This window comes from Exiguobacterium sp. s125 (genome assembly GCF_018618605.1).
GTDB classification, from domain to species: Bacteria; Bacillota; Bacilli; order Exiguobacteriales; family Exiguobacteriaceae; genus Exiguobacterium_A; species Exiguobacterium_A oxidotolerans.
In genome coordinates, this window is sequence record NZ_JACSMI010000002.1 from 1 (window position 1) to 230,686 (window position 230,686).

Annotated in this window: 217 protein-coding genes, 17 tRNA genes and 2 rRNA genes (1 of these 236 cut by a window edge); 183 read left to right on the forward strand and 53 right to left on the reverse strand. The window is 45.3% G+C overall.

The features are described from left to right. The 21 genes from KNQ05_RS07640 to KNQ05_RS07740 all read left to right on the forward strand — a co-directional run. Nucleotides 1–135 (forward strand): 23S ribosomal RNA (locus tag KNQ05_RS07640); the annotation flags it as partial. A 93-nt stretch (nt 136–228) separates the two neighbouring features. After that, a 5S ribosomal RNA gene (gene rrf / locus KNQ05_RS07645) occupies nt 229–344 on the forward strand. Between the two features lie 6 nt (nt 345–350). Beyond that, nucleotides 351–425 (forward strand) — tRNA-Asn (locus KNQ05_RS07650). Between the two features lie 26 nt (nt 426–451). Further along, a tRNA-Ser gene (locus KNQ05_RS07655) sits at nt 452–542 on the forward strand. A 33-nt stretch (nt 543–575) separates the two neighbouring features. After that, nucleotides 576–650 (forward strand) — tRNA-Glu (locus KNQ05_RS07660). A gap of 10 nt (nt 651–660) precedes the next feature. Continuing rightward, nucleotides 661–734, forward strand: a tRNA-Met gene (locus KNQ05_RS07665). A 7-nt stretch (nt 735–741) separates the two neighbouring features. Beyond that, nucleotides 742–817, forward strand: a tRNA-Asp gene (locus KNQ05_RS07670). A 7-nt stretch (nt 818–824) separates the two neighbouring features. Then, nucleotides 825–897: transfer RNA gene (locus KNQ05_RS07675), tRNA-Phe, on the forward strand. A gap of 36 nt (nt 898–933) precedes the next feature. After that, nucleotides 934–1,017: transfer RNA gene (locus KNQ05_RS07680), tRNA-Tyr, on the forward strand. A gap of 4 nt (nt 1,018–1,021) precedes the next feature. After that, nucleotides 1,022–1,092 (forward strand) — tRNA-Trp (locus tag KNQ05_RS07685). Between the two features lie 9 nt (nt 1,093–1,101). Continuing rightward, nucleotides 1,102–1,174, forward strand: a tRNA-His gene (locus tag KNQ05_RS07690). A gap of 10 nt (nt 1,175–1,184) precedes the next feature. Continuing rightward, nucleotides 1,185–1,256 (forward strand) — tRNA-Gln (locus tag KNQ05_RS07695). Nucleotides 1,257–1,264: 8 nt separating this feature from the next. After that, nucleotides 1,265–1,339: transfer RNA gene (locus KNQ05_RS07700), tRNA-Gly, on the forward strand. Nucleotides 1,340–1,345: 6 nt separating this feature from the next. Continuing rightward, nucleotides 1,346–1,419, forward strand: a tRNA-Cys gene (locus KNQ05_RS07705). Between the two features lie 35 nt (nt 1,420–1,454). After that, nucleotides 1,455–1,535 (forward strand) — tRNA-Leu (locus KNQ05_RS07710). Nucleotides 1,536–1,539: 4 nt separating this feature from the next. Continuing rightward, nucleotides 1,540–1,610 (forward strand) — tRNA-Gly (locus KNQ05_RS07715). 31 nt (nt 1,611–1,641) lie between these two features. Then, nucleotides 1,642–1,712, forward strand: a tRNA-Gly gene (locus tag KNQ05_RS07720). Nucleotides 1,713–1,794: 82 nt separating this feature from the next. Next, complete coding sequence (gene queG, locus KNQ05_RS07725; protein WP_214767949.1) at nt 1,795–2,940, forward strand: tRNA epoxyqueuosine(34) reductase QueG; 1,146 nt, start codon at nt 1,795–1,797, stop codon at nt 2,938–2,940. Beyond that, nucleotides 2,930–3,415: a methylated-DNA--[protein]-cysteine S-methyltransferase gene (locus tag KNQ05_RS15780; RefSeq protein WP_088836437.1), complete on the forward strand. Its 486-nt coding sequence runs from the start codon at nt 2,930–2,932 to the stop codon at nt 3,413–3,415. Before queG ends, KNQ05_RS15780 begins: the two co-directional genes overlap by 11 nt. Beyond that, the gene (trmL, locus tag KNQ05_RS07735) at nt 3,415–3,888 is read left to right on the forward strand and encodes a tRNA (uridine(34)/cytosine(34)/5-carboxymethylaminomethyluridine(34)-2'-O)-methyltransferase TrmL (protein WP_029332789.1); all 474 of its coding nucleotides are present in this window, start codon (nt 3,415–3,417) and stop codon (nt 3,886–3,888) included. Before KNQ05_RS15780 ends, trmL begins: the two co-directional genes overlap by 1 nt. A gap of 246 nt (nt 3,889–4,134) precedes the next feature. Further along, entirely contained in the window at nt 4,135–4,701 is a 567-nt protein-coding gene (locus KNQ05_RS07740; protein WP_029332790.1) for a DUF5366 family protein, read from the forward strand. 3 nt (nt 4,702–4,704) lie between these two features. Here KNQ05_RS07740 and KNQ05_RS07745 read toward each other — a convergent pair whose 3' ends face one another. Further along, the gene (locus tag KNQ05_RS07745) at nt 4,705–6,486 is read right to left on the reverse strand and encodes a transglycosylase domain-containing protein (protein ID WP_088836439.1); all 1,782 of its coding nucleotides are present in this window, start codon (nt 6,484–6,486) and stop codon (nt 4,705–4,707) included. Nucleotides 6,487–6,693: 207 nt separating this feature from the next. Here KNQ05_RS07745 and KNQ05_RS07750 point away from each other — a divergent pair, with 207 nt between their 5' ends. From KNQ05_RS07750 to KNQ05_RS07765, 4 genes are read left to right on the forward strand one after another with little or no spacing between them, the layout of a single operon-like run. Further along, nucleotides 6,694–7,854, forward strand: a complete 1,161-nt coding sequence (locus KNQ05_RS07750) for a glucose-1-phosphate adenylyltransferase (protein WP_088836440.1) — start codon at nt 6,694–6,696, stop codon at nt 7,852–7,854. 13 nt (nt 7,855–7,867) lie between these two features. After that, the gene (gene glgD / locus KNQ05_RS07755) at nt 7,868–8,968 is read left to right on the forward strand and encodes a glucose-1-phosphate adenylyltransferase subunit GlgD (RefSeq protein ID WP_029332793.1); all 1,101 of its coding nucleotides are present in this window, start codon (nt 7,868–7,870) and stop codon (nt 8,966–8,968) included. A gap of 13 nt (nt 8,969–8,981) precedes the next feature. After that, a complete protein-coding gene (gene glgA, locus KNQ05_RS07760; RefSeq protein ID WP_214767946.1) occupies nt 8,982–10,433 on the forward strand; it encodes a glycogen synthase GlgA in 1,452 nt (483 codons plus the stop codon). A 28-nt stretch (nt 10,434–10,461) separates the two neighbouring features. Next, nucleotides 10,462–12,885 (forward strand): glycogen/starch/alpha-glucan phosphorylase, encoded by a 2,424-nt coding sequence (locus tag KNQ05_RS07765; protein WP_214767943.1) that lies wholly within the window; start codon nt 10,462–10,464, stop codon nt 12,883–12,885. Nucleotides 12,886–12,923: 38 nt separating this feature from the next. Here the strand turns inward: KNQ05_RS07765 and KNQ05_RS07770 are convergent, their stop codons facing one another. Next, nucleotides 12,924–13,736: a sulfurtransferase gene (locus KNQ05_RS07770; protein ID WP_239456828.1), complete on the reverse strand. Its 813-nt coding sequence runs from the start codon at nt 13,734–13,736 to the stop codon at nt 12,924–12,926. A gap of 91 nt (nt 13,737–13,827) precedes the next feature. On the opposite strand from KNQ05_RS07770, the gene KNQ05_RS07775 reads away from it, so the two are divergent. Both KNQ05_RS07775 and KNQ05_RS07780 read left to right on the forward strand, forming a co-directional pair. Further along, nucleotides 13,828–15,564, forward strand: coding sequence for a phospho-sugar mutase (locus KNQ05_RS07775; RefSeq protein ID WP_214767940.1), 1,737 nt, complete (start codon nt 13,828–13,830; stop codon nt 15,562–15,564). A gap of 147 nt (nt 15,565–15,711) precedes the next feature. Beyond that, nucleotides 15,712–16,608, forward strand: coding sequence for an aldo/keto reductase (locus KNQ05_RS07780; RefSeq protein ID WP_088836444.1), 897 nt, complete (start codon nt 15,712–15,714; stop codon nt 16,606–16,608). A gap of 75 nt (nt 16,609–16,683) precedes the next feature. Here KNQ05_RS07780 and KNQ05_RS07785 read toward each other — a convergent pair whose 3' ends face one another. The 5 genes from KNQ05_RS07785 to KNQ05_RS07805 form a co-directional block, all read right to left on the reverse strand. Continuing rightward, on the reverse strand, nt 16,684–16,872 hold the full coding sequence (locus KNQ05_RS07785; RefSeq protein ID WP_014969669.1) for a hypothetical protein: 189 nt from the start codon (nt 16,870–16,872) through the stop codon (nt 16,684–16,686). 142 nt (nt 16,873–17,014) lie between these two features. Continuing rightward, nucleotides 17,015–17,665 carry an amino acid ABC transporter permease gene (locus KNQ05_RS07790; protein ID WP_088836445.1) on the reverse strand — a complete coding sequence of 217 codons (651 nt, stop codon included), beginning with the start codon at nt 17,663–17,665 and terminating at the stop codon, nt 17,015–17,017. Continuing rightward, the gene (locus KNQ05_RS07795; RefSeq protein ID WP_088836446.1) at nt 17,662–18,423 is read right to left on the reverse strand and encodes a transporter substrate-binding domain-containing protein; all 762 of its coding nucleotides are present in this window, start codon (nt 18,421–18,423) and stop codon (nt 17,662–17,664) included. Before KNQ05_RS07795 ends, KNQ05_RS07790 begins: the two co-directional genes overlap by 4 nt. A gap of 160 nt (nt 18,424–18,583) precedes the next feature. Beyond that, nucleotides 18,584–19,690 (reverse strand): ABC transporter ATP-binding protein, encoded by a 1,107-nt coding sequence (locus KNQ05_RS07800; protein WP_029332801.1) that lies wholly within the window; start codon nt 19,688–19,690, stop codon nt 18,584–18,586. Between the two features lie 119 nt (nt 19,691–19,809). Then, a complete protein-coding gene (locus KNQ05_RS07805; RefSeq protein ID WP_214805093.1) occupies nt 19,810–20,640 on the reverse strand; it encodes a PucR family transcriptional regulator in 831 nt (276 codons plus the stop codon). Nucleotides 20,641–20,713: 73 nt separating this feature from the next. Here KNQ05_RS07805 and KNQ05_RS07810 point away from each other — a divergent pair, with 73 nt between their 5' ends. Continuing rightward, a complete protein-coding gene (locus KNQ05_RS07810) occupies nt 20,714–21,850 on the forward strand; it encodes a DUF445 domain-containing protein (RefSeq protein ID WP_088836448.1) in 1,137 nt (378 codons plus the stop codon). 20 nt (nt 21,851–21,870) lie between these two features. After that, nucleotides 21,871–22,248 carry a YlbF/YmcA family competence regulator gene (locus KNQ05_RS07815; RefSeq protein ID WP_029332804.1) on the forward strand — a complete coding sequence of 126 codons (378 nt, stop codon included), beginning with the start codon at nt 21,871–21,873 and terminating at the stop codon, nt 22,246–22,248. A 135-nt stretch (nt 22,249–22,383) separates the two neighbouring features. Here the strand turns inward: KNQ05_RS07815 and KNQ05_RS07820 are convergent, their stop codons facing one another. From KNQ05_RS07820 to KNQ05_RS07830, 3 genes are all read right to left on the reverse strand, one after another. Next, complete coding sequence (locus KNQ05_RS07820) at nt 22,384–22,605, reverse strand: YhzD family protein (RefSeq protein WP_214805095.1); 222 nt, start codon at nt 22,603–22,605, stop codon at nt 22,384–22,386. Between the two features lie 56 nt (nt 22,606–22,661). Continuing rightward, entirely contained in the window at nt 22,662–23,741 is a 1,080-nt protein-coding gene (gene dinB / locus KNQ05_RS07825) for a DNA polymerase IV (protein ID WP_239456830.1), read from the reverse strand. A gap of 62 nt (nt 23,742–23,803) precedes the next feature. After that, nucleotides 23,804–24,709 carry a magnesium transporter CorA family protein gene (locus KNQ05_RS07830; RefSeq protein ID WP_214802656.1) on the reverse strand — a complete coding sequence of 302 codons (906 nt, stop codon included), beginning with the start codon at nt 24,707–24,709 and terminating at the stop codon, nt 23,804–23,806. 103 nt (nt 24,710–24,812) lie between these two features. Here KNQ05_RS07830 and KNQ05_RS07835 point away from each other — a divergent pair, with 103 nt between their 5' ends. Beyond that, the gene (locus tag KNQ05_RS07835) at nt 24,813–25,733 is read left to right on the forward strand and encodes an HD domain-containing protein (protein ID WP_029332810.1); all 921 of its coding nucleotides are present in this window, start codon (nt 24,813–24,815) and stop codon (nt 25,731–25,733) included. Nucleotides 25,734–25,755: 22 nt separating this feature from the next. Continuing rightward, nucleotides 25,756–26,778: an NADPH dehydrogenase NamA gene (gene namA, locus KNQ05_RS07840; protein WP_214802659.1), complete on the forward strand. Its 1,023-nt coding sequence runs from the start codon at nt 25,756–25,758 to the stop codon at nt 26,776–26,778. Between the two features lie 161 nt (nt 26,779–26,939). Here the strand turns inward: namA and KNQ05_RS07845 are convergent, their stop codons facing one another. From KNQ05_RS07845 to KNQ05_RS07860, 4 genes are all read right to left on the reverse strand, one after another. Further along, nucleotides 26,940–27,854 (reverse strand): peptidylprolyl isomerase, encoded by a 915-nt coding sequence (locus KNQ05_RS07845; RefSeq protein WP_214805097.1) that lies wholly within the window; start codon nt 27,852–27,854, stop codon nt 26,940–26,942. A 263-nt stretch (nt 27,855–28,117) separates the two neighbouring features. Continuing rightward, nucleotides 28,118–28,687: an HTH-type transcriptional regulator Hpr gene (locus KNQ05_RS07850; protein ID WP_029332813.1), complete on the reverse strand. Its 570-nt coding sequence runs from the start codon at nt 28,685–28,687 to the stop codon at nt 28,118–28,120. 84 nt (nt 28,688–28,771) lie between these two features. Continuing rightward, a complete protein-coding gene (locus tag KNQ05_RS07855) occupies nt 28,772–29,113 on the reverse strand; it encodes a hypothetical protein (protein WP_029332814.1) in 342 nt (113 codons plus the stop codon). Nucleotides 29,114–29,240: 127 nt separating this feature from the next. Further along, nucleotides 29,241–29,666 carry an HIT family protein gene (locus KNQ05_RS07860; RefSeq protein ID WP_088836454.1) on the reverse strand — a complete coding sequence of 142 codons (426 nt, stop codon included), beginning with the start codon at nt 29,664–29,666 and terminating at the stop codon, nt 29,241–29,243. Between the two features lie 114 nt (nt 29,667–29,780). Here KNQ05_RS07860 and KNQ05_RS07865 point away from each other — a divergent pair, with 114 nt between their 5' ends. Next, nucleotides 29,781–30,845 (forward strand): TcaA second domain-containing protein, encoded by a 1,065-nt coding sequence (locus tag KNQ05_RS07865; protein ID WP_214805099.1) that lies wholly within the window; start codon nt 29,781–29,783, stop codon nt 30,843–30,845. Between the two features lie 65 nt (nt 30,846–30,910). Here KNQ05_RS07865 and KNQ05_RS07870 read toward each other — a convergent pair whose 3' ends face one another. From KNQ05_RS07870 to KNQ05_RS07890, 5 genes are read right to left on the reverse strand one after another with little or no spacing between them, the layout of a single operon-like run. Further along, nucleotides 30,911–31,162, reverse strand: a complete 252-nt coding sequence (locus KNQ05_RS07870; RefSeq protein ID WP_088836456.1) for a GlsB/YeaQ/YmgE family stress response membrane protein — start codon at nt 31,160–31,162, stop codon at nt 30,911–30,913. A gap of 51 nt (nt 31,163–31,213) precedes the next feature. Then, nucleotides 31,214–31,465: a GlsB/YeaQ/YmgE family stress response membrane protein gene (locus KNQ05_RS07875; RefSeq protein WP_088836457.1), complete on the reverse strand. Its 252-nt coding sequence runs from the start codon at nt 31,463–31,465 to the stop codon at nt 31,214–31,216. Between the two features lie 42 nt (nt 31,466–31,507). Next, nucleotides 31,508–31,759, reverse strand: coding sequence for a GlsB/YeaQ/YmgE family stress response membrane protein (locus tag KNQ05_RS07880; protein WP_214769857.1), 252 nt, complete (start codon nt 31,757–31,759; stop codon nt 31,508–31,510). Nucleotides 31,760–31,804: 45 nt separating this feature from the next. Beyond that, entirely contained in the window at nt 31,805–32,056 is a 252-nt protein-coding gene (locus KNQ05_RS07885) for a GlsB/YeaQ/YmgE family stress response membrane protein (protein ID WP_088836459.1), read from the reverse strand. 44 nt (nt 32,057–32,100) lie between these two features. Further along, on the reverse strand, nt 32,101–32,349 hold the full coding sequence (locus KNQ05_RS07890; protein ID WP_088836460.1) for a GlsB/YeaQ/YmgE family stress response membrane protein: 249 nt from the start codon (nt 32,347–32,349) through the stop codon (nt 32,101–32,103). Between the two features lie 338 nt (nt 32,350–32,687). Here KNQ05_RS07890 and KNQ05_RS07895 point away from each other — a divergent pair, with 338 nt between their 5' ends. Then, the gene (locus tag KNQ05_RS07895; RefSeq protein ID WP_088836461.1) at nt 32,688–33,422 is read left to right on the forward strand and encodes an ABC transporter ATP-binding protein; all 735 of its coding nucleotides are present in this window, start codon (nt 32,688–32,690) and stop codon (nt 33,420–33,422) included. Then, nucleotides 33,419–34,555, forward strand: coding sequence for an ABC transporter permease (locus tag KNQ05_RS07900; RefSeq protein WP_088836462.1), 1,137 nt, complete (start codon nt 33,419–33,421; stop codon nt 34,553–34,555). Before KNQ05_RS07895 ends, KNQ05_RS07900 begins: the two co-directional genes overlap by 4 nt. Nucleotides 34,556–34,647: 92 nt before the next feature. Here KNQ05_RS07900 and KNQ05_RS07905 read toward each other — a convergent pair whose 3' ends face one another. Then, the gene (locus tag KNQ05_RS07905) at nt 34,648–35,943 is read right to left on the reverse strand and encodes an ammonium transporter (protein WP_029332822.1); all 1,296 of its coding nucleotides are present in this window, start codon (nt 35,941–35,943) and stop codon (nt 34,648–34,650) included. 117 nt (nt 35,944–36,060) lie between these two features. Between KNQ05_RS07905 and KNQ05_RS07910 the strand changes: the two genes are divergently transcribed. The 7 genes from KNQ05_RS07910 to mscL all read left to right on the forward strand — a co-directional run bounded on the left by KNQ05_RS07910 (nt 36,061) and on the right by mscL (nt 42,853). Further along, nucleotides 36,061–36,363 carry a MerR family transcriptional regulator gene (locus tag KNQ05_RS07910; RefSeq protein WP_088836463.1) on the forward strand — a complete coding sequence of 101 codons (303 nt, stop codon included), beginning with the start codon at nt 36,061–36,063 and terminating at the stop codon, nt 36,361–36,363. A 143-nt stretch (nt 36,364–36,506) separates the two neighbouring features. Next, nucleotides 36,507–37,553, forward strand: coding sequence for a uroporphyrinogen decarboxylase (gene hemE, locus KNQ05_RS07915; protein WP_088836464.1), 1,047 nt, complete (start codon nt 36,507–36,509; stop codon nt 37,551–37,553). Then, nucleotides 37,550–38,482: a ferrochelatase gene (gene hemH / locus KNQ05_RS07920; RefSeq protein ID WP_214769860.1), complete on the forward strand. Its 933-nt coding sequence runs from the start codon at nt 37,550–37,552 to the stop codon at nt 38,480–38,482. Before hemE ends, hemH begins: the two co-directional genes overlap by 4 nt. Then, nucleotides 38,472–39,878: a protoporphyrinogen oxidase gene (gene hemG / locus KNQ05_RS07925; RefSeq protein WP_214765529.1), complete on the forward strand. Its 1,407-nt coding sequence runs from the start codon at nt 38,472–38,474 to the stop codon at nt 39,876–39,878. Before hemH ends, hemG begins: the two co-directional genes overlap by 11 nt. 111 nt (nt 39,879–39,989) lie before the next feature. Next, nucleotides 39,990–41,453, forward strand: a complete 1,464-nt coding sequence (gene cls / locus KNQ05_RS07930; RefSeq protein WP_214765526.1) for a cardiolipin synthase — start codon at nt 39,990–39,992, stop codon at nt 41,451–41,453. Between the two features lie 116 nt (nt 41,454–41,569). Next, nucleotides 41,570–42,454, forward strand: a complete 885-nt coding sequence (locus KNQ05_RS07935; protein ID WP_214765523.1) for a Cof-type HAD-IIB family hydrolase — start codon at nt 41,570–41,572, stop codon at nt 42,452–42,454. Nucleotides 42,455–42,466: 12 nt separating this feature from the next. After that, nucleotides 42,467–42,853, forward strand: coding sequence for a large-conductance mechanosensitive channel protein MscL (gene mscL, locus KNQ05_RS07940; RefSeq protein ID WP_029332829.1), 387 nt, complete (start codon nt 42,467–42,469; stop codon nt 42,851–42,853). A gap of 75 nt (nt 42,854–42,928) precedes the next feature. Here the strand turns inward: mscL and KNQ05_RS07945 are convergent, their stop codons facing one another. Then, the gene (locus tag KNQ05_RS07945) at nt 42,929–45,091 is read right to left on the reverse strand and encodes an ATP-dependent helicase (RefSeq protein WP_214805101.1); all 2,163 of its coding nucleotides are present in this window, start codon (nt 45,089–45,091) and stop codon (nt 42,929–42,931) included. Between the two features lie 267 nt (nt 45,092–45,358). Between KNQ05_RS07945 and KNQ05_RS07950 the strand changes: the two genes are divergently transcribed. Continuing rightward, a complete protein-coding gene (locus KNQ05_RS07950) occupies nt 45,359–45,856 on the forward strand; it encodes a GNAT family N-acetyltransferase (RefSeq protein ID WP_088836469.1) in 498 nt (165 codons plus the stop codon). Nucleotides 45,857–46,018: 162 nt separating this feature from the next. Here the strand turns inward: KNQ05_RS07950 and KNQ05_RS07955 are convergent, their stop codons facing one another. The 3 genes from KNQ05_RS07955 to KNQ05_RS07965 all read right to left on the reverse strand — a co-directional run bounded on the left by KNQ05_RS07955 (nt 46,019) and on the right by KNQ05_RS07965 (nt 49,701). After that, nucleotides 46,019–47,482: a glycoside hydrolase family 32 protein gene (locus tag KNQ05_RS07955; RefSeq protein ID WP_088836470.1), complete on the reverse strand. Its 1,464-nt coding sequence runs from the start codon at nt 47,480–47,482 to the stop codon at nt 46,019–46,021. An 86-nt stretch (nt 47,483–47,568) separates the two neighbouring features. Then, nucleotides 47,569–49,167 (reverse strand): sensor domain-containing diguanylate cyclase, encoded by a 1,599-nt coding sequence (locus KNQ05_RS07960; RefSeq protein ID WP_088836471.1) that lies wholly within the window; start codon nt 49,165–49,167, stop codon nt 47,569–47,571. Nucleotides 49,168–49,209: 42 nt separating this feature from the next. After that, nucleotides 49,210–49,701, reverse strand: coding sequence for a GNAT family N-acetyltransferase (locus KNQ05_RS07965; RefSeq protein WP_088836472.1), 492 nt, complete (start codon nt 49,699–49,701; stop codon nt 49,210–49,212). Between the two features lie 154 nt (nt 49,702–49,855). On the opposite strand from KNQ05_RS07965, the gene KNQ05_RS07970 reads away from it, so the two are divergent. Together KNQ05_RS07970 and KNQ05_RS07975 are read left to right on the forward strand one after the other, a co-directional pair. Further along, nucleotides 49,856–50,773 carry an ABC transporter ATP-binding protein gene (locus KNQ05_RS07970; RefSeq protein WP_214765516.1) on the forward strand — a complete coding sequence of 306 codons (918 nt, stop codon included), beginning with the start codon at nt 49,856–49,858 and terminating at the stop codon, nt 50,771–50,773. Then, entirely contained in the window at nt 50,751–51,494 is a 744-nt protein-coding gene (locus KNQ05_RS07975) for an ABC transporter permease (protein WP_088836474.1), read from the forward strand. The genes KNQ05_RS07970 and KNQ05_RS07975 overlap by 23 nt, the downstream gene beginning before the upstream one ends. Before the next feature lie 45 nt (nt 51,495–51,539). On the opposite strand, the gene KNQ05_RS07980 is transcribed toward KNQ05_RS07975, so the two are convergent. Further along, nucleotides 51,540–52,181, reverse strand: coding sequence for a YczE/YyaS/YitT family protein (locus KNQ05_RS07980; protein ID WP_239456834.1), 642 nt, complete (start codon nt 52,179–52,181; stop codon nt 51,540–51,542). Between the two features lie 155 nt (nt 52,182–52,336). Here KNQ05_RS07980 and KNQ05_RS07985 point away from each other — a divergent pair, with 155 nt between their 5' ends. The 14 genes from KNQ05_RS07985 to KNQ05_RS08050 all read left to right on the forward strand — a co-directional run bounded on the left by KNQ05_RS07985 (nt 52,337) and on the right by KNQ05_RS08050 (nt 66,224). Beyond that, nucleotides 52,337–52,900 (forward strand): glycerol-3-phosphate responsive antiterminator, encoded by a 564-nt coding sequence (locus tag KNQ05_RS07985; protein WP_088836476.1) that lies wholly within the window; start codon nt 52,337–52,339, stop codon nt 52,898–52,900. A 190-nt stretch (nt 52,901–53,090) separates the two neighbouring features. Next, nucleotides 53,091–53,915: an MIP/aquaporin family protein gene (locus tag KNQ05_RS07990; RefSeq protein WP_214802676.1), complete on the forward strand. Its 825-nt coding sequence runs from the start codon at nt 53,091–53,093 to the stop codon at nt 53,913–53,915. Nucleotides 53,916–53,943: 28 nt separating this feature from the next. Continuing rightward, on the forward strand, nt 53,944–55,434 hold the full coding sequence (gene glpK / locus KNQ05_RS07995; RefSeq protein ID WP_214805103.1) for a glycerol kinase GlpK: 1,491 nt from the start codon (nt 53,944–53,946) through the stop codon (nt 55,432–55,434). A gap of 138 nt (nt 55,435–55,572) precedes the next feature. After that, on the forward strand, nt 55,573–57,246 hold the full coding sequence (locus tag KNQ05_RS08000) for a glycerol-3-phosphate dehydrogenase/oxidase (protein WP_088836478.1): 1,674 nt from the start codon (nt 55,573–55,575) through the stop codon (nt 57,244–57,246). Nucleotides 57,247–57,807: 561 nt separating this feature from the next. Next, nucleotides 57,808–58,491: a DsbA family oxidoreductase gene (locus KNQ05_RS08005; protein ID WP_088836479.1), complete on the forward strand. Its 684-nt coding sequence runs from the start codon at nt 57,808–57,810 to the stop codon at nt 58,489–58,491. Between the two features lie 33 nt (nt 58,492–58,524). Beyond that, nucleotides 58,525–59,514: a lipoate--protein ligase gene (gene lplA / locus KNQ05_RS08010; RefSeq protein WP_029332843.1), complete on the forward strand. Its 990-nt coding sequence runs from the start codon at nt 58,525–58,527 to the stop codon at nt 59,512–59,514. Between the two features lie 51 nt (nt 59,515–59,565). Then, nucleotides 59,566–60,453, forward strand: coding sequence for an SDR family oxidoreductase (locus KNQ05_RS08015; protein ID WP_159172707.1), 888 nt, complete (start codon nt 59,566–59,568; stop codon nt 60,451–60,453). Nucleotides 60,454–60,578: 125 nt separating this feature from the next. Beyond that, on the forward strand, nt 60,579–62,123 hold the full coding sequence (locus KNQ05_RS08020) for a fatty acid--CoA ligase family protein (protein ID WP_214805238.1): 1,545 nt from the start codon (nt 60,579–60,581) through the stop codon (nt 62,121–62,123). Between the two features lie 121 nt (nt 62,124–62,244). Next, entirely contained in the window at nt 62,245–62,676 is a 432-nt protein-coding gene (locus KNQ05_RS08025) for a methylglyoxal synthase (RefSeq protein ID WP_088836481.1), read from the forward strand. Between the two features lie 101 nt (nt 62,677–62,777). Further along, the gene (locus KNQ05_RS08030) at nt 62,778–62,933 is read left to right on the forward strand and encodes a hypothetical protein (protein ID WP_167331094.1); all 156 of its coding nucleotides are present in this window, start codon (nt 62,778–62,780) and stop codon (nt 62,931–62,933) included. Between the two features lie 131 nt (nt 62,934–63,064). Continuing rightward, a complete protein-coding gene (locus tag KNQ05_RS08035) occupies nt 63,065–63,730 on the forward strand; it encodes a response regulator transcription factor (protein WP_088836482.1) in 666 nt (221 codons plus the stop codon). An 11-nt stretch (nt 63,731–63,741) separates the two neighbouring features. After that, nucleotides 63,742–65,109 carry a HAMP domain-containing sensor histidine kinase gene (locus KNQ05_RS08040; protein ID WP_239456836.1) on the forward strand — a complete coding sequence of 456 codons (1,368 nt, stop codon included), beginning with the start codon at nt 63,742–63,744 and terminating at the stop codon, nt 65,107–65,109. Between the two features lie 110 nt (nt 65,110–65,219). Continuing rightward, on the forward strand, nt 65,220–65,693 hold the full coding sequence (locus KNQ05_RS08045) for a competence protein ComK (RefSeq protein WP_034801199.1): 474 nt from the start codon (nt 65,220–65,222) through the stop codon (nt 65,691–65,693). A gap of 120 nt (nt 65,694–65,813) precedes the next feature. Beyond that, entirely contained in the window at nt 65,814–66,224 is a 411-nt protein-coding gene (locus KNQ05_RS08050) for a hypothetical protein (RefSeq protein ID WP_029332849.1), read from the forward strand. A 72-nt stretch (nt 66,225–66,296) separates the two neighbouring features. Here KNQ05_RS08050 and KNQ05_RS08055 read toward each other — a convergent pair whose 3' ends face one another. Further along, a complete protein-coding gene (locus KNQ05_RS08055) occupies nt 66,297–66,635 on the reverse strand; it encodes a hypothetical protein (protein ID WP_029332850.1) in 339 nt (112 codons plus the stop codon). A gap of 59 nt (nt 66,636–66,694) precedes the next feature. Then, entirely contained in the window at nt 66,695–67,075 is a 381-nt protein-coding gene (locus KNQ05_RS08060) for a truncated hemoglobin (protein WP_214765503.1), read from the reverse strand. Between the two features lie 138 nt (nt 67,076–67,213). On the opposite strand from KNQ05_RS08060, the gene addB reads away from it, so the two are divergent. The 9 genes from addB (at nt 67,214) to KNQ05_RS08105 (ending at nt 83,110) form a co-directional block, all read left to right on the forward strand. Next, nucleotides 67,214–70,651 (forward strand): helicase-exonuclease AddAB subunit AddB, encoded by a 3,438-nt coding sequence (gene addB, locus KNQ05_RS08065; RefSeq protein ID WP_251132491.1) that lies wholly within the window; start codon nt 67,214–67,216, stop codon nt 70,649–70,651. Beyond that, nucleotides 70,648–74,199, forward strand: coding sequence for a helicase-exonuclease AddAB subunit AddA (gene addA, locus KNQ05_RS08070; RefSeq protein ID WP_214805105.1), 3,552 nt, complete (start codon nt 70,648–70,650; stop codon nt 74,197–74,199). The genes addB and addA overlap by 4 nt, the downstream gene beginning before the upstream one ends. Before the next feature lie 454 nt (nt 74,200–74,653). Continuing rightward, nucleotides 74,654–75,031, forward strand: coding sequence for a response regulator (locus KNQ05_RS08075; RefSeq protein WP_029332854.1), 378 nt, complete (start codon nt 74,654–74,656; stop codon nt 75,029–75,031). After that, nucleotides 75,012–77,552 carry a HAMP domain-containing sensor histidine kinase gene (locus KNQ05_RS08080; protein ID WP_214805107.1) on the forward strand — a complete coding sequence of 847 codons (2,541 nt, stop codon included), beginning with the start codon at nt 75,012–75,014 and terminating at the stop codon, nt 77,550–77,552. Before KNQ05_RS08075 ends, KNQ05_RS08080 begins: the two co-directional genes overlap by 20 nt. Nucleotides 77,553–77,640: 88 nt before the next feature. Then, entirely contained in the window at nt 77,641–78,021 is a 381-nt protein-coding gene (locus KNQ05_RS08085) for a DUF1516 family protein (protein ID WP_088836487.1), read from the forward strand. A gap of 231 nt (nt 78,022–78,252) precedes the next feature. After that, nucleotides 78,253–79,251: a class I SAM-dependent methyltransferase gene (locus tag KNQ05_RS08090; RefSeq protein WP_214805109.1), complete on the forward strand. Its 999-nt coding sequence runs from the start codon at nt 78,253–78,255 to the stop codon at nt 79,249–79,251. 106 nt (nt 79,252–79,357) lie between these two features. Further along, the gene (locus tag KNQ05_RS08095) at nt 79,358–80,848 is read left to right on the forward strand and encodes a phytoene desaturase family protein (RefSeq protein ID WP_214805118.1); all 1,491 of its coding nucleotides are present in this window, start codon (nt 79,358–79,360) and stop codon (nt 80,846–80,848) included. Next, a complete protein-coding gene (locus KNQ05_RS08100) occupies nt 80,845–82,317 on the forward strand; it encodes a phytoene desaturase family protein (protein WP_088836491.1) in 1,473 nt (490 codons plus the stop codon). Before KNQ05_RS08095 ends, KNQ05_RS08100 begins: the two co-directional genes overlap by 4 nt. Next, a complete protein-coding gene (locus KNQ05_RS08105; RefSeq protein WP_088836492.1) occupies nt 82,283–83,110 on the forward strand; it encodes a phytoene/squalene synthase family protein in 828 nt (275 codons plus the stop codon). The genes KNQ05_RS08100 and KNQ05_RS08105 overlap by 35 nt, the downstream gene beginning before the upstream one ends. A gap of 434 nt (nt 83,111–83,544) precedes the next feature. Here KNQ05_RS08105 and KNQ05_RS08110 read toward each other — a convergent pair whose 3' ends face one another. From KNQ05_RS08110 to KNQ05_RS08140, 7 genes are all read right to left on the reverse strand, one after another. Next, nucleotides 83,545–85,017, reverse strand: a complete 1,473-nt coding sequence (locus KNQ05_RS08110) for a phytoene desaturase family protein (RefSeq protein ID WP_088836493.1) — start codon at nt 85,015–85,017, stop codon at nt 83,545–83,547. Between the two features lie 16 nt (nt 85,018–85,033). Then, a complete protein-coding gene (locus tag KNQ05_RS08115; protein WP_088836494.1) occupies nt 85,034–86,110 on the reverse strand; it encodes a glycosyltransferase family 2 protein in 1,077 nt (358 codons plus the stop codon). Then, complete coding sequence (locus KNQ05_RS08120) at nt 86,107–86,805, reverse strand: lysophospholipid acyltransferase family protein (protein ID WP_088836495.1); 699 nt, start codon at nt 86,803–86,805, stop codon at nt 86,107–86,109. The genes KNQ05_RS08115 and KNQ05_RS08120 overlap by 4 nt, the downstream gene beginning before the upstream one ends. Further along, a complete protein-coding gene (locus KNQ05_RS08125; protein ID WP_029332864.1) occupies nt 86,774–87,529 on the reverse strand; it encodes a carotenoid biosynthesis protein in 756 nt (251 codons plus the stop codon). Before KNQ05_RS08125 ends, KNQ05_RS08120 begins: the two co-directional genes overlap by 32 nt. A gap of 130 nt (nt 87,530–87,659) precedes the next feature. Continuing rightward, complete coding sequence (pssA, locus tag KNQ05_RS08130; protein WP_200872399.1) at nt 87,660–88,397, reverse strand: CDP-diacylglycerol--serine O-phosphatidyltransferase; 738 nt, start codon at nt 88,395–88,397, stop codon at nt 87,660–87,662. A gap of 20 nt (nt 88,398–88,417) precedes the next feature. Beyond that, nucleotides 88,418–88,885 (reverse strand): Cys-tRNA(Pro) deacylase, encoded by a 468-nt coding sequence (ybaK, locus tag KNQ05_RS08135; protein ID WP_088836497.1) that lies wholly within the window; start codon nt 88,883–88,885, stop codon nt 88,418–88,420. Beyond that, entirely contained in the window at nt 88,845–90,227 is a 1,383-nt protein-coding gene (locus KNQ05_RS08140; RefSeq protein ID WP_214805120.1) for an MATE family efflux transporter, read from the reverse strand. Before KNQ05_RS08140 ends, ybaK begins: the two co-directional genes overlap by 41 nt. A 198-nt stretch (nt 90,228–90,425) precedes the next feature. Here KNQ05_RS08140 and KNQ05_RS08145 point away from each other — a divergent pair, with 198 nt between their 5' ends. Then, the gene (locus KNQ05_RS08145) at nt 90,426–91,199 is read left to right on the forward strand and encodes an enoyl-CoA hydratase/isomerase family protein (protein WP_088836499.1); all 774 of its coding nucleotides are present in this window, start codon (nt 90,426–90,428) and stop codon (nt 91,197–91,199) included. A gap of 71 nt (nt 91,200–91,270) precedes the next feature. On the opposite strand, the gene KNQ05_RS08150 is transcribed toward KNQ05_RS08145, so the two are convergent. Together KNQ05_RS08150 and KNQ05_RS08155 are read right to left on the reverse strand one after the other, a co-directional pair. Beyond that, on the reverse strand, nt 91,271–92,422 hold the full coding sequence (locus tag KNQ05_RS08150) for a cation:proton antiporter (RefSeq protein ID WP_088836500.1): 1,152 nt from the start codon (nt 92,420–92,422) through the stop codon (nt 91,271–91,273). A gap of 303 nt (nt 92,423–92,725) precedes the next feature. Continuing rightward, a complete protein-coding gene (locus KNQ05_RS08155) occupies nt 92,726–94,513 on the reverse strand; it encodes a glycoside hydrolase family 13 protein (RefSeq protein ID WP_214805122.1) in 1,788 nt (595 codons plus the stop codon). A 455-nt stretch (nt 94,514–94,968) separates the two neighbouring features. Between KNQ05_RS08155 and KNQ05_RS08160 the strand changes: the two genes are divergently transcribed. The 7 genes from KNQ05_RS08160 (at nt 94,969) to KNQ05_RS08190 (ending at nt 104,802) form a co-directional block, all read left to right on the forward strand. After that, nucleotides 94,969–96,228, forward strand: coding sequence for an extracellular solute-binding protein (locus KNQ05_RS08160; RefSeq protein ID WP_204251432.1), 1,260 nt, complete (start codon nt 94,969–94,971; stop codon nt 96,226–96,228). Between the two features lie 126 nt (nt 96,229–96,354). Then, entirely contained in the window at nt 96,355–97,710 is a 1,356-nt protein-coding gene (locus tag KNQ05_RS08165; protein ID WP_088836503.1) for a carbohydrate ABC transporter permease, read from the forward strand. Beyond that, complete coding sequence (locus KNQ05_RS08170; RefSeq protein WP_029332873.1) at nt 97,710–98,543, forward strand: sugar ABC transporter permease; 834 nt, start codon at nt 97,710–97,712, stop codon at nt 98,541–98,543. The genes KNQ05_RS08165 and KNQ05_RS08170 overlap by 1 nt, the downstream gene beginning before the upstream one ends. Nucleotides 98,544–98,562: 19 nt before the next feature. Further along, nucleotides 98,563–100,092 (forward strand): alpha-amylase family glycosyl hydrolase, encoded by a 1,530-nt coding sequence (locus tag KNQ05_RS08175; RefSeq protein WP_088836504.1) that lies wholly within the window; start codon nt 98,563–98,565, stop codon nt 100,090–100,092. Between the two features lie 34 nt (nt 100,093–100,126). Then, a complete protein-coding gene (locus KNQ05_RS08180; protein ID WP_088836505.1) occupies nt 100,127–101,158 on the forward strand; it encodes a LacI family DNA-binding transcriptional regulator in 1,032 nt (343 codons plus the stop codon). 255 nt (nt 101,159–101,413) lie between these two features. Next, nucleotides 101,414–103,714, forward strand: a complete 2,301-nt coding sequence (locus KNQ05_RS08185) for a glycoside hydrolase family 65 protein (RefSeq protein WP_088836506.1) — start codon at nt 101,414–101,416, stop codon at nt 103,712–103,714. Between the two features lie 236 nt (nt 103,715–103,950). Further along, nucleotides 103,951–104,802, forward strand: a complete 852-nt coding sequence (locus tag KNQ05_RS08190) for a YitT family protein (protein WP_029332877.1) — start codon at nt 103,951–103,953, stop codon at nt 104,800–104,802. Between the two features lie 63 nt (nt 104,803–104,865). On the opposite strand, the gene KNQ05_RS08195 is transcribed toward KNQ05_RS08190, so the two are convergent. Next, nucleotides 104,866–105,675 (reverse strand): Cof-type HAD-IIB family hydrolase, encoded by an 810-nt coding sequence (locus tag KNQ05_RS08195; protein ID WP_088836507.1) that lies wholly within the window; start codon nt 105,673–105,675, stop codon nt 104,866–104,868. A gap of 196 nt (nt 105,676–105,871) precedes the next feature. Here KNQ05_RS08195 and KNQ05_RS08200 point away from each other — a divergent pair, with 196 nt between their 5' ends. The 14 genes from KNQ05_RS08200 (at nt 105,872) to KNQ05_RS08265 (ending at nt 116,776) form a co-directional block, all read left to right on the forward strand. Next, the gene (locus KNQ05_RS08200; protein WP_012369663.1) at nt 105,872–106,066 is read left to right on the forward strand and encodes a YjzD family protein; all 195 of its coding nucleotides are present in this window, start codon (nt 105,872–105,874) and stop codon (nt 106,064–106,066) included. A 69-nt stretch (nt 106,067–106,135) separates the two neighbouring features. Continuing rightward, nucleotides 106,136–107,269 carry a beta-aspartyl-peptidase gene (gene iadA / locus KNQ05_RS08205; protein WP_088836509.1) on the forward strand — a complete coding sequence of 378 codons (1,134 nt, stop codon included), beginning with the start codon at nt 106,136–106,138 and terminating at the stop codon, nt 107,267–107,269. Between the two features lie 13 nt (nt 107,270–107,282). Beyond that, entirely contained in the window at nt 107,283–107,774 is a 492-nt protein-coding gene (locus KNQ05_RS08210; protein WP_029332880.1) for a thioredoxin family protein, read from the forward strand. Next, a complete protein-coding gene (locus KNQ05_RS08215) occupies nt 107,767–108,546 on the forward strand; it encodes a phosphatidylserine decarboxylase (protein ID WP_214805124.1) in 780 nt (259 codons plus the stop codon). The genes KNQ05_RS08210 and KNQ05_RS08215 overlap by 8 nt, the downstream gene beginning before the upstream one ends. A gap of 143 nt (nt 108,547–108,689) precedes the next feature. After that, nucleotides 108,690–109,274, forward strand: a complete 585-nt coding sequence (locus KNQ05_RS08220) for a YqeG family HAD IIIA-type phosphatase (protein ID WP_088836511.1) — start codon at nt 108,690–108,692, stop codon at nt 109,272–109,274. A 141-nt stretch (nt 109,275–109,415) separates the two neighbouring features. Then, on the forward strand, nt 109,416–110,525 hold the full coding sequence (yqeH, locus tag KNQ05_RS08225) for a ribosome biogenesis GTPase YqeH (RefSeq protein WP_029332883.1): 1,110 nt from the start codon (nt 109,416–109,418) through the stop codon (nt 110,523–110,525). After that, a complete protein-coding gene (gene aroE / locus KNQ05_RS08230; RefSeq protein WP_214805126.1) occupies nt 110,525–111,310 on the forward strand; it encodes a shikimate dehydrogenase in 786 nt (261 codons plus the stop codon). The genes yqeH and aroE overlap by 1 nt, the downstream gene beginning before the upstream one ends. Nucleotide 111,311: 1 nt before the next feature. Next, on the forward strand, nt 111,312–111,605 hold the full coding sequence (gene yhbY, locus KNQ05_RS08235; protein ID WP_088836513.1) for a ribosome assembly RNA-binding protein YhbY: 294 nt from the start codon (nt 111,312–111,314) through the stop codon (nt 111,603–111,605). Further along, a complete protein-coding gene (locus KNQ05_RS08240) occupies nt 111,602–112,171 on the forward strand; it encodes a nicotinate-nucleotide adenylyltransferase (protein ID WP_088836514.1) in 570 nt (189 codons plus the stop codon). The genes yhbY and KNQ05_RS08240 overlap by 4 nt, the downstream gene beginning before the upstream one ends. Beyond that, the gene (gene yqeK / locus KNQ05_RS08245; protein WP_088836515.1) at nt 112,161–112,736 is read left to right on the forward strand and encodes a bis(5'-nucleosyl)-tetraphosphatase (symmetrical) YqeK; all 576 of its coding nucleotides are present in this window, start codon (nt 112,161–112,163) and stop codon (nt 112,734–112,736) included. The genes KNQ05_RS08240 and yqeK overlap by 11 nt, the downstream gene beginning before the upstream one ends. Further along, nucleotides 112,733–113,080, forward strand: a complete 348-nt coding sequence (rsfS, locus tag KNQ05_RS08250; protein ID WP_029332888.1) for a ribosome silencing factor — start codon at nt 112,733–112,735, stop codon at nt 113,078–113,080. Before yqeK ends, rsfS begins: the two co-directional genes overlap by 4 nt. Beyond that, nucleotides 113,080–113,808: a class I SAM-dependent DNA methyltransferase gene (locus KNQ05_RS08255; RefSeq protein WP_088836516.1), complete on the forward strand. Its 729-nt coding sequence runs from the start codon at nt 113,080–113,082 to the stop codon at nt 113,806–113,808. Before rsfS ends, KNQ05_RS08255 begins: the two co-directional genes overlap by 1 nt. Before the next feature lie 191 nt (nt 113,809–113,999). Next, nucleotides 114,000–114,614, forward strand: coding sequence for a helix-hairpin-helix domain-containing protein (locus KNQ05_RS08260; protein WP_214765462.1), 615 nt, complete (start codon nt 114,000–114,002; stop codon nt 114,612–114,614). Continuing rightward, the gene (locus KNQ05_RS08265; RefSeq protein ID WP_214769877.1) at nt 114,614–116,776 is read left to right on the forward strand and encodes a DNA internalization-related competence protein ComEC/Rec2; all 2,163 of its coding nucleotides are present in this window, start codon (nt 114,614–114,616) and stop codon (nt 116,774–116,776) included. Before KNQ05_RS08260 ends, KNQ05_RS08265 begins: the two co-directional genes overlap by 1 nt. A 35-nt stretch (nt 116,777–116,811) precedes the next feature. Here the strand turns inward: KNQ05_RS08265 and KNQ05_RS08270 are convergent, their stop codons facing one another. Further along, nucleotides 116,812–116,973 carry a YqzM family protein gene (locus KNQ05_RS08270; protein ID WP_029332892.1) on the reverse strand — a complete coding sequence of 54 codons (162 nt, stop codon included), beginning with the start codon at nt 116,971–116,973 and terminating at the stop codon, nt 116,812–116,814. A 100-nt stretch (nt 116,974–117,073) separates the two neighbouring features. Here KNQ05_RS08270 and holA point away from each other — a divergent pair, with 100 nt between their 5' ends. Together holA and KNQ05_RS08280 are read left to right on the forward strand one after the other, a co-directional pair. Further along, entirely contained in the window at nt 117,074–118,075 is a 1,002-nt protein-coding gene (gene holA / locus KNQ05_RS08275) for a DNA polymerase III subunit delta (RefSeq protein WP_214765458.1), read from the forward strand. A gap of 15 nt (nt 118,076–118,090) precedes the next feature. Further along, nucleotides 118,091–118,528, forward strand: a complete 438-nt coding sequence (locus KNQ05_RS08280) for a GNAT family N-acetyltransferase (RefSeq protein ID WP_214769880.1) — start codon at nt 118,091–118,093, stop codon at nt 118,526–118,528. Between the two features lie 135 nt (nt 118,529–118,663). On the opposite strand, the gene rpsT is transcribed toward KNQ05_RS08280, so the two are convergent. Beyond that, nucleotides 118,664–118,924 (reverse strand): 30S ribosomal protein S20, encoded by a 261-nt coding sequence (gene rpsT / locus KNQ05_RS08285; protein ID WP_014969761.1) that lies wholly within the window; start codon nt 118,922–118,924, stop codon nt 118,664–118,666. A 233-nt stretch (nt 118,925–119,157) separates the two neighbouring features. Here rpsT and lepA point away from each other — a divergent pair, with 233 nt between their 5' ends. Both lepA and hemW read left to right on the forward strand, forming a co-directional pair. Beyond that, nucleotides 119,158–120,981, forward strand: a complete 1,824-nt coding sequence (gene lepA, locus KNQ05_RS08290; RefSeq protein WP_029332895.1) for a translation elongation factor 4 — start codon at nt 119,158–119,160, stop codon at nt 120,979–120,981. Between the two features lie 60 nt (nt 120,982–121,041). Next, complete coding sequence (hemW, locus tag KNQ05_RS08295; RefSeq protein WP_214805128.1) at nt 121,042–122,187, forward strand: radical SAM family heme chaperone HemW; 1,146 nt, start codon at nt 121,042–121,044, stop codon at nt 122,185–122,187. 112 nt (nt 122,188–122,299) lie between these two features. On the opposite strand, the gene KNQ05_RS08300 is transcribed toward hemW, so the two are convergent. Further along, nucleotides 122,300–122,479, reverse strand: coding sequence for a hypothetical protein (locus KNQ05_RS08300; protein ID WP_088836524.1), 180 nt, complete (start codon nt 122,477–122,479; stop codon nt 122,300–122,302). A gap of 77 nt (nt 122,480–122,556) precedes the next feature. Between KNQ05_RS08300 and hrcA the strand changes: the two genes are divergently transcribed. The 13 genes from hrcA (at nt 122,557) to KNQ05_RS08365 (ending at nt 136,897) form a co-directional block, all read left to right on the forward strand. Beyond that, entirely contained in the window at nt 122,557–123,594 is a 1,038-nt protein-coding gene (hrcA, locus tag KNQ05_RS08305) for a heat-inducible transcriptional repressor HrcA (RefSeq protein ID WP_214805130.1), read from the forward strand. Between the two features lie 24 nt (nt 123,595–123,618). Next, nucleotides 123,619–124,179 (forward strand): nucleotide exchange factor GrpE, encoded by a 561-nt coding sequence (gene grpE, locus KNQ05_RS08310; protein ID WP_029332899.1) that lies wholly within the window; start codon nt 123,619–123,621, stop codon nt 124,177–124,179. A 53-nt stretch (nt 124,180–124,232) separates the two neighbouring features. After that, nucleotides 124,233–126,059: a molecular chaperone DnaK gene (dnaK, locus tag KNQ05_RS08315; RefSeq protein ID WP_088836525.1), complete on the forward strand. Its 1,827-nt coding sequence runs from the start codon at nt 124,233–124,235 to the stop codon at nt 126,057–126,059. A 135-nt stretch (nt 126,060–126,194) separates the two neighbouring features. Next, the gene (dnaJ, locus tag KNQ05_RS08320; protein ID WP_088836526.1) at nt 126,195–127,304 is read left to right on the forward strand and encodes a molecular chaperone DnaJ; all 1,110 of its coding nucleotides are present in this window, start codon (nt 126,195–126,197) and stop codon (nt 127,302–127,304) included. A 24-nt stretch (nt 127,305–127,328) separates the two neighbouring features. Then, nucleotides 127,329–128,276, forward strand: coding sequence for a 50S ribosomal protein L11 methyltransferase (gene prmA, locus KNQ05_RS08325; protein ID WP_029332902.1), 948 nt, complete (start codon nt 127,329–127,331; stop codon nt 128,274–128,276). Nucleotides 128,277–128,280: 4 nt separating this feature from the next. After that, nucleotides 128,281–129,027 (forward strand): 16S rRNA (uracil(1498)-N(3))-methyltransferase, encoded by a 747-nt coding sequence (locus KNQ05_RS08330; protein ID WP_214805132.1) that lies wholly within the window; start codon nt 128,281–128,283, stop codon nt 129,025–129,027. Between the two features lie 5 nt (nt 129,028–129,032). After that, entirely contained in the window at nt 129,033–130,367 is a 1,335-nt protein-coding gene (gene mtaB, locus KNQ05_RS08335; protein ID WP_214802707.1) for a tRNA (N(6)-L-threonylcarbamoyladenosine(37)-C(2))-methylthiotransferase MtaB, read from the forward strand. Nucleotides 130,368–130,844: 477 nt separating this feature from the next. Beyond that, on the forward strand, nt 130,845–131,540 hold the full coding sequence (gene rluF, locus KNQ05_RS08340) for a 23S rRNA pseudouridine(2604) synthase RluF (RefSeq protein ID WP_214805134.1): 696 nt from the start codon (nt 130,845–130,847) through the stop codon (nt 131,538–131,540). A 55-nt stretch (nt 131,541–131,595) separates the two neighbouring features. Then, the gene (gene rarD / locus KNQ05_RS08345) at nt 131,596–132,471 is read left to right on the forward strand and encodes an EamA family transporter RarD (RefSeq protein WP_029332906.1); all 876 of its coding nucleotides are present in this window, start codon (nt 131,596–131,598) and stop codon (nt 132,469–132,471) included. Nucleotides 132,472–132,493: 22 nt separating this feature from the next. Next, complete coding sequence (gene rarD, locus KNQ05_RS08350; RefSeq protein ID WP_088836531.1) at nt 132,494–133,378, forward strand: EamA family transporter RarD; 885 nt, start codon at nt 132,494–132,496, stop codon at nt 133,376–133,378. Between the two features lie 77 nt (nt 133,379–133,455). Continuing rightward, nucleotides 133,456–134,121, forward strand: coding sequence for a deoxyribose-phosphate aldolase (deoC, locus tag KNQ05_RS08355; protein ID WP_029332908.1), 666 nt, complete (start codon nt 133,456–133,458; stop codon nt 134,119–134,121). Between the two features lie 152 nt (nt 134,122–134,273). After that, the gene (locus tag KNQ05_RS08360; protein WP_088836533.1) at nt 134,274–135,251 is read left to right on the forward strand and encodes a BMP family lipoprotein; all 978 of its coding nucleotides are present in this window, start codon (nt 134,274–134,276) and stop codon (nt 135,249–135,251) included. Next, on the forward strand, nt 135,248–136,897 hold the full coding sequence (locus KNQ05_RS08365) for a methyl-accepting chemotaxis protein (RefSeq protein ID WP_214805136.1): 1,650 nt from the start codon (nt 135,248–135,250) through the stop codon (nt 136,895–136,897). Before KNQ05_RS08360 ends, KNQ05_RS08365 begins: the two co-directional genes overlap by 4 nt. 70 nt (nt 136,898–136,967) lie before the next feature. Here KNQ05_RS08365 and KNQ05_RS08370 read toward each other — a convergent pair whose 3' ends face one another. Together KNQ05_RS08370 and KNQ05_RS08375 are read right to left on the reverse strand one after the other, a co-directional pair. After that, nucleotides 136,968–138,161: a murein hydrolase activator EnvC family protein gene (locus KNQ05_RS08370; protein ID WP_239456840.1), complete on the reverse strand. Its 1,194-nt coding sequence runs from the start codon at nt 138,159–138,161 to the stop codon at nt 136,968–136,970. Between the two features lie 525 nt (nt 138,162–138,686). Further along, on the reverse strand, nt 138,687–139,427 hold the full coding sequence (locus tag KNQ05_RS08375) for an SDR family NAD(P)-dependent oxidoreductase (RefSeq protein WP_088836536.1): 741 nt from the start codon (nt 139,425–139,427) through the stop codon (nt 138,687–138,689). A 162-nt stretch (nt 139,428–139,589) separates the two neighbouring features. Here KNQ05_RS08375 and KNQ05_RS08380 point away from each other — a divergent pair, with 162 nt between their 5' ends. The 3 genes from KNQ05_RS08380 to KNQ05_RS08390 all read left to right on the forward strand — a co-directional run bounded on the left by KNQ05_RS08380 (nt 139,590) and on the right by KNQ05_RS08390 (nt 141,369). Then, nucleotides 139,590–140,024, forward strand: coding sequence for a YkvA family protein (locus KNQ05_RS08380; RefSeq protein WP_088836537.1), 435 nt, complete (start codon nt 139,590–139,592; stop codon nt 140,022–140,024). 139 nt (nt 140,025–140,163) lie between these two features. Further along, nucleotides 140,164–140,730: a DedA family protein gene (locus tag KNQ05_RS08385; RefSeq protein WP_088836538.1), complete on the forward strand. Its 567-nt coding sequence runs from the start codon at nt 140,164–140,166 to the stop codon at nt 140,728–140,730. Nucleotides 140,731–140,742: 12 nt separating this feature from the next. Next, nucleotides 140,743–141,369 (forward strand): HAD family hydrolase, encoded by a 627-nt coding sequence (locus tag KNQ05_RS08390; RefSeq protein ID WP_088836539.1) that lies wholly within the window; start codon nt 140,743–140,745, stop codon nt 141,367–141,369. A 54-nt stretch (nt 141,370–141,423) separates the two neighbouring features. On the opposite strand, the gene KNQ05_RS08395 is transcribed toward KNQ05_RS08390, so the two are convergent. Next, a complete protein-coding gene (locus KNQ05_RS08395; RefSeq protein WP_251131923.1) occupies nt 141,424–142,527 on the reverse strand; it encodes a PTS sugar transporter subunit IIC in 1,104 nt (367 codons plus the stop codon). A gap of 155 nt (nt 142,528–142,682) precedes the next feature. Between KNQ05_RS08395 and KNQ05_RS08400 the strand changes: the two genes are divergently transcribed. After that, nucleotides 142,683–143,675: an NADP-dependent oxidoreductase gene (locus tag KNQ05_RS08400; RefSeq protein WP_214765442.1), complete on the forward strand. Its 993-nt coding sequence runs from the start codon at nt 142,683–142,685 to the stop codon at nt 143,673–143,675. 105 nt (nt 143,676–143,780) lie between these two features. Here KNQ05_RS08400 and KNQ05_RS08405 read toward each other — a convergent pair whose 3' ends face one another. Beyond that, nucleotides 143,781–143,942 (reverse strand): hypothetical protein, encoded by a 162-nt coding sequence (locus KNQ05_RS08405; RefSeq protein ID WP_167331095.1) that lies wholly within the window; start codon nt 143,940–143,942, stop codon nt 143,781–143,783. Nucleotides 143,943–144,225: 283 nt separating this feature from the next. On the opposite strand from KNQ05_RS08405, the gene KNQ05_RS15825 reads away from it, so the two are divergent. From KNQ05_RS15825 to pulA, 13 genes are all read left to right on the forward strand, one after another. After that, nucleotides 144,226–146,871 (forward strand): glycosyltransferase, encoded by a 2,646-nt coding sequence (locus KNQ05_RS15825; protein WP_214765440.1) that lies wholly within the window; start codon nt 144,226–144,228, stop codon nt 146,869–146,871. Then, nucleotides 146,868–147,875, forward strand: a complete 1,008-nt coding sequence (locus KNQ05_RS08415) for a class I SAM-dependent methyltransferase (protein ID WP_214765438.1) — start codon at nt 146,868–146,870, stop codon at nt 147,873–147,875. The genes KNQ05_RS15825 and KNQ05_RS08415 overlap by 4 nt, the downstream gene beginning before the upstream one ends. Continuing rightward, a complete protein-coding gene (locus KNQ05_RS08420) occupies nt 147,767–149,089 on the forward strand; it encodes a glycosyltransferase family 4 protein (RefSeq protein ID WP_239456843.1) in 1,323 nt (440 codons plus the stop codon). The genes KNQ05_RS08415 and KNQ05_RS08420 overlap by 109 nt, the downstream gene beginning before the upstream one ends. Further along, nucleotides 149,086–150,345 (forward strand): glycosyltransferase, encoded by a 1,260-nt coding sequence (locus KNQ05_RS08425; RefSeq protein ID WP_088836543.1) that lies wholly within the window; start codon nt 149,086–149,088, stop codon nt 150,343–150,345. The genes KNQ05_RS08420 and KNQ05_RS08425 overlap by 4 nt, the downstream gene beginning before the upstream one ends. 276 nt (nt 150,346–150,621) lie before the next feature. Continuing rightward, a complete protein-coding gene (locus KNQ05_RS08430; protein WP_088836544.1) occupies nt 150,622–151,914 on the forward strand; it encodes a nucleotide sugar dehydrogenase in 1,293 nt (430 codons plus the stop codon). Next, the gene (locus KNQ05_RS08435; protein ID WP_214805138.1) at nt 151,911–152,711 is read left to right on the forward strand and encodes an ABC transporter permease; all 801 of its coding nucleotides are present in this window, start codon (nt 151,911–151,913) and stop codon (nt 152,709–152,711) included. The genes KNQ05_RS08430 and KNQ05_RS08435 overlap by 4 nt, the downstream gene beginning before the upstream one ends. An 11-nt stretch (nt 152,712–152,722) precedes the next feature. Beyond that, the gene (locus KNQ05_RS08440; RefSeq protein ID WP_088836546.1) at nt 152,723–153,553 is read left to right on the forward strand and encodes an ABC transporter ATP-binding protein; all 831 of its coding nucleotides are present in this window, start codon (nt 152,723–152,725) and stop codon (nt 153,551–153,553) included. 23 nt (nt 153,554–153,576) lie between these two features. Continuing rightward, nucleotides 153,577–154,677 carry a non-hydrolyzing UDP-N-acetylglucosamine 2-epimerase gene (gene wecB, locus KNQ05_RS08445; RefSeq protein ID WP_088836547.1) on the forward strand — a complete coding sequence of 367 codons (1,101 nt, stop codon included), beginning with the start codon at nt 153,577–153,579 and terminating at the stop codon, nt 154,675–154,677. After that, on the forward strand, nt 154,674–155,171 hold the full coding sequence (locus KNQ05_RS08450; RefSeq protein ID WP_088836548.1) for a hypothetical protein: 498 nt from the start codon (nt 154,674–154,676) through the stop codon (nt 155,169–155,171). Before wecB ends, KNQ05_RS08450 begins: the two co-directional genes overlap by 4 nt. Beyond that, on the forward strand, nt 155,161–156,549 hold the full coding sequence (locus KNQ05_RS08455) for an MBOAT family O-acyltransferase (protein WP_214805140.1): 1,389 nt from the start codon (nt 155,161–155,163) through the stop codon (nt 156,547–156,549). The genes KNQ05_RS08450 and KNQ05_RS08455 overlap by 11 nt, the downstream gene beginning before the upstream one ends. Nucleotides 156,550–156,565: 16 nt before the next feature. Then, complete coding sequence (locus KNQ05_RS08460; RefSeq protein ID WP_214805142.1) at nt 156,566–157,753, forward strand: DHHW family protein; 1,188 nt, start codon at nt 156,566–156,568, stop codon at nt 157,751–157,753. An 11-nt stretch (nt 157,754–157,764) separates the two neighbouring features. Beyond that, nucleotides 157,765–158,688: an LCP family protein gene (locus tag KNQ05_RS08465; protein ID WP_088836551.1), complete on the forward strand. Its 924-nt coding sequence runs from the start codon at nt 157,765–157,767 to the stop codon at nt 158,686–158,688. Nucleotides 158,689–159,072: 384 nt separating this feature from the next. Further along, the gene (gene pulA, locus KNQ05_RS08470; RefSeq protein WP_214805151.1) at nt 159,073–161,985 is read left to right on the forward strand and encodes a type I pullulanase; all 2,913 of its coding nucleotides are present in this window, start codon (nt 159,073–159,075) and stop codon (nt 161,983–161,985) included. A gap of 73 nt (nt 161,986–162,058) precedes the next feature. Here pulA and KNQ05_RS08475 read toward each other — a convergent pair whose 3' ends face one another. Continuing rightward, a complete protein-coding gene (locus KNQ05_RS08475; RefSeq protein ID WP_214805153.1) occupies nt 162,059–163,312 on the reverse strand; it encodes a dicarboxylate/amino acid:cation symporter in 1,254 nt (417 codons plus the stop codon). Nucleotides 163,313–163,623: 311 nt separating this feature from the next. Between KNQ05_RS08475 and rpsU the strand changes: the two genes are divergently transcribed. The 21 genes from rpsU (at nt 163,624) to KNQ05_RS08580 (ending at nt 182,761) form a co-directional block, all read left to right on the forward strand. Beyond that, nucleotides 163,624–163,797 carry a 30S ribosomal protein S21 gene (gene rpsU / locus KNQ05_RS08480; protein WP_012369719.1) on the forward strand — a complete coding sequence of 58 codons (174 nt, stop codon included), beginning with the start codon at nt 163,624–163,626 and terminating at the stop codon, nt 163,795–163,797. 21 nt (nt 163,798–163,818) lie between these two features. After that, nucleotides 163,819–164,265, forward strand: coding sequence for a GatB/YqeY domain-containing protein (locus KNQ05_RS08485; RefSeq protein ID WP_029332932.1), 447 nt, complete (start codon nt 163,819–163,821; stop codon nt 164,263–164,265). Between the two features lie 190 nt (nt 164,266–164,455). Beyond that, nucleotides 164,456–164,965, forward strand: coding sequence for an NfeD family protein (locus KNQ05_RS08490; protein WP_034801219.1), 510 nt, complete (start codon nt 164,456–164,458; stop codon nt 164,963–164,965). Further along, entirely contained in the window at nt 164,962–165,945 is a 984-nt protein-coding gene (gene floA / locus KNQ05_RS08495; RefSeq protein WP_029332934.1) for a flotillin-like protein FloA, read from the forward strand. Before KNQ05_RS08490 ends, floA begins: the two co-directional genes overlap by 4 nt. 13 nt (nt 165,946–165,958) lie before the next feature. Continuing rightward, nucleotides 165,959–166,402 (forward strand): hypothetical protein, encoded by a 444-nt coding sequence (locus tag KNQ05_RS08500; protein WP_214765428.1) that lies wholly within the window; start codon nt 165,959–165,961, stop codon nt 166,400–166,402. Nucleotides 166,403–166,562: 160 nt separating this feature from the next. Then, on the forward strand, nt 166,563–167,525 hold the full coding sequence (locus tag KNQ05_RS08505) for a PhoH family protein (RefSeq protein WP_088836555.1): 963 nt from the start codon (nt 166,563–166,565) through the stop codon (nt 167,523–167,525). A gap of 37 nt (nt 167,526–167,562) precedes the next feature. Continuing rightward, on the forward strand, nt 167,563–169,620 hold the full coding sequence (locus KNQ05_RS08510) for an HD family phosphohydrolase (RefSeq protein ID WP_214765424.1): 2,058 nt from the start codon (nt 167,563–167,565) through the stop codon (nt 169,618–169,620). Continuing rightward, nucleotides 169,617–170,093: an rRNA maturation RNase YbeY gene (ybeY, locus tag KNQ05_RS08515; RefSeq protein WP_029332938.1), complete on the forward strand. Its 477-nt coding sequence runs from the start codon at nt 169,617–169,619 to the stop codon at nt 170,091–170,093. The genes KNQ05_RS08510 and ybeY overlap by 4 nt, the downstream gene beginning before the upstream one ends. Further along, complete coding sequence (locus tag KNQ05_RS08520) at nt 170,090–170,440, forward strand: diacylglycerol kinase family protein (RefSeq protein WP_088836557.1); 351 nt, start codon at nt 170,090–170,092, stop codon at nt 170,438–170,440. Before ybeY ends, KNQ05_RS08520 begins: the two co-directional genes overlap by 4 nt. A gap of 49 nt (nt 170,441–170,489) precedes the next feature. Beyond that, entirely contained in the window at nt 170,490–170,888 is a 399-nt protein-coding gene (locus tag KNQ05_RS08525) for a cytidine deaminase (RefSeq protein WP_214769902.1), read from the forward strand. Beyond that, on the forward strand, nt 170,881–171,789 hold the full coding sequence (gene era / locus KNQ05_RS08530; RefSeq protein ID WP_214805155.1) for a GTPase Era: 909 nt from the start codon (nt 170,881–170,883) through the stop codon (nt 171,787–171,789). Before KNQ05_RS08525 ends, era begins: the two co-directional genes overlap by 8 nt. Nucleotides 171,790–171,792: 3 nt before the next feature. Further along, nucleotides 171,793–172,542: a DNA repair protein RecO gene (recO, locus tag KNQ05_RS08535; RefSeq protein WP_214805157.1), complete on the forward strand. Its 750-nt coding sequence runs from the start codon at nt 171,793–171,795 to the stop codon at nt 172,540–172,542. Between the two features lie 285 nt (nt 172,543–172,827). Next, a complete protein-coding gene (gene glyQ, locus KNQ05_RS08540; protein ID WP_029332943.1) occupies nt 172,828–173,718 on the forward strand; it encodes a glycine--tRNA ligase subunit alpha in 891 nt (296 codons plus the stop codon). After that, nucleotides 173,711–175,771, forward strand: coding sequence for a glycine--tRNA ligase subunit beta (gene glyS, locus KNQ05_RS08545; RefSeq protein WP_214800967.1), 2,061 nt, complete (start codon nt 173,711–173,713; stop codon nt 175,769–175,771). Before glyQ ends, glyS begins: the two co-directional genes overlap by 8 nt. Nucleotides 175,772–175,790: 19 nt before the next feature. Beyond that, complete coding sequence (gene ccpN / locus KNQ05_RS08550; RefSeq protein WP_029332945.1) at nt 175,791–176,420, forward strand: transcriptional regulator CcpN; 630 nt, start codon at nt 175,791–175,793, stop codon at nt 176,418–176,420. Nucleotides 176,421–176,434: 14 nt separating this feature from the next. Beyond that, nucleotides 176,435–177,244, forward strand: a complete 810-nt coding sequence (locus tag KNQ05_RS08555; protein WP_029332946.1) for a pyruvate, water dikinase regulatory protein — start codon at nt 176,435–176,437, stop codon at nt 177,242–177,244. A gap of 127 nt (nt 177,245–177,371) precedes the next feature. Then, a complete protein-coding gene (dnaG, locus tag KNQ05_RS08560) occupies nt 177,372–179,168 on the forward strand; it encodes a DNA primase (RefSeq protein ID WP_353048324.1) in 1,797 nt (598 codons plus the stop codon). A gap of 34 nt (nt 179,169–179,202) precedes the next feature. Further along, nucleotides 179,203–180,288, forward strand: coding sequence for an RNA polymerase sigma factor RpoD (gene rpoD, locus KNQ05_RS08565; protein WP_012369736.1), 1,086 nt, complete (start codon nt 179,203–179,205; stop codon nt 180,286–180,288). 155 nt (nt 180,289–180,443) lie between these two features. Continuing rightward, nucleotides 180,444–180,785, forward strand: coding sequence for a cytochrome c550 (gene cccA / locus KNQ05_RS08570; RefSeq protein ID WP_029332948.1), 342 nt, complete (start codon nt 180,444–180,446; stop codon nt 180,783–180,785). Between the two features lie 144 nt (nt 180,786–180,929). Continuing rightward, nucleotides 180,930–181,646 carry a tRNA (adenine(22)-N(1))-methyltransferase gene (locus tag KNQ05_RS08575; RefSeq protein ID WP_088836560.1) on the forward strand — a complete coding sequence of 239 codons (717 nt, stop codon included), beginning with the start codon at nt 180,930–180,932 and terminating at the stop codon, nt 181,644–181,646. Further along, the gene (locus KNQ05_RS08580; RefSeq protein WP_214805164.1) at nt 181,646–182,761 is read left to right on the forward strand and encodes a Nif3-like dinuclear metal center hexameric protein; all 1,116 of its coding nucleotides are present in this window, start codon (nt 181,646–181,648) and stop codon (nt 182,759–182,761) included. The genes KNQ05_RS08575 and KNQ05_RS08580 overlap by 1 nt, the downstream gene beginning before the upstream one ends. Nucleotides 182,762–183,156: 395 nt before the next feature. On the opposite strand, the gene KNQ05_RS08585 is transcribed toward KNQ05_RS08580, so the two are convergent. Beyond that, entirely contained in the window at nt 183,157–184,104 is a 948-nt protein-coding gene (locus KNQ05_RS08585; protein ID WP_029332951.1) for a 4-hydroxy-3-methylbut-2-enyl diphosphate reductase, read from the reverse strand. Between the two features lie 147 nt (nt 184,105–184,251). Here KNQ05_RS08585 and KNQ05_RS08590 point away from each other — a divergent pair, with 147 nt between their 5' ends. The 8 genes from KNQ05_RS08590 to KNQ05_RS08625 all read left to right on the forward strand — a co-directional run bounded on the left by KNQ05_RS08590 (nt 184,252) and on the right by KNQ05_RS08625 (nt 192,578). Next, entirely contained in the window at nt 184,252–186,039 is a 1,788-nt protein-coding gene (locus KNQ05_RS08590; RefSeq protein ID WP_088836563.1) for a two-component system sensor histidine kinase NtrB, read from the forward strand. Continuing rightward, nucleotides 186,029–186,982 (forward strand): sugar ABC transporter substrate-binding protein, encoded by a 954-nt coding sequence (locus KNQ05_RS08595; protein WP_088836564.1) that lies wholly within the window; start codon nt 186,029–186,031, stop codon nt 186,980–186,982. Before KNQ05_RS08590 ends, KNQ05_RS08595 begins: the two co-directional genes overlap by 11 nt. A gap of 68 nt (nt 186,983–187,050) precedes the next feature. Then, nucleotides 187,051–188,403 carry a DEAD/DEAH box helicase gene (locus tag KNQ05_RS08600; RefSeq protein WP_034801484.1) on the forward strand — a complete coding sequence of 451 codons (1,353 nt, stop codon included), beginning with the start codon at nt 187,051–187,053 and terminating at the stop codon, nt 188,401–188,403. Between the two features lie 104 nt (nt 188,404–188,507). After that, nucleotides 188,508–189,407 carry a deoxyribonuclease IV gene (locus tag KNQ05_RS08605; protein WP_214805171.1) on the forward strand — a complete coding sequence of 300 codons (900 nt, stop codon included), beginning with the start codon at nt 188,508–188,510 and terminating at the stop codon, nt 189,405–189,407. 19 nt (nt 189,408–189,426) lie between these two features. Next, a complete protein-coding gene (locus KNQ05_RS08610; protein WP_214765416.1) occupies nt 189,427–190,041 on the forward strand; it encodes a hypothetical protein in 615 nt (204 codons plus the stop codon). A gap of 128 nt (nt 190,042–190,169) precedes the next feature. Beyond that, nucleotides 190,170–190,406 (forward strand): FeoA family protein, encoded by a 237-nt coding sequence (locus KNQ05_RS08615; RefSeq protein ID WP_029332956.1) that lies wholly within the window; start codon nt 190,170–190,172, stop codon nt 190,404–190,406. Then, the gene (gene feoB, locus KNQ05_RS08620; protein WP_088836567.1) at nt 190,403–192,379 is read left to right on the forward strand and encodes a ferrous iron transport protein B; all 1,977 of its coding nucleotides are present in this window, start codon (nt 190,403–190,405) and stop codon (nt 192,377–192,379) included. The genes KNQ05_RS08615 and feoB overlap by 4 nt, the downstream gene beginning before the upstream one ends. Before the next feature lie 16 nt (nt 192,380–192,395). Continuing rightward, the gene (locus KNQ05_RS08625) at nt 192,396–192,578 is read left to right on the forward strand and encodes a FeoB-associated Cys-rich membrane protein (RefSeq protein WP_088836568.1); all 183 of its coding nucleotides are present in this window, start codon (nt 192,396–192,398) and stop codon (nt 192,576–192,578) included. Nucleotides 192,579–192,632: 54 nt separating this feature from the next. Here the strand turns inward: KNQ05_RS08625 and KNQ05_RS08630 are convergent, their stop codons facing one another. From KNQ05_RS08630 to KNQ05_RS08640, 3 genes are all read right to left on the reverse strand, one after another. After that, nucleotides 192,633–192,806, reverse strand: a complete 174-nt coding sequence (locus tag KNQ05_RS08630) for a XapX domain-containing protein (RefSeq protein WP_014969827.1) — start codon at nt 192,804–192,806, stop codon at nt 192,633–192,635. Between the two features lie 75 nt (nt 192,807–192,881). Next, nucleotides 192,882–195,041, reverse strand: a complete 2,160-nt coding sequence (locus KNQ05_RS08635; RefSeq protein ID WP_088836569.1) for an RNA degradosome polyphosphate kinase — start codon at nt 195,039–195,041, stop codon at nt 192,882–192,884. Further along, a complete protein-coding gene (locus KNQ05_RS08640) occupies nt 195,038–196,576 on the reverse strand; it encodes a Ppx/GppA phosphatase family protein (protein ID WP_214765414.1) in 1,539 nt (512 codons plus the stop codon). The genes KNQ05_RS08635 and KNQ05_RS08640 overlap by 4 nt, the downstream gene beginning before the upstream one ends. Nucleotides 196,577–196,793: 217 nt before the next feature. Between KNQ05_RS08640 and KNQ05_RS08645 the strand changes: the two genes are divergently transcribed. From KNQ05_RS08645 to KNQ05_RS08685, 9 genes are all read left to right on the forward strand, one after another. Continuing rightward, nucleotides 196,794–197,561, forward strand: coding sequence for a metal ABC transporter ATP-binding protein (locus tag KNQ05_RS08645; protein WP_088836571.1), 768 nt, complete (start codon nt 196,794–196,796; stop codon nt 197,559–197,561). Then, complete coding sequence (locus KNQ05_RS08650) at nt 197,558–198,427, forward strand: metal ABC transporter permease (RefSeq protein WP_029332962.1); 870 nt, start codon at nt 197,558–197,560, stop codon at nt 198,425–198,427. The genes KNQ05_RS08645 and KNQ05_RS08650 overlap by 4 nt, the downstream gene beginning before the upstream one ends. Beyond that, nucleotides 198,399–198,824 (forward strand): Fur family transcriptional regulator, encoded by a 426-nt coding sequence (locus KNQ05_RS08655; RefSeq protein ID WP_029332963.1) that lies wholly within the window; start codon nt 198,399–198,401, stop codon nt 198,822–198,824. The genes KNQ05_RS08650 and KNQ05_RS08655 overlap by 29 nt, the downstream gene beginning before the upstream one ends. A gap of 185 nt (nt 198,825–199,009) precedes the next feature. Beyond that, nucleotides 199,010–200,446, forward strand: coding sequence for an NAD(P)H-hydrate dehydratase (locus KNQ05_RS08660; RefSeq protein WP_214765562.1), 1,437 nt, complete (start codon nt 199,010–199,012; stop codon nt 200,444–200,446). 400 nt (nt 200,447–200,846) lie between these two features. Further along, nucleotides 200,847–201,233: a GntR family transcriptional regulator gene (locus KNQ05_RS08665; RefSeq protein ID WP_088836572.1), complete on the forward strand. Its 387-nt coding sequence runs from the start codon at nt 200,847–200,849 to the stop codon at nt 201,231–201,233. Further along, nucleotides 201,226–201,906, forward strand: a complete 681-nt coding sequence (locus KNQ05_RS08670) for an ATP-binding cassette domain-containing protein (protein WP_214805173.1) — start codon at nt 201,226–201,228, stop codon at nt 201,904–201,906. Before KNQ05_RS08665 ends, KNQ05_RS08670 begins: the two co-directional genes overlap by 8 nt. Continuing rightward, nucleotides 201,903–202,724: an ABC transporter permease gene (locus KNQ05_RS08675; RefSeq protein WP_214805175.1), complete on the forward strand. Its 822-nt coding sequence runs from the start codon at nt 201,903–201,905 to the stop codon at nt 202,722–202,724. The genes KNQ05_RS08670 and KNQ05_RS08675 overlap by 4 nt, the downstream gene beginning before the upstream one ends. Before the next feature lie 12 nt (nt 202,725–202,736). Beyond that, the gene (locus KNQ05_RS08680; protein WP_214765409.1) at nt 202,737–203,834 is read left to right on the forward strand and encodes a hypothetical protein; all 1,098 of its coding nucleotides are present in this window, start codon (nt 202,737–202,739) and stop codon (nt 203,832–203,834) included. 153 nt (nt 203,835–203,987) lie between these two features. Next, on the forward strand, nt 203,988–205,832 hold the full coding sequence (locus tag KNQ05_RS08685) for an EAL domain-containing protein (RefSeq protein ID WP_214765407.1): 1,845 nt from the start codon (nt 203,988–203,990) through the stop codon (nt 205,830–205,832). A 12-nt stretch (nt 205,833–205,844) separates the two neighbouring features. On the opposite strand, the gene KNQ05_RS08690 is transcribed toward KNQ05_RS08685, so the two are convergent. The 4 genes from KNQ05_RS08690 to KNQ05_RS08705 form a co-directional block, all read right to left on the reverse strand. Beyond that, complete coding sequence (locus tag KNQ05_RS08690) at nt 205,845–206,921, reverse strand: GGDEF domain-containing protein (RefSeq protein ID WP_353048581.1); 1,077 nt, start codon at nt 206,919–206,921, stop codon at nt 205,845–205,847. Nucleotides 206,922–207,048: 127 nt separating this feature from the next. Next, nucleotides 207,049–207,627, reverse strand: coding sequence for a 5' nucleotidase, NT5C type (locus KNQ05_RS08695; RefSeq protein ID WP_235195212.1), 579 nt, complete (start codon nt 207,625–207,627; stop codon nt 207,049–207,051). Nucleotides 207,628–207,720: 93 nt separating this feature from the next. Next, nucleotides 207,721–208,830 (reverse strand): flavodoxin-dependent (E)-4-hydroxy-3-methylbut-2-enyl-diphosphate synthase, encoded by a 1,110-nt coding sequence (gene ispG, locus KNQ05_RS08700; RefSeq protein ID WP_029332972.1) that lies wholly within the window; start codon nt 208,828–208,830, stop codon nt 207,721–207,723. A gap of 182 nt (nt 208,831–209,012) precedes the next feature. Continuing rightward, nucleotides 209,013–209,486, reverse strand: coding sequence for a hypothetical protein (locus KNQ05_RS08705; RefSeq protein ID WP_214765403.1), 474 nt, complete (start codon nt 209,484–209,486; stop codon nt 209,013–209,015). Between the two features lie 224 nt (nt 209,487–209,710). Between KNQ05_RS08705 and KNQ05_RS08710 the strand changes: the two genes are divergently transcribed. The 22 genes from KNQ05_RS08710 to KNQ05_RS08815 form a co-directional block, all read left to right on the forward strand. Next, on the forward strand, nt 209,711–211,351 hold the full coding sequence (locus KNQ05_RS08710) for a Na/Pi cotransporter family protein (protein WP_088836579.1): 1,641 nt from the start codon (nt 209,711–209,713) through the stop codon (nt 211,349–211,351). Between the two features lie 121 nt (nt 211,352–211,472). After that, nucleotides 211,473–211,546: transfer RNA gene (locus KNQ05_RS08715), tRNA-Met, on the forward strand. 12 nt (nt 211,547–211,558) lie between these two features. Beyond that, nucleotides 211,559–211,632 (forward strand) — tRNA-Ile (locus KNQ05_RS08720). 115 nt (nt 211,633–211,747) lie between these two features. Continuing rightward, nucleotides 211,748–213,208, forward strand: a complete 1,461-nt coding sequence (locus tag KNQ05_RS08725) for an alpha-amylase (RefSeq protein WP_088836580.1) — start codon at nt 211,748–211,750, stop codon at nt 213,206–213,208. 93 nt (nt 213,209–213,301) lie between these two features. Continuing rightward, nucleotides 213,302–213,910, forward strand: coding sequence for a superoxide dismutase (locus KNQ05_RS08730; RefSeq protein ID WP_088836581.1), 609 nt, complete (start codon nt 213,302–213,304; stop codon nt 213,908–213,910). Nucleotides 213,911–214,054: 144 nt separating this feature from the next. Next, on the forward strand, nt 214,055–216,127 hold the full coding sequence (locus tag KNQ05_RS08735; RefSeq protein WP_214765401.1) for a peptidoglycan D,D-transpeptidase FtsI family protein: 2,073 nt from the start codon (nt 214,055–214,057) through the stop codon (nt 216,125–216,127). 224 nt (nt 216,128–216,351) lie between these two features. Continuing rightward, nucleotides 216,352–217,296, forward strand: coding sequence for a PstS family phosphate ABC transporter substrate-binding protein (locus KNQ05_RS08740; protein WP_088836583.1), 945 nt, complete (start codon nt 216,352–216,354; stop codon nt 217,294–217,296). A 95-nt stretch (nt 217,297–217,391) separates the two neighbouring features. Beyond that, complete coding sequence (gene pstC, locus KNQ05_RS08745; RefSeq protein ID WP_088836584.1) at nt 217,392–218,333, forward strand: phosphate ABC transporter permease subunit PstC; 942 nt, start codon at nt 217,392–217,394, stop codon at nt 218,331–218,333. A 1-nt stretch (nt 218,334) separates the two neighbouring features. Continuing rightward, nucleotides 218,335–219,243: a phosphate ABC transporter permease PstA gene (gene pstA / locus KNQ05_RS08750; RefSeq protein WP_088836585.1), complete on the forward strand. Its 909-nt coding sequence runs from the start codon at nt 218,335–218,337 to the stop codon at nt 219,241–219,243. 94 nt (nt 219,244–219,337) lie between these two features. Then, nucleotides 219,338–220,114 (forward strand): phosphate ABC transporter ATP-binding protein PstB, encoded by a 777-nt coding sequence (pstB, locus tag KNQ05_RS08755; RefSeq protein WP_239456901.1) that lies wholly within the window; start codon nt 219,338–219,340, stop codon nt 220,112–220,114. Between the two features lie 16 nt (nt 220,115–220,130). Beyond that, nucleotides 220,131–220,793, forward strand: coding sequence for a phosphate signaling complex protein PhoU (gene phoU, locus KNQ05_RS08760; protein WP_214805177.1), 663 nt, complete (start codon nt 220,131–220,133; stop codon nt 220,791–220,793). Between the two features lie 108 nt (nt 220,794–220,901). Beyond that, on the forward strand, nt 220,902–221,624 hold the full coding sequence (locus tag KNQ05_RS08765) for a DUF4912 domain-containing protein (RefSeq protein WP_088836588.1): 723 nt from the start codon (nt 220,902–220,904) through the stop codon (nt 221,622–221,624). A 35-nt stretch (nt 221,625–221,659) separates the two neighbouring features. Further along, nucleotides 221,660–223,843, forward strand: coding sequence for a glycoside hydrolase family 57 protein (locus KNQ05_RS08770; RefSeq protein ID WP_214765399.1), 2,184 nt, complete (start codon nt 221,660–221,662; stop codon nt 223,841–223,843). A gap of 104 nt (nt 223,844–223,947) precedes the next feature. Then, nucleotides 223,948–224,097: a 50S ribosomal protein L33 gene (rpmG, locus tag KNQ05_RS08775; RefSeq protein WP_012369771.1), complete on the forward strand. Its 150-nt coding sequence runs from the start codon at nt 223,948–223,950 to the stop codon at nt 224,095–224,097. 58 nt (nt 224,098–224,155) lie between these two features. Further along, nucleotides 224,156–224,704 (forward strand): 5-formyltetrahydrofolate cyclo-ligase, encoded by a 549-nt coding sequence (locus tag KNQ05_RS08780; protein WP_214805179.1) that lies wholly within the window; start codon nt 224,156–224,158, stop codon nt 224,702–224,704. Continuing rightward, nucleotides 224,695–225,477, forward strand: coding sequence for a DUF92 domain-containing protein (locus KNQ05_RS08785; RefSeq protein ID WP_214765397.1), 783 nt, complete (start codon nt 224,695–224,697; stop codon nt 225,475–225,477). The genes KNQ05_RS08780 and KNQ05_RS08785 overlap by 10 nt, the downstream gene beginning before the upstream one ends. 163 nt (nt 225,478–225,640) lie before the next feature. Then, nucleotides 225,641–226,594 (forward strand): L-lactate dehydrogenase, encoded by a 954-nt coding sequence (locus KNQ05_RS08790; protein WP_088836592.1) that lies wholly within the window; start codon nt 225,641–225,643, stop codon nt 226,592–226,594. A 199-nt stretch (nt 226,595–226,793) separates the two neighbouring features. Next, entirely contained in the window at nt 226,794–227,303 is a 510-nt protein-coding gene (locus tag KNQ05_RS08795) for a GNAT family N-acetyltransferase (RefSeq protein ID WP_088836593.1), read from the forward strand. A 203-nt stretch (nt 227,304–227,506) separates the two neighbouring features. Further along, complete coding sequence (locus KNQ05_RS08800) at nt 227,507–228,544, forward strand: M42 family metallopeptidase (protein WP_214769933.1); 1,038 nt, start codon at nt 227,507–227,509, stop codon at nt 228,542–228,544. Then, entirely contained in the window at nt 228,528–228,725 is a 198-nt protein-coding gene (locus KNQ05_RS08805; RefSeq protein ID WP_214765394.1) for a YqgQ family protein, read from the forward strand. Before KNQ05_RS08800 ends, KNQ05_RS08805 begins: the two co-directional genes overlap by 17 nt. 84 nt (nt 228,726–228,809) lie before the next feature. Beyond that, complete coding sequence (locus KNQ05_RS08810; protein WP_157898463.1) at nt 228,810–229,766, forward strand: ROK family glucokinase; 957 nt, start codon at nt 228,810–228,812, stop codon at nt 229,764–229,766. Between the two features lie 216 nt (nt 229,767–229,982). Beyond that, nucleotides 229,983–230,686 carry the 5' end (the start) of an LTA synthase family protein gene (locus KNQ05_RS08815; RefSeq protein WP_034801229.1) on the forward strand. 1,222 nt of this gene lie beyond the right edge of the window, so only the first 704 of its 1,926 coding nucleotides appear in the window; the start codon lies at nt 229,983–229,985; its stop codon lies off the right edge, out of view.

Sequence of the window (230,686 nt, forward strand, 5' to 3'; positions counted from 1 at the left end):
AGCCCCCTCCAAGATGAGATTTCCCTTTGAGTAATCAAGAAAGACCCCTCAGAGACGATGAGGTAGATAGGTCACGGGTGGAAGCATGGCGACATGCGGAGCTGAGTGATACTAATCGGTCGAGGCCTTGTTCTAGCAGATGATTGTTGATGACTTCAGTTTTGAGGGCGCGAGCCTTTCAAAAAAAGTGCTTGACGTTATGGAAACATAATGTTAAGATAATAGATGTCTGGTGGCGATAGCCAAGTGGTCACACCCGTTCCCATGCCGAACACGGAAGTTAAGCACTTGAACGCCGAAAGTAGTTGGGGGCTTCCCCCTGTGAGGATAGGACGCTGCCAGGCGATCGTTCCGCAATAGCTCAGTGGTAGAGCAACCGGCTGTTAACCGGTAGGTCGTAGGTTCAAATCCTACTTGCGGAGCCATTAATAACTTCTTCACCACGTTCACTGGAGAGCTGTCCGAGTGGCCGAAGGAGCACGATTGGAAATCGTGTAGGCGTCATAAGCGTCTCAAGGGTTCGAATCCCTTGCTCTCCGCCATAATTATATGTAACGTTTCAATTTTACTACGATGGCCCGTTGGTCAAGCGGTTAAGACACCGCCCTTTCACGGCGGTAACACGGGTTCGATTCCCGTACGGGTCACCATTTTTATCATCGCGGGGTGGAGCAGTCTGGTAGCTCGTTGGGCTCATAACCCAAAGGTCGTCGGTTCAAATCCGGCCCCCGCAATACATACGGTCCTGTGGTGTAGCGGTTAACATGCCTGCCTGTCACGCAGGAGATCGCGGGTTCGAATCCCGTCAGGACCGCCATTGTTAAGGCTTTGTAGCTCAGTCGGTAGAGCAGAGGACTGAAAATCCTCGTGTCGGCGGTTCGATTCCGTCCAAAGCCACCTTTTATAGAAGAATGAAGTTGATTTCCCATTTGTGGGGGGGTAGCGAAGTGGCTAAACGCGGCGGACTGTAAATCCGCTCCCTCGGGTTCGGCGGTTCGAATCCGCCCCCCCCCACCACCATAGGGGCATAGTTTAGCGGTAGAACTACGGTCTCCAAAACCGTCAGCGCGGGTTCGATTCCTGCTGCCCCTGTTTATTATGGCGATTGTGGCGAAGTGGTTAACGCACCGGATTGTGATTCCGGCATTCGTGGGTTCAATTCCCATCAGTCGCCCTCTTATTATTGGGCTGTAGCCAAGTGGTAAGGCACTGGATTTTGATTCCAGCACGCGAAGGTTCGATCCCTTCCAGCCCAGCTTTTTAAGCGGAAGTAGTTCAGTGGTAGAATACGACCTTGCCAAGGTCGGGGTCGCGGGTTCGAATCCCGTCTTCCGCTCCAACGAGTGGCGCCATAGCCAAGTGGTAAGGCAGAGGACTGCAACTCCTCTATCGTCAGTTCGATTCTGACTGGCGCCTCCAATTCTTTTCAATTCAATAGTTTTGCAAGAGATTGTGCCGGTGTGGCGGAACTGGTAGACGCGCACGACTCAAAATCGTGTTCCTTTGGAGTGTCGGTTCGATTCCGACCACCGGTATCTTGCGGGTGTAGTTTAGTGGTAAAACCTCAGCCTTCCAAGCTGATGATGAGGGTTCGATTCCCTTCACCCGCTTTACCTTTTCACAATCTTAGTTTTAACCCATGCGGGTGTAGTTTAGTGGTAAAACCTCAGCCTTCCAAGCTGATGATGAGGGTTCGATTCCCTTCACCCGCTTATTTAAAAGAGCAACGTGTCGTTTTCATCTGACACATTGCTCTTTTTGTTTAGGATAGAACGATGAAAGGAGGGATCTGTCATGCGCGGAGAACAACTTAAAGAAACACTTCAAGCATATGCTTTAGAGATTGGGATCGATGTGTTTCGGGTGACGACGGCCGATCCATTTTTAACGATGAAACAACGATTGATTGATCAGCAGGATAAAAATTATGCATCTGGTTTTGAAGAACCTGATCTCGAAAAACGGACAACTCCGAAACTGTTGCTAGATGACGCGGTATCAATCATCGCGATTGCAGTTGCTTACCCGAGTAAGTTAACGGATGCACCACGTGGGAAAGCCGGGGAACGGCGTGGGATTTTTGGTCGCTCTTCTTGGGGGCTTGATTATCATCAGGCGCTGAATCAACGACTCCAGCTACTAGAGAAAAAAATCGAAGAGTTATCGCCTGGAGCAAAGACACGTTCGATGGTGGATACTGGTGAACTCGTCGATCGCGCCGTCGCAGAACGGGCAGGAATTGGTTTTAGCGGAAAGAATTGTTCGATCATTAGCGAAGAACATGGATCTTATCTTTATCTCGGTGAATTGATTACAGATCTTTACTTACCTCCTGATCAAGCGGTTGAAGAACTCTGCGGAACGTGTAATAAGTGCATCGATGCCTGTCCGACGGATGCATTAGTCGAGCCGGGGGTAATTGATGCGAAACGTTGTATCTCCTTTATTACCCAAACGAAGACGCTGATTCCGGAAGATTTCCGTTACGCATTAGGTAATCGCTTATACGGCTGTGATACATGTCAGCAAGTTTGTCCTTACAATCGAAAAAAACATGCGACGCAACATGCTGAATTGCAGCCGGACCCGGAACAAGTCAAACCACTCTTAATTCCAATCTTGTCGCTCAGCAATCGTGAATTCAAAGCGAAATTCGGTTCGCTTTCAGGAGCATGGCGTGGAAAGAAGCCGATTCAACGAAATGCGATTTGTGCACTCGTCCATTATCAAGACAAGACAGCGCTTGATGCTCTGCGCTTGATGGCAGAAACAGATCCACGTGATGATATGCGGGCTCTCGCGCTCTGGGCGATTGGCCGTATTGCGGGGGGCGATGAAAAAAGTTACGTAGAAGAACGACTAATGAATGATTCCGCACAGGATGTCCAAACGGAAGGTGAGCGTCTTTTGTCGGAGTGGAGGGAACCCGATGCCGTATAAACAAGTGAAGTTCACGTTCGGAGAGTTACTGATTGCCTGGGAGGACGACGTCGTTGTTTATTTAGATTTTGGTCTTGATACTGAGCGCGCTAAACGATATGTTCGAGAAGGACAGCGGTACGAAGCGCCACTTCCACTGCATCTAAAACAAGCTCTCGATGATTATGAAAATCGTCTACCAAATGCGCTAGAACGCATTAGTTGCCGCCTCGACGTGACGGATTTTCAGCGGCGTGTTCTTACGAATCTTCGAAGGATTCCATTCGGAGAAACAGCGAGTTATGGAACATTAGCTAAAATGATGGGTTCCGAAAAAGCAGCGCGAGCCGTCGGTGGGGCATTAAATCGAAACCCGATCGCGCTGATTTATCCTTGTCATCGAATCATCGGGGCATCCGGAAAGTTGACGGGGTTTGCGAGTGGAATCGATCATAAACAAGCGCTACTTGCGCATGAGATAGGAGAGAGAAGATAATGGCAATTCATGTTGTAATGTATCAACCAGAGATTCCTCAAAATACAGGAAATATCTCAAGAACGTGTGCTGCGACACATTCCGTTCTTCATTTAATCCGTCCATTAGGTTTTTCAACGGATGATAAGCAGTTGAAACGAGCCGGACTCGATTATTGGGAGTTTGTTGATGTAAGATATCATGATTCACTCGAAGAATTATGGGAGAAGCACCCGGAAGGGAAGTTTTATTACATCACGAAGTATGGGGAACAGTATCCAAGTCAAATTGATTTGTCAAATGTCGAGGAAGACTACTTCTTTGTATTCGGTCGAGAAACAAAAGGCTTACCGCTTGAAGTGATCGACCAAAATGCAGATCGTTGTATTCGATTACCGCAGTCAAATTTAGTTCGTTCGCTAAATGTCTCAAATACGGCTGCAATTATCGTGTATGAAGCATTACGGCAGCAAGGGTACGCTGGACTACTTTAAACACAAAAAAGCGCTGACGCATCCTATTCGATGCATCAGCGCCTTTTTATTATTCGTTACCTTCAGGTTTTTTGTTGTAGCCTGCAGTGAAAATCGCTGTCAAGAAAGCGAGACTTACACCAATCATTAAAATAAATGCCATTTTTGCTTCCCCCTTCAGTCTCAATAACCGATATAATCTATTATAGTATACCTGTAAGAGAAATTGTGTGCTACATATGAATTTTCTATGAATGGAGATTGGAAATGCGGACGAATGTCTATCTGTTAAGTTATGCGCCGTTGATTAGCATCCTGTTGTTCAGTACGTCGCTTGCGATTGCGACATCGGAGTTAGCACTCTCATGGCTAAAGGATGTCGGTGTATACAATGAATTGTTACAAATTTTGAGCGCACGTGACACTAAATTATTAGTTTGGCTTGGTTTTTTGATTGTCTATTTTATGATTTTTAGTACGCTCAAACTGATTTCAGACACAATCAATCAGTTAGGGTTTGCCTTCTTCATCAAGGAACAGATTGGGACGACACTCAGTATGCTTCGACCTGGTAGCATTTTATTGCTCGTAGGTGGATGCATCAGCTTTGCTTTCATGACATCGTTCCCACTCGTCTGCCTCGTATTAGCAAGTTCATTCCTAATTTATTTTTTCTTTTATACCTTTCAAATCAGCAAGATGACGACTGCGGCCGGAGCGATTGGCTTGATTGTCTTTTTGTTTCTTGCATGGGGCATCTTACTGGCTGGCTTAGCCTGGGTCGGATTGACTTTGTTCAATTCGTTAGGCGAAGCGATTTTATTCCCGAAATGATCGTCAGCGTAGAATGTTAGCCCACGTCCTTACTTGAAGCGTTGAGTTGGCCTCGGCAGGGAAAGGTCGTGGGATGTCTGCGCCTAACCAAATCCCTCCTATGTGTTGATCTTTGATTCCGACGAACCACATATCTTTATTATCATTCGTCGTCCCTGTTTTTCCACCGATATAAGTGGGGCGTGCATCATAACCAAGACGCCCTGTTCCGTATGTCATGACATTCGTCAATCCTTTACGTAACACCTGGTTTGTCCGACTCGACCAAATGCGATTATTTTGAACAGTATGCCGATACAGCGTCCCTTCGCCTTTCGATAAGGTGATGGTTCGAACCATGGATGCTGGACTATACAAGCCGTCATTAACAAACGTTGTATAGGCATTCGTTAACTCGTAAGGACTAACACCATATTTTAATCCACCTAACGCACTCGTGTAGGCATTGTCTTGCTTCGACCATTGGCTGAATTTAAACGGACGAATCGCTTTTAATCCTTCAGCGAAGGAGACAGAAAACGCACGAAGGGCTGGCGTGTTATAGGAATAGGCAATGGCATCGGCAAGTGTGACTTCACCAAGAATCCGGTTCCCGCTATTTTCAGGACAATAGCCGTCAAAGCAAACAGGACGACCGTCAAGAGGACTACTTAACGTAGCTTTTGTTTTCTCGAGGTATGGTCCATAGACGAGTAAGGGCTTTAATGTGGATCCCGGTTGACGAAAGGATTGTGTTGCCCGATTGAATTGACCAGGTAAGTCAGTTTTATGGCCGACAAGTGCTGTCACACCATGCGTTCGTCCATCAATTCCAACATAAGCACCTTCGATTTCCTTAGGTAGTGCCACGATGGATTGTTTGGCCCGTGTTTGCTCCGTTGAATCCAAATAAGTCGCAATCGTCGCGCCATGTTGATGCAGATATTGTTGTGCGGCCTCATAATCTAATTTTTTGATGGCGGCCGTTTGACGGATTGCTTCCTTGACACTTGCATCAATATAGTCAGGGAATGGGATGACCGGCTTATTGAAGGACAATGCAATTTCTTTTGTTTTAATCGATTTTGGTATCGTGTCTGTATTTGCTAAAATTTTTAAAATCCGCTGTTGACGTTTTTCTGTATTTTGAGGTGAACGTAACGGATCGTATAGTGTGGGGTTGTTTGGAATCGCCGCTAGATAACTCACTTCTGCCCACGTCAAATCGTTCGCCTTTTTTCCGAGGTACGCCGATGATGCCAGTTCGATTCCATAAATATTATTTGCGAAATAGGCTTGATTGACATATGCCGTTAAGAGTTCTTTTTTGGAGTATTTTTGCTCCAATGAAATGGCGATTAAAAGTTCTTTTATTTTTCTAGTATATGTTTTTTCATTTGAAAGATACGTCATTCGAGCCAATTGTTGTGTAATCGTACTGCCACCTTGCCCTTTTTGGTCAGTCGATTGATTTTCAGTGAATGCGCGAAGAATTCCTGTAATATCATAACCACCATGCTGATAGAAACGTTGATCTTCGATAGCGATGAAGGTTTGTTCGACCTTTTTAGGTAACGCATTTGCTGTTAAATCATCACGGCGAAGTCCATCGTACAACTTTACCTTCTCTTTGCCGTATGTGACAGTGATCGGTTTGTACGACGTCAATGGTTGACGGGTCGTCTGTACATCTGCCCAATGGAAAAGTTTGCGGGACGTCTCGAGTTGGTCGCGAACGGAAAACAACGTCAAAAGTAAACCGATAGTAAGTCCAATTAATAAAAGGTAGCCAGTCGTAATTCTCATGAAAACTCCTCTCAAAAGACATTTCCTTCTTATTATCGGTCTCTTTTAAGCAAAGGAATAGATTTTTTTCTGAATTTCGTATTTTAATAAACCTATTTTGCAGGAATGTTATATTAAAAAGAGAAAAGGTGGGTATATAAGAGTATCTGTATAAAAACTACATCATGGTCTGACTGTAAAGAAAGAGCATAAACTGGAGGGGACGAAATGGCTAAAAAGAATGTTGTGGCAATGCTACTTGCTGGTGGAGAAGGAAAACGTCTAGGAGCACTTACGAAACACACTGCAAAACCAGCAGTTGCGTTCGGAGGGAAATATCGAATCATTGATTTCCCATTATCGAACTGTACGAACTCGGGAATCGATACAGTCGGTGTCTTAACGCAATATGAACCACTAGAATTGAACCGTTATCTCGGAATCGGGAGTGCCTGGGACTTAGACCGTCGAAACGGGGGATTAACGATCTTGCCTCCATATCAAGCCCAAAACGGAAAGAACTGGTATGAAGGAACGGCCAACGCGATTTATCGGAACATGAGTTACATCAATCAATACGATCCAAACTATGTCCTTGTCCTATCTGGAGACCATATCTATAAGATGGATTATGAGAAGATGATTGAAGAGCATCGTCAAGGTGGGGCAGATGTAACGATTTCAGTCCGTGAAGTGCCGTGGGAAGAAGCACCACGTTTTGGAATCTTAAACACAGATGATGATTTACGGATCAATGAGTTTGAAGAAAAACCTGAAAATCCAAAATCGAACTTAGCCTCAATGGGCATATACGTCTTCAACTGGGATATTTTAAAACGTCACCTCATTCAAGACGCCGGGGATGCCGAGTCAAGCTTTGACTTCGGGAAAAACATTATTCCGAATATGTTGTTTGAAAACTTAAATATTCGCGCGTACAAATTTAAAGGATATTGGAAAGATGTTGGGACAATCCAGTCGTTATGGGAAGCGAATATGGATTTACTTGAAGCGGAACCAGAGTTCGACTTGTATGAACCATCGTGGAAAGTACATTCCGTTAACCCGAATCAACAACCACAGTACATCGGAAACAATGCGACGATTGAAACGTCAATCATCAATGAAGGCTGTCACATTGAAGGTGAAATCAACCATTCCGTTCTCTTCTACGGCGTTGATGTCGCGGAAGGTGCACTCGTGAAAGATTCGGTCATTTTCCCGAATGTCAAAATCGGAAAAGATGTCACGATTCATCGTGCGATTTTAGCGGACGGCGTCGTCGTCGAAGACGGCGCAACAATCGGTACACCGGGCGGCGAAGTGTTCGTCATCGAGGCAAATAGTGTCATCAAGAAAAATGAAGTCGTAAAAGAAGCGATTCAATAAGGGGGAACTACCGATGAAAGCAGATCTATTGGGTGTCATTAATTTAAGTGGAGAAGAAGGATTCTTTAAAGAACTGACGGAGCATCGAAATTTAGCCGCGGTTCCGTTCGCCGGACGGTATCGGTTGATTGATTTCACGTTGACGAACATGGTACAAAATGAAATCGCCAACATTGGTGTCTTTACGCTTGAAAAGTACCGAGCGATGATGGACCACCTTGGGTCGGGAAAAGAGTGGGATCTTGATCGTTCGAACGGGGGACTCTATATCTTCCCACCCGCATTATCACAAGATGCCCATGAATTCCGGGGCGATTTATCAAACTTCCATTTACACCGCGACTTCTTCTTGCGTAGTAAAGAAAACTACCTCGTGATTTCGGGTTCGAATGTGTTATCGGCAGTAGATTATCGCGATGTCTTGCGTGAACATAAAGAATCGAATGCTGACATCACAGTCGTCTATACGAAGCGTGACTTGCCATGTAAATATTGCCGTCCGATTCGTTTTGGTGATCAAAATCGAGTGACAGCGATTGGTTCGCGCGGTTTTGAACCGTCTGACGAAACATTCTATATGGAAACAGTCGTCCTATCGAAAAACCTGTTCGTCCGTCTCGTTGACGAAGCAGTCGGTCGTGGCGAATATGATTTGCTTCAAAGCATCATTCGCTCGCAGTTGAACCGTCTGCATGTTCATGGGTACGAGTATCAGGGCACATCACAAGTCATCCACTCACTACGCTCGTATTACCGTGAGAGCATGCTATTGCTCGAGCAGTGGGGAGCAATCAATGATTTCCAACATGTCTACACGAAGATTAAGCATGAACCACCGACACGTTATCTCCCAGGCTCGACGATCAAGAACTCGCTCGTCGCGAATGGATGTAAATTAGAAGGAACAGCGAAAGACAGCATCTTATTCCGGGGTGTGAAAGTCGGGAAACATGCTCGTGTTAAAAATTCAATCATCATGCAAAAATCGGTCATCGAAGAAGGTGCAGTCGTCGAATACGCGATTCTCGATAAAGAAGTCACTGTCAAACGTGGACAAGTGATTCGTGGAACGGCGGAAGAACCGATCGTCATCAAAAAACAAACAATCGTTTAAAGGGGATGTCATCATGAAGGTATGGTTTGCTGCCACAGAAGCGACACCCTTCATCAAGACGGGGGGGCTAGCTGACGTCGTCGGCTCGCTCCCTTTAGCGCTTGCTGAAGAGGGTGCGGAAGTATCCGTTGTCTTACCGAACTATGGTCAAATTAAAGAACAGTTCAAGTCGGAAATGGAATTTTTATTCGATTTCATCGTACCCGTCGGCTGGCGGCAACAGTTTGGTGCCGTCCTACGTCTGAAACAGGATGGTGTCACATTTTATTTCATCGATAATGAATATTACTTTAATCGAGATGGGATTATTTATGGTCATTACGACGATGCGGAGCGTTTCGCATACTTTTCCCGGGCGGTGCTCGAGATGATTCAACACCTTGATCGTGCGGAAGTACCAGATGTCATTCATTGTCATGATTGGCAGACCGGTGTCATTCCAGCTTTCTTACGAATTCATTACCAACACCTTGAGCGTTATCAAGACATCAAAACGGTCTTTACGATTCATAATTTGCAGTACCAAGGTATTTTCCCGGAAGAAGTTCTTGGCGATTTACTTGGCCTCAGTCATGAACACTTTACGATGGATGGACTTGCGCATAACGGTCTCGTCAACTATATGAAAGCGGGACTTGTTCACGCCAATCAAATTACGACGGTCAGCCCATCGTATCGGGATGAAATCATGGACCCGTACTATGGTGAGAGTCTAGAATCCATCTTGCAACACCGGGCAGTCGATGTTCGTGGGATTTTAAACGGAATTGACTACCGTCAATTCAATCCGGAAACAGACGAGCATCTTGTCGAGAATTATGATGTTGAGACGGCTGAAGAAGGAAAAGCAGTAAATAAAGAAGCATTGCAAAAAGAATTGGGTTTACCGGTCAATCCGGATGTTCCACTTTTCGGATTCGTGTCGCGTCTTGTCGACCAAAAAGGAATTGATTTACTTGCGCACATTTTACCTGATTTATTCGAACTCGACGCGCAGTTTATCATTCTCGGGTCAGGTGAGGCGGAATACGAGGGCTTGTTCCACCATGCGACAACAATTCGTCCGGATAAAGTGGCTTCATACATCGGCTTTGACGTCGGACTCGCTCAACGTATTTATGCAGGGAGCGACGCGTTCTTGATGCCGTCACGCTTTGAACCGTGTGGACTCAGTCAATTGATTTCGATGAAGTATGGTTCTTTACCTGTCGTCCGTGAAACAGGTGGTTTGCGAGACACGGTGACACCATTCAATCAATTTACATTAGAGGGAAATGGCTTCTCGTTCTCGAATTATAATGCACATGACTTCCTTGACGCGATCAAGCGAACGATTGATGTCTATCAAGATAAACCAGTCTTTAAGCATCTGATTGAGACAGCAATGGAAGAAGATTTTAGCTGGATTCGCTCAGCCGATGAATATTTAGCACTCTATCATCTCATCGCACCATCTGTTGACTGATTGGGATTAAGAGAAATGAGGTTTTGGCATGTTTAAAGATAAAGAGAAGTTCAAGAAGAGGTTTAATGAGCGGTTTGTGTCGATGCACGGAAAAGCACTGAGTGAAGCAACAGAGAATGATGTGTATCAAACACTCGCCTACATGGTCCGGGAATATGTCACATCAGATTGGATGCACACGAAGGAAACCTATATCCATAAAAAGAGTAAGCAAGTCTACTATTTCTCGCTCGAATTTTTGCTCGGACGTTTTCTGTACAACAACTTGCTGAGCTTAGACGTACTCGAGGAAGTTCGCGAGGGATTAGAGGAACTTGGCTACGACCTAGCAGACTTGACGGAAGAAGAGCCGGAACCAGGACTTGGTAACGGAGGGCTCGGACGATTAGCAGCATGTTTCTTAGACTCGTTGGCAGCTCTCGGTCTACCTGGACACGGGAACGGAATTCGATACCAGTATGGTTTATTTAAACAAAAAATCATCGACGGCTATCAAGTCGAACTCCCGGATAACTGGCTCAAAAACGGAAACATGTGGGAGATACGTCGTCCCGATAAGGCAGTCGATATTCCGTTCGGTGGACACGTCTGGCTCGAGGAAGTAGACGGCGGGTACCGTGTCCATCATGAACCAGCTGAAATTGTCCGGGCCGTCCCGTATGATATGCCAATCGTCGGCTATCAAAATGGTGTCGTCAATAACTTGCGTCTTTGGAGCGCAGAATCTCCATATGATGATGATGAACTGTTGCACCAGCACAGCGGGAACTATAAAGATTTACTTGCACATAAACAATCGATTCAAACGATTTCAGAGTTTCTTTATCCGGACGATACGACGTACGAAGGGAAAGTCCTACGTTTGAAGCAACAATATTTCTTTGTTGCCGCCGGCTTACGGAGTATTCTCTTGTCTCACAAAAAACGAAATGCATCGTTTAAACAGCTCGGAAATCAAATCGCGATTCATATCAACGACACACACCCAGTCGTCGCGATTCCAGAACTGATGCGGATTCTAATTGATGAGGAAGGCTATGAGTGGGAAGAAGCGTGGCGCATCACGAAGAGTGTCATGTCGTTTACGAACCATACATTGCTCGCCGAAGCGCTCGAGCGCTGGCCGGTCGACTTATTTAGAAATTTATTACCGCGGATTTATCAAATCATCGAGGAAATTAATCGTCGCTTCTGTCAGGACGTTCTTGATAACTATCCACACCTTGCTTCACACATGCAAGAAATCGCCATCATCGCCGATGGACGGATCAACATGGCGAACTTAGCAGTTGTCGGGACACATTCGACGAACGGCGTCGCACAGATTCATACTGAAATCCTGAAACAACGGGAGATGCGTCTGTTTTACGAGATGTTCCCACTTCGTTTCAACAATAAAACGAACGGGATTACGCATCGTCGCTGGTTCTTGTTATCGAACCCGCAACTCGCGAACCGTGTGACGGAAGCGATTGGAGATAGCTGGATCAATCATCCGTCAGACTTGCAAAAGTTGACGAAATGGTCGGAAGATCGTCAACTCCAACAGGATATCAAACAAATTAAGCTTGAAAATAAACAGGAACTTGCTCGATTGATTGAAGCGGAGACAGGCATTACTGTCGATCCATATTCGATTTTTGATGTGCAAGTCAAGCGTCTCCATGCCTATAAACGCCAGTTACTTAATGCTTTGCATATCCATTCGTTGTATTACCGTCTAAAAGAAGATAAATCCTTCAAGATGACACCACGGACCTTTATTTTCGGAGCAAAAGCAGCTCCGGGGTATCATTATGCGAAAGAAGTCATTCGTTACATCAATGCACTCGCAAAATTGATTAATTCTGATGCGGAAGTCAGCCCTTACATGAAAGTCGTGTTCTTAGAAAACTATCGTGTTTCGCTTGCTGAAAAAATCTTCCCGGCGAGTGATGTCAGTGAGCAGATCTCGACGGCGAGTTATGAAGCGTCTGGTACAGGAAACATGAAGTTCATGATGAACGGGGCCTTGACAATCGGGACACTTGACGGAGCGAACATTGAGATTCGGGACGAGGTCGAGGATGCAAATATCTTTATTTTCGGACTTACACCGCAAGAGGTCATGAACTATAAAAAGTACGGTGGCTATAATGCATACGACCAATACAGTTCACAACCGGAGTTACGGAGAATCGTCGATAGCTTAGTTGATGGTTCATTATTCCCGGTTGGGGAGTTTCAAGCGATTTATGACTCGCTCATCACGTATAACGATGAGTACTTGATTTTAAAAGACTTCCAGTCGTATCAGCAGGCACAAGAACGAATCGACCGGACGTATCAAAACCCTGAGAAGTGGTACCAGATGGTTATTATGAACATTGGAAAATCAGGTGTCTTCTCGAGTGACCGGACGATTAAAGAATATGCGAACGCGATTTGGAACATCAAGCCGGTTCAAGTTTGATCATAAGAAAAAGCCTGATCTAATCAGGCTTTTAAAAATTATGAAATATCGTTCGTTTGACTAATCCAGTCGCTATAAGAACCAGCGTATAGCCGAACATCATTTTTACCGAGCGAGTGTAATGCGAGTATGTTGACGCAAGCTGTCACACCGCTACCACAATAGAGGATCGGAGATGCTTCTTCAAGTAACGGAGCATAAAGCTCCTTTAAATCTTCTGCATCTTTCAGTCTTCCGTCGGGTGAAATCGCTTCTTCGAAGAAACAATTGACAGCACCGGGAATGTGACCAGCTACAGCATCAATCGTTTCGTTCTGACCCTTGAATCTGTCAGGGGAACGAGAGTCGACGAGTAGCGTATCCGTCGAACGTCCTTTGACTGTCTCAAAATCGACGAGCATGTCATCTTGGAACTCAGCGTCGTATGTAGAAGGCGCGAAGGATTCCAAATCTTGTGTCATCGGATAGTCAAACGCAAGGTAAGAGGAGAGGCCGCCTTCGAGTACGACGACGCGTTCATGACCGGCCCATTTGAAAAGCCACCATGCGCGTGCTGCATAAGGAAAACCATCATCATATAAGACGACGAAGTCATCATTTTTAATGCCGTGCGCTTCTAGCGTTTGAATCCATTTTTCTTTCGACGGTAAAGGATGACGCCCGCCCGTAGAGGATACGGGTCCTGATAAATCATTTGCTAAATCTAGATACAGTGCACCAGGCACATGTTGGTCCTCAAAAGCTAGACGACCATAATTCGGATCACGTAAATCGTAGCGGCAATCGAACCAACGGATTTGATCCGAGTGGACGAGTTGTTGTAAGTCCGCCATTTGAATGGTTGGAAACATTTGAATCACCTCGACCTTTCTAGATTAATCATATGAAAGGTGACGCTTCATCGCAAGTGTGACTTCGATAAATTAAAGGAGTGGAATGAATATGTCATGGAAAGAGACCTATCAAAAGTGGAATCAGTTTGAAAAATTAGAGCCTGAATTGAAAGAAGAGCTCGTCGCGTTATCAGCAGATGATAAAGCGGCAGAGGACGCTTTTTATAAAGAACTTGAGTTTGGTACTGGCGGTATGCGTGGAGAAATCGGTGTCGGTACGAACCGGATGAACGTTTACACAGTCCGTAAAGCATCTCAAGGGTTTGCAGACTTTATTAAAGCGGCAGGGGAAGAAGCTGTCACGCAAGGAATCGTCATTGCACATGACTCGCGTCACTTTTCGCCTGAGTTTGCTTTAGAAGCAGCAAAAACGCTTGCAAGCAATGGCATTAAAGCATATTTATTCGATGGACTACGTCCGACACCAGAATTATCGTTTGCTGTACGTGAGCTTCGCGCTGCAGGGGGGATCGTCATTACGGCAAGCCACAACCCGCCTGAGTACAATGGTTACAAAGTATACGGTAATGACGGTGGACAATTGCCGCCAAAAGAAGCGGATGAACTCGTATCGTATGTCGATCAAGTTGAAGATGAACTATCGATCGTGTTAGAAGCAGAAGAAGTCCTTCGGGCAAATGGACTTATCGTTCGTGTCGGAGAACAAATCGATGATGCGTATCAAGAAAAATTAAAAACGATTCGTGTTTTACCGGCGATTCAAGACGAGTTGCAAGATTCATTAAAAATTGTGTTCACGCCACTTCACGGAACAGGTCTTGTTCCTGTTACTGTCGGACTAAAGAACTACGGTTTTGAAAACGTGACGGTCGTTGAAGAACAAGCAAAACCGGACGGGGCGTTCCCAACGGTTTCGTCACCGAACCCGGAAGAACACGCTGCGTTTGAACTTGCCATCGAATACGGGAATCGGGTCGACGCGGATGTACTGCTCGCGACAGATCCTGATGCAGACCGCGTCGGTGTAGCGACGCGCGATGCAAGTGGGGAATGGACGGTACTGACAGGAAACCAAACGGGTGCATTGTTACTCGACTACATCCTGTCGCAAAAATCAGCCCAAGGTACATTACCGGCGAACGGCTTTGTCGCGAAAACAATCGTAACATCAGAACTCGGTGCGTTAATTGCCCGTCATTACAATCTGCATGTCGAAAACACATTAACGGGCTTTAAATTCATCGGTGAAAAAATTAAACAATATAATGCGTCAGGTGAATATGAATACCTGTTCGGTTATGAAGAAAGTTACGGTTATTTGATCGGCGATTTTTGTCGCGACAAGGATGCTGTCCAGGCGTGCTTACTCGCAGCAGAGATGGCAGCGTACCATAAGAAAGAAGGACGGACGTTGTATGAGGCATTACAAGCCATTTACGAACAGTTCGGTTACTTCGAAGAGTCGTTACGTTCACTGACGTTAAAAGGAAAGGACGGAGTGGAACAAATTGGACGAATCATGAACACGTTCCGTGAAAACCCACCCAAACAAGTGGCGGGAGAGAAAGTGGTCTTGTTCGAAGATTACGATGCGAGCATGGCGCACGACTTGATTCAACACAAACCATCGCCAATCAATCTTCCGAAATCGAACGTGCTGAAGTTCACGCTTGAGGATGGTTCATGGTTCTGCCTCCGCCCATCAGGAACGGAACCGAAAATCAAGTTTTACTTCAGTGTAACTTCACCGGATGCGGCGGATACGACACGTAAACGTCAACTGATTGAAGATGAAGTGATGCAAGAAGTGGAACAAATTCAGTAAGACCGTTGACTAAATGATTATCAAGGCACGAGTACCGGACAGGTATCTCGTGCCTTTTTGTGAAAAGCGAAATCCGTGCAACCGTTACCAACTTCCTGTAGAGTTAAATGGGACAGAAAAAGTACGAGATCGAAAGGATGAATTGGAATGGAACGAATTCAACTAACAGAAGAATTGTCATTTTCGCGTGTGATTCATGGATTATGGCGATTAAATGAGTGGAACATGACGGCAGAAGAACGTCTTGCTTTGATTGAGCAATGTTTAGCGCTCGGGATCACGACGTTTGATCATGCGGACATTTACGGGGATTATACGAATGAAGGTTTGTTCGGAGAAGCGTTGGCCTTAAAACCAGAATTACGTGAACGAATGGAGATTGTGACGAAAACGGGGATCAAGATGAAAGGGAACTACTATTCCGATCAAAACCTTTCATTTTACGATACAACAAAAGAACATATCATTGAAAATGCGACACGTTCATTAAAGGAACTTGGTGTCGAATACATTGATACGTTATTGATTCACCGACCGGATCCATTGATGGACCCGAACGAAATTGCCGAAGCGTTTGTTGAATTAAAAGAGTCCGGTAAAGTTCGGACGTTCGGTTTATCGAATCATACGCCAGCTCAACAAAGTTTAATTCAATCACGTCTACCGTTCATGCTCGTGACGAATCAATTGGAACTCTCAGTTGCTGAACTGAAACATTTCGAAGATGGATCGGTGGATCTTTGCCATGAAAACGAGATGCCGGTCATGGCATGGAGTCCGCTCGCCGGTGGACGGTTATTCAAAGAAGAAGAATATCGCGTCTTACGAGATAAGCTTGAAGAAATCGGACAACAAATCGGAGCGACAGATATTGATGAAGTCGCCTATGCGTGGCTCTTGAAACATCCGGCACGCATCATGCCGATTGTCGGTTCAGGGAAAATCAAACGGATTGAATCCGCGGTCAATGCGACGCGTTTGACATTGTCACGTGAACAGTGGTTCGAAATTTTGAAAGCGTCTCGCGGACGTGACGTCGATTAAAAAAATAGCCTTCGGGCTATTTTTTTTGCACAAAAAGCCCATCTCAAGGGGGATTTGAGATGGGTATCTATAGGGTCACGCTTCTAGGCGAAGCATCTCCTGGCGGTATTTATCTAGACGTTCTTTACTGGCAACTACGGCAGCTTGGTCACTGACTTGGATAGCATCAAAGAGTGTGCTGAGCTCATAATCAATCTCGAGGCGTAGCACTGGAATCCGCTGTTCTGCATCTTGTCTACGGAAAGCTTCAATTACTTGTTTCATCTTGGCCACGCTCCTTTTAAAGTTATCAGATAATTCTGATTTTTTATTAGTATACTTGATTATTCCCGTGTTGCCTAGTGTTAAACCTTAAAAAGAACAAAAAAATACTTGGAATGTGCTGACCATTCCAAGTTGGTTTCATTTAATTCGGGATGCTAAAGCGAACTTCTAAGCGGTGTTGAACCATCTGTACGAGCGTCGACATGATCCAGTAAATCGCTGCTGAGAACAGCAGAAGTGGCATGACGAGATAGGTCGTAGCAGAAATTTGATCCGAGACATACGTTAACTCTTCGACAGCGACAAGCGTACCGAGTGACGTCGATTTAATGATATCGATGACAGAATTCGACAGTGGCGGAATGGCGCGTGATAATGCTTGAGGAAGGATGACGTCCTTGAACGTTTTCCGACGCGGGATTCCGAGCGAATCAGCTGCTTCCCATTGCCCGCGATCGACAGAAGCGATGGCGGCACGGAACGATTCCGAAATATAAGCGGAAAAGTGCAGTGATAATCCAAAAGCGAGTGCCTGAAAGCCCGTCAGTTGTAATGCGACAAGACCATTATATAAAATCAAAATCTGTAACAGTAAAGGTGTTCCGCGGAAGAACGAGACATACAATCGAGCGAAACCGCTAAAGACGGTGAAGCGGCTGTCACGCATGACGGCAAGAATCAACCCGAGGAAAAGCGCAAAGACGATGGCAAGTCCACTTGCAAGAAGTGTAATGCCAATCGCCTCTCCGTAGACGTTCGCATTATCGCGAACGATCGTGAACAATTCCGTCACTGACTGATATCCTCGTCAAAGTATTTCTTACCGATGTCTGCAAGTGTACCGTCTTTTTTCATTTCTGCAAGTGCTTCATTGAAGTCCTCTGCATACTTGCTATCTTTTGCCATCATGAAACCAGACTCATTTTTATCAAATGTTTCTCCGACTGCTTTCACTTTATAACCGGCTTTTTTGAGTTCAGTCAAAACGAACAAGCGATCGTTCATCGCAGCATCAACACGTCCTGCTTCAAGATCTTTTAAAACTTGGTTTGCACCTTTATAATACTTCACTTTTGCGCCAGCATCTTCTGCTGTCTTTGCATAAAGCGAACCTTGTGTCGAACCAACGACTTTACCTTTTAAATCATCAAGTGTTTTGATGTCGTCCGTTTTTTCATTGACGATGATTGTTGATCCGGATACCGTATATGCATCAGAAAATGCATACTTTTCTTTCCGCTCATCCGTGATACCCATTTGGTTCGCGATGACATCGATACGTTCTGAATCAAGTGCTGGAATCAATCCTTTAAAGTCCATTGCTTTATAGTCGACTTTATAGCCGGCGCGTTTAGCGACTTCATTCATGACATCGATGTCATAACCAGTCAGTTCGCCTTTTTCTTTATACGTAAATGGTGGGTATGTCGCTTCAGTACCAACCGTAATCATCTTACTGTCTTTGCTTGCTTCTTCATTAGAAGCGCCGCACGCTGCTAACACCCCCGCCGTTGATAGTGCTGCTACTGCTAGCTTTAGTCCGTGTTTCATAGCGCTCTCTCCTTTAAAAATAAATGATTTCAATTCCTAGTTTTCGAATAGGATTAATTTAAGACTACAAGCAGTATCATACAAAGTTACAAGAACGTCTGTCAATAAAAAAGACTGCCCACGAATGGACAGTCTTAGAAAAGTAAACATTCAGTTGAAATTAACGAATTGTCGCTTCAGTTGCAGCGTCGAAGAAATGCGCTTTTGTCATGTCGAAGAAGAGGTCGAGATCTGATCCCATCTCGACGTGTGAGCGTGAGTCGACACGAGCTGTGAAGGCTTGATTACCTACCTTGGAATAGAGATACGATTCTGCACCCATCAATTCGGAAACTTCGATATGTGCCGGGAAACGGTGTGCTGTTTTTGTGTCTTGATAAATCAATTCAGCATGAATGTCTTCCGGACGGATTCCGAGGACGAGGTCTTTGCTCGTATAGCCGCGTTCACGGAGAACTTTCATTTTGCCTTCAGGGACTTCGAATTTCTCTTCTGTCCCTGTGACGTGGAAAAGTCCATCGTCAGCCAGTTTGCCTGTTAGGAAGTTCATCGAAGGCGATCCGATGAATCCGGCGACGAACATGTTGTCCGGGTGATCGTATACTTCTTTAGGAGAACCGACCTGCTGAATGAGACCTGCTTTCATGATGACGATACGCGTCGCAAGCGTCATCGCTTCTGTTTGGTCATGGGTAACATAAATCGTCGTCGTTTCGAGACGTTTATGAAGTTGGATGATTTCTTTACGCATCTGAACACGGAGTTTTGCGTCCAAGTTCGAGAGGGGTTCATCCATCAAGAAGACTTTTGCATCACGAACGATGGCACGGCCGATTGCAACACGTTGACGCTGTCCACCTGATAATGCTTTTGGTTTCCGTTCGAGGTACTCTTCAAGTCCAAGGATACGTGCCGCATTGTCGACGCGCTGTTTGATTTCGTCTTTCGGGAACTTACGTAGCTTGAGTCCGAATGCCATGTTATCAAACACGTTCATATGTGGATACAGCGCATAGTTTTGGAAAACCATTGCGATATCACGGTCTTTCGGTGCGACGTCATTCATCCGTTTACCATCGATGATGAAATCTCCACCCGAGATTTCTTCGAGTCCAGCGATCATCCGAAGTGTCGTTGATTTACCACAACCTGATGGTCCGACGAAAACGATGAATTCTTTGTCTTGGATGTGAAGGTTAAAGTCGTCAACGGCCTTTGCTGAGCCGGAATAAATTTTATCAATATGTTCAAGACGAATATCTGCCATGTGTATATCCTCCTAGTAGTGTGATCGGGTAATGTAACGCTTACAATCCTTAGTATAGAAGAAAAGGAATCAACTGAACATGGACAACATGACGAAATGCAACCGTTTTCATTTGGGCACTATGCTAGAAGTAACAAGGTATATAAAAAGGCGGCACCTTCAAACGATCGAATATCGATTTCTGTCTGTTCTGTCAACCGGTCAAGTCGGTACTGAAGGCTGTTACGATGAAGAAATAAGTGTTTTGCTGTCAACGATACATTCAGATTGGCACGACAGAAAGCATCAATCGTCTCACGCGATTCAGGTTCGAGTGGTGCAATGAAGCGATCTGTCAGCTCGTCACGGACCGTTTCCGATAAAAGAGCGAGTCGTGTGAGGGCAGGTAAGAAACGTTCGACACGGAACGAAAGCAGGTTAAGGGCTGCTTGTTCTAGACGGAACTGGACTGCGATATCTCCATTTATTCGGCGTTGACCGATTAATACTTTTCCATCTGTTAGAAAATCAGATTGTAAAGCTGTGAATAAGTCATTTAAATCATGTTCGCTCACTAACTCATCTCGTTCAATGACAAGCAGTCGAGTCGTCGTCAAGGGGACAAAGATGCTCGAGGAGTCGAAAAAAGAAGTCAATAGCTGTTCGAGATCTTCAGTCGTCCGATCATCGAGTTGATTGAATAAGAAATGGGTCATCCGGAAGGGTTCGTGCTCGACGGCGCTCGATAATTCCAGACGCTGATGCCAGTAAGTTGTATCGGTTGATGCTGAAACGACGACGCGTTCTGCGATTAAATTCAATAAGTCGATTTCACGCCCGGACAACGCGGAACTTTCGATTCCGAAACGAAGCCCATCCGCTAACTGATATACGCTATAATTATCCATGCAATATACCGTGGGGTCTGTCGATAACTGATCTTTGAATAAGGAAATCAATTGCTGTAGCACGTTACATCTCTCCTACATAAAAAGTGATACTCAGACTTTACCACAATACTAAATTCGGAAGGAACGATGAGCTATGCAAATCGAATTCATGACCATCTTAAAAATCATCGGAATGATTGTATTAGGTGCAACAATCGGTGCAGTCACGAACCATCTTGCGATTCGTATGTTATTTCGACCGCTAGAAGCAAAATATATCGGAAAGTACCGGATTCCTTTTACACCAGGTCTAATTCCGAAACGGCGCGATGAACTAGCAGCCAATCTCGGACGGACCGTTGTCAAGCATTTAGTGACCCCTGAAGGAATCGGGAAACGCCTTCGACAACCTGCGATGCACGAGGCCGTTACAAATCTTGTCACGACCGAACTCATGAAATGGGTACACTCAACCGTCACGATTCGAGAAGTGATCGGCCGCTTCGTCAATCAACCGGAAGAACAATTGCGAAAAAAAATCGAACAGACGCTTGAACATGAATTGATGGACGGCGTGATTCATCTGAAAAACTCAACGATTCAAGAAGTCATCGGCGAAGGCGGAGTCTTAAAAGTCAAGGAAGCAATCCCTGACGTCGTAGATGCATTGTTAAAACAAACGGATGTTTATTTTGATAGTCCAGAAGGGAAGATGAAATTAGAGGAGACGGCCGCCGGATTCATCCAAGGAAAACTTGGAGGCGGAATGTTCGGGATGTTACTTGCGAATATCAATTTGGTGGAGATGATTCAACCTGAAATCAAACGGGTATTACAAGGAGAGTCGACGCGTCAGTTCATTACTGAAATGGTCGAGAAAGAAATCGAACAAGTGATGGAACGTCCGATTCATACACTCCTTGATGAAGAGTTAGAGAAACAAGTCATCGAACGCGTCAAATCGGAAATCATCAACCGGATTCCACTAACAGAAACGTTGGATAAGCCATTACACCATTATCTCGGCCGGTTTGATGAGAAAGTGCGGACCGAGTTCGTTCCGGTGATTGTCGACCGGTTGATTGACCAAGCGGTGAAACACGCAGAACGAATCATGACGACACTCGACGTCGAATCGATTGTGCGTGATGAGGTCGACCTACTCGATACACAGTATCTCGAAGAAATCGTCTTATCGATTTCTCGGAAGGAATTCCGGGCTATCACTTGGCTTGGAGGACTGTTAGGTGGTTTAATTGGGATGATACAAGCAATCATCGTGATTGCTTAACTAAATTGGAGGGTTTTAATATGTCTGAAACAAATTTGTATGACCACGCCTATACGCTCGAACGTGCACTGCGAGAAACTCCGGAGTACACAACATTACAAGATTTATACACACAAGTGAACGCTGATCCAGCATCGAATGAACTGTTTGCTTCATTCCGTAACGTTCAACTTGAGCTTCAACAAAAGCAAATGGAAGGTGAAGAAATCACACCTGACGATATGGCTTCAGCTCAAGCAAAAATGTTGGAAGTTCAAAACAATCCACTCATCAGTCAATTGATGCAAGAAGAACAACGGATGCATACGATGTTGACGGAAGTTACTCAAATCATCATGAAGCCGCTCGAAGAACTTTATGCGCCAATGATGGAGCAAAATCAAGACGACGTGCAATAAGATGTAAACAGAGCCTCGGACAATGTCCGGGGCTCTCGGTGTGTAGACAAAGTGGCATTAGACAATAGAAGATTCTTTCTTTTTCGTCGCGTTCCTCTTAATTTGTACATAGATGACTCTGATTTCAATAAGAACTTATGTTGAACTGCCTGCAACAGGCATAATTTTAGGTAAATAAGCACGCTCGAAATGAATTAATTTACCGGCACGCGTGACGCGGGCGCCTTTATGTTCGAACTTTCCTTCTTTGAGACGACGGATCCCTTCCTCCCTTGCATCTGAATCGTTAGGTGATTCAAACGTATCATCGAGTAAAGTTTCTCCACGGTCCGCGAATACAGTAAGTGTATAGAGCATGTCTCTTCCTCCTTTAGTAAAATAACTAATTCAAGTGTACTGAATAGTCATTCATTTTACAAGTAGGAGTCAATATCTTGCCACGTTAATTGTCTCGACTTTGGTGGTACTTCAAGATGACTGACACTCATTCCGATTAAACGAATCGGACCCGTGAATTCGATTTCATTAAATAATTTTGTCGTTACCGTGAGTAACCGATCTTCGTCGTTCGTCTCTTCGAGAAAAGTGAAACGTTTTGAACGTGATTGGAATGTCTCTGTTTTCCACTTAACGGTGACTGTCCGACAAACGAGTTCTTTTTGTTGCAGACTACGGACGACAGATTGGGCCTCTCGCTTTAAGGTTTCGAAAATCGTATCAATATCTTCCGTATCTTCTTCGAAGGTCGTTTCAGATCCAATCGATTTGCGCTCACGGTGGGGACGGACTAACCGTTCGTCTTCACCGTGGGCCATCGTATACAATTCTGTTCCACGGTCCCGACCGAGTAACCCGCGGAGTTCTTCGACCGGTGACTGTTGGATATCAGCGACGGTCTCAAATCCATGTTTTCGAAGCGTCTGCTCTGTGACTTTCCCAACACCATGCAAGTCACCGATTTGTAAAGAAGACAAAAAGGGAAGTACCTCCTCAGGCGGAAGAACGGTTAAGCCGTTCGGTTTTTGATAACCGGAAGCAATTTTTGCGACGAGCTTCGAATTAGAGACACCAGCGGATGCCGTCAAGTCCGTCCGGCGTTTGATTTCAGCAAGGATATACTCTGCGATGTGGGTCGCACTCGGCATATTTAAATTATTCTCCGTCACATCGAGGTACGCTTCATCGAGTGATAATGGTTCGACAAGCGGTGTGACTTCAAGAAACAGTTCCATGATTTGCGCACTAACTGCACGATAGACGTCGAATCGGGGACGGATGAAGACGGCACGCGGACAGAGCTGAAAGGCACGACGAGATGGCATCGCGCTGTGGACACCGTACTTCCGTGCTTCATAGGAACAAGTCGCGACGACTCCACGTGCATGAGGAGGGCCACCGACGATGACAGGAACACCCTTTAAGTGAGGGCGATCGCGTTGTTCGACAGAAGCGTAAAAAGCGTCCATATCGATATGAATGATTTTTCGTCCCATCAAAAGTCACCTCCTCCAACTAAATATGATAAACTAAGTATAACGAACTTATGTTCTTATATCTATTTTTTTGTCCGTTTTTTAGGCATGCGAACGAGTGCTCCGAGCCATCCACGCCATTTCATCCAATAAAAGATTCCACCGGTCGTAATCACGATCAGGGTAAGTGCACCTGCGTAACCGTATTTCCAGTCGAGTTCGGGCATGTTCTTGAAGTTCATCCCCCAAATCGCGCCGAGGGCCATCATCGGGGTCGCAACAGCCGTGAAGATCGTCAAGGCCTTCATGATTTCATTTCCTCTAAAGTTCGAGACGGTCGTCGATAAATCGAGCAGAACCTCAATATCTTTTTGATAGTGTTCAATCAACATCAATAAACGCTCGACACGTCGTTTGGCAAGGCGAAACGGAAGATGTTGTTCAAAATCAGTGACTGCGACGAAGGCTTCTTGACCTGCGAGAATCAATTCTTGAAAAGGGACGATTAAGTCAGACCAGTTCTCAATTGTATCGCGTAAGGCAAAGATGCTATCGAGTGAATTCTCATTGATGTTGCCCCTGAGTTCATCTTGTCGAGAAAAGAGTTCCTTTTCAAAGTCATCGATGCCTGAAAAGTACGTATTCATTTGTAACGAAAGAATCACATAAAAGGCATCAAAAGCTGTTTTTGAGTCAAACGGTGCAGCCAGTGACATAATATGTTCAGAGAGTCCGATCGTGATGAGTTCAGTTGGCGTGATGTAATAGCAGATGAAGCGACGGTCGCTTTTGTCGTCAGGATTTTGCCAAGTCACGATTGAACCGTATAAGACACCGAGTTCTGCTCGGGTAAAGTTGACATCTTTTGTACGAAGCTGACGAACCCACTCAATTTTTGAGGGACTGACGGTCTCTTCGTTATTTAGTTGTTGGTCGTAGTCTGATACAGTCATGTAGCGGTACCAGTTAAAGTGCGAATCGAATTTCATGTTTAAGGCTCCCATATAGTAGAATAAATAAGTGAATTGCAGTAAGCATAATGAAAAATATTAAAGATACGATTAACTTCTAAAATAAAGGACGTGTTGTGAAATGAAAGGTATTGGACAACTGGCAGTTGGAGAAATGCTTGATCAACGTGTGATGATTAAGCAGTCGATGAAAGGCATCGCGGCGAACGGAAAACCATATCTCACATTGATTTTAGCAGATAAGACAGGTGAAATTGAGACGAAGATGTGGGATACGAGTGATGTCGAAAAGTATGCACCTAAGTTCATCGTCCATGCGGCAGGTGAAGTGATGGATTATCGCGGCCGGACACAGTTGAAACTAAAACAAATTACGGTACTCGATGAGACCAATGTTGAAGAGTACATTCAGGCAGCACCGCTCCCGCGGGAACAAATCGAAACAGAAGTACTCCAGTACATCGAGTCGATTCAACAAGCGGATATGAAAAAAATCGTCAAACACCTTGTCACTAAAAACTTTAATGCCTACTTTACGCATCCGGCGGCTGTTAAGAACCACCATGCGTTCTATTCAGGGTTATCGTACCACGTACTGTCGATGCTGAAGCTTGCCGATCAAATCGCGAAGCTCTATCCGACATTGAATCGCGATCTACTCGTAGCGGGTGTCGTGTTACATGATTATGCAAAAATAAAAGAGTTATCAGATCCTGTCACGCCAGAGTATACGCTTCCTGGAAAACTTGTCGGTCATATTTCATTAATGGTCGCAGAACTTGAAAAAGTCGGAGCAGAACTCGAGATTGATGCTGAAGTGTTGACGGTCTTACAACATCTAGTGCTCAGTCATCACGGTCGTCCTGAGTGGGGATCGGCAGTAGCACCTCAAATGCGCGAAGCAGAAGTGTTATTTTTAATTGATAATTTGGATGCACGAATGACGATGATGGATCGTCTTCTTGAATACGTGGAACCAGGACAATTCTCTGAACGTTCGTTTGCACTCGACAACCGTTCGTTTTATCGACCAAAATTATAATCAGCGGTAGGGGGAGAATAAAATGAAGGCAAAGTTATTCGAAGCAATCGAAATTGGGAATGTGACGTTTCGTAATCGTGTCATCATGGCACCGATGTGTATGTATAGCGCGAAAGAAGACGGTAAGGTGACGGATTGGCACGTGACACATTACGCGTCCCGCGCAGTAGGGGGTGTAGGAGGTGTCATGTTAGAAGCGACAGCTGTGACACCTGACGGACGGATTTCAGCAGGCGATTTAGGAATTTGGTCAGATTCGCAAATTGAAGGCTTACGACGGATTGCGGAGCAAGTACAAGCAGCGGGGGCGAAAGTTGGCGTACAACTAGCACATGCGGGACGGAAAAGCACGACAGCACGTCCGCCTGTCGCACCGAGTCCGATTGCCTTTGATGATTCATATGGAAGTCCAGCCGAGTTATCTATAGAAGACATAAAAAAAATTCAGCAACAATTTATCGATGCAGCATTACGCGTTGAACAAGCAGGGTACGATTTCATTGAATTACATGGGGCACATGGCTATCTAATCAATACATTTTTATCACCGTTATCAAATGAGCGAAACGATCAGTATGGCGGATCGCTTGAAAACCGGATGCGTTTCTTACTTGAAATCACCGAAGGTATTCAAGCAAAATCGGATATCTCACTCTGGGTCCGGATTTCAGCAGCTGATCACGCACCGGGTGGGATGACAGCGACGGACTATATTCCACTCGCACAAGCATTAGTAGAACGAGGTATCGATTTACTCGATTGTAGCTCCGGTGCCGTCGTCGCTAATGCAGTTCCAGACGTATACCCTGGTTATCAAGTTCCCTATGCTGCAGAGCTCAAGCAAGCGACAGGAATCAAGACAGGGGCAGTTGGATTAATTACGACAGCAACGATGGCAGAAGAGATTTTACGGAGTCAACGTGCTGATGTCGTATTACTCGCACGTGAACTCTTACGGCAACCGTACTGGGTTCATCATGCAGCGGCAGAACTCCATGATGAGGTCATCCTTCCGAAGCAATACGAACGTGCGCCCATTCGTTGATCAAAAAAGAGCGGACTTAAAAAGGAATCACGCTTTCGCACATGTGCTTTCTTCAGGCGGGGGAGTTGCTTCATCTACGCACTTGGTCGCCATGCTCAGAAAATATGTATAGAAAACGCCGATGACTCCGTATAGAAAACGGAATCATCGGCGTTTTTTGATTACTGCTGTTGTTGCATCATTTGTTGCTGCATTTGTTCTTGTTCTTGTTTATCGAGATCAAATGCGTCTTTAAAGTCTTTATTTTCGATTTTGACATCGTATTCTTTCATCAATGCACGGTAGATATCGTTCGGATTGACTTGAGCTGCTTTTTCTTCAGCAAGTTCTTTTTTGATCCGGTCTTCTTCTTTTTCAAGTGTAAAGTCCTTTTGTTCTTTACGATCCGTTACCTTGATGATGTGGTAACCGAATTGTGTTTTGATTGGATCAGAGATTTTACCTTCAACGCCATCTTTGAAGGCATACGTTTCGAATTCCTCGACCATTTTACCTTTTGTGAAGTAACCGAGGTCTCCACCTTTCGTAGCGCTACCTGTATCTGTCGATTTCTCTTTCGCGATTTTTGCGAAGTCTCCACCGTCATCTAACTCTTTTTTGATTGCTTTTGCTTCTGATTCTTTTTCGACAAGAATATGGCTTGCTTTTACTTCAACTTTTTCTTGATCGAAACGTTCTTCAATTTCTTTATCTGTTACTTTAGATTTTGCAGATTTTGCTTCTGTTAAGAGCATTTGTGTGCGAAGAACTTTTTCGAATTCTTTTTCACTTTTAATACCGGCTGTTTCCAATGTAGAGTTGAATTGCTCTTCATCCGGGAATTGGTCTTTTGTTTTTTTGACTTCTGCCTCTACTTCTTTATCCGTTACTTTCTTGCCATATTCTTTTTCAAGAAGCTCGTTCATTGTTTGTTGGAAAGCGATTTGTGCACCCGCTTTTTCATAGGCCTCTTCTTGGACATCAGCCTTGTTCACTTCGCCACCTTTATAGTTGATGACGGCTTCATCATTTGACCCACACGCTGCTAGTGTGAAAACACTTGCGACTGCTGCTGCACTTAAAAATTTCTTCTTCATACATACACCCCTAATTTACCATTTATTTCAACCGTTCTATCATATCATATCCTGGCTAGGTTGACAGCTGCACACCTTTTCAAAAGATGTTTGCTCTTTTCTATGCTATCACATTCATCATCAACAGCGTCGACTATTTTTATGGGAAATTGTGATGGGAATTCTGTCTTTGACACAGACTAGTAATGTGACCGTCACTCCACAAAACAGACAAAAAGCGTTCTAGGAAGAGGCTAGAACGCCTGATTTTTAAAAGCATCGAGTTATGCCTTTTTGATTGAATCGATGACAGGGTCTTGCGGGCGACGATCAGCTTCTTCTGTAATCATTTTCGACGTTTCAGCGAAGATATCCATGAAGCTGTCCCCGTATAAACGACGAACGATTGCAGAGATGTCCGTCAGCTCAGGAAACTTCCCGTATAATTCTTGAAGCGGGAGTGAGGCACGGAAGACACCGTTCTCTTCCGGACGGAACGCTTGGATGGTCTCAAGTAAAAGCGTTTCGCCAGCCGGTGTGAGTTGAACGTAGGTATTTCGTTTATCCGTCTCTTTCTTAGAGAATGTCAACAGACCACGGTCTTCTAATTTTTTAGAGAAGTTAAACGCCGTTGAAACGTGCATGACACCGTACTTCGCGATCTCAGAAATCGAAGCACCACCTAAAGCATGTGAAATCCAGAGGATATGATGCTCATTGATGTTTAAATCAAAGGGCTTAATCCAATTTTGCCAATCTTTTTCTACCGTTTTCCATAGTGCTTTGCTCAGCTGGACAATTTTATGACTGTATAACAGTGCTTCTTGTCCAGGATATAATTTTTCATGTTCCATATCTGACTCATCCTTTCGAAAGGTGACGATGGCTAAAAAACGCAAAATGCAAACTATACAAAAAACAAATCGAAGCAATGGACCTTACTTTTGAGGAGAGAGGTGATCCGCATCTTGTTTCGCCTCATCAGCTAATTCTTGAATACGCGAAATGGATTCTTGAATCTCGGCTTGATACACAGAGACATCTTTCGTAACTTCATCTTTGAAGGTTGTACCGGAAATTTTAGCTGTCTCTATTAAGTTCTTGCCCTCCTGTGTTAAATCCTGCACGTTCGTTACGATTGTAGAATAAGAATTTCGACGTTGTTTACCATTCGAAGAGTCACTTTTAGTACCTTGGCGAAGCGCCTTCAAACCGTAAAAAGTCACAAGCGACAGCGTAGCACCAAAAGCGACCCAGTTACGTTGGGGACGCTTCGACATAGTTTACCTCCTTCTTTAATATTAAAATATTTGTTTCATATTATTTTACCGAAAATCCGATATTGGAAACCTATTTTGACAATATTTCTAAAAAAGGGTGTATGGAATAATGCATTCGAAGGTCTTTTTACAGGTGAGTCGAGATTGAATTTGCTAAAATGGCAAGCTCTTCAGCCGTGTAGTCTTCATTATGAACTTCCCATTTTGCGCCAAAACCATCATGTTTATCATGCCGTGGGATTAAATGAATATGAAAGTGTGATACGGACTGTCCAGCGACCTTGCCCGTGTTCGATAGAATGTTGATGCCAGCAGCTTGTGTTTCCTTTTGTAAGGCACGACTAATTTCCGGAACTACGGCAAAGACTGATTGAGCATCTTCGACCGATAAATCGTATACGTAATCTGCATGTTGTTTTGGAATGATTAATGTATGACCTTTTGTAACTTGAGAAAGATCGAGGAATGCAAGAACCTCATCATTTTCAAACACTTTATGGCTAGGTACTTCGTGCTTAGCAATTTTGCAGAAAATACAGTTATCTTTTTGCATAGGGATTACTCCTTTTATAAAAATAGAATTATCTCCATCTTAAGTGTGATTGACAACGTAATCAAACGTTTTTACACTTAGATACACAAGATTAAAGAAAGTAGGGAACTCACGATGCCGTCTCGTATGACGTTACATGAACGAAGGAAAAAACGAAATCAGCGTTTGCTCATCATCGGAATCGTTCTCCTCTTAGTTGCAGGGGGAGTCTGGGGGTACGTAAGCCAAATCAAGCCGGCTGCTGAGCGAGAGCGTACAGAAGCTGTTTTTGTGAAAGCCGTGAACGATCAGGATCGGGCTGCGTTCCAAAAACTCGTCTATGAAGATGATCAGGTCGTATCGATTGCGGAAGCAACTCGTTTGATGAAATGGTTTCAGGCAGAGGATGGACGTCTCAGCCGAGCAGCGGCGGAGATTAGAGCCGATCAGCGAAACTACCCTGAACCTACAGCAGAGAAAAATGAACAGGATTTGTTCGAGCTAAAAAAAACAGCAGGGCGCTTTTGGTATGACGAATATGTGCTTCATCTAAATAAACAGCTACTTCAAGTAACGAGTGATGTACCAGAGACGACCGTCTTCATAGATGATGAAGAAGTAGGCGTTCAGGAGGATGAGCCGTTGAAAATCAAACGTTTTCCGGGTGAGTACGATGTACTTGCAAGTGTCGAAGCCAATGGTAAGACGGGACGAGACCGTCAAACCGTTCAACTGGGAGACGAAAAAACAACGGAAGTAACGTTTAAGTTGGCGAAGCAAATCAAACCAGACGTCACGGAGCAGTATGGATTAGACATCGAAAAATTGTTAGAAACTGAAGTCGAGGCAAGAACAGGCAAGTCGATCGACGCGATGACAGCTTATTTGGATGAGAACCATTCTTCTGTTGAAAAAGAATTTGGTCCTCCCGCATCAAATGTAGAAAATCGTGCAGTGTACGACGGTTTTGAAGTGACGTATGCAAACAATGATGTAAAAAGCATCATGATTGATTTAAATAAGACGCCGTCTGAGCTTGAAGCAGTCGCCGGTAAACCGGAATCGAAAAGTAATGAATCGATCGGGACCGTCTGGGAGTACCCGACGAGCTTCTTTGAAGATATACTAGGGTGGCTTAACTTACGGTCAGAAAAAAGAGTAATCGAGCGTTCGGATAAAATGTGGTTAGAATTGCGCTGATGGTACAAAAAAAGCACTGGTAACGACTTTGAGAACTTCGAGTCTGTTACCGGTGCTTTCATTTATTATTTTTTGTTCACTGCACGAAGAATGAACGAAACGATTAGAATCAAGATGATTGCTCCGAGTAATGCTGGAATGACGGCGAATCCTCCAAGATCAGGTCCCCAACTACCGAAGAGAGCTTGACCGATCATGGCCCCGACGAAACCTGCGATGATGTTACCGATGATACCACCGGGAACGTCTTTACCAAGAATAAGACTTGCCAACCAACCAATGATACCACCAACGATTAAAGCCCATAAGAATCCCATTTAAAACACTCCTTTTTTAGTTTGAATAAGGTCTCAAGTAATTAGTTTTTATTACCGTTTACGAACTGAACGAAGAACGAGTGATACGATGAAGATTAAGATGATTGCACCGATGATGGCAGGAATGACTGCAAAACCGCCGATAGAAGGTCCCATGTCTCCGAAGATGGCTTGTCCGATCATTGAACCGATGAAACCAGCGACGATGTTACCGATGATGCCGCCAGGAACGTCTTTCCCGATAATTAAACTCGCTACCCAACCAATTAAACCGCCGACGATTAAAGCCCATAAGAATCCCATTAAAATACACTCCTCTGAATTAGTAGTTGTAGTTACTGTTACTTATTTTTTGTTTACTGAACGAAGAATCAACGATACGATGAAGATTAAGATGATTGCACCGATGATTGCAGGAATGATCGCGAATCCACCAAGGTCAGGTCCCATGTCCCCGAAGATGGCTTGTCCGATCATTGAACCGATGAAACCTGCGACGATGTTACCGATGATGCCGCCCGGTACGTCTTTCCCGATGATTAAGCTCGCTACCCAACCAATCAAACCGCCAACGATTAAAGCCCATAAAAATCCCATTTAAAAACACTCCTTTGAATTACTAGTTTTAGTGGTTACTGCTACTTACTTTTTATTTACTGAACGAAGAACGAGTGACACGATGAAGATTAAGATAATTGCACCAATGATTGCAGGAATTACCGCGAAACCGCCGATAGAAGGTCCCATGTCCCCGAAGATGGCTTGTCCGATCATTGAACCGATGAAACCTGCGATGATGTTACCGATGATGCCGCCCGGTACGTCTTTCCCGATGATTAAGCTCGCTACCCAACCAATTAAACCGCCGACGATTAAAGCCCATAAAAATCCCATTTAAAAACACTCCTCTAATTTAAATTGTTATTCGATGATAATGATTACTTGCGAATGGCACGAAGAATCAATGACACGATGAAGATTAAGATGATTGCACCTAAGATTGCAGGAATGATTGCGAACCCGGCAAGATCAGGTCCCATTGAACCGAAGATTGACTGTCCGATGATTGCGCCGATGAAACCAGCGATGATGTTACCGATGATGCCACCAGGAACGTCTTTCCCGATGATTAAACTTGCTACCCAACCGATTAGTCCACCAACGATTAAAGCCCATAAGAATCCCATTTGAAGCACTCCTTTTCATACTTAGATTTACCTGTTTTCAGGTTGTTATAAACACTTTGAAAATGAATGACTCATAAACGTAATTTTTGATGAGAAGTAAAACAATACAAGTAGATAAGATAGCTAGACGATTAGACCAGTTACTTCTCTATAAAACGTTTGATGTGACATACACTTTCAATTTTTGTAAATCGTTTTTCATATATTGATGTAACGATTACACTTAGAGTAATTGCCGTAATAAGATGTATTGAAACCTTTTCTTTTAAAAAAAATCATCAACAGTAGAAAAACAAGGATGAATTGTCTAGGATAGTTAATGAGAGGAGTGGCTAGATTTGTTATTAGAAATTAAAGATCTTTCAGGTGGATATGGATCGAAAACAGTGTTGCATCATATTGATATAGCAGTAAAGCAAGGGGAGTTAGTTGGACTGATTGGATTAAATGGTGCCGGGAAATCGACGACGATTAAGCACATATTAGGATTGTTACCCATTAAGTCAGGTGAAATCTTGATTAACGGTGTCAGTCTGTCAGCTGATGAACAAACGTACCGGAAACAAGTGGCATACATCCCGGAACAGCCGATGTTATACGAACAGTTGACTCTTCGAGAGCACCTTCGCTTAATGGCGCAAGGGTATGATGTCGATGAGAAAACAGCACAAGAACGAATCGAACATTACACAGAGCGATTGCGGATGACGAAACAGCTGGAATGGTTTCCAAGTGTATTTTCTAAAGGAATGAAACAAAAGGCGATGATTCTCTGTGCTTTAATCACAGGCAGTGAGTTATTGATTGTTGACGAACCGTTTGTTGGTCTCGATCCACTAGCGATCCGGGAATTGTTGAATATTTTTAGTGAATTAAAAACCGATGGAAAAGGTATTTTAATGTCCACACATATTTTAGAGACTGCGGAGCGGCATTGTAATCGATTTATTCTCCTTCACGATGGACATATCGCAGCAGAGGGGACGACCGAGGAATTGCGGAAACGTTTTGATTTAACGGATAGTTCGCTTGATGACATTTATGTAGCTGCCATTGAGGAGGCAGAAGGATGACGAGTGCTACCTTATGGCGAGAACGCTATCAAGCTGCGATGTCGGAAATGACCAAGTACACGAAGTACATGGCGAACGGTGGGTTGTTATTTACGGTCTACTTCGTCGTATTATATGCTCTCGTCGTCTATGGGCGGTTTCTGAATCAAATCAATGGCGACTTTCCTGGAAATCTGCTGATGGGCGGTTTATTCATTATCATCGCCTTTTATCGGACGGCACGAACGTTCTTAGTCGAAGCTGACCAAGTATTTTTATTGCCGAACTTGCCGCAACTTAGTTCTTATATGAAGCGGGTCCGACTGTACAATGCTTTTTTAGGAATGGTTCGAGTTGTCATTCCGTTTTTAGCAATCGCTGTCCTTTATGTAAGAACGGAATCAACGAGTCCGCTTGAGATGATCGTATTATTTTTCGCTCTCGCGATGATTGGTGCGAGCGCGAACCTATCGAAACTAGAAGCGATTCCGCACCGACTTGTCGTTCTGCATGCAGTGGGTGCAGGGGTTTTAGTGATGATTGACATGCCGATTTTCAGTATAGTGATTACGAGCTTACTGCTCGTCACGCTGCACCTAAAAAAATATCAGCAGTTACCACTGATGGAATGGATTGCAATCGAGCAAGAGTCGCGTGATCGTTTCTATCGGATTGCGAACTGGTTCGTCGATGTTCCACGCTTATCGAAGACGTATAAACAACGCCGTATCTTAAGTCAACTCGTCGAAAAAATTCAATTTGATAAAAAACAAACGTTCGACTACCTTTACATGAAGCAACTCATTCGTAGCACAGACGGAATTGGATTGATTGTTCGGCTTACATTGATTGGAGCAGTCTTCATCTGGCTCGGAAAAGATAATCCATGGCTTGTCACGTTTGCAATTCCTGCCTTCAGTGGTTTGACAAGTTTCCAATTGGCACCGTTCACACGAGCGATTGACTCACACCTCTTAACGCGCTTGTTGCCTTTTGGAGATGCGAATAGCTCTCGTAAAAAAGTCATTCGGGTCGCGTCAATCCTTCAGATTATCGCATTAGCATTAATCGCTATGTTAATGAACGGACAACCTATCGTCTTGATTGGGGCAATCATCGCCATTGCCGTTAGTGAAATGTATCTCAGAAAATGAAATGTAATGTATGACAGACTAACCCCCGATTTCTCGTTCCTAAGTAGGCACGAGAAATCGGGGGTTAGTTTCTTGTTTAAGAAAGCGAGAGCTTAATTCACTTTTTCAGAAGTTTCAGCATCGTACGTTGCTTTTAGTTCTTTACTGATTGGAGCGGGGAGGTCATAGGAAGCTTGTCCGTGTTCAGCGACATCAAGTCCGCGGAGTTCATCTTCTCGCGTGATCCGAAGACCGATCGTTACATCGAGGAGTTTGAGGAAAGCATAACTTAAGACACTGACGACGACGACGGCGAAGACAACACCGAGTGCTTGGACACCGAGTTGACCAAATCCACCCCCGTAGAATAATCCAGCTTGTCCAATCCCTGTGATTTCAACGAGGCGTGGTGAGGCGAAGAACCCGGTAGCAAGTGTGCCCCAAATCCCGGCGACACCGTGAACAGAGAAGGCACATAATGGATCATCGACACGGCGCGCGAGTAAAATGCTTGTTCCGTACGTGATGATACCTGCGAGGAAACCGATGACGACGGCACCCCACGGCTCAACAAATGCACAGGCTGCAGTGATCGCGACGAGTGCTGCAAGTACGCCGTTGATAATCGAAGGAATGTCTGCCACACGACGATGCCAGAAAGAAATAGCGAGTGCGCCGAGTGCGCCGGCAGCTGTCGCAAGTAACGTCGTCAAGGCGACATAACTGAAGAACCCGTCGGCAATCGTCAATGTCGATCCAGCGTTGAAGCCGAACCAGCATAACCAAAGAATGAAGGCGCCGACGACAGAATAGATGACGTTGTGACCAAGGAGCGGCGTTTTTTCAGCGCCAATCCGCTTTTTCAAAATTAACGCGGCGACGAGAGCGGCGATTCCACCTTGTAAGTGGACGACGGTCGAACCGGCGAAGTCTTGCATACCGAGTGAACCGAGGAAACCACCTGCCCAAACGGAGCGAGCGATGATTGGATAAATGATGGCGACAAAGAATGTTCCGAACAGCAGATAAACAGATAGTTTAGCTCGTTCAGCAAACCCGCCCCAGGCAATCGCTAAGGAAACAGCGACGAATGAGAGTTGGAAGAGGAACTTAACATCGATTGTAACATTTGACCAGTCGAGACTTGAGAACCCTCCTTGTAAGAAGAATCCTTCCGTTCCGATTAGACCAGGTCCGTCTCCGAACGTCAGTCCAAACCCAATCGCCCAAAAAGCTAACGCGGCGACGGAAAAACTAATGAGCTGTTTGACGGCGACGTGCCCTGCATTTTTGGCGCGTAACATTCCCGTTTCAAGTAATAGGAAACCGATTTGCATCGTAAAGACGAGTAGCGTAGCGAATAAGACATAAAACGTATCAACTGAAATGATCATTTCTTCAAGATTCATCGTCGTTCCTCCTTTATCAATTTAAAGTATGTGTTTACTTTAAACGGAAATTGTTTTTAAGGAACGACTTGTGTCAGAAAATCTGACATGGTATTTTTATCAAAAGGAGTGACGAAGATGAGTTACCGTGAAAAGAAAGTGATGTCGATCGGGATTGTCTGTGAATTGACAGGGTTATCGGAACGTCAGATTCGTTACTATGAGGAGCGGAAACTTATTTTCCCGGAGCGTACGAACGGGAAAACACGAAAATATTCATTTACAGATATTGAACGACTAGTTGAAGTTGCAGAAAAAATCGAAGATGGTTGGCGGACGCATGAAATCCGTGAAAAAGAGCGGAAAGTAACGGAGCAGCAACGAACTGATTTAATTCGGGGACAATTGAATGCTGCGTTTGGTCTTTACAAGAAACGGTGAACATTTAATGAACTGGATAAGGAACTGTAATTTTGTAACCGATTTATTGGCACAGACTTCTTCATTTCAGATATAATGTTTCTGTGTTCACAAACTTATCGTACGTTATTTTGGGGCGTTAGTAAGAGTATAAAGGGGTAGTTATGATGAAAAACTTCAATGATACGTTTTTACGGGCGGTCCGTGGCGAACAAGTGGGCCACGTACCTGTCTGGTACATGCGACAAGCAGGTCGTTATCAAGCGGAATATCGTGAAATTAAAAAGACGCGTACGCTGTTCGAGATCACACATGATCCAGAACTATGTGCATACGTCACTGAATTGCCGGTTAAACAACTTGGTGTTGACGCAGCGATTCTGTACAAAGACATCATGACGCCATTACCATCTATGGGTGTTGATGTTGAAATTAAAAGTGGCATCGGTCCGGTCATCGCGAATCCGATTCAAACGATGGAAGATGTACAGGCGCTACAACCGTTTAAAAAAGAAGATATTCCATATATCTTCGAGACCATCAAGTTATTACGGGAACGATTAGAAGTACCATTGATTGGGTTTTCAGGCGCACCGTTTACACTTGCCAGCTATATGATTGAAGGTGGACCTTCAAAAGGCTACCATAAAACGAAAGCATTGATGTATGGACATCCGGATGTATGGCATGCATTAATGGAGAAACTCGGAGACATGGTGATTGACTACATTAAAGCTCAAGTTGATGCTGGGATTCAAGCGTTTCAGATTTTTGATTCATGGGTCGGAACGACAAGTCAGAAAGATTATGTTCTCTACATCAAACCGACAATGGAGCGGATTTTCACGGAATTAAAAGAAACGGGCGTTCCGATGATTATGTTTGGTGTCGGTGCAAGTCACTTAGCAGAAGAGTGGCATGATTTACCGCTCGACGTCGTTGGACTTGATTGGCGTCTGTCGATCGACGAAGCACGCGAACGCGGGTTGACAAAAACGTTGCAAGGAAACCTTGATCCCTCTTATTTACTTGCACCATGGGAAATCTTAGAAGCGAAAGCAACAGAGATTCTTGACATGGGAATGAAACGTCCTGGATTCATCTTTAATTTAGGACATGGAATCTTCCCGGAAGTCGACCCAGAAGTCTTAAAACGCTTGACTGCATTTATCCATGATTATTCGAAAGAAAAAATGGAGGTAGCAAAATGAAAACACTTGGATTACTCGTAATGGCATACGGAACACCGTATAAACCGGAAGATATCGAACGATATTACACGCACATCCGTCGTGGGCGTAAACCGTCACCTGAAGCACTCGCTGAACTGACGGAGCGTTATGAAGCAATCGGCGGTGTCTCGCCACTTGCACAAGTCACGATTGACCAGGCGGAAGAATTACATCGTCAGTTGTCTGCAAAATATGCGGGCGAAATTGAGTTCAAACTCTATCTAGGTCTCAAGCACATCGAACCGTTCGTCGAAGATGCGGTCGAGCAAATGGCAAAAGACGGCATCACGGAAGCAGTGACGGTTGTTTTAGCACCACACTATTCGACATTCAGCATTCGTTCATACAATGGACGAGCAAAAGAAGTCGCGGACAAACACGGAATTCAGCTTGCTTCTGTCGAATCATGGTACCAAGAAGAAGCATTCATCAACTGGTGGGGACAAGCGATTCGTCAAACATTCGATGCACTGCCTGTAACAGAAGAAAAAGCGGTCCTCGTCGTGTCAGCGCATAGTCTTCCTGAGAAAATCATTGCAAACGGTGACCCGTATCCGGATCAATTGAAAGAAACGGCAGAGTTGATTGCAAAACGTGCTGGTGTCAAACATATGATTACAGGATGGCAATCGGCAGGACAAACACCTGAACCTTGGCTCGGGCCAGACGTTCAAGATTTAACGCGTGATGTTTATGAAGCAGAAGGGTATGAAGCATTCGTATACGTACCAGTCGGATTCGTCGCTGACCATTTAGAAGTTTTGTTTGATAATGATTACGAGTGTAAAGTCGTATGTGACGAACTCGGTATCCACTATGCTCGACCAGGTATGCCAAATGCGGAGCCGGCTTTCATGGAGGCAGTCACGGAAGCCGTCGCAAAACAAGTTGGTAGCTATGTCAAGTAAACGTCTCGTTATCGTCGGCGGGGGTATTACTGGTCTTGCCGCTGCCTATTTCGCAGAACGTTTATTTCCTGATTTAAATATCACCGTCCTAGAAGCAGGTGAGCGACTTGGTGGTAAAGTCGCGACCTATCGAGAAGACGGCTTCATGATTGAGCGTGGTCCGGATTCTTACGTCGCACGAAAACACATCTTGACCGATTTAATTGAAGCGGTTGGATTAGGCGATAAGTTGGTTCGAAACAACACGTCGCAAGCATTCATTTTAGATCCAGGTGGTCTCCATCCGATTCCGAAAGGGTCTGTGATGGGGATCCCGACCGATTTAAACTTATTTTCAGAGACGACGTTGCTGACAGATTCGGAAAAAGCGGAGGTTGCACGATTGTTGCTTCATCCTTCTGATCAATTGACGATTCCTGAAGAAGATATTCCGCTCGGTAGTTACTTGCGTCCTCGCCTCGGGGATGCGCTGGTCGAGAAGTTGATCGAACCGTTATTGTCGGGAATTTATGCCGGGAACATTGATCAAATGAGTACGTTCGCGACATATCCGCAGTTCGTTGCGAATGAACAAAAAGCGGGATCGTTATTCGAAGGGATGCGTTTGATGCGTCCGACTGCTCAAGTTCAAGGACAAACGAAACCAGCGACAGGACAGTTCCTGTCACTTTCAACGGGACTTGAATCGCTAGTCGAACGTTTAGAAGAAGTGCTTGAACGGACTGAAATTCGTCTAGAAACGCCTTTACTCGAAGTTGCGCGTGAAAATGAACGGTATCGCTTAAAAACAGATCATGGTCCTGAGTATGCCGATTATGTACTCTTGACGATTCCTCATCCTCAAGTCGTCAGTTTACTTCCGGATGCCGATTTACGGGAACTTGAGCAGTTGAAGACCCATTCAACGGCGACGGTTACGCTGATTTTCGATGAGCAAGCGACATTACCCATTGAAGGTACAGGTTTTGTCGTCAATCGACGTGCCCCGTATTCGATTACGGCATGTACGGCGATCGATCAAAAGTGGAGTCATTCTGCACCGAATCATACGGTTTTACGCGCTTTTGTCGGTCGGCCAGGTAATGATGCGCTCGTTCACGAGACGGATGATGTCATCAAGGAAACAGTATTAAAAGATTTGGAACAAATTTGTGGTCAAACGCTTGCACCGAGACAAGTCATCATCAGCCGGTTAGTTGATGGTTTACCAGCTTATACGGTTGGTCATGCAGGACGGATTCAAATTGTCCGTGACGAAGTCATGAGTAAGTATCCTGGTGTGTATTTAGCGGGATTGGCTTATGATGGCGTCGGTTTACCGGATTGTGTTGCCAGTGCGAAAACGATGGTTGAAGAAATCGCTATACAGCACGGACACGAACAGTCGAACGCTTAAACTAACATGCCTGAAATTCAGTTACTACTGAATTTCAGGCATGTTTTTTAATGAACGGCAAAGGGACTAAAGAATGGATGCTGGGGAATAGAAGGGAGAGGAGGGATGGATATGATGGATGTACTTAGCACGTTTACAGTTGTCTTACTGTTTGGACTGGGAATCATGAATTTACTTGCAGTGTTGACGGTCATCTTCTTGGAACGGCGTGATATTGGTGCGACATGGGCCTGGATGCTCGTCCTCTATTTCATTCCGATCGTTGGATTTTTAATTTATTTATTTTTTGGACGCCTACTCAAGAAAAAGGATTTTTATCATGTTAAAGAAGAGGAGCGGTTGGAACAGTCACGACGTGTCGAGCTACAGATTGCAGAATTGAACCATTTGGGTGACCTTCGACGGACATATCCGTTGATCGAACGATACAATCAATTGATTCAAATGAATCTGAAATCAAACGGGTCATTACTCAGCCTGAAAAATGAAGTGACGATTCTATCAGATGGTGAACAAAAATTTAATCGAATGATGACAGACATCATGAATGCCAAACATGAAATCAATATCCAGTATTACATCATCCAAAAAGATTCCCTTGGCTTAGCATTGATTGACGCATTGACGAAGATGGCGCGTCAAGGAATCAAAGTCCGTTTATTGTATGATGCAGTAGGCTCTCGTGATTTGAAACGACAAGATTTTAAAGACTTACTTCATCATGGTGGAGAAGTGTTTGCGTTTTTTCCACCGACGTTTGGAGTCATTAATTTTCGAATGAACAACCGGAATCATCGTAAGTCTTGTATCGTCGATGGGCAGATTGGTTACATCGGAGGCTTTAATGTCGGAACGGAGTATTTTGGAATTGATGAGAAATTCGGCTATTGGCGTGATACACATTTTCGGCTAGAAGGTGAGGTCGTTCACGATCAATTGGATCGATTTATTTTGGATTGGAATCAAGCGAATGACATCTACACGGATAAAACGCTCTTTTATTATGGATCTCACGAAATCAATCAGCCGTTACCCATGCAAATTGTCACATCCGGACCAAATTCTGAGACAGAACATTTAAAAAATGTATTGATTAAAATGATTTCACTTGCTAAGAAATCAGTAATGATTCAGTCGCCTTATTTCATACCAGATGCCAGTTACATGGATGCGTGTAAGATGGCGCTATTGTCTGGTGTCGATGTTCGAATCATGATTCCGAATAAACCGGATCACCCATTCGTTTACTGGGCGACGACAGCCGCAGCGGGAGAACTGATTGCCTATGGAGCGAAAATCTATACGTACGAACCAGGGTTTCTTCATGCAAAGACAATTGTCGTCGATGGAGAGATTGCTTCAGTCGGAACGACGAACATTGATGCCCGGAGTTTTCGATTGAACTTTGAAATGAACTCGATTGTATATGACCGAGCGACTGCGCTCGAGTTAGAACAATTATTTCTCGCTGATTGTGATGTATCAAAGTTGTTAACTGCTGAAATATATGCAGAACGGTCGAGGCTGATTAAATTTAAAGAGAGCATTTCTAGATTGTTGTCTCCGATTTTGTAAGGAAGAAAAAGTAAAGGTATGACTTTGATCACGATTCGTTCGAAACAGGTTTGAGAAGGCAAAGAAAAAGAGAAATGGTATAGTGGGATTGAAAAAGATAAAGGAGAGTGGAAGAAGTGGCAAAAGCAATCAAGTTATTGATTTCCGACATGGATGGTACGGTTTTATCGAGTAATCAAAAAATCGAACAGGAAACGATTGATGCGATTAAGGCGGCAAAGGAACAAGGCGTCGATTTTGCGATTGCAACAGGGCGGAACTACTTAAATGCGAAGGAATTAACGGATCAAGCAGGAATCGTTTGTCCAATCATTGCATCGAACGGTGCACGTGTCATGACGCGCGATGGTGAACAACTGAGCGCAACGACGTTGACGGCTGAACAAGCGCAACAAATTTATAGTATCATCAGCCAATATGAAGTGTTTTTCGAGATGTTCTGTGATCAAGGTCTCGTAACAGCGCAAGGCGCAACAATCGATGCAGCGTATGACTCATTAAAAGATATGAGTCGTGAAAGTGACCGTGCGAAAGAAGTTCTCGACTTTTTCTATAAACGCTATTACGTCAATGAAGATGTAAAAATGATTGATGGGTTCCGTTCCTTCATCCGGAATCAGGCGGGACAAGTCTTTAAATTCATCTCATTCTCGTTCGATCAAGACTTAATGAATAAGATTTGGAAAGAAGTCGAAGAAAAAGTTGACGGCATTTATGTGACGTCGTCTGGTCACGATAACATCGAAGTCATGGCAGTCGGTGCCGATAAAGGAACAGCTGTCAAAACGTTAGCGAAGCACTTAGGTGTATCAATCGATGAGGTCGCAGTCATCGGTGACAACTTAAACGACGTTCCAATGTTCAAAGTCGCAGGTGTTGCGATTGCGATGGGAAATGGACATGAAGATGCAAAAGCGATTGCCTCTCACGTCACAAAAACAAACGATGAACATGGTGTCGGTCATGCAATCAGTCAACTTGCAGCCGGAACATGGTCTTAACGGGAGGGTAATATGTTTAAAGCGTTTAAAGAGTTTGCCTTTCGCGGAAATGTCGTTGATTTAGCGATTGGTGTCATCTTAGGGGCAGCATTTAGTAGTATCATCAAGGCACTCGTCAACAGTATCTTCATGCCGTTGATTGGCATCGTAGTTGGTGGAGTAAATGTAAAAGGATTATCAGTGTCCGTCGGGAGTGCAGAATTATTGTATGGACAGTTTCTTCAAGCAACGATTGAATTCATTTTAATTGCCTTTGCGTTGTTTTTATTCGTCAAAGCTATCAATCGTTTTCGGAGTAAAGAAGAAGTTACGGAAGAAGTCCCGGAACCGACGACGGAAGAAAGACTGCTTACAGAAATTCGAGATGCACTCGTCAGTCGAAACGATGATCGTATTTAAGTAGAAAATTAAATCAAGAAAAAACCCGTCAGCTTTTCTACTCGTCGTAGCAGTAGAAAATGCAGCGGGTTTTTCTTATAAAATGGAAATGAGTTGATTCTCTGAACAAACTTGAAGGGAAAATTGTTTTTCGACACCTTGATCAAATTGAACATCGAGAACGTCTCCTGTTAAATGAAGAACAGTCCCTTCGCCAAATGATTTATGGGCAATCCGCATCTTTTCCTCGATTGGTAATAGTTCTACGGGAGGACGCATACTCGGTCGAACTTGTGCTTGCTGTTTTTGTCGTTTAGAGGCATCTGGATTCAGGATTTGTCGCACGTTGCCAACAAAAATCGATTCTTCGACGACTTTTGATTTGTAGCGATACGAAATCAAATGGAGTTCATGACGTGCTCGTGTCATGCCGACATAGAACAACCGAGCAGCCTCTTCCATTTCTTCGAGCTGACCATCTTTATAGGATTTGATATTATCTGATGATGGTAAAACGCCATTGATTAAATCAATCATGAAGACACGATTAAATTCGAGTCCTTTTGCACTATGGAACGTGGAAAGCGTGACTGCGTTTTGATGTTTATTGGACTTGGCATCACGCATCAGTTGCTCTAAGTGAACAATACGCTCCTTGAATGCGAGAGCGGTCGGTAAGTCACTGGCGACATTTTCAATCGTGTTCAACATCTCAAGTAAATAATCGATACTGAATCCAAGACTGTCACTCATCTTACGTAAGTTTTTTTCGTATCCGAGTTCATTACGAATCAAAGCAAGAGCAGCAGCCGGACGGGCAGTTTGAATCGAAGCGAAAACAGTTTTCATCGTTTTTAATTGTTTCTTTTGGTAAAACTTCATCTCGACATGTTGAAGTAACAAGTCAAACGCATGTTCACCATTACGTAATTCATAGAGGCGTTGCAACTGGACTTTAGAAATATAGCCGGCAAACTTCGTATGAATTTGTGCCAATACATCGATGTCGGAAGGATCCTGGGCGAATTCGATAAAATGTAAAATATCTTTTAGGACCCAGTGACTGAAGAATTTATGATCGACATCTTTAATGTAAAATGGAACATTTGCTAAATCGAGTGCATTCATGACATTGATTGACGATGCATTGTTCCGGTAAAGAATCGCGACTTCCTCAAAGTTCGTTTCCTGCCGCAACTGATTGATGACATATCGCGTTTGATCTTCATAAGAAGCAAGCTGTTCAATCGTAATCGGACGGACGGATGGATTTTCTGTGAACATTTTTTTCGGATGTCGTACTTTATTCCGTTGAATGAATTGATTCGCCGTTTCGACGATTTCTTTTGACGAACGATAATTTTGTTCCATATACAAAACCGTTGCATCCGGGTACGTGTCCTTGAAGTGGATAATCTTCGAAACATCGGCACCACGCCAGCTATATAAAGTTTGGTCATCATCAGCGACAACACAGAGATTGTTATGCGGAAGAGCCAATTTTTCAACGAGTTGATGCTGGACGAGAGAGGTATCCTGACTTTCATCCGTCAATATATATTCGAAACGTCGTTGATAGTTAGCTAACAAAGAAGCATCGTCAGCAAGAATCGTATTGGCATACGTCAACATGTCATCAAAATCCATCAAAGGATGTGAGGGATCGCGCAGTTTAAATTGTTCATATGCAAGATAGATTTCTGTGAAGTTTTTAATCGTTGTTTTTAATGTACGAATATCTTTTTCGACGAGGAGGCGGTTTTTGACAAAAGAAATCATCCGTAACAACTCGTCCATTTGATCTTCTGTGATGACGCTACGGTTTATTTCCTGGAAAATACGACGTAATACCATTCGTTTATGCATCGGCTGATTCGCTGTCTTTTCCAAAGCACCTTCGATGATCGTATATTGTAACTGATTCAATGACGCATAATCTCGCACGACCTGAAAAGCGAAACTATGGATGGTGGAAAAGGACGCAGTCGTCCCAATAAGATGATGAAACCAACCGTGAAACCGTTCCGCCATTTCATGGGCTGCTGCTTTACTAAACGTCAAACCTAGAATCGCTCGTGGATTTACTTTCTTTTCTAAGATTAAATAAGCAATTTTAAAGTTTAAGGTAGTTGTCTTACCAGACCCGGGGGAAGCAAGTAACAGAAGCGGACCTTCATCATGCTCAATCGCAGCACGTTGGACGGGGTTCAACTTCGTACCAGTTTCAAGCTCCATTTTTTTAAAGAAATCATCGGACATGTCAATCTTCACCTCTAACATCTGTAAACTCGATTTTCTTTCCCTAGTTTAGCATTTCCGACATCATAATTGATTAAGGAAGTAAAAGAAGTGGAATAATATTAGAACGAAACAGAAAGTATGATATGAGAAAAAATGAGAAGTGACTTCGTTTTTCGGTGAGTTATGTATAGGATAAAACTTAAAATCAGTGTAAAATGGGAATTGATGTAAGTCTAGTGAGCTAAAGTAGCTCTTTTTGAAATAGACGGAAGGATGAAAAAAACCATGTCTCAAATCAGATTATTTATGTATACGGATGAACACTATGAGCAATGCGATGCCTTTATACTTCCGGAAGAACAAGTTCAATTTACGACTTTCCCGACTCGTGTCGTAACGGAAGCGTTAGAAAATCCAGATAAGTTTCCTGTCGTCATCAAAAAAGACTTGGAAGTCGTCGGCTTTTTCATCTTGCACTTAAACCCCCCGAAAACGCATCGGACAGAAGAACAAAGTGTTCTCTTACGTGCATTTTCGATTGATGCTAAACATCAAAAACAAGGGTATGCCAAAGAAGCGATGTTGCAGCTACCAAAATTCGTTCAGCAACACTTTCCACAAGTAACTGCCATTACATTAGCTGTCAATAAAAAAAATATCGCGGCTAAATCGTTATATTTTAAAACCGGTTATGTAGATACGCTCCAATCAGTCATGGGACCAATCGGCGAACAACACATACTCGCTTTTAGCTTGCAAAAAGAAACGCAATTAGAGCGTTGAGTACCATCGAAAAGGCTTGAGATACAATCGGATGATTTTGAACAGGACGAAATTAAAGAAGGGATTGCGCATCGATTTTAGATGGCAATCCCTTCTTTAATTTTTTTTAGAGCAAATCACGTGTTTCGAAATCTCGGTCTAAAAGTGCTGTGCTTTTTATATTTACAATTCGTAGATCGCAATATCCGCTGTCAAATCACCGATTAACGTAATATCCTGACTCGTTGATTTCGGGAAAATGCGAGTGGAAGCGACAGCTTCACCGTCATTCAAAAAGATTTCGATTGATGAGCGATCAACGAATAGCCGTAGTTGATGTAACGGTTGTTCTAATTGAACAGTACGTGTCGTACCGTAATCGACAGCAGGAACTTCAGCGCCAGAACGACTACGATCAAGCGTAAAGCGTTGTGTCATCGCATCATAAGTTAGGACGGTTGCTTCCTGGTCAGCGGCTCGAACATGTATCTCGAACTGCGTTGTTTGAAGTGCTAAGTTTGATAGATCGAGTTCAAATGTCTCTGCTTGGGCCATCACCATCGCATGATTAATTTCAGTAGATTGCGCGTAAATTGTACGTTTTCTAAGAAGATCGAGTTCACGGACAGGCAATTGTTTCAAACGTCCTTCCTGCAACGTCAGTTCACGTGGAAGTGTTAATGCATGAGCCCAGTTATACATGTCGCTCGGGTATGAAATGTCTGGTAAGCCCATCCATCCGACTAAAATCCGGCGTCCATCTGCTGCTTGCGTCGTTTGGGGGGCATAAAAATCAAACCCGAAATCGAGTTCTGAGAAGGCATGGTGTTGATACGTTAACTCAGGCAAAGCTAGTTTTTCCCCAATCATGTATCCGGATTGGAAAATGTTTTGATAAGCGTCCCCGTCCGGCTCAATGCCTTGTGGGCTGAATAATAAAATACCTTTATCGTCGAGCTCGAAGTAATCAGGACATTCCCACATGTAGCCAAAGTCAGGGTATTGTGTCTTCAACTCTCCGAGGAACGTCCATGTTTCAGTATCTTCCGACTGATAGAGGACGGTGCATCCCGTTAAATCGTCGCGCTGAGCTCCGATGATGCAATACCATGTACCAGACGCTTCCTGGAAGACTTTCGGGTCGCGAAAATGTTCTGTATAACCTGCAGGAACGTTCGGAATCGCAGGAGGTAAGTGTTTGTCGATGCGACCATCCGAACGCAAATGACCAACGATTTGACTTGGATGCCGTACCCAATCTGCATCGCGTTTGTTTCCTGTATACATAATATGGACAGCATCATCCTTAATGAAGCCGCTACCTGAGTATGCACCATGGGAATCTGCATCATCGTTCGGAATAAGTGCCGCGCCTTCGTCAAACCAATGGACTAAATCTTTTGATGTCATGTGGTACCAATACTTTAGACCATGAACAGGTCCAAGTGGGAACCACTGATAAAATAAATGATACGTTCCGTCGTGATATACAAAACCGTTCGGATCGTTTAGGAGACCGGTTGGAGGTTGGATATGGTAAGAAAACCGCCAAGGAGAATTTCTTACTTCTTCCTTCATTGTTTGATAAACTTCCGGTGCGATATCTGAGAGGGGGCGATAGCGTGCCTCGCGTGTCCACTGATTCATGCTGACAGCTCCTTATGCATTTATTTATATTTTTTCTTCTATTTGCTTACATTACGGAGAGCGTTCCCTCTTGTCAATGTCTAATGTTAGCGATGGAACGTCAATCGACCTTTACCAAGTTTTTTAGAATCATATAGTGCAATATCAGCACGGTGGATGACTTGTTCAACCGATTCGTTTAATCGTCGCGTCGCAATTCCGATACTTACCCCAATCTGAAGTGTGGATTGATTGATGACATAGGAATCTGAAAGATACGCTATGATTTCTGTTCCGTACTGATCGAGTAAATCAAAGGATACGACATCGTTCAAAACGATTAAAAATTCATCTCCGCCAAGTCGTGCGATCATACTGTTAGGGCGTCTCATCTGGCTTAAACGTTCAGCTACTTCTTTTAATAATACGTCACCTGTCTGATGTCCAAATCGATCATTGATTGCTTTGAAGCCATCTAAATCAATATAAAGATAGATTTCGGGCGTTTCATTTAAAGAAATCTCATGTAAGTAGTTCGACAGTCCGTTTCGGTTCGGTAAACCGGTCAGCGGATCGATGAGCGCTAACGTCTCATACGTCGTTCGTTGCTGTTCTGTATCAGACAGCTGAGCAATCAGTTGACGTAAGGCAACCGATAGAACGGTGATTTCTCGAATTCCTTTATGGGACGGGATTGAGATTGAATGATCGTGTTGCATCTGCTCAGCAGCCAATGTAATTTTCTTGAGTGGTTTCGTAATGAGTTGCGCGATGAACCAACCGATGACGGCAGTAACGATGGAAGCAATCAGTCCAGCGAAAAAAATAAATTTCTTCAATAGGATGGCGTCGTTAAAAGCGATTTCACTTGGTTGACGGACAAGAATCGTCCAGCCGAGACCATCGTAGTTTTTGTAGCCTTGGCTTTTAGTCGAGCCGGTCAAATAGACATTTCCATCAGACCATTCCGATACATGATAACCGGACTCGACGGGTTCGACGAGATTCTGTGGGAGCGCTTTACCGCGCCACTCATTCGGTCCGAGTAAAACAGTCCGTTGATTTTCGCTGACGATGAAAAATTCTAAACCCTCGATTTGTTTGGTTGAACTCTTAAAGCTTTGTTCGATTTCTTTTGCCCAGGCGAAGCTCAGGTGCGCTGCAAGGACGCCAGTCAATCGACCATCAGTGAATAAAGGGGTGCTGATATCAACGAACTGTAAAGGTTCATTACTCGGATTGGGAAGCAGTTTTGCAAGCAAGACGGCATCATGGACATCACCAATGAATGGGCGTTCTGTCGCTTCTTGGAAGACGGGGCGTGATTGAATCGATTGCCCTTCTAAGATTTGATCCGTCGAAGCACGCACTGTACCGTTCGCATCGAGTAGACCAATCCAAGAGAAATCAGGAATTTGTTGCTGAAGTTGTTCTAACGTCGTTCGCGTGACAGGGAGGTCTGCTGAATTTTTAAGCGTCGGAAGCGTAGCAAGTAGATTAACTTCTGCTGCCCGTGACCACATGTAATGGTCGAGTTTATCAGACAACTGGTAGGCAGTCGCAGACAACGTCATTCCGACTTCTTCTTTTAGGCGATCTGTTGCACGGTCACTAATAAAAAAGGTTAAACATAAGGTCATTGTAAAAAAGAGTAGGGCAATTAGCATTGCAAGTAACACATCAAAACGAATTGATAACTTTTGCATCTAGTGAGCTCCATTTCACCTGTAAATATACGATGACGTATTCTACTTTATTTTATCATAGTTCCTCGACAGGTCTTGAAATTTGACGAAAACTTCGACCTCCTGGTTCGTATTAGAAATACTTTTCTGTTCGAAAATATAACTTAGTTTCCGCCAAAAAGATTGTCCGATTTGATTTTTTGGAAGAACAGCTAAACGAATGACGTCTTTGTTCTTTAAATAGCGTTCATGAAAAGTATGATAAAGGATTGTACCGACTCCCTGGTGATGATAGCGGCCATCAATCAAAAAGAGACCAATCCAAGTTGATCCGTCCCTTGGATGTTCAGGCAAATAGTCGATAATTGCAAAAAATCCCGCATCACTTCGACATAGAAGACTGACGGTTTCGGGGTTAAGGAACTCTTCTGTGAATGCTTGACGAGTTAAAGGAAGTTGACGATTTTCTAGCTGAGCATATGCCAGGTTGTGATTAAAAATGGTTTGAACATCTTTAAAGTGGTCCGGGGTGATTTCAATAAACGTAACGTCCATGTCGAACCTCTCTTTCATCAATTTCGTAACATTCAATGCTTTTATTATACAAAGAGCAAGTGGGTTTTGATTACATAATTGTAAGAAAAGGAACTTTTTCTTTTATTTCCCGTACAATGTAAAGGTAGAGTAAAAAAATGAGGAGGCGAAAAAAATGTTAAAGATTGAACATATCTCGAAGCGGCTGGGAAAAGAGCAAATCTTAAAAGATGTCAGCTTTGAAGTTGCACCCGGAGAAGTCTTTGGATTTTTAGGTCCGAACGGTGCAGGGAAAACGACGACAATTCGAATCATTACAGGGTTGTTAGAGCAGGACGAAGGTAAAGTGACCGTGAATGGACATGATGTCGTCGAGGAGCGTTCGAAAGCATTGACGCAAATTGGAGCGATTGTCGAAAATCCGGCATTTTATCCGTATATGACAGGGAAGCAAAACCTCGTTCATGCGAAAAACTTAATTCCAGGTTTAGGTGAAGTCGACTACGAGGCACTTTCCCGTCTCGTTGGGCTGGAAGGGAAGCTGTCGAAAAAAGTCGGCGAGTATTCTCTTGGGATGAAACAACGTTTAGGAATTGCCCGCGCTTTATTACATAATCCGCGTGTTCTCATTCTCGATGAACCGACGAACGGGCTTGACCCAGCCGGAATCGCAGAACTGCGTGAGTATTTACGGGCGATGGCTCGGGATCAACAGATTGCGATTTTAATATCGAGTCATATGTTGGGTGAAATGGAGCAGATTAGCGACCGGTATGCCATCATCGATCAAGGTGTCATCAAATCTGTCGAATCCGTCCGCAATGAGACGGGATCGAAAATTTTATTACGTGTTGCGACGGAAGAAACGGAAGACGTACTTGAAGCACTTAAAGCAGCAAACTATCAAGCGGATCTGTGGAATGATCGAATCGTCGTTACGGCTCCTGAAACGTCATGCCCGGCGATTGCTCGCCTAGTCGTTCCGATTGCTGATTTACACGAGTTAACCATTAAACGGATGACGTTAGAAGAACAATTCTTGCAAGTCACGAAAAAAGAGGGGGATTCACATGCTTTCACTCATACAAAATGAATGGATGAAATGGTGGACGATGAAAAAATCGAAAATCGTATTGGCCTTGTATGTACTCGTTACGATTGGAATCATCATAATCGCAAAGACAAATGATATCGATTTTACGCGAAGTGAATTTTATTCAATCACGTCGATGGTTTTAATTGCACTGCTTGGTATCATCACAATCGTCTTCACAGCTGAAGCGATCGGTAATGAAGTCCGGTATGATACGATGAAACATTTATTGATGAGTCCATATTCCCGGATGACGATTTATTTCTCGAAATTAGCGTTTTCCGTTCTCATCATGCTCGGTCAGTTCCTGTTTATCGTCCTGCTTTCATACGCATTGTCATTTACGTTCTCTGAAGCTGGAGACCCACTCGTCATGCGGGATACCTGGTTACAACTGGTAGGTCCAATCTTTACGATTTTCATGACGTTATTCTTTTCGCTCGTTTTCCGCTCCGTCGGAATGATCATCGGTTTTACTGTACTTGCTCAGTTCTTTACTTCGATTGCCGGGAACGTCTTGCTTGCCTTTAAACCAGAAATCGCGAAATGGATCGTCTTCATGCACCTCGATTGGTCGATGTACTTCGATGGTTCACTAATGGCAGAGATGGCTAATCAAATGGATACGACATTGACATTCTCCGTGCTCTTTGTACTTGCGCATATCTTAGTATTGCTCGGTGGATCAATTTTAATCTTCCAAAAGAAATCATATACGTAAAAAAAATCCCGTCCTCAAATGATTCGTGAGGGCGGGATTTTTTAATTACTTCACTCGATTGGAAATCGGGAAAATCCGCTGGAAAAATTCAATTAACGGACCATTCAATAACAAGAATACAAAGGTTCCGACGCCAATCCCAATCAATTCGTGTTCGACGATGGAAAGAACACTTGCGATGAGGAAAGGGATTGCTAAGCTGATCGTCGCACCGATTGTCGTACTGTTAAAACGACTGATTAACGATTTCATCAAGTAATCAGGCGGCATTAAGACGAAACCGATTTGTAGATAAAGGGCGAGACCTAATGAAATCATCGGCATCCCGATTATCATATAAACCGAACGGGTTACAAGGTTCGATGGCACATAGAGTAGCTGATGAATAGCTAAGAAAAAGTCAATCGCAACACCAAATAAAACGACGAGCGAAAAACTTAAAATAATTGTCCACCAACTAAAACGACTTCCTAAAGCGAGAGCGCTGGCGAGCGCGAAGATATGCAGACAAACGATTGCTAACCCGACCGTTAAAGGTGAAATTCTCGCTAAAGCTTCGCTGGCGGAAGTCCAAGGAGCACTCCCGATTGCGGCGGTGACCATAAAGCTGTTCCCTAAGGCGTTGATGATGATGGAAAATAAGTAAATCGTAATTCGTTTTTGTTGACTCATGGTGGAACGTAGCAAGTGATGCTACGCTTCTCACCTCCTTTTCAGACAGTTTTACGTTAAGGTATACCCTAAAAGTGTTGACTCTTTTCATGGAAATTCAGGAAATCCCATTGCGAAACCCTTACTGGACACGACATACTGAAAACAATTCAAAGAAATGGGGAGAGACGATGACTTATTTTGGTCAGAAAATTTTACCGTCCGTCAGGAAACTTGAGGACTTTGAAAAAATGCTGAAAAGTCCGTATGAATACGGGGTGTTACTCGAGATGCACGTCTCGCGTTTAAAGTCGGTTTATGAATTAGCCAATCGATATGATAAAAAAATGTTTTTGCATATGGATTTAGTTCAAGGACTAAAAAATGATGAATACGCGACGGAGTACGTCTGTCAGGAATTAAAGCCATATGGTGTCATTTCGACGAAAGCGAGCGTCATCTTAAAGGCGCGTCAAAAGAAAGTTAAAACGATGCAACGGATGTTTCTGCTCGATTCCAGTTCACTCGAAAAAAGTTATCAATTGATGGAGCGGACTCAGCCTGATTATATCGAAGTGTTACCCGGATTGATGCCAAAATACATTGAAGAAGTTAAACGAAAAACGGGACGACTCGTTTTTGCGGGTGGATTGATTGATACGGTCGAGGAAGTAGAACAAGCGATTGCAGCGGGTGCGTCGAGTATTACGACGTCCAATAAAGAGTTGTGGCGACATTTTGAACCTGAACGATGAAAGCGCTATGATAAAACGCACAAAAAGTGTTTGACAGCGTTTTCATCGATTGTTATAGTGACATTAAGTTAATACACAGTGACGGAGAAATCGGAGATTCACGCTTTTATTCCCTTTGAGTAATTCTCAAGAGGGAGGAAGTGTGAATCTCTTTTTTTTGTTGCTATTTTGATAAAAGGGGGAATAGAACATGTCAGCAGTACTAGCAGAATTTTTAGGGACAGCCTTACTTGTTGCGTTAGGTAACGGAGTCGGGGCAGGGGTTTCGCTATCAAAGTCGTATGCTAAAGACGCTGGATGGATTGTCATTACGTTTGCTTGGGGATTTGCGGTAGCGTTGTCCGTCTATGCCGTCGGTCAGTTCAGTGGAGCCCACTTGAACCCTGCCGTCACACTCGGATTAGCCTTTGACGGTTCATTTGCTTGGGCAGATGTACCAGGATACATGATCGCGCAGGTCTTAGGTGGAATCGTCGGTGCCAGTATCGTTTATCTTCATTACTTACCGCACTGGGCAGAAACAAAAGACCCGGCAACAAAATTGGGTGTTTTCGCAACGTCACCCGCTATTCCACATACATTCGCAAACGTAGTCAGTGAATTGATTGCTACGTTCCTGCTCGTCGTCGGAATCTTATCGATTGGTGCTAATACGTTCTCAGATGGTTTGAATCCACTCATCGTCGGCTTTTTGATTGTTAGTCTCGGTATGTCATTCGGGGGAACGACAGGCTATGCAATGAATCCGGCACGTGATTTAGGACCGCGGATCGCACACTTCATTTTACCGATTGCAGGAAAAGGATCATCGAATTGGGGTTACGCTTGGATTCCAGTACTCGGTCCCGTATTAGGCGGAAGCTTAGGTGGATTATTTTATCGGTCTGTTTTCTCAGGCAAGGATACACCGGCCTTCATTATCGTCGGACTTGTGACAATTGTCATTTTAGGTTTATGCTATAAATTCGGTATTCGTCCGAATAAAGAAACGTCAGTAGCGTCAAAGTCAGCTTAACTTACTAGATACAAAGGATGGGGAAGAGATGGAGAACTACATTTTATCATTAGACCAAGGAACAACGAGTACACGAGCGATTCTGTTTAACCAAGCAGGGGAAATCGTTCATTCCGCCCAACGTGAATTCACGCAGTATTTTCCAAAACCGGGTTGGGTCGAGCATAATGCGAATGAAATCTGGGGTACAGTCCTTGCAGTTGTCGCAACATGTTTAACAGAAGCGAACGTAAAAGCGAATCAAATCGCTGGAATCGGGATTACGAACCAACGTGAAACAGCAGTCGTTTGGGAAAAAGAAACGGGTAAGCCAATTCACAACGCAGTTGTTTGGCAATCCAGACAGACAGCTGAAATCTGTGAAGAGTTACGTGAAGCGGGTCATGGTGAATTGTTCCGTTCAAAAACTGGTCTTTTAATTGACGCTTACTTCTCAGGTACAAAAGTCAAGTGGATCCTCGATCACGTCGAGGGGTCACGAGAACGTGCAGAACGAGGAGAACTCTTATTCGGAACGATTGATACGTGGTTGATTTGGAAGTTGTCAGGTGGAAAAGCGCACGTGACAGACTATTCAAATGCCAGTCGGACATTGATGTACAACATTCATGAACTGAAGTGGGATAACGAATTACTTGAGATTCTTGATGTGCCTAAAGCCATGCTTCCTGAAGTCCGTCCGTCGTCTGAAATTTATGCGAATACAGCAGGTTATCATTTCTTCGGTGAGTCGGTTCCGATCGCTGGAGCAGCAGGCGATCAGCAAGCGGCATTATTTGGTCAAGCTTGTTTTGAAAAAGGAATGGCGAAAAACACATATGGTACAGGATGCTTCATGTTGTTGAACACAGGAGAAAAACCAGTCGTTTCGGATCACGGCTTATTGACGACGATCGCTTGGGGTGTCGACGGAAAAGTCGAATATGCACTCGAAGGAAGCATCTTCGTTGCCGGATCAGCAATTCAATGGTTGCGCGACGGCTTACGTCTCATTAATGATGCGAAGGAAACGGAAGCTTACGCAAAACGTGTCACTTCTTCAGACGGCGTCTATGTCGTTCCGGCATTCGTCGGACTCGGGACACCTTACTGGGATAGCGACGTCCGTGGAGCAGTCTTCGGCCTGACGCGTGGAACAGAAAAGGAACACTTCATTCGTGCGACACTCGAGTCGCTTGCGTATCAGACACGCGACGTCTTGACGGCGATGGAGCAAGATTCAGGAATTGAAATGTCAGCACTTCGTGTTGATGGTGGTGCTGTTAAAAATGATTTCTTAATGCAGTTCCAAGGCGATATCATCAATGCACCAGTTGAACGTCCGGAAATCAATGAGACGACGGCACTTGGTGCTGCATATCTTGCAGGACTCGCAGTCGGATTCTTTAAGGACAAAGAGCAAATCGCGGCACATTGGAAAATGGATCGTCGTTTCGAACCAGAGATGGATGAAACAGAAAGCGATGCATTATATGACGGATGGAAAAAAGCTGTCCAAGCTACGATGTTGTTCAAATGATGTGACATATGTTATATTGGGTATAAGTTAATAAAACCGGTCGGAGAATATGGAGAGACCACAACAGCAGTTGGCATAGTCAGCTTGTTCGTTGTGGTCTCTTTTTTTCTTTTTCGAACCTAACAGGAGGAACTATTCATGGCTAACCAATCTTTTTCAAGCAAAAACCGTACAGACGTCTACAATCGATTGACACGTGAAGAACTTGACATACTCGTCGTCGGTGGCGGAATTACAGGCGCAGGAATCGCACTCGATGCTGCGTCACGCGGCATGAAAATCGGTCTCGTTGAAATGCAAGACTTTGCAGCCGGGACGTCAAGTCGTTCAACGAAACTCGTCCATGGTGGTTTACGTTACCTGAAACAATTTGAAATTCAAATGGTCGCTGAAGTCGGGAAAGAACGAGCAATCGTCTATGAGAACGGACCACATGTTACGACACCGGAGTGGATGTTACTACCGATGCATAAAGGTGGTACATTCGGACCGTTCAGTACGTCAATCGGACTCCGTGTCTACGATTTCCTAGCGGGTGTCAAACGTTCAGAATGGCGTTCGATGTTATCTGCAAAAGAAACACTCGCAAAAGAACCGTTAGTCAAACAAGACGGATTAAAAGGTGGCGGCTATTACGTCGAGTACCGGACAGATGATGCACGATTGACGATTGAAGTCATGAAAGAAGCCGTCAGTCACGGAGCACGTGTCGTCAACTATACGAAAGCTGAAGAAATCATCTACGAAGCAGGTAAAGTCGTCGGTATGCGTGTGACAGATCTCTTAACAGGAGATGTTCATGAAATCCGTGCTAAAAAAGTTGTGAATGCGACAGGACCATGGGTCGATGAGTTACGTGAGAAAGATGGTTCAAAAGTCGGGAAACAACTTCGTTTGACAAAAGGGGTTCACGTTGTCATCGACCAATCTAAATTCCCACTCAAACAAGCAGTCTATTTTGATACACCAGACGGTCGGATGATTTTCGCGATTCCACGTGACGGTAAAGCATATGTCGGAACAACCGATACGTTCTTCGATAAAGATACAGCGCATCCGAAATTCACTGTCGAAGATCAAGATTATGTCTTAGACGCGATTCGCTACATGTTCCCAGAAGTCAAAGTCACGGCGGAAGACGTCGAGTCAAGCTGGGCTGGTGTTCGTCCATTGATTTATGAAGAAGGGAAAGATCCTTCTGAAATTTCACGGAAAGATGAAGTATGGCAGTCAGAGTCAGGACTCATCACAATCGCAGGTGGTAAATTGACAGGATACCGCAAAATGGCAGAGCATGTTGTCAACCTGGTCGCGAAACTATTAAAAGAAGAAACGAACCGTGCCTATGCGCGTTGTTCAACAAAAAATATGCCAATCTCAGGTGGACATGTCGACGGAGCAAAAGGTTTCGAACGGTTCTTGAAATCGCAAGCACCAGCAAACGGACTCACTTCAGAAGAAGTCTTGTTCCTTGCGCAACGTTACGGATCAAACATCTCTGAAGTATTGACGTATGCTGCAGCTTACGATCAAGCAGAAACAAAACTTCCGCGTGATGTCTATGCACAGCTCCATTATGGAATTGAGCAAGAAATGGTCGCACGTCCAATCGATTTCTTTATTCGTCGGACTGGCGCTGTCTTCTTCAATATCGCTTGGGCACGTCAGTATAAAGACGCAGTCATCGAAGAGATGAAACAACACTTGAACTGGACGGAAGAACAAACGAAACAGTATACAGAAGAATTAGAAATTGAAATTAACGATGCGTCACACGCACTCGTTACTGAAACAGCTTCTGCCGCTAACTGAATGAAATAAGTGTGTAATGCCCCCGACGACACGTCGGGGGCATTTGAGGTTGTAGACAAATGCTTATGAAGCGTGAACATGCGATATCGAGATGCTATCAACTCGCGATTCCCTGTCCCGCCTCGTTTTCCAAGTGGCAATCGATCGCGCCGCTACAGCAAAGTTGCAGGAGCGCGACCGATTGCTTTTCGCGGTCTAAAGCGATTCAAGACGGATTGTGCTCTAAACCGTATGCATGCCTTTCCCTCACGGTATCACCTAAAAAGCGTCACGTGTCGTTGACTCCTACGGGTGAAAGTGCGTGTTTAACGCACTTTCAGAGGCAGGCAAGACCCTGCTCGTTGTCCATTAAGATCAAGGCGCAATGGCTTGCGCCTCACCCGAGGAAAGCAACGAAAAAAACCGCTTTTATTTCTCGAGATTACTTTATCTACACGTTGTAATGCTCCCTACAATACGTCGGGGGCATTTTTCCATGACTTGAAATCAGATTAATTGCAAGAGGTGTCGCTGAGGATTATGCTTAGTCCATACTGAAAAATCAAAGGGAGTTGGAATGAAATGAAAGTAGAAGTATGGTCAGATTACGCGTGTCCGTTTTGTTATATCGGGAAAAAACGTCTAGAAAAAGCAATTGAAGCGAATGGAATGAAAAATGTAGAGGTCGAATTTAAAAGTTTTGAACTCGATCCGAATGCACCGGCTGAACCGACGAAAGGATTATATGAAATTCTTGCTTCGAAATACGGTACGACAGTCGAGGAAGCACGTAATATGTCACAAGGCATCGTTGAGTCAGCGAAAGCTGACGGATTAATGTACGAAATGGATCGTGTCGTTCCTGCCAATACATTTGAAGCTCATCGCTTGACTCAACTCGCGAAAAAACATGGTAAAATGGATGAGATATCGGAAGCACTCTTTCAGTCTTACTTCATGAAAGGGGAGAACTTGAACGATCCGTCAATCTTGACGCGCGTTGCGCAGGAAGTCGGACTCGACTCAGAAGAGGTTGAGGCATTCCTTGCATCAGATACTTCAACAACTGAAGTCCGGGAAGAAGAAGATATGGCACGCGAACTTGGTGTGACAGGAGTTCCCTTCTTCGTATTTGATCGTAAATATGCGATTTCAGGGGCGCAACCCGTTGAAGCGTTTAGCCAAGTGATGGACCGGATTCAAGCGGAACAAAAGATTGAAGTCGTAGCAGATGGTGATGCTTGCGGAGTCGATGGTTGTAACTAAAATCCAGGCTAACAAAAGGAGAACGTACCCTACATGAAACTTATCTTTCACCCTGAAATTCGAGATGCGCGGATTAACCTTGCTGTCGAAGAATTCATCTTGAATAACTTGAACGTCAATGAAGAAGACTATTTTTTATTTTATATCAATGGTCCTTCCATCATCGTCGGAAAAAATCAAAACACGAATGAAGAAGTCAACTTGAAGTACGTCGAGGATCATGGCATTCACGTCGTGCGTCGTCTATCTGGTGGTGGAGCGGTTTATCACGATGAGGGAAACTTGAACTTCAGTTTCTTGACGAAAGATGACGGTGATTCGTTTAATAACTACAAAAAGTTCACGGAGCCTGTCGTGCAAGCCCTTCACAAACTGGGCGTGGAAGCTGAGCTATCTGGGCGAAACGATATTCATGTCGGAACGCGTAAGATTAGTGGGAATGCTCAGTTTACGACCCGTGGACGGATGTTTAGCCACGGGACATTGATGCTTGATTCGAATATTGAAGAAGTCGTCAATGCGTTAGTCGTCAGCGAAGAAAAAATGCGATCAAAAGGAATCAAATCAGTTCGTAGTCGTGTCGCCAATATTTCTGAATTCTTAACTGAACCGTTGACGATGGATCAATTCGTTGATCATCTGCTCGCTTCGATTTATGAAGGAAAAGAAATCGAGCGTTATACGTTGACGGAAGCAGATTGGGAAAAGGTTAATGCGATTTCAGCAGAACGGTATGGCAACTGGGACTGGAACTTCGGCAAGTCTCCGAAGTTTGATGTCATCCATAAAAAACGTTTCCCGATCGGAACGATTGATTTCCGGCTTAATGTTACGAAGGGCATCATTCAAGAAGCGAAAATCTATGGAGATTTCTTTGGTGTCGCGGATGCCTCGGAAATTGCTCAAGCATTAGAAGGAAAACGATACGACCGTGCGTCATTGCGGGAAGTATTAAGTCAGTATGAATTAAAAAAATATTTTGGTGCTGTCGAACTAGACGAAGTACTCGACGTTTTAGCATAAGCTTTTTTGGGAAAACTCTCTCTATCAACTTGCATAGGGGGAGCTTTTTTTATGGGCTACAATAAAGATAACTTTTTAGAAGGTACGTTAGAGGATTTCATCAATTTTGAACAGGTCTCAGAAGGGTTACCAAAAACAGAGGATAATCAACCGCTCCCTTACTATGAACGTGACGATTATCGTGCGGCCGGGAAATTAAAAGGCAAGGTCGCAATCATCACTGGTGGTAATTCCGGAATCGGACGTGCCGTATCGCTTGCCTATACGCTTGAAGGTGCGAAAATCGTCATCGCCTTCTATGGCGACCAAGAGGGCGCGGAAGAAACGAAAGCGCGTGTCGAAGAGCTTGGTGGGGAAGTGCTCCTGTCTAAAGGAGACATTGGAGACGCAGCTTATTGTGAAGAACTCGTTCAAAAAACAATCGACAAATTTGGCCGCCTCGATATTGTCGTCAATAATGCGAGTATGCAAAAACCAGAAGACTCGCTTCTCGATATTGAAGACAAGTCGCTGGAGAAGACATTCAAAACAAATATTTTTGGAATGATGCGTCTTGCACGTGCTGCTTTACCACACCTCAAGCAAGGGTCTGCCATCATCAATACAACATCATCAACAGCATATGAAGGCAATGCCCTTCTGATTGATTATTCTTCAACAAAAGGGGCAATCGTCAGCTTCACGCGAAGTTTATCCATGAATCTCGCAAAACAAGGGGTTCGTGTCAATGCTGTCGCACCAGGTCCGATTTGGACACCGTTGATCACAGAGACGTTCCCCGATGAATCGGTAAAAACGTTTGGTAAAAATACACCGATGGATCGACCGGGCCAACCGGCAGAAATGGCATCCGCGTATGTGTTCTTAGCATGTAACGATTCGAGCTATATGACAGGACAAGTGCTTCATCTCAATGGTGGCGTCATCGTCAACGGATAATGATAAAGAACGTGAAAACGTTTCCATAAAATGATATACTATCCATACTAACGCAAGCGTTATGTATGGATTTTTTTTGCGTAAAAAATGAATGGTTGTTCATTTGAAGGGGGAAGTTAATGATGATGGGATTGATTCATTCTGTAGAGGAGACCGCCCGGAGAAGTCCGGATGCAGTCGCCTACGTCTTCGAAGACACGAAAGTCAGTTATCATGAGTTTGTCGAGAAGTTCCACCGGGCAGCAGGGGCATTAGAAGCGAACGGGATTCGCAAAGGAGATCATGTTGCATTGATACTTGGGAACAGTCCAGCGTTTTTAGTTGGGTATTATGCCATCATGAAGCAAGGGGCGATTGCGATTCCAATCAACCCAACATATACACCGGATGAAATCGGGTACATTTTGATGAATGGGGACGTTAAAGGAATTCTTGGGGTCGCTCCGCTCGTCGAAGCAGCAAAAGCACGGTTAGTTCATTTACCGAACTTATCCGTTGTCGTATCGGTGCCGTTTAACGGGGTAATTGGCCCAAGCGAAAAAATCGGGAATGTTGAATTTACGACGTTAGAAGACTGGCTTTCCATCGAACATCCGGTCAAAGACGTGATGAATGAACTCGATGATACGGCAGTCATTTTGTATACGAGCGGAACAACAGGGAAACCGAAAGGCGCCATGCTCTCACACCGTAACTTAACATCAAATGCACAATCGATTGGTGAATACTTAAATGTGTCAGAGCGCGACCGGACGCTCGCTGTGTTACCGATGTTCCATGTCTTTTGCTTGACGGTCGTCGTTAACGCTTCACTTGCACACGGAGCATCAATCATCATTGCACCACGTTTTTCACCGCAAGAAACGTTTGAACTGGCGAAAAAAGAGCAAGTTACGATTTTTGCCGGCGTACCGACAATGTATAATTTCCTTCTTCAGACGGTTCAAGCCCACCCGCATTTTGCAGATTACTTTGCGTCGAGCCGATTATTCGTTTCCGGTGGAGCGAGCTTACCGGTTCCTTTACTTGAATCATTTGAAAAGACGTTCAACTGTCACATACTAGAAGGATACGGCCTATCAGAAGCCTCACCCGTCACGTGCTTCAATCCGTTAAATGGAATCCAAAAGCCGGGGTCGATCGGTCCGTCCATCATCGATGTCGAAAATAAAATTGTGGACGAACTCGGACAAGAATTACCGGATGGTCAAGTCGGAGAGTTAATTGTCCGTGGACCGAATGTCATGACGGGCTATTATAAGATGCCGGAAGAGACACAAGCGACGCTACGCGACGGTTGGTTATATACGGGAGATCTCGCGAGAAGAGACGAGGACGGTTATTTTTATATCGTCGATCGGAAAAAAGATATGATTATCGTTGGTGGTTACAATGTCTATCCACGTGAAGTCGAAGAAGTGCTCTATAAACATCCAGGGGTCGTCGAAGCTGCCGTAATCGGTGTACCAGATGAAGAGATGGGAGAAGCCGTCAAGGCATTTATCGTGTTAAAAGATAGCGTCACAGAAGCAGACCTTCTCGATTTTTGTGCGATTTCACTCGCGAAATACAAGTGTCCGACACGTCTCGAATTCATTGATCAATTGCCACGCAATACGACCGGAAAAATTTTACGGACCGTGTTGAAAAAACAACCATCCAATTCATGACATCCTTCTTAACCGACGACGTTCAAGCGTGAACATCGTCGGTTTTTTAGTCTATTCATGAAAATGAGAGGTTTTTGAAGGCGCGTTTGAGTGCATATACTCTAGAGAGGAGGACGATAAAATGAACATTGCATTGATTGCACATGACGAGAAAAAAGATGAGATGATCATGTTTGCCCGGGCCTACCAGGACTATTTAGCAAAGAATCAATTGTACGCCACGGGGACGACAGGGAAGCGGATCGTCGAAGCGACGGCGCTCGACGTACACCGCTGTAAATCTGGACCACTTGGTGGCGATCAAGAAATTGGCGCGATGGTTGCTCGAGGGGAAATTGACATCGTGATCTTTTTACGTGATCCGTTGACGGCACAGCCTCATGAACCGGATGTATCGGCCTTGATTCGCTTATGTGATGTCTATGACTTGCCGTTAGCGACAAATGTCGGGACGGCTGAGATTTTAATTAATGGGCTTGAACAAGGTGATTTTAAATGGCGTGAAATTATTCAAAAGCGACGGGAAGAGGAACAAGATAAATTTTCTTCGTAACAAACTGCTTGAGAACGCTTCTCATTTTCGTTTCATCGTGTTATAGTCGTATTGAAGATGATACTGATTATCAATTGCGATAGAAAAGGGCGGCGAAAACAATGGAAATCATTTTAATGACAGGTGTCACGGTCTTACTCGGTGGAGGAGCAACCTTCTTAGCACATATTGTAAAGACGGAACGTCGTCATATTGCGACAGATGTTAAAACGAACGTAGAACGTGCAACCTATCCATCGTTGCGCCTCGTAAAATAAATAGTGTTACTGACTAAACGCGCCTCTTTTTGGATAAAAGAGGGCGTTTTTTTCACATTTGGAGTGTTCTCACATAATTGTGCGGAATTCCTTTGATACACTACAAAAAAAGGACTTAGTCAGGAGTGACAGTGATGCATACGATTTATTTAGTGGATGATGAAGTGAATCTGAACCGCGTGCTCGTAAAATATTTAGAACAAGAAGGATGGCAAGTGAAATCGTTCACCTCTGGGGAAGCGGCAGCTTCAGCGATTATTGAAAAGCCTGATTTATGGGTGCTCGATATTATGTTACCGGATATGGACGGATTTCAGTTGATTAAACGAATCAAGGCACATGATGAGACGACACCTGTTATTTTCATCTCTGCCCGAGACGAAGATATCGACAAAATCATCGGCTTAGAAATGGGCTCGGATGATTACATCGCGAAACCGTTTTTGCCAAGAGAACTTGTCATTCGTGTCAAAAAAATCTTAGCGCGCGCCTATGCGACACCAAAAACAGGAGTGATTCAGTATGGCGATTATACAATCTATCCTGAAAAACGAGTCATCGAAGAAAATGGTCAAGAAATTGATTTGACCTCAAAAGAGTATGATTTGTTGATTTTATTTGCGACACAAATCGGGACGCCAATGTCCCGTGAACAGATTCTTGTCAGTGTCTGGGGTGATGATTACTTTGGTTCCGATCGTGTCGTCGATGATTTAGTTCGACGAGTCCGGAAAAAATTATCCAAACTTGAACTAGAGACGATTTATGGGATTGGCTACCGGTTGGTGTCTGCATGAAGAATCGGAGTTTGGGATTTCAGATTTGGGCGATGTTTCTACTCGTCATCGCAACGCTCTCGATCGTTATCCTTGTCGTCATGCGGTCATCGATTGGAAACTTTATTGATGAACAGGTCTATTCGACGTTAGAAAACAGTGAAGTCTTCTTTTCAAAAGATGCTTCTGTCATCGACATGTTGCAGGACAATCCAATTGAATTTGATCGTCGAAAACAGGAGTCGCGTTCCGTTAATATTTTGTTGCTTTCGAAAAATGGGAAACTCTATTATGGGGGAGCCCCGCAACAATTGATTGATCAGATGTATCGTGATGCGATCAATCAAAAAGCAGAAACGGAAAAATATACGACGCAACTTGATAAAGAAGACGTCTATTACAGCATTCTCAAGATAGAATCGGAAGGGGAGACGTATTATCGTGTCTCTTATGTCTGGGATGCCTATCGTCAAGAACTGATTACGCAATTGTTTTCAAAAATTGGCTGGGTCGTCGTAATTGTGAGTATCTTGACATTGTTCATCGCTTTTTGGTTAGCACGTCGCTTGACGCAACCATTGATTGAAATTGAAGGTGCAGTCGGAAAGATTGCAGCGCAACAGTGGAATACGCCACTTCCTCTTGATCGCGGAGATGAAATTGGTCGTTTGGCACGATCGGTCAATGCCATGCGCGTCGATTTAGAAAAGCAGGATAAAGCACAAAAAGCGTTGTTACAAAATATTTCACATGACCTGAAGACACCAATCATGGTCATTCGCAGTTATGCACAGTCCATTTCTGACGGGATTTATCCGGATGGTGATTTGACAGGTTCGGTCTCAGTGATTGAGGAAGAGGCCGAACGGTTAGAAAAGAAAGTCGCTGCCTTGCTTTATGTGACGAAATTGGATTACTTTGAATTAGATCGTTCTACATGGGATACGATTGATTTAGACCGAATGGTTCATTTACTACAAAGTCGTTTTTCAAGTACAAAGCCGCTTTCGTGGACGATTACAGGGGAAGCCGGTCTTGTACTTGGCGAAGGAGAACAATTACGGGTTGCACTTGAAAATGTAATTGATAATGCGATGCGATATGCTGAGACATCGATTGATATTCGTTTATCCGGGACCGAAGAGATAGCTCAAATCGAGATTGAAAACGACGGTCCACCACTCGATTCATCATCACCACTTTTTCATCAATTTTCACGTGGTAAAGAAGGTAAATTTGGTCTAGGTCTTTATATCGTAAAACGTATCGTTGAGCGTCATGACGGGGAAGTTTCAATCGAGAACCAAGCAGTGGGAAATGGAAAAGATAAAGTTTGTGTGATTTTCAAATTCCCACGTCATTTTAAGCCAGAGATGGACCAATCAACGAAAGAACTTTAAAAACGAGATAGCGATATCTCGTTTTTTATATTGGGAAATATCGAACAGTCGAGGGCGTACAGGTGGGTTCTTTGATATAAACAAAGTAATAGAAGAAGGGAGATAGTAGGATGCCACATAACATCACGGAAGAAACGTTAGCTCTTATTCCTCAGTACGGTCAATACGGGGAACCGCAAACACTACTTATTAAAGAACGGTCGGAACTTGTGCTCGAAGGACATCCGATCAAACTGATTGAAGAATCATGTTTGTATTTTGGTTCTTCGATGCGAGGAAGAATTGAAGCAGCACGACATATCTTAGGACCAAACCGAAAAACGCCGGTTTTAATTGATTGGCAAGCACAAACCATCTTCTTTCCGACGACAGCTAAAGAAAAGGCGGAGTGCATCTGGATTAACTTTAAACAAATGAAGACCGTTAAGAAGAGTGGCGGAAAGGTGCAAGTCGAGTTTCAAACAGGACAGCGGATTGATACGGCCGCATCTGCCTATAGTATTGAACGACAGCGGATTAAAACCCTAGAATTAGCTTACGAAATGCAACGACGCTTCCAGGGAACGGGACATGAACACGTTTAACAAGTGCAGAAAAGTGGAACACTCTAACAGGAAACGTTACCAATGAGAGCGAAATGAACTTGAGTAGAAACTGAATGCGCATTGAAGGGGAGGTGAAGCGACCGATCTGGTCGCTACACGATGAATGAATCATATGAATGGTTAAACCGTAGAAAATTACAGCCGGGCTTCGGTGTTAATGGAGGACGCCGTTTTATTAGTTCACGGATCGTCCGTCCAGAAAACACGCCCGGCAAACGAATTAAAGATATTAAGCGAACACGCCAACTCATCGTCGACGAGGCAGGAAATCGACGTTGGGTGACAAAGCGAGTAGTCGTCACAGATGCATCAAAACATATGACGATTAACCGCCGCACATCGATTGCGCAAAAAGAAGTAACAGAATCTCGCTTAGAGCAAGTGAAGCAAAAATTATCTTCGAAGAAAGTATTGATTCCCGTTTTAGCGGCGACAGGGCTTGCCGTTGCCGGAGGGGTACTCGCATATGTACTTCGTCGCAAAAAAAGAAACACTCCCGAGAGTGAATAAACAAGCGTATAAGAAAAAAGCCGCGTCCCTCATTTAATCCAGGGACGCGGCTTTCTCTATACATAACCTATCTTAAAGGAAACGTTTTCGAATCGAAGTTGAGAGTGCTTTCTCTGCAATTTCTTCGAGCTGTTTCAAATTCGTCGCGTCAAAACTATCATTATAGAAGCGACCAACGAATTCGACACGATCATAATCGAGTTCCTTGAAAATCAAATGCTTGTGGTCATCATAAAAGACGACACGGAAGTAATCAGAACCGCGCTCTAATGTGACGAGCCCTTTAATATGTTCGAGTTTCTTTTGCTCGTCAGACTTTTCTTCTTCAACCGGTTCCTCTGCAGTTTTCGCCTCTGCTTGTTCGAGTGCCGATTTCACTAAATCAGGTTTCTTATCTTGTTCTTCAGTCATAATTATCGCCTCCATCTTTCATTTTACATGGAAATGGACAGATGAGAAAGAAAAATCCCTCACGGTTCCTGATGAGCCTCACAAATCCGTAAGACGTTTAATGCACCAATTCGTAAGCGCTCCATCAAACGTTCAGCTACAGCTCGATTGGAAATTGTCTCATAGATGGCCACTTCCATCAACTCCATCCAGCGAAAGGCGTGTTGCTGTTCAATTGGTAAGAGTCGGTGAATCATCGCTAAATTCGTCCGCGAATCATCTAACTCATATTGGCGTGGACCACCTGTTAAGTGTGTCAAAAAAATAACTTGCGCCTGCTCGACACGTTGACGATCATCAGGAAAAATCGGACGAAGTATGGGGTCGGCATAAACAAGTTGATAAAAGCGAGCGACTAGCTGTTCAAGCATCGGTTGTTTTCCGATGTCATCATATAGCATGGTATTCCTCCTGTCTAACTAATTTTAATTGGCTTCAGTGTAGCAAAAATAAGTAGAAAAATATAGCTTCAAAAACGGACGTTTGTTCGTGTTTTATGAGATAATGACGTATACAAAAACGAGCTAAGGGAGGAACTGATGACCATGAATCATATGCACCTCGGTCGTGCCGGAACCGGAAAAACCACAAAATTAATAGAGACTGTAATCAATGAGCTCGAGGAGCGACCACTTGGAGAGCCGATTTATTTTATCGTCCCCGATCAAATGTCATTTGAGATGGAACGTCGAATTGCGACGGATGCCCGCCTATCTGGATTAGTACGGATGGAAGTCATGAGTTTGCGGCGCTTTGCTTTTCATATCATGCGGGATCATGGCAATCAGGCGATTCCGTTTTTAGACGAGACAGGGACACAGTTGTTATTACGTCAAGTCGTCGAAGAAGTTGAAAATGAGTTAAAGATTTTCAAACGGACAAAGAATATGCCCGGGTTTTACAAGGGGCTTGATGAACTGATTGCTACGTTCAAACGTTCGCTCGTCGCTCCAGACATGTTACGTCAAATTAGCGGACTTTCTCCGGAACGCTCGCCGAAACTAAATGATTTAGCTCTGATTTATGAGCGGTTCTCAGAACGCATCGTGGATAAAGCGCTTCATGCAGATGATTACTATACAACGTTACTCGACTTGTTACCGACAGCAGGTCTTGGTAATACACAATTCTTTATTGATGGTTTCTATGAGTTTTCGTTACAGGAACAACAGGTGTTGCTTAAATTGATGGAACTAGCAAAAGAAGTGCATATCAGCTTTACAATCGATGTGAGCGATCCCTATGCGAAACAGACGGAGTTTGGGGTCTCCCAACGTTGTTATATGCAATTGCTCGAACAGATGCAAGACCGACAGCTCGAGCATGAAGAGGTCCATTATGAACGGACGATTAAGTTCAAGTCGGAAGGACTGCAAACATTAGAACAATCATTGATGAGTCCTGCCTATCCTCCTGTCGATCATGAAGTGGACGGGGTCACGGTGACAGCTGCCGTCAATCGCCAAGTTGAAACGGAAGCCGCTGTCCGCCAGGCAATCCAACTCGTGCGCCAGCATGGTTACCGGTTCAATGAAATTGCTTTTATCGTACGACATCTTGAACCGTATGCGGATCATTTAGAACGTGCGTTTCAGCTCTATGATATTCCGTATTTCCTTGATAAGCGGGAAACGATGATTCATCATCCGATTGTTGAATTGATTCAGTCTGCTTTAGAGCTCGTCGTCGCCGGTTACCGTGAAGAAGCAGTCTTTCGTCTGCTGAAAACGGAATTGATGCCACTCCCGGCAGATGATCAACGGCTCGCGCTTGATCGATTAGAGACGTTTGTCTTAGAACGTGGCATTAAAGGCACGATGTGGCAAAAGCCGTGGCAATTGAAACGACGCTTAACGGATGAAGTCAGTCTGACGGCGGAGGAACTCGAAGAAGAGGATGAGTTAAACCGGATGCGTCAATTCGTCGTCGATGCGATTACACCGTTACAAGACCGGTTGAAGAAATCAAAAACAATGAGTGAACATACGCGTTCGCTTTATCAGTTCCTTGAAGAACACCAGTTGACAGATCGGCTGTTCAGTTGGAAACAAGAGGCGCTCGAGCGCAATGAGCTTAGTCATGCCCGGGAACATGATCAAGTATATGAAGCGGTCTTACATTTACTTGAACAACTCGAAGCAGCAGCTCCTGAGACGGAACTGTCGACAGACTTATTCGTACAAATGGTCGAAACCGGACTTGAGAGTTTGCGCTTCTCACTCGTCCCGCCATCGCTCGATCAGGTCATCGCGACGGATTATGTCCGGGGGCGTTTACAACGAGTAAAAGTCGCATTTTTACTCGGCGCGAATGATGGTATGATTCCGTTCGTCGAAGACCAGTCGAAACTATTGTCGGAAGGAGATCATGATTTCCTTCACAATCATGGAGTTCCGGTCGGTAAAGCGTCACTGGATGTCTTTGATGACGAATTATACTACCTGTACCACGGAGTGACGGCACCGAGTGAATCGTTGTATATCAGTTATGCTCTTGTTGATGAGGACGGGAAGGCATTACAACCAGCCTCCATCGTGAAACAAATCAAGTACCAGTTACTGCAAGACCGTCCTGTCAAAACACACTTCGCAGAAGCAGGAGAGCATGCACCAAATGATCAATTCGATTTCGTAACTGATCCCGACCGAGCGGCGGCTGCGACGGCAATCGAGTTACGCCGTTTACAGCGCCGGTATCCGATTCAATCGTCATGGTTTGATGTCTACAATGCATTGCTCGAGAATGGTCAAGGACGAGAACGAATGGCGTTACTCGTCGATGCGTTATTTTATCAAAACCGAGCAGATGAACTTCCAGACGACTTAGCACGTTCCCTTTACGGTGACAGCATCAAGGCGAGTGTCTCTAGATTTGAGACGTATAATGCGTGTTCCTATAAGCATTTTGCACGGTATGGGCTACGTTTGAAGGAACGAAAACTATATAAATTCGAGGCACCCGACATTGGAAATCTATTTCATGGCGCGTTAAATGATTTGTCCGTCAACATCAAAGAGTCCGGCAGAAAATGGCGTGATTTAGATGATGCATCGTGCACAGAACTTGCGAAAAATGCCGTGGAAAAAGTGACACCAGACATTCAAAATGCTATTTTGATGAGTTCGAATCGGTTCGGATACATTCAGAAAAAATTAACGGATGTCGTCGAACAAACGGCGAAGATGCTCGTCAAACAAGCAGAACGGTCTGACTTCGAACCTGATTTATTTGAAATCAGCTTTGGGAACGCGATGTTCCCGCCGTTACGGTTTACTCTGCCGGATGGAACGGAAATCGAATTCACTGGTCGAATTGATCGAGTCGACCAAGCGACGATTGGTGACCAATTGTACGTCCGGATTGTCGATTACAAGTCGAGTGCCCGAGCGCTTGATTTTGCTGAAATTTATTATGGTCTTGCGATTCAGATGTTGCTCTATTTAAAAACGGTCGTCGAACAATCAGAAGTCTTATTTAATCAACAAGCGAAACCAGCAGGCGCCCTGTACTTCCATGTCAAAAATCCGATGTTACGAAGTGATTTGTCGGCGGCTGAAGAAGAACGGAATCGTTTATTGCTCGAATCCTACCAGATGCAAGGTGTGATTGTCGAAAATGATGATGTGTTACGGGCGATGGATCAAATTGCGTTTGATGAACGGAAAAAATCGCCACTCGTCAAAGTGACGTTTACGAAGACAGGACTGCATAAATCACATACGAAAGGGGTCGTCAAAGAAGCGGAACTGAACGCGTTGATGGATCATGCCTGGGACGAATTGAAAACAAGCAGTGCCGAGATGTACGCGGGAGATATCGCCATCGATCCGTTCGACTATCAAGAGCGAACACCGTGTACGTTTTGCGAATACCGTTCGGTCTGTCAATTCGACGAATCGCTCGGGAACAGTTATCGTCAACTGGACCCTTTATCTGAAAAAGAAGTATTGGACCGACTGAAGGAGGAAGAGGAATGAGCGTCAATTGGACGGATGAGCAACAACAAGCAATCGATGCGCGCGGAGGACACATTCTCGTTTCGGCAGCAGCCGGTTCAGGGAAGACCGCCGTACTCGTTGAACGGTTGACGCAACGCGTCATCGATCAAGAAGATCCACTGACAGCAGATCGGATTTTAGTCGCGACGTTTACAAACGCTGCCGCAAAAGAAATGAAAACGCGTGTCATCGAGGCGATCGAAGCGAAAATCAAAGAAGCCCCAGACGATGTTTATTTGAAGAAGCAGCGTCAGATGATGAACCGGGCACAAATTACGACAATCCATTCCTTCTGTTTATCAATCTTACGGGAAAACTATTATCGAATCGGGCTGGATCCGGCTTTTCGAATTGCGGATGAATCCGAATTATTGTTGTTACAAGATGATGTACTGGAAGAGGTCTTTGAAGAATTTTACGCTGCCGCCAATCCGGCATTTTATGAATTGATTGATAGTTATACTTCCGATCGGGACGATCAGGCAATGCTCTCTCTGATTTCAAACTTGTACCGGTTTTCGCGTTCGCTACCAGATCCAGACGGTTTTTACGAGCATCTGCTTGCACAATACGACCAGCCGGTTGATCCTGATGAATCTTCGTTGCTGACACGACTCCTTGAATTAGAATGGCAAAAAATCGCACCGCTTTTAGAACGTTACCTTGAGCTCTCCTATCGTTTGCATCAGTCCGGCTATACAGAAATGGCGGAGCTCCTAATGCGTGACATTGAACCGTTACGCCGTATTAATCCGGCGACTGATCGTTGGACGACGGTCGCACTGACGTTCCAAGCTGTCGAGTTCGGACGCTGGAAAAGTCCGCGTGGGGATGAGGCGATTAAAACATTTCAAACGGAACGGACGCGTCTCGTCAGTGAGTTGAAAAAGCGTCAGGAACTATTCGTTCAAAAAGAGGGTGTCGACTACCTCGAAGATCTTCGGTCGCAACTTGGACATGTCGAGATGATCGTGACACTCGTCCGAAAGTTTGCTGAAGCCTATCTCGAAGCCAAACAAGAACGGGGGCTTGTCGATTTTTCCGATTTGGAACATTTTGCTTTAGCCGTTTTAGAAGAAGACGGGGCACCGACCGATGTCGCCCGCTTGCTTCAAGAACGCTTCGTCGAAGTGCTCGTCGATGAATACCAAGATACGAACGAAGTGCAAGAACGTATCTTGACGTTAGTCTCCCAATCAGACGAACAAACCGGTAATTTATTTATGGTCGGTGACGTTAAACAATCGATTTATAAATTCCGTCATGCTGAGCCGGGACTTTTTCTTGATAAGTTCAAGCGATTCCGGCAAACAGATTATGGGACACGAATCGATTTGACGAAAAATTTCCGGAGTCGTCTTGAAGTCCTTGATGGGACGAATCATATTTTCAGACAAGTGATGGATGCCGCCGTCGGTGAAATCGATTATGACGACGCAGCCTATCTACGGCTCGGAAATCTTGGTTACTTCGAATCAGAACAAGTCGAACCGGAATTGATTTTAATCGATCAACAAGATGAAAATAAGGAAGAATTAGAGGCCCGTGCCATCGCAACCCGAATCATCGAGATGGTCAATGATGACAATCCCTATCTCGTCTTCGATGCTAAACAAAAACGTTTTCGAAAATGTGAATACCGTGACATCGTCGTGCTCGTTCGTTCACGTGGGAAACGCGTTCAAGCGCTCGTTGAAGTGTTTGAACAATATGAGCTGCCGGTATACGCGGACACGACAGGCGGTTACTTCCAAGCGACGGAAATTCAAATCATGATGGCATTATTAAAAACGATTGATAATCCGTTACAGGACATTCCATTCGCGAGTTTGCTCCGGTCGCCGATTTTTGGTCTGACCGATCGCGATTTAGGACGGATTCGTGCAAAATCGAAGGATACGAGTTTTTATGAGGCTGCCGTCCATGTCGCAGGCGAAGCGACACCACTCGGGATTCGAGTCGATGAAGCGTTACAACGTGTCAACCAATGGCGGACAGAAGCCCGTGGTAAGTCACTTGCTGCACTCATTCGCTCACTGTTTGATCAAACCGGGTATTTCGAATACGTCGGGTGTCTCGCAGGAGGACGAAGTCGTCAAGCGAATTTGAATGCGTTATACGAACGTGCAAAACAATATGAAGGAGCAGGGTATCGCGGGTTGTATCGTTTCCTACGACTGATAAATCGTTTGATTGAGCGTGGCGAAGACTTTTCAGAAGCTCGTTCACTAGGAGAAGACGAAGATGTCATTCGCATCATGACGATTCATCAATCGAAAGGGCTCGAGTTTCCTGTCACGATTGTCAGTCAGCTCGGAAAGCAATTTAATAAACAAGATCAAATCCAAGCCATACAATTACACAAAACGTATGGGATTGCGCTTGACGCGATTGATCCAATCAAACGCCTGCGGTCAGGTACATTGTTAAAAGAGGTCATTCGCCGTGAGATGGATCGTGAAATGAAAGCGGAAGAAATGCGAGTTCTTTATGTCGCGATGACCCGAGCAAAAGAAAAGCTGGTATTAGTCGGTTCAATCAAGGGATTAGATGAACAGTTGGTAAAATGGCAAGCTGCTCCACACGATGAATTATTATTGCCGGAAATCGACCGTCGTAATGCGAAAACGTATGCAGACTGGGTAGCACCAGCTGTACTTCGAAACTTTATGTTACAAGAAGGAGAGCAACAATGGGCATTCCGGATCATGGAACTGAACGAAATTGCCCCATACCAAGAAATTTCGACGATGATTGAACAACTGGAACATGTCCGCGCACTTGAAAAAATTGATCGTCCTGAAAATGACGCTTTCAAAGCGCGAATCGAAGAAAGTTTTGCTTATCGCTATGCGCACCAGCTTGCGACCGAGACGGCAGCGAAGCAAACCGTGACTGAACTCAAACGGACCGAACAACTGGAGCGGGCAGCGTTTGAAGCGACAGAACGTCAAGCGACGTATTACCGGACCCCACAGTTCTTAGGCCCGGTCTTAACGGGAGCAGAACGTGGGACTGTCTTACACTTAGCGATGCAACTTTATGAAGCGGATCTGCCACTCGCTGAACAAATCACGAAGTGGGAGACAGGTGAACGAATCTCAGAACAAGAAGCTTTGACGATGCGTGATGCGCAAAATCAGCTCGAGACATTCCTGTCCTCAAGCATCGGACGATTATTTGAGGAGCGTTTACGGACGGGAGACGTCTACCGTGAACTACCTTTCACGTACAAAATCGATGCCTCACGTTTTCGTACGGATTGGCATGGTCCCGTTGATCAAGCAGTCATGCAAGGGATTGTCGATTGTTTAATTCAAGATGGGGAGGACTATATTCTTCTCGACTATAAATCGGACCAAGTCTTCGAGACGAGCGCTGACCAAACGCCAGCTGAGATTCTTTGCGAACGTTACGCGACACAATTGAACCTGTATCAAGAAGCTCTTGAATCCATTTTGAACATTTCTATCTCTCGAAAATTGATTTATGCATTTTCCTTAGAGCAAGTGATTGAAGTTATCTAACGAGTAAACAAGAGTAGGATTTCTTTTCCAGTAGGCGTCGAGGATGGAAGGTTCCACCTTACCGCAATCAAATGGCCGATGATCCGATGAAAAAGGGGGATCATCGGTCATTTCTATGTGGATTTTTCCCAATCCTGATGTTCGTTTCTTTAAGGCGTGCCTGCAAAAGTCCTCTTCCCTTGTATATGAGGAAAAGGAAGCATATCGCCTTACACGATTCCTACAGGAAAAAGCACGTGAAAGGAGTTGATTCCTTTTTGAATCAACTCCTTTCGGCTAGGCGCATGAGACGACTCGCATTTAAAAACAATAGTCATCGAGTAATTTCCATTTCCTATTATGAAGGAACTGTGTAGAATGAAGGAAGTATGGTTGAACTTCCTCCATCCATGTGTATAAGTGAGGATGGAGCGAGTACCGCCAAGATGAGTAGATATTTTAGGAGGAATTATAGATGGCACGTATTTTATTAGCAGAGGACGAAGACGTATTACGGATGTTGGTCCTTGATACGTTAGAAGATGAAGGGTACACGATCGATGAAGCGACGGATGGCGACGAAGCCTATCAAAAAATCATGAGTCAGCATTATGATCTTGTATTACTTGATTACATGATGCCTGGAATGACGGGAATCGAAGTTATCGAAAAAGTACGACGTCATCCGGACAAACAACAATTAAAGATCATGATGTTAACGGCTAAAAGTCAACAATCTGACCGTGAGCGTGCTGAAGAGATCGGGGCGAATTACTTTTTCTCAAAACCGTTCAGTCCGTTAGAGTTGATTGATGTCGTAGGAGGGATATTGAGTGATCATCAAGTGGATTAATCGAAAAATCGGACGCCAACTAATGGCTTCCTTTTATGTCGTTTTAGCTACGCTGATGATTTCTTCTTTGGTCGTCTACAACTATACGGACACAAGGTTACAAGATACCCGCGCGAAGCTTGAAGATATCAGGGATCGTAGCGCCCGGGCCGGTGCACTATGGGAAGAGTGGCAAGACCTTCAGTTTAATATGCGTGGTTATGCGTTAATGGGGGATGCCACCTTATATGAAAAAATCGCTGCGCAACAAACAACGATTGATCGTCAAACACGGTGGTTCGAAAAAAATGCGATTTATGAGCAAGGAAAAGTCTATGCGACATCTTCACGCGAATTGTATAGCTATTACTTCGATTCGGTTTTGCCGCTTGTGCAGTCCTATGTAAAAGGTAAAAAAGATGGGGACGTAACGGAGACTTTTCTTCGCGGGACGACTTTAACAAATCTTCCATTAGGGAAAGAACTTGTCGCGGATGGAAAAATTTCATTAGATGACGCAGGCAATATCGATGTCCTCTCGGAAATCGATAAAAGTGAGTTGGCACTTGGAGGATACCGTGAATTTCTTGATGAGTGGGCAGAGAGAACGAGCCAGCAGTTAGGACAAGAGATTCGAACGACACAACTGATTTGGTTGTCGAATATCATCGTCGTCATTGCTGTGTTGATTTTCTTTATCTACCCGTTCATTCGAAGAATCACCTCTGAGCTTTTAGGACTCGTTAAAAATAGTCAGCGCCTTGCAAATGGAGAAGACATTTCGAACATTCAAGTCCCAAAACGAAAAGACGAAATCGGAATCCTAGCTTTGTCATTCAATCAAATGGCCAGTTCAATCTCAGAAAATAAACAACACTTACTTGCAAAAAACGAAGAACTGCAAGCGCAACAAGAAGAACTGCAAGCACAACAAGAAGAACTGCAAGCCCAACAACAAGAGTTGGAAGAAGCGCTAGAACTGACGATGCGAAACGAACAGCATCTTCAATACCGAAATGATTTAACAGAGACGCTGGCGGCTCGGGAAGCATTGACAGCCTATCCGGAAATTATCGAAAAACTTGTAACGATTACAGATTCAGAAATTGGTGCCCTCGTTTTCGTCGATGAAGGACAAAGTTATTCTGTCGTCACGCATGGTATGACGGAACAATTGACGGAACAATTGCTAGGTAGCGATTTCTCATTGTTGAAGCGAGCAGATACTTTGAAAAAAGCAGTCCATTCGTCTAAACAAGTATCGAGTAATCACCCGTTGCCCTACCCGTACTATATGTATGAGACAGCAGTACCGATTTTAGATCCGTCATCGGATGAAGTGATTGCTTTCATCTATCTCGTTCGTTACCGCGACCAATTTACGAATGAACAAATGCGGGATGTCATGTCGTTCTCACGTCAATTGTCACTCTCCCTATTACGGATGCGGTTATTTGATGAGATGAACAAAGAGAAAACGAAAACTGAACGTATTCTCGATTCGATCCGTGAAGCGGTCATTTACATCGAACCCGGTAAAGAAGAGGTCTTCGTCAATCAGCCATTGTATGATCTATTTCCAGAGTTGCGCTATGGAGCGAACGAAGAAGTCGAGACACTTGATTTCTGCCTAGAAGCAATTCATTCCATCGTCGATGACCAAGCGGCATTTTCACAGTACGTTGAAGCCGTTCTAGAAGGAGATGTCCCGACAGAAAGTCTTCAATTCTCAATTCGACAACAAACGGTCTTCATTCAATTTTATGTCGAGTCGATTGAAATCCTTGGTGTTCATAAAGGGACGATGCTCGTCTTGCGTGACGTGACGAAAGAGACGGAAATGGATCGACTGAAGTCGGAGCTTGTTTCGACGGTTTCGCATGAATTACGGACACCGCTATCGTCCATCTATGGATTTACGGAGTTGATGTTGAATCGAGATATCGATACGACCCGTCAAGATAAGTATTTGCAGACGATTCACTCCGAGACAGAGCGCCTTGCCAATCTCGTCAATGATTTTCTTGACGTACAACGGATGGAATCGGGGACACAGTCGTATAAAAAAGAGCCGCTTGATTTGCGTCTACTCCTCGAAGAGACGACACAATTTTATGCAGCATCGACGAAAAAGCACACGATTTCTTTCCGGGCGATGAGTGAGGCACTTCCGCTCATAGAAGCAGATGAAGAAAAGATGAAACAGTTGATGAATAACCTATTGAACAATGCCGTCAAATATTCACCGTTCGGTGGAAACATTGACGTAACCCTGTCGATTAAAGAACAACATGTCTTGTTCGAGGTCCGTGATCAAGGGATTGGTATTCCGGCGGCAGCACTCAACCACTTATTCGAGAAGTTTTATCGTGTCGATAATTCAGATAGCCGTAAAATTGGCGGGACTGGACTGGGACTCGCGATCTGTAAAGAAATCGTCACGGGTCACGGCGGAGAAATTCAAGTCGAGTCCATCGAAAAACATGGAAGTGCGTTCATGGTTAAACTTCCATTACTGGTAGAACGTGTGACGATTTCTTGAATAAATGATATGTTACGAAAATAACCCTATGTCTAGCAAGGGAAATCAGCTACCATGAAATAGGAACTAGAAAAAGGGGGAAATCATCATGCCAATCACTGCTTTTGTTCATACCCATGTTTTACTATGGGTGTTACTACTCGTTGCGTTCTTTGTCGCCTTTTCAATGTATAAGAAGGGGAAGCCTGCAGCTAAAGGAATCCATATGGCCTTTCGCCTCTTATTGGTGTTAACGTTTGCGACAGGATTGTATCTGTATATCCAAATCATGGGGATGTCTGAAAACCCGGACGGTTTATACCATGCAAAAATCACCGGTGGTTTATTGTCACTCATCTTGGGTGAATTGACATTAGTTCGACTGAAAAAAGGAAAATCGTATTCTGGGTTCCTGCTCGGATTTGCGGTGCTCATACTCGTGACGATTTTCTTAGGCTATTCGTTACCATTCGGTATGGAGTTCTTCTAATTCACTGTCCGGTTGAGAGTCGACCATCATTGTGTTCCGGCACAGCGATGGTCGACTCTTTTTATTTTGCGTTTTCCCGCCTCGATCGAGGAAAACAACGAAAAAAATGCTTTTATCTCCAGATAGCACTTTGTATACAGTCTGAAGCAAAAGTTTGATGCGTTTTTTTTGTTTACAAGTTGTTGTTATTTGGGAAAAGGGATGTATTACGTGGTAGAGAGGGGAACGCTTGTGTCACAGTTGAAAGAATGGACAAAGGTTTTTCGGGCGAGAAAATGGATGAAACGGGCGGAACCAGTTTTACCATTATGGCATGGATATATTGGCTATAAATATGGGTTGTTCGATGTCTTAGGTGCTGGCGCAACACAAGCAGAAGCCCAAATACGACTGAAGCAACCGCTCACAACAGAGGCATTATCGCGTTGGTTCGAGGTTGGTCTGGCAGTCGGACACCTCAAAAAGAAAGATTTACGGTACACGGCAACACGGCATGTCCTTCCAGAACTCTCGAAATCAGATGACCGCAGTATCGGCTTCATGTTATCAGAACTGATGGAACTGCATTTGCCTGCTTTATTTTCCTATCCGCAATTTTTAGAGGATGGTCAACAGAAGACCTTTAATGGAGAGGAACACGGAGACATCGTTGCTGAGACGTCCGCACTTGTCGAAACGGTTGCTTTTCCGGCAGTACGTCATATCATTCGAAATGAAAACGTTACGTCCTTACTTGATATCGGATGTGCGTACGGAGGATACTTACGAAAAATCCATGAAGCCTTACCGGAACTCCGTTTGGCTGGAATTGATATCGAAGAGTCTGTCATCGCTGAAGCGAAGCGACGCGATACGACAGGAGAAATTGATTTTGTTGTCGGAGATATTAAAACCTTTGAAGTAACGGAAACATACGATGGTGTCATGATGAACAACATTCTTTACTATTTCCCGAAGGAAGAGCGACTCCGTCTCCTCGAAGGTGTCCGTCGCTTCGTCAAGGACGATGGAACAGTTATTCTTGTCACACCACTTCGGGATAGTGAATACGGGGCGCCGTTCTCAGCTGCCTTTAACGCCTTCATGACGTTACACGAAAATTTATATCCGCTTCCTGGAAAAAAAGAATTGACTGAACAATTACATGCAGCCGGTTTTGAAAATGTATCGATCACACCATTTTTGAAAGAAGGAGCTTGGTATATCGTTACTGCAAACGCCACTTCCTAATCGGAAGCTTGGCGTTTTTACAGTTTGAAGGCACTTTAGATTTGTGGGCATAGTATGTGATTAGTATAATAGTTAAAACGACCAGAGAGAAAAAGGAGAGATTCGTGTGAAGCAGCGTGTAGCCGTTATTGGAGCAGGACCCGGAGGACTCGCCTGCGCCATGTTATTAGCAGGGCGAGGGGTAGATGTGACTGTGTACGAGAAACAAGCAGTCGTAGGTGGACGGACGTCACGTGTGCAAGTTGGTGATTATCAATTTGATCGAGGACCGACCTTCTTAAATATGCCCCATATTTTAGAAAATCTATTTACGAGCATCGGATTGAATTTGCACGATTATTTGGAACTGAAGGCACTGGATCCGATGTATACACTCTATTTCAATGGAGGAAAGGATCAGTTCACGATGACGACGGACCGAGACCGGATGAAGCAAGCAATTGAAGACCAGTTCCCGGGTAATGGAGAAGGGTATGATCGCTTTATGGCGGAACAAGCATTAAAACTAGGGAAGTTGATGCCTATCCTCCAAACGAAGCATGATCGATTGACGGATTATTTATCACCACGTGTGTTGACGGCGTTACCTCGGCTATCGTTAGGACGCTCGTTATATGATGTATTGTCGGACTACTTTACAAGTGAAGAATTAAAGTATTCGTTTACGTTCCAAGCAAAATACCTTGGTATGTCAGCTTGGGAATGTCCAGGCGGCTTTTCAATTCTATCTTACATGGAGCATGCTTACGGCGTTCATCATCCGATTGGCGGAATGAACCGCATCCCGGAAGCGATGAAACAAGCAATTAAGGACTTAGGCGGGAAAGTTCATCTGAATGCTGGAGTCGATCAATTGATTTTAGATGGAAAAGAAGCAACCGGTGTTATTCTAGAATCGGGAGAACATGTGTTATATGACGATGTAGTCGTAGGTGCGGATTTCGCTCATGCGATGAATCATCTCGTACCGGAAGGTGTTCTCAAAAAATGGTCCCGTCCGAAAATCGATCGTAAAAAATTCTCATGTTCGACATTCATGTTGTATTTAGGTGTCGATAAACGGTTTGACGCTCCGCATCATACGATTTATTTTGCGGAAGACTACGAAAAAAATGTCCGTGAGATGACGCAGACTCTTGAATTATCAGAAGACTTTTCGTTTTATGTTCAAAATCCTTCAATCATTGACACGACGCTTGCTCCTGAAGGCAAGTCATCTCTATATGTGCTCGTCCCAGTCCCGAATAATTATTCAGATCTTGATTGGGCAGTTGAAGGACCGAAGTTACGCCGGAAAGTCCTCGATGCACTAGAAGAACGTTCTCCTTATAAAGGTGTGGAAGGGGCAATTGAAGTCGAAGAAATGTTCACGCCTGACGATTGGGAAGCGATGGGGGTCCATCAAGGAGCGACGTTCAACTTAGGACATCAATTGACGCAGATGATGTATTTTAGACCACACAATCGGTTTGAAGAATTAGATCATGTCTATCTAGTTGGAGGCGGGACACACCCAGGTAGTGGCCTTCCGACGATTTTTGAGTCCGCTCGTATCACTGCCGATTTGTTGACTGGTGAAGTAGGTGTGACGAAATGAAGATTGGATTTGTAGGCGCGGGCGTCGGGACACTGCATGCGGCGCTCTTATTGACGAAACGCTATCCAGAGATTGATATTACAATCTACGAAAAGGAAGGGCGGGTCGGTGGTCGACTCGCTTCTGTCGACTTTGAGTCAGGCGGTCGGATTGATCAAGGGCCGACGATTGTCTTGATGCCTGGAAAATTACAGGAACAGCTAGCGGAAGCGGGACTCGATGGAGTCGAATTGTTACGAATCGATCCCCTGTACGATTTACATTTTGATGATGGGACGGTCGTGACGAAATTAGGTGATGTCGTCGATCAGGCAGTTGCGATTGAGCGACAGTTTGGAGAAGGCCGTGGCTTTTCTGAATTTATGCATCAAAAATCAAAGGATTATGACATCAGCGTCTCGAAATTTTTAGAGCGGAGTTATTTCCGTAAAACTGAATTGTTACAGCCAGGCATGTTGAAACCATTAGTAAAGATGCATGCACTTGAGACAGCGCATGATCATTTGAAGCGATATTTTAAAAATAAATACTTGCGAATGGCCTACAGTTTTCCGACGTTTTACATTGGTGGGAATCCTTACACAACTCCCTCGATTTACGGTTTGATTCCATATCGTGAACAAGCAGAAGGTGTCTGGTACGTTAAGGGCGGCTATTTCTCTTTAGCTGAACGCATGTATGAAGTATTGGTTGAACGCGGTGTTCGTTTTGAATTCAATCAGTCCGTCGAACGTGTCACGATTCAGGACGGGCAAGCGACAGGTATCGTAGTGGGTGATGCAGAATATCATTATGATAACGTTGTTTTAAACGGTGAGTTTCCATTGATGGAATACCTTGTCGAAGGGAAAAAACCGAAAGCCTATACGCCTTCTGGCGGAACGTTACTCTTGTATTTTAAAATGCGAGGAAAAGTCAATCTGCCGGTTCATCGTTTTTTGATGCCGAATGACCTAGAACCGTTGATGAACTCGATTTTCCATCAAGATGAACTACCAGAACATCCGGCTGTTTATTTGTTTAATCCGAGCAAGGTTGACGATTCGCTAACGGATCGTGAGGATAGTGTCGTCTATGCGTTAGTTCCTTCTCCGCGGAATTTTAATCGGGAGAAGTTCGAGCAACACGGTTTTATTGAAACCATCTTAACGAAAATTGAGAATCATCATCCAGGATTCCGTAATCAAATCGAAGAGATGCAAATCCGAACACCGCAAGACGCAAAAGAGTTTGGATTGTATGAAGGCGGAAGCTTTGGTATCGCACCGACGATTCGCCAATCAGCAGCCTTGAAAACGCAGGCGCGTCCTTATCCTGATATTGAACGATTATATGCAGTAGGTGCATCCGTCCATCCATGTGGAGGCGTTCCGATCGTCATGATGGGAGCGACATTACTTGTCAATCGTATGGAACAAGAGATGAGGTGGAAAAATGAATACAGTGACGCAGGCATACGCAACGTGTGAAGAAACGATTCAGAACGGATCAAAAACCTTTTATAAAGCATTTTCGTTATTACCAAAACAAGATCGATTAGCCGTTTATGCCATTTATACATTCTGTCGTTTTTTAGATGATGCCGTTGATGAATCTGACACACCTAAAGAAAGTTTGGAAGCCTTTTTAGAAGAATTTCGTTTGTTCCGCTCAGGATACCCTATAAAAAAGCCGCTTTGGATTGCATTGACCGATGTCTTTGAACGGTATGAAATGGATGAGACGCCTTTCCTGGAGCTGGCGGAAGGAATGCGTTGGGACATCGAAAAAAATCGATATCAGTCACTCGAAGAAACAGAACAATACAGTTATTATGTTGCAAGTACGGTCGGCTTGATGCTGCTGCCGATTTTAGCACCAGGTCAACCGGAACTCCGTCAATCTGCGATTGAGTTAGGCATCGCGATGCAATTAACGAATATTTTACGGGACGTCGGTGAAGATGCAAAGCGTGGCCGAATCTATTTGCCGAAAGAATGGATGGATGAATACGACGTCACGCCACATTCTTTGCTCGCAGGAACGCCGTCTGGGGACTTCGTAGGTCTTTGGGAGGCATTAGCTCTACGCGCAGAGCATCTCTATGATGCAGCCAGTCCTTCGTTCGAGCGTTATCCAAAAGAAAGTCGACGGGCCTTAAAAGTGGCAGCATTGCTTTATCGTGGTATTTTGGATGCGGCACGCGATAACCAATATGATGTTTTTACGAAGCGGGCGTACGTGAGCCGCTGGCAAAAGATGAAGTTACTCGCAACGATTTAAAAGTCCATAAAAAAAAGACCTTGGCGGGGACCAAGGTCTTTTTTTTATGTTTCGTCTAGACCGGGGAGTCTAAGACGTTTCTGAGCGATTTTTGAAACAGTTGAGCAGTTGCTAATAAGGCAGGTCAACAATTCACGGGGATGAACTGTATTTCAACGAGCTGCCTGTGAACCAATCAGGATGAGACGATCTAAGGGGGAACGTCGTAAATCATGCTGACAGTTCAAACGTAGAACTACTTCGTTTAAGTGGGTCTTAAACGATGAATCAAATAACCGCTGCAAGTGTGTTAAGTTCCTAAACGCTCTTGACTCGGGGAAGTCACCTTGCGCTTGATTGAGGATGTGGGGTCAATCACTACCTCTTGAACTCGAAGTAATCGTATCAAATCTTAGTTGTCCGTACAAGTAATCGATTTGCAATTCACATAACGTTCACAGGGATTGGGCAGCACTTGACACGATTCGTTCACTTGCCAGTTTTCCTGAAAGCGTCACCATTGGACTACCGCCACCAGGATGGGTCGATCCTCCCGCGAAAAACAAATTGTGAACATTTTTTGAACGGTTGCTTGGGCGCATGAACGCATTGCGTGTACCATTCGAAGAGAGTCCATAAAGAGACCCATGATACGCAGAAAATTTTTGTTCGATATCGGTCGGTGTGATGCGTTGTTCGAAGACGACGTCCGATTCGATATCGATTCCGAACTGTTTCAGCCGTTGATTAATCAAGTGATCATACGTGTCGAAGTCGATGACGTTGCCTTCATTCGTCGCGGGTGCGTTGACAAGTATAAAGAGGTTGTCCCCAGCTTCGCCCATCTCAGGTGCCGTAACGGAAGAATTCGAAATGTAGATGGTCGGTTCTTCCGCGTAACGGTGTTCTTCAAAAAGGGCACGAAATTCTGCTTCATAATCCGATGAGAAGAAGACGTTATGATGGGCAAGCCCTTCAATTCGTCGCGTGAGCCCGATACAACGAACATAGGCCGAAATCGAAGGTTCCATTTGACTGGGTGTCGGGTTTTTAAAATCGGGTCGAATCGTTTCCGAAACGAGACGCGGGTATTGTGTCAATAGATCACCATTCATCACGACGAAGTCGACAGGTAAGTAATCGACATGGTTCAGTTCGATTTCTGTCGCAAGTCCATCCGTAACTTCGATTTGTGTGACTTCCTCGCCTAAGCGGAAAACGACGCCCATCTCTTGCGCCCGGCGTGCGAACCCTTCTGCGATTGCCGTATTTCCGCCACGAGTAAAGTAGACGCCGTCATTCAGTTCGAGATGAGCGATTAAAGCAAATGTCGCGGGCGCCTGATACGGACTACTACCAATATACGTCGCGTAACGATCGAGTGCCTGAATCAGTTGAGGATCCTTGAAATAGCTCTTGTGCAGCGAATGGATCGTTTTGAACGGGTGAACTTTGACCATATCTCGTAGTAAAGAGAAATTGAAATATGAATCGATATTGATAAAAAATTGCTGTTTAGCGATTCGGAATAATTCGGCGGCCTCTTCTTGATAGCCTGTGATATCATTTTTTGCTAATTGTCCGTTCGTAAAACGATCGATTTCCGTCCGCATTGCTTCTCGGCCATGCGTAAAAGTTAAGGTCCGCCCGTCAGGAAAGTGATTGGCGGTATGGCGTGCTAATTTTTCGAACTGGAAGTAATCATCGGGATCTGCTCCCGACTCCCGGATGACAGATTGAAAGACTTCGGGCATCGTGATGGTATTTGGACCGAAATCAAACCGGTGTCCTTCCGTGATCAGCGGCATCAATTTTCCACCAATATGATCATTTCGTTCAACGACAGTAACTTTAAATCCTTTTGAAGCGAGTGAAATAGCGGCACTTAAACCACCTAAACCGGCTCCGATGATAGCGACATGTTTCATAATGAACAATTCCTCCTTAAGAATAGGCCCGACCTTTCCAAGTGATTTCCCGTTTCCGAGCTCTTCGAATCATCGCCGTTGCAAGTAAGAGGACATAAAGACCGGTTGCGAACGGGTGCAACAACCAAACATGGCGAATCCGCGCCATCCGATCAATCCTGTATCGTGCGAGCAACAAGAGAGCAAGTCCACCAATCGTCTCCCAAGACGGAAAGAGGAGGGCAGCTGGTAGTAAAGAAAACTGTACGAGATAGAACAACAGGAAGTAACTGCCGACGAAGTAGGAGTCGTTCATTCCCCGAAAGACATTTTTGAGAAATCCCTGCCATACTTCACCGTTCGTAGCATACATGTCACAACTGACATAAGGGGCGACATGAACGAGTGTCGTCGTATGACCGTGTTGCTTAAACGTCCGACAGAGCTCTAAATCATCGACGAGTGCCGTTTGAATCGCTTGATGTCCCCCGACGTGTAAATAAGATGCACGTTCAACGATTACGACCATCCCGTTCGCAGCGGCAAAAGCAGGGTGCTTTACCTTGCGAAAAGCAAGCGGGAGATGTTGCGAAATTAAGACATGTTGCATCGGAATCAAACACTTGCCTAAAAACGTTGGTACAGGAAATGACGGAAAACCAGATAAAAAGCTAGCTTTTTCCTGTCGCATCGTCGCATATAGTCGAGGAATCGTATCCGGCATCAATGTAATGTCTGCGTCAAGAAATAACAGATAGTCTTCCTTTGCGACAAGTGATAGTTGATGGCAAGCATGAACCTTTCCCGCCCAATCTGAGGGGAGGTCGATTCCGTCAATGATTGTAAAGCGGTCATCCTGATGTGTCTGTTGCAACAGTAGGTTACGTGTCTCATCCGTTGAGCGATCTTCATAAAGATAGACATGCATATTCGGTCCGAGTGCGCGTTTGAGTGAATCAAGCAACTTCACGACATTTCGTTCCTCGTTCCGCAAGGGGATACAAATTGCGAGACTCGGTGGTGGAACGGGTGCAGCGAGTTTAGGGAGAAACATCAAGTTAATGAACGTATAGAGGCAAACAAGGAGCGAGAATATGAATAAAATCATGCTCATCGTCGAACCGCCTTTAGCCAACGCTCCGTTTTAACAGGAAGCGGGTCTGTTCGCTGCGTCAACACTTGATAAGCCTCGACATTTTCTGACATCGCATCAAGCCGGACATCATCATATAAGCGAGTCATTGCTGCTGTTAGAAATTCAGTCTGGTTTGAAGTACGACCAGGTGGTATTTCGATTTGGCGTGTTCGGATGTAGACATCCGGTTGTTGTTCATGACTGAACGAATAATAAAATGAAAAAATGGAGACAGACCGGGCTGCTTTAGCAAGATAAGTCGCGCCGCTCGCGAGTTGAAGCGGTCGTTCTTCTTGATGGCGTTCTTCGCCTTGCGGGAACATCCAAACACTACTGCCTTCCTGCAAACGTTCCTTTGCGTAGTTGAGGCTCATCTTTACATCCTTTAAGGAGTCCCGGTTGATGGAAAAGGCACCGAGTCGTGAAAAGAAAGGGAAGCGCTTTAAGCCATGTTCATCAATCATGACGTACGGGTTTTGATGGAGTACGGATTGATCGAGATGAAATAAGATCATCCCGTCCCACCACGAACCATGTGTTGCAAGCATCAAACCAGGTACCGGTAAATCATCAGGGCGATACAATATTCGATGGAACTGTTTGCGGATGAGCCGCTCTTTCAAGTACAGATGAAAGGCTTGTTCAGCTAATTTGTTTTTTTGCGCCTTTTGCATGTAGTGCTCCTCCTTTCGTCAGCCAGTAAACAAGCAATGCTAGGCTACTGATTATCGTCACACCATAAAGGCCTGCGACACCAGCAGTCAGTCCAAATAAACCATGAAGCATCAAAAATAAGTACTGGTTGTTTCGTTCGAGCTCGGTGAACGTTGGCTTTTGTTCAAATCGTGCCATCAAAAGAGCGAAGACAAGTGCTGTTCCGTACCAACCGATAAAGTTTTGTGTTGGGATATCATAGTACAGACCCCCATCTTGCCAAAGCCAATACGATTTGACGTTCGCTGAGACCGGATCAATGGCCAAGTCGAGCCAAACAGCAAACAAGGGGACGAGGATCAGGGTGTTGTAACGAAACGGAAAACGCTTCGAGAATGCAAGACTTGCCCCCATAACGGACAACCAAGCTGCACCGATCGTGATTGGAACACCGAGTAACTGAACACCGAAGTCCGATTCATACCGATAGGTCCCGAATGGCCATCCGGTGTGGACACCAATTGATTCGATTAAAATAGACCCAAAGAAAATAAAAGGAATAATGAAGCGTCCTTTCGGTAAGACATCCCATAAGTAACAAGCGGCATACAGACCAGAAGCGAACAAAAAAACGGCATTGGCCCATTCGAGCCAAGGGGGTAATAATGAAAATCCGACTAAAATGAGCCCGATGACGAACCAAACTGTAAAGAATAACCAAAGGCGGCGCTGAAATATGGCCATGACGTATGTAAACCTCCATTCATTAGCATGATGTCACTAGTATACCCATATCCATCTGACTCGAGCGAGCATGGAGGGGCAGATTAAAAAAACAGACCGTCAAAAGACGGTCTGTTCAGCAGTAAAGCGTTTAATGTTGCTTTTGTTTTTTTCGTTTGACGAATGAAAAGAGTAAAAAGGCAATATAAAGGGGGACGGCAATAAACCAAAACGTCGACCATTCGTTACTCCGGGCAATCATGACATACGTGACATAGAGTAACGTGAACGTGATGACGAATGTATGGCGCGGCACTGGAATATCTTTGAAACTCGGAATCTTGACGCGACTGACCATCAAGAAGGCAAGTCCCGTAAAGGCGAGCGGAACCATTAAATCATTCATTCGTCCACTAAACAGCGTGACGACAGCTAAAATCCCACCTGCTGCCGTAATCGGTACACCTGAGAAGTAGGTGGACGCGACATTTGTTGCTGAAAGGTTGAATCGTGCCAAGCGAAATGCTCCGAATAAAGGGAACAAAGCAGCAACGAGTAAGCCGATTTCACCAAAGTCGTAAAAATAAGTGTAATATGCCATCATTGCGGGGGCGACACCGAACGTGACGACATCGGCGAGCGAATCAAGTTCTTTCCCAAAATCGCCAGCGACACCGAGCATCCGTGCAATCCGACCATCTAAACTATCCAACATCATGGCGATGACAATCAACAGTGTGGCATTTTGAAAATCTCCCCGCGCCGCCATGACGATTGCGAGAAAACCACAATATAAATTCCCGAATGTAAAGAGATTCGGGATTGAGTTACGAACACGTTCTTTCCACAAAATGATTCCTCCTGCCACTTCTTCGATACTACTCATCATATCATATCTAGCTGTTCGTATCAGCGGTTTCGATAGAGAATCCCACTAGTAAATTCCAATAAATCATCCGGAGACAATTTGATTTGCTGTCCCCGTTTACCGGCTGAGATGATGATGAACGGTTGACCGATGGCACGGTCGGACAGGAAGACGGGAAAAGCTTTTTTAGCTCCGATCGGAGAAACACCGCCACGGACGTATCCTGTCAGACTTTCTAATGCCTTCATTGGGACCAATGCCACTTTCTTCGCACCAGATGCCCGAGCGACCGCCTTCAAGTTAACCTCTTCTTCGCCAGAGATGACAGAGAACAAGTAGTTTTTTTGATCGTCCTCTAAAACTAATGTTTTAAAAACCGATGAAAGCGGGAATTTAATTTTTTCAGAGACGGCTTGAGCGGACAAATCGCTCAAGTCGACCGGATAAGAAATGGATTCAAAGGAAACGTTAGACTGCTTCAGTAGCCTTTCTGCGTTCGTTTTGCTCATGAGATTCTCCTTTAGTGAGGGAATATTGAACCCACTTACGACCGTTCCAGCGTTTCAGTGCGAAGATACCACGGAACCATTCGTCGGCTGAGAAGGCAATCCAGATACCGAGAAGTCCGAGACCGAACTGAAGTCCGAGTACATAACTGACAACGACAGCGATTCCCCACATCGATAGGACACCGATTGTGACCGGGAAGCGGACGTCTCCTGCTGATTTCAACGTTCCCATCAAGACGATATTCAGCGCGCGTCCTGGTTCGAGGATGACACTTGCCCAGAGCAACGGAATACCGATGGCAATGATTTCAGGGCTCGATGTAAAGAGTGACATGATGGATGTCCCGAACGCTGCGATTGCGACGGCTGATACGAAACTTGCGAAGACAGCGATTTTTAATGTCTTGATGCCACGTGCATGTGCCTGTTCAAATTGTTGTGCTCCAACTTGGCGGGCGACTAACAATTGTGTTCCTTGGGCAATTGCGAGACTGAACAAGAAGCAGAGCATTGTGATGTTTGAGACGTAAACGCGTGCAGACAAGGCAGCTTCACCAATTGTTGCGATGAAACCAGTGATGATGAGCTGTGAAAACTGATAAGAAATTCCTTCTCCCGCTGATGGAATTCCGATGTTCATGATGCTCTTGATGTCTTGACGGTTGATTTGAATTAAATCTTTCAAACGAAAACGTAGTGATAATTTACGGTAAACGACAAAGAATAACAGTGTGACGGCGAAAGCACGTGCGATGACGATCGACCACGCGACACCTGCGACGCCGAGTACCGGAATACCGAACAGACCGAGTACGGCGATGACGTTACCGAAGGCACTGACGAAGTTCATCAAAAGAGTGACGTACATTGCATTTTTTGTGAAACCATGACTCCGGAGGATTGCTCCGAGTGTTAACGAAATGGCTTCTAAAAATAGGAATAAGCCAACAATCTTTAGGAATGTTTCGCCGTAAACTAATGTTTGTCCTTCTAATGAGAAGAAACCTAATAATTGTTTCCCGGTTAGGGCGACGAGTACAGATATGATTAATCCGATGTAAAGATTAATCGAGAAGGCAGAGCGGGCGGTTTGACGTGCATCTTGGACACGTTTTGCACCTAGGTACTGACCGATGATGATTGTCGCTCCGACAGATGTGATATTAAATAAAATAATAAAGATGTTCAAAACCTGGTTCGAGACACCGACAGCGGCTGCTGCACTGTCAGAGTAGTAACTTAAGATTAATGTCGCGATGATCCCTAAACTCATATGCAACGCGATTTCGATGAATAATGGCCAAGTGATTTGGAATAATGTTGGTTGTTTTACAGTTTTCATAAAATTAAATTCCCCTTTTAAGTCCTTAAAACATTTTGTCTTACTGTATCTTTTGGAAACTATACGCCTTCAATTTTCATAATGAAAGTGAAAAACAAAGCTTTCATAAAAAAAACGGGGATTTAAAAGGATTTTCATAAAACATCACGAATACATCATAATGAATCGTTGTTCACTTTTGAAAGGTAGGGGAATGTGATGAATTCTGAAGTAGAGTACACGGTAGCATCGAGCGTAGCAACGGTGACGTTAGCTCGTCCGGAACGATTAAATGCCTTAACATCAACACTTTTAAATGAATTAGCAGATTCAATCGAGGAAGCCAATCAAGATGAAGCAGTCCGCGTCATCGTATTGACTGGAAAAGGACGCGGCTTTTGTGCCGGTCAAGATTTAAAGACGGTCTCACCAGGAATGGACCATGGCGATTATTTGAAAAGCTATTATCATCCCGTTGTCCGTGCATTAGCCGGATCGAAAAAGCCGATCATCGCAGCAATCAATGGTGTGGCAGCAGGAGCAGGACTGTCGTTGACACTCGCATGTGACTTCCGGATTGTTCAGGAAGATGCAAAATTGTCACTCGGCTTCATTAACATCGGTCTCGTCCCGGATGCTGGAGCACCATACTTCTTACCGCGTTTAATCGGTTCGGCGAAAGCACTCGAATTAGCGCTGCTTGGTGATACGATAACAGGGAAGCAAGCAGTCGAGTTTCAACTCGTGACAAAAGCGGTCGCAACTGACCGGTTTAAAGAGGAAGTAATGGATTTTGCTCAGCAGCTCGCAGCGCGACCGACAAAAGTAATTGCGTATATTAAACAACTTCAATCAGCAAGTTTCGAGTCGACGCTCGATGATATGTTGGCACAGGAAATTATCTACCAATCACGTGCCGGTAAAACGGAAGACCATCAACGTGCGGTTCAAGCATTTCTTGAAAAAAAACCGCCTGTTTTTACCGGACGTTAAAACGACTTATTTTAATATCAGTGAAACAAGCAGGACCACTTCCGTTGTAATCGGAAATGGTCCTGCTTGTTTTAGCGCATTTTTTGTTTGATTTTTTGGGCCGTAGCATGTGTTTGATCGGTTAACCTACTCGAGAGACGAAATAGTAAAATTCCTAGAAAAGCGGAGACGAAAATATATAACCCCGTCAGCGTGATGAAGGCGCCGCTAGCGAGTGTAATAAAAAGAATTGAAAATTCTCCGCGTGGTCCTAAGCAAAAACCGGATTCGATGGCATGGTAGTTTGACAGCCCGAATGAACGACCACCGAAGAATCCGACCAAAAATTTAGATAACAGCCCCCAGATGACGAGTGCCAAAAAGAACCAGTCTAAAGGCAGTCCTTCCGTCAATTCAAACGACATCCCGAATGCAATGAAAAAGAGAGGGAGCAGTAAATCTTGAAAAGGTGTGACGAGCCGCTTCAAGTAGCGTGTTTCCTTTAGTTCAGTCAACAAAATCCCGACGATGAAAGCACCGAGTACTTCTGATAAACCGAACATGATACCGACACCTGAAAAAGTTAAAATCAAGCCGATGATTCCAATTCCGGCGTCAGGATGCCGGTACAAGGAACCAATGATCCGTTCTTTTCTGCGAATAAAGACGGTTAGTAAGATTAAAGCACTGAACAGAAAGAGAAAACCCGCGAAAATGGACCCTACTTTGGCAAATGTAAAAGGTTCTGTACCAAGTATAAACGGTGCCGTCGTCAAGAGAAGCGGGGCAATCAAATCTTCAAAAATAAGTAACGATAAGACAAAGCGATTAACGTCCTTGTGTTTGTCTGGCTCACGATCGAGCAAACGGGCAGAAATCGAAGAACTCGTCGCATATAAAACGCAGCCGATTAAAAAGGCTTCAGGAATGGAAAAGCCAAACGCAAGCGTCAGGAGGAATGTTCCACCAAAAGATAACGCAACATCAATTAATCCGGCTTTCCACACGTGGCGTAGTTGACTGAGCAAGTCAGCAATTGAAAATTTAAGTCCCAGCAAAAAAAATAGAACGATGATTCCCGCTTCACCGCCTAACTTCAATTCTTCAGGTGCATCGTAATAAAGCCCGATGGCAATCCCGATTAAAATGAAAGCGAGGATACTCGGAAGGTGGAAACGTTCACTCAAATAACTGATTGCAAATAAGCCGATGAGAATAAGACCGGCATAAAAAAATAATTCCATAGCGAGCACGTCCTCCTTTTATGTTTTCCTTTACCCTAGAAAAGCATCAAAATAACTATTAGATGAGTTTCAAGGGACAGAAAATGAAGTAGGAGGGAAAACTCGCTGATTTTGTTTCTTCCTTCCTGTACTTGCCCGTGACAGTACTTGTCCCCGCATAGCTAGAAACAGGTAAGAATGGGATTAAGAAGCAACAGCTTGCGCTTTGTCCGAGAAAAGTAACGAAAAGGACGTGTCCAATATTACTTTGTCGACACGTCAAAATACGGCATCCATCTCGAAACGAGACAGATACCGTATTGATTAAAGGACTTGGACGATTGTTCCTGCATAAGGTGGAAGTGTTACTTCTAAAGAAGGAAGTGGTGAATTCGAGAACAAATCCATGCCTTGTCCTGCCGCTGGTGCGGGAAGTGTTACTTGCTGATTCGAGTTGTTGAAGTAGATGTAGTAAGTTCCATCTTCGCTCGTTCGACGCATGACGATCGAATTCGTCTCGTCATCCGCATGAACGAATGAAATGTGTCCGTTATTCGCAAGAGTCTTATGCTGTTGCCGCAGTTGAAGTAAATGTTTTGTATACATCAAAAGGTTTAAGTCCTGTTCTTCTTTGTCCCATGGCATACATTTACGGCAACCCGGATCTTGATCCCCATCGAGTCCGATTTCATCGCCATAATAGATGACGGGACTACCGGAAAACGTCAACATCGATAGTAAGAGGAGACGCATCTTATTTTTGTCATGGCCGGCACGCGTCAAGGCGCGCGGTGTATCATGTGAGCCGATTAAGTTAAATGTCACTTCGTTGACGTTCATCGTATTCGAGAAGAGAACGTGTGACATTTCATTGGCATACGCCGTCGCCTTCGTTTTATCAAGGGCAAAGAAGTTTAACGCTGCGTTCGTAAACGGATAGTTCATGACGGCATCAAATTGATCACCGAGTAACCACTCTTGCGAATCATGCCAAATTTCTCCAAGTATATACGTTTCAGGATTTGCTTCTTTGACGACCCGACGGAAATCACGCCAAAAAGCGTGGTCGACTTCATTCGCGACATCTAATCGCCAACCGTCGATTCCGAATTCCTCGACCCAGTAGCGGGCGACGTGAAGAAGGTATGCTTTTACTTCAGCATTTTCTGTATTGAATTTCGGCATCTCAGGCACAAAGGCGAACGTATCATAGTTCGGCATCGGTTCTGTGACGAGTGGGAAGTCGCGGAGGTGGAACCAATCACGGTAAGACGAGTTGCTACCGTGTTCACGGATATCAGCGAAGGCTTCGTGGTGGAACCCGGCATGATTGAAGACGGCGTCGAGCATGATACGAATGCCATTTTCATGTAGAAGGTCGACCATTTCTTTAAATTTTTCTTTTGTTCCGAACTGTGGGTCGATTTCGAGATAGTCGATTGTATCGTATTTATGATTTGATTTCGCTTTAAAGATAGGACAGAAATAAATGCCCGTAATACCAAGCTCAACCAAGTAGTCGATGTGATCAATCACCCCTTGGAAATCCCCACCGAACAGATTCGTTGTCGTCGGTTCTGTACTATTCCAAGGCAATGTACCGGTAGGGTCGTTCGATGGATCACCATTCGCAAAACGATCAGGGAAAATTTGGTACCAGACCGTATCTTTGACCCAAGCGGGTGATGTGAAGACATCGATTTTATTTAAGTAAGGTACACAGAAGTAGTAACCGGTATCATCAAGTGGTTTTTCATTGAACCACCCACGTTCTGTGAAAACTTGTGTTGTTTGCCCATCGTGTAACCGGAAACCATAGCGAAGACGACGGAATGGGGGGATGACATCAATAAACCAGTAATCATATAATTCGTCTGAACCACTTCTTTTCATTGATGTTTCGAATGTGTTCCAATGATTTGTTTTCGATGGATCGAAGTTCCAGTCCGCATCATCGGGATTTTCAGTATGCCAATCATACGGGTCTCCCCAAATCAGTTCGACATGCTCAACATCATTTTTCTTAGTTTGGAGACGGATATGAATCGTGTTTTCGTCGTACTTATAGACGAACGGAGACATGGCGCGATGGAATACGGCTTCTTTGAGCATAATGGTCACTCCTCTAGTGCAATCGATTGCACTCTAATGTAATGGTCCTCGAACTAAGAATAGTAAAGCGCTTTCTTAAAGTCAATTAGAATTGGTGAAAACGAGAATTCCAAAAGATAATTTTATGATTTAATGCAATCGATTGCATTAAAGTGCGCAATTAAATTAAATGTAAACGTTTTCTTTTTTGGGTAATAAAAATTTTAGGGAAGTTTATTCGATTAAATACTTTTTTAGAATGTTTTTAAAATGTAGGAAAATAATTAATAAAAAGGACTTGTCAAAAGGGATTTAGATTGTATAATAAAAATGTAAAGGTGATGCAAACGTTTTCATAAAACGCTTACAACTACTCAGTTGTTATCATGAGAAAATGGTTGTGCCTTTATGCAAACGTTGTGCATTAGAACTTATCATTCGTACGTTAACTTGGGGAGGAATTTTCAATCATGGAAATGAAAAAACTTGTAGCAGGTCTTTCGGTATCGGTAATGGCAATCGGTGCTCTCGCAGCATGTGGTGGCGGAACAGATTCAGACTCTTCATCGAATACATCAGGCGATGGTGGCAAACCAGATAAAATCGTTATTTGGGAAGATACTGAAAAAGCCGAAACAACAAAAGCAGCGGCAAAAGCGTTTGAAGAAAAAGAAGGCGTAAAAGTTGAAGTTAAAGAAGTCAAAATGACAGATCAACAGAAAAAAGTTGCACTTGACGGACCTGCTGATAAAGGACCAGATATCATTCTTCTTCCACACGACCAGATTGGGACAGTCGTTGACCAAGGATTGATCACTGAACTTAAAGATGGTGAAAAAGCACTTGAGCCATTCATCGATACAGCAAAATCTGCTGTCACATTTGATGGTAAAGTGTACGGCTATCCAAAAGCTGTTGAAACACCGATTCTCCTTTTCAACAAGGATGAGTTAAAAGAAGCACCAGCTTCAATGGATGATCTCTATAAAGTATCAACGGAACAGAAAAAAGACGGCAAGTATGGTTTCCTCGCACTTTGGGATAACTTCTACTTCGCACACGGTCCGATTGCTGGGTACGGTGGATATGTCTTTAAAGATAACGGTGGAAAACTTGATCCTGCAGACATCGGCTTGAACAATGCTGGCGCTGTCGAAGGAATGGACTACATCGGCAAATGGTACAAAGAAGGTCTCTTCCCGAAAGGGTTGATCGGCGGTGGCGGCGGTCAAGCGATGGATCAATTGTTCGGTGACAAGAAAGCAGTCGCTGTCATGAACGGACCATGGGCAGTCTCAAGCTATAAAGAAAAAGGCATCAACTTAGGAGCATCGGCGCTTCCGAAGCTTCCGAACGGTGAAGCAATCAAAACATTCGTAGGAGTTAAAACGTATGCGGTTTCTGCATATTCTAAAAATCCGGAATGGGCTGAGAAATTCCTTGCTACATTAACAGGTGAAGAAAACGCGAAAGCGATGTTTGAGAAATACAACGAGATTCCACCGGTCACTTCACTCCAAGAAGATGCATCGATTAAAGATAACGAAGTTGCAGCAGCAGTCTTCGCTCAGTCTAAAGACGGTGTGCCAATGCCGAACATCGCCGAGATGGGACAAGTTTGGGAACCAATGGCAGCAGCACTTCAACTTGTTGCAACAGACAAGCAAGATGCTCAAAAATCAGCAGATGACGCTGTCAAACAAATCAAGCAACAAATCGAAGCGAACAATCAATAAGTCGTCGTTTCCCAATTGAATCACTAAAAAAGAATTAAAGAGAGGGGGATCATTGATTCCCCCTCATCTTTATGGTTGGAAGAGAAGCCTGAGGTCAGACATGACCTTTGGAAAGGAGAACAGACGATGGCTGCCATTACGACACCGAAACAAACGGACCCGACACCGGAACTACAAACGAATCACCGCAAAATTGCTTCGTTGATTTCAATTGTCCCAGGTTTAGGGCAACTGTATAATAAACAATTTTTAAAAGGCGCGATATTCTTTATCGTCGTCCTGTCATATTTTTTAGTCAATTTTGATTTGTTTTTTAAAGGAGCCGGGAATGGACCAGGGGATCGCGGTGCGATCTGGGGTCTGATTACACTCGGTGAGGTAGCAGGCGTAAGGGGAGATCACTCGATTTTCTTAATGGTCGAGGGAATCATCGCGTTGATTTTACTTGTGTTTGGTATTGCCATTTACGTCTGGAACTTTATCGATGCGTATCGAATCGGTAAACTGCGTGATTTAAATGTAGAAGTACCTTCACTGAAGATGCAGCTACGGAATTTCCGTGATAACGGGTTCCCGTATGCTATGCTGATTCCATCGTTGGTACTACTCGTCTTCACAGTCGTTTTACCGTTGATTTTTACATTCTTGATTGCTTTTACGAACTATAAATTCAATAACTCGCCACCAGCCAAGCTCGTCGACTGGATTGGCATTCAAAACTTCTTAAACATTTTCACGGTCGATATTTTCCGTGATACGTTCATCAGTGTGTTAGGTTGGACGCTCGTTTGGACAGTTGCTTCGACGACAGGCGTCATCGCAATCGGAATTGGTCTGGCTGTTCTCTTGAACCAAAAAGGTCTTAAAGGGAAACGCTTCTTCCGTTCAATTTTGATTTTATCGTGGGCGGTACCGGCTTTTATCACGATTTTGATTTTCCGTTCAATGTTCAATGAAACATTTGGCGTCTTTAACACGACGTTGCTCCCGGCAATCGGAATAGGCGGTGGTGTCGAGTGGATGACTGACCCGACGTACACACGTCTCGCACTGATCGGGATTCAGTGGTGGCTCGGATTCCCGTATATCATGACGCTCACGACAGGAATCTTACAGTCGATTCCGGAAGATCTATATGAAGCGGCGACGATTGACGGGGCGACTTCAGGTGAAAAATTCCGTTTGATCACGTTACCGATGATTTTATTCGCGACAGCTCCAATCTTAATTACGCAATACACGTTTAACTTCAATAACTTCAACATCATCTATCTCTTTAACAATGGTGGACCGGCTGTACCGGGACAATCTGCGGGTGGAACCGACATCTTAATCTCCTGGATCTATAAGCTATCGCTCGGTTCAAATCCACAGTATGGTTTCGCAGCAGCAATTACACTCGTACTGTCGTTCTTCATCATGACGATTGCCGTCATTCAGTTTAAACGTTCAAAATCATTCAAAGATGAGGATATGATCTAATGAGAAAACAAAACCGAATCAATATGGCGTTGTCATACCTCATTTTGACGATCGCCTCGATTATTATTGTCTATCCACTACTTTGGGTTGTCGGGACTTCGCTCAACCCGGGGAAAAGCATTACTTCGGACATCTTCCCGAGTAATCCGACACTCATCCATTACTTCGATCTGTTTGATGCGACACAAACGGATTACGGCATGTGGTATTTGAACACCATCAAAATCGCTGTCATTACAATGGTCGTCTCGGTCGCATTGATCACGTTAACGGGCTATATCTTCTCACGTTACCGGTTCGTCGGGCGAAAAAATTCGTTGATTTTGTTCCTCGTCTTGCAGATGGTTCCGCAATTCGTCGCGATCATCGCGATTTATGTGTTGCTCAACATGCTCGATTTGTTCGATACACATCTTGCGTTGATTCTTTTATACTCTGGTGGAGCGATTCCGATGAATACGTATCTCGCCAAAGGATATTTTGATACAATACCAAAAGAGCTAGATGAAGCGGCACGAATGGATGGGGCAGGTCATCTTCGGATTTTCTGGCAAATCATCCTTCCGCTTGCTAAACCAATGGTTGCTGTCATCGCTTTGTTCAATTTCATGGCACCGTTCAATGATTTCATCCTGGCGTCACTTGTTCTCCGTTCGCCGGAGAAACAGACGCTTGCGGTCGGATTATACAACATGGTTTCTGAGCAATTTGATAACAACTTCACGTTGTTTGCGGCAGGTGCCGTTTTATCTGCAGTCCCAATCGTCCTTCTGTTCTTCGCCTTCCAGCGCTACTTCGTATCTGGATTGACGGCAGGTGGAACGAAAGGGTAATAAAGGAGGAATTAGCGGCATGAGACGAGGCGTGATGCTTCTCTTCTTGCCGCTTCTCTTGTCTTTCGGACTTTTTCCGCAGACGAGTGAAGCAGCAAATTGGGAAAAGGAACGAATGTATTTTATTATGATCGACCGGTTTGAGAACGGGAAAACGAGTAATGATATCGATGTGAACAAGGACGATCCGAAAGCTTATCATGGTGGCGATTTGGCAGGGGTGACGAAACGCCTTGATTACATAAAAGATGAAGGATTCACGTCAATCTGGTTGACACCGGTCTTTAAGAATCGACCGAATGGCTATCATGGTTACTGGACGGAGGATTATTATAAAATCGATCCCCATTTCGGAACAAAAGAAGAATTTAAAACATTGGTCGACGAAGCACACGAGCGTGACATCAAAGTTGTTCTTGATTTAGTTGTCAATCATCTCGGACCAAATCATCCGCTTGTCGAAGAAAAGCCGGATTGGTTCCATGAAGAACAACCGATTATGAATTGGAACAATCAAGTCGAAGTCGAAAACAACTGGTTATTTGATTTGCCAGATTTCAATACTGAAAATCCAGAAGTCGTCGATTATTTGGTTGACGTCGCGAATTACTGGGTCGATGAGACAGGAATCGATGGGTATCGTCTCGATACGGTCCGTCATGTTCCGCCGGCGTTTTGGAAGGAATTCATTCCGGCCGTCAAAGAAAAACATCCGGACTTATTTTTACTCGGAGAGGTATTCGATGGTGATCCGCGAAAGATTGCGACCTATTCAGAGCTTGGATTTGATTCCGTGACAAACTTTCCTTTCTATTACGGGATAAAAGATCAATTTGCCCGCAAAAATGGTTCAGCGGAAGAACTCGATTCAGTTTATAATCGAGATATCACATTTAATCCGAAAGCGATGTCGCTCGCGACATTCATTGATAATCATGATTTGAAACGATTCATTACAGAAGCGAAAATCGGTGGAACTTCAGATGAAGAACGCCAATTACGCCTCGCGTTATTCGCCCTATATGCTGCTCCAGGTATGCCGGTCGTCTATCAAGGAACGGAAGTCGCCATGCCGGGTGGTGAAGATCCGGGGAACCGAATGATGATGGAGTTTGATAAAAATGAAAAGATGCAGGAGTATGTAAAAACGTTGAATCAGATGCGTCAAGACTACCCAGCGTTCGCGACAGGGAAGCAACGCTTGTTAGGAAAGACGGATCATATGGCCGTATACGCTCGAGAATCAAAAAATCAGACGGCGATTTACGCAATCAATCTAGGAGAGAAGAAAACGACGATGCGGATTAAAGCTTCTGAAATCGGTGATGATCAACGTCTGCGAGGATTATTATTTTCCGATCTCGTCCGACAAGATGGAGATGCCTATGAAATTACATTGGATGGCAGTAGTGCGAATGGATATATCTTAGAAGATTCTCAAGTGAACTGGTGGTCACTTGTTGCGATTGGATCCATTGCCCCAATCCTTGCGTTGATTCTTCTCTTGGTCCATCGCAGACGCGTCAATCGTTCGAACGAAAAACAATAAAATACATTTGTAGGGAAATGATGAGGTGAAGGGGATGCAAGTCACAATTAAAGACGTCGCTAGGGAAGCGAACGTCGCACCATCGACGGTCTCACGTGTCATCGCGAATAGTCCGCGAATCAGTCAAAAAACAAAAGAACGTGTTCGACAAGCAATGGAAGATCTCGGTTATTATCCGAACGTCCATGCTCGGAGTTTAGCGAACCGGACGACGCAAGCAATTGGTCTCGTCATGCCGAGCGCAGCGACGAAAACACTTCAAAACCCATTCTTTTCAGAAGTCATCCGTGGAATCAGTACGAAAGCGCATCAAAACGGGTACTCGCTTTATATGACGACAGGCGTGTCGGAAGAAGAAGTATATGAGGGCGTCGTCTCGATGGTTCAGGGCCGTCGCGTCGACGGAGTTGTCGTTTTATATTCAAGAACCGATGATAAAGTCGTACAATTTCTTCAAGAATCGAAGTTTCCCTTCGTCGTCGTCGGGAAACCGTTCAGTGACTCATCGCAAGTCACGTATGTCGATACGGATAATTACCTTGCCGGTCGTGAAGTGACAAAGTATTTGCATCAGCTCGGACATGAATGTATTGCCTTCGTTGGCGGGTCACAAGACTTAGCGGTCACGCAAGAACGCGTCGGTGGGTATAAAACGGCTTTAATGGAAGAGGGTCTTCCGGTCGAGGATAACTATATCGTCAGTGCACCATTCATGACGACTGGTGGGGCTGACGCCGTTAAACGATTGATGTCACTCGATCATCCGCCGACTGCCGTCGTCGTCAGTGATGATATGATGGCGCTCGGCGTCATGAGTACGTTGAATGAGATGGGGATTAGTGTCCCGGACCAAATGGCGGTCGTCAGCTTCAATAACCTGTTCATCGCTGAGTTTTCGAGTCCGCCATTGACCTCGGTCGAAATCAACATCTTTGGTCTAGGATTTGAAGCGACGAATTGTTTGATTGAACAAATCAATGAAGATGCGACGCCGTATGGTAAACGTGTCATCGTCCCGCATTACCTCGTCGTTCGTCAGTCTTGCGGGGGTCCAAAAAACGAATGAAAACCAGTGACTTCATCTCGCCCGGAACGGGGCTCGAGATGAAGTTTTTTTTATGCTATGAACAAAAAAACACAAAGAAACTAAAGTGGAAAGTAAGTTATTAGGAACGGTTTCACAAAAAGAAATTTATTTTCGTGCAAACGATTGCATTAAGCTGTTTTATGTGTAAAATAAAGAATGTACAGAAACGTTGAAACGCTTACAAATGACGATGAAAACGTTCGAAATCGGCAATGATAAAAGGAGCGACTGATGATGAAACGATTATTTGATATGAATGAATGGAAAATTATAGAGCAGGGGTTCCATCCTGAGGATAACCGTCTCGCCGAATCGATGACTTCGATTGGGAATGGCCATATGGGGATGCGTGGTAATTTCGAGGAAGATTACTCAGGCGATACACACCAAGGAATGTATGTGGCAGGTGTCTATTATCCGGATAAAACACGTGTCGGCTGGTGGAAAAATGGCTATCCCGAGTACTTCGCAAAAGTATTGAACGCAGTCAATATCATGGGTATCCGTGTTTCGATCAATGGTAAGAATGTCGATTTGAATGAGTGGGAAGTCGTCGATTTTAAGCGTGAACTTGATATGCAACATGGTGTTTTGACACGAACGATGTTACTTAAGAATGGCGTCGAAGAGACGAAGATTGAATCGACGCGATTCTTCTCAATCGTGACAAAAGAAATCGCAGCACTCCGTTATACGGTCACACCGATCAACTTTGAAGCGGAAATCATCATCGAGTCGTATCTTGATGCGGATGTCGAGAACGAGGACTCGAACTACGATGAAAAATTTTGGCTCCCGGTCGAACATGGGACGGAAGAGCGTTTCGGATATGTCACGTCAAAAACAAAAAAACTCGATTGGCACGTAACGGCGGCGATGATTACAGATGTTGAAGGCGCATTTTGTGAAGTCGTTGAAGGGACGTCACAATACGTGGCGAACCGCTTTACGAAACAAGTCGAACCAGGTGAAGCGGCGACGGTAGAGAAAGTAGTCGCGCTCGTGACAAACCGTGATTATGAAGTCGAACATTTACTGGAGCAGGCAATGAAGCGTGTCAATGAAGCGTTCGAACTGGGATTCGATACCGTCCTCGCACAGCATGAGGCCGCTTGGTTGAAGCACTGGGAAGAAGCAGACGTTAAAATCGAAGGTGACGTCGAAGCGCAACAAGGGATTCGCTTCAACATCTTCCACATGTTCCAAACCTACACAGGAGAAGACTCCCGGTTGAACATCGGACCAAAAGGATTCACCGGCGAAAAATATGGTGGCGCGACCTACTGGGATACGGAAGCGTATTGTCTCAACTTCTACCTTGCGACATCAAAACCTGACGTCGCGTGGAACTTGTTGAAATACCGTCATAATCAATTGCCGCAAGCAAAAGAGAATGCAGACAAGAACGTCGGTATGAAAGGTGCACTCTATCCGATGGTCACGATGAACGGGGAAGAGTGTCACAACGAGTGGGAAATCACCCATGAAGAAATTCACCGGAACGGCGCGATTGCGCATGCGATTTATAACTATACGAACTATACAGGGGATACGTCATATCTCGGACAATACGGGTTTGAAGTCCTTGTCGAAATTGCGCGGTACTGGGCGAGCCGTGTCAACTATGTCCCGCAAAAAGACGTCTACATGATCCTCGGTGTGACAGGACCGAATGAATATGAAAATAACGTCAACAATAACTGGTATACGAACTTGATGGCAGCATGGTGCCTTGAATACGCGCAAACCGTCCATCGTCATTTAGCGGACAACGAGCCGGACCGTCTCGCCGAGTTGATGCATCAATTAACATTGACGGATGAAGAGCTTGCGCAGTGGGCCGACATCGATCAAAAAATGTATTATCCAAAAGATGAGACGGAGCCGGCAGTTTTCATGCAACAAGACGGCTTCATGGATAAAGAACAAATCATGGTTGCTGATCTTGATCCGAAACACTTGCCACTCAATCAAAACTGGTCGTGGGATCGTGTCCTCCGGTCTGTATTCATTAAACAAGCAGACGTCTTGCAAGGCCTTTACTTCTTGACGGATCGTTTCTCGATTGAGCAAAAGAAAGCGAACTTCGACTTCTATGAACCACGTACGGTGCATGAATCGTCGCTCTCACCTTGTATCTATTCCATCATTGCCGCTGAAGTCGGATATGAAGAAAAGGCGGTTGAATTGTATCAACGTTCTGCACGCCTCGATCTGGATAACTACAACAATGATACGGAAGATGGTCTTCACATCACGTCAATGGTCGGATCATGGATGTCGATCGTGCATGGTTTTGCCGGACTCCGTGTTCAAGAAGGAGTATTATCCTTCAATCCGATGTTACCGCAAGGCTGGACGAGTTATTCGTTCCGGATGCAGTGGCGCGGTCATCATATCCATATTCACGTCAAACAAAATGAAATCTCGATTGAGCAATCTGTAGGTGAAGCATTCTCGTTGAAACTCCATAATCAAGTCGTTGACGTACCAGCTGAAGGTAGCGTCACGGTTCCTTCTTCAATGACGGTCTAAAAATTAGAACGAATCAGGTGTATATGATTGACACAAAACCGGACGATTTTCGAAATTCTTGATGAATCTCGAAAATCGTCCGGTTTTTCGAGTTGTTTTCGTTCAGTCATCGCGCGGACACATGAGAGCGCTACCAAAAAAAGAAATCAATTTCTTTCGCATTCTTGACTATCCGCTGTCATTTGTTATGTGCTAAAGTGTTCCAAGATAGTTCAAGCAGGAGAGGAGAACGAGGTGTGACAGCAGTTGTGAAGGAAAATATTTTAAAGGTAATGGTCGCTTCGATTGGTGGGTTCGTCATTGCGGTCGCAATGAACTGGTTCTTGATTCCAAGTGGCGTTTATTCGACAGGGTTTACGGGGCTTGCCCAAATCCTGACTCAGGTTTTACAGGACACGGCATTTGCGTTCGGTGAGAACGTTTGGTTTTTAGCCCTTAATATTCCATTGATTATATTGGCGTGGATTATGCTCGGTCGTAGCTTTACAATCATTACGCTGATTTCTGTTTTAGCGACAACGATCTTTATCGGTTTGATTCCACAATATGCTGTCATTCCGGGTGACCAAACATTAAACGCAGTGTTTGGTGGTGTCTTGCTTGCGATTGGAACGGGGATTACGATTAAATTTGGTGCGTCGACCGGTGGCTTCGATATCGTCGCCTTGATTTTTGCCCGGTTCTCGGACCGAAGTGTCGGTCTTTATTTATTCGTTTTGAATTTTTTGATTGCAATCCTTGCCGGCGCATTGTTCGGTTGGTCGACAGCTCTCTATACGATTGTCTTTATCTACGTGACGTCGAAAGTGGTCGATGAGATTCATACGAGCAATCAGCGCCTGACAATCTTCATCATCACGAACCATGCCGACGATATCACGATGGCACTGCACCAACATATCATTCGTGGAATCACACAGATGCCGTCGATCGGAACGTATTCACGGGCCGAGAAATCGACGCTGATGATGGTCATCGAACGACATGAACTGCGGGATATCGAACGGATTTGCCGTGACGCGGATGAAACCGTCTTTATCAATGTCGTACCAACCGATTCAGTCGTTGGTTACTTCCGAAAAGGATAGAACAAAAAACGCATCCTCTTGAGTAACGACATTTGTCGGTCAAGGAGATGCGTTTTTTTATCATCAAGCGAGTCCGAGGACATGCTTCAAGTAATAGGCGATGCCATCGTCTTCATTTCGTTTTGTCGTCCCGTTCGCAAGTAATTTGAGTGGTCCGATCGCATTGCCCATCGCGACACCGTGTCCCGCATACTCAATCATTTCTAAATCGTTTTCTTCGTCACCAAAGGCAACGATTTGTTTCTGTTCAATTCCGAGATGTCGTGCGATTTGCTCAAGACCAATCGCTTTGCTCGTTCCTTTACGCATGACTTCGACCATATACTCGGGCTTGATCCACTGACGGTTCAAGACGGTCTCGGCATGAACATGCGACAGCTCTGACCGGATTTCGTTAACGTGCTCACCCTTGGCATGAATCAACAGCGAGGTCGGTTCATGTTGGAGCAGCCTCCGCAAATCACCGGTCGTCACGGACAGGGCATGATCGGTATAAAATTCGTAAATCCCGACCGGATCACGTTGGAAATAGACATGATCGGTCACTTCACAGACGATGTTTTGTGTTTTCGTATCAGCAACGGACTCGAGAATATGTTGCACGGTTTTTAACGGAATCGGATGATGACTGACTTGAAAGTGGGGATCATTCGGATGATGAACGAAACCTCCGTTGAAATTAACGATTGGTGTCGTTAAACCAAGTTCTTCATAGTAGCGTTTCGCGTGGCGAAACGGACGACCTGTCGCGATGACGACTTCATGACCATTTTCACGCGCTTTGTGCAGTGCGGCAATATTTGCAGGACTGATTGTCTTGTCGTCTTTTAAGAGTGTACCGTCGAGGTCGACGGCAATAAGATGACGTTTCATACATTCACCAACTTCGCTTTAGATTCTTTCCTCATTACTTTAGCATATGGACCGGTAGAAAACAGGGAAGTGACTGTTTTGAGCAAAAAGAAAAACGCTTAAAAAAATCCGATTAAAGCTGTCGGATGATTTAAAAAATGATATACTACGAGACGTAGGACTAATAAAAGTAAGCTATGGAAATGGAGGGGAAAGAATGCGTTTTCTCGTTACATTCTTTTGGTCGTTCTTACTCGTGAACACAGCTGTGTTCATCGTATCAGCGGTCGATGCAGTTACGTATAACTTTGGATTTGCGACAGCGATGTCAGTCGTGACGTCACTTGTTGTCTTCGCACTTGATGCAGTCAACGAAGATCTTGGTCTTGGTCAAGGGACAAAGGCAGAATAACTTGAAAGCGAGGTATCGTCACTGGGCGATATGCTCGCTTTTTATCGTTTATAGTGAGGGGGAAGAGGCTTGATTTTAATTAAACAAGCACTTGTTAACGAGATCCCGACGGATGTACTTGTCGGAGGTGGAACGATTCTAGGAATCGGGACATATAATATCGATCAGGATTTGCTTGAACAAACGATTGACGGTACGGGGAAGCGACTCGTTCCAGGATTGATCGATGGTCATGTTCATCCGATTGGCGGAGGTGGGGAAGGCGGATTTGCTTCTCGGACGGCTCCGTTAGTCGCTAGTGATTTCTTGACGGGTGGTGTGACGACGGTCGTCGGATTACTTGGCACGGATGGTTGGACCCGGACCGGGATTGATTTACTGGCACACGTCCGCGGGTTTGCACGACACGGAATTCGACCTTTTCTGTTAACGGGCAGCTACGCTGTCCCGCCCGTTTCGATTACGGATACGATTGGTCGTGATATCGTCCTTATCAATGAAGTCATCGGACTCGGCGAGATTGCGATCAATGATCATCGTTCGACTCAACCGACTGTTCAGGAGCTGACGCGACTCACAGCTGAGGCGCGCATCGCCGGGATGGTCAAAGGGGTCAATGGAACGATGAACGTCCATATTGGAGACGGGAAACTAGCGTTACATCTCCTCGAAGAAGTCGTCCGGACGTCGGATGTACCGATCGAACAATTTTTACCGACACATATCAATCGAAGTGAACGGATTTTTGAAGCCGGTCTTGCTTGGGCGAAACAAGGGGGACGGATTGATTTTACGACCTGTACGACAAAAGCCTTCATCGAAGAAGGCGAGGTGCCGGCTGGACTTGCGCTGAAACGGGCACTTGAAGCAGGGATTCCCTTACGGCAGATCACGATGTCGAGTGACGCCGGTGCGAGTCTGCCGGCGTTCGATGCGGCAGGTAAACTTCTACGAATGGAATCAGGAAAGCCGACCTCGATGTTGCAAGCGGTCGAGGAAGCGGTTCGTCATGGGGTAGCGTTTACGGACGCCATTCAGACGGTCACACGAAACGTTGCCGAAGCTTACGGGATTTCTGGAGGGACAATCAAACCGGGTGAACGTGCCGACCTGTTACTGATTAGTGACGCTTTTGAAATCGATACGATTCTAGCGGGTGGTCATGCTATAATGATTCAGAAAAAATGGCTTATGCCAAAATGATGGAGGGATCGATTTGTCGAAAAAGTCTACGCGCGTGAAGCCGTCGAAAAAGTCGCAATCAAAAGCGAATTGGATAACGGCCGGCGTCATCGCATTGATCGTCATACTGGGAGCAACATTGCTGCTCTTCATGGATAATGAAGATTCAGCAACGAAAGATGGAAATCTAACAGCGAGTCAAGTCGCTGAAAAATTAAAGTCAGGTGACGAATTCTATACGTACTTCTATCAGACAGGGTGCGTCCACTGTGAAAAAGTAAAACCGTACTTAGTACCGCTCGGCGAGCAACAGGATATTCCGTTTGAACAGATTGATCTTGCTGTCGAACAGTCGGCGTGGGATACATTCGGTATCGAAGGAACACCAACTGTCGTCCACTTCAAAGATGGGAAAGAAGTAAGCCGTGTCGCAGGCGAACAGACAGAAGAAAGCTATAAGGAATTCTTCGCAGGTAAGGATATTGAGGATTCAAAAGAAGAATCATCGGGTGATTTAAATGATTAAAAAATGGTTTTTTAAAAATCTATTCGAATTAAATGGACGCCCGTTCGTCGCACATCAATTGCGGCGCTTTGCGATGAGCGAGTGGAGTCGACCGTTGATTAAACCATTCATTAAGTTGTATGAGCTACAGATGCACGAAGCGAGTCAGCCGGTCGACGCGTACCCGACTCTACATGAGTTGTTCGTCCGTCACTTAAAAGAAGAAGTCCGACCGATTACGCAAGCTGAGCACGCATTCGTCAGTCCGTGCGACGGTGTTTTATCTGTCGTCGACGACTTGACGGAAGAGAGTCGCTTCACGGTCAAAGGACAAACGTATTCAGTCGCGGAATTGATTGGTTCACACCATGAAGCGGCAACGTACGTTGGTGGCCGTGTCCTGATTTTTTATCTCAGCCCACAAAATTATCATCGCGTTCATGTTCCAATCGATGGGACAGTTCGGACGAGTTATACGCTCGGGCGGGATTCTGCACCGGTCAATGATCTTGGATTGGCTTACGGAACGCGACCGCTGACACGAAACTATCGACGGGTGACGCGAATCGTCCAAGGTGCACATGCGCTTGAACACGTCATGGTCGGAGCGTTGAACGTTAACACGATTGTCCAAACGAATCATGCACGTGACATTCGTCGTGGCGACGAGTTCGGGTATTTTTCATTCGGTTCGACGGTCGTTTTAATTGCTCCAAAAGGTGCGCTTGATTTAGAAGATGATGTAACTGGTCCTGTCTTGATGGGACAAGCACTTGGTATTTGGAATTCATGAAAGCAAAAGCGCCCTTCAAGTGAAAGGGCGTTTTCTTTTGTGCATCGCTCTACGCCATTGATTGTGCTATAATCGAACGATAAGAACATAACTGTTTCTTAAACTTAACTATAGAGCTAGACCATTATCTGGAGGTTTTATTCTTGTTCAAACGACTTTATCCGAAACATTTCGTCGCATCCATTTATGATATCGATTTAGAGATGTTAAAACGAAACGGTGTCAAAGCAATTTTGACGGATCTTGATAACACGCTTGTTGCATGGGATATTGCCGATGCTCCAGACGAATTGGTGTCATGGCTGGATATGGTGAATAATCAATACGGATTTGACGTCATCATCGTCTCGAATAATAACGGCGATCGTGTCAAAAAGTTCGCGGATCCACTCGGACTTCACTATATTGCACCTGCCCGAAAACCATTACCAATCGGTTTCAAACGAGCATTAACGGAATTCGGTTACCATGCAAAAGAAGTTGTATTTCTTGGGGATCAGCTGTTTACTGATGTGCTAGGAGCAAATTCCGTAGGCATTGAAGTCATTCACGTCCAACCCGTCGTTAAAACAGACGGTGTCGTCACTAAATTCAATCGCTTGATGGAACGTCTCGTCTTCCGTCGCATGAAACGTAAAGGCATCTATAAATTGACGCAACGTGTCAAAGAAGAGTCTGAAACGGAAAAGCGGCAGATCGAGTCACTGCGTCAAGATAAGCAACAATGACCCTGTCATACCGGTAGATGAAAGGATAGGCAGTAGTCGCAACATGTACGGCAATAGGTCGGAAGTTACGCTCTTGGAGTAGCGTGCAGGGTGCTACGTTGAATAGAGAAGGGAAAGTTCCCGATGCGGCTCAACACACATATGAACGAAGAAATTCATTGCGCCGGCTGTGGTGTCGAGATTCAAACAGAGGATCCGAAAGCACCAGGTTATGCGCCTAAATCTGCACTTGACCGTGAAATGGTCATTTGCCAACGTTGTTTTAAACTGAAACACTACAACCAAATTCAAGACGTTGCATTGACGGACGATGATTTTGTCAAAATTTTAGACGGAATCGGTCAAAAAGATGCACTCGTCGTTAAAATCGTTGATATTTTTGATTTCAACGGAAGTTGGTTACCAGGATTACACCGCTTCGTCGGAAAAAATGATGTCCTGCTTGTCGGGAATAAGGCAGATTTGTTGCCGAAATCACTTAATCCGAATCGTTTGATGAACTGGATGCGCCAAACATCGAAGGAACTGGGCTTACGTCCGGTAGATGTTCACTTGATTAGTGCGAAAAAAGGGCATGGCGTCGATGAATTAGCCGAGAAGATTGACTACTATCGTAAAGGGCGCGACGTTTACGTCGTCGGCTGTACGAACGTCGGGAAATCAACGCTCATCAACCAAGTCATTAAACGTTTTGGTGAAGAAGAAGAGGCCGTCATCACCGTCAGTCACTTCCCAGGAACGACACTCGATTTGATCGACATTCCGCTAGATGACAACTGTAACCTGTACGACACGCCAGGAATCATCAATCATCATCAGATGGCGCACTATGTCGATGCGCGCGACTTGAAATTGATTACGCCGAAAAAAGAAATCAAACCACAAGTCTTCCAAATCCACCCGCAACAAACGTTATTCTTTGGTGGTTTAGCACGCCTTGACTACATGGAAGGGAACAAACGTTCATTCGTCATCTATATGTCAAATGAACTCAAGGTTCACCGGACGAAGTTAGATAAGGCGGACGATCTTTATGCAAATCATAATGGAGAGTTATTATCGCCTCCGAATGAAAAAACGCTTGAGATGTTACCACCGCTCGTCCGTCATGAGTTCAGCTTACGTGACAACATGAAAACAGATATCGTCTTCAGTGGACTCGGTTGGGTTGCAGTTCACGGAAAAGGTGGACGAGTAGCTGCCTACGCGCCTAAAGGTGTTGCTGTTTCCTTACGTGAGGCGCTCGTCTGATGCGTTTCGCTGTCATCGGTCATCCGATTGCCCATTCACTTTCACCCGTGCTGCACGAGGCATGGCTGGAAGCGGCTGGGCTTTTCGGCTGTTATAGTATGATAGATGTCGAAGCAGACGATTTAGAGCAGGTCGTCCGGCAATTACGGATGCGCGAGCTCGACGGGATTAACGTCACGATTCCCTATAAGACGGCAATCATCCCGTTTCTTGATCGACTCGAGCCTTCTGCTGAAAAAGCAGGGGCGGTCAATACGGTCTATTTTGACGGGACGGAACTGGTCGGTGCGAATACGGACGGGACGGGATTCGTTCGTGCCTTGTCCGCAAGACAATCGTCAGAAAACATTCTTGTGATTGGCGCGGGCGGGGCGGCGCGAGGAATCGTCGCAGCGCTCGACGGGACTGTCACACTCATGAACCGGACGAATCAACGCGCGCGCGCGCTTGCCGCTGACTTTCAGGCGCAGGCAATCGACTGGTCGGAGTCACCAGATTTAACGCCGTATGACACAATCATCAATACGACATCGGTCGGTATGATGCCACGCATCGAAGCAACACCAATCGTATTGACCGAGACGACGGCACTGATTTGTGATATTATTTATCGACCGACTCCGACGCAACTACTACGTGACGCCTCGGCTCGAGGACTCGCGACACTAGACGGCGTCCCGATGTTCGTTTTACAAGCGGCTGAAGCATTTGAACGCTTCACCGGTCATGCACCTGATCTTACGCTTGGTGAGCAGGTGATTCGAAAGCAATTGGAGGAATATTGATATGTTAACAGGTAAACAAAAACGATTTTTACGTGCGACAGCACATGATTTAAGCCCGATTTTCCAAGTAGGGAAAAATGGCGTTGGAGAAGCGATGTGTGCGGATTTGATCGATGCACTCGAAAAACGTGAATTATTGAAAGTCCAAGTTTTGCAGAACTGTGCCGACACACCAAAAGACGTAGCGGCTGAACTCGTCGACGGAACAAATGCTGAACTCGTTCAAGTCATCGGTAAAGTTGTTGTTCTCTACAAAGAATCGAAAGAGAATAAAACGTTACAATTACCACGATGAAGATTGGTTTGATGGGCGGAACGTTTGACCCGCCCCACATCGGTCATTTATTGATAGCGGAACAAGCAAAGGAACAACTGCATCTTGATGCGGTTTGGTTTTTACCTGCGAACGTCCCTCCGCATAAAGCGGCGAACGTGACGAGTGCTGCGCAACGGTTGAAGCTCGTTGAAGCCGCTGTCCAGGCAAACGATGCGTTTTCCGTCTCGACGATTGAGTTCGAGCGTCAGGAAAAATCGTATACGCTTGAGACGGTTCTCGAATTGAAAAAACGGTATCCGACAGACGAGTTCGTGTTTCTACTCGGGGCAGACTCGCTTGCGAGCCTTGATACATGGTATCAAGCAGACCGCCTGTTTGAGGCAGTTCAATTCGGAGCGGTCGCACGTCCAGGCAGTCGTTATTTGATTCCGGCAGGTGCGCAGGTGACAGCAGTCGACTTACCGTCGCTTGAAGTGTCTTCGACGGACATTCGAAAACGTGTCGCCCGCGGTAAAAGTATCCGTTACCTTGTTCCTGAAGCTGTCCGACAACTAATCGAGGAGTGGGAATTGTATGTTACTTGAAGAAGCAGACGATATCATTAAACAAACACTCCCGCATAAGCGTTATATGCATACGCTTGGAGTTGTTGAAACAGCTCGTCAACTCGCACGGCGAAACGGTGTCGACGAGGAAACGGCAGCGTTCGCTGCGATGCTGCACGATTATGCGAAGTATCGGGACACCGAAGAAATGCGGACGCTCGCTCGCGAACTCGGACAGCTCGAGTTGCTCGATTATGACGATGAGCTCTTGCACGCGCCAATCGGCGCAGAACTCGTCAAACGTGAACTTGGCGTCAAAGATACGGTGATTTACCAAGCGATCGCGAATCATACGACCGGTGCTCCGGATATGCCATTGCTCGATCAAGTGATTTTCGTCGCCGATGCGATTGAGCCGAATCGTACGTATCCAGGCGTTGAAACATTACGTGAAATTGCAGACGCCGATTTAACGGACGCCGTCATCGCGACGCTTGCGCATACCATCCAATTTTTATGTAACAAACAAACAGTGATTTTTCCGTTGACGATTGAAACGTATAATGCATTCGTCACGGCTAAACGAAAGGGGACCGTCCTATGACAGTCGAACAAGAATTAAAATTAATCGTAAATGCAATTGATGATAAACGGGCAGAAGATATCATCGTTTTAGATATGAAAAACATCTCACCAATCGCAGATTATTTCGTGATTTGTGAAGGTGGATCAGAAAAGCAAGTTCAAGCGATCGCACGTGAAGTGAAAGAAGTTGCGCATAAAAATGAACTTCCGATCAAACGTCTCGAAGGACTTGACGCAGCGCGTTGGGTACTCGCCGATCTTGAAAATGTTGTCGTCCATGTCTTCCACCGTGATGACCGTGACTACTACAACCTTGAAAAACTCTGGTCAGACGCACCTAAAGTAGAAGTCGAGATCGACTGATGGCGTACGAACAGTTTGCATACGTCTATGACGAGTTGATGCAAGATGTTCCCTACGACGAATGGGTCGCCTGGGTATCGCAATACGTCGAAGCAAACAGTACGATTGCTGACGTCGGTTGTGGGACAGGAACGGCGACGTTGTTACTCGCTGAGCATTACCGCGTGACAGGTATCGATCTATCGGAAGAGATGCTTGAAATTGCACAAGAAAAAGCGATGGGACAACAGCAAAAAATCGATTTTTGGTGTCAAGACATGCGCGAAATCGAATTGCCTGCTCCAGTCGACGCACTGACGATTTTGTGTGACTCGCTCAACTACCTGAAGACAGAAGCGGATGTGCAACAGACGTTCGAACATGCGGCACGGACGTTAAAAGAAGGCGGGAAGTTGTTGTTTGATGTGCATTCCCCGTATAAGATGGAAACACTCTTTAACGGGAAAACATATGCGACACACGCCGAACAAAGTTCTTATATTTGGTTTGCCGATCCCGGAGAAGCACCACTGTCCGTCGTCCACGAATTGACGTTCTTCATCGAAGACGAAGATGGACGTTATGACCGTGTTGACGAGACACATCATCAACGGACGTATCCGCCGGAACAATACGTGACGTGGCTTCGTGAAGCCGGATTCCGGACGCTCGCCGTAACAGGTGATTTCACGAGTGATGCACCAACACCGACGGCCGAACGAATTTTCTTTGTAGCTGAAAAAATATAATGGATGGACCGTTGCAAAAGGAAACTTTCGCAGCGGTTTTTTGTGCTGTATGTTAAAGAAAAATAAACGATTTACATGAAAAAGATTTCTTGAGGAATTGATTTGTCAGTTAACACCACGAGAAAAACGAATTACTCAAAGCTACGTGACGACTCGAGCCTGGTAAAGTCGAGGCAAGAGGAGGGAGACCGATGACTATTCCCCGGATTCAACAAATCGCGAGTGTTGTTGTTGTCGTGTTACTGATAATCGTACTGTTCGTCCCGTTACCATCGTGTTCGAAAGAAGCGCTCGTCGACAAACCAGCAATCGTTAAGCATGAGCAAGACGCCAAAGCAGAAGATCAAGGGTCCACGGAGCAGACCCTCTTAAACAAAAAAATCATGGTTGATGTGAAAGGGGCAGTCAAGCGACCGGGACCCTATTCCTTTAAGTTAGGCGACCGGATTAAAGACGCAGTCGTTCGTGCGGAGTTGACACAAGCTGCTGATGTGACAGAAATGAATCTCGCGGCACGGTTGATTGACGGTCAGGAAGTCATTGTTCCGACAAAAGAAAAAGTGAAACTTACACAACCGAAAGAAGAAGTGCCACAAGCAGATGTGCCGACTGGTCTGCTCGACTTGAATGCTGCGACGGAGCAACAGTTACTTGAAATCCCTGGAATCGGTCCAGCTAAAGCGAACGCGATTTTAGCCTATCGTGAAGAAAAGGGCGGGTTCGCGCGTTATGAAGACTTAGGAGAGGTTAAGGGATTTGGTGACAAGACGCTTGAAACATTGAGAGCCTATTTGATTGTTTACTGATGCCGTTATTCCCGTTATTTTTCATGATTGTATTGATCGCAATCAAAGAGTCACTTTGGCTCGTAGGTGTGATTTGTCTCGTTTTGACCATTAAAAGCTGGTCTTTTACTTCGACACGCCTTGTCTTGATGAGTCTGTTGGTCGTAGTGCTCATCGTGTACGGACAAGATTTCGTTGATACGACACCGATTCAGACAATTGATATTTTGGACGCGAAGCAAAATGGAGATCGGATTCGGTACCTGGCGACTGCGAATCAACAGGAGTTGATCGTTTCGGCGACGCTAGATGAACATCAGGATCTCGATTACGAGCGAATTGGAAGACGATGTCAAGTCGAACTGACGGAAAAAATGGTTTTACCCCGTGTCAATCGTGGCGGCTTTGACGAGGCGCGCTGGATGCGTACAGAACGATTAGCAGGAAAATTCGAAGTGAAAGAATGGGGATCGTGTACCGATACACCTGGATTTGACGCGCAGGGACGCAGGATGCGCCAAGCATGGATGGACCGGATTGAACGACTTCCGGCGAAACAAGCCTTGTATATCGAAGCGCTCGTGCTAGGTGAGGACCGATTGATGGATCAGTTGACGCTTGATCGCTTCAAGAAGTTTGGATTGTTACACGCAATCGTCATTTCAGGTTCACATATCGCCTTTTTGATTTTTACGATATTATGGATTTTGAAAAAGTGCCGATTGACGCGTGAACGAAGAGCGGAATTCGTCCTTGTCTTATTACCGTTATATGGTTGGCTGACGGAATGGAGTGCGCCGGTCACGCGTGCAGTCTGCGTCGCGTTCATCTTGCTGCTCTATCAGCGTCTCGGACGACGGACAGACCCGCTCCTCGTGGTTGCCTATGTTGCAGCAGCGCAACTCGCCTATTCCTATACGAGTCTTTATGATATCGGCTTTCAGTTGACTGTCGGACTAACGATTTTTTTATTATTGTCGCGCAAGATCTGGCAAAAAGTAAAACGTCCTTGGAACTGGTTGTTAATTAGTGTCTGGGCGCAGATCTTAACGAGCCTAGTCTTGCAAATGGCGGAACAAACGGAAGTTTCGCCATGGTCGCCTCTGTTGAACCTCGTCATTGGAGCCTGGATCGAATGGATCATCCTTCCGCTTTCCTTTCTAGTAGGCTTACTCTTGTTTTTCCCAGTCACGGATACATTCATGACGCTCCACGAGCGAGCAGTTGGTGTACTTGATCTTGCCCTCGCCCAAGCGGAGCAGTTACCTGTTCCGACCGTTGCTGTCCACTTATTGTCGTTACCACTCTTTTTGCTCGTTATAGTCGTCGTCTTAATCGGATGGTATGTAGCGGAACAAAAGTGGTGGGGGCATCTTCTTCCCGTCTGTGCTCTCCTTCTTGGAAGTGTATCGATGGATTTAAGGACGGAAGAACAGGTGACATTTCTCGACGTCGGTCAAGGCGATAGTACGGTAATCGAGAAGGATGGAGAAACGTTCGTCATCGACACAGGCGGGGCGTTTACGTTATCACAACGTCCCACGTTACGTCCGTTCGACCCTGGTAGTCAAATCGTTGCGCCTTTTCTTCATACGCGCGCGGAGACAGTAATCGACGGACTCATCTTGACTCATGCTGACAATGATCATATTGGAGGTGTCATCGGGTTATTAAAGAAAATTCGTGTCGATACGATTTATTTCGGAAGATACGATAATCAGGATGAAAAGCGGCATCGTTTGCTGGAGCAGATTGAAGCGACAGGGACCAAAGTGGAGTTCGTCAAGGCAGGGCGAGAGATACGACCTTGGCTTACTGTTGTTGCACCTGACGAATCAGAAGCAGAGGAGAATGACCGTTCCATCGTGTTGCTTGCGGACGTTGCAGGAAAACGGGTTTTGTTGACGGGTGACGCGAGCATTGAACAAGAAGAAGGTTGGAACCTTGGACCAATCGATATTTTGAAAGCGGGTCATCATGGCTCGAAGACGTCGACGGGACTCGACTTGTTGCAACAAACGAATCCAGAAACAGTCATCATCTCCGCGGGACGGAATAATCGTTATGGTCACCCGCATGAAGAAGTGTTAGATCGCATCGGAAATCAGCGGACGATTTGGCGGACGGACAGGGACGGGATGATAACTTGTTCTTCAGCAGGCTGTGAAGCTATGATAAAATAAAAAACAGCAACCCCCCAAGGTTGCTGTTTTAGTGATTATAGACTTAAGAATTTGATTAAAACGCCAATGATGAATAAAACGGCGAAGAAACCAAATGAAGCGCCAAAACCGACGGCTGAGTCAAGCGCGTCATTACGTTTTGATTGAATATCGTTTTCAAACGCATTTTCACTTGGTGGGCGTACTGAATGTGCCATGCTGCATTCCCCCTTAATAGATTCCGCTTCTAGTATAGCGGAATAAAAGAGGATTATCTATGATGAAGTTAAGAACAAACTGTGAAATGTGGTGGGAATGATGAAAACACCTTGGCTTGTCAACGGAAAGTTGGCTAACCTTTATTTATTATATGGGACGGAGCGTCATCTTTTAGAGGAGTGGGAACGTGAAATCGTGAAGGCGGCATTACCAGATGGCGAACGATTTGACTACATGAAGATCGATTTAAACGATCAGCCTCTCGATGCCGTGTTAGATGAGGCGGAAACAGTTCCTTTTTTAAGTGATTACCGTGTCGTGGTTGCAAAACCAGCGACTTTTCTGACGGGCGCGAAAGATAAAAAAACGCATAACGTTGATCGATTAGCGGAATATGTCTTACAACCGGCAGATTATGCAGTCGTCGTTTTAATTGTCGAAGCGGAGAAACTGGATGAACGAAAAAAAATCGTCAAGCGGTTGAAAGATCGTGCGACGGTCCTCGAAGCAAAAAAGCCGACTTCGGAAGAATTATTCCGCTTTACGATGGATACTGTTAATGACAAAGGATACCGGATGGAGCGACCGGCAATTGAACGGTTAATCTTTTTGACAGGAGAAATGTGGGGAACGCTAGCGCATGAGCTCGATAAGCTGATGCTTTATGCAGGCGATCATCCGACGATCGAGTTGGCGGATGTTGATTTGTTAGTACCGCGGACACTTGAAGACAATGTCTTTCAATTGACGGATTACTTAATGAAACGTCAACTTGAGCCTGCGATTCGCCTGATTCGTGACTTAGAAAAGCAAGGTCAGGAAATATTAGCGCTGCTCGGTTTGATGGCACGTCAGTACCGAATGATGTTACTGTCTAAGCGCCTGGCGGAACAAGGTTATGGTGAACGACAAATTGCTTCAAAGGTCGGGGCGCATCCATATGCGATTAAATTAGCATTGCAGTCCGGGAAACGATTTACGTTCGCCCAACTCGAACAAGCGTTAATCGCCATCACGACGACTGATGAAGGGATGAAGACTGGGCGTGGTGATAAGCGAATATTGTTTGATTCACTAATCGTCCGACTAGCGACTTTGTGAGGAGCTGACGAACTAATGGAAATTCGAATGATTCAAGCAACAGAAGTGATTCCACTTCGTCATGGCGTCTTACGTCCGCATCAACCGATTGAGGCGTGCACGTATCCGGACGACTTGGCGACAGATACGTTTCACCTCGGAGGCGTCAAGGGCGGTAAAATTGTCGCAATCGGCTCATTTGCAAAACGGTCATATGATACAGCTCCCGAATTGACATATCAATTGCGGGGAATGGCGACGAGTCCGGATGTACGTGGTGAAGGATACGGGATTGCATTGCTTGAAGAAGCACGACGAATTTTAAAGGAACGGCAAGCTACTGGTTGGTGGTGTAATGCCCGGCTAGTCGCAGTTCCGTTTTACGAACGATTTGGAATGAAGATTGCGAGTGAGCAATTTGAAATCGAAGGAATTGGTCCGCATCACGTGATGGTCGATCGATTGACGTATTGAAACGAAGTATTCAAATCAACTGAGACTGACTCGAAAGGAAGCATTCTTTTGGAGTCGGTCTCTTTTTTAAGCACAAAAAAATCGCCACCGGGGAAGCCCCTAGTGGCGATCGATCACCGTATTCTTCGGAAAGAATTAAAGTGCGTTTACGAGTTTAGCGAGACGTGATTTGTCACGACCAGCTTTGTTGCTGTGGATAAGACCTTTAGCAGCAGCTTTGTCGATTTTCTTAGACGCTGTGTTGAAAGCTACGAGCGCTTGCTCTTTGTTACCTTCAGTAGCGAAAGTTTCGACTGCTTTGATAGCTGAACGCATTGACGATTTACGTTGTACGTTAGCGACGCGGCGTTTTTCAGCTGTTTTAACACGCTTGATTGCTGATTTAATGTTAGCCATGGATGATTCACCTCCAAGAAAACTCATTCGAGATTTATATTCGCATATCTGCATTTATCGTTCAACAGAACAAACACAATTGTAGCAAACGTTTTTCTTAAAAGCAATAACAGCTCTAGGGTTTCTTTGGATTTTTGTTTTTCGGTAAAACAAAACGGGATGGTACAGCTCGTCTGATTTTTGTTATAATGAAGCGTATGTACGTTTGAATATAAGGTAAGGTGACTATAAACATGAATAATGCAGACCGTTTAAAACGGCAAAAGAGCATTCGGAACTTCTCGATTATCGCCCATATCGACCACGGGAAATCGACGCTCGCTGACCGTATTCTAGAAAGAACAGGCGCTTTGACGTCACGTGAAATGAAAGACCAAACGCTTGATGCCATGGATCTCGAACGGGAACGTGGAATTACAATCAAGTTGAATGCCGTCCAATTGAAGTATACAGCAAAAGATGGTGAGGAATATATCCTCCATCTGATCGACACACCTGGACACGTCGACTTTACTTATGAAGTTTCGCGTTCACTCGCAGCGTGTGAAGGTGCTGTTCTCGTCGTCGATGCGGCGCAAGGGATTGAAGCACAAACACTCGCGAACGTCTACTTGGCGTTAGATAACGATCTTGAAATTTTACCGATCATCAATAAAATTGACCTGCCGTCGGCGGATGTCGAACGTGTTCGTCAAGAAATCGAAGATGTCATCGGACTCGACGCATCTGAAGCGGTTCCGACGTCAGCAAAAGCAGGAATCGGAATTGAAGAGATTCTTGAACAAATCGTCGAAAAAGTGCCTGCACCAACCGGTGATCCGGCTGCACCGCTTGAAGCGTTAATTTTTGACTCGTTCTATGACCCGTACCGTGGTGTTGTCGCATCAATCCGAATCGTCAACGGAACGGTCAAAGTCGGTGATAAAATTCGTATGATGTCGACCGGTAAAGATTTCGAAGTCTTAGAACTTGCCGTTTCGACACCAAAGGCACTTCGTCAACAAGAATTAACGGTCGGAGATGTTGGTACATTGTCAGCGTCGATTAAGACCGTTGGAGACGTCCGAGTAGGGGATACGATTACACTCGCGAAACAACCGGCAATCGAAGCGTTGCCGGGTTACCGGAAAATGAATCCGATGGTGTATTGTGGACTGTATCCAATCGATGCCGCCCGTTACAATGATTTACGTGAAGCGCTTGAGCGTCTCCAGTTAAGTGATGCAGCACTCGAGTTCGAGCCGGAGACATCGCAAGCACTCGGATTCGGTTTCCGCTGTGGATTCCTAGGTATGTTGCACATGGAAATCATTCAAGAGCGAATCGAACGTGAGTTCAACATCGATATGATCACGACAGCACCGTCGGTTATCTACAACGTGACGACGACGTCTGGCGAAGTCTTGCATGTCGACAACCCGTCGAAGATGCCCGATCAACAAAAGGTCGAGTTCATCGAAGAACCTTTCGTCAAGGCAGCTGTCATGACGCCGAACGACTATGTCGGGGCAATCATGGAACTTTGTCAAAAGAAACGTGGGACGTTCATCGACATGGAATACATCGATACGACACGTGTTAAAATCACGTATGAGTTACCGCTTTCAGAAATCGTTTATGATTTCTTCGATCAATTAAAATCGAGTACAAAAGGATATGCTTCACTGGATTACGAATTGATTGGCTACCAACAATCACGCCTTGTGAAGATGGATATCCTATTGAATAACGAAAACGTCGATGCCCTGAGTTTCATCGTTCACCGTGATTTTGCGTACGAACGTGGGAAAGTCATCGTTGATAAATTAAAAGAATTGATTCCACGGATGCAATTCGAAGTGCCGATTCAAGCTGCGGTCGGGACAAAAATCGTTGCGCGTTCGACGATTAAAGCCCTTCGGAAAAACGTTCTCGCAAAATGTTATGGTGGGGATATCTCACGAAAACGTAAATTGCTTGAGAAGCAAAAAGAAGGTAAGAAGCGCATGAAGATGGTAGGCTCGGTAGAGGTACCTCAAGAAGCCTTCATGTCGGTTCTGTCGATGGATGAAGATTAAAGTCAAAAGGGGGCGTTTAACGCACCCTTTTTCTTGTTTATATAGAAAGGATGAGGCGAAATGACTCCACGCGCCGCATATGTCCACATTCCGTTTTGTGAACATATCTGTTACTACTGTGATTTCAATAAAGTATTTTTAAAGAATCAACCGGTTGCGGAATATTTAGATGCGTTAGAACGTGAAATCGAACTGACACTACAACAATACCCGACCGATCGACTTGAAACGATTTTCATTGGTGGCGGAACACCGACTGCCCTGAACGAACAACAGATGCAACGTCTGATGGACATCATCAGCAAACATCTCTTGCCGCTGACGGATGAGACGCTTGAATACACGGTCGAGTCGAATCCGGACGGCGTATCGCCTGAAAAACTCGATATCATGAAAGCGGGTGGTGTCAACCGTGTCAGTTTCGGTGTCCAGTCGTTTGATGACGGATTGCTTGAACGGATCGGTCGGACGCACCGGGAAGCGAAAGTCGCAGAGACGCTTGACGAAGCGGCTAAACGGTTTGATAACATTTCCGTCGATTTGATGTTCGGCTTACCGAATCAAACGCTTGAGCAAGTTAAATACGATGTCGAGCGCGCCCTTCGCTTACCGATCACCCATATTTCGTCGTACTCGTTAATTTTGGAACCGCACACCGTGTTCGCGATTCAAGAACGAAAAGGAAAACTCCCGTTACCGACACAAGATCTTGAAGCAGAGATGTATCGTTTGATGATTGAGACGATTGAAGCCGGTGGTTTGAAACAATACGAAATCTCGAACTTCTCGTTACCGGGGAAAGAAAGTCGGCATAACCGGGTCTACTGGGAAAATGATGAGTATTACGGTTTCGGCGCAGGCTCGCATAGTTACATCGCTCAAACACGTCGCGCGAACATCGCACCGATTCCGCATTACATCAAGGCGGAAGGTTTACCGGTCCGCAACGAGACACTACTGACACGTGTCGAGCGAATGGAAGAAGAGATGTTCCTCGGACTTCGGATGAAACAAGGGGTGTCAATCGAACACTTTGAGCAAAAGTATGGGATAGCGTTAGATGCTGCTTTTGGTAAAACAATCACGAAGTTATTGCCGCGCGGATTAGTCGAACGGACGGATACACACTTGCGATTAACGGAGGCGGGTGTCCCGCTTGCGAATGAAGTATTCGCCGAGTTCATCGGTGAAGCGGAAGTTGAATGATTTCAGGACGACAAAAAAACCAATCCACAGTAGCGGGATTGGTTTTTTGCGTACAGACAACGTGCTATTGGGAGATAAAAGCGTCTTTTCTCGTTATTTTCCTCGTACGCGTCTATTTTTTAGATTTTCTTGCGAAATAAGCAGTCGTTCCGATGATGGCAATGAACAACCAAACGAACACACCGGCCATCGCAAACATCTCAAGCATCTTGATCATCCTTTTCATCATTTGTTTCACTGTATCGTATAATGGGAAACTGTTCAAAGGGTTCAGCAAATCTGTTGACATCATTTCCACTATTCCTTATAGTAAAGATGTAATTAGCACTCGTTAAAAGTGAGTGCTAACAAAATAAGGTGGTGAAGAAGGTGCTGACGGATCGTCAATTGTTGATTTTGCGTGCAATCGTCGATGATTATATCAAAACCGCTCAACCCGTCGGCTCACGGACGCTCTCGAAACGAGACGACGTGACGTTCAGTTCCGCGACCATTCGAAATGAGATGGCGGACCTCGAAGAGATGGGATTGATTGAAAAACCGCATACTTCTGCGGGACGAATTCCATCTGAGCTTGGATATCGATTTTATGTCGATCATCTGATTCGTCCGGAAAGCATCTCACCGCAAGAGGCAAAAGCATTAAAATCATTATTTGCCCATTCCGTGAATGAAAATGATCGCTTGATCAGACATACGGCGGACTTGTTGAGCGAATTGACGCATTACACGACACTTGTATTAGGTCCTAAAGAAGAAGGACAACGGCTCCACCATTTAGAATTAATTCCGTTAGCAGAAGGACGCGTCGTAATCGTTCTCGTAACGGATACAGGTCATGTTGAGCATAAGACACTTCAGTTAGCGGAAGCTCTCTCACGTGAGGCAGCGAGTCGACTGATGGAACGTCTGAATAAGACGTTACGAGGAACGCCACTGAGCAATCTTCGTATTCGTTTGCTGGAAGAAATCAGACGTTTTCGTTCCGAACATTCGGAGCAGACGTCGTTACTTTCGAAAGCACTCGATATCGTTTTGATGGATCAACAGGATGAGCGTCCCTTGATTTATCTGGGTGGGAAAGCAAACATGTTCGACCAACCGGAATTTCAAGACGTCGCCAAACTAAGACCTGTCTTAGAATTGATTGAACAGCAGGAAGCATTGTTTGATTTCTTGAGTCCGAATCTCGATAATCAAATCTTGATTACAATCGGAAGTGAAAACAATGTCGATGCCCTGAAGGATTGTAGCGTGATCCGTGCCCATTACTCCGTTGATGGCGTTTCGCTCGGGACACTTGCGCTGATTGGTCCAAAACGGATGGATTATAATCGAGGCATCAATTCGATCATTCATCTTTTGCAAGCATTCCAAACCGAGCTGCGTAAGAACAGCTTGGATTGAATATAGAAAGGGGCTCGATTCAGAGTGGAAGAAAAAGAGCAGAATCAAAACCTCAGTAATGAAGAAACAACCGAGCAACAAGCAGAAACAGTTGAAGTAACAGAAGAGGAACTCGTGCAAGCGGACCTCGTCGAAGAAGAAGCAACACCGAATTTTGAAGCGCAACTTGCTGAAGCAAAAGCATCAGAATTACGGTTGCGTGCCGATTTTGATAACTTCAAGCGCCGTAACCGGATTGAAGCAGAAAATCGTGCGAAGTATTCATCACAATCTATCGTCGAGAAGTTACTCCCACTCGTCGATAACCTTGATCGCGCACTTCAGATTGAGTCTGACAACGAAGAAACAAAGTCCGTCTTAGCGGGTGTCGAAATGGTCAAGCGTCAGTTAGCCGAAACCCTTCAAAACGAAGGTGTCGTTGAAATTCCAGCGGTTGGCGAAGCCTTTGACCCGAATCTGCATCAGGCAGTCGTTCAGGAAGCAAGTGACGAATTCGAGTCGGGCATCGTAACGGCTGAATTCCAAAAAGGGTATAAGTTACATGACCGCGTGATTCGTCCAAGCATGGTCAAAGTCGCAGAGTAATCTCGAATCATCCGAAACACAACAATTAACTAATCGAAGGTGAGGAATTTATCATGGCAAAAATCATTGGTATTGACTTAGGTACAACGAACTCATGTGTAGCAGTAATGGAAGGCGGAGAGCCGGTCGTTATCGCAAACGCAGAAGGTAACCGTACGACACCATCTGTCGTCGCTTTTAAAAACGGAGAGCGTCAAGTCGGGGAAGTCGCGAAACGTCAAGCAATCACGAACCCGAATACAATCATGTCGATCAAACGTCACATGGGTACAGACTACAAAGTTGAAGTTGAAGGAAAAGATTACACGCCACAAGAAGTATCAGCAATCATCCTTCAAAAGTTGAAAGCGCAAGCTGAAGATTATCTCGGTGAAAAAGTAACGGAAGCGGTCATCACAGTACCTGCTTACTTCAACGATGCAGAACGCCAAGCAACAAAAGACGCGGGTACAATCGCTGGTCTTGACGTAAAACGGATCATCAACGAGCCGACTGCAGCAGCACTTGCATACGGACTTGAAAAAGGCGAAGACCACACAATCTTGATTTATGACCTTGGTGGCGGTACATTCGACGTTTCAATCCTTGAACTTGGTGATGGTGTCTTTGAAGTTGTTTCAACAGCCGGTGACAGCCGTCTTGGTGGAGATGATTTTGACCAAAAAATCATCGATCACCTTGTTGCAGAATTCAAAAAAGACAATGGTATCGACTTAGCGCAAGATAAAATGGCACTTCAACGTTTGAAAGATGCTGCTGAAAAAGCGAAGAAAGACCTTTCAGGTGTCTCTTCGACACAAATCAGCCTTCCGTTCATCACGGCTGGCGCAGCAGGTCCACTTCACCTTGAAATGACGTTATCACGTGCGAAATTCGACGATTTGACTGCTGACCTCGTCGAGCGGACGATGGAACCAACGCGCCGTGCCCTTAGCGATGCTGGTATGTCACCAGATAAAATCGATAAAATCATTCTTGTCGGGGGATCAACACGAATTCCTGCAGTCCAAAAAGCAGTTCAAGACTTCACAGGTAAAGAATCATTCAAAGGCGTTAACCCGGACGAAGTGGTTGCCCTCGGTGCAGCAGTTCAAGGTGGCGTATTGACTGGTGACGTCAAAGACGTTGTTCTTCTTGACGTAACACCACTCTCACTCGGAATCGAAACAATGGGTAGCGTGATGACGAAGTTGATCGATCGTAACACGACGATCCCGACATCGAAATCACAAGTTTTCTCTACAGCAGCTGATAACCAGCCGGCAGTAGACATCCACGTCCTTCAAGGGGAACGTCCGATGGCAACAGATAACAAAACGCTGGGTCGTTTCCAGTTGACAGACATTCCACCAGCACAACGCGGCGTGCCGCAAATCGAAGTTAAATTCGACATCGATGCAAACGGAATCGTTAACGTATCGGCGAAAGACCTCGGTACAAACAAAGAACAATCGATCACAATCCAATCATCAAGCGGCTTGACTGAAGCGGACATCGACCAAATGGTCAAAGATGCTGAAGCGAACGCAGATGCAGACAACAAACGTAAAGAAGAAGTTGAACTTCGTAACGAAGCCGATCAACTCGTCTTCGCGACAGATAAAGCAATCAAAGACCTCGGCGAACAAATCGATGCTGCCGATAAAGAAAAAGCAGAAGCTGCAAAAGAAAAAGTAACAACGGCTCTTGCTGGAGAAGACATCGAAGCGATTCGTACGGCGAAAGATGAATTATCAACAGTCGTTCAAGAACTCACACAAAAAGTCTACGAAAACATGGCTCAACAACAAGCTGGCGCTGAAGGCGCACAAGCTGACGGACAAGACGACAACGTCATGGACGCAGAATTTGAAGAAGTAGACGATAAAGACAACAAATAATTCGAATCGACCGATTTTTCGGGCGCTAGAGAGAGCCAAAGCGTGATCCGCGCTTTGGCTCTTTCCATGTCGCACGAAGTTCGGTAAAATCAAACAGTATGAAGTGAATCGGAGCCAAAGAGAGGGAGACTGAACGTGGAAAAACGCGATTATTATGAAGTGTTAGGTGTTGCACGCGACGCCTCAGCAGCAGAAATTAAACGAGCTTATCGGAAACTCGCCCGGACGTACCATCCGGATGTCAATAAAGAATCAGATGCCGATGCAAAATTCAAAGAGATTTCGGAAGCGTACGAAATTTTGTCTGACGACAATAAACGAGCACGTTACGATCAGTACGGTCACCAAGATCCATCGCAAGGTGGTGCAGGATTCGGCGGCGCAGAAGGATTCGGGGACATCTTTGACATGTTCTTTGGTGGTGGTGGACGCCGTCAAGATCCGAATGCACCGCGTAAAGGACAAGATCTCCAGTACGTAGAAGAAATTGATTTCATGGAGGCATTCTCGGGTGTTGAGAAAGTCATCACGATTCCAATCGAGGAAGATTGCGAAACGTGTCATGGATCAGGTGCAAAACCAGGGACGCACCCAGAAACATGTAAACGTTGTGCTGGATCAGGTCACATCAACGTCGAACAAAACACGATGTTCGGTCGTGTCGTCAACCAAACAACATGTTCGACATGTCACGGGCGTGGACAAATCGTCAAAGAACCATGTGAAACATGTCGTGGTGCAGGTCGTGTCCGTAAAAATAAAGACGTTCGTGTCAAAATTCCAGCAGGGATCGACAATGGACAACAAATTCGCTTAGCTGGTAAAGGGGAAGCAGGCGTCAACGGCGGACCGTTCGGTGATCTCTACGTCGTCGTCCGTGTCCGGGAACACGAATTGTTCGAGCGCGTTGACGATCATATCGTCATGGACATGCCGTTAACATTCGCTCAAGCGACACTCGGGGATGAAATCGAAGTGCCAACCGTTCATGGAAAAGTTAGCTTGAAGATTCCGGCCGGTACACAAACTGGATCACGGTTCCGCCTTCGTGGTAAAGGGATGCCGAACGTTCGTTCAGGTCATCATGGTGACCAGTATGTCAACGTCGTCCTTATCACACCGAAGCATTTGACAGATCGTCAAAAAGAAATCTTACGTGAATTCAACGAAATCAGTGATGAAAAAGGTGTCGAAGAGCAGCATGAAGGTGTCTTTGGCCGTATTAAAACATTCTTTAAAGGGTGATTCGCTAAAGGAGCGTGACAGGAAATGAAATGGTCAGAAGTTTGTGTCCATACGACACAAGAAGCAGTCGAAGCAGTCTCGAATATTTTACATGAAGCAGGAGCGAGTGGTGTCGTCATCGAGGATGTCGAAGATTTCGAGATGATGTCGCATCGTGAAGACAACTTCGGTGAAATTTGGGATGAGAAAAAACGAGACGAATATCCGGATACAGGTGTCCTCGTCAAAGCTTATCTTGCGGAAAGTAGCGATTTGACGGATATGATTAAAGGAATCGAACGTGATATCCAGATGCTGACGCAGTTCGGACTGACGATCGGTTCAGGTACTGTCACGCTCACACAAGTCGATGAAGAAGATTGGGCCCATTCGTGGAAACAGTTTTATAAACCGGTCAAGATCAGCCGTCACTTGACGGTTGTTCCGATGTGGGAAGACTATACACCACAACCGGATGAAAAAATCATCGAACTTGACCCGGGTATGGCGTTTGGGACAGGAACGCATCCGACGACAGTTCTCTGTATTCAAGCGATTGAAAACTACTTGCAAGAGCAAGATCGCGTCGTCGATGTCGGGACGGGTTCAGGTGTCCTCGCAATCGCCGCTGCGAAACTGGGAGCAAAAGATGTATTCGCGCTTGATTTAGATGAAGTCGCCGTTAAATCAGCGACGGATAACGTGGCACTCAATCAAGTCAGTGACCGGATCACAGTCCGTCAAGGTGACTTGATGAAAGCATTAAATGAGCCTGTCGAATTGATTGTCGCAAACATCTTAGCTGAGGTCATCTTATTGTTTGTGAACGATGCCTACGAGCTGACACTACCAGGCGGGCATTTCATTGCCTCAGGCATCATCAGTCAGAAGAAAGACATGGTGGTCGAGGCGATGACCGAGGCTGGTTTTACGATTGTTGAAACAACAAAACTGGAAGACTGGGTCGCAATCATCGCGAAACGCGAGGCCTGAGCCGATGCAACGATACTTTGTAGAGCAGACAGCTCGCTCGGGAGAACGGTTTACCTTGCAAAAGGATGACGCCCATCATATGAAAAACGTCATGCGGATGGATGTCGGGGATGAAATCTTGGTCCTTGATGGAACCGGCCTATTTCGTTGTGCGCTCGAAGAACTCGACAAACAACAGGCCGTCGCACGGATTGTCGAGTCGTCATCAATCGATACAGAATTACCGATTCGGGTGACGCTTGCCTATGCCTTGCCGAAAGGTGATAAAATCGAGCTTGTCGCTCAAAAAGCGACCGAACTCGGGATGAATCAACTACTCATTTTTGAATCCGCCCGTTCGGTCTCGAAATGGGATGCGAAAAAGGTCCCGAAAAAAATCGAGCGTCTTGAAAAAATCATCAAAGAAGCAGCCGAGCAATCCTACCGTGCTCACTTGCCGCAAGTTGACTATGTGACGTATGATGAAGTCCTACAAGAAGCACCGCAATATACGGCATGTTTAGTCGCGTATGAAGAAGCAGCGAAAGAAGGCGAAGCTACGGCTTTTGCCTCGACCCTTGCGCGGCTACAAGCAGGGGATTCACTCCTCGTCGTGATTGGTCCTGAAGGTGGACTGACGGAGACGGAGGTAACACGGTTGACCGATGCCGGCTTCTTACCGGCATCACTCGGACGACGGATTTTACGGACGGAAACGGCGCCGCTGTATGTCCTATCCGCCGTATCGTATCATTTTGAACTGAAAGGGTGAACGAAATGGCTACTGTTGCCTTTCAAACGCTTGGCTGTAAAGTCAATCATTATGAGACAGAGGCCGTCTGGCAGCTGTTTAAAGATGCAGGTTACGCGCGTGTCGATTTTGCAGATCATGCAGACGTCTACGTCGTCAATACATGTACCGTTACGAATACGGGTGATAAAAAAAGTCGTCAAGTCATTCGACGGGCGATTCGTCAAAATCCAGACAGTGTCATCTGTGTAACGGGTTGTTATGCACAGACATCGCCTGCTGAAATCATGGCGATTCCAGGGGTTGACGTCGTCGTCGGGACACAAGACCGCCACAAGATGATTGGGTACATCGAACAGTTCCGCGAAGAACGGATGCCGATTAATGCAGTTGGGAACATCATGAAGGCAAAAGTCTACGAAGAACTGGACGTTCCAGCGTTTACGGACCGGACACGTGCTTCGCTGAAGATTCAAGAAGGCTGCAATAATTTTTGTACCTTCTGCATCATTCCATGGGCACGTGGGTTGATGCGTTCTCGTCAACCGGAAGATGTCTTAAAGCAAGCACAACAGCTCGTTGATGCCGGTTACAAAGAAATCGTCTTGACGGGGATTCATACGGGTGGCTACGGTGAAGATTTGAAAGACTATAACTTAGCGAAGTTACTCAAAGCACTCGAGTCCGTCACAGGTCTTGAACGCCTTCGGATTTCTTCGATCGAAGCGAGTCAAATCACGGATGAAGTGTTAGACGTCTTAAAGGATTCGCCAATCGTCGTCCGACACTTGCATGTTCCGATTCAGTCAGCATCGGATACCGTTTTACGGCGGATGCGTCGTAAGTACACGATGGCGGAGTTCGGGGAACGGATCACGCGTCTGAAAGAAGTGTTACCGGACTGTGCCATCACGTCAGATGTCATCGTCGGTTTCCCGGGTGAGACGGAAGAAGAATTCATGGAGACGTTCAACTTCATCAATAATCATAAGTTCAGTGAGCTGCATGTCTTCCCTTACTCGAAACGGACAGGGACACCAGCTGCGATGATGGACGATCAAGTGGAAGAGTCGATGAAAGAACAGCGTGTTGCGCGTTTGATCGCTTTATCGGATCAACTCGCAAAAGAATATGCTTCAAAATACGAAGGGGAACTGCTTGAAATCATTCCGGAAGAGTTTTCGGAAGAAGCAGGCGGTCGTCTCGTCGGTTACACGGACAATTACTTACGTGTCGCGATCGAGGGAGACGAATCTTTGATTGGTCAACTCGTGCGCGTCAAAATCAATAAAGCCGGCTATCCAATGAATGACGGACAATTCGTCCGCATCATGGAGACATTAAAAGAACAAGCGATCTGAAATGAGTTCGTCTTCCTGCTTCAGGGAGGCGAACTTTTTTAGCGAGTAGACAACGTGCTACCGGGAGATCAAGCGTCTTTATTCGTTGCTTTCCTCGGGCGAGGCGCAAGCCGTTGCTCCTTGGTCCTAACGGACAACGAGCAGGGTCTTGCCTGCCTCTGAAAGTGCGTTGAAAACGCACTTTTTCCCGTAGGAGTCAACGAAACGTGACGCTTTTTAGGTAATATCTTGAAAAAAAGCCAGACAAGCAGACGACGATTTAGAGCTCAATCCGTCGCGACCCTGCATAGCTTTGCTATAGTGGCGCGGAAGATTGCCGCTTTGAAGACGAGGCGAGACAGGGAAGCGCGAACGGATTGCCTCTCGATATCGCATGTTCACGCTTCATAACAGGCTGTACGAAATAAATTATTTTGTTTTCAAGTAACGTATACGCTACACTGAGGAAAGATTCTAACAAGAGAAAGAGGACAACCTATGCGAATTAATAAATTCATCAGTGAAACAGGATACTGCTCAAGACGGGCAGCGGATAAATTAGTCGATGCCGGTCGCGTCACAATCAACGGTGTCGTCGCGGAACTCGGTTCACAAGCGGAAGCGACGGATGCCGTTGAAATCGATGGACAGCCGCTCCAAACAAAACCGACGCTTGAGTACTTGATTTTGAACAAACCGGTCGGCATCACATGTACGACCGAACTCGACATCGAAGGAAATATCATCGATTTCGTCAATCATCCGAAACGGATTTTCCCGATCGGGCGCTTAGACAAAGACTCAGATGGACTGATCATTTTGACGAACAATGGGGACATCGTCAACCGGATTTTACGGGCAGAGAATAATCACGATAAAGAATATATCGTAACGGTTGATGCCCCGATCACAGAGACGTTCATCGAAGGAATGGCGAGCGGCGTCGATATCCTTGGAACGACAACGAAAGAATGTATCGTCGAACAACTCGAGTCACGGACATTCCGAATCGTCTTGACGCAAGGCTTGAACCGGCAGATTCGTCGCATGTGTAAAGAATTTGGTTACCGCGTCAAACGGTTGCAGCGGGTCCGTATCATGAATATTGAGTTAGGTGATTTACCGATTGGTGAATGGCGTGACTTGACGGAGTCAGAAATGAAAACCTTATTTACGACGCTCGATCAGGAATAACGAAAAAGTCGCCATGATGATGGCGGCTTTACTTGTATACATAAGGAGGTTCATTGTGGATAAACGGGGAATGAGCGCGACGTTCGTCGCCTACGTGATTGGCGGGTTGTTACCGATTTACAAATTATTTGCAGACACTGTTCCGGCATGGACGGTCGTGTCGATTCGCATCATCAGTGCGTTCATCTTCGTCACACTATTATTACGTTTGTCCGGCAAATTTACGCAAGTCGGTCGATTATGGCGGAATAAAAAACAACGTCTGACCGTTTTAGCTGCTGGTCTTGTCCTCGGTGGGAATTGGACGCTCTATCTCTATGCAATCGGTGAAGGGTACATCGTCGAATCGTCGCTCGGCTATTACATCAATCCGCTCGTCAGCGTATTGTTTGGGTTGTTATTTTTCCAAGAACGTTTGAACCGGCCCCAATTGATTGCCATCATCAGTGCCATCATCGGTGTCTTGATTTTGACATTCGGCTACGGGAAGTTTCCAATCATTGCTTTTTCGCTTGCTGTTTCGTTTGCTTTTTATGGTGTGTTAAAGAAAAAGGCAGCGGCAGAACCGTTATCAGGGTTATTCCTAGAGACGTTAGTGACATTACCGTTCGCGTTGTTGACGCTTGGTGTGACGGGAGCGAATCCGCTCGCTTTACCGACCGGAGCCTTGATTGCCATCATCATGCTTGGTGTTGCGACAGCTGTTCAGTTGATGCTGTTTGGGTACGGTATGCCGAAGATTCCATTTGTATATGTCGGTATCTTGCAGTACATCGCACCGACGTTGACGTTAGTACTCGGTGTCTTTTTGTTTAATGATGTGTTTACATCGATTCACTTCGTGGCCTTCCTGTTCATCTGGATTGCCGTCGCACTGTTTACGATCAGTGGTTTATCGGCAGGACGAATGAAGATGAAAAAGGTCTCGTAATTCAGAAAAGAGGAATGGAACGATGAATAAACCTGGCCTGTTTGCCACATTAGGAGCATATGTCATTTGGGGATTACTTCCGATTTATTGGAAGCTGTTAGCTAGCGTCTCAAGCGAGGCAATACTCGCCAATCGGATTGTCTGGTCGTTTTTGTTTTTATTACTGTTATTGTATTTCCAAAAAGCATTACCTAAATTGACGACGGCGTTTAAAAATCAACGGACACGAAGATTGTTTTTCTTGAACGGAATCATCATTAGTATGAATTGGTTTATCTACATCTGGGCAGTCAACCATAATTTCATCGTCGAAGCCTCGCTTGGCTACTACATCAATCCGCTCGTCAGCATCGTGTTCGGGGTGTTCTTCTTTAAAGAGAAACTGTCACGGATTGAATGGATTGCAATTTTGCTCGCGACGATCGGTGTCTTGATTTTAACAATCGGTTATGGCGAGTTCCCTTGGATTTCGCTTGCGCTCGCATTTAGTTTCGGCTTTTATGGTGTCGTCAAGAAACAACGTCCGCTCGAAGCGACGGTCAGCCTGACACTCGAAACGCTCGCACCGCTACCGCTCGCACTCCTTTTTATCAGTTATCTTGGTGTACAAGGAACGTCGACCTTCTCGCACACACCGTTCGTCACGGCAGGATTATTGTTGACAGGTGTAATCACGGCCGTACCGTTACTTTTATTCGGTTTTGGTGCCCAACGGATCCCATATACAGTCGTCGGTTTTCTACAGTTTGTTGCTCCGACGCTATCACTTGCCATCGGTGTTCTCTTGTATGATGAACCCTTTACACGTACACACTTGGTCGCGTTTACATTTATTTGGTCGGCTGCGCTCGTCTTTACGTTAAACAGTTTATTGATTCGAAAAAAACAACTGCGGAAAGTAGCGTAAAAAGATAGAAGTCTGACCTCTTGCGTGATAGAATAGAAAAAGAGTATAAGGGATATCCTTAAGGAGGAAAACTAATCATGAACTTAGCAGCTATGATCGACCACACGGCACTCAAGCCGGAAACATCACGCGCCCAAATCGAAACACTTTGCAAGGAAGCACTCGAGTACAAATTTGCTAGCGTCTGTGTCAACCCGACGTATGTCGCACTTGCAGCAGAACTTTTAAAGTCTGACGACGACGTTAAAGTTTGTACAGTAATCGGTTTCCCACTTGGTGCGAACACACCAGAAGTCAAAGCTTTCGAAACGAAAGATGCGATCAAAAACGGTGCAACTGAAATCGACATGGTTCTTAACATCGGCGCACTAAAAGACGGTGACGTGGAACTCGTGGAACGTGATATCCGTGCAGTAGTCGAAGCGGCGAATGGTACGCTCGTTAAAGTCATTTTTGAAAACTGCCTCTTAACAAAAGAAGAAATCAAAACAGCTGCTGAACTTTCAGTCAAAGCTGGAGCGAACTTCGTTAAAACATCAACTGGTTTCTCAACTGGTGGTGCAACGGTTGAAGACATTCGCCTCATGCGTGAAACAGTGGGACCTGACATCGGTGTAAAAGCTTCAGGTGGCGTTCGTGACTTCGAAGGCGCTAAAGCGATGATCGATGCTGGTGCATCACGTATCGGTGCATCTGCTGGTATCGCCATCGTAACAGGTGGTTCTTCAGACAGCGATTATTAATTCGCAATAAATACATCATCAGACACGTCTTTCCTATGTTAGGAGGGGCGTGTTTTTTTGTTGTCAGGAAAATTCTGAATTTAATCTAGCTATTAAGAAGTCAGACATCACTTCCGATAATCAGATGTAGAACGTTGGAAGGAAGTGTAGAGATGTTGAAACACTGGAAACTAGCAATGCTTGCGACGACGATCAGTTTAGCAGGTTGTGGAAGTATCATCGACGATCCAGATCAAGCAGTGAAGGAACGTCAAAAAATGGCGGTTGTCTTATCAGATGTCGGTCTTGGTGATCAATCGTTTAGTGATGCCGCGATGAGTGGGATGGCCTTACTACGTGAAAAAGAAGATTGGTTCATTGATTATCGTGAACTAGGGGAAACGAAAACATATAAAGTGGCGTTTGATACGTTGGCAAAAGAGAAGCCGACCGTCGTCGTCGGATTAGGTTTTATGGGACAAGCAGAATTAGAAGAAGTCGCGAAACGTTATCCATTGCAACAATTTGCGTTGATTGATGCCGTATCAGAACTACCAAATGTCTTATCGGTTACATTTAAAGAAGATGAAGGCAGTTATCTTGCAGGAGCTGCTGCTGCGCTTCAATCGGAAAATGAGACGATTGGGTTTGTTGGAGGAATGAAGTCGCCTTTAATCGAGAAGTTTGAAAAAGGATACACGGCAGGAGCAAAAGCCGTCAATCCGGACATCAAAGTTTTAGTCGATTATGCAGAAGACTTTGCAGCACCCGAAAAAGGACGGACGATTGCGAACGATCAAATGAAACAACAAGCAGATGTGTTATTTGCCGCAGCTGGTTTGACGGGCAGTGGTGTCCTCGAAGCAGCGCAAGCAAAAGGCAATAAAGCGATTGGTGTCGATAGTGATCAGACGGCAATTGCGCCTGACGCCGTCATGACCTCGATGTTAAAACAAGTCGATCTCGCGATCACGACGATTGGCGATACGGTAAAAGAAAAAGGGTTACAGTCGGGTCAAATCGTGCTCGGTGTCAAAGAAGGTGCGATTCAACTAGCCCCGATTCGAAATGTAACGTTTTCAGAGAAAGATTTAAAGCAACTTGAGCAACTGAAACAAGATGTATTAGAAGGGAAGGTTGACGTACAATGACGTTACGGACACGCTTTTTAATTTCGACACTCGTGACGATCATCAGTGTCGTTGCCTTGATGGGATGGACGTTGGTTGAACTCCGGCAAATTCAATCGTACAACGAAGATTATGGAAAACAGCTTGTCGAAATCTCGGAACTTGAAACAAAACTACTGTACGAACAAGCCGCATGGAACCGTCTTGCAACTCAACCGTCTGACAGTCAAGTCGAGCAAGTACTCGCTTTAAGTCAAAAGAACGAGAAGGCGCTACAGTTGCTTGAAAAAACGTATTTAATTGATGCATTTAAAACGGAAATGGACCGGGCGGAAGCAAAATATACTGCGTTATCAGCTGAACGAAATGATTTGGTCGAGGGGCGTAACCCGATTGAAATCCGATCATATGCTGCCCGAATCGAGGGTGTACTAAGTGATTTGTATACACTACATACAAAAAACGGTGAGTTTTATGATGTACTGCAACAAGAAGCGAAGGACCAGACCGTCAATTTGACACGGACTGTGTTAATCGCAACGTTTGTTTTATTGATTGCGTTAGCACTATATAATTGGTATTTCGCACGGAGCATTACGCGTCCAATCAGCCGTGTCGTTAAAACAGCGGAGCAAATTTCGGCTGGTGATTTATCGGAGCAACTGGAGACGTCAGGACGAGCAGATGAAATCGGTCGTCTCGAGTCAGCGATTGCGCAAATGCAACAAACGTTACATGGTGTGATTGGGACGATTAGTCATACTTCGAATACAATCAGTCAAATGAGTGAACAGGCAACGTCTGAAAATGCGAACATCGTCGAAGTGTCTGGTAACATGACGCATGCGATCAATGAGATGGCGAGCGGAACACAGACAGTATCGGATGATTTACAGACGACGGTCAGTACGATTACAGACATGAGCTCCTCATTCGACCAAAGTGAACGTCGGGCTCAGCTTGCATTAAGCCAAGGTAAAGTCGCAGACACGACGATGGGGCAGAGTGCTTCGGTCATGGAAGAACAAACAGCCTCACTCGCTGCGTCGACGGTTCAAAACCGCGAACTTGGACGTCAGCTAGAAGGTTTCCTTGAACAGACACAACAAATCGAAAAAATGGCAGAACTTGTTTCAGGTGTCTCGGCGCAGACAAACCTCTTATCCTTGAATGCAGCGATTGAAGCGGCAAGAGCCGGAGAAGCAGGACGTGGCTTTGCCGTCGTCGCAAGCGAAGTGAAAAAACTTGCGGACGAGACGCACCAAGCGACACGATCAATCTTCTCACTCGTACGTTCGATTCGCCAAGATGGTGCTGTCTTGCAAGAAGCATTGTTGCGTTCTGAAAAAGAACAAGAGAATCAGGTCGCAAACTTTGCTCAAGTCAAATCGGCATTCGAAGAGACGCGGAAAAATGTAGCCGATGTCACTGAAACGCTCAATTACGTGACATCACAGCTTGTCCGCTCGAAAGAACAAGCGAATGATGTCGTCAATCAGGTCAGTTCGGTTAGTGGCGTAATGGAAGAGTTAGCGGCAGGGAATCAAGAGGTCGCAGCTTCGATGCGTGATCAACAAGCTTCGTTCGAGCAAATTCATCAATTGATGTTAGAGCTCGAGACGACAACAACATCACTTGATCAACAAACAAATCAATTTAAAATTTAATGACCTCTCATGTTCTCAATATAAAAAATAAGCCCCGACACATCAATCGACGTGTCGGGGCTTATTCATTTTAAAAGAAACTTTCTGGGTTTAGTTCGTTTGTCCGTCCGTTCGCATTATATTGGTAGCCACCTTCATGAATCTCGAAGTGAAGATGGGGACCGGTTGAATTCCCCGTACTACCGAGTTTTCCGATTTGTTGGCCTTGCTTGACTTGTTGTCCTTGTTTAACTGTCAAGGCATTCATATGCGCATAAACAGTCGTATATGTCTTACCACCGATGTTGTGTGCGATATAGACATGATTACCATACGGACCACCGGAGCTTGCTTGAATGACAGTTCCAGCAGCTGATGCGACGATTGCAGAATTGACCGGTCCAGCGAAATCGGTCCCGTTATGATAAGCATAGCCATTATTTCCGCTCGCGGCACCCATACCTTGTGAAATGGAACCGTTCGCAGGTTTGATGAATTTTCCGGTTGCATTTGAGATAACTTTCGTACTTGCTTTACTGATTGAAGCAGGTTGCGCCGATTGCGCGGCTGCTTGTTTTTTAGCTGCGAGAGCAGCGGCTTTGGCTGCCGCTTCTTGTGCCTTAAGTTGAGCAGCGGCCTCTTTTAGACTTAAGATGTTTGATTCGATTGAACGCTTTTGTTTCTTCAAGCGTTTTAATAAGGCTGTTCGTTTGTCCTTTTCAGCATTCAACTCGTGTTGCTTCTTTTTTAGAACTTTCCGGTCATGGATGAGTGCGGTACGTGTATCTTCAAGTTCTTGTTTTGCTTCTGCCAACTCTTGTTTACTCGTTTCGTAATCTTTTAATAATGAAGCATCACTTTCGGCAATCGTATTGAATGCGTTGAAGCGACTGATCATATCACCAATGTCTTCTGCACCGAAGACAGCTTCGAGCAATGGATCTTTATCAGATTTAGCTTGTCGAACTGCCAGCCGATCGCCGAGCATTTTTTCTTGTTTTTTGATTTTCTTCTGTAAAGCTGTAATCTTTTGTTTAAGTTTCGTTAACTGACGTTCGTTTTGATCAATCTTTTGTTCATTTTCGACGACTTGAAGCGTCAATCCATTGATTTGTTGGTCAATCGCGTAAACTTTCTCTTGGGCTTTCGATAATTGTTGATTGTTTTCGTCGAGTGCTTCTTTTTGTTTTGATTGTTTTTGTTCGTTTTGTTGTTGTTTGTCTTTATATGAAGTCGCAGCACCTACGGATGTAACGAATGGTGTTGTGAGAAGTGTGAGTGTCATCAGGGAAATTCCTATTGAGTGCATGAAAGATTTTTTCATAAGTGAATCGATCAGTCCTTCCTTGTTGTTGAGTGATACTTGTACTACTCTAACAACAATTTTTACGGAGGGACGTTACAGTTTATTTAAAATAATAAGGAAAATAATGATAGAAAGGATGTACTTTTTATGAAAATAATTGATAAGTATCGTAAAGAAGACAATGAAAAGACTGGTATAAAGCGGTAAAAAAGGAATGGTAGACGTGATAGAAAGATAAAATTCAATAAAAGACCATTGATATGTTTTTGTAATATTTTATATTCATTATTAAAAAGTGGTTTGATATATGAATGATTTGGTTATTTAAATTAGTTTTGGACTAAATGGTCAGACACAAAAAAAGGAATTACTTTTTTAAGCGCTTTGCTCGGCAAGACAAGATACGTTGGGACTTTTTCCTGAAGGAGTCACGTGAAACAAGAGGGGAGAATGCAATAACTCCCACCCTTGTAGTCGCATGGTTTTCAATCAGTCGATCGGTACTCATTCTTCATAGATCATTTTTCGCGTCATCCCACCATCAAGGACAAGTGTCTCTCCCGTCAAGAAATCATTTTCGGGGTTCGTTAAGAACAGGGCGGCACGAGCGACATCTTCTGGCTTACCGACGCGTCCAGACGGGTGTTGCGAATGATCCTCCGGGGAAAGTTCATGATAATTCCCGGTCTCGATCCACCCTGGTGCGATTGCATTGACGAGAACGCCTTTGGGACCTAACGAAACGGCAAGAGCATGTGTCAAAGCGACGATTCCACCTTTTGTTGCGGCATACGATTCTGTATCAGGCTCCGACATATAGGCACGAGTCGAAGCCAAGTTAACGATTCGACCACCGTGTTTTAGATGTGGTGCAGCTGCCTTTGTTGTCAAAAAGATACTGCGTAAGTTCGTATGGTTGACGCGGTCCCATTCTTCGAGCGTGAGTTCAAGAAGGGGTTTTCGAATGATGATGCCGGCGTTATTGATGATGATGTCGATTTTACCTGTATGTTCTAATGCTTTTTCGATGAGTAAGTTGACATCATGTTCGTCTTGAACGTCCAACCGGTAAAAGTAAGCCGTTCCACCAGCTTCTTCGATTTCTTGAGCAATGACTTCACCCGTCATTTGATCAATATCTGCTAAAATGACGACGGCACCTTCATTTGCATATGTTTTAGCAAGCGTTGCACCAATCCCGTTTGCAGCACCAGTAATAATGACCGTTTGATTTACTAAATCCATGTCTTTCACTCCTCTTCTTTGCAACTTTCCTTCTAAATGGAATAGCCTGAATCGGATTGATTAAAACCTAACGTTTCAAGTACGGTTGAGGATTATCAATCAAGTGTAGAGGGAATAGTATTAACGTTAAAGACATTAAATCGTCGAATGGGGGATTTACGGATGGATTTATCGAATGAGAAATTAAAACAACAACAAGATCAATATGCGGAAGAAGCAAAGGACTATATCGATCGTCCGAAAAAAACAAAATCGATTTTAAAACGAGCGAACAATTCAATTCAAAAAAATTCAAGTCTGTCACTTGTCTTTTCGCCGGTTCGCTTATTCATTGATATGGTACGTTCGTATCAATCAGGAGAATACCGAAATATCCGCCGGACAACAATTCTAAAAGTAATCGGTGCGTTGATTTATCTGGTTTCACCAATCGACTTGATTCCAGATTTTATTCTTGGTTTTGGGTTCGCAGATGATGTCGCGATTATTCTGTTCGTCACGAAAACGATTTTTGAAGAGTTGACGCGATATAGTGATTGGCAGGATGAGCAACAAAAAGCACGAACGCAACCTATCCAAAGTGAAGATGCCTACTGAAACATAGACGGATTGTTGAGCCTGACACTGATTGATTCAGTGTCAGGCTTTTATAATGGAAAAAAGTTGTTTTCTGTACGCTACTCGTAAAGTTCGTTACACTAAGAAGAGGAAACGAACGGAGAAGAGGAGGTATGTGATGGCCTGGCATGCATGGATGGAGTCCTATGGTTATCTAGGGATTATGGTGACATTAATGTTTCCGTTTTTACCAAGTGAAGTTCCGCTCGCCTATGCGGGTTACTTGGTGCATACGGCACAATCAAATATTGTCTTGATGTTACTTGTCGCCGTCTTCAGTTTCGTCGTCAGCCAGAACATCTTCTTTACGATCGGTCAACTCGGAAGTGAGCGGCTACTTGGACGCGTTTTTAAATTGTTTCGGATTTCTGAAACGAGAATGGTTCAATTTCAACAGCAAATGGAGACGCGCGGACGATTTATTTTACTCCTGTCACCGATGTGGCGAATGGGTTTTGCGGTTGGAGCAGGTCTGACAGGTGTGTCTCGTTTGACGTTCACAATCGCAACGACAGTGTCCTTTTTTGTGTGGTCCGCGTTTTTCATCTGGGGTGGAAAAAAGCTCGGGCATGGTATGAATGGACGACATCATGATTTTCACCAGTATACTCCGTGGATTGTCGGGCTATTGCTTCTTCTCGGGGTTTACCTATATGTTAGAAAAAAGAGAATGCTAAAAAAATAGAGGAGTGTTTTCATGGCAGTTATTTTATTTGATATTGATGGGACATTGATCGACTCGACAAATCAGATGACAGAGGCGATTCATCTTGCGATGGCAGACATGCCGCATCTTGAAAAACCATCAAAAGACCGCGTTCGGGCAAGTTACGGACTGGCGGGAAGTGCGTTTTGGGAAAAGGCGATTCCGGATGCGTCAGAAGAAGACATTCGGTTGATTCGCCAAAAGCGTCATCATCATTTAGAACAGACAATGAAGGATCAAGAGGTGTTGTTTGAAGGAGTCCGGGATTTACTCCGCACCTTGACGGAACAAGGACATATTGTCTCGACGGCAAGCAATTGCGGGGTCCACTACATGAATCTTGTCCTCGACAGTCAAGCCATCCGACCGTTTTTCACGAGTCCGAAATGTTTAGGTTCAGTGAACGGGAAACAAAAAGCTGATATTTTAGCGGCACATCGAGCAGAGTTTGGAGACGTCGAGTACTTGATGGTCGGTGACCGGTCGTCTGATATCGAAGCAGCACGAATTGCTGACATGCCGGTTGCGATTTGCCGGTTCGGTTTCGGGACGACGGATGAATGGGAACTCGCAGACCACCAGCTTAAACAACCGTTAGATGTCTTAAAGTTTGTTTAAAGTATGTTAATTAAAAGAAGCGGATTGCCGGTACCGGCAATCCGCTTCTTTTAATTATTCAAAATCGAGTCGGTAGTCTTCCTGGTTCGTCCAGGGGCGGAAGCGACGGAATAACTGATGGAAGGATAAGCAGAGGACAATCGGGAGTAAAATGAATAATCCGAAGACGAGCAGTCCATTTGCCCATGTCCATCCACCTGCCATCAAATGCAAAGCATTGATTGGACCGATCAACCCGGACATACCGAAGCCGGCGCTAAACGGTGTTCCTTGAATCCCTAAAATCCCGGCTAACCCGCCGAGAACAGCGGCACTACACATGACGGGAACGATCATGATGGGATTTCGAATGAAGTTTGCCATCTGAATTTTCGGTGATCCTAAAAAATGCGCAATCGACGTTCCGCGAGAATTTGCCTTCCAGCCTGCGATTGCAAGACCGAATCCAGCTGCACAGACACCGAGGTTCGCAGCGCCTGCTGCAATGCCGGAGAGGCTGATGGCTGTCGCAATCCCGACGGTCGATAGGGGAGAGACAATCAAAACAGAAAACGTGACCGCTAACAGGACGCCCATCAAGATTGGTTGCAGAACAGTGAACTGAGTGATCATTTGACCGATCGCCGCAGTGATTTTAGTGACGAACGGATATGTAAGGACGCCGATCCCACCTGCACCGACAATGATCAACGTCGGCATGACGAGAACAGTGTAGGTTTTAAAACGATTTCCAATCCATAAGACAAGTGCGGTTGCGATGGCAGCTGTTACACCTGCGTTGATGACATCACCCGTACCGACGAATAAAAAACCGGCTGTTTCCGTCCGTGTTGCGACACCTGAACCGACGACGGTCGCTAGACCAATCGAGGCGGTTTCGATTGGAGTCGTCTTGAATTGCATGGCGACGGCAACACCGATGACCATCGGTAGCAAGCGCATCGCAATCGTAGTCGAGTCGATGATGTGTTGAGCGGGCGCGAAGTAAGGTAATAATGCTTTGGCGAGTTCGCCGAGCAGAGCACCTGGGATTAGTGCAACTAAAATTCCGATACTGAGTCCGTTCAGTACATGGATACCGAACTGACGATTGATTCGTGTTGTAGAAGATTCGATGGGAATACACTCCTTATGTAATGCTTTTGTGCATAACAGCATAAAAGCTATGAATTGTTTTTTATCTTACGCGACAGGAAAGAACACGTCAAGAAGAAATAGGAATTTTCTGTGAATTGATGAGTGCATTCTGTTCGCACTCCGTGAAAAGGACTGGTAGAGTAAAAGGGTAAAAGATATTAGAGAGGATGAATGAAATGGCAGAACAACAAATCGTTTTAGCAGAAAGACCTGAAGGACGTCCGACGCGTGAAACGTTTCGGTATGAATCAATCGAACTAAACGCACCAGACGCGGGACAAGTCTTGCTCGAGACACTCTACATTTCAGTTGATCCATACATGCGCGGGCGGATGAATGATGCACGTTCATACTCGCAACCATTTGAGCTGGACGCACCGGTTCAAGGGGGTGTCGTCGCGAAAGTCATCGAGTCACGTAGTGATGCTCTTAAAGAAGGGGATATCGTCGTCGGAATGCTCGACTGGGCAACGAAACTTGTTGTCGATGCAAAAACTGTTCGGAAAATTGATGCGTCGCTCGCACCTGTATCGACAGCGCTCGGCGTACTCGGTATGACAGGGATGACGGCTTACTTTGGTTTACTGGATATCGGTAACCCGCAGCCAGGTGAAACGGTTGTCGTGTCGGCTGCGGCCGGGGCTGTCGGATCAATCGTCGGTCAAATCGCCAAAATCAAAGGTGCTCGTGTCGTTGGAATCGCGGGAAGCGATGAAAAGACGACCTACCTAAAAGAGCAACTTGGTTTTGATGAAGTCATCAACTACAAAACGGAAGACGTCGGCGAAGCGCTCGACCGCGCATGTCCGAGTGGGGTCGATGTTTATTTTGAGAATGTCGGAGGCGAGATTGGGGACGCGGTCATTGACCGTTTGAATCCGTTTGCCCGTATTCCGGTCTGTGGCGCGATTTCTGGATATAATGAAAAAGAGAACATCGGACCTCGCGTACAATCAAAATTGATTGCTTCACGGGCACGGATGCAAGGCTTCTTAGTCGGGGATTATGGAAAACGTTTCAAGGAAGCGGCAGAACAGTTAGGGAAATGGGTCAGTGCCGGTGAATTGAAATATGAAGAAACGATTTTTGAAGGTTTCGATAACGTTCCGGATGCATTCCTAGGTCTGTTCGATGGTTCGAACACAGGAAAGTTACTCGTGAAACTGTAAAGTGTAGACTTTGTATGTAAAAACGTACCTAACAAAAGAAGCGTCGGACGATTCGTAATTGAATCGTCCGACGCTTCTTTTGTTAGGTACGACGTGTAACGTCGATCATGATTTTTTTTGATCGTCTTTCAATTCTTCTAAATCTGGATCGGGGTGTTGTGTCTCAGCAGGCTTGATGCCGGGGTCTGATGTTTCAGCCGGTTCAGGATCTGGGTGAAGACCGACGTCTGCCTGTTCATTTGGTAAATTCTCTTTTTTTTCATTCATGGTAAAATTCATTCCTTTCTCTTTTTCGAATCTTCTTAAGATTTACCCGTCTATCTGATTCTGAAACTAATGAAGTGCTCATCATATTTTATTGCCTAATTATTCAAAAGTAAGTCACGAACAAACTACAGTCCATGCCAATCTGTCATCTTCTCAACTGGAATGTAAGGAAATACTGGAGAACATTCATCAACTCTTTACAAAAACCTTGCAAGGGATTTAAGTGCCCTTTGAACTGCTCTCGTAGACTGAAAAGAGATCAAGCAGGAAGGGTGTTTTGAACGTGAATGGACAACAGTGGAAAAGAAAAGTAACGCAACAGCTAAGTTGGGTCCGTGCTGAACAACAGCGATTGAAGACGGAACCAGCAGCGAGTTCGACTGCGTTCGAGACATTACAACGGTTAGGATCGTTGGGAACGGCTAAGACGATTCGTCCGTCAAACAAGCCGGTTGAAACAAAAACGAAGCGCTATCAAGAAGAGAGTAATCAACAATTACTCGATACGATTGACTACCAATCGATTCCGCTTCGGAGTCAGTCACGTTACTATGAGCCGCGACCGCTTGAAGTAGCTGTCGTCTGTTCCGAGTTCATGCATGCCTATTATCAAGATGCGTTCCATCTCCATTATGTGAATGCAGACACGTTTGAGGATGTCTTTAGTCGTAAAATCGATCTCTTTTTAGTCATCACGTCATGGAAAGGCTTGCAGGGGGGTGACTGGAAAGGGGTCGCGACACCGAAATCGAAAAAAAGAACATTACTCCTCCAGATGATGCGAGAGGTGAAACAGCAAGGGATTCCGGTCGTCTTCCAGTCAACGGAAGACCCGAGTAACTTCGACCGTTTCAGTGAGCTGGCAAAACAAGCCGATTATGTGCTGACATCGGACGAAGCGATGCTTCCGGAATATCAAGTGCTTTGTGGCCATGACCGGATTGAAGCGGTCTCGTTCGGTGTGAATCCGCTGATCCATAATCCGCTTGGCGCGACCCGAAGCCGGAAAAATCATGTGTTGTTCGCCGGGAGCTGGATGGCGAAGTATCCAGAACGTGTCAAGGATACGGAAGTGCTGTTCGATGGGGTGATGAGCTCATCGCATCAGCTTGATATCGTCGACCGCAACTATCACCTCGGCTTACCGGACTATCATTTCCCGGACCGGTACGTCAAACGGGTTGCACCTGCGATTCCGTATGATGCGCTTCAGCAGGTGAGCAAATGTTACGACTGGGTGTTGAATCTCAATAGCATCAAATACAGTAAAACGATGTGTGCGCGCCGGATTTTTGAATCGCAGGCACTTGGGAATCTAATCATTTCGAATTATAGTATCGCCGTCAACAATCTGTTTCCAAACGTATTTACAGTTCACGATCAACAGGAAATCAAAGCAATCGTCGAACGGACATCTGAAGAAGACATTGAGCGATTGCGTGCTGAAGGAATTCGTTCCGTCATGTCGAGTCACACGGTGTTTGACCGGGTCGATCAATTGGCGCGGATGTTGAAACTCAATCAACAACAACCGGCGCGTCGCCTGCTCGTCGTCTTACGCAATCCGACACCGGCTCTTGAACAGCAGATTGCCAAGCAATCGATTGAAGCGGATGCTATTTGTCACCTGTCCGAGTTGACGGAAAGGGAATATGGAAAAGCCGATCTTGTTGCCCTGCTCGACGGCGGCGAGTCGTACGGGGAATATTACCTCGAAGATTTACGCAACGGCTTTAAGTTTGCCGATGCCGATATCGTCCGGAAATCGCTCAGCGGACAAGCCGCTTATGAAGTCTTTGAGACGTCAGGCGCAGATACCGGAGCGATGGTCTGGCGGGAGCATGTCCCGTTTGAACAGTTTGTCAGCGGAACGTTATCCGGACGGACGCTCATGCTGGATCGCTTCGAGTGGAATGAACAGTATCAAACGAAGCCGCTCCTTGCGCCGGTCTTGTCAGTCGTCGTGCCGATTTATAACAACGGCCCTCATTTGATGTATAAGTGTTTTGCGAGCTTGAAGCGGATGAATCGTTTTGACGAAACGGAAATCGTGCTTGTCGACGACGGGTCGACGGATTTCGGGACGATTCAAGCCGTCGAACGAATTGGACGGCGACACGGGAACGTGACGACTTACTTCTTTGAAACAGGCGGGAGCGGAAGTGCATCACGTCCTCGTAACAAAGGTGTCGAACTGGCGCGTGCCGACCGGGTGGCCTTTTTAGATCCGGACAATGAAGTGCTCAGTGACCGTTATGCGGAGTTGTTAGATGAGCTTGATCAAAATCCGACGCTCGATTTTGCAGTCGGTCATATGAAAAAGTTAGCGGAGAAGACGAGCATCATCGCCTTGCCGACGATTCGGAAAAAGGGACGAACCGTTTGTGAAGACCCCCGTGCCTATCTGCTTGAACATCGTTTTGCCGTGCAAAGCATTCAAGCATTGGTCGTCAAGCGCGATTTCCTCGTCAAACATCAGCTGGAACAGGTCGTCGGAGCCGTCGGTCAAGACTCGTTATTTTTCCAAGAGATGATGTTACGGGCGGAGCGTGTTCTGCTTGTGAACCGCGTCGTGCATTATTATTACGCGGCAGTCGCCGGCTCGACGGTTAACTCGTTGACGGTCCGCTTCTTTGAGCGCAGTGTCCTCCGTGAACGGGCACGAGCAGAGAAGTTTGCAAAATATGGTGTGCTCGACCAATACAAGACGAAACGTTTTGAGCATTTCTTCGAACACTGGTATTTGGTCAAGCTGCGCCAATGCAGCGATAAGGACTTTGGACCAAGTGTTGCCTTATTACGGACGATTGTCGGGTTTTACGAACCGATTCAACTAACGGCACCGTTAGTCCGACAGTTTGTTGAATTAGCGGATGCGGGTAAGACGGATGCGATTCAAGAATTGTTATTAGAGGAGGTCACGGCATGACGAGCACAGCAGGAATGAAACGACCAAAGGATCAAGTCCGCGCCGCCTATTATGACCAGTTAGGGGTCGCGTTCGGAAAAAAGGTCCGGGCGCGCATCCACTGGATAGTACGTGAGGCGAAGGGAGAAGACATCCTTGATGTCGGGTGCTCAGGGGGACTCGTCCCGATTTTACTCGGACGCGAAGGGAAACGTGTCACAGGAATCGACGTCTCTCCGGAAGCAATCGCTGAAGCAACGTCTGCGTTAAAAGAAGAAGCGGCATCTGTCCAATCCGTCGTCATGTTCAGTGAAGCGAACATCATGTCTTTTTCAGCAAACCGGCAATTCGATACGGTTTTGATGACGGAAGTACTCGAGCACATCGGTGAACCGGAACGGGTGATTCAGCAGGCATATACACTCGTCAAACCAGGTGGACGTCTTGTCGTGACCGTTCCGTTCGGCGTTAATGATTATGCCGATCATAAGCGGACCTATTATTTGAAACGACTTGTCGAACAAGTAACACCTTATGGCACGATTGAAAAAATCGAACGGTTCGATAAGTGGCTTGGCGTGACGCTTGTCGTTCAAGAAGATGTACAACCGGCCCGGATGTTGTCTGCAGAAGAAGTCGACTGGCTCGAAAATTCGTTTGAGACTGTCGAGCGGATGCACCTAGCGGAAGTCATCCGTCTAAAACAAGTCAACAAGCGGCTGGAACAAAAAGTGCAACACGTAGCGGAAATTGAATTGCGGATGGTGGAACAATCGAATGAACAGGTGAAACTGGAACACCAAGTAAGCGAGATGAATCAACAGCTGGAACAACTTGCGCACCAATATACGTTAGTGCTCAAACGTTACGAGGAGGCACTCGTTTCGAACATGGAAGTGCTGGAGGCGAATGAAGCATGGAAATCAAAATACCGGTCACTCGCAAATTCAAAATTAGGAAAAGTCATCGTCCGTTACTGGAAGCTCAGACGAAAACTATCACGAAGACAGGCAAGGCGTCGATGAACGTGTTGATGATTTGTCAAAACTTCTATCCGGAAATCGGAAGTGCTGCGAATCGGATGAAAAATATTTTTAAACGGATGGAACAACGGGGCAGTGACGTCCATGTCTTGACGTCGGAGCCGCTTTATCCGACGGCGGAACTCTATACGGATGCGATGTTTTGGGACGAACCGACGCTTGACGCCGCGCACATCACACGGATTCAACCACGCGATGTCCGGGCGACGACTAATTTGTGGAAACGACTCCACCTCTTCATCGAACAGTTTTTCTTAGCGATCAAAGAAGTGCGGCAAGATCCAAAACAGTACGAATATATCTATGCGACAACACCTTCGATTTTTATGGGACTGGTCGGTGTCGTCGCGAAACATGTCAAACAGGCACCGCTGATTTTAGATGTCCGTGATTTATGGCCGGAATCACTCGTCGGTGTCGGCATCACGAAATCACGCCTGTTATTGAGACCATTGTACTGGCTTGAAAAATGGATGTATCATCAAGCGGATCAAATCGTCATCAACAGCGAAGGGTTTCGGTCCTATATCGAACAGAAGGGGATTGACGCATCGCGTATTCACTACATTCCGAATTCGATTGAAGAAAATGAGTGGTTGATTAAACGGCGTCATGTCTCGGAACAGGTCCGCGTTGTCTACACGGGAAACATCGGACTGGCGCAAGATGTCTTTTTATTACTTGATGTGGCGGAACGGTTGATGGTCGACAGAAACATTGAATTCCATGTCGTTGGTTACGGATACCATAAGGAAAAATTCGAGAAGTTGATTGCGGAGCGGAAACTGACGAACATCCACTTCATGAACGCGATGCCGCGTTGGGACGCATTGAAACAGCTCGCTAAAAGTGACATCGCCTTTGCGACGCTTGTCGAGAGCACGGCATTTGACACGGTCACACCAGGGAAAATCATCGATTATATGGCGATGGGATGTGCCATCGTCGGCGCTGTTTCCGGACATGCCGCAAAAGTGATTGAAGCATCGGGTGCTGGTGTCGTATCGCGTGACCGCAGCCGGGACGAGATCGTCCGGCAGATTCGTCATCTCGCAAACAATCCGGAAGAACGGGCATTGATGGGACGCTCTGGCGTCTCCTACGTCCAAACACATTTTGACTGGGAACAAAATGAAGAGCGACTGTTTGAAGCGATTCGTCAAACTTGTCAACAGACAGTGGAGGTGAAGGGATGAAACGTGTCGGAATGTTTGTTTGGAACACTTTTACGAACGATGCCCGTGTGTTAAGGGAATGTACCGCCCTTGCTGATGCTGCGTATCAGGTCGACTTGTACTGTTTAAATGACGGAACGTTACCGAAAATCGAGCAGCATCCAGCAGGTTTCCGCATTCTTCGGATTGATCGCACACCACCACTTGCCGGTGTGCTGTCGCGTTTTCGGAAACGGTCACCGGTTACGCTAGTCGCGGCTATCGGAGTGTTGGTACTGATTCCGTGGTTGATTCCCGTCTTGCTCATGCTCTATCTGTTACAAAAAAGCCGCTTTTTACGCTATGCGCTTTATAACAGCTTTGGCATCATCCGGATGACGCGCGCCGCAAGACAGCGTCAATACGATGTCATGCACGCCAATGATTTAAATACGTTACCGCAAGCGATTTTAGCAAAACGTCAGGCAAAAGTCGTCTATGATTCACACGAAGTGCAAACCGACCGGACAGGATACGGAAAGGGACAAGGAATCCTTGAGCGTATCCTGTTGCGTTTCGTTGATTGGACGATGGTCGAAAATGATACAAGAGCGGATTATCACCAGCAACTGTACGGAAGCCGGCCGACGGTTCTTCATAATTATCCGTTTTATCAGGAAACGATCCCGGCGGCACGTTCGCTGCACACAGAACTCGGTCTCGACCGTGCGGAACCGATTTTGCTTTATCAAGGCGGGATTCAAGAAGGGCGCGGACTGGAACGATTGATTGAGGCGATGCCATCCGTGACGAACGGAACTTTATTATTTGTTGGCGATGGTAAAATCAAAACACATTTGCAACGCTTAGCCGCGGAATCTTCAGCGCGTGAGCGGATTTATTTCATCGATAAAGTACCACTAAATCAGTTGCCGAGTTATACAGCGGCAGCGACGATTGGGTTCCAAGTCTTACAAAACGTCTGCTTTAACCATTATTCAGCCTCATCGAATAAATTATTCGAATATATGGCAGCACTTGTCCCGGTCGTCGCGGCAGACTTACCAGAAATTCGCCGGGTCGTCGAAACGGAACAGGTCGGTTTGATTGTCGATGTCGAGTCGCCGGAGTCGATTGCGCAAGCCGTCAATCGCTTGATAGCGGATGATTCGTTACGCAATCAGATGAAAAGCCGAGCGGAAGAGGCGAGAAGACGGTACAACTGGGACGAGGAAAAACAACATCTCTTAGCGGTATATGCGGCTGTTTCAGCGGGAACAGCACCTGAAGTCAATTAAAGTTACAGCTAATACCAAGTGAAACCACACAAATGAAGAACGTTTGATGTGGATATGGTCGGTATCATACAAGGTTCGTCAACGTGTTCGTCGATTCTTTACAACCTTTACGTAAAGTACAGAAAATACGGCGAATGTAAGGTCTGTGAAGAATGGTTTAAGAGATGGTTAGAACCATTGGAAACACTAGGAATTGTCGGTATGGTCTAGGTACAGCCACGTCATGTTCGATGCAAGGTTTGGCGTGAACTACACACTAGATGGAGGAATGACAAAATGAAACTTTGTACAATCGGACTTGGATATATTGGATTACCTTCTTCTGCGATGTTCGCAGATCACGGCACAGAAGTAGTCGGTGTCGATATCGACCCGCGAATCGTTCAAATGTTGAATGCAGGAGATATCCATATTGAAGAACCAGGCTTAGAAGACGTCATCAAACGAGTCGTCGCGAACGGTACGTTCCGTGCGACATTAACGCCGGAACAAGCTGATGTCTTTCTGGTTGCCGTTCCGACGCCGAACCTTGACGATACGTACAAATCATGTGACTTGAAATATGTCATTTCAGCAGTACGCAATCTGCTGCCACACTTAGAAAAAGGGAACGTCGTCATCGTCGAATCAACAATCGCACCACGGACGATGGATGACCATGTACGACCATTGATTGAAGAAGCGGGCTTTAAGATTGGCGAAGACGTGTTCGTCGTCCATTGTCCGGAACGGGTTTTACCGGGACAAATTCTTCATGAATTGATTCATAACAACCGGATTGTTGGGGGACTGACGGAAGCGTGTGCCAAGGCCGGGGCCGCTGTCTACCGGACTTTCGTCCAGGGAGAAATCGTCCAGACGGATGCGAAGACGGCAGAGATGTCAAAGTTGATGGAAAATACATTCCGTGACGTCAACATCGCCCTTGCGAACGAATTAACACAAGTGTGTCACCAACTTAAAATTAACGTCCTCGATGTCATTGAGATGGCAAACATGCACCCACGCGTTAACTTGCATCATCCGGGACCGGGTGTCGGAGGACATTGTCTTGCCGTCGATCCGTACTTCATCGTCGCGAAGGCGCCGTCGCTTGCACGAATCATCCATACGGCGCGTGATACGAATGTCAACATGCCCCGTTTCGTTGCGGATCAAGCAGAACGCCTCGTCGCCAACCGTGTCCGTCCGAAAATTGCTGTCTTCGGTGTCACGTATAAAGGAAACGTTGATGATATGCGGGAAAGTCCGGCAGTCGAAGTCATCGAACAATTACTAGATCGTGGACTCGATGTCGCAGTCTGTGATCCGCACGTCGAACGCTCGATTTCGTCACGGTTTACATTAGTCGACGAGATTGAAGCAATCCAAGGAGCCGATCTTGCCCTGGTCCTTGTCGATCACGATGAATTCAAGGCATTTGATTCACGTCGTCTGAAAAACCAAATGCGGACACCGGTCTTATTCGATACGAAAGGCGTCGTCGGAGAGCTTGAAGATATCATGGTCCTCAACTTTGGTAACTTGCATACACATAACACGATGAAAGTAGACGCTGAAGCGATATGAACAGCGTCCGTACCGTCCTCAATGAGTTGAAAGATCATCTTTACCTGATCGTACGCCTTTCACTCTATGAGACAAAAAGCCAATACAGCATGCAATACCTCGGGTGGTTTTGGGAAATCATGACGCCGCTGTTGCAAATCGGTGTCTACTGGGTCGTCTTCGGTTTTGGCATTCGAGGTGGACACCCGGTTGACGGGATTCCGTTTGTATTATGGTTAGTCAGTGGATTGATTGCCTGGTTCTTTATCGGAAGTACGATTCCGAGTGGGTCCCGTTCCATCTATGGACGGGTCGCGCTCGTCTCAAAGATGCATTTCCCGTTGAGTACGATTCCGGCCTATGTCATTTTGGCACAATTTTATCGGCACATTGCGATGGTCCTCCTGACAATCATTCTTGGAGTTGCCTTTAGTTATTTTCCGGGATGGCATACGTTCGAACTGTTGTACATCATACCGGCAGGAATCATTTTCTTATATGCGGTCTCGCTCCTGTTGTCGGCGCTCGCGACGATGGTCCGGGATGTCCAAAACATGGTCACATCAGGCATGCGGATGTTGATGTATTTGACGCCAATCATGTGGGTCCCACCCGATCATTCCATCTTTAAGACGTTGTTGATGATCAATCCACTCGTCTATTTGATCGAAGGGTATCGTTCAGCCTTAATCGGAACGGGGTATTTGATGGAGCATCTTTGGTACGGCTGTTATTTTTGGAGCATTACCGCAGTGATTTTAATGACAGGTGCAACCGTCCATATCCGATTCCGTCGTTATTTCATTGATTATGTGTAGGAGGAACGAAGATGAGTCATGTCGTGTTTGAAAATGTCTCGAAGCGATACGTCTTGTATTCGCGTCCGATTGATAAGTTAAAAGAGGTTTTATTTGGCAAGATGAGCGGAAAGCCGTTCTATGCCTTAAAGAATGTATCGTTTTCAGTCGAACAAGGTGAAATCGTTGGTGTCGTCGGCATCAACGGAAGCGGGAAATCGACGTTGTCACATCTCCTTGCGAACGTCACGCCTCCGACGTACGGGCAGGTGACGTTGCGTGGTAAGTCAGCCTTAATTGCCATCTCGAGCGGATTGAACAATCAGTTGACGGGGCGCGACAATATCGAGCTCAAGGGGCTGATGATGGGACTGAACAAAAAACAAATCCGAATGATCACTCCAGACATTTTAGAATTCGCCGACATCGGGGAATTCATCGACCAGCCGGTCAAAACGTATTCGAGCGGGATGCGGGCCCGCTTAGGGTTTGCGATTTCCATCAACATCAATCCAGATATCTTGATTATCGACGAAGCCTTATCGGTCGGCGATCAGACGTTTACGGAAAAATGCTTGGATAAGATGCGCGAGTTTCGTGATCAAGGGAAAACGATTTTCTTCATCAGTCATTCGCTCAGTCAGGTCAAAAGTTTTTGTTCAAAAGTCTTATGGCTCGAATACGGCGAAGTCCGGATGTTCGGACCAACCGCAGAGACGATGGCGGAGTACAACAAGTATCTCTACTGGCATAAACAGTTATCGAAAAAGCAAGTTGCCCATTACGTGGCAAAAAAACGGACAGGACGAAGTGATGAAATCGAACGGTCCGTCCGTGGCGAGACGATTGAATTGTCATCATGAATAAGGAATAGGGGATGGAATGGATGAAAAAAGTCATGCTTGTATTTGGAACGAGACCGGAAGCGATTAAAATGGCGCCCGTCGTCAAAGCACTTGAGGCGCGCGAAGGTGTCGAGCCGATCGTCGTCGTCACGGCGCAACATCGTGAGATGCTTGATCAAGTCTTGGAGTTGTTCCAGATTGTTCCCGATCACGATTTAGATTTGATGCGTCCACGGCAAACACTCGAAGAAATGACGGCACGGATTTTGAATGCGATGCGTCGTGTCCTCGAAAAGGAGCAACCCGATCTCGTGTTAGTCCATGGGGATACGACAACGACGTTCGCTGCTTCGCTCGCTGCTTTTTACCAACAAATTCCGGTCGGACATGTCGAGGCGGGATTACGGACCTACCAAAAATATGCACCATTCCCGGAAGAGATGAATCGTCAATTGACAGGTGTGCTGGCTGATTTTCATTTTGCACCGACAGATCAAGCAGCGGAAAATCTCCGACGCGAGCATAAACAGACACCGATCATCGTGACCGGGAACACCGTCATCGATGCGCTCAAGACAACCGTCTCGTCCGACTATACGCACCCAGTCTTAACGGACTTAGAGGCGAGCGGACGCAAGTTAATTTTACTGACCGTCCACCGGCGCGAAAATCACCTCCAGCTGTCGCACATCTTTGATGCCATCGAACGGTTGGCAGAGACGCATGCAGATATTGAAATCGTCTACCCCGTCCATCCGAACCCAATCGTGCTCGAAGCGGCGGAGCAATTGAAACACCATCCGCGCATTCACTTGATTGACCCACTCGATGTGTTTGATTTTCATAACTTAGCGGCCCGGGCAACGTTTATTTTGACAGACTCCGGCGGTATCCAAGAAGAAGCGCCATCGCTCGGTGTACCAGTACTTGTTCTGCGGGAGACGACAGAACGGCCGGAAGGTGTTGCAGCCGGGACATTAAAACTTGTCGGGACAAATCCGGAACGTATTTTTGAGATGAGTCATCGCTTATTGACGGATGAAGAAATGTATCAGGGGATGGCACAGGCCGCGAATCCTTACGGTGACGGTCATGCGGCGGAACGTATCGTTGACGCGATCATGAGCGAGGTCCCGGTATGAGAACAGCACGTACGTTTCATTTAGCAAGTTATCATTTTTTTCCGCAGGGAAGTCAAGAAAAGATTCTGTTAGAAGACGAAGCGGTTGGTGTGTTGTTCGATTTCCAGGCGGCGACGGATGCGGATAAATTGTATATCCAATTGTTTGATCAAGGTTTCCAGTATCCGCCGTCAAAGCTGTACCGCCAAGATGCCGCTTTCGGACAGGCGGACGTCATTCATGTGACGTGTCGTTTTGAAACCGATGTTCCTTGTCAAGTCCAACTCTTTAAGATGCAATACGGAAATAAAAAACGCATGGGGTCGGAGTCGGAGTTCGTCATGCTCGACGGAGCAACTGATCTTCAGATTCAACTGGAGCGGATGAAAGGGGCACAGTATTTTAAAATTGCCTTTAAGTTTCTCGTAGCAGGTGACGTCCGGATCCAACTGACCGAGTTGAAGATCGCTGAACGTATTCAACTGAAACAGGAGGATCCTCACTATGCTGTTTAGTTCGACGATTTTCTTATTTGTGTTTTTACCGGTCGTCCTGCTTGTCTATCATCTAGTGCCACGATTTTTTCGTAACGGCTGGCTCCTTGTAGCGAGCCTTTTCTTTTACGCTTGGGGAGAACCGAAGTTCGTTTTACTGATGCTCGCGAGTATCCTGATCAACTATTTTTTTGCCCTGATGGTCGATACGTACCGGCACCGTGTCGGCATCAAACCTGTCATGGCGAGTATGGTCATCACGAACCTCGCTTTACTCGGGTGGTTCAAGTACAGTGGCTTTTTCATGGCGTCTTTGAATCAAACGTTTCAGGTGGAACTGTTTGTTCCGGAAGTCGTGTTACCGATCGGGATTTCCTTCTTTACGTTTCAGGCGATGAGTTACGTCATCGATGTCTACCGGGAAGCGGGGAAAGTCCAAAAAAACCCGCTTGATTTAGCTTTGTATATCGCGTTATTTCCGCAATTGATTGCCGGGCCAATCGTCCGCTACGAGACGGTCGCAAATGAAATCAACGATCGGCAAGAGACCTTACCTGATTTCGCACTTGGTGTCCGCCGCTTTATTATCGGGTTGTCGAAAAAATTGATTTTAGCGAATGGCTGCGGGCAAGTGGCAGATGCCGTCTTCAAGATGAATGATTTGTCGATGGGTCTGGCATGGATCGGCATCATCGCCTATGCGCTACAAATTTACTTTGATTTTTCGGGATATAGCGACATGGCGATTGGACTCGGACTGATGTTCGGATTTCATTTTTTGGAAAACTTCAACTATCCCTACATCGCGAAGTCCGTCTCGGAGTTTTGGCGACGTTGGCATATCTCACTCGGCTCATGGTTCCGTGATTACGTCTATATCCCGCTTGGCGGCAATCGTGTCTCACCGCTCAAACAGTATCGAAATCTTGCAGTCGTCTGGATGCTGACGGGCCTCTGGCATGGTGCAAGTTGGACGTTCGTCGCCTGGGGTGCGTACTACGGGATATGGATTATGCTCGAGAAAGCATTTCTCGGGAAATTATTACGCCGTGTCCCCGTCATTTCGACGATTTGGACACTCATTCTTGTGTTAGTCGGCTGGGTCTTTTTCCGTGCAACGACATTTCCGGACGCACTCGAGTACTTGCGTGCGATGTTTATCCCGACAGAAGTGTGGGATGAACGTGCCAGTTACCAGCTCGTCCAAAATGGCGTCATCTTACTGCTTGCCGCGTTTGCTGCGACACCGCTACCAAAAATACTGGGTCAGTGGATCGTCGAACGGCTCGGGAAAGTCGGCCAGACGATTCAGTATGGCTATGCGATGTTGTTACTGTTTCTTGCGACATCTGCCCTCGTCGCGAGTACCTTCAATCCGTTCATTTATTTCCGTTTTTAAGTAAGGAGGAATCAGCATGGCACATGCGCCACTCAGACCAGACAAAGACCAGAGGCCACGAAAGAAGTACTCGTTCGAACGACGGATGATGGCGGCGACGGCAGTCAGTTTCATGGTCATCCTGACGATGGTTGGTCTTGGGACGGTCTTGAAACAGGACCGTATCATGTCACAACTTGAAAATCGTTCGCTCGCAAAATTGACGCCACCAACGACAGCAACAGTCGTCAGTGGGGCATACATGGGAGAACTCGAAAAGTATTTTACCGATCAATTGTTGCTTCGTGGGACACTCGTCGAAACACAAGCCCGCTTGTCAAAAAACGTCTTACGCCAACCGTTTCGAAATGGCATTTATACGGCCCCGAATGACTACATGATTGAGTCGAGTCAGGCACAGGTGACACCGATTCCGGACGGTTTTAAGAAATTTGTTCAAGCCGTTGATCGACCTGTCTACATGGCACTAGCTCCTTCAAAGACGGTCGTCGCTGAGAAGAACGGGATTTTACCCGACTATGTCGCGTCGAACGCGACAGTCCGGTACAAAAAGATGGTAGAAGGGTTTGATCAGGCAGGGATGACGAACATTTCGCTCGACCAGTTGAAGCTGTCCGATTATTTTAAAACGGATCATCACTGGAACATTGACGGAGCTTATTTTGCCTATCAGCAAATCGTTCGTCAGTTGCAAGCGGACAAGGTATCGATTAAAGAAGTACCGGTCGCGTCAAACGCCCGGAAAGTATCCGGGCACGAATATTATGGATCACTTGCCCGGAAAACGACCCTCGCCTATGCAACGACCGGCGATACACTTGCCTATTACGATGGAAGCCAGTTCGACGGGATTGATGTGTGCTACGACAACACGTGCCAGCAACCGGTCATCGATGAAAGCTATATCAAGGAAGCAGGTGATTATGCCGACCGGTATGAAGTCTTTTTACGGGGCAACCATGGCATCATGTCGATGCGGTCGGACGTAAAGGGACCAAAACTGCTTGTCCTGAAGGATTCCTTTGCGAATCCTGTCCTGCCGTTTCTCGCCCGAAGTGCGAATCTCGAAGTCGTTGATATCCGGTATGTCAATGCAACATTTGATGTGTCAGAATTCGCAAAACAACAACAAGTCGACGGTGTACTCTTCTTGCATAACTCGAATATCACCGGTCTGATGAAGACGTATCAACAGAAACTGTGAGGAGGTTAATGATGGAATCACGGATGAAGAAAAAGCGACCGAATCCGTTCTTGCGAGTCGCGAGTGTGCTTTTGTTACTAGTCGTCTTGATTGCGAGTGCGACGACCGGATACGCATTTTTAAAGCTCCAACAAACTGCTGATGCATTGATTACTCCACTAAAAGGTGAGCAAAAATTACCACTTGAAGTCATGCAACCTGTCCATGTTTTGTTGATTGGTGTCGATGAACGGAAAAATGATCCGGGTCGGGCCGATGCAATCATGTTGTTATCGTTTAATCCGAAAACAAAACAAGCGAGTTCACTTTCGATTCCGCGCGATATGCAAGTCACGTTAGCAGATGGACAGACGACAAAAATTAATCATACGTATGCCTATGGCGGTGTCGAAGAGACGCTTCAGACGGTCGAAAAGACGTTTGACGTCGAGATTCCGTATTACGCTAAAATCAACATGGATGGACTGATTGAACTCGTTGACGCCGTTGATGGTGTGACGGTTGATAATCCGTCTGCCTTTAGTTGGAACGACCGTCGGCTTCAAAAAGAGTACAAGAAAGGACAGATTGAACTGGACGGTCTCGAAGCGAGTGGTTACGCCCGGATGCGGAAACAGGATCCGCTCGGGGATATGGGACGGCAAATCCGGCAACGGCAAGTTCTTGAGTCTGTCGGAATGAAACTTGCAGGTCCGAACATTTTAACGAAGCTCGAACAACTCAGTCAGGTCTTAGAGGATAATTTCAGTACGAACATTACGTTTTCTGAAGCGACCCAACTGGCACAAGAGAATCAAACCGGTTTCAAACACTTACAATCCTTGAAAATCGACGGCGAAGGGTATATCGCAAGTGACGGCATTTGGTATTTCTTCGCCTCGGATGCGTCGATGCGGGAAACGAAACAAGCACTCGAAGCATTGATGAAGGGATAACACAGACTGTGGAGTTGGCGTTTTCTTCACTTTGTAGACAAAGTGGCGAGAATTAAAAGCGTCTTCCGTCTTGAATCGCTTCCAAGGCGAAAAGCAACTTTACGCGACCCTGCAGCGAAGCGAAGCGGCGCGTAAGGTTGCCGCTTTGAAGACGAGTCGAGACAGGGAAGTGTGACAGAACAGCCTACCCATGCAGGCTTTTTAAGTTTCATAAGCATTTGATCGATATAGGATTGATTTTGGACTGACTTATGAGTCAGCCCTTTTTTGTTCTGGTCCGAAAGGCTTATTTTCTTTAGTTAACTAAAATTTACTTTGACAGTATGAGAATTCGTGTGGAAAATGGAAATGAAAACGATTACATACATTCAAGGAGGATGGAACATGAATCGATGGAAATCAGTCTGGGCAGTTGTGCTAACGTTTGCACTAATTTTCAGTTTACTTCCAGTGAACGGATTAGCGCTCGAAAAAGGCAAATCGACGCTCGTCATCATTCACTACAAAGAAGATAAAACGTCAGAAAAAGATTGGAATCTCTGGCTCTGGGCGAACGGACCGGATTACTTCCCGAACAAGGCGCACGCCTTTAACGGAGAAGATGCGTACGGAAAGATTGCCGCTTATGAATTCCCAGTCGACCAACCTGAAAAAATCGGCTTTATTGTCCGTGATGATAACTGGAATAAAGATTCCGGTTCTGAAAATGACCGTTTCATCACGAAAGACATGATTAAAGATGGTGTCGCGGAAGTGTGGATTGCGTCTGGAAGTAAAGACGTCTCACCGGTCAATCCGACAGGCGGGGCTGACGTCGAATCAATCAAAACAAACGTCCATTATTACCGTTATGACAACGATTATGAAAAATACGGCGTTTGGGCATGGCCGAATGAGGCGGATGGACAACGATTCGAATTTAATCAACAGGATGAGTTTGGTGCCATCGCGACAGTCTCGCTTGCGAACACAACAAAACAACGACTCGTCGGGATCATTCCGCATATCGAAGGCTGGTCTGAAAAAGACGGGGCGGATCGTTTCTTCTATGCCGGAGCAAAAGACATCTGGTTAATCGAAGGGGATCAAACAATCTACTACGGAAAACCGGAAATTGACCGGACACCTAAGATTACGAGTTTCCTCGCAGATGACTTTAAGAAGCTGACGCTCAAAACGAACGCGCCTGTCTCAGCAGACGATATCGGACAATTTTCGTTCACGGGACTCGTCAATCCGGTCGTCACACAACTTGACGCGAAAACATTTGAAGTCGCTGTCTCGACCGACATTGATTTAGCGAAAGTCGTGACTGTGACACACCCGGTATTCGGTGAAGGTGTGCTTGAAGCAGGACAGGTCTTACGTTCTGATGCCTTTGATCAAAAATATGCCTATGATGGCAAGTTAGGTGTGACGTATAAAAAATCAAAAACGACGTTCCGTTTGTGGGCACCAACCGCTCAAACGGTCGAACTCGAGTTATACAAGTTACCAAAACAAGCAGCAGCAACAACAAAAGACATCACACAAGAAATCGAGATGAAACGTGGTGATCGTGGCGTCTTTACCGTCACTGTAAAAGGTGACCTCGACGGGACAGGCTACACATATGAAGTGAAACATGCAAAAGATACGACGCGTGCCGTCGATCCATATGCGACAGCTGTTGCTGTCAATGGGGATCAAGGTGTTGTCGTTGATTTAAAGGAGACGGATCCGAAACGCTGGACGAAATCAAAGATGCCGCTTAAACAAGCGACAGATGCCATCATCTATGAAACCCACGTCCGTGATTTGTCGATGTTTGATGTGACCGGCTCAGGATATGATTCAGGAATTAAGCAAAAAGGGAAGTACCTCGGAGTAGTTGAACGTGGAACACGTTTAATGAAAGATGGCCAGAAAACGAAGACGAGAACAGGACTTGATCATCTCAAAGAACTTGGCATCACACATGTTCAGTTCATCCCAGTCTACGACTTCAATACGGCTTCCGTCGATGAGACGAATCCGCTAAAATCATACAACTGGGGATATGACCCGAAAAACTACAATACACCAGAAGGTTCATATGCGACGAATCCATATGACCCGAAAGTCAGAATCACAGAGATGAAACAGATGATTCAAGGTCTTCATGACAATGGGCTACGTGCCGTCATGGATGTCGTCTACAACCATATGTTCGACGCCAAAGCATCGAACCTCGATAAAATCGTCCCGGGTTACTATTACCGTTACACAGCGGGTGGCGATTTAGCGAACGGGACGGGTGTCGGGAATGATACAGCGTCAGAACGCCAGATGATGCATAAGTTGATCGTCGACTCCGTCGGATACTGGGCAAAAGAGTACCACTGGGACGGTTTCCGGTTTGATTTGATGGGGATCCATGACGTCAAGACGATGAATGCCGTCAAAAAGACGACAACTAAAATCGATCCATCAATCCTTGTTTTTGGCGAAGGGTGGAGCTTGAACACACCACTTCCTGAAACAGAAAAAGCGAATCAGACAAATGCAAAACAAATGCCGGGCGTCGCCCACTTCAACGATAACTTGCGTGATGCGCTTAAAGGAAGTGTCTTTGAAGATACGGATGCAGGATTCATTAACGGGAAAACAGGTCTTGAAACACGCATTAAACGCGGAATCGTCGGTGAGATTGCGTATAACCAAGACATCACAGGATTTGCAGCAGAGCCGAATCAAACCATCACGTATGTGGAAGCACACGACAACCATACGTTATGGGATAAGTTGAACTTAACGAACCCGAACGATACGGATGCGACGAAAACGAAAATGCACCGCCTGGCGTCAAGCATCCTGTTGACGTCACAAGGGACGACGTTCATTCATGCCGGTCAGGATTTCATGCGGACGAAGGGCGGCGACCATAATTCGTATAAATCACCGGACTCCGTCAACCAGCTCGACTGGAAACGGAAGATGGATCGTCAACAAGACGTCGATTACATGAAGGGCTTGATTGAAGTCCGGAAAGCAAATCCGGCACTTCACCTCGGATCAGCGAAAGACATCAGACGGTATTTGACGTTTGTCGATACGATGGAGCAAGTCGTCGCGTATCAACTTTCAGAAGATGCACCACATCAAAAAGCAGAGTTGTTCGTTGTCCATAACGCAAAACGCGCTGCGGTCAAGCTGACGCTTCCGAAAGGAAAGTGGAAGTTGATCGTCGATGGTAAAACAGCAGGGACGAAAACACTTCGAAATGTTTCAGGCAGCATCACGGTGGATCCACTCAGTTCATTTGTTCTAAAAAAATAACAAGATACAAAAAGGTCGTCCCTACCATGAGTGATTCACGGTAGGGACGACCTTTTTTCATCAAGCGGAAAACTTACGCGTAGCGCTCGTCTTCGACTTCCTTATCTTTTAAGTTACCTTCTTCCGATTTCGCTACGATGACGGCACAAGCAGCGTCACCAGTGACGTTGACGGCAGTCCGCATCATGTCGAGTAGACGATCGACCCCGATGATTAAGGCGATTCCTTCGACGGGAAGGTTGACCGACTGGAGGACCATCGTCAGCATGACGAGGCCGACTCCAGGCACACCAGCTGTTCCGACCGACGCGAGGACGGCAGTCAAGACGACCGTCGCGAGTTGTCCTGGTGTTAAATCGACATTATAGACTTGCGCGATGAAGACGGTCGCGACCCCTTGCATGATTGCTGTTCCGTCCATGTTGATTGTCGCACCAAGCGGTTGAACGAAACTTGAGACAGACCGTGGTACTTTAAGTTCACGTTGCGCCGTTTGCATCGCGACCGGAAGTGTTGCGTTCGACGAAGATGTCGAGAAGGCGAACATCATGACGGGTGCAAACTTCTTGAAGAAGAAGATCGGATTCATTTTTCCGATCAAAGAGACGGCAGAACCATATGTGAATAATGAATGGACGATTAATGATAAGACGACGATCGACATATACGCGAACATTGCTTCTAATGATTTAAGACCTAATGAACCAACGGCTGAAGCGATCAAGGCGAAAGCTCCGAGCGGCGCCATTTTCATGACGAGTGTGATTAAGTACGTCATCAAGTCATTGCCTTGTTCGATGAACGAACGAAGCGTTGCTGCTTTCTTACCTAAGAACGTAATTCCGAACCCGACGAACACACTGAAGACGATGATTTGGAGCATGTTACCTTCCGCCATCGCCGTGATCGGGTTTGTCGGGAACATCCCGACGATCGTATTGATGATACTTGTATCAGGAATCTCACCGGTTGCCTTTGAGAGCCCTTCAGTCTGGAAAGTACCACGTTCGCCCGGTTTGATTAATAAGGCAAGACCAAGTGCGATGATGATCGCAACTGCTGTCGTCGATAAGAAAAACCCGATGGCTTTTCCGCCGACACGACCCAATTCTTTTGGGTTCCCGAGACCCATGACACCGAGGGAAATGGAGAAGAAGACGATCGGTACAACAAGCATTTTAATCAGGTTCAAGAAAATCGTCCCGATTGGTTGTAAGGCATACATATTTAATTTTTCGTAAATCGTCTTGTCAGGTAGAGCGGCTAGGACAAGTCCTAAGGCGATACCGATGAGAAGACCCCAGATGACTCGTTTTGCTTCTTTCATAAATAATACCAACTCCTTTTTCAGATAACTGTTTATATTTTGACACATCATTCACTGTTTTGACAAAACATTTTAATGATCTTAAGAAAGCGCTTACAAAAAGTGCCGCGTTTTTTTAGGTAAAACAGATGAATCTGTTGTAAATAATGGGACGACATGAGACTATAGAAAGGAACAAAAAGGAACATATCAAGGATGTAATGAGAACATGTCAATCAACTATTGACCATTCTGTACATTCCTACTATAATGTTATATGACGTGTCTGACACGTTTCCTTTAGTCGGTAATATCGGAGGGAGGGAAAACTAGTGGAAACTCGTGTACGTAAAAATGAATCACTTGAAGACGCACTTCGTCGCTTCAAACGTGGTGTTTCAAAAGATGGTACGCTTGCTGAAGTTCGTAAACGTAAACACTACGAAAAGCCAAGTGTAAAACGTAAGCTTAAATCGGAGGCTGCGCGTAAGCGTAAGAAGTTCTAACGTTAGAGAGGGTGTATCCTCATGAGTCTTCAAGAGCGTTTGACAGCGGATATGAAGGAAGCCATGCGTTCGCGTGAGAAAGATCGTCTGACGACGATTCGGATGGTGAAGTCGTCCCTGCAAAATGAAGCGATTAAACTCGGTAAGCAAGAATTAACTGATGAGGAAGAGCTAACTATACTCTCACGTGAGATGAAACAGCGCAACGACTCCCTCCGAGAATTCGAAAGCGCTGATCGTCACGACCTCGTCGAGAAGATTCAAGCAGAGATTATCGTGCTCGAAGCTTATATGCCAAAACAACTTTCTCAAGAAGAAGTTCAGGAAATCGTTGATGCAGCTATTGCACAGACGGGTGCCTCTGCTCCTTCTGATATGGGGAAAGTAATGGGTGTCGTCATGCCGCAGCTTAAGGGCAAGGCGGACGGTGCTTTGATTAATCGACTTGTTAAACAACAATTAAATTGATCAATTTTGAAGGTATCCCTCGGGATACCTTTTTTATTTGTTTTTTTGACACATATTATCGGAATAATTAGAAATTAAAAGAGTTGTGAAACCTTTTAATGGGTGAAAGCGTATATAATAAGAGTAACAAAGAAATGTGTTTCAAAAGGGGAGAAGCGTCTGATTCTGATAAAAAGGGGTGAACGGAGTAATGTCTTTTAGCTTAGGGATGATTTTAGCGGTCTTCTTGGTCGGTGTCGTCATGTTGCTGATCGAAATATTCGTCACAGGATTCGGTATCTTTGGAGTTGTGGGTATCGGTGCTGTCCTCGCGAGCCTGATCATGGCGGGTGCGACGGTCGGTCAAGTCGGCCTTGCGATAGGTCTATCCGTATTTTTGTCGCTGGCGGCAGGATACTGGGCATACCGAAGAATCAAATCCAACCAGTCATTGTTATGGAGAGGTTTGATTTTGACGGATTCGACATCGTCGGAAAAAGGGTATTTGTCACATGAAGAGAAAGTTCAACTCAATGGCAAGGAAGGTATCAGTTTGACGCCTTTACGACCTGCTGGAACGATTGAAATCGATGGGAATCGGATCGATGCAGTGACTGAAGGGAATTTTATCGGCTCTGGTGAGCGAATTATCGTCAAAGAAGTGACACACGGACGCGTCGTCGTTCGAGTCCAAACTACGAAGGAGGAGTCAATCACATGACACCTGAACTGTTAACGGTCCTACTCATATCCGGAGGAGTCTTAATCTTCCTCGCAATTTTCTTTACGCTCGTTCCAATCCCACTGTGGATTAGTTCTTTGGCGGCCGGCGTCCGCGTCTCGATTTTCACACTCGTTGGAATGCGTTTACGTCGCGTCACACCATCTAAAATCGTCAATCCGTTAATTAAAGCCGTCAAAGCTGGCTTAAACTTGAATACGAACCAACTTGAAAGTCATTTTCTTGCCGGTGGTAACGTCGATCGTGTTGTCAATGCGTTGATTGCCGCGCATCGTGCAAACATCGAACTTAGTTTCGAACGTGCGGCCGCGATTGATTTGGCAGGACGAAACGTGCTTGAAGCAGTACAGATGTCAGTTAATCCAAAAGTCATCGAAACACCATTCATCGCAGGTGTTGCGATGAACGGGATTGAAGTAAAAGCAAAAGCAAGAATCACAGTCCGGGCTAACATTGACCGTCTTGTCGGTGGTGCGGGTGAAGAAACAGTCATCGCCCGTGTCGGCGAAGGTGTCATTTCGACAATCGGTTCGTGTCACGATCAAAAAGAAGTGCTTGAAAATCCGGAAATGATTTCACGAACGGTTCTTGCGAAAGGCCTTGATTCCGGTACGGCGTTCGAAATTCTATCAATCGATATCGCGGACATCGATATCGGGAAAAATATCGGTGCTGTTCTTCAAACGGATCAAGCGGAAGCGGATAAAAACATCGCCCAAGCGAAAGCGGAAGAGCGTCGTGCGATGGCGATTGCGAGCGAACAAGAAATGAAATCACGTGTCGAAGAAATGCGAGCGAAAGTTGTTGCAGCCGAAGCGGAAGTCCCGCTTGCGATTTCGGAAGCGCTTCGTGACGGAAACTTCAGCGTGATGGATTATGCGAATTACCTCAACGTGACAGCAGATACGAAGATGCGCCAGGCAATTGGTGGTCAGTCTTCGCCGAATGACTCACAATAAAGGATGATGTAGGATGGGAAGTTTAATCTGGGTCGGTTTAATGGTGGCATTTGGCGTCATTTCTGTCATTTCTAAAGCGGCAGATAAAAGTAAAGCTAACCAACCGACAAGGACGCCATCAAAAGAGTTTGGGGATTATGTGAAGAACATGGTGGGGCAGGCGGAAGCGATGACGAAGGATGATGCACCGCCGGCTGTAAAAAAGAAACAGCAACGTCCGCTGTTAGAAGATCGTCGAACGGACATGCAACGGCATACGGATCGTCAACTGGTTTCTAAAACGAGTACGAATATCGGAGAAATCAAGGGGTCAATCGCCGAAGGAGCAATCGGGACGAAAGCGGTCAAGAAAACAGGGATGCAAACGACGCAAGAAGAAGCACGTCGTGCCATCATCTGGAGTGAAGTCCTCGGTCCACCCGTTTCAAAACGTAAAACGAAAACACCCCATTCATAAGAACAGGTCAGCTTCCTAATTTTAAGGGGAGCTGACCTTTTTAGGTGTTTCAACAAGATGGGTTTTTCTTTCCATCTATTATTAGGAAATGCTAAAGTAGAAGAGAATAGATTTGTGGCGATGACATACTGTTGTCCATCATTAGGAGGCCAATCATAACGTGATATTTAATGAAAGAATTCCATTCGCATTCTCGAATTCAGATCAGACGCAAGCATTCGTTGGACCGAATGATGCGGTGCTTAAAACAATGGAGGCAGAACTTGATGTTCAGCTCGTTCATCGAGGTGATGAATTGGTTGTTCAAGCAGAAATGGAGGACTCGATTAGACTGGCGACACAAGTCATCGGCGTTCTCACACAGCTCGTGAATCGTGGGGCAGTTTTAACGGAGCGTGACGCAACAAGTGCAATTCAATTGGCACGACAAAATCGAGTCGATGAATTACTTGAATTATATGACACCGTCGTTCATACGAATCATAAAGGAAAACCATTACGTGCAAAAACACTAGGTCAAGCACGTTATGTACGCGGGATTGAGAAATACGATTTAACGTTCGGAATCGGACCTGCCGGGACAGGGAAAACGTATTTAGCTGTCGTCATGGCGGCGAAAGCCCTGAAAGAGGGGCATGTGAAACGGCTTGTCCTTACACGTCCTGCTGTTGAAGCTGGTGAAAGTCTAGGTTTCTTACCGGGGGACTTAAAAGAAAAAGTCGATCCTTACCTTCGTCCGTTATACGATGCGCTCCATGATGTGTTAGGTGTCGAACATACGGCGCGCTTATTAGAGCGCGGTGTGATTGAAATTGCTCCACTTGCCTACATGCGTGGACGAACGCTCGAACATGCCTTCGTCATCTTGGATGAAGCTCAAAATACGACAAAAGAACAAATGAAAATGTTTTTGACGCGACTCGGATTTCATTCGAAAATGATTGTTACAGGAGATTTGACGCAAGTCGACTTGCCTCGGGGAAAAGCCTCTGGATTGCAAGAAGCCTTGAATTTGTTAGGTGATGTTCGAGGCATTCATTTTGAACACTTCAGTTCTGCTGATGTCGTTCGTCATCCACTTGTCCGGAAAATCATTGATGCGTACAGCCAAGAAATCGGCTGAAACTCAACCATGAAAGTAAGGGGAAGGGGACTAAGACATGCGGAAAATAGGACTGTGGATCAGCTTGCTGACGATTGGATTTTACATCATCGTGTCAACGATGATGTATGTGTCCGTTCGTCCGGAAGCTTTGGCGGCAGAAGCCTTCTCTATCGCGGAAGAAGATATCCGATCTCCTTTGACCATCGAAGACCGTGAAGCGACCAGACAGATTAAAGAAAATACCGTAGCTGCGATTGACAGTCAGTATACGGTCAAAAAAGAATATGCATCGCAACAAATTGATAAGGTGGAACAACTCTTTGCGAGCTTAAAAGGTATAACGAAGGCAGAAGACATCGGACGGATTAAGCAGCGGCTTCGAAATACAGAGGCGGCTGATTTATTGAAAGATGATGAATTGCGTTTGCTTGCGACGTCTTCTTCGTCCGTTCGAAGCACGACACGTGACGCGGTGATTACGGCAATTGAAGAAGCAATGAAACAGCGGATTTCTTCTGAGGACGGAGAGTTAGCAGAAGCGCGTGAGAATGCACGGCTCGACATCGACCGAACACCATTATCTTTTTCATTAAAAGCGGTCAGTAAGGCATTGACCGATCAATTGATTGTCACGAACTACGTGTATGACCCTGAGAAGACGGAGCAATTACGAAATCAAACGAGCGATAAAGTCGAACCTGTCATCATTTCTGAAGGGGAGGTTATCGTTAAGCGTGGTGAAGTGATTTCGCAAGATGAATACCGTCAGCTTAAGCTTGTCGGATTGATCTCTGACCGGAAGTCGTTCAAACCATTGTTAGGAACGTTACTTTTGAGTGGTTTAATGACGTTGCTGTTGTATGGATTCATCGCTCGTTCAAATCTTCGATACGCGAAGATGGGTAAAGTACGTTTGTTCGGTCTTGTCTATCTTGTCGTGATTTTGCAACTTGTCGTGACATACGGAATGGCGTTTTTGGCAGAGGATATCAATCCTGTACTGTACTTGTTGACACCGACGGCATTCGCGGCACTCGTTTTACGAAATTTGCTGAATGAACGAATCGCCTTGTCCAGCACACTCTTTATGGCGCTTGCCGGCACATTTTTCTATAGCACGAACCAAAACTTTAGTTTTAACATTGCGATTTACTTAGTGGTAGGCGGACTCGTCGCGACATTCTTTTTACAATCGAGTTTGTCACGACGACGGATTTTCTTGAGTAGTTTAATGATTTCTGCTGCGAACATCGTTGTCTTCTTTACCTTCTTATTGATGCGCAGTGGGCAACTTGAACTTCAGGAAACGCTAACGTTAACGGCGTTTGCGATCGCGAGCGGCGTATTGAGTGCTATCTTCGCGATTGGTTTGTTACCATTTTTAGAAATGACTTTCGGAATCTTGGCTCCGACACGGTTATTAGAACTGTTAAATCCTACACATCCGTTATTAAAGAAATTACTGGTCGAAGCACCAGGAACGTATCATCATAGTATGATGGTCGCGAATTTAGCTGAAACGGCATGTGAAGCAATCGGGGCAGATGGGTTACTTGCGCGAGTTGGTGCTTATTATCATGACCTTGGGAAAACCCGCCGTCCGCTTTATTTCATCGAAAATCAACATGGCCGTAATCCGCACGATCGATTGACACCAATCGAGTCGGCGCGTGTTATTTTAGCGCATACGGATGATGGAGTAGAACTCTTACAAGAAGCAAAAATCCCGGGGGCAATCGTCGCGATTTGCCAAGAGCACCACGGTACGTCGTTACTCCGCTACTTCTATGTAAAAGCAACGGAGCAAGGTGAAGTCAACGAAGCGGAATTCCGTTACAGTGGACCGAAACCACAGACACGAGAAGCGGCAGTCATCATGATTGTGGATTCGATTGAAGCAGCTGTCCGCTCGATGAAGTCTCCGACTGAAGAGGGGATTCGTGATCTTGTCTCGAAAATTATTCGAGAGAAGATGCTCGACGATCAATTCGCGGAATGTGACATTACGACACGTGACATTTATCGTGTCGGGGAAAGTGCGTGTCATACGCTTTCGGGATTGTTCCACGAACGGATTGAATATCCTGAATTAAAGAAAGAGGAAACGAAATGAATACTTATATGACAGACGAGGGAAACTTATTGAGCGAGGAACAGCAGCGCTTAGTCGAATCGATTCTTATTTATACTGCGAAACAAGAAGAAGTCGAAGTCAATAGTGAGCTGTCCGTCACATTCGTGACGAATGAAGAAATCAGAGAAATCAATCGCGACTGGCGTGGGAAAGATCAAGCGACGGACGTCATTTCGTTTGCGATGGATGAGCTCGGAGAAGATGAAATTGACTTTCAATTACTAGAAGACGAACCCGTTGTACTGGGTGATTTAATCATTTCCGTCGAACGGTGTCGGGAACAAGCGGCTGAATATGGAAATCGGTTTGAGCGGGAACTTGGTTTTCTAGCCGTCCATGGTTTTTTACATCTGTTAGGGTATGACCACATCGAAAAGGCAGATGAAGAAGTCATGACAAAACGTCAGGAGGAAATTCTACATCACTTCGAGTTGTATCGAGGCGAGTTGTGAAGTCCTGGTGGGTTCCGTTTGTCCATGCGCTAGCGGGCATCCGACAAGCCGTTCGAGAAGAACGACATATGAAAGTTCATTTTGTTCTCGGACTAGTCGTCACGATTGCAGCATTTTATTTCCCACTTTCGTCCGTTGAACGTGCCATCTTATTTTTAACGATCGGTACCGTTCTAGGTGCGGAAATGCTGAATACAGCTTTTGAAAGAACGGTCGATTTAGTGACGAAAGAGTGGCATCCGTTAGCCAAGGCGGCAAAAGACATCGCAAGCGGTGCAGTTTTAGTGTTGGCGCTTACATCAATTGTGATTGCACTATGCATCTTCGTCCCATATTTGGTACAATAAGAATCCGGCCTTTTTTGGCCAACAAAGTTGCTAAAAGGGGAAAAATGACATGAAAACAGAACAATTACTCGAACAAGCTAAAATTGCACGCGAAAAAGCGTACGTTCCATATTCGAAGTTCCAAGTCGGAGCTGCTCTCTTAACAAAAGACGGACAAATCTTCCACGGGTGTAACATCGAAAACGCCGCTTACGGTCTCTGCAACTGTGCAGAGCGGACAGCCGTCTTCTCAGCATGGGCACAAGATGCACGTGAATATGCAGCGATGGCTGTCGTAGCAGACACGGAAGGTCCAGTAGCACCATGCGGACAATGCCGCCAAGTCCTGTTCGAAATGTGTGATGCAGATATGCCAATCTATTTGACGAACTTAACAGGTGATGTCACAGAAACAACCGTTGGCGCATTGTTACCAGGTGCGTTCACGAAGGGAGATCTCAATGTTTAAAGAAGGATTTAAATCGGGATTCGTCTCGATCATCGGTCGTCCGAATGTCGGGAAATCGACGTTTTTGAACCGTGTCATCGGTCAAAAAATTGCAATCATGTCAGATAAGCCACAGACGACACGAAACAAGATTCAAGGTGTTTACACAACGGATGATGTGCAGACGGTCTTCATCGATACGCCAGGAATTCATAAACCAAAGCATAAGCTCGGTGACTTCATGATGAAAGTTGCGACAAACGCTTTGCGTGAAGTCGATGCGATTCTCTTCATGATCAACGTGACGGAGCCAAAAGGAAAAGGCGACGACTTCATCATCGAGAAGTTGAAAGGCCTTGATACGCCAATCATTCTCGTCATGAACAAGGTCGACTTGATTCATCCGAATGACATTCCGCCAATCATTGAGTCGTATAAAGACGAATTAGAGTTTGCAGCGGTCGTGCCGATTTCTGCTCTTCAAGGTAATAATGTTGAACCGCTCCTCGGTGAGATTGCGAAACTTTTACCAGAAGGACCGATGTATTATCCAGCCGATCAAGTAACGGATCATCCGGAACGCTTTATTATCTCGGAAATGATTCGCGAAAAAGTCTTACAAAAAACACGAGACGAAGTACCACATTCGATCGCAGTTGCGATTGATCAAATCAAAACACGTGAGGACGGCAATATGGTCGACGTCCACGCGACGATTTTAATCGAACGTGATTCGCAAAAAGGCATCATCATCGGGAAACGTGGGGCACTCCTCAAGGAAATCGGGTCTGAAGCACGGACGGACATCGAAATGCTTCTCGGAACGAAAGTCTATTTGAACCTATGGGTCAAAGTGCAAAAAGACTGGCGTAACAAAGCCGGACAATTGCGTGAACTCGGCTTCCGCGACGATGAGTATTAAGCGATGATTGATAAGGCGGAAGGGCTCGTATTACGAACGGTCGTGTATGGTGAATCGAATAAAATCATCACGTTGCTGACGCGTGAATACGGAAAGCTCGCCGTCATGGCTCGTGGTGCGAAGAAACCGGGTAGCCGGTTTAATGCAGCAAGTCAGCCGTTTATTCGGGCGGTCTATGTCTACCCGAGGTCACGTGGACTCGGTCAATTAAAATCAGCGGATGTCATCACCGGGTATTCACATATCCGGCAAGATGTCCTCTTGATGTCATATGCGATGTACCTGCTCGAACTTGCGGATAAGGCACTTGACGAACGCGTCGCCTATCCGACGTTGTATGATTTATTCGTCGACGGACTGGAGGCGATGGACGAAGGACTTGATCCGGATGTCGTATCGTTCATTGTTGAACTACGCTTGTTGCGTCATCTTGGTATCGCTCCGCACTTAAACGGCTGTACGATTTGCAGGAGTACGGAAGCACCTTTCGCCTTTTCGCTGAACCATGGCGGACTGCTCTGTAAGCGCCATCGTCATGAAGATGAGTATGCCGTATTCTTGCAGGAGTCAGTTGCAAAGATGCTCTATGTCTTTTCCGTCTATGATTTTTCACGGATCGGTACGGTCACGGTCAAGCCGGAAACGAAACGATTACTGCGTCAAATCATGGATGCCTACATGGAACGTTATAGTGGACTTCGGTTACGATCGAAGCGCGTTCTCGATCAATTGCTCAACCTTGAGAATGATTGACAGACTACGCGTACGTTCGGTAGAATGAGTGCGGAAGAACTAACTAAACGAACACGATGAGAAAAAGGAGTAGCACCTCCTCTTCATTCAAGCGATTCCAGGATAGTGTGAGCTGGATATGAAACGGGTGTGAACGGCATTTTTGAGTGTTCCCGTAAAAGAGTGGCATGCTACGCATGCAAGTAGGGTGGAACCGCGGGCTTGTCTCGTCCCTATGTACAACCATGTTGTACATAGGGACGTTTTTGTGTTTCCTTATAAATTTTGGAGGTGGATCTCTTGAAAATGACAGTACAAGACATGATTTTGACGTTACAGAAATTTTGGGCGGAACAAGGTTGTTTGACGATGCAAGCATATGATGTAGAAAAAGGTGCCGGGACGATGAACCCGATGACATTCTTACGGAGCTTAGGACCAGAACCGTGGAACGTTTGTTATACAGAGCCGTCACGTCGCCCGGCTGACGGACGATACGGGGAAAACCCGAACCGGTTGTATCAACATCATCAATTCCAAGTCATCATGAAACCGTCTCCTGACAACATTCAGGAACTCTACTTACAAAGTCTAGAACTCCTCGGCATCAATCCGCTTGAACACGACATTCGTTTTGTCGAAGACAACTGGGAAAACCCGACGTTTGGTGCAGCAGGTCTTGGCTGGGAAGTCTGGTTGAACGGGATGGAAATCACGCAATTCACATATTTCCAGCAAGTTGGTGGAATTGAATGTAATCCGATTGCAGTGGAAATCACGTATGGTATCGAGCGTCTCGCGTCGTATATTCAAGATGTCGAAAGTGTCTTTGACTTAGTCTGGACGGACGGGTTCCGCTATGGCGATATCTTCTATCAACCAGAATTCGAACATTCCAAATATACGTTCGAGACATCAGATGTTGATTTGTTGTTCACATTGTTTGATCAGTATGAAAAAGAAGCGAACCGGGCGCTCGACGAAAACCTTGTGTTCCCGGCGTATGACTACATCTTAAAATGCTCACATACCTTTAATTTGCTCGATGCAAAAGGAGCGATTTCCGTGACGGAACGAACAGGATTCATCCACCGTGTCCGGAACATGTCGCGCCGTTGTGCTCAAAGTTTCATCGAAGAGCGGGAACGTTTAGGTTTCCCATTGATTAAATCGAAAGCTGGTGAATCACATGCATGAATTATTACTTGAAATCGGTCTCGAAGAAATGCCGGCACGCTTCGTCTTGCAGTCTGAAACACAACTGAAGGAACGTGTAACGACATTTTTGACAGAAGCACGGATTACATTTGATACAGTCGAAGCCTTTTCAACACCGCGCCGTCTCGCTGTTCTCGTTAAAGGAATCGCGGAACGCCAAACGGATTTGGAAGAAACGTTAAAAGGACCAGCTAAACGAATCGCGCAAGATGCGGACGGGAACTGGACGAAAGCGGCGGAAGGATTTGCTCGTGGAAAAGGATTGACGACAGATGATCTATTCCTTGGTGAAGAAAAAGGAGTCGAATACATCTATGCGACGCGTAAGGAAGCAGGACAAGAAACAGCGACGTTATTGACGGGGCTAAAACAAGTGATCGAGGCGATGAACTTCCCGAAAAACATGCGCTGGAGTACACAACCGCTCCGTTACATGCGTCCGATCCGTTGGTTGATTGCCTTACTTGACGATCAAGTCATTCCGTTCGAAGTCGCATCAGTCGAAACAGGACGAACGTCACGTGGCCATCGTTTCCTTGGTCAAGACATCACGATTTTACGTCCGAATGCGTATGTCGAAGCATTGGCTGGTGAGCATGTCATCGTCAGTTATGCAGCACGCCGCCAAATGATTGAAGAACAAATCGAAGCACTAGCACAATCAGAACAATTCGAAGTACCGATCGATGCGTCACTGCTTGAAGAAGTCACGAACCTCGTCGAATATCCAACTGCCTTATTCGGTGCGTTTGACGAAGCGTACCTTGAATTGCCGGAAGAAGTCTTAATCACGACGATGAAAGAGCACCAACGCTACTTCCCTGTAAAACGTAATGGTACGTTACTGCATTATTTCGTGACGGTGCGTAACGGGAACGCGCAACACATCGAGAACGTCGCCCGCGGAAATGAAAAAGTCATTCGTGCCCGTCTTGCCGATGCGCAATTCTTCTACGAAGAAGATAAGAAAGCGGATATCGACGCACAAGCAGCCCGTCTCGACAAAATCGTCTTCCATGAAAAACTTGGAACGACGGGTGAAAAAGTTCGCCGCGTACGTGAGATGGCGCTTGCGCTTGCAGACCGCTTCTCAGCCGACAGAACGAAAGTCGATCGTGCCGGTCATATCTATAAATTCGATCTCGTCAGTCAGATGGTCTATGAGTTCACGGAGCTCCAAGGTTTGATGGGCGAGCGTTATGCAAACATGAAACAAGAAGACAAGGAAGTCGCAGCGGCGATCCGCGAGCACTACATGCCACGCTTCGCTGGGGATGAAAGTCCGGCGACACCAACCGGGACGCTACTTGCCGTCGTCGATAAGTTGGACAGCGTCGCTGGCTTCTTCGGTGTTGGTATGATTCCAAGCGGTTCTGCCGATCCTTATGCGTTACGCCGCCAGGCTCAGGGAATCGTCCAAGTCTTAGCGGATCGCAATATCCAAATGACACTCGTTGAACTGATTGATTTCGTCGTGACAGCTCAAATTAAAGCAGGTCTTTATCAGACAGATGCAGAATCAGTAAAAGTGGCGATGCAAGAATTCTTCAGTCAACGCCTCAAGTTCCGTTTATCGGAAAAAGGGTATCGTCATGACGTCGTTGAAGCAGCACTTCAACTTGATATGACGGTCGGAGCGAATGAAAAACGAGCAGCAATGCTTGAAGCGGCGACGCAACGGGACACATTCAAGAAAACAGTCGAACAGTTGAGCCGTGTACTCAACATCTCGAAAAAAGCGGAAACGGTCGTTACTATCAATCCGGAGCTTTTTGAAAATGAAGCGGAACGTACTTTACATGAACGAATCGAACAGGTCATTCCACAAGTCGCAGCGGCAGTAGAGCAATCTGATTTCGAAACAGCGATGGGCGCACTTGAATCAACGGTTCCAGCCATTACAGCCTATTTTGATGGGACGATGATCATGGCAGAAGACGATGCGATTCGATCGAACCGTTTAAGCGAAATGAAACGTTTCGCGGACGCGATTCAAGCGGTCGCACGATTCAATGCACTCACTTTAGTGTAAACAAAGGACGGATGAGCCGATGAAGTTAAATGAACGGCAGAAAAAGATACTCCAAATCGTCAAAGAAAATGGTCCGATCACAGGAGAGCAAATTGCGTCCGAGCTCTCCTTGACGCGGGCGACATTACGACCAGATCTCTCGATTTTGACGATGACAGGAATGCTCGAAGCGCGTCCGCGCGTCGGGTATATGTATGTTGGTAAAAAGAACGCCTCGATGCTTCATGAGAAACTCGACACGTTGACAGTCGGCGAGTTCATGTCTTCTGCCAAGGTGATTCATGAGAGTATGACCGTTTACGACGCAATCGTTCACTTATTCTTAGAAGATGTCGGTTCGCTCTTCGTCGTTGGCAATGATCATGCACTCGTTGGTGTCTTATCACGAAAAGACTTTTTACGAGCTGCAATCGGGAACCAAGAACTCGATTCATTGCCCGTTAATATCATCATGACGCGGATGCCGAACTTGACAGTGTGTGAGAAAACGGAAACATTGATCGGGGCCGGGATGAAGTTGATCGAAAAACAAATCGACTCGATGCCTGTCGTTGAAAACAGTGATGGCATCCTGAAAGTCGTCGGACGGATGACGAAGACGAACATGACGAAAGTACTGGTCGCGTTAGCAAGAGATGAAGAAATTTAAGAGGAGGCTCACAGATGAGACAACGTATTTATGTAGTCAGTGATTCAGTGGGTGAAACGTGTGAACTTGTTGTTCGTGCAGCAGCGATTCAATTTCCGGAGCGGGCGATTGAAACAGTCCGGATCCCATTCGTCGATGACGATCAAGTGATTTATGATCTCGTTTTGCATGCGAAAGAAGAGCGGGCGACGATTGTTTATACGATCGTCCATGCGAAGCACCGTCGTTTGCTTGCGGAGACGGCGAAGGCTCACGAAGTCGAAGCAATCGACTTACTTGGACCGTTGCTTGATACGATGGAAGATCGACTCGGGATGCAACCGAAAGAAGAGCCAGGGCTAATTTATCGTTTGGATGAGGAATACTTCCGGAAAATCGAAGCGGTCGAATTCGCTGTGAAGTATGATGACGGTCGGGATCCACGCGGAATTAAACGGGCTGATATCGTCTTGATTGGTGTCTCACGAACGTCGAAGACTCCTCTCTCACAATACCTTGCTTTGAAACGGTACAAAGTTGCGAATGTTCCTCTCGTTCCGGAATCTGTACCACCAGAAGAACTTTTCGATATTCCGAAAGAAAAGTGTTTCGGATTATTGATTTCTCCTGAGAAGTTGATTGATATCCGGATGGAACGGTTACGTTCGCTTGGTTTGAAACCGGAAGCTGCCTACGCACAAATCGATCGCATCAATCGTGAACTTGATTATGCGAAAAAATTGTATGAGCGGATTGGCTGTCAAATCATCGATGTGACAAATAAGGCAGTTGAAGAAACAGCGAACTTGATTTTGACGGGAATTTCAGGAAAGGCACATGACTAGTCAAGAAAGTACTTGCGTAGTATACTAGTCTAGCTGATAAATGAGATGATGCAATTTTTCCAATGAAACGGAACGAGTATTCGTTCCGTTTCATTGCGGGTATATATATAAGAGTTGAGAAGAGGAGGTGGGACGATTGAAAAGAATTCCGGATGAACTGGTCGATCAGGTTCGCCAAGCGACGGATATCGTTGAACTAATCTCTGAACGTGTAGAATTAAAAAAACAAGGGAATCGGTATTCAGGGTTATGTCCATTCCATTCAGAAAAATCCCCCTCTTTTTCGGTCTCGCCTGATAAAGGAATGTATTATTGTTTTGGTTGTGGAGCGGGCGGAAACGCCATCACCTTCGTCATGGAAACGGAAGGGATGAGTTTTCCGGAAGCCGTCTCGAAACTCGCTGATCGAACGGACGTGACATTACCGGAGTTCGAGCGATCTGATCAGACTGAATCGACACCAGATCAAGAAAAGAAATACCGGATGCGTGAAGCGCATCGAATCGTTGCTGATTTGTACCATGAAGTCATGTTACAGACAGCCGCTGGTGACGCCGGTCGTGAATATCTTGAAAAACGGGGAATTGGCGAATCGGCGATGCGTGAATTTAAACTCGGCTATGCTCCAGACCAAGAACGTTTTACAGTCGACTCCTTGACCCGGCGTAATTTTGACTTGGATGAAATGGTGGAAGCTGGATTGATTTCTGTAGGTAGAGATGGCGATTATCGCGATCGATTTAACGGCAGGGTCGTCTTTCCGATTTCAGATCGTGATGGCACGGTTGTTGGATTCAGTGGACGCTCCATTGATGGAAGAGACCCGAAGTACGTCAATACGGCAGAAACACCGCTCTTCAATAAAAGTGAATTACTGTTCGGTTTTGCACAAGCACGGGGCGCGATGCGTAAAAATAAACAAGTTGTGCTCGTAGAAGGCAATTTAGATGTTGTACGAGTCGCTCAAGCGGGTATATCCTATACCGTAGCCTCTTTAGGAACGGCCTTAACTCCTGTCCATGCACAAAATCTTGGACGGATCGTCGATGAAGTCATTATTTGCTATGACGGAGACAAAGCCGGTCGGGCAGCGACGATTAAAGCATTACGTCTTCTTGAAGATGTTGCGGTAGATTGTTCCGTCATTCGGCTACCGGATGAAGAAGATCCGGATTCGTACATCGGAACTCATTCCGAAGAAACATTTATTCGTCTAGTGGAACAAGAACGGGTTTCAAGTCTTGAATTCAAATCTTTTTATTTTCGTCAAGGAAAAAACTTGCGATTAGAAGGAGAACGCGTTCGATATATTGAAACTATGCTTGAGGAGATTAATCGGACAACGAATCCTCTGCTTCGAGATATTTATCTTGGTAAGCTAGCGGAAGAATTCCAGTTATCGAAAGAATCGTTATTGTCACAAGTGAAACCGTTACAAGCACCTAAAGTAAAGCAGGAACGTCGCGTCGAACGACAAACGAACGTCGCAGCACCTCAAGACCGAACATTTACGAACTGGAAGCGGGCAGAACGTTTTTTACTTGCTTACATGATTCGGTCAGAGGAGGTTGGAATGGAAGTCCGAGATCAACTCGGAGTCGATTTTAATGATCCGGCGCATCAGCTGATCGCCGGTAAATTATATGAGTTTTATGGAGCAGGTGCTCCGGCAAATCCGGACCGCTTCTTGACGATGTTACAAGATGCATCGCTTCAACGAATCGTCGCCGATTTAGAGTTTATGCTCATGCCGGAGTACGATCCGGATTTGTTGAGTCATTATATACGCGCCGTTCAAAATGAACGACAACGACGGACACTCGATGAAGAGAAGTCACGTTTGAATCAACAAACAGATATCCGTGCTCAAGCGGAACTAATGCAGGCAATCATCGAACGGAAACGACGCTTAAAAGATCGATGACCTGTTGCATGATGTGGAAGGAGTGTATGGTTCGATGGCAGAAAAAGCAAGATCAGAAGCAGAAATACTCCGTCTCGCGAAGGATGAACTAATCGCGCTCGGACATAAAAATGGGGAACTATCGCATCAAAAAATCGAAGATAAGCTCAGCTCATTTGAATCGATGGATGCGCAACAATTTGAAGAGTTTCTTCAATTGTTAGAGACTGAAGGTATCAAAGTAAACAACGATGGTACGGGTGACGATAAAGAAGAGGCGGATTTAAACGATCTCTCTGTCCCACCAGGTGTTAAAATCAATGACCCTGTCCGGATGTACCTGAAAGAAATCGGTCGTGTCGATCTCTTGAATGCAGAGGACGAAGTCGAACTTGCAAAACGAATTGAACAAAACGATGAAGAAGCGAAAAAGCGTCTTGCTGAAGCGAACTTACGTCTTGTCGTCTCGATTGCAAAACGTTACGTCGGACGTGGTATGTTGTTCCTCGACTTGATTCAAGAAGGAAACATGGGATTAATCAAAGCGGTCGAGAAATTCGATTATACAAAAGGATACAAATTCTCGACCTACGCAACATGGTGGATTCGTCAGGCGATTACCCGTGCGATTGCTGACCAAGCACGTACAATCCGGATTCCGGTTCATATGGTCGAGACGATCAATAAATTGATTCGTGTTCAACGTCAGCTCCTACAAGACTTAGGACGTGAACCGACGCCTGAAGAAATTTCAAAAGAGATGGAAATCACACCTGAGAAAGTACGTGAGATTTTAAAAATCGCTCAAGAACCGGTGTCACTCGAAACACCAATCGGGGAAGAGGACGATTCGCATCTCGGTGATTTCATTGAAGATCAAGACGCAACGGCGCCGCAAGACGCAGCTGCGTATGAATTATTGAAAGAACAACTTGAAGATGTCCTCGATACATTGACGGACCGGGAAGAAAACGTGTTACGTCTTCGTTTTGGTCTTGATGATGGTCGGACACGGACGCTTGAAGAAGTCGGTAAAGTATTTGGTGTTACGCGCGAGCGGATTCGTCAAATTGAAGCGAAAGCTTTACGTAAACTTCGCCACCCGAGTCGTTCAAAACGTCTGAAAGACTTCTTGGATTGATTTTAAAAGTGTGAAGAAAATATGAAAATTTGGTGAGAAGGAAGAAAAAGTTTTGTTTTTTTCTTCCTTCTCTGTTTTTTTTACAGTAGAATAGTAACGGGGAATACCATTCAGTCACCAACTTGGTTGGGTATAGAATATGGGGGGAAATCCAAATGCGTAATCCATTAGTACCGTTCGCAGCGATTGCGATCATCGCAATCATTGCCATGATTTCATTGTCATACTTTGGCGTAGATCAGGCGAAAGAAGCTGAAAAGGGTCCATCAACAGCTGAAATGAAGCCAGAAGATCTATTTGCATCAAAAGGATGTACAGGATGTCACGGCGGCAATCTCGAAGGCGGAGCAGGTCCGAACTTAACTAAAGTCGGTGCGAAGCTGAAAGAAGAAGAAATCAAAGACATCGCTATGAATGGTAAAGGGCAAATGCCTGGGGGTCTTGCTAACGACGAAGAAGCCACTGTTTTAGCGAAATGGCTTGCAGAAAAGAAATAAGTCAAAAACATCTGTCTCTTCTCCGAGATAGGTGTTTTTTTCTTGTACGAATTTGGGAAAAGCCATACAGCACGGTATTTCTTTTTTGGGCTAAGTCAGCTATTTTAAAAAGAGATGGATTAGAAAGAGGAAGGATGACATACATTGCAAACACACGTCACATTAGATCAACGATTAAAAAAAGTAGTCTCATATATTCCACAAGGAGCAGTCCTCGCGGATATTGGTTCCGATCACGCATTCGTCCCGTGTTATTGTATCCAACAAGGCTTAGTCGAACGTGCCATCGCAGGCGAAGTCAATGTGGGGCCGATGGAAGCGGCACAAGGGCAAGTCGCGCTTGTTCAATTAGACGAACAGATTGAAGTACGTCTCGGGAGTGGTTTGACGGTTCTCACTCCAGGAGAAGTAACGGCTGTGACGATTGCCGGCATGGGTGGAACACTCATCGCAACGATTTTAGAGGAAGGGAAGGCGCATTTATCGGGCGAAGAACGCTTGATTCTTCAACCGAACGTCGATGCTGTCGATGTTCGAAAATGGTTACTTGAACATGGATATGCGTTACTATCGGAAGCCATCGTTAAAGAGAATGGAAAGATTTACGAGATTCTCGTTGCAGAAAAAGGAGAAGAAATGATTTACGCAGAGGACGCGGACATCCGGAAGTGGGAATTGTTATTTGGACCGCAACTCATGCGAGAAAAAGCACCTGCTTTCATTGAAAAATGGCAAGCAGAACAACAAAAGCGTCAATTTATTTTAGAGCAGATGCAGCGTGGGAATGACTCGGAGCTCCTCCAAGAAAAAATCACGACAATCCGCCGCTTGATCGAAAAAATGGAAGAGGTGACGAGCTGATGGCGAACGGTCAATTCATTATCGAACAGTTCGAAGCATTTTCACCGAAAAAATTTGCGATGCCGGGGGATCCGATCGGTCTACAAATCGGTACGCTGAATAAAGACGTGAAGCGTGTCATGGTGACGCTTGACGTCTTGGAGTCGGTCGTCGATGAAGCAATTGAAAAAGGCATCGATTTAATCATTGCCCATCACCCGCCGATTTTTAGTAAATTAGCGCAAGTCAACGATCAATCGGCGACTGGAAGAATCGTCATGAAGTGTATCGAACATAAGATTGCCGTTTACGCGGCACATACGAATCTCGACGTAACGCAAGGCGGTGTTAATGATTTGATGGCAGAAGCCATCGGACTGACCGACACAACGGTTTTGTCACCTACATTTGAAAACGCGGTCTATAAGCTTGTTGTCTTCGTTCCGCAAGAAGCCGTACAACAGGTATCAGAAGCGCTTACGAAGGCAGGAGCGGGACAAATCGGTGCTTACAGCGCCTGTCAGTTTCATAGTGTAGGGACTGGGCAATTTAAACCTGAGACTGGGACAGTACCTTACATTGGCAATGTCGGACAAGTCGAACGAGTTTCTGAAGTCCGAATTGAGACGATCGTTACGGAACTGAATCAAAAACAAGTGATTCGTGCGATGAAAAAAGCGCACCCCTATGAAGAAGTCGCTTATGATATCATGCGCCAGGAGCGGACAGCTGAGCCGTTAGGGCTTGGCAGAATCGGTTACCTCGAACGACCAGTGTCGTTACGTCAGTTCGCAGAACATGTCCGTGATGTGTTCGGTGTTGAAAACCTGCGTTTTGTGGGAGAATCGGACCGCCTCATAAAAAAAGTCGCCGTACTCGGTGGAGACGGCAATAAACATGTTTCAACAGCGGCGTTTGCCGGGGCAGATGTCCTCGTGACGGGCGATCTGTACTTCCACGTCGCCCATGATGCAATGGCGCTCGGCTTAGCAGTCGTCGATCCTGGACATCACGTCGAGTCAGTCATGAAACAAGGCGTCGTCAATGAGCTGAAGAAACGTTTTGAGGAACGAAAAATCCGCGACGTCGAATTGGTCGTCTCGACGACAAATACGAATCCATTCAAATTTTTATGAACGCAAAAAACCGTACTGCACTTTAAAGTGCAGTACGGTTTTTTGCGTGTAGACAAAGTGATATCGGAAGGTAAAAGCGTCATGTTTCGTTGCTTTTCCCGTAGGAGTCAACGAAACATGACGCTTTTTAGGTAATACCGTGACGAAAATCCAGGCATGCAGACGGTTTAAAGCGAAATCCGTCTTGAATCGCTTTAGAACCGCGAAAAGCAATCGGTCGCGACCCTGCAGCTTTGCTGTAACGGCGCGGAACATTGCCGCTTTGAAGACGAGGCGAGACAGGGAAGCGCGAACTGATAACATCTCGCTATAGAATTTTAGTTCTTTATAAGAGTTTGTCTACAGTCTAAAAACCGTACGGAACCTTAAGGTTCCGTACGGTTTTTAAATGTCTATTACAAGATTTTTACTTTTGGTAAAATCCGACGCAATTCAAGAAATGGTGTTTTATCATGTGTGCTGATATCAGCTGGGTCATACTGCTGTAAGAAATCGATGACTTTTTTCGTGATTGGTGTTGGTGTAGAAGCACCTGAAGTGACACCGACTTGATTCACGCCTTCGAGCCATGTTAAATCAAGTTCAGTCAAATCACCGATACGATGAGCTGGGGTACCTGCGATATCAAATGAAACTTGTGCCAAGCGATTCGAGTTGTTCGAACGTGGATCGCCGACGACGATCACAAGATCACAATCGCCCGCTTGATCGGCGACAGCTTCTTGACGGACTTGCGTCGCGTTACAAATTTCATTATGGACTTCGACGTGCGGGTACTTTTTACGGACATGTTCCATTAAGGCCTGGACATCCCATTGGCTCATCGTCGTTTGATTCGTGACGATGATTTTTTTGGTTGATAAGTGGGCAGGCAATGCTTCGATGTCTTCGACTTTTTCAATCAAATGGACATGTTCAGGAGCAACGCCAACTGCACCTTCTGGTTCCGGGTGTCCGTGTTTTCCGACGTAGATGACTTCATAGTCATCAGCGACGACAGTCCGGATTAAATCATGTGTGCGCGTGACATCAGGACATGTCGCATCGACGACTGTTAATTTTTTTTCAGCAGCGCGCGCATAGACGGCAGGTGAAATTCCGTGCGCTGTAAAGATGACCGTTCCTTCTTTAATGGTTTCGAGTGCTTCAAGACGATCAGGACCATCAACTGTCAAAACACCCATTCGTTCAAATTCATGTGTAACGTGAGCATTATGGACGATCATACCGAGAATATGGATAGGTCGTGGCAAGTTTTCATTCATTGCGGCTTGTTGCGCTAACTTCATCGCGTCAACGACACCATAACAATAACCACGAGGGCTGATTTTTTTTACTAACATAAGTGTTGATTCTCCTTTAGCGTAGAAAGAATGATTAGTTAGAGTGTACCATTGATTGCAGATGATTGAAAATAGAGGAGTCTATTCAAGAGTGATAACATGATATACTAATTGAGTTGTAAAAATCATGGAGAAGGAGGCAATACGTTGGAGACAAAAAAGATGATGCGGTCTTACTTTTTTCAAATCACCGCTGTTTTGTTCATTCTAATTTGTCTGGTCATCGCGGCACTTGCTTTCACAGCTGACCGTGTGACGATTTCACGGGTTGAACAGCAAACGGAAAAACAAAGTGAAAACAGTGTTGAGGTCTCGAGCAACGCACTCCGTGATAGTATCGGGAATTTACATGAAGAAATCATGGGTCTGCAATTGAATGTCGACAATATGAATGAATTAGAACGAGTCGTTCGCGAAACGAACTTACTCGATATCGATACGGGTTTTAAGAGTTTCTTCTACTATGATTTAAAGACTAAAAAATTCACATGGTTTTCTAGTGAAGATCGACGCATCCGAAATTCAAAGATTCTAGAAGATGATGATTTTCTTCAGGCCTTGACGAGTACAGACTTTCATATGAGTAAACGATATCCGTTACAGTCGGATTATCTCACGTATATGTATGTTCCGGTTCGTAACGGCAGTGAACGGGTTGGGATTTTTGGTGGTGGATTAAGTCTGATGAATTCACTTGTCTTTCGAAATTCACTCGAATCGTTCGACGACGAAACGATGGCCTATCTTTTTAACAGTAAAGGAGAGCCGCTCGCGACTTCGCGAAACCTCGTGACCGACAAAGAACGTGTCTTGACTCAAAGTGTCGTCGACCGGGCATTTCAAACGGTAGAACCATACGATATCTTCAGTACGAACAAAGACATGTATTATTTTGCGCGTGATTTAAAAGTGACGGATTGGAAAATTCTTGTTCGGACACCCCGGAGTGTCTTTTACGAACCCGTGTATACGACACGGCAGCAATATCTTGTCATCGCAGCGTTGACGCTCGTCCTCAGTCTAATCGTCGGGTACCTCATGTCACGTCAACTGACAGCACCCTTACTCGAGCTCGTACAAAAAATCGAAAAAAGCACGACGCCACAACCGATTGAATTGGAACGATCGGGGTCGAACGAAGTAAAAACATTAGTGTCTGCTTACAATGAGTATGCCCAGCGGATGGAAAACGCGCGAGTCGAACAATTGAGTCAACAACAAGCGATGTTACACCAAGAAAAATTAGCCTCGCTCGGTCAGCTCGCGGCAGGAATCGCGCATGAAATCCGCAATCCATTGACGCCAGTCAAAATGACGCTCCAACTTTTGACGGAGCAAGAGAACAATAGTCCGGAAATGTTGGCGTTAGCCTTATCAGAACTAGATCGTGCCAACGCAATGATTGAGACGATGCTCGACCTCTCTAAAGGTGGCGGCGAGGTATTAAAGATGTCGATGATTGACATGAACGAATTCATGAAAAAATTTAAATTCATCATGGAAGCAGAAGCGCGTTTACACGCCGAGACATACGCAGAAGCAGCAGATTGTAAAATTTATACGCCGGCGCATATGCCGAATCTCTATGCCTCTGAAAACGGTTTGTCACAAATCTTGTCGAACTGTGTTCGTAATGCCTTACAAGCAGTGCAGTCGCGTGGTGCAGATGGGATTTGTCATTTGCATCTACACGTCTACACGAATCAATTCGTCTTCATTGTTCAAGATAATGGTGTCGGCATGACAGAACCCCAACTCGAAACGATTGGGCAAGCCTTTAAGACATCGAAAGCGGATGGCAATGGTTTAGGTCTCTATATGTCAAGTCGCATCGTTCGTGAGCATAATGGAAAAATTGAGTTCGATAGCAAGGTTGGTGTCGGTACGACAGTCCAAATTCACTTACCACGAGGAGGAGACCAGGATGAAGTTTAATAAGTCATGGTTGCTTGTCCTCTTTGTTTGGACGGCCTCAATCCTGCTGATTTCAAATCTGTTCGTAGGTCAGGAGGAAAATCCTGACCGTGACGTTGTCGCCTTTACAATCGTCAACGATAAACATGAATTCGCCCAACGGTTGATTACAGCGTTTAAAGCCGAGGCAAAAGTAAATAAGTATGAAGCCGTCGTGGCGACGTCACATAACTCCCGCATCAGTGAACGAGAGCAAATTCGTGAATTCATCAAATTGAAGGTCGACGCGATATTTATCACGACGTTTGACGATGTTTATATTACGAGCGCATTAGAAGAAGCAGAAAAAAATGGGATTCCCGTTTTTGCGATTGACCGATTGATTCGATCTGATGCAGTCGTCAGCTCGGTGACGTCGAACAATCAGATGATTGGTGAACAACTTGCTTCATATGTCAAAAACGAACTGATTAGACGAAATGGAACTGCAACAGGAAAAGTCGTTGAAATTACGGGGACGACGAACATACACACGACGAATGAACGGCATAACGGATTCGTTAAAGGAATCGTGACAGAACCCGGGATATCGATTGTCAATTCAGCAAGTGGTGACTATGATCCGGTGACATCAGAACGCGTCATGCGTCGGATCATCGAGTCCGGTACGGAATTCGATGCGGTCTACTGTCACAATGACGATATTGCGTTAGGTGTGCTCGAAGCCTTGAAAAAAGCAGACATTTCCGGAAAAATAGTTGTCGGAATCGACGGGAATCGTGCTATATTAGAAGCTGTTGACATGAAATCGATGGATGCGACGGTTGTCCAGTCCGCTGAAGAGATGATGCAAGTCGCCTTCAGCGCGTTGAAGCTTCATACGAAAAATAAAAAAATTCCAGATCGTTTCTATACGTATTCTTATCTGTATGACGGTAGTAGACCCATACCCATGTTGAACTAAGTAAATAGATGATAAAAGTGACACAATCACTTTTAGTTGTTTAAGCAGGAGAAAGGAAGGTGACGAAGATGAATGGATTTACCCATTTTGATTTGCACCCGTTCGTCGTCGAAGCACTCGAAGACGCACGTATTAAAAAACCAACGGATATTCAATCACGGATTATTCCGGCTGCCCTTAAGGGTCGCGATATCATTGGTCAATCACAAACTGGAACAGGGAAGACCTTGTCATTCCTCTTACCGATGGTTCAAAACATCAATCCAGAATTACAAGAAATGCAAGCAATCATCGTTGCACCGACACGTGAATTAGCATGGCAAATCCACGAAGAATTAAAATCAATTCTCGTGAAGAACCCAGACTATATCAAAACGAGCCTCATCACAGGTGGGATGGATCGTGAACGTCAAATCGGGCGCGTCAAAGTTTCACCACAAATCGTCATCGGGACGCCAGGTCGCATTTTAGACCTCTTTAAAGAGCAAGCGTTAAAACCGCACTTCGTCAAAAACTATGTCATCGATGAAGCCGATCAGATGCTTGACATGGGCTTCTTACCAGAAGTGGACCGGATTGCCCAAGCACTTCCTGAGAAACTTCAGATGATGGTTTTCTCAGCGACGATTCCTGAGAAACTTCAACCGTTTCTCAAGAAGTATATGAACAACCCACGTTATGCACATGTTGATCCAAAACAACAGACGGCGAAAAAAATCGTCCACCATACGGTTCCCGTCAAGCACCGTGATCGTTCAGACTTAGCGTTGAAATTAGCGAAAGCACTCAATCCGTATATCTGTCTCGTCTTTACAAACACGAAAACAGAAGCGATTGAACTTGAAGCATCATTCCTTGAAGCAGGCTTAAATGTCGGTTCACTTCACGGTGACCTACCCGCACGACGCCGGAAACAAGCAATCAAAGAAATCAATGAAGCGAAATTCCAATACGTCATCGTAACGGATTTAGCAGCACGCGGCATCGATATTTCAGGCGTCTCACATGTCATCAACCATGGCATTCCAAAAGATCTTGATTTTTATGTCCACCGTGTTGGACGGACAGGACGTGTCGACCAAGAAGGACTTGCGTACACGCTGTTTGAAGATCATGAGAATGGTTCAATCAACCGTCTTGAAGACCGTGGCATCGAATTCATCAATGTCGATGTCAAGAGTGGTCAAGTCAGCGAAGTCAAAGAGCGTCGTCGTGCGAAACCACACATGAAGACGGCTGTCTCGAAAACGGCACATAGCCGTTTATCAGGTGAAGCGGCTAAAGCGAAAAAACGCGTCAAACCTGGCTATAAAAAGAAACACCAGTATAAGTTAAAAGAAACAGCAAAACGTGAGCGGATTAAAGAACAGCGTGGCGTCGGACGTGCAGAACGTAAGGCGAATGCGAGTAAATCAAAATAAGTCACGTTTCCCTACGGATGAGAAGAAGCTTCTCGTCCTAGGGATTTTTTGTTTTTTTTCCGACGTTTGGTACACTGTAAGTAGAGCGAAAGGTGGAATACAGGATGAAAATTGGTTCACACGTCTCCTTATCGGGGAAAAAGATGTTACTTGGTGCAAGTGAGGAAGCGGCGTCATATGGCGCGACAACGATGATGGTGTATACAGGAGCACCTCAAAATACACGAAGAAAACCGATTGAGGAATTACGGATTGCAGAAGGATTATTGCACATGGAGGCAAATGGGATTGAAGAGATTGTCGTCCATGCCCCTTATATCATCAATCTTGGCAATACGACGAAACCGGAAACCTTTGAATTAGCCGTATCATTCTTGGCAGAAGAAATTCGACGCGCGGAAGCACTTGAAAAGGCGCAACATATCGTCTTACACCCTGGTGCCCATGTCGGTGCCGGTGAGGATATCGGAATTAAACGAATCATCGAAGGATTGGACGAAGTCTTATCTGGAAATGAAAAAGTAAAAATCGCACTCGAAACGATGGCAGGGAAAGGGTCTGAAATCGGGAAGACGTTTGAAGAATTGGCACAAATCATTGATGGGGTCACACACAACGACCGCTTGTCGATTTGCCTCGATACGTGTCACGTCCATGATGCAGGATATGACATCGTCCACGATTTAGACGGGGTACTCGAACGGTTTGACCGGGTCGTCGGTCTCGATCGCCTTGGTGTCATCCACGTTAATGACTCGAAAAACGTCCGTGGTGCGAAAAAAGACCGTCATGAAAACATCGGTTTTGGTGAAATTGGATTTGACACATTACATCGGATCGTCCATCATCAAGCGCTTGCTCATTTACCAAAAATTTTAGAGACACCGTATATCGGGCTTGATCCGAAAAAGAAAGTGGCACCCTATAAAGAAGAAATCGCGATGTTGCGGTCAGGGAACTTTGATGCAGAGTGGCGATTACCGCTCATCGGAACATCCATTTAAACGAGAGAGGTGTAAGGACGTGTGCCATCTACTAGTCGTTGATGAATCAGATTTTGCTTTACGGCAGGCGGTCGTTCATTATTATGAAACGAAGGAACCCTTTTATTTACCAGCAGATTTAGAAGCGGGTGAAGAAGTTTTTTTAGCGACAAAAATGGGGATAATCGCTTATGCGGAAACGTTGTTCAGTGAATATACGACACGCCCATCTGATCCTCACTGGCGAGTAGAGGCAGACGGAGTCGAGCGGACATACGCGTGTCTTGATTTAATTAGCGTCGACTTACATCATCCGTTACTTGGCACACCACTGACAGATTTGAAGGTTGAATCGGGGATGGTTCAGGTGAGTGTTCGTCAACGCCTTGTCGAAGCGTGGCAGTACGGGTATTTCGAAACCGACGTTACGACGATTGAGGAAGCGAAGCAACGCAGGCAGGAGAAATTTCATGAGCGGAATCATATCGGTCAGTTAGCGGAAGCTTGCGAACATTGTGGACAAAAAAACCAGTCCATTTTAGAGTGGCATCAGGAAAACAATCAGTTCCTGACGCTCTGTCCTTCATGCCATCGTTTAGCCCATCAAAGATCTGATTCCTTAATCGATGTTGCGGCAACCTCAGATGAACCGTAAGAAAGTTGATAGTGACAAGATGTTCACACATCGAATCACTACCAGCTTTTTTTTATTATAGAAAAACGTGTTATAATCAACAATGATAATTGTTATCAATGAAAAATGTATCAGATGGGGGAACCATAATGATTGATTTAGCAACGATTCCAATCAACAAACCCGTTGTTATGACCAACTTAAATAAAATCGAGGATCGATTACGAAGACGCTTACTCGCGCTTGGTTTTTATGAAGGTTGTCCAGTCGTCGTCAAGAGACGGGCGAGCTTTCAAGGTCCTTTGACAATAGAACAAAGAGATCATCATCAAATGATTGCGATTCGGCGCAGCGATGCAAAAAAGATTGAGGTGTATTCACCATGACGCAACGGATTGCTTTACTCGGTAACCCGAACACGGGGAAGACGTCATTATTTAACCGCTTGACCGGATCATATGCCCATGTCGGCAACTGGTCGGGGGTAACGGTTGATAAAAAAATCGGGAAATTACACGGTGGGCGGGGACAGCTAGTCGATTTGCCCGGCGTCTACGATTTGGACCCGCTATCGGCCGATGAAGCGGTCGTCGCCCGTTTTTTAATGGAAGAACAATTCGACGCCATGATTAATATCATCGATGCATCGCAGTTAGAGCGGAACTTGCAATTGACGGCACAGCTGCTTGAGATTGGAAAACCACTTCAAATTGGATTGAATATGATTGACGTCGCGACTAATCGGGGAACACAGATTGATGCGAGGGCACTCGCGACGGCACTTGGGGTAGAAATATTTCCGATTGTCGCTCGGACTGGAGACGGCTGTGATGTCTTATTAACATCACTCAAGACAGAAGCCGTTACTCCACTGCATATTGACTACGGAGAGGCAACGGAACAGGCGATTACAGAAATTATGGAACAAGCAACGCTGCAATTGAACGAACGCTGGATGGCTGTTCAATACTTGGCTGGGAATCGTGTTTTTGTCGAACACCTGGAGCGACGTTCGTCTTCAATTATCGAAATTCGAAAACAACTCGAAGCTCAACTCGGTCGTTTCATTCATGCCCACATTACAGAGTGTCGCCGAAACTGGGCAATCGCGATGCGAGCGAGTGCTGTCGTCGAGGAAAAGACGGATCAAAAAACGTGGACCGACCGGATTGATGCAGTCGTTACGCATCCGATTTTCGGGTTACCAATCTTTTTCGCCGTACTGTATGGATTATTTCATATCACGTTTAATTGGGTCGGCTCTCCGTTATCGGACCTCTTATCGGCCTTCATCGAAGGACCGCTCTCAGCAGGTGTTGTATGGATACTAAGTGCAATCGGGGCATCTGGATTCATTCAAGATTTATTAATTGATGGCGTCATTGCAGGGGTCGGTGGTGTATTAGTGTTTGTCCCGCAAATCTTCGTCTTGTTTTTCTTCATCTCGTTTCTCGAAGATTCAGGGTACATGGCCCGCGTCGCGATCGTCATGGACCGTTTCATGCAAATGGTTGGCTTGAACGGGAAAAGTTTTATTCCGATGATCATCGGCTTCGGCTGTAACGTTCCTGGTATCATGGCAGCACGTTCGGTCGAAGAAGAGCGGGAACGACTGGTGACGATTTTCATCTCACCGTTCATGTCTTGCTCGGCCCGACTGCCGATTTATGCCGTATTCGCCGGTAGCTTTTTTGCGAGTAATCAAGCATTGATTGTCTTATCACTTTATATTTTAGGAATCGTACTTGCGCTGATTGCGGCAAAAGTATTTTCAAAAATCCTAGCGGCCGAAGATGCGACAAGTCTCTTCATGGTCGAACAACCACCATACCGGGTACCGCAATGGTTGACGTTATGGCGGAGTACATGGCAAAAAGGAAAAGGGTTTGTTCGAAAAGCCGGTACGTTCATCTTTGGGGGATCAGTCGTCATTTGGTTGCTCGCTTATACGGGACCAGCTGGATTCGATGTCAATATGAATGATAGTTTTCTCGCGATGATTGGTGGAGTGATTGCAATGCTCCTCGTTCCAATCGGCTTTGGGACATGGCAGGCAGGTGCTGCCTTAATTACCGGATTTTTGGCGAAGGAAGTCGTTGTTTCAACGATGGCAATCATCTATGCCGTCAATGAATCAGAACTCGGTCGTCAGTTGTCAGGGCAGTTCACGCCACTCAGTGCCTATAGTTTCATGGCATTCGTATTACTGTATGTTCCGTGTCTCGCGACCGTCGCCGTCATTCGACGTGAAGTCGGAAGCGCGAAGCTGACGTGGGTTGCAAGTCTCTATGGATTGTTCGTCGCCTATGGTGTCTCCTTCGTCATTTATCAAACAGGGCTACTACTCGGTTTTTCATAAGCTTGGAGGGAATTACATGCATCTTGTCGATATTTTGATTGGATTGATAATCTTTGGATACGCAGGTTATTCTTTAGTTCGTTTTACGAAAAAGGCGAAAAAGGGAAAATGTGCGACGTGTGAAGTAGAACCAACGTGTAAAACAGCTTGTGATGATGTGAACTGGGATCATGTCATCGCCGAAGCATTGAAGAAATAAAAAAACGTTCGTCTCGTCCTAAAAAAGGGATGAGGCGAACGTTTTTTTGTTTCATTAAAACGGCCAACGATCGGCAACGAATAGAAATACTTTCATTCCGAGGAAGACACCAAAAATTCCGACGATTGCGGGGAAGACAGGTGGTGCCGGGATTGGTAATTTAAGAGCGGTAAAGACGACACCACAAATGATGCCGGCAAGTAGTGATAATAAAATTTGTTGTAGCATGAGTTCCAGTCCTTTCTTCATATAAAAAAACGCTTACACTTTCATTATATGAAGATGTCTGACGTTAAACAACATTTATTTTTGAGGTGATTGTGGCTCGAACGAGATTTTATCTTCCTTTCGTTCAATGGCAATCCATTTGTGTTCGAGTGGGTTTTCGAATGATGGTTTTGATTTTAATTTGTCGTTCGTATAATGTTGAATCAAGATTTGCGATTCACATGCTTGTTTACCACGCGTGACGTAAGCGTATTCTCCATCCGCCCCTTGTTCCCGTGCTTTGATATTGTCCGCCAGTGTCATCGCGAGGCAATCCTTCAAATACTCTTTATGATCTTCATCGATGATCGGGAATAAGATTTCAATGCGTTTGCGCATATTTCGTGTCATCCAGTCGGCACTCGAACAGTAAATCAGTTCTTCTCCGTTATGGTGGAAATAAAAGATTCGTGAGTGCTCCAAGTATCGATCGACGACAGACGTGACTCTGATGTTTTCTGAAACACCTTTTATTTGTGGACGGAGACAACAGACGCCACGGACAATCAGTTCGATGCGGACGCCGGCACGTGATGCTTGATAGAGCTTCGTGATGATTTCTTTTTCCGTCAAACTGTTCATCTTCGCGACGATTCGACCGTTGCCATGTTTTTTATGAAATTTGATTTCGTCATCAATCAATGATAAGAATTTTTCAAGCATCGAATTAGGGGACGTGTGGATCGCATTCCATTTCGGCTGTTCCCCGTATCCGGATAACCAGTTGAAGAAGTTTGTCGCATCTTCCGCTAATTGTTCGCGGACGGTCAATAGACCGATGTCGGTATAGAGTTTCGCCGTTGAATCGTTATAATTCCCCGTCCCGAGATGGACGAAGCGTTGAATTCGTCCTTCTTGAAGGCGGACGATCAAGGTGATCTTTGAGTGCGTCTTTAAGTCACTATACCCATAGATGACGTGAGCACCGACTTTTTCAAGTTGTTTTGCCCACTCGATGTTCTTCGCTTCGTCAAACCGGGCTTTCAGCTCGACGAGAACGGTAACCTGTTTCCCATTTTCGACGGCTGTCTTTAAAGCTTTAATGATAGGGGAATCCCCTGAGACACGGTAAAGCGTTTGTTTGATTGCGAGTACGTTCGGATCATTAGCTGCCTGACCAATCAGACGGACGATTGGATCGAACGTATGGTACGGGTGATGTAACAAATAATCGCGTTGTAAAATCTGATCGAATAAGTTTTTCGATTGTTCGAGCGCAGGTGGTTCGACTGGCATGATCGTTTGATAGATCAAGTGGTCGTACTCGACACCGATTTGACTATAAAAGGCGAAAGCGAACGTTAAATCGATTGGACCGTCGACGGCGAAAATATCGCGATCTTGTAAGTCGAGCACGTCGCGCAACATGTTGAGTAGTTCTGTATTGATGGCATTTTTTTGAATCTCGAGACGAATCCCTACCCCCCACCGGCGTTTTTTTAATTCCTTTTCAATCAGTTTTAAAATGTCATGTGTCCCTTCTTCATGAAACGGGAGGTCGGCATTTCGCGTGATGCGAAATGGCATCGCAGACAGGACACGATAACCTTTAAAGAGCGAATCGATGAAGGAGATAATGACATCTTCGAGTAAGATGACGGCCGTCGTCTCTTCATCGTCGACCGGTAAATCGACGAAACGCGGTAAGACGGCAGGGACTTGGACGAGCGCTAAGTTCCGCTTTGAACCATCCTCTGCTTCGAGTGCAGTCGCGATATTGAGCGACTTCGATGATAACATCGGAAAGGGGCGATAGGCATCGACTGCGACCGGCGTCAGTACAGGAAAAACTTGATCACGGAAAAACGCTTTCACATATTCGGACTGAACTTCATTTAATTCCTCGTGCTTTAAAAAGAAAATCGACTCTTTCTTTAAAGCAGTACTAATTTCCTTGAATGCCTCATATTGCTGTTCGACGAGCTCTTTAGTTTTCGCGGCGATTGCGCGCAGTTGCTGCTTCGGCGTCAACTGCTGTTTGTTTTCCGGCTTGTTGAACCCGGCCAGGACCTCATCCTTTAATCCACCGACACGTACCATATAAAATTCGTCCAAGTTGGAGCTGAAAATCCCTAAAAACTTCAATCGTTCCATCAACGGATTTCGTGTATCTAAGACTTCTCCGAGCACACGTTCATTAAACTGGAGCCAACTGATTTCGCGATTATTAAAGTAGTCTGGAGAATCGAATTTCATGAAGTAAGACTTCCTTTCGTTTGCAGTTCAATCGACTGGTCGATGACGCGTTCGAGATGTTTCTTTTGTTTTTCGGCTTTTTCGACTTCAAATCCATAATCATGATCACCCGTATCGAGCGTCAGAAGCAGGGCCTCGTTTTCAATGTGCAGTTCGACACTGTCGACGGCGCGACGCTCCGTCACGTCGAGTGCATCGGCAAGCTTAAGAAGTGATCCAAGTAAATCGAACCGCTCAATTGATTTATCGGAAAACCAATCTTTAAATGGTTTCAAGAGTTGTTGCATCCGTTTGGACGATGAATAAGAGCTGACGAGCGCGAGCGCAAGCCGATCTTTATGCGTCATGCCTTTCAAGTCCGTATTCGTCAATAAATAAAAGGTCTGGTTCGACCGCGTATCTGGATTGATATACTGTCCGCAGTAAAGCAGACGACTCGCTGAATCAAGTAATCGTAAATCGGCGGCGCGTTCCGGAATGATGTCGAGTGAGACGAGTTGACGATATAGTGATTTAGCGAGCGTGCCGAGGTAATTCATCCGATCGCGATTGACTTTATAATCACTTTCGAGTTGAAACAGACTTTCTTCGCGGACGTTTTCAACACGGCGTTGGTTACCTTCGTGTAAGTCGTACTCATAGACGAGTCCTTCGCGCAAACCATAGTTACTCATCACGAATTGGTCGGCCTCGATATGTAACGCGAGTTCGTGAATCGCAATCAGGGCAGGTAGGAAGATATCGACTCGATCTTTTGATAACCCTTCAATTTTCCCAAGGTGTTTTGGTGACTTGTCTTCAAGCTCGTCAACGAGTTTTCCGAGTTCTTTTGTCCGGACTTGATATTGATGGATCCCGTGAAGTGGATAATCGAGAGTCGACTGATGGATGCGGACGAAGTTTCGGGCAGAACCACCAACACCGATCAACGGCAATTTTTTTTCTTTAAGCCAAGGAATTTCAGCGAACTGCTCTTTTAAGAATTTAATCAATTTCTTTTGTTCACTTGAGGTCATCGTCTCACCGGAGATGAACTGGCGTGTCAACGTGACGGCTCCGAACGGAAAACTGTGATAGGCGACCATCTCGCGATTTTCGATCAACGTCACTTCCATCGAACCGCCGCCGATATCGACGGAATAACCATCTGTCAAGAAGGTCGAGTTAATGATGGCGAAATAGCCATAGTAGGCTTCTTGCTCGTCGGATAGGATACGCATCGAAAATGGAGTCGTCTGGTCAACAGTCTCAACGATCTCCTGGCGATTCGTGGCATTTCGAATGGCAGCTGTCGCGACGCAGAACGTTTCTTCGACGTTATGCGTCAAACCGATTTCATGAAACCGTTGGAGTGTGTCAGATAAGATGTCGATTCCCGCTTGATCGAGTGCTCCGTCTTGATCGATATGAGCGGATAGTCGAGCGACCACCTTCACGTTAATTTTTTCGATGTAGCGACCTGAATCGATCGGGTGGAAGATGACGTAACGGATCGAGTTCGATCCGATGTCGATGACTGCTAATTCGTTTTTCAAAGATATCCCGACTCCTTTCACATATAGTAAACTGTTCCCGAAACGATACGGTGAGAAACGGGAGTGTATCTTTCTTTATTGTACCTTGTGACTAACTGAAAAAACGATAACGTTTAAAAAAGTTACATCAGTTGCGTCAGTCAGGGAGCGGGGCTATAATGGAAAAGTTGATAAGACGTAATTATTCCGTTTTAAAAAACGGAAGGAGTGAAGACAAATGAATGAACCGATTATTGAGATTAATCAAGTAACGTACGATTACCCGGATCGCCGTGTATTGAACAATGTGTCATTCACAGTTGAGCAAGGACAATTTCTCGCCATTGTTGGCGAAAATGGATCCGGGAAGTCGACGTTAATTAAATGTATGCTTGGGCTGTTGAACCCGAAAGGATCGATTCGCCTGTTCGGACAAAATCAGTCGAATTTCAATGACTGGTGGCGGATCAGTTATGTCTCGCAAAAGGCGGCTTCGTTTAACTCCGGTTTTCCTGTGACGGTCGCTGAAGTCGTCGAAATGGGGCTGTACGCGAAAAAAGGGTTATTTCGCCGTGTAACGAAACAAGATCGTGAAAAAGTGAAAACGGCGCTTGAGACAGTCGGCATGTGGGAGCGGCGCGACTCGAAGGTCGGTGATTTATCGGGGGGACAACAACAACGCGTCTTTATCGCGCGTGCACTCGTCAATGATCCGGACTTGATGATTCTCGATGAACCGACAGTCGGTGTCGACCAGCGGTATGTCAAAGAATTTTATGAAATTTTAGAAGAACTACGACGTGATAAGAAGCGGACGTTTGTTCTCGTCACCCATGATATTCATTTTGTCAGTAAGCTCGTCACGGACGTCATTCATCTCGTGGACGGACGTCTTGGTTGCAACTGTGGTATTAAGGAATACTGGGAACTTGATGAGCAGACGATTCGTTCGCTTTACCCGGTACCGGGACGCGTGCTTATCCATGAAGGGGAGGGCGTCCAGTGATTGAAGCCTTTATGACATTAAAATTTTTACAGTACGCACTCGTCGCAGCAGTCTTGATTGGGTTTACGGCCCCGTTGATTGGGTCGTTCGTCGTCGTACGCCGGATGAGTCTCATCGCCGATGCCTTGTCTCACGTCACACTTGCTGGAATTGCACTCAGTCTGTTGATTTCAGGAATGGTCGCAAGTTTATCCGGTTTGAACCCTCTTTACTTAGGGATTGTGACGGCCGTCATCGCGGCGTTGACGATTGACTGGTTGCGCGCGAAATATAAACATTTTCAAGAACTTGCGATTCCGATCATCATGGCGACCGGGATGGGACTTGGGGCAATTTTTATCAGCTTGGCGAATGGATTTTCAATGGACTTAGTGTCCTTTTTGTTCGGAACGGTCTCGGCTGTCACATTGACGGATGTCTATACCATTTTAATCGTGACGGGAATCGTTATCTTGTTCGTCATCGCTTTTTATAAGGAATTACTTTTTTTATCCTTTGATGAAGAACAGGCGCGTGTCTCGGGTATTCGTTTACGTCTTGTGCATATCTTATTTATGATTGTCGTAGCGCTCGTCATTGCAATCAGTATGCGCGTCGTCGGCATTTTACTCGTCTCTAGTTTAATCACATTACCCGTCGCAGCGGCGCTTCGTTTTGCAAAAAGTTTCAAGACGACGATTTTGTTTGCGATCATCTTTGGTGAAGTCGCGACGGTCGCCGGGTTGATTCTTGCCTATCAATTCGATTTAGCACCTGGCGGAATGATTGTCATGCTTGCTGTTGCTGAACTCATCATCGTGATGTTAGTGGAACGGTTTTGGATTGGAGGAAAAACGCATGCAGAAACAGATCGAACAAGCGCGTGAACAAATGAAAGCTTCCGGATTTAAAGCAACGCCGAAGCGGCTTGATTTACTGGCGTATCTCTTTGAAGCGAACCGGTATGTCAGTGCTCGAGAAATCGCGGAAGAATTACGGACCTCTCATCCGTCGCTAAGTTACGATACGATTTACCGTAACTTAAACGACTTTGCGGAAATCAATATTTTAGAAACGACGGAACTCGACGGTGAAATGAAATATCGTGCTGCTTGTCAGTCGGGACAACATCATCATCATTTAATTTGTCGCGCTTGTGGAAAGACGCAAACGCTGAACGTGTGCCCGATGGAATTAATGTCACCAATCAAAGCGTCTGGTTTTGAGGTTGAAGATCATAAGTTTGAAATCTATGGTCGGTGTGCCGATTGCCAATCTGTCTGACTCAGAATAACTTCTTCTAGAGGATCATATGAGGATGAAGGGGAACAAGTTGATTTTGAACAAAACAATCAAGAAAAAGGGATTGCCATACTTAAGTGGGCAATCCCTTTTTTGGTTTCAGGATCGACTGCCTTTGTTGCATAGTTCGGTGGAAAACGGGAATAGGACGAACAGAGGTGATTGGAATGATCTATGATGCAAATGAAGCAAGACAAATTGATGAATGGGCACGGACGTCGGGGTTGCCGGTCGAAGTGCTGATGGAACGGGCCGGGCAACATGTCGCGGCCGAGATGAAGCAACGGCATACCAAGACGGACAGAATTTTAATCATTTGTGGGACAGGCAACAATGGAGGGGATGGATACGTCATCGCCCGTGAGCTGATTCGAGACGACTATGACGTGACGGTCCAAGCTCCGCTTGGTCCAACCAAGACGGAGACGGCACGGCTCCATGAAACGTATGCTGAAAAATTTGGTGTCGTCGCAGAGCCACCTTGTGGACAATATGATGTAATTATCGATGCGCTCTTCGGAACAGGGTTTGATCCGAAACGAATCAATGAGGTGACGGAAAAAACCTTTGACTTGGTGAAAGAACAGCGTCAGCAAGGAGCAATCGTTTATGCGATCGATGTACCAAGCGGAGTACCGTCTGATGCGGCAACCGATTTTTCTTTGGAAGCGGTTCAAGCGATGCAGACGTTTTGCCTCCACGCCTATAAACGGTCCGCCTTTTTACTGAAGACCGCACCGTTTTATGGAGATGTCGAGCTCGTCGATATCGGATTACCGAACGCAGCGGAATGGGAACTGTTCGAGGAACCGATCGACAGTTTGTTTGAACGGCAACACGATGGACATAAAGGGACCTATGGCACGGCACTTTTGATTGGCGGAAGCGAGACGATGCCGGGTTCGATTCAACTCGCGGCGCGGGCGGCTTTACGAACCGGTGTCGGAAAGTTACAGGTCGCAACAGTCGATTCAGCAAAAATTGGATTATTAATCAACGCGCCGGAAGCGATGGTGCTCAATCAGACGACGGAAACGATTCAAGCGATGCTTGATCAAGTGACGGCTGTCGGAATCGGACCGGGACTGACTTCGGATAAAGTAGCGGACTGGATTGAACTGGCTTTTACTAAAGATATTCCCGTTGTCCTCGATGCGGCGGCACTGATTCACGAAGAGTATCCAGAACGGCGAGCCCCAATCGTTGTAACCCCACATATCGGTGAGTTTGCCCGAATGACGAACAAAGCGGTCGCAGACATTCAAGATGATTTATTTGGAGCAGCGTCGGACTATGCGATGCTCCATCAAGTGACGGTTGTTTTGAAATTGCATGTCATTTTGGTCGCTAAACCGGACGGGGGAGGATACGTCATTTCCGGGGCATCGAGTGGACTTGCAAAAGGCGGCAGCGGCGATACGCTATTTGGCTTGATAACCAGTCTGCTCGCCCAACGTGACTACCACGATCAAGGATCGGTTGAGCATTTAATCGCCATGGGAGTCGCTTGGTATGCACGGGCTTCTAAGCGGATCGAACAACGCATCCATCCAAGTAGTATCGTTGCGACGGATTTGATTGATGAATTGGCACGACGAATCTAACCTTTTCTTAGCGTAGACAAAGTGATAGTGGGAGATAAAAGTGTCTATCTTTTTCGATGCGTTCTTCGGGCGAGACGGACAAAAACGTACTTTTCCCATAGGAGTCAACGAAAACGAAGCCTTTCAAACTGTGACGCAGTGAAAGACAAGTCATGCAAAGATTTAGAGCGCGTAGCGTCTGAATCGATTCCAAAGCGGAATGTTGCCGCTTTGAATACGAGTCAAGACAGGGAAGCGCGACATGCCTTCATACCCATCCGACTCCTCAAGTTTGTTTACACCCTAAAATCACTTCGAAAAAGAAGTGATTTTTTTTATTGACCCGTGACTGTATTACAAGTATCATACAGTCATAAGGTGTATTAGTGTTTTAATACAGTATAACGATGGAGGTGGCAACATGCCGATGCAATTCGATCAACGGAGTCCTGTCTACCTACAAGTCATCCGGTGGTTTAAAGAACGAATCGCGACGGAAGAGTTGAAACGTGGTCAGGAGATTCCTTCACGACGCGAAATCGCTGCTCAACTAGGAATCAATCCGAACACCGCTCAAAAAGCATATAAGGAAATGGAGGAACAACACTTGATTACGACTGAACGAAATGTCCCGAGTAAAATTACGATGGATCCGGAAGTTGTCTCGAAGGTCCGGGCGGAATTGTTAAATGAAGCAGTCGAACAGTTTGTGCATTCAATCCAGGCGATTCAAGTCCCGCTTGATGAAGTCGTCATGAAAATCGAACACCTATACGAAACGAAAGAACGGGGGAAAATCGATGCTTGAGGTACATGGTCTAAAAAAACGCTTTGGAGGAAAACGTCCCGTTTTGAACGGTGTATCGTTTTCTGTCAAACCGGATACGTTAACGTGTTTAATCGGTTTAAACGGGGAAGGGAAATCGACGATTCTTAAAGGCATCGTCGGTCTGATTCCGATGGACGCCGGCAGTATCATCGTCGACGGGACGACGTCGCGCGAAAAAATCGCTTTTGTGCCGGACGTCCAGACGATGCCGAGCTATATGACCATCGGGGATGCGCTTACATACATGAACGATTATTATCCGGACTGGAACGAGCAGACGGCAGATGAATTGATGGCGACGTTCAAACTGCTGTCGACGGATAAAATTAATGAGCTCTCAAAAGGAAATCAGGCAAAGGTCAATTTATTACTCGGTTTTGCCCTCGATCGGCCGTATCTGTTGCTGGACGAACCGTTTGCCGGGATTGATTTGTTTACGAAAGAACAGATTGCCTGGATTTTTTCGAGTCATTATATGGAAGGGCGCGGCATCTTGATGACGACGCATGAAATCGTCGAAGTCGAGCATTTGATTGACCGTGTGATTTTTTTACAGGACGGACAAATCATTGATGAACACGATACGGAAGAAATGCGGGAAATTCACGGGAAATCCGTCCAAGACCGGATGCGGGAGGTGTATCAGCGATGAAAAAGTATTTGATGTTAACGAATGAAGAAATCAAACGGAGCAGTAAATTGTATTTAATCGTAGTCGGTGCATTAATCGTGCTTGAACTACTGTCAGTCGTCGTCAAGACGATGTTATACGAACGAAGCATCGAGACGTTCATGCGGATGAACCAAGCCTCCGAACTCGAAGCGGTCAATTCGTATGGAAAATTTTCTTTTGCGGCAGCGACCTCGATTTTTGATTACATCATGATGATTGGTGTCGCATATATCTTAGTACTCGCCTTGCAAATTTGGTACCGTGAATGGATTGGGGAATCAAAACATATCTATCGACTCTTACTTTTACCGGGCAGTCGGGTGTCAATCTACTTTGCGAAGCTGACGACGGTCCTGCTCGTGACGGTGAGTTTAATCGGTTTGCAGTGGCTGACGGTTATCGCAAGTTACGGTCTGTTTGATTGGTTGTTACCAGAATCACATAAATTACCAACCGGTCTTATTAAAGATGGGAGTCTGTTGCAAGTGTTTTATTCGATGAATATCGAGGATGTCTTCATCTTATTGATGATGTCCTATGCCGTCATCAATCTGTTGTTTTTCATCGTCCTGATTGAGCGGTCGTTCCGAAAATCACGGGCGATGATCCAGCTGATAGCCGAAGCGATGATTTTAATCCTGCCATTCGGACTCGTGATGTATATCACAGAAGGTCCACTGTCCGGTTTATTGTTAAGAGTAGAATACGTGACGTTGTATCTTGTCTTATTATCAATCGGCTTCTTTTATGTCGGCTTTAGAAGCATTCGCTTAGTCCAAAACAAACTATCCGTTTAAGGGGGGAACATGATGCGACGCTTTCAATACTTAGTAATGTTACTCGTTATATGTCTAGTGAGTTTGACGAGTTATTACGGTTACACGGCAACAATTCAAACGGCAGACTACACTGTCGAGCACATAACAGGAGACGTAAAGGGAACGAACCTTGCGAAACTGCATCTGATTCTGCAGTCGACAGCGAAAGGTAAAAACGTCTATTCCGATGTATCGTTAGATGGGACAGTCAAAAAAAATGGCGACAATTATCTTGAAGGAATATTTGGGAACAGAGAGTTTAACCCGATTCTAAAAACAGACGCCAAGGATTTTTTACGGGCGGATGAAACGCTCAGTGAAGATGACGACTACCTGTACGGGATCCGTACGGCTGAACAAGAACTGGAATTAAAGATGTGGGATAAACAGACGAAACGGCTGACGGAAATGACGCTCCCGTTTCCGTCTACCGTCAAGACAGGGTATGGCACAGGCAGCGTACGCGTCATCGACCGGATGGACAAGACACTTTATATCCAAGTCGATGCGTACAGAAAAAATCACGAGACCAATCAATTGATGCAAGTGGACTATCAACAGAAAAAAATCAAGCCAATCCGACTCGCTTCACCGGCAATCAAAAAGAACGAATTCAGAAACTACTTAACGGCCGGGCCGGATCGCGTCATCTATGTGCAACAATTCATTGATGAAAATAACGATTCGGAAATTCAGGAAACGTATCTTGAAGATGACGGGAAACACGTCCGACCAATCGAGAAGTTAAATAAAACGAATCAATCCTTCGTTGCGATGGGCAACGGCGAACGATTGATCGCTTATAATGAAAATGAAGAAACAAACGAACTGCAATGGACCGTCTATGACACTGCAACGAAGCAAGTGACAAAGGATGCAATCAGGCTTGAAGCGGCGGAGAAAAAGATGGAATCGATTAACGAAGCATTTGCAGACAACCAGTTTTATTTCGTCTCCAAGATGAACGCGTCTGATTATCAAATTCGTGTCGTCGATATCTTGTCAGGGGACGTCATCTATGTCGGACAGATTCGCGATAAAAATCAAGTGAAGTCAAGCGCCATCATCACCAGCTTTTTTGGATATTAAATCAAATCAGACATGTTCAGCTGTGTAAAAACAGAAGAACATGTCTTTTTAAGTAAAAAATTGACACATAACGTAAGACAGGAGTATCATCAAGCGATGTCGAATAAAAAAATGACTACCTCAATGACAATCGGAAATGAAAGGAGGAGACGTATGTCGCTTAGCACGACGACTGATACCACTATCGCACAACAACACTGGATGGGAAATTTTGCGTTGTTCATGATGACAGCAGGAGCTTTGATTTTTTTAGGGACGACGGATGATGTATTACAAAATGCGTATCTTAATCGATCAACGATCATCATACTGCTTTTAGTGATCGGGATAACGACGTTTATCATTAGTCGAAGTCATATCGCGTCAAAATATCAATCGCATCTCCTCTCCATCATGTTACTGATTGTGCCGATCATCTCGATTAATTTGTTACCATATGCTGCCGTCACAGCTTGGGCAAGTTGTTTTTTATTTTTAATGATTGCCTTGATCTCGTACAACCGGATTGTGATGTGGTATACGATTGTCGTCGTACTAGCGACGAATCTGTTTATCATGTTCAATACAACGACGACTCTGGTGGAAATCGACTCTTCAGATCATGTCGCACGGCTCGGGATGGTTACGATTGGAATTTGCATTGCGCTAATCATCAATCATTTACATATACGAAATTTAAGTCAATTGCACTCGCTTGCTAATCAACTTGATGAGGCCGCAAAACGTGATCCGCAAACAGAATTATTGAATATGCGTGGATTAGAAGATTTTTTTGATGATGCTAACCGTCAACATTTACTGCTCATCGGTATTCACCTTGAGAATTATTATGAATTGGCACGCTATTTTGGAGAAGACATACAAGCTCGTGTCTTGTTTGAATGTATCGAACGACTCCAATCATTACTTCCACCTTACTTAGCACTTGTGCGGATTGAAGGAGGGACGCTTGCTGTCGTCATGGAAAAACCTGAAGGTGTTTCCTGTCATGATGAGATGGAGTTACTTAGTCAAAAAATGTCTGCGCCCTATCAGATCGACCTCCATCAAATTTATGTCAATCTGTATATCGTAATTGATGACGGCGATACGTTGCAAAAAAGTTGGATGAAACGAGTTCAACAAGTGAATTCTGCGCTACAAGAATCCGTTCAAAATGATAAAAAAGTCATGTGTATCGATCAAACATGGCGCTGTGAACAAACATTACGTGTCGAAGCTGCGCGCGCCTTATCACTTGCTGAAGTCAATCGAGATTTTTATTTAGTCTATCAGCTACAGTACGATTCGAATCAACAGACCTTTGTTGGACTTGAAGCACTCGTTCGCTGGAAAACGGAGTTGTCTAAAGCGAATCAACCATCCGTCTTCATCCCGATTGCTGAAAAAAGTGACTTAATCATTCGTCTAGGCGAATGGATTTTTGAAGAAGGCTGTAAGACAAGAAAACGATTGATCGGTCTTGTGCCAGAGAATTTTACGGTATCAGTGAATGTGTCACCACGCCAATTGACGAACGAATCGTTCATGCCCTTTATTGAACGGATGCTACTTAAGTATTCGCTTAAACCGCAACAAATCAAAATCGAGATTACGGAAAGTCAGTCGCTCGATTTTGAGAGCCAGCCGATTCTTCGGGCATTACGGCGGATAAAAACACTTGATTTTCCAGTGTCGTTAGATGACTTTGGAACAGGTCATGCCTCTTACCATGTATTGGAACGGTTGTTACCTTTGCGCCAATTAAAAATACCGAAACAGTTCATTGAACAAATTGAAGAATCAGCAAAACGCCAGTCCATCCTTGAATCGATTTTCCAATTGACACGTTCGATGAATGTCGAGTGTATCGTCGAAGGGGTAGAGACAGGAGAAGAAGTTCAAATTGCGAAAGATATTGGGATTCATCTTTTTCAAGGTTACTTTTTTGCAAAACCAGTTTCGCTAACAGATATCATTCTTTTATTAGAAAGCAAAAATAAGGAAGCGATGGATTAAGTCCATGCTTCCTTATTTATCGTATAACATGAACTGGTTACGGCCGTTGTCTTTTGCAGCATAGAGCGCGGTGTCCGCTTGTTTAAAAACGATTCCGGCTGCCTGATTTTTCGCGTAGGCGACACCGGCAGAAACAGTAATCGTCAAGGCGTGGTCTTGCATGACGAACGGTGTATCGGTGACGGATTGAACGAGTTGTCTTGCGAGTCGCGTCGGTGAAACCGTAAATGTATTCGGAATGACGACGATAAACTCTTCGCCACCATAGCGGCCGACCGTGATACTATCCGGGCACTCCTGTGTGAGTAAAACGGAGAAGTGGCGTAATACAGCATCTCCGACAGCATGACCATATTGATCATTGACTGACTTAAAGTGGTCAAGATCGAAGATGATCACACCCCAAGGTGCCTTCGCTTCTACAAGAGCCTGTACTTTTTCCATGATAACGTGACGGTTCGCGAGGCGCGTCAGTTCATCGGTCGAAGCCAAATAGGACTGGTACGCGTAAAGAACGAAGTGTCCTTGTAACATATATGAAAGATGATAAAAAAGAATCGAGGCGCCAATTGTGATTAAGAAATACGGCAAAAAAATCGTCTGCCATGCATGAGGTTGTGAAGGGCCGAGCAACATGCGTAAGAGAACCAAGGTAGAGGCTATCGTCACAATAACAGTGAAGAGTCGCCCTTTATGTTTGATGAGTTGAGCACAGAGGATGATAAGCACGGTAAATCCGGTCAGCATCACTAGAGAATTTTGTAAGGCACTAACGGATTCACCCCCACTGATGAGGACACGATACAGCAGTAAAATAATTCCTGTCGTCACAATGCTGACTGGCCCCCCGTATAGAGCGGATAGAGCGAGCGGCAGCAGTCGTAAATCAATCAATGATCCATTGATTGAGATGGAGTTATGCATCAGTAAAATGCCGGTTAAACCATTTGCTAAACCAAAATACAAGCGCGTTGAACGCTTGGAGTCATACTGGATCGGGAGTCGATTTCGCATCAAATAAAATGTGACAGATAGTATTAAAAATATAATGCATATGTTCGTGAAAAAAATATTCAACGTCGATAACATAAAAAAATCCTTTCAGCTAATAGAAGATGACTCGAGACAAAACGTAACGAATTCATGATAATTGTACGATAACGTAAACGGATTATGTATAAAAAATGGAAAAAAAACAGCCGGATAAGGCTGTTTTTTAACGGATTGGAGCGAATTTATAAATCGTTTGAACGGCTTCATCCCAAGAAGAAACACGAATGATGTTCTCTGGAAGTGCTTTTCGATTGTAAGGAGCATCGAACAAAATAACTGGAATTGACGTATCTTCCGCAATTTGTAACGCATTCTCTAATCGATCCTCCATGAATAAATCGAGTGATAGATCACGTACAACTTGAACCTTGTCATGCGACCCGGTCATGATGAGCGAGTCGAGTGGTAATTCATGGCGCGCAATCCATTCTTCCGTAACCGGTCGAACGATTTCTGAGCGTGCCGTTACGTAGTGCAAATCAAAATGTTGACGTAATTCCCATAAATGTTTTTGGACAAATGCCTGAGGCGTAGATTCTCGATAAATACCGAGCTCATGACCAGACTTGACCATGAATTCCCAAAACTCGATTTGTCCCATATCCGTATACGTATGCAATTCATATTCGGATGCCATTTCGAAGTCAATCGAAGTTCCTAAATACTTGTTCATATAGTTAAAACATGAAGACGGGTGCGTAATCGTCCCATCGATATCGATGCCGATTTTCAATTGGATCACCTGCGTTCCTTAAATTTCTGTCATTAGTATAACATAGTCGAAAAACGGATATGAAAAGAACCCTCTTCAATTAAAAAGAGGGCTCTTCAACAATTAAACTTGGTTGGCTTTCGCCGCTTCTTTTTCAGCTTCTTTTTCAAGAACGATTGCATCGATTTCTTTTTTCAATTCTTCGACCATCGTCGCTTCAGGTACTTTACGGATAATTTCTCCGTGGCGGAATAGAAGCCCTTCGTTACGTGCTCCGGCAATTCCGATATCCGCTTCACGTGCTTCACCAGGACCGTTGACGGCACAGCCGAGTACAGCAACTTTGATGTTGACTTGAATCTTATCGATATAATCCTCGATTTCTGCCGCAATCGCCATCAAGTCGATTTCAATCCGACCGCATGTTGGGCAAGAAATCAATGTTGCTGCGTTTGCTGCGAGACCAAATGATTTCAAGACTTCTTTTGCGACTTTCACTTCTTCGACTGGATCAGCTGATAGTGAGACACGGACCGTGTTCCCGATACCGCGTGAAAGAATCGCACCAAGACCAGCAGCGGATTTTAATGAACCAGTACGTAAAGGACCTGACTCTGTAATACCGACATGAAGTGGGTAGTCAAATGATTCAGATGCTAACTGATAAGCTTCAAGCGCAAGCTGAACGTCAGATGCTTTAAGCGAAACAATGATGTCATGGAAGTCAAGGTCTTCAAGAATCTTAATGTGGTGTAAGGCACTTTCGACCATACCACGTGCTGTTGGGTATCCGTATTTCTCAAGAATGTGTTTCTCGAGTGAACCAGCGTTGACACCAATCCGGATTGGAATATTTTTAGCTTTTGCAGCTGTGACGACCGCTTCAACTTTTTCGCGACGACCGATGTTACCCGGGTTGATCCGAATTTTGTCGACGCCTGCTTCGATTGCCATGAGCGCAAGTTTATAGTTGAAATGAATGTCGACGACAAGCGGAATGTTGATTCGGCTTTTGATTTCAGCGAGCGCAAGTGCGTCACGTTCTTCTGGACAAGCAACGCGGACGATTTGGCATCCGGCTTCTTCAAGTCGTAAGATTTCAGCGACAGTCGCTTCGACGTCGTGTGTTTTTGTTGTTGTCATACTTTGAATGATGACTTCATTATTTCCACCAATGACAAGGTCCCCAACACGAACGGGACGAGTCTTAGAGCGATGGACCATTTTCGGCATATCGAAAATCTCCTTTTGTGGCATAGCGCCATATTGTGTAAGTTTACCTTCTCTATCATATCGAACTATTCCCTAAAAATCGAGAAACAAGAACGAAATTCGAACATTTACAATTCTTTAATAGAAATAAGCAACTGTCAATCCGCCGGTAGACGGAGCTGAGACGAAGAAGTAAGGCAGAATCACGACTTTGGACGAGTATTTTTTTTTCGCTTCCGCGCTGAGAAAACGGGCAGTAAAGAATAAATGAAGTGACCGACTAATAGGAGCGTCACCCCAAGTGCTGTGAATCCGAGCTGATAACAGAGGACACCGACTGGAAAGCTCCATAAGTTAGCAGCAACCGTATACGGAAAAACTTGCCGGTACGCCCATGGTCTTTTGAGTATCCAATCAATCAACCAACGATTCAAATACGACATCAATAGAAGAAACAGTAAAAGCGCGATGGCGACGAAAATGAAATGGAGCATAAACCAGACGATGAATGGAACCGTTTTGATGATAAATATACTATCGATGACTGTCGTCCAAAATGAAATCCACGCTAATCCACAAAAATAAAGGGAGACATCGGCAAGGCGAGTCTTTAAAAAAGATCGGTTTGGAACTAAGGTGGTTTGTAAATAATTAATAAATTGTCTTAAAAAAACCATGATAACACTCTTTTCTCTGTTTCATAACAGTGGTGTAGTGAGCGTAGGAACGCTTGTAATAAAGGTTTTTCTCTGTTTTGGTACAGGTTAATAAAACCTTAACATTCAAATGTTGATAAAACTATTTACAAGTTCAACGGACCTTTACATAATAGGAGAGGTTGAAACAATAAAATCTTAACAAAAAATCAATCCCACTTTTTTAGATATGAGGAGATGAAACGATGAATTATGATTTGCAGGAAATGATTTTCACTTTTATTGGTGGACTCGGTATTTTCCTATTCGGTATTAAGTATATGGGAGATGGGCTCCAAAAAACAGCAGGGGACCGACTTCGTTACATTTTAGACAAATACACATCGAACCCATTACTCGGAATTCTTGCCGGTATTGTCGTCACGGTCTTGATTCAATCATCGTCAGGTACGACCGTTATCGTCGTTGGACTCGTCAGCGCGGGTCTGATGAATTTACGTCAAGCAATCGGTGTCGTCATGGGGGCGAATATCGGAACGACGATCACGGCCTTCATCATCGGCTTTAACGTCAAGGAAGCAGCCCTTCCTGCAATCGCGCTTGGTGCGTTTCTCATCTTCTTCTTCAATAAAGAACGGATTCAATACATCGGACAAATCTTCTTCGGTTTCGGTGCCTTGTTCTATGGTTTGACATTGATGGGTGACGGCATGAAACCACTTCAATCAAGTGAGTGGTTCCGTGAACTGACGATTTCGATGTCAGATAATCCGTTACTCGGTGTGTTCGTCGGGACGGTCTTTACGTTCCTTGTCCAGTCGTCCTCTGCGACGATTGGTATTTTGCAGGAGCTATACTCTGGTGGCATGATTGATATCAAAGCAGCCCTCCCGATTTTATTCGGGGATAATATCGGAACAACGATCACGGCAGTACTCGCAGCACTCGGTGCATCGATTGCCGCAAAACGGACAGCAGCAGCACACGTCATCTTCAATATCGTCGGTACGATTATTTTCTTAGTCGCCTTACCTTTGTTCTCGACGTTCATCGCTTGGATCACAGGTGTACTCAATCTTGAACCGAAAATGCAAATTGCCTTTGCACATGGTACGTTCAATGTCGTCAACACATTGATTCAATGTTGGTTCATCGCACAAATCGCATGGCTTGTTAAAAAGGTCGTTCCGGGAACAGACACGACAGTCGATTCAAAACCACGTCATTTGGATCAAAACATCTTGAATCAATCGTCTTCACTTGCGCTTAACCAAGCAAAAATGGAAGTCTTACGGATGGGTGAGTTCTCGAAAGAAGCACTCGGTAAAGCACATCGCTACACGCAATCCCATGATAAAAAAGATGTTTCTGACGCTGGTCAGATTGAATATGCAATCAACCATTTGAACACGGAAGTCACGAACTACCTTGTCAAAGTGGCGGCGAACGATCTTTCTGAACGTGAATCGAATGACCATTCGCTCTTAATGCATGCGGTCAATGACTTCGAACGGATTGGTGATCATGTCGAAAACGTAATCGAACTCGTTGACTTCCAAATCGTCAACCGGATTGAATTTACGCCAAAAGCGAAAAAAGAGTTGGATGAAATGTACGTTCTAACACAAAAAATCGTCGATACGGCAATCAAAGCAGTTGAACGTGATGATGTTTCGTTAGCACGCCAAGTCCTTGAATTAGAAGGGAAACTCGATTCACTCGAGCGTTCATTCCGTAAACACCACGTCTTACGCGTCAATGCCGGGGAGTGTACAGGTCAAGCGGGTATGATTTTTGTTGATCTGTTATCGAACCTCGAACGGATTGGCGATCACGCCGTCAATATTACAGATTTAGTACTCGAACAACGTTCGGGAACGGCTTGAATGAAATGAATATAAGCGGGAGGGACTTCTGTAAAGAAGTCTCTCTTTATTTTTGTGAAATAATTTATTGACATTTTAGATGCTTTCCATTAATCTAATTGTAGTTGTTTTAATTCATTATGGCGGTGTAGCTCAGCTGGCTAGAGCGTACGGTTCATACCCGTGAGGTCGTGGGTTCGACTCCCTCCGCCGCTACTATTTACTTAAGGACCCTTAGCTCAGCTGGTTAGAGCTGACGGCTCATAACCGTCCGGTCGCAGGTTCGAGTCCTGCAGGGTCCATTTAAGAAACGCACACTCCTGTTTAGGGGTGTGCGTTTATTTTTGTTCGCTTGGGGAATATTAAAGATATTGTAATAATATTCATACTATAGTAATTGAGGGAGAGCGAAGAGAGATGGAACGTAACCATACAATGATGCAGTTTTTCGAGTGGCATGTAGAAAATGATGGGAAGCATTGGCAACGTTTAAAAGAGAGAGCGCCGGAGCTTCGTGCTGCAGGCATCACATCTGTTTGGATTCCACCAGCTTCTAAGGGGCAATCAGATGAAGACACAGGGTATGGGATATACGATGTTTATGATTTAGGTGAGTTCGATCAAAAAGGAACAGTTCGGACGAAATACGGGACGAAAGACGAACTACTTGAAGCAATTCAAGTGGCACATGAAAATGATATCGCTGTTTATGCCGATGTCGTCATGAACCATAAGGCGGCAGCAGATGAACTGGAGACGATTAATGTCGTCGAAGTTAACCCAGAAGATCGGTCGAAAGAAATTTCAGAAGAATTCGAAATCGATGCATGGACAAAATTTACTTTCCCAGGACGTGACGGGAAGTATTCTGATTTTGTTTGGAATCATGAATTCTTTAACGGAACGGATTTTGATGCGCGAGAAGAAAGAACCGGCGTCTTCAAAATTTCCGGAAAAAATAAAGACTGGAACAACCAAGTCGATAGCGAATTTGGGAACTATGATTACTTGATGTTTGCGAACATCGATTACAATCATCCTGAAGTCCGCAAGGAAATGATCGACTGGGGGCATTGGTTCAAGGATACACTCGATTGCCAAGGATTCCGACTCGATGCAATCAAGCATATCAATTACGAATTCGTCAATGAATTCGCGAAATCAATGATGGGTGAAAATCCAGAAGATTTTTATATGGTCGGTGAATTTTGGAAATCTGACTTAGATGATTGTCGTCACTTCTTAGATAGCGTCGACTATACAATTGATTTATTCGATGTTCCGCTTCATTATAAGTTCCACGAAGCATCAGAACAGGGGAAAAAATTTGATTTGACGATGCTCTTCGCAGATACACTTGTTGAGTCGCATCCGACGAATGCTGTTACATTCGTTGACAACCATGATTCGCAACCAGGCGAATCGCTTGAGTCGTGGGTCGATGATTGGTTTAAACAACATGCTTACGCATCCGTTCTCCTTCGTAAAGACGGTTATCCGTGTGTCTTTTACGGCGATTATTACGGTGTACAAGGACCACATCCAGTCGAAGGTAAAAAAGAGATGATCGATGCATTGCTGTACGCCCGCTACCATAAAGCATACGGGAAACAAGAAGATTATCTCGATGATCCACACTGTGTCGGTTGGGTCCGTCACGGAGTCGAAGAGTTCCCGAACTCGGGTTGTGCCGTACTATTGTCAAATGCAGACATGTGTGAAAAACGGATGTTCGTCGGAGAAGATCGTGCTGGTGAAGAATGGTTCGATTACACAAATCACCAAGATGAGCCTGTCGTCATCGATGAAGAAGGATTTGGTGTTTTCCCTGTTCCGGGTGGTGGTGTCTCTGTATTCGCACCACGCGATGAACAATAAAATGTAAGGGTCATTACTTGCGTTATACCCGTCATTTTTGCTAGTCTTAAAAGGTATTGAAGTTCCGAAAATAGGATAAAGGGGGACATGAAAATGTCAAAATTTGAATTACCAGAACTCGGCTACGCTTATGATGCGCTTGAGCCACATATCGATGCTCGTACGATGGAGATTCACCACTCGAAACACCATAATGCTTACGTCACGAACGTCAACGCGGCGCTCGAAGGCTCGGAACACGAAGGGAAATCATTAGAAGAGTTGCTTCAAAACCTTGATGCGCTTCCTGCTGACATTCAAACAGCAGTTCGCAACAACGGTGGCGGTCATTGGAACCACTCATTCTTCTGGAAATTGCTTAAAAAGAACGACGGTGCTGCACCATCAGGCGAACTCGCTTCAGCAATTGATGAAGCATTCGGTTCATTCGATGCATTCAAAGATGCTTTCGCTAAAGCAGCTACAACACGCTTTGGATCTGGTTGGGCATGGCTCATCGTCGAAGGTGGCAAACTTGCTGTCGTTTCGACACCGAACCAAGATACACCAGTCATGGAAGGTAAAACGCCAATTCTCGGACTTGATGTTTGGGAGCATGCATATTACCTGAACTACCAAAACCGTCGTCCGGATTACATCAATGCATTCTTCAATGTCATTGATTGGGATCACGTTGCCAAGCTTTACGCTGACGCAAAATAATCGTTTTTAAATGCTAGAACCGTGTCCCCGGTAAGAGGGCACGGTTCTTTTTTTAATGCGGAAAATGATGGGATAGGTTGTTATGGATTGTTTCCTTCTATATAATGAACAAAGATGACTTTTTGAACGATAGGGGAGTACGCCATGGCGAAACGAATCACGGTAAGAGGAAGACGGCGTAACCACTTGCCGCTTCGATTAAATTTAATGTTCTTTGTTGTTTTTTTATTATTTGCGATTTTGATTTTCCGACTTGGTGTCGTCCAAATTGTCAATGGTGAAAAAATCTCACGAGAAGTTCAAAAAACAGAGATGATCGCTTCCAAGTATGAAGTACCACGCGGGAAAATTTATGACCGCGATGGACGATTGCTCGTCGATACGATTTCAAAATATTCAATTGTCTACCGACGCTCGCAAAATACAAAGGTCGATGAGCGGATTGAAACAGCTTCACGTCTCGCTGCCATCATCAATTTACCGAAAGATGATTGGAAGGTAACGGAACGTGACTTAAAAGATTACTGGATCGCGACCAATACAGAAGAGTCGAAACGTCGTTTTGATGCTGTCATGAAAGAAAAGTATCCGACATTGGAAGAACGAAAAAAGTTATCGATTGCTGAAGAGAATCAAGTCATGCTCGATACAATTACAGAGAAAGATATTGATTATGATGATAAAACAATGGAAATCGTCGCAATCAAACACAATATGGAAGTCGGGTATGCGCTTGATCCACAACTCGTCAAGCTTGGTGCGACGGCAAAAGAGATGGCGATCATTGACGAAAATCTCGAAGACCTAAAAGGTGTTTCTGTGGAACCGTTCTATGAACGATCTTATCCATATGAAGGAACGCTCCGGAACATTTTCGGAAAGTACTCGAAGATTCCTGCTGAGCAACAAGCGGAATACAAGGCAAAAGGGTACAGTTTAAACGATCGGGTCGGAACATCGTTTTTAGAACAACAATATGAAGATTTACTACGCGGTAAACCGGCATATGATGTGTATGAGACGTTTAACGGCGAACCAGTCGGTGAGCCGAACCGCGAAGAAGGAGAGTCTGGAAAAGACCTCGTTCTGACGGTTGACGCGGAATACAACAAACAGGTCGATCAAATCCTCCAACAAGCGATCAAGATGGGTCGCGGCATGGGAAGCGGCTATCTTAAAGAAGGTTATGCGGTCGTGATGAACCCGCAAACGGGTGAAGTTTTAGCGATGTCGGGACAAAAACTCGATACGGCGACGAATAAATTCAGTGACGTCGCAATCAATAATGTTCTGACCTCACTCCAAATCGGATCGACGATTAAAGGGGCGACGGTTGCAATGGGACTTGAAGAAGGCGTCATTCGTCAAAATGAAGTCATCAATGATGCGCCGATTACAATCGGTGGGACGAAGAAGGCTTCTTACGTCAACATGGGGCCGATTACGGATTTGACGGCGCTCGAACGCTCGTCAAACGTATATATGTTCAACATCGCAATGCGGATGGCAAATTATCCGAGTAATGGGATTGCAGGGGCGAGCGTCGATGCTGCTGCAGCCATCATGCAAAACTATTACAGCCAGTTCGGGCTCGGCGTGACGACTGGGATTGATTTACCGTACGAAGCGAAAGGTGTGCAAGGGACACCGGACCGCGTCACGCTCTTGATGGACCGTGTCATCGGGCAATATGACGCGTTCACTCCGTTACAAGTCGCGCAGTATATCTCAACACTCGCGAACGGCGGTTATCGTGTTCAACCACATTTTTTAAAAGAAGTGCTCGCATCGAATTCAATTGAAGAAGAAACAAAACAAGTCGAGTATAGCTTCGAAACAAATTACTTGAACCGAATCGAAGTCAGCCAAGACAACATTGATCACGTCCGTGAAGGATTACATCGAGTCGTCAAAGGAGAGCGCGGGACTTCTAAAGTAATTGCGCTGACAGGAATCGATGCGGCGGCTAAGACAGGTACGGCACAGGTAAGCGTATATGGTGAAGACGGGATTGCGTTACGTGACAGCAGTGGTCAGCCGGTTCGTTCATTAAACTCGAACCTTGTCGGTTGGGCGCCGTATGATAATCCAGAGATTGCTTGGGCCGTGTTCCTTCCATATATGGAGCAGGAAACGGTCAACTCGAAAATTGGGCATGATTTAGTGAAGGCGTACTTCAATGTAAAAGATATTCCGTGGCAGACTAAGCCAAATTAACTAGAAGAGCGAAGGTGAGGAAACTCATCTTCGTTTTTTTTATTTGGATTGACCTTTTTTTATAATGTATTTTGAATTGTAAACTGCAAAAAACAAGCCTTTACAATTCTTTTACGTTGGATTCATTTCGTTTTAATAGTTCATCCGTATTATAAGTCTTGTAAGGGAAACGGATAAAAAGTCGTATTGGTATAAGCGACATACTTCGAGGAGGAAATTTAATCATGTCTTGGATGAAAAAAACAGCACTTATCACAACAGTAGCTTCAATCGCAGTAGTCGGTGCAGCATGCGGAAATGACGAAGGAAGCTCTTCGAGTTCGTCGGATCTTTCAGGAAAGATTGCAATTGATGGATCGTCAACAGTTTTTCCAATCATGGAAGCAGTCGGAGAAGAATATTCGATTGAACAGCCAGATGTAAACGTAACGGTCGGTGTGTCTGGGACAGGTGGCGGATTTAAACGCTTCGTCGTCGGTGAAACAGATCTTTCGAACGCTTCACGTGAAATCAAAGAAGAAGAAGCAGCAGAAGCAGAAAAAAATGGAATTGAATATACACGAATGGCACTAGCGCTTGACGGATTAACAGTTGCAGTAAGTAAAGAAAACACATGGGTCAAGGAATTGACGATTGACCAGCTCAATAAAATGTGGCAGGATCCGAACGTCAAAACATGGAAAGATGTCGATTCATCTTACCCAGCAGAACCAATCAAATTCTTCAGCCCGGGTAAAGACTCAGGTACATTCGATTACTTCAATGAGGAAGTAATGGATGAAAAAGATATGCGTAAAGACGTCCAGCTTTCTGAAGATGATAACGTCCTCGTTAAAGGTGTCGAAGGAACAAAAGGCGCAATCGGCTACTTTGGTTATGCGTACTATGCTGAAAACAAAGATAAGTTAAAAGAAGTACCGTTATCGGCTGAAGGAAAAGATGCTGTTGATCCAACACCAGAAACAATCAACGATCTTTCATATCCGTTATCACGTGAAATCTACACGTATGTAAACAACAAATCACTCACTGATAAAAAACAAGTCGCTGACTTCGTGAAATTTACGAATGAAAATGCCGGTGATTTAGCGGAAGAAGTCGGTTACGTCAAAATGAAGCAAGAGCGTTATGACGAAAATGCAAAAGCAATCGAAGATGCAATGAAATAAACATCCGAATAGGAGGGTGACTTAAAAAGGGGGGAATCTCTCCCTTTTTAAGTCCCGTTCTTATGTAGGAATGATGAAGTAGGGAGCGAAGAAGGATGAATTCATCATCAAAAAACTCGGTTCGCGAGCTGATTCAACAGAACCGAAAACAAAAATTCAGTATGAAAAACATCATGGAACGAATTATGCCAATCATCTTATTTTTATGTGCGTTTGCTTCGGTCGTTACGACCATTGGCATCATTCTCACGTTAGTCATCGAAACGGAACATTTCTTTGAAGTCGTCTCAATCAAAGAATTTTTCGGTAGTACGAGCTGGTACCCGTTGAACTCGGTTCCAGAGTACGGAATCTGGCCGCTCGTCGTCGGAACACTTGAGATTACCGTGATTGCGATGCTAGTTGCCGTGCCGATCGGACTCACATCTGCTATTTATTTAAGTGAGTATGCGTCAGAGCGCGCACGTCGTGTGTTAAAACCAATTCTTGAAGTCTTAGCAGGTGTCCCGACAATCGTCTTCGGTTTCTTCGCGTTGACGTTCGTCACACCTCTACTCGTAAAGTTAATTCCCGGTCTTGCGATTTACAACGCACTCAGCCCAGGGATTGTCGTCGGAATCATGATCATCCCGATGATTGCCTCGATTTCTGAGGATGCGATGAGTTCTGTCCCGAAAAAAATCCGTGACGGTGCGCTCGCACTTGGTTCGACACGCCTTGAAGTGGCTTTAAAAGTCGTAGTTCCGGCAGCACTTTCAGGTATCATCGCGTCGATCGTCCTAGGGATGTCTCGTGCGATTGGTGAAACAATGATTGTGACGATTGCCGGGGGATCAAATCCTACTGCAACCGTCAATCCGCTTGAACCTGTCCAAACGATGACAGCTTATATCGTTCAAGTCGCGCTTGGTGATGCGGGATATGGAACCGTTGAATATTATAGTATCTACGCTGTCGGTACGCTGTTGTTCGTCTTTACACTTGTGATGAACCTCCTCGCGAACTGGATTACGCGTCGTTTCAGAGAGGAGTATTAAGATGGCCTTACCAGAAAAACAACCTGTACAAAAAAAGTTCATTGATCCAGTTGCAGTAAAAAAATCAATCAGTCAGCGTCTTGTCGTCAACAATGTGACGAAAGTGATTTTCTTGATTGGTCTCCTATTTGGTCTCGTCGTTCTTGGTATTCTTCTTGTCGGCGTACTCCGTGATGGTGCTGCATGGTTATCGCTTGATTTCCTTCAGAATGGCCCATCACGACGTCCAGAACGCGCTGGAATCTATCCTGCACTGATGGGTACGATCTTCTTAATGCTTTTAATCGTTCCAATGATTTTCATCATGGGTGTCGGAGCTGCGATTTATTTAGAGGAATACGCGAAAAAAGGGCGGATGACATCGTTCATCGAAGTCAACATCTCGAACTTGGCAGGCGTACCTTCAATCGTTTTCGGTTTGCTCGGTTTAACATTCTTCGTCCGGAATATGGGCTTCGGTTCAACATTGATTGCTGGAGCGTTGACGCTCGCGTTAATGAGCTTACCGGTCGTCATCGTATCGTCGCAAGAGGCGATTCGTTCCGTGCCGCAAGCGATGCGTCATGCTTCACTGGCACTTGGTGCCTCGAAATGGCAGACGACGTTCAAAGTCGTTTTACCGGCGTCACTTCCAGGTGTCATTACGGGAATCATCTTAGCTGTCTCACGTGCGATTGGTGAAACAGCACCGCTTATCATGGTCGGAGCAGCCATCTTCATCGCCCGTGCACCAGAAGGGATCTTTTCAGAGTTTACGGCGTTGCCGATTCAAATTTATAACTGGACAAGCCGTCCGCAAGCTGATTTCCAAGGTCTTGCTGCAGCAGGAATCATTGTCTTGATGGTGATTTTATTGACAATGAACTCACTTGCAATCTGGATTCGAAATCGTTTTTCTAAACGTTATTAATCGTAGGAGGGTGCTGAATCGTTTTTAAGGAGGAACACAGATGATGGATACGAAGCTGACGACAAAAACAGCCGAGAAAGAAGGGGCAACAACTATGAATCAACCAGTAGCTGCGCAAGACAGTGTATACCGTGTCGACAATTTAAACTTATGGTACGGCGATGACCACGCCTTAAAAGATGTCAACTTAGATATTAAACAAAACGAAGTCACGGCAATCATCGGACCGTCTGGGTGCGGGAAATCGACATTCATCAAAACCTTGAACCGGATGGTCGAGCTCGTGCCAATCGTACGGACGAACGGTGTCATCGAATATAACGGCCGGAACATCTTCGATAAAGAATATGAAGTGGAAGAATTACGGACGTCCGTCGGAATGGTTTTTCAGCAACCGAACCCGTTCCCGAAATCGATTTACGATAACATCGCGTACGGACCACGTGTCCACGGTGTCAAAAACAAAAAGATTTTAGATGAAATCGTGGAACGTAGCTTGCGAGGTGCGGCGATTTGGGATGAAGTCAAAGATCGTCTGAATGAAAATGCCTACGGATTATCAGGTGGGCAACAACAACGTCTTTGTATCGCGCGGTGCCTTGCAATCGAACCGGATGTCATCTTAATGGATGAGCCAACTTCAGCACTCGACCCGATTTCGACACTCAAAGTCGAGGAACTCGTCCAGGAGTTGAAAAAAGAGTACTCGATCATCATCGTGACGCATAATATGCAACAGGCAGCACGTGTCTCAGATAAGACGGCATTCTTCTTGAACGGAGAAGTAGTGGAGTTTGATCAAACGGATCGTATCTTCTCGAATCCGAGTGATAAGCGGACAGAGGATTATATTTCAGGACGATTCGGATAATTAGGAGGAACTTTCAATGGCAGCTCACCGTACGATTTTTGGAGAAAATCTAGCAGTACTCGATCAAAAAGTCTTTCTTCTTGCCCGCAAGACGATGCAACAGATTGCGACGACAGCAGAAGCACTTGAAAAATACGATCTCAACATCGCGCGTACAGTGATTGAAAATGATAACGAACTCGATGCGCTGGAACTTGAAATCAATGATGATGCGATTCTTTTGATTGCGAAACAACAACCAGTGGCAACGGATTTACGTCGACTCGTGACAGCGATGAAAATCGCAACAGACTTAGAGCGGATTGCCGATTATGCCGGAAACATCTCGAAAGCGGTTTTACGTGTCGAAACATTCCCTTATGTCATCGACATCTCGCTTCTAAAAGAAGCGTTTGAAACATTGCTTGATATGACGGAAACAGCCATCGTCGCCTATCGCGATGGTGATATCGAAAAAGCAAAAGCGTTATCCGATCTCGACAACATCATTGATGAGACGACATATAAAGCGCTTCGCCAATACATGCGCCATATGTCATTGCAACCGATTGTTGTCGATGAAATCATGCAGTTTACGAACATCTGTCGCTACATCGAACGGATGGGCGACCATTTGACGAACGTCGGGGAGCACCTCATCTATCTCGAAAAAGGGAAACACTACGACTTAAATAACTAACTTGAGTAGGTACGAGGAAAATCCTCGACCTACTTTTTTTCGTAAAGGAATTTGAAACAAGTTTGTAGAATAGGAAAGAAGTGAATAAAGATAAAGAGGTGATAGGTAATGCTTGATAAAATCATAAAATTAAAAGAACAAGGACTGACGACAAAACAAATCGCTGAGAAATTAGAGTCGACGGAAGGGAAAGTGAAATATGCGTGGAGTAAGTACCGAAAATCACTTTCAGAACCAACGGACAAAAAAACAGCAGCTCCTAAAAAACAACAGAAAGCCACTCCATCGATGAAAGTGGCTGCGAATGAAATCGTTCCTGCTGTCATCGCCATACCATCGCTTGAACGGGATGCATTCGGGATGGCGACGCACTATGAAGATGACATCATGCATGCCATCGTTCAATCGCCGACGGCATTGTACGTGTACTGGGAGCTCTCGGAGTTATCTCGTAAAATGTTAGAGACGCATTACCATGCAGCGTTCGATTCATTCCGTAAAGAACTTCGAATCATTGATGTGACGTTAGTCGAGTATGAAAAAGGTGAAGCGAACCGGACGTATCAATTTGAACTGCCGGAAATGACGAACTCTTGGTTCGTTCGTCCGTTATCCCCAAACACTACATACATCATCGAATGGGGAATTCAAACGATTGATGGTGACTTTGTTCCGGTACTACGTTCGAAGCCGGTCGAGACGCCGCGTGACGAACCTGTCGTTGAAGGGCGATTCGCTGAAGTCGTCGCTCGTTGGCAAAATGGAGAAGTCGAGCAACCGGAATGGGTAGAAGTTTTACGACCGTATTCTTATTTCGACCGAATTCGTTGAGCTAAAAGATAGAAAGAAGGAGAGGAAGAGAAAACATGCGCAAAGGCTATTTTTCACTCGTTTTACATGCCCATTTACCTTATATTCGTCATCAGGAAGCTCATCGTCTAGAAGAGCGTTGGATGTACGAAGCGATTTCAGAAACGTATATTCCGTTATTATGGGAAATTGATCGTCTGGAGCGTCCGCTCGGATGGACGATTAGTATTTCTCCACCCGTCATTGAAATGCTTGCGGATTCACTGATTCAAGAACGTTATGTAGAGCATTTAGATGATACATTACGCTTAATTGATCAAGAACTTGACCGCGATTTAGTGGCGGAAGAACGGGATGCCCTGCTTTTCTACAAAGAACGGTACCGTGACTTAAAAAATACATTCGAACATTGGGGTCGCGATTTAAACCATGCCTTCCGTCATTATAAAGAAGCGGGTTACCTTGAATTGATGACCTGTACGGCAACGCATGGTTTCAGTCCGCATATGTTATCAGAGCAAGCTGCCCGGTCAGAGATTCAAACTGGATTAAATTGTTTCGAACGTCATTATGGATTCCGTCCGACGGGGCTATGGATGCCGGAATGTGCCTACACACCAGGTCTTGATAAAATCATGTACGAAGAGGGGATTCGTTATACATTCGTAGACGAACATTCCATCTTAAACGCTGATCCTGCTCCGAAACACGGCATCGGCGCACCGGTCTATTCGCCACATGGTGTTGCACTGTTTCCGCGCGATCAAATCATTTCTGGACGCATTTGGAGTTCTGTCATTGGTTATCCGGGACACCCGAACTATCGTGAATTTTACCGCGATCTTGCCTATGATCGGGAGTGGGACCAAATTGCAGAATTCATGCATCCTGAAGGACTCCGCTACGATACGGGCTTAAAATTACATCGTGTTACAGGAGAGTCCGATCAAAAGGCTTTTTATGTCCGCGACTGGGCTTGGAAACAAACGGATGAGCATGCAGCTGACTTTGCGGAAGCATTGGCGGAGCATCTTGACCAGCACAGTGGACAAGATTTCCCACCCTTCCTCGTCACGGCGCCATTCGATGCAGAACTGTTTGGACATTGGTGGTTTGAGGGACCGGACTTCCTTGGTAAAGCCATGGAACGACTTGAAGATGTTGGGGTCGAATCGATTTCACCTACAATGTTCCTCGAGCGTCATTTTGGCGACATCGAGACGGTGCACGTCGCAATGGGGACATGGGGCCGGAAAGGGTATGCGGATGTGTGGATCAATGAACGGAACGACTGGATGATTCGTCACTTGCATCAACTTGAAAAACGATTAGCCGGTGTCATGGCGCGTAATCGTCATCAAGATGGTTTGACGGTCAAAGCAAAACGTCAATTGATTCGTGAATACTTGCTCGCGGTTTCGAGCGACTGGCCGTTCATTCTCGATGGACAGACGACTGCACAATATGCGGCGAATCGATTCCGTGAACATATTAAGCGATTTGAAGAAACGGAGCGGTTACTTGACGCTGGAGAATTAACGACCGACTGGCTTGAAACGCGTTATGCCGAATATCCCTTCTTAGCGGATACAGACATCGAACCAGACGTCTATTTGACGACGCATGACTACTATGTTGCGGTGCAACGTGAAACGTCATGGAACGATGCTGCGATTTTACTCGTCGCAAAAGATTACCAAGATTCGAACCGACCAATTGCTGAGTTTGCGAAGCGATTGGCAGGAGCGGGAGAAAATGTCTATGTCATCACAGAAAATGAGACGGCTTATCGATTTGAAGATGGCGTTCATATTTACGGCGTCCGCATGACGGGTCTACCGCTCGTTCAAACTTACAATCAGTTGGCCGGATTAAATCTTGCCGTGTTGCGTCAAGCGCAAGCCCTGCATAAAATCGTAGAATTCCGCCTTGTCCATAACTTTACGATGGAGACGGCGTCGGCTGCTCAATCGTTTGCTGAGATCAACCAGTTGCCGCTTGTCAGCAATGTGTACAATCTTGAGAGTGAGCGTTCTCCAGCGAGTAGCGGTGGTTTAGTTGTTGCGATTAAACGATTAGAGGGCGAAGCACTTCGTCATTCACAATTGATTTATTTAGAACGTGAAGAAGCGCGACAAGGAATCGAAAATGATTATCATGTTGCTCAAAAACCGCTTGAATTCCAAGTGAACCTTGAAAAACCATACGAACAATTGGCGATTCAGAAAAAGAACGGATGAACAGTTGCAATTCCGTTCCTTTCTTGGTACGATACTTGAGTATGCTTAACCTTATGTAAAGCAAAAACACTTGATACATTGAGAGCTAGATAGGAGGGAATCCCATGCGCGTTAAAATTACTTTGGCTTGCACTGAAACTGGTGACCGTACTTATATCACTAAAAAGAACAAGCGTAACAACCCAGAGCGTCTTGAGTTGAAGAAATACAACCCACGTCTCCGTAAGCACACACTTCACCGTGAAGTAAAATAATTGAGATGGAAGCCGTCACCTTGTGTGATGGCTTTTTTTGTGAATGGGGGAATACTATATGAATAAAAAAGCGGTGCGACGGGTAATCGCGGAGCGACTGAACCGGTTGGAAAACCGGCAGGAGCGGGAACGACGAATTGCAGAGCAGTTATTTGTATTGCCAGAATGGATGAGTGCGACATCAATTGCGGTGACCCTCTCGTTTCGAAACGAATGTTCAACGGATCGAGTCATTCAACAAGCATGGGCGGATGGAAAACGTGTCGTCATTCCGAAGGTCATCGGTCAAGAAATGAGATTTTTTGAACATTCGCCAAGCAGTCGACTGATTGAGAATTCGATGGGGATTTTTGAACCGGATGCAACTGCTTTTGAAATTGCATTGCCGACGATTGATCTTTGTATCGTACCGGGTCGTGCCTATATGCGTAATGGCTATCGCTTAGGATGGGGCGGTGGATTTTACGATCGTGCGTTGATTGATTTTTCAGGTCCGACGCTTTCGATTGCATTTGCCGTTCAAGTCGTGGAACGATTCGAAGTAGAATCATTTGATCGCCCGGTTGATACAATTGTCACTGAAGATGAGGTCATTCAATGTCATTAACTGTTCTTCTATTCATCTGCTTAGCTCTCGGATATGCTGGCTATCAATTTGGATTATTAACGAAAAGCGGTGCATTGTTGACGATACTTGTCGGCAGCACGGTCGTCTATGCGCTCGATTATGAAGGATTAGTCCTGTTACTGTTATTCTTCGGTAGCTCTAGCCTGTTATCAAAACTCGGTAAGGCACGCAAGCAGTCCGTCGATCAAATCGTCGAGAAGGATGGTGCACGAGATGGTTGGCAAGTGCTTGCCAACGGTGGAACCGCTATGCTTGCTTCGATAGGCGTTGTACTGACAAATGAATTTGATTTTTTATTAGTTTTCTTGATTGTCATTGCTGCTTCGAATGCAGATACATGGGCATCCGAGATTGGTCCGCTTTCTAAAAAAGAACCGATTTCAATCCGGACGTTTAAACCGGTCTTACGAGGAACGAGCGGCGGGGTATCTTTACTCGGGACACTCGCGACAATCATCGGTGCATTATTTATCGCGACAGCGGGTGACATTCTATTCGATTTGTCCGTAAAGCAATGGTTGATCGTCGCGGCCGGAGGTGTCCTTGGCAGTATTCTCGATACGGTGTTAGGCGCTACCGTTCAACGAAAGTATCGTTGTCAGATTTGTGGCAAAGAAACCGAGAAAAAAATCCATCATGGTACTACGACACAATATGTCCGAGGGTGGAAGTGGCTAGGGAATGACGCCGTTAATTATTTGTCCAGTACGCTAGCGGGGCTGATTGGTTTCATGTTGTATCGATTGTGGTAATGGAAGGTGAAGTACCTGACTTCCTTATGTTAGGATATTGTTGACACAAATTAGACAAAATGTGACCGTTTACACAGTCTTTTATAGTTTGTGAAAGATGTTACAATCTAATTGTGATATAGTTAACAAACTTTTAGTTTGTTTGGAAGGGTGGACATATCGGATGGAATTACATGCTAAAGTTACACGCGTTGCGTTAATTGGTGCGGGGGCAGTAGGATCAAGTTTTGCGTATCAAATGACGACAGCTGGACTTTGTGAAGAACTTGTCATCATTGATGTGAATAAAGCAAAAGCTGAAGGGGAAGCGATGGATTTAAATCACGGGACGCCATTCAGTTCTTCGCCGATGCGGATATGGGCAGGGGATTACGTGGATTGTAAAGATGCCGAAGTCATCGTGATCACGGCCGGTGCACCACAAAAACCGGGTGAGACACGACTTGACCTCGTTGCGAAAAATGCTTTAATCATGAAAGAAATGATGCGCCAAATCATGGAATCAGGATTTGACGGCATCATCGTCGTCGCATCAAATCCCGTTGATATCATGGCACATTTAGCATGGAAATATTCTGGTTTACCAAAGTCACGCGTCTTCGGATCAGGAACGGTACTCGATACGGCACGCTTGCGCCAAATGTTAGGAGAATACTTTAATATCGATTCACGAAACGCCCACGCCTATATTTTAGGTGAGCATGGCGACACGGAATTCGCTGCCTGGAGCAACTCAAGAATCTATGGAAAAACGATTGATGAACTGCTTGCAGAAGACGATCGTTATTCTCAAAAAGATTTAGATCAAATCTATATCAATGTACGCGATGCAGCCTATCATATCATTGAACGAAAAGGTGCAACATACTATGCGATTGGACTTGGTCTCGTTCGGATCGTCCGTGCGATTCTCGGGAACGAGAACTGTTTGTTGACTGTAGGAGCGCACGTTGACGGACAGTACGGGATTTCTGGTATTCATATCGGTGTACCTGCCGTGATTAACCGACAAGGTGTGCGCGAAGTCATCGAGGTGTCGCTGACGGATGAGGAATTAAAAAAATTCCATCATTCGGCGGAAGTTTTACGTCAAACGATGGAACCTGTCTTACGTTAAATCGGAAGCGTCAATCGTACCCACTGAACTCGGGCAAACGGAGTTTCAGTGGGTACGATTTTTTGATTAGAAAAAAGGACGCGATAAAAAATCTGAAAACTAGGTTTTATTTTACTAGAAAAAGGTTATGTTAGGGATAGAAGAGTTTTTCATGTCTTAAGAAACATTAGAAAACTCACAAAGGGGAGAAACGATAGTCATGTATACATTTCGAACGTTAACAAAGGAAGATGCAGAACAGTATTGGCGCTTACGCCTCGAAGGGCTAAAAAATCATCCGGATGCATTTGGTCATTCTTTTGACGATGAGCAACAAACGCCGCTCGAAGAAGTTCAAGAGGGGCTAGAAGGAGATCCGGAGTCGGATGAAGTTTGGATCGGGATATTCGATGAAGATACATTGTTTGGATTTGGTCAGGTCAAACCGTACGAACTGTCACGGGAATCACATAAGGCGATGATTTCTGGTGTCTATATCTCACCGGATTATCGTGGGGGCACGGGGCGCGCCCTAATGGAGGCCTTGATTGAAGAGGCGAAACAAATTCCGGAAGTCGAACAAGTCATTCTAGCCGTCTTGTCAGGAAATGAAGCTGCTCAAAAACTCTATGAATCACTTGGTTTCGAAGTATATGCAGAAGACCCTGATTCGGTCAAACTAGAGGATGGGACGTATCGAGATGACATTTGGATGAAAAAATACGTCTAAATGAAAGAGTTAAGAAGTCATTTAAAGGATGAAAGTCGTAGCGCAACTGTTGCTATGGCTTTTTTTCATAGCAGGCGGTCGCTTTTTTTGATTGTGCATTCTTTTTCGACTGGAGAGAGATATTTGGTATCATAAGAAGGAAACGATTTCATTAAAATAAGCCGTCCTTTCTTAAAAAGGACGTCAAACGAGGAGCGAACAAGATGAAAGCTGTGATTGAGACGATTCGTGAATTAGTAGAAATCCCAAGTCCGACTGGATTTACCGCGCATGCTCTTACATATGTAGAAAATCGATTTAAAGCAGAAGGAATTACGTATAAAAAGTTAGAAAAGGGAGCATTGCTCGCTACGTTGCCCGGACAGTCTTCACGGATTCGTTTGTTGACAGCACACGTCGATACGCTCGGGGCGATGGTCAAAGAAATTTTGCCGACAGGTCGACTGACGTTATCACAACTTGGCGGTTATGCGTGGACGGCAATCGAAGGTGAAAATTGTCTCGTGCATAAAATGGACGGACAGACCGTTTCAGGAACGATTTTGTTCCATCACTCAAGCGTCCATACGTCACGCGTGACGAACACGGAAGAGCGAAATGCGACGAATATCGAAGTGAGACTCGATATCCGGTCAACGACGGCAGAGGAAACACGGGTAGCAGGGATTGAAGTCGGTGACATCGTGACGTTCGATCCGCGATTTATTCATACCGAAACAGGTTTCGTCAAATCACGTCATCTGGACGATAAAGCATCCGTCGCCCTGTTGCTCGAACTGATCAAGGAGTGGAAAAACGAGACATTACCGCATACGACGCAAATTCTGATTTCGAATTATGAAGAAGTCGGATTTGGTGGGAATGCCGGTTTTTCTGAAGACGTCGCAGAATACATCGCTGTCGATATGGGCGCATTAGGAGAAGGACAACACTCGGATGAATATACGGTATCAATCTGTGCGAAAGATAGCTCAGGACCGTATGACCTTGCATTACGTCATCAGTTCACACGTCTTGCCCAAAGCCATTCGATTCCGTATAAGGTCGATATCTATCCATATTACGGTTCTGACGCTTCAGCAGCCGTCAGTGCGGGGCACGACGTCCGTCATGGACTGCTTGGTCCAGGAATCGAATCGAGTCACTCGTATGAACGGACGCATGAAGCGTCACTTCAAGCGACGTATGATTTACTGAATGTGTTCGTGAAGGAGAAAATGAATGATGAAAACACTTTATGATGTGCAACAGTTATTGAAAACGTACGGGACGATTGTCTATTTAGGCGATCGCGAGTCGGATATAGCAATGATGATGCTCGAACTCGATGAGCTCGAGCAAGCCGGTGTGTTAGAAAAAAAGCAATATGATTCAGCGAAGGTGATTTTGGCACATGAATTGAAAAAATCACGACATTCGTAAGAGAAAAATCTTGTGCAACCCTTTGCACAAGATTGCCGTTCAGCTAAACTAATAGAGATGAAATCATTTACGAATAAGGGAGCTATGCAGATGAAATGGTTACTCGGGATTGATATTGGTGGAACGACAGTCAAGATGGCAATTCTTGATTTACAAGGCATCATCGTTGAAAAATGGGAGATCGAGACGGTTATCCTGAATGATGGGGAACAGATTCCAGGCGACATCGCGACATCTTTTTTTGAGAAATGTAAAGAGAGTAATAAACGTCCGGAAGACTTCGTTGGTGCCGGAATCGGTGCACCAGGCTTCATCGACTTTAATACCGGTGTCGTCGAACGTGCCGTAAACATCGGTTGGAATAACTTTGAGTTGATTGGTGAATTTGAACGATTGACGGGTTTACCGGCTGTTATTGAAAATGATGCGAATGCAGCGGCAATTGGTGAGATGTGGAAAGGTGCCGGTAGTGGAGCGACGGAGTTACTTGCTGTGACACTCGGGACAGGCGTCGGTGGTGGATTGATTACGAACGGTCAAATCGTTCACGGGACAGTCGGGATGGCAGGAGAAATCGGGCATATCACGATGTTAGCAGAAGGCGGCGTCCTGTGCGGTTGTGGACGAAAAGGATGTCTTGAAACGATCGCCTCTGCGACCGGTGTAGCACGTCTCGGGCTCGAAAAACGAAAAGGACAGCAAACGGTCCTGAACGATATTCAAGCCGTGACGGCGAAGGATGTCTTCGATGCCTATACGAAGGGCGACCGGATTGCGACGGAAGTCGTCGAGGAAGTGACGTTCCATCTCGGATTAGCAATCTCGAATCTCGCGAACAGCATCAATCCGGAAATGATCGTTATCGGTGGTGGGGTTTCAAAAGCAGGGGATGCTTTGATGGTACCGCTCAAAAAACAATTTGAACGCTTCGCGTTACCGCGTGTGTTTGAGTCGACGACTTTCAAAATTGCTGAACTTGAGAATGACGCAGGTGTCATCGGTTGTGCATGGCTTGCGAAACAAATGTTCTTGAAAAAATGATTTCATTAAATTTCAGAAAAAGGTTCGCTTTTGCGAATCTTTTTTTTGTTTACAAACGTAAGGAAAGTATGTGATTGTTAAGTATCTGCTTTGTTCAGGTTGCATTTTTGTAAAAGTAAGCGTAAAATTTTCACGTGATACGGGTATAAATAGAATATGGATTGACGTGTAAAAGTTCCAGGTCAAGAACACACGTATATTAGGAGGCAGGTTTTTATGCAGCAAGACTCTGGCATTTGGTCGCGCATGCGACTAAAGGTAGGCCAAGGTGTGAAAAGCACCTACACAGAACATAAACTTTTTTGGATTGCGACATTGTTAATTTGGTTAAAAACGTATGTAGCATACACGCTGTTTTTCGATGTTCCGATTACGAATTCAGCACAAGCATTCATCTTACTGATTAATCCAATCAGTTCGGCGCTCTTCATGTTTGGATTTAGTTTCTTCTTCCGTGGTAACGTTCAAAAATGGTTCATCTACGGAATACTCGTCCTGGCGACGCTCGTTCTTTATGCGGACATCATTTTCTTCCGCTTCTTCAATGACTACTTGACGTTACCGGTCTTGTTCCAAACATCAAATGCTGAGACGGTCTCAGCATCGCTTACATCATTGTTGACATGGGCAGACTTATTGATTGTCGGCGATCTATTGATTCTTCCATTCTTCTTACGGAAAATGGACATGTCTAAAAATGTCGCGTCACGAGGACGCGCGATTTTAGCGTTCGTCGCAGCAACTGCTGTCTTCCTTGGAAACTTGGCACTTGCGGAAACAGAACGTCCGGAACTATTGACACGGGCATTTGATCGCGAACTACTCGTCAAAAATATCGGAACGTTTAACTTCCATATGTATGACGCGTTGATTCAATCAAAAACATCAGCACAAAAAGCTCTTGCGGACAGTTCTGAATT

Excerpts from the sequence above, each read along its gene's own strand:
- queG (WP_214767949.1), top strand. The coding sequence starts at position 1,795 with ATGCGCGGAGAACAACTTAAAGAAACACTTCAAGCATATGCTTTAGAG.
- KNQ05_RS15780 (WP_088836437.1), top strand. The coding sequence starts at position 2,930 with ATGCCGTATAAACAAGTGAAGTTCACGTTCGGAGAGTTACTGATTGCC.
- trmL (WP_029332789.1), top strand. The coding sequence starts at position 3,415 with ATGGCAATTCATGTTGTAATGTATCAACCAGAGATTCCTCAAAATACA.
- KNQ05_RS07740 (WP_029332790.1), top strand. The coding sequence starts at position 4,135 with ATGCGGACGAATGTCTATCTGTTAAGTTATGCGCCGTTGATTAGCATC.
- KNQ05_RS07745 (WP_088836439.1), bottom strand. The coding sequence starts at position 6,486 with ATGAGAATTACGACTGGCTACCTTTTATTAATTGGACTTACTATCGGT.
- KNQ05_RS07750 (WP_088836440.1), top strand. The coding sequence starts at position 6,694 with ATGGCTAAAAAGAATGTTGTGGCAATGCTACTTGCTGGTGGAGAAGGA.
- glgD (WP_029332793.1), top strand. The coding sequence starts at position 7,868 with ATGAAAGCAGATCTATTGGGTGTCATTAATTTAAGTGGAGAAGAAGGA.
- glgA (WP_214767946.1), top strand. The coding sequence starts at position 8,982 with ATGAAGGTATGGTTTGCTGCCACAGAAGCGACACCCTTCATCAAGACG.
- KNQ05_RS07765 (WP_214767943.1), top strand. The coding sequence starts at position 10,462 with ATGTTTAAAGATAAAGAGAAGTTCAAGAAGAGGTTTAATGAGCGGTTT.
- KNQ05_RS07770 (WP_239456828.1), bottom strand. The coding sequence starts at position 13,736 with ATGTTTCCAACCATTCAAATGGCGGACTTACAACAACTCGTCCACTCG.
- KNQ05_RS07775 (WP_214767940.1), top strand. The coding sequence starts at position 13,828 with ATGTCATGGAAAGAGACCTATCAAAAGTGGAATCAGTTTGAAAAATTA.
- KNQ05_RS07780 (WP_088836444.1), top strand. The coding sequence starts at position 15,712 with ATGGAACGAATTCAACTAACAGAAGAATTGTCATTTTCGCGTGTGATT.
- KNQ05_RS07785 (WP_014969669.1), bottom strand. The coding sequence starts at position 16,872 with ATGAAACAAGTAATTGAAGCTTTCCGTAGACAAGATGCAGAACAGCGG.
- KNQ05_RS07795 (WP_088836446.1), bottom strand. The coding sequence starts at position 18,423 with ATGAAACACGGACTAAAGCTAGCAGTAGCAGCACTATCAACGGCGGGG.
- KNQ05_RS07800 (WP_029332801.1), bottom strand. The coding sequence starts at position 19,690 with ATGGCAGATATTCGTCTTGAACATATTGATAAAATTTATTCCGGCTCA.
- KNQ05_RS07810 (WP_088836448.1), top strand. The coding sequence starts at position 20,714 with ATGCAAATCGAATTCATGACCATCTTAAAAATCATCGGAATGATTGTA.
- KNQ05_RS07815 (WP_029332804.1), top strand. The coding sequence starts at position 21,871 with ATGTCTGAAACAAATTTGTATGACCACGCCTATACGCTCGAACGTGCA.
- KNQ05_RS07820 (WP_214805095.1), bottom strand. The coding sequence starts at position 22,605 with ATGCTCTATACACTTACTGTATTCGCGGACCGTGGAGAAACTTTACTC.
- dinB (WP_239456830.1), bottom strand. The coding sequence starts at position 23,741 with ATGGGACGAAAAATCATTCATATCGATATGGACGCTTTTTACGCTTCT.
- KNQ05_RS07830 (WP_214802656.1), bottom strand. The coding sequence starts at position 24,709 with ATGAAATTCGATTCGCACTTTAACTGGTACCGCTACATGACTGTATCA.
- KNQ05_RS07835 (WP_029332810.1), top strand. The coding sequence starts at position 24,813 with ATGAAAGGTATTGGACAACTGGCAGTTGGAGAAATGCTTGATCAACGT.
- namA (WP_214802659.1), top strand. The coding sequence starts at position 25,756 with ATGAAGGCAAAGTTATTCGAAGCAATCGAAATTGGGAATGTGACGTTT.
- KNQ05_RS07845 (WP_214805097.1), bottom strand. The coding sequence starts at position 27,854 with ATGAAGAAGAAATTTTTAAGTGCAGCAGCAGTCGCAAGTGTTTTCACA.
- KNQ05_RS07850 (WP_029332813.1), bottom strand. The coding sequence starts at position 28,687 with ATGGAACATGAAAAATTATATCCTGGACAAGAAGCACTGTTATACAGT.
- KNQ05_RS07855 (WP_029332814.1), bottom strand. The coding sequence starts at position 29,113 with ATGTCGAAGCGTCCCCAACGTAACTGGGTCGCTTTTGGTGCTACGCTG.
- KNQ05_RS07860 (WP_088836454.1), bottom strand. The coding sequence starts at position 29,666 with ATGCAAAAAGATAACTGTATTTTCTGCAAAATTGCTAAGCACGAAGTA.
- KNQ05_RS07865 (WP_214805099.1), top strand. The coding sequence starts at position 29,781 with ATGCCGTCTCGTATGACGTTACATGAACGAAGGAAAAAACGAAATCAG.
- KNQ05_RS07870 (WP_088836456.1), bottom strand. The coding sequence starts at position 31,162 with ATGGGATTCTTATGGGCTTTAATCGTTGGTGGTATCATTGGTTGGTTG.
- KNQ05_RS07875 (WP_088836457.1), bottom strand. The coding sequence starts at position 31,465 with ATGGGATTCTTATGGGCTTTAATCGTCGGCGGTTTAATTGGTTGGGTA.
- KNQ05_RS07880 (WP_214769857.1), bottom strand. The coding sequence starts at position 31,759 with ATGGGATTTTTATGGGCTTTAATCGTTGGCGGTTTGATTGGTTGGGTA.
- KNQ05_RS07885 (WP_088836459.1), bottom strand. The coding sequence starts at position 32,056 with ATGGGATTTTTATGGGCTTTAATCGTCGGCGGTTTAATTGGTTGGGTA.
- KNQ05_RS07890 (WP_088836460.1), bottom strand. The coding sequence starts at position 32,349 with ATGGGATTCTTATGGGCTTTAATCGTTGGTGGACTAATCGGTTGGGTA.
- KNQ05_RS07900 (WP_088836462.1), top strand. The coding sequence starts at position 33,419 with ATGACGAGTGCTACCTTATGGCGAGAACGCTATCAAGCTGCGATGTCG.
- KNQ05_RS07905 (WP_029332822.1), bottom strand. The coding sequence starts at position 35,943 with ATGAATCTTGAAGAAATGATCATTTCAGTTGATACGTTTTATGTCTTA.
- KNQ05_RS07910 (WP_088836463.1), top strand. The coding sequence starts at position 36,061 with ATGAGTTACCGTGAAAAGAAAGTGATGTCGATCGGGATTGTCTGTGAA.
- hemE (WP_088836464.1), top strand. The coding sequence starts at position 36,507 with ATGATGAAAAACTTCAATGATACGTTTTTACGGGCGGTCCGTGGCGAA.
- hemH (WP_214769860.1), top strand. The coding sequence starts at position 37,550 with ATGAAAACACTTGGATTACTCGTAATGGCATACGGAACACCGTATAAA.
- hemG (WP_214765529.1), top strand. The coding sequence starts at position 38,472 with ATGTCAAGTAAACGTCTCGTTATCGTCGGCGGGGGTATTACTGGTCTT.
- cls (WP_214765526.1), top strand. The coding sequence starts at position 39,990 with ATGATGGATGTACTTAGCACGTTTACAGTTGTCTTACTGTTTGGACTG.
- mscL (WP_029332829.1), top strand. The coding sequence starts at position 42,467 with ATGTTTAAAGCGTTTAAAGAGTTTGCCTTTCGCGGAAATGTCGTTGAT.
- KNQ05_RS07945 (WP_214805101.1), bottom strand. The coding sequence starts at position 45,091 with ATGTCCGATGATTTCTTTAAAAAAATGGAGCTTGAAACTGGTACGAAG.
- KNQ05_RS07950 (WP_088836469.1), top strand. The coding sequence starts at position 45,359 with ATGTCTCAAATCAGATTATTTATGTATACGGATGAACACTATGAGCAA.
- KNQ05_RS07955 (WP_088836470.1), bottom strand. The coding sequence starts at position 47,482 with ATGAATCAGTGGACACGCGAGGCACGCTATCGCCCCCTCTCAGATATC.
- KNQ05_RS07960 (WP_088836471.1), bottom strand. The coding sequence starts at position 49,167 with ATGCAAAAGTTATCAATTCGTTTTGATGTGTTACTTGCAATGCTAATT.
- KNQ05_RS07965 (WP_088836472.1), bottom strand. The coding sequence starts at position 49,701 with ATGGACGTTACGTTTATTGAAATCACCCCGGACCACTTTAAAGATGTT.
- KNQ05_RS07970 (WP_214765516.1), top strand. The coding sequence starts at position 49,856 with ATGTTAAAGATTGAACATATCTCGAAGCGGCTGGGAAAAGAGCAAATC.
- KNQ05_RS07975 (WP_088836474.1), top strand. The coding sequence starts at position 50,751 with ATGCTTTCACTCATACAAAATGAATGGATGAAATGGTGGACGATGAAA.
- KNQ05_RS07985 (WP_088836476.1), top strand. The coding sequence starts at position 52,337 with ATGACTTATTTTGGTCAGAAAATTTTACCGTCCGTCAGGAAACTTGAG.
- KNQ05_RS07990 (WP_214802676.1), top strand. The coding sequence starts at position 53,091 with ATGTCAGCAGTACTAGCAGAATTTTTAGGGACAGCCTTACTTGTTGCG.
- glpK (WP_214805103.1), top strand. The coding sequence starts at position 53,944 with ATGGAGAACTACATTTTATCATTAGACCAAGGAACAACGAGTACACGA.
- KNQ05_RS08000 (WP_088836478.1), top strand. The coding sequence starts at position 55,573 with ATGGCTAACCAATCTTTTTCAAGCAAAAACCGTACAGACGTCTACAAT.
- KNQ05_RS08005 (WP_088836479.1), top strand. The coding sequence starts at position 57,808 with ATGAAAGTAGAAGTATGGTCAGATTACGCGTGTCCGTTTTGTTATATC.
- lplA (WP_029332843.1), top strand. The coding sequence starts at position 58,525 with ATGAAACTTATCTTTCACCCTGAAATTCGAGATGCGCGGATTAACCTT.
- KNQ05_RS08015 (WP_159172707.1), top strand. The coding sequence starts at position 59,566 with ATGGGCTACAATAAAGATAACTTTTTAGAAGGTACGTTAGAGGATTTC.
- KNQ05_RS08020 (WP_214805238.1), top strand. The coding sequence starts at position 60,579 with ATGGGATTGATTCATTCTGTAGAGGAGACCGCCCGGAGAAGTCCGGAT.
- KNQ05_RS08025 (WP_088836481.1), top strand. The coding sequence starts at position 62,245 with ATGAACATTGCATTGATTGCACATGACGAGAAAAAAGATGAGATGATC.
- KNQ05_RS08030 (WP_167331094.1), top strand. The coding sequence starts at position 62,778 with ATGGAAATCATTTTAATGACAGGTGTCACGGTCTTACTCGGTGGAGGA.
- KNQ05_RS08045 (WP_034801199.1), top strand. The coding sequence starts at position 65,220 with ATGCCACATAACATCACGGAAGAAACGTTAGCTCTTATTCCTCAGTAC.
- KNQ05_RS08050 (WP_029332849.1), top strand. The coding sequence starts at position 65,814 with ATGAATGAATCATATGAATGGTTAAACCGTAGAAAATTACAGCCGGGC.
- KNQ05_RS08055 (WP_029332850.1), bottom strand. The coding sequence starts at position 66,635 with ATGACTGAAGAACAAGATAAGAAACCTGATTTAGTGAAATCGGCACTC.
- KNQ05_RS08060 (WP_214765503.1), bottom strand. The coding sequence starts at position 67,075 with ATGCTATATGATGACATCGGAAAACAACCGATGCTTGAACAGCTAGTC.
- addB (WP_251132491.1), top strand. The coding sequence starts at position 67,214 with ATGACCATGAATCATATGCACCTCGGTCGTGCCGGAACCGGAAAAACC.
- addA (WP_214805105.1), top strand. The coding sequence starts at position 70,648 with ATGAGCGTCAATTGGACGGATGAGCAACAACAAGCAATCGATGCGCGC.
- KNQ05_RS08075 (WP_029332854.1), top strand. The coding sequence starts at position 74,654 with ATGGCACGTATTTTATTAGCAGAGGACGAAGACGTATTACGGATGTTG.
- KNQ05_RS08085 (WP_088836487.1), top strand. The coding sequence starts at position 77,641 with ATGCCAATCACTGCTTTTGTTCATACCCATGTTTTACTATGGGTGTTA.
- KNQ05_RS08100 (WP_088836491.1), top strand. The coding sequence starts at position 80,845 with ATGAAGATTGGATTTGTAGGCGCGGGCGTCGGGACACTGCATGCGGCG.
- KNQ05_RS08105 (WP_088836492.1), top strand. The coding sequence starts at position 82,283 with ATGAATACAGTGACGCAGGCATACGCAACGTGTGAAGAAACGATTCAG.
- KNQ05_RS08110 (WP_088836493.1), bottom strand. The coding sequence starts at position 85,017 with ATGAAACATGTCGCTATCATCGGAGCCGGTTTAGGTGGTTTAAGTGCC.
- KNQ05_RS08115 (WP_088836494.1), bottom strand. The coding sequence starts at position 86,110 with ATGAGCATGATTTTATTCATATTCTCGCTCCTTGTTTGCCTCTATACG.
- KNQ05_RS08120 (WP_088836495.1), bottom strand. The coding sequence starts at position 86,805 with ATGCAAAAGGCGCAAAAAAACAAATTAGCTGAACAAGCCTTTCATCTG.
- KNQ05_RS08125 (WP_029332864.1), bottom strand. The coding sequence starts at position 87,529 with ATGGCCATATTTCAGCGCCGCCTTTGGTTATTCTTTACAGTTTGGTTC.
- pssA (WP_200872399.1), bottom strand. The coding sequence starts at position 88,397 with ATGATGAGTAGTATCGAAGAAGTGGCAGGAGGAATCATTTTGTGGAAA.
- ybaK (WP_088836497.1), bottom strand. The coding sequence starts at position 88,885 with ATGAGCAAAACGAACGCAGAAAGGCTACTGAAGCAGTCTAACGTTTCC.
- KNQ05_RS08140 (WP_214805120.1), bottom strand. The coding sequence starts at position 90,227 with ATGAAAACTGTAAAACAACCAACATTATTCCAAATCACTTGGCCATTA.
- KNQ05_RS08145 (WP_088836499.1), top strand. The coding sequence starts at position 90,426 with ATGAATTCTGAAGTAGAGTACACGGTAGCATCGAGCGTAGCAACGGTG.
- KNQ05_RS08150 (WP_088836500.1), bottom strand. The coding sequence starts at position 92,422 with ATGGAATTATTTTTTTATGCCGGTCTTATTCTCATCGGCTTATTTGCA.
- KNQ05_RS08155 (WP_214805122.1), bottom strand. The coding sequence starts at position 94,513 with ATGCTCAAAGAAGCCGTATTCCATCGCGCCATGTCTCCGTTCGTCTAT.
- KNQ05_RS08160 (WP_204251432.1), top strand. The coding sequence starts at position 94,969 with ATGAAAAAACTTGTAGCAGGTCTTTCGGTATCGGTAATGGCAATCGGT.
- KNQ05_RS08165 (WP_088836503.1), top strand. The coding sequence starts at position 96,355 with ATGGCTGCCATTACGACACCGAAACAAACGGACCCGACACCGGAACTA.
- KNQ05_RS08170 (WP_029332873.1), top strand. The coding sequence starts at position 97,710 with ATGAGAAAACAAAACCGAATCAATATGGCGTTGTCATACCTCATTTTG.
- KNQ05_RS08175 (WP_088836504.1), top strand. The coding sequence starts at position 98,563 with ATGAGACGAGGCGTGATGCTTCTCTTCTTGCCGCTTCTCTTGTCTTTC.
- KNQ05_RS08180 (WP_088836505.1), top strand. The coding sequence starts at position 100,127 with ATGCAAGTCACAATTAAAGACGTCGCTAGGGAAGCGAACGTCGCACCA.
- KNQ05_RS08185 (WP_088836506.1), top strand. The coding sequence starts at position 101,414 with ATGAAACGATTATTTGATATGAATGAATGGAAAATTATAGAGCAGGGG.
- KNQ05_RS08195 (WP_088836507.1), bottom strand. The coding sequence starts at position 105,675 with ATGAAACGTCATCTTATTGCCGTCGACCTCGACGGTACACTCTTAAAA.
- KNQ05_RS08200 (WP_012369663.1), top strand. The coding sequence starts at position 105,872 with ATGCGTTTTCTCGTTACATTCTTTTGGTCGTTCTTACTCGTGAACACA.
- KNQ05_RS08215 (WP_214805124.1), top strand. The coding sequence starts at position 107,767 with ATGATTAAAAAATGGTTTTTTAAAAATCTATTCGAATTAAATGGACGC.
- yqeH (WP_029332883.1), top strand. The coding sequence starts at position 109,416 with ATGAACGAAGAAATTCATTGCGCCGGCTGTGGTGTCGAGATTCAAACA.
- aroE (WP_214805126.1), top strand. The coding sequence starts at position 110,525 with ATGCGTTTCGCTGTCATCGGTCATCCGATTGCCCATTCACTTTCACCC.
- yhbY (WP_088836513.1), top strand. The coding sequence starts at position 111,312 with ATGTTAACAGGTAAACAAAAACGATTTTTACGTGCGACAGCACATGAT.
- KNQ05_RS08240 (WP_088836514.1), top strand. The coding sequence starts at position 111,602 with ATGAAGATTGGTTTGATGGGCGGAACGTTTGACCCGCCCCACATCGGT.
- yqeK (WP_088836515.1), top strand. The coding sequence starts at position 112,161 with ATGTTACTTGAAGAAGCAGACGATATCATTAAACAAACACTCCCGCAT.
- rsfS (WP_029332888.1), top strand. The coding sequence starts at position 112,733 with ATGACAGTCGAACAAGAATTAAAATTAATCGTAAATGCAATTGATGAT.
- KNQ05_RS08255 (WP_088836516.1), top strand. The coding sequence starts at position 113,080 with ATGGCGTACGAACAGTTTGCATACGTCTATGACGAGTTGATGCAAGAT.
- KNQ05_RS08260 (WP_214765462.1), top strand. The coding sequence starts at position 114,000 with ATGACTATTCCCCGGATTCAACAAATCGCGAGTGTTGTTGTTGTCGTG.
- KNQ05_RS08265 (WP_214769877.1), top strand. The coding sequence starts at position 114,614 with ATGCCGTTATTCCCGTTATTTTTCATGATTGTATTGATCGCAATCAAA.
- KNQ05_RS08270 (WP_029332892.1), bottom strand. The coding sequence starts at position 116,973 with ATGGCACATTCAGTACGCCCACCAAGTGAAAATGCGTTTGAAAACGAT.
- holA (WP_214765458.1), top strand. The coding sequence starts at position 117,074 with ATGAAAACACCTTGGCTTGTCAACGGAAAGTTGGCTAACCTTTATTTA.
- KNQ05_RS08280 (WP_214769880.1), top strand. The coding sequence starts at position 118,091 with ATGGAAATTCGAATGATTCAAGCAACAGAAGTGATTCCACTTCGTCAT.
- rpsT (WP_014969761.1), bottom strand. The coding sequence starts at position 118,924 with ATGGCTAACATTAAATCAGCAATCAAGCGTGTTAAAACAGCTGAAAAA.
- lepA (WP_029332895.1), top strand. The coding sequence starts at position 119,158 with ATGAATAATGCAGACCGTTTAAAACGGCAAAAGAGCATTCGGAACTTC.
- hemW (WP_214805128.1), top strand. The coding sequence starts at position 121,042 with ATGACTCCACGCGCCGCATATGTCCACATTCCGTTTTGTGAACATATC.
- KNQ05_RS08300 (WP_088836524.1), bottom strand. The coding sequence starts at position 122,479 with ATGATGTCAACAGATTTGCTGAACCCTTTGAACAGTTTCCCATTATAC.
- dnaK (WP_088836525.1), top strand. The coding sequence starts at position 124,233 with ATGGCAAAAATCATTGGTATTGACTTAGGTACAACGAACTCATGTGTA.
- prmA (WP_029332902.1), top strand. The coding sequence starts at position 127,329 with ATGAAATGGTCAGAAGTTTGTGTCCATACGACACAAGAAGCAGTCGAA.
- KNQ05_RS08330 (WP_214805132.1), top strand. The coding sequence starts at position 128,281 with ATGCAACGATACTTTGTAGAGCAGACAGCTCGCTCGGGAGAACGGTTT.
- mtaB (WP_214802707.1), top strand. The coding sequence starts at position 129,033 with ATGGCTACTGTTGCCTTTCAAACGCTTGGCTGTAAAGTCAATCATTAT.
- rluF (WP_214805134.1), top strand. The coding sequence starts at position 130,845 with ATGCGAATTAATAAATTCATCAGTGAAACAGGATACTGCTCAAGACGG.
- rarD (WP_088836531.1), top strand. The coding sequence starts at position 132,494 with ATGAATAAACCTGGCCTGTTTGCCACATTAGGAGCATATGTCATTTGG.
- deoC (WP_029332908.1), top strand. The coding sequence starts at position 133,456 with ATGAACTTAGCAGCTATGATCGACCACACGGCACTCAAGCCGGAAACA.
- KNQ05_RS08360 (WP_088836533.1), top strand. The coding sequence starts at position 134,274 with ATGTTGAAACACTGGAAACTAGCAATGCTTGCGACGACGATCAGTTTA.
- KNQ05_RS08365 (WP_214805136.1), top strand. The coding sequence starts at position 135,248 with ATGACGTTACGGACACGCTTTTTAATTTCGACACTCGTGACGATCATC.
- KNQ05_RS08370 (WP_239456840.1), bottom strand. The coding sequence starts at position 138,161 with ATGACACTCACACTTCTCACAACACCATTCGTTACATCCGTAGGTGCT.
- KNQ05_RS08375 (WP_088836536.1), bottom strand. The coding sequence starts at position 139,427 with ATGGATTTAGTAAATCAAACGGTCATTATTACTGGTGCTGCAAACGGG.
- KNQ05_RS08380 (WP_088836537.1), top strand. The coding sequence starts at position 139,590 with ATGGATTTATCGAATGAGAAATTAAAACAACAACAAGATCAATATGCG.
- KNQ05_RS08385 (WP_088836538.1), top strand. The coding sequence starts at position 140,164 with ATGGCCTGGCATGCATGGATGGAGTCCTATGGTTATCTAGGGATTATG.
- KNQ05_RS08390 (WP_088836539.1), top strand. The coding sequence starts at position 140,743 with ATGGCAGTTATTTTATTTGATATTGATGGGACATTGATCGACTCGACA.
- KNQ05_RS08395 (WP_251131923.1), bottom strand. The coding sequence starts at position 142,527 with ATGCTGTTATGCACAAAAGCATTACATAAGGAGTGTATTCCCATCGAA.
- KNQ05_RS08400 (WP_214765442.1), top strand. The coding sequence starts at position 142,683 with ATGGCAGAACAACAAATCGTTTTAGCAGAAAGACCTGAAGGACGTCCG.
- KNQ05_RS08405 (WP_167331095.1), bottom strand. The coding sequence starts at position 143,942 with ATGAATGAAAAAAAAGAGAATTTACCAAATGAACAGGCAGACGTCGGT.
- KNQ05_RS08415 (WP_214765438.1), top strand. The coding sequence starts at position 146,868 with ATGACGAGCACAGCAGGAATGAAACGACCAAAGGATCAAGTCCGCGCC.
- KNQ05_RS08420 (WP_239456843.1), top strand. The coding sequence starts at position 147,767 with ATGGAAATCAAAATACCGGTCACTCGCAAATTCAAAATTAGGAAAAGT.
- KNQ05_RS08425 (WP_088836543.1), top strand. The coding sequence starts at position 149,086 with ATGAAACGTGTCGGAATGTTTGTTTGGAACACTTTTACGAACGATGCC.
- KNQ05_RS08430 (WP_088836544.1), top strand. The coding sequence starts at position 150,622 with ATGAAACTTTGTACAATCGGACTTGGATATATTGGATTACCTTCTTCT.
- KNQ05_RS08435 (WP_214805138.1), top strand. The coding sequence starts at position 151,911 with ATGAACAGCGTCCGTACCGTCCTCAATGAGTTGAAAGATCATCTTTAC.
- KNQ05_RS08440 (WP_088836546.1), top strand. The coding sequence starts at position 152,723 with ATGAGTCATGTCGTGTTTGAAAATGTCTCGAAGCGATACGTCTTGTAT.
- wecB (WP_088836547.1), top strand. The coding sequence starts at position 153,577 with ATGAAAAAAGTCATGCTTGTATTTGGAACGAGACCGGAAGCGATTAAA.
- KNQ05_RS08450 (WP_088836548.1), top strand. The coding sequence starts at position 154,674 with ATGAGAACAGCACGTACGTTTCATTTAGCAAGTTATCATTTTTTTCCG.
- KNQ05_RS08455 (WP_214805140.1), top strand. The coding sequence starts at position 155,161 with ATGCTGTTTAGTTCGACGATTTTCTTATTTGTGTTTTTACCGGTCGTC.
- KNQ05_RS08460 (WP_214805142.1), top strand. The coding sequence starts at position 156,566 with ATGGCACATGCGCCACTCAGACCAGACAAAGACCAGAGGCCACGAAAG.
- KNQ05_RS08465 (WP_088836551.1), top strand. The coding sequence starts at position 157,765 with ATGGAATCACGGATGAAGAAAAAGCGACCGAATCCGTTCTTGCGAGTC.
- pulA (WP_214805151.1), top strand. The coding sequence starts at position 159,073 with ATGAATCGATGGAAATCAGTCTGGGCAGTTGTGCTAACGTTTGCACTA.
- KNQ05_RS08475 (WP_214805153.1), bottom strand. The coding sequence starts at position 163,312 with ATGAAAGAAGCAAAACGAGTCATCTGGGGTCTTCTCATCGGTATCGCC.
- KNQ05_RS08485 (WP_029332932.1), top strand. The coding sequence starts at position 163,819 with ATGAGTCTTCAAGAGCGTTTGACAGCGGATATGAAGGAAGCCATGCGT.
- KNQ05_RS08490 (WP_034801219.1), top strand. The coding sequence starts at position 164,456 with ATGTCTTTTAGCTTAGGGATGATTTTAGCGGTCTTCTTGGTCGGTGTC.
- floA (WP_029332934.1), top strand. The coding sequence starts at position 164,962 with ATGACACCTGAACTGTTAACGGTCCTACTCATATCCGGAGGAGTCTTA.
- KNQ05_RS08500 (WP_214765428.1), top strand. The coding sequence starts at position 165,959 with ATGGGAAGTTTAATCTGGGTCGGTTTAATGGTGGCATTTGGCGTCATT.
- KNQ05_RS08510 (WP_214765424.1), top strand. The coding sequence starts at position 167,563 with ATGCGGAAAATAGGACTGTGGATCAGCTTGCTGACGATTGGATTTTAC.
- ybeY (WP_029332938.1), top strand. The coding sequence starts at position 169,617 with ATGAATACTTATATGACAGACGAGGGAAACTTATTGAGCGAGGAACAG.
- KNQ05_RS08525 (WP_214769902.1), top strand. The coding sequence starts at position 170,490 with ATGAAAACAGAACAATTACTCGAACAAGCTAAAATTGCACGCGAAAAA.
- era (WP_214805155.1), top strand. The coding sequence starts at position 170,881 with ATGTTTAAAGAAGGATTTAAATCGGGATTCGTCTCGATCATCGGTCGT.
- recO (WP_214805157.1), top strand. The coding sequence starts at position 171,793 with ATGATTGATAAGGCGGAAGGGCTCGTATTACGAACGGTCGTGTATGGT.
- glyQ (WP_029332943.1), top strand. The coding sequence starts at position 172,828 with ATGACAGTACAAGACATGATTTTGACGTTACAGAAATTTTGGGCGGAA.
- glyS (WP_214800967.1), top strand. The coding sequence starts at position 173,711 with ATGCATGAATTATTACTTGAAATCGGTCTCGAAGAAATGCCGGCACGC.
- ccpN (WP_029332945.1), top strand. The coding sequence starts at position 175,791 with ATGAAGTTAAATGAACGGCAGAAAAAGATACTCCAAATCGTCAAAGAA.
- KNQ05_RS08555 (WP_029332946.1), top strand. The coding sequence starts at position 176,435 with ATGAGACAACGTATTTATGTAGTCAGTGATTCAGTGGGTGAAACGTGT.
- rpoD (WP_012369736.1), top strand. The coding sequence starts at position 179,203 with ATGGCAGAAAAAGCAAGATCAGAAGCAGAAATACTCCGTCTCGCGAAG.
- cccA (WP_029332948.1), top strand. The coding sequence starts at position 180,444 with ATGCGTAATCCATTAGTACCGTTCGCAGCGATTGCGATCATCGCAATC.
- KNQ05_RS08580 (WP_214805164.1), top strand. The coding sequence starts at position 181,646 with ATGGCGAACGGTCAATTCATTATCGAACAGTTCGAAGCATTTTCACCG.
- KNQ05_RS08585 (WP_029332951.1), bottom strand. The coding sequence starts at position 184,104 with ATGTTAGTAAAAAAAATCAGCCCTCGTGGTTATTGTTATGGTGTCGTT.
- KNQ05_RS08595 (WP_088836564.1), top strand. The coding sequence starts at position 186,029 with ATGAAGTTTAATAAGTCATGGTTGCTTGTCCTCTTTGTTTGGACGGCC.
- KNQ05_RS08600 (WP_034801484.1), top strand. The coding sequence starts at position 187,051 with ATGAATGGATTTACCCATTTTGATTTGCACCCGTTCGTCGTCGAAGCA.
- KNQ05_RS08605 (WP_214805171.1), top strand. The coding sequence starts at position 188,508 with ATGAAAATTGGTTCACACGTCTCCTTATCGGGGAAAAAGATGTTACTT.
- KNQ05_RS08615 (WP_029332956.1), top strand. The coding sequence starts at position 190,170 with ATGATTGATTTAGCAACGATTCCAATCAACAAACCCGTTGTTATGACC.
- feoB (WP_088836567.1), top strand. The coding sequence starts at position 190,403 with ATGACGCAACGGATTGCTTTACTCGGTAACCCGAACACGGGGAAGACG.
- KNQ05_RS08625 (WP_088836568.1), top strand. The coding sequence starts at position 192,396 with ATGCATCTTGTCGATATTTTGATTGGATTGATAATCTTTGGATACGCA.
- KNQ05_RS08630 (WP_014969827.1), bottom strand. The coding sequence starts at position 192,806 with ATGCTACAACAAATTTTATTATCACTACTTGCCGGCATCATTTGTGGT.
- KNQ05_RS08635 (WP_088836569.1), bottom strand. The coding sequence starts at position 195,041 with ATGAAATTCGATTCTCCAGACTACTTTAATAATCGCGAAATCAGTTGG.
- KNQ05_RS08645 (WP_088836571.1), top strand. The coding sequence starts at position 196,794 with ATGAATGAACCGATTATTGAGATTAATCAAGTAACGTACGATTACCCG.
- KNQ05_RS08655 (WP_029332963.1), top strand. The coding sequence starts at position 198,399 with ATGCAGAAACAGATCGAACAAGCGCGTGAACAAATGAAAGCTTCCGGA.
- KNQ05_RS08660 (WP_214765562.1), top strand. The coding sequence starts at position 199,010 with ATGATCTATGATGCAAATGAAGCAAGACAAATTGATGAATGGGCACGG.
- KNQ05_RS08665 (WP_088836572.1), top strand. The coding sequence starts at position 200,847 with ATGCCGATGCAATTCGATCAACGGAGTCCTGTCTACCTACAAGTCATC.
- KNQ05_RS08670 (WP_214805173.1), top strand. The coding sequence starts at position 201,226 with ATGCTTGAGGTACATGGTCTAAAAAAACGCTTTGGAGGAAAACGTCCC.
- KNQ05_RS08675 (WP_214805175.1), top strand. The coding sequence starts at position 201,903 with ATGAAAAAGTATTTGATGTTAACGAATGAAGAAATCAAACGGAGCAGT.
- KNQ05_RS08680 (WP_214765409.1), top strand. The coding sequence starts at position 202,737 with ATGCGACGCTTTCAATACTTAGTAATGTTACTCGTTATATGTCTAGTG.
- KNQ05_RS08685 (WP_214765407.1), top strand. The coding sequence starts at position 203,988 with ATGTCGCTTAGCACGACGACTGATACCACTATCGCACAACAACACTGG.
- KNQ05_RS08690 (WP_353048581.1), bottom strand. The coding sequence starts at position 206,921 with ATGTTATCGACGTTGAATATTTTTTTCACGAACATATGCATTATATTT.
- ispG (WP_029332972.1), bottom strand. The coding sequence starts at position 208,830 with ATGCCGAAAATGGTCCATCGCTCTAAGACTCGTCCCGTTCGTGTTGGG.
- KNQ05_RS08705 (WP_214765403.1), bottom strand. The coding sequence starts at position 209,486 with ATGGTTTTTTTAAGACAATTTATTAATTATTTACAAACCACCTTAGTT.
- KNQ05_RS08710 (WP_088836579.1), top strand. The coding sequence starts at position 209,711 with ATGAATTATGATTTGCAGGAAATGATTTTCACTTTTATTGGTGGACTC.
- KNQ05_RS08725 (WP_088836580.1), top strand. The coding sequence starts at position 211,748 with ATGGAACGTAACCATACAATGATGCAGTTTTTCGAGTGGCATGTAGAA.
- KNQ05_RS08730 (WP_088836581.1), top strand. The coding sequence starts at position 213,302 with ATGTCAAAATTTGAATTACCAGAACTCGGCTACGCTTATGATGCGCTT.
- KNQ05_RS08735 (WP_214765401.1), top strand. The coding sequence starts at position 214,055 with ATGGCGAAACGAATCACGGTAAGAGGAAGACGGCGTAACCACTTGCCG.
- KNQ05_RS08740 (WP_088836583.1), top strand. The coding sequence starts at position 216,352 with ATGTCTTGGATGAAAAAAACAGCACTTATCACAACAGTAGCTTCAATC.
- pstC (WP_088836584.1), top strand. The coding sequence starts at position 217,392 with ATGAATTCATCATCAAAAAACTCGGTTCGCGAGCTGATTCAACAGAAC.
- pstA (WP_088836585.1), top strand. The coding sequence starts at position 218,335 with ATGGCCTTACCAGAAAAACAACCTGTACAAAAAAAGTTCATTGATCCA.
- pstB (WP_239456901.1), top strand. The coding sequence starts at position 219,338 with ATGAATCAACCAGTAGCTGCGCAAGACAGTGTATACCGTGTCGACAAT.
- phoU (WP_214805177.1), top strand. The coding sequence starts at position 220,131 with ATGGCAGCTCACCGTACGATTTTTGGAGAAAATCTAGCAGTACTCGAT.
- KNQ05_RS08765 (WP_088836588.1), top strand. The coding sequence starts at position 220,902 with ATGCTTGATAAAATCATAAAATTAAAAGAACAAGGACTGACGACAAAA.
- KNQ05_RS08770 (WP_214765399.1), top strand. The coding sequence starts at position 221,660 with ATGCGCAAAGGCTATTTTTCACTCGTTTTACATGCCCATTTACCTTAT.
- rpmG (WP_012369771.1), top strand. The coding sequence starts at position 223,948 with ATGCGCGTTAAAATTACTTTGGCTTGCACTGAAACTGGTGACCGTACT.
- KNQ05_RS08780 (WP_214805179.1), top strand. The coding sequence starts at position 224,156 with ATGAATAAAAAAGCGGTGCGACGGGTAATCGCGGAGCGACTGAACCGG.
- KNQ05_RS08785 (WP_214765397.1), top strand. The coding sequence starts at position 224,695 with ATGTCATTAACTGTTCTTCTATTCATCTGCTTAGCTCTCGGATATGCT.
- KNQ05_RS08790 (WP_088836592.1), top strand. The coding sequence starts at position 225,641 with ATGGAATTACATGCTAAAGTTACACGCGTTGCGTTAATTGGTGCGGGG.
- KNQ05_RS08795 (WP_088836593.1), top strand. The coding sequence starts at position 226,794 with ATGTATACATTTCGAACGTTAACAAAGGAAGATGCAGAACAGTATTGG.
- KNQ05_RS08800 (WP_214769933.1), top strand. The coding sequence starts at position 227,507 with ATGAAAGCTGTGATTGAGACGATTCGTGAATTAGTAGAAATCCCAAGT.
- KNQ05_RS08805 (WP_214765394.1), top strand. The coding sequence starts at position 228,528 with ATGAAAACACTTTATGATGTGCAACAGTTATTGAAAACGTACGGGACG.
- KNQ05_RS08810 (WP_157898463.1), top strand. The coding sequence starts at position 228,810 with ATGCAGATGAAATGGTTACTCGGGATTGATATTGGTGGAACGACAGTC.